Origin of the sequence: Methylocystis sp. ATCC 49242, from assembly GCF_000188155.2 — a bacterium.
Classification (GTDB): Bacteria; Pseudomonadota; Alphaproteobacteria; order Rhizobiales; family Beijerinckiaceae; genus Methylocystis.
Window position 1 is genome coordinate 2936280 of record NZ_KE124774.1, and the last position, 225733, is coordinate 3162012.

Consider the following 225733-nt stretch of genomic DNA (forward strand, 5'->3'; position numbering starts at 1 on the left):
CCAGCATGTTGAGGCCGAAAATGATGAGAAAGGCGCCCGCCGCAATTCCCGCGACGCCGCGCAGCATGGGCGTGAAGGCGATGACGGCGCCGAGCCCGCCGAAAAGCGCGCCGATCGCCGTATAGGAGAGCGTCTTGCCCGTCCCGAAGGCGACATGGGACATGAGCGAGGAACGGCCGGCGGCGGCGTCCGCCGCCGTATAGCTCACGACGAAGGCGCCGCACATGCCGATGCAGTGGAATCCGGTGACGAGGCCCAGCAGGAAAATGAGCCACAGGCTCATATGCTGCGTAATGTCGGGGGCCCCGCCCGCGCTGATCCATTGCGTGTCGATGTAGATGAGCGCCGCGAGCGCCGCCAGCGCCCCGACGACGACGGCGAGCCGCCGCCAAACGGGCGGCGTCCGCGCCTCGCCGAGTTCGACGCGATAGCCGTTCTGTTCGACGCAGGCCCGGATCGCCTTGAACGTCGTCGCCTGCGGATCATAGTCGACGACGACGGTCTCGGTCGGATAGCTCGCCTTGACGGTCCTCACGCCGGCAAGCTTGCGCAGCCCGATCTCGATGACGCGCTCACAGCCGTGGCAATGCATGCCATGCGCGCGGAATGTGACGGTTATTTCGCTCACCAACGCCTCGCCGCCGGCGCCGTTCTCATGTCGGCGCGTACCTATTTGCCGAGCGTATTGACGCCGAGCAGACGATAGGCCGGGCAGAAATTGATGAAGGCCGTCGCCAGCGGCACAATGCCGATGAGACCCCACATCGTCTTCGGTCCGACGAAAACGAGACTGAGCAGGAGGAGACCCGCGGCGATGCGGATCATCTTGTCGGTCTTGCCGATATTCGCTTCCATGGCGTCACTCCTTCAAATTCGACGCCCTTAAGATAGGGCCGCGCAGGTTCCCGCTCAGCGACTTCGTCGCCCAAGGGGCGCGGCGAAGCGCCGCGCCTTATTGTTCGCGGCCGTCCTTGCCGTCTTCTTCGTCGAGTTCGAGCCACATGGCGTTGAGGATGGCGAAGGCGCAGGCGAGGCCAAGGCCCAGGATCCAGGAAAAATACCACATGCGTCCTTTTCTCCGCGCTCAGTAATGAAAGTCGTCGCCGGCCTCTATCGCGCTCTCCGTGACCGGCCCGCGCAGCACGTAATAGACCCACGACGTGTAGACGAGGATGATCGGCAGAAAGAACACGACCGCGGCGAGCATGAGTCCCAGCGTCGTCTGGCTGGACGAGGCGTCCCACACCGTCAGGCTGTGATCGGGATGGGAGGACGACGGCAGCAGGAAGGGAAACATGCTGAAGCCGGCCGTCGTCACGATGCCCGCGACCGACAGGCTGGAGGCGAACAGGGCGACTGTCCGCGCGCCGACCGCCAGCGCCACCGCCGCGACGAGCGCGCCGAGATAGGCGAGCGCGGGCGCGGCCGCCGGCCATTTGAAGGCGGCGTAATTGTATAGCCAGCCGCCCGCGCCGGTCGTCACCGTCTTGAGCAGCGGATTCGACGGCCCGGACGGATCGATCTCCGACGTGATGCGGTAGCCGTCGACGCCGAGCGCCACCCACAGACCCGCGGCCGTGAAAAGCAGAGCCAGCGTCAGCGCCGCCACCGCGCCGATGCGGCGCGCGCGGGCCGCGACCTCGCCCTCGGTCTTGCGGGCGAGATAGGCCGCCCCCTGCATCACGATCATCGTCAGGCTGACGAGGCCGCAAAGCAGCGCGAAGGGCCGAAGCAGCCCGATGAGGCCGCCCTCATAGGCGACGCGCAGCGACTGGTCGAAGTGGAAGGGCACGCCGAGCAGCACATTGCCGAAGGCGACACCGAAGAGGAGAGACGGGAAAAAGCCGGAGATGAAGAACAGCCAGTCCCAGGCGTTGCGCCAGCGGGCCGACTCTCCCTTGCTGCGAAAGGTGATCGCGACCGGCCGCAGGATCAGGCCGAGCAGCACCAGCAGCATCGCCAGATAAAAGCCGGAGAAGGAGGTGGCGTAGAGCGGCGGCCAGGCGGCGAAGATCGCGCCGCCGCCCAGGATGAACCACACCTGATTGCCTTCCCAGACCGGGCCGATCGTATTGAGAACCACACGTCGCTGCGTGTCGTTCCTCGCGACGAAAGGATGCAGGATCGCGACGCCGAGATCGAATCCGTCCATGACGGCGAAGCCGACGAGCAGCACGCCGAGGATCGCCCACCAGATGAGGCGCAGAGTCATATAATCGAGCATCTCTCCGAGCTCCCTTCAGCGCGAGGCGTCATAGGCGGGCTGCGGGACCGGCAGCGGGCCGGCTTTCGCCCCCTCATCCGGCTGCGGACGCGGTCCGATGCGCACATATTTGACGATCAGCGTCACATCGACCACGGCCAGCGCGGTGTAGAAGATCACGAAGGCCGCGAGACTCGCCGCGACATTCGAAGCGGGAACATTGGACACGCCGAGGAAGGTCGGCATGATTCCGTCGATGATCCAGGGCTGGCGGCCATATTCGGCGACGATCCAGCCAAGCTCGGCCGCGATCCACGGCAGCGGCAGGCTGAGCATCGTCAGGCGCAGGAACCACGGCCTTCCGCAACGGCGACGGCTCGACAGGTAGAAGGCGGTCCCGAAGAGGGCGATGAAATAGAAGCCCAGCGCGACCATGATGCGGAACGACCAGAAGAGCACCGGCACGTCGGGAATGGTGGACATCGCCGCCTGCCTGATCTCTTCGTCGGTGGCGTTTTCGATGTCCGGCCTGATGCGCTTCAGCAGCAGCGAATAGCCCACGTCCCGCATCGAATTTTCGAGGTCGGCGGGAACCTCGGCATTGGCGGTTCCGCCCAGCGCGACCATCCACGTATAGCCCGGCAGGCCATTGCGAATGCGCTTCTCGGCGTTGGCGACGAGCGGCTTGATGCCCTCGACCGGCGTATCGAGCGAGCGCGTCGCGATGAGGCCGAGGACATAGGGAATCGTCACCTCATATTTCGTCGTCTCGCTCTTGAGGTCGGGGAAGCCGAAGAGCGTGAAGGACGCCGGCGCCGGCTCGGTCTCCCACATCGCCTCGATCGCGGCGATCTTCATCTTCTGGTTTTCGCCGGCAGTGTAGCCGCTTTCATCGCCGAGCACGACGACCGACAGCGCCGAAGCGAGACCGAAGCTCGCGGCGACCGTCAGCGAACGGCGCGCTATGTCGCGATGGCGCCCGCGCAGCATGTAATAGGCGCCGATCGACATGACGAACATCGCGCCCGTGACATAGCCGGCGCTGACCGTATGCACGAATTTCGACTGCGCGACGGGATTGAAGAGCACTTCCGAGAAAGACGAAAGCTCCATGCGCATGGTCTGCGGATTGAATTTCGCGCCGACGGGATTGGACATCCAGGCGTTGGCTACGAGAATCCACAGCGCCGAGAAATTGGAGCCGAGCGCCACGAGCCAGGTGACGACGAGATGCTGCACCTTCGTCAGACGATTCCAGCCGAAGAAGAACAGGCCGACGAACGTCGCCTCCAGAAAGAAGGCCATCAGCCCTTCGATGGCGAGCGGCGCGCCGAAGATGTCGCCAACGTAATGCGAGTAATAGGCCCAGTTCGTTCCAAACTGGAATTCCATCGTCACGCCCGTCGCGACGCCCATCACGAAATTGATGCCGAAAAGCGTTCCCCAGAATTTCACCGCGTCGCGCCAGACTTCGCGTCCCGTCATCACATAGACGCTCTCCATGATCGCGAGCAGGAGCGCGAGGCCCAGCGTCAGCGGCACGAAGAGGAAATGATAAAGCGCTGTCAGCGCGAATTGCAGGCGCGAGAGCGTGACGACGTCGAGATCGAACATTTCTTCTGTCCTGCTTTACCTGGATGCGGGCGCGCGATCGGCCAGCGCCGCCGTCATGTCCGCCGGCGTCACCTTCACGCGATGTGAGGGGCTGAAGAACAGCGCATAAAGCGCAAATATCGCGACGATCTTGAAGAGGAGCGCGAGCGTAAGCTCGCGCCCCAGCGGAGTAAGCGTCATATCCGCGGTCCTCTCTGGGCGGCGGCCCCGCGGGGTCGCCAGATTACAGTATGCGGCGCAACCGTTCGATGCCGAGCAGCTTCATGATGTAGCGCTCATAGACCGGTTCGCTCTGTCCCTTGCGCACCTTGCGCAGGAAATATTTTTCATAGGCGATCTTCGCCAGATGCACCCACCGGCCCTCGCTCGACCAGTTGACATTGCGCGGCGGAATTTGCGGCTGCGCGACGAAAGCCACGCCCCTGTCGCCGAAATCTGCAAGGCAAACCGCGTTCCAGGTGCCTTCCTCTTTCGGCTCCTTGCCGTCGATGACCGCGGCGATGTTGTGCGCGGTGGCCGTCACCATCGATTCGATCATATAGCCGGTCTTCGGCATGCCGGTCGCGACCGGCGTCGCTTCCGCCGGCGGAATGGCGACGCAGACGCCGACGCTGAAGATATTCGGGTATCTTGGATTACGCTGGTGCTTGTCGATGATGACGAAGCCGCGCGGATTGACGAGGCCCTCGATTCCCTTCAGCGCCTCGATGCCCGTAAAAGCCGGCATCATCATCGCGAACTTGAACGGAACCTCGTGCTCCTTCTTCACCGAGCCATCGTCGTTGAGTTCCTGACATTTGAGCAGGCCCGGCTCGATCGACGTCGTCTTCGCGTTGGTGATCCATTTGATGTCGCGGTCGCGGAACGCAGATTCCAGCATGCCCTTGGTGTCGCCGACGCCGCCCAGACCGAGATGGCCAATATAGGGTTCGGACGTCACGAAGGTCATCGGCACCTTGTGGCGGATGCCGCGGCGACGCAAATCGGTCGAGACGATCATCGCATATTCATATGCCGGACCGAAGCAGGACACGGCGGGCGCGGCGCCGATGACGATGGGGCCGGGATCCTTGCAGAAGTCGTCCCAGGCCTTCGAGGCGATCTCGGCATGCTGCAGCGTGCAGATCGAATGCGTGTGGCCGCCGTGCGGGCCGAGGCCGGGAATTTCCTCGAACGCGAGTTTCGGACCGGTCGCGATGACGAGATAATCGTAGGAGACGCTCTCGCCATTATTCAATTCGACGCGATTCTCGTCGGGATGCAGGCGCTTCGCGCCGATGGACGTGAAGCCGATGTTCTTCTTCCGAAAGACCGGTTCGAGCGGCACCTTCAACTCGTCGGGCTTGCGCCAGTTCACCGCGAGCCACGGGTTCGACGGCGTGAACTGGAAATTCGGAATATCGGAGATGACGGTGACCTGATGCGCCTTCTTCAATTCATCGCGCACTTCGATCGCCGCAGCGACGCCGCCGATGCCGGCGCCAAGAATAACTACGTGAGCCATTTTCTCTTTCCTCCCCACGCCCGCCGGCGCGAGCCGAGACGTGTATTTGACATGCCTAGTTGAATTGAATTCTTCAGCGACTTAGTCACGCTCGTCGTCACAAAGCGCGCGCAAAGCATTGACGTCCATGATTTCCGCGCCGCCGCGCGACAGTTTGACCCATCCCGACCGTTCGAAAATTTTCAGCGTGCGTCCGACGACTTCGCGCGCCGTGCCGAGATCGGCGGCGAGCGACTGCTGCGTGACATTTATGCGATTGTCATTGTCGCGTAACGCGAGAAGGCGCTCGGCAAGGCGCACATTGATGCGCGTGCAAACGATCTCCTCGATGCGGGACATCAGCGTCGCGATGCGCTTGCCATAGCCGTCGAAGACCAGCGCGCGAAAGGCGGAGGACGCGTTCATCAGACCGGTGAAACGATCTGCGGGAACGATATAGGCGACGACGTCCGTTTCGGCGACGCCCTCTGCGGCATAAGCGTCGTCCGAAATGAGCGACGCCGTCGTGAGAATGCAGGTTTCGTTCGCGCCGACGCGATAGAGCACGATTTCGCGGCCAGACTCGGTCACGCGCTGAATGCGGACAGTTCCCGACACGACGAGCGGAAACTGCACACATTGATCGCCGGGTCGGAAAAGAACGGCGCCGCGCGGAATCTGTTTGCGGATGGCGGCGTCGCGCAGCATCGCCTTCGTCGCGTCGTCGAGCGCGCGCAGGGAAGGAACTTCGTCGATCCAGTCCGATGGCATGTTCAGCCTTTCGTCGCGAGCCTCACGCAGCCTTCGCCGGATGGAGACTCTTCGTTGCCTGATTTTCTACCGCCCGTCCGGGGTCTGGGTTCCGAACCATTTTGTCTTGACCTGCTCGAAATGGACTCCGGGGTCGTAGAGCGCGACATTGAGATTGAGCTCGCGCGCCGACAATCTGCCGATCGCGCCCAGCGCCGCATAGGACGCCACCACCCGGTCGCGCTGCGACGTCACCAGCTGCACCCGCGCGTTCAGCAACGCCTGCTGCGCGTTCAGCACGTCGAGCGTCGTCCGCTGCCCGACCTTCGCCTCCTCGCGCACGCCGGCGAGCGCCGTCTCCGCCGCCTTCACCGCCGCCTGTCCCGAGATGATCGACGCCTTCGCCGTCTCCAGCAGGCCATAGCTCGACACCACGCTCGCCCGCACGCTGTCGCGCTGCAGATCGGCGTTGAGCCGCGCCTGGCCCAGCTGCTCCTTCGCCTGACGGATCGAGGCGTATTCGGCCCCGCCCTGATAGAGCGGGATGTTCAATTGCCCGCTCGCCGCGGCCGAGAACTGCCGCGATCCCGGCAGGCCAAGAAACGAATCATACTGGTTCGACAGCTGCGCGTTCACCGACAGCGACGGCGCCAGCGCCCCCTCCGCCACCTTCACCGCGAGCTCCGCCACATCCACCTGATGCAGCGCCGCCGCCACGCCCGGATGTTCGGCGAGCGCAATCGTGATGGCGTCGTTGAGCGACTTCGGCAGCAGCGGCTCCAGCGAGCGGCCGGGCTCCAGATTCTTCGGCTCATTGCCGATGATCTGGCGATAATTGGCGACGCTCGTCTTCAGCAGCGCCTGCGCCCCGTAAAACTCCGAACGCGCCTGCGCGAGCGAAGCCTCCGCCTGCGCCACGTCGGTGCGCGTGACCTCCCCCACCTGGAAGCGGTCGCGGGTCTGCTTCAGCTGCTCCTCGAGCACCGCGATATTGCTCTTGCGCAGCGCCAGAACCGCCGTGTCGCGCAGCACATTCATGTATGCCGTGGCGCCGTTCTGAAGGATCGCCTGCTCGGTGAGCCGCATTGTCGCGCGCGCGGAGAAGACGCCGGACTCCGCCTGCCGCACCGAATTTTCCGTGCGGCCGCCGTCGAACACGGTCTGCGAGACGTTCAGCGTCGCGCCGCGCGGATAGCCGGTGTAGACGTCGCTGAAATTGCCGCCGCCGGAGGCCCCCGCCTGCTGATTGTCGGCGCCGAAGGGGATCTTGATCCGCGCATGCTGCGGCCCCGCCGAGGCGGTGATGCTGGCTTTCGGCCGAAGCCCCGCGAGCGCCTTGGGCGCGTCCTCGTCCCGCACCCGGACGCTGGCGCGGCTCTGATTCAGATCCGGATTGCCGTCATAGGCCCGCGCCAGAGCGGAAAGAAGGCTCTCCGCAAACGCAGGACAAATGCTCGCGCCCGAAAAGGCGAGCGCGAGAGCGATCGAGCGAAGCGACGCTGGCGGGGACGCAGGCATTTCCGCGAGACGAAATCAGAAGGCCGCGCCGGGCTTGACGCCGAAACGCCTGAGCATCATCGCCAGCGGACAAAAGCCCGTGAACGCCGCCTGCAGGAGATTCACGCCGACGAAGGCGGCGAGCAGCAACCACCAATCGGAGAAGAAATGTGCGAGCGCAAGGCTCGTCAGCACCATTGTTCCGGCAAAGGCCATGACCACGCGATCTATGCTCATCGGACACGATCCTTGATCTTGGCGCCAGCCGTTTTCCGGGCTCCGGCTTTCGGCGCAGGAGGGGCGACCCCACATTGCTCCGCGCAGAACAATTCGTAAAGCAGGCCAATGACCCGCGAGACGTTTGCGTTGGCCAGAGAATAATAGATCGTCTGTGACGACCGGCGCGTTTTAACGAGATCATCCGCTCTCAGCCGCGCGAGATGCTGCGAAAGAGACGATTGGCTCAGGCCAATCGCTTCCTGCAGCTTCGTCACCGACTGTTCGCCCTTGTGCAATTCGCACAGGACCATCAGCCGGTGGCGATTGGCGAGCGCCTTCAGGAAACTTTCGGCTTCCGCGGCTCTCGGCGCGAGTTCGACCGGATTTACATTCATGACTGCTAAATTACGTTTTGCGAATATAAAAGTCAAGCGGGCTTTGTCGACACAGCGAAAATCGATGGATCGATTTGTCGCATTTCGAGGCTTGGCCGTGATGTTATATTACGAAAATCGAATTTAAGCGAAACCCTAATGAATTCTGGGGTGAAATTCGGGGAGGACGCCATGTGTGGATGTGATCGTGAACCCGCGCGCGGCCGGCGCAACCTGCTGAAGCTTCTGGCCGCCGCCGCGGGAGTCGGCGCGGTCGGCGCATTGTTCGGCGCGGGACCGGCGCGGGCGAAATCGAGCCAGGCGGCCGCAGCCTATCGCGGATCGCCTAACGGGCGCCAGCGTTGCGCCAACTGCTCCTGGTTCGAGCCGCCGTCGGGATGCGGGGTGGTTCGCGGCCCCGTGAGCGCGCACGGCTGGTGTAATCTCTGGGGTTGAGGCGCAGAAGTCGCGGCGCGGGTCCTGTCCATGGATCGATTCATATCCACTGACGCCCGATGGACGAAAATCGGACTCGCGTCGTCCGGCAAGTTCGAAGAATTGCGGCCGCATCGGCGCAAGTGATCGCCTTTTCGTCGAAGCTTTTCCGCGGATCGCGCGGAAAGGCTGACTGCGTCCGTTCAACCGATCTTTCGGGCGCGTTCGGGAGTTTTGCCAATGGCCTCGGCGCGGGACGCTCTCAGCGTCCGACCGCAAGCCCCGGCACGATTTCGAGCGCTTCGGCGGGAGAGCGGAAGGGGATGGAGTTGACCTCGCCGCCCGTAAAATAGCGTTCGCTCGATGATGAATGGTGACGCGGATGGCGGGGATAGTCGATGCGAGGCCCGAGCGCCGCGTCGCTCGGCTCGCCAAGCTCTTTCTGGCGGTTCTTCGGCGCATGCCTGTCGGCGGCAAGGGAGGCGCCGGGGAGCGCTGCGAGACCGGAGACCATCCCGATCGCTAATCCTGCGAGAATGGCGCGCCTGTTCATTTTCTTCCCCGCATCGGGCTTCGAGCCATGCTTTGCCAGATGTTATCCGAGAGCGAAAATCATAGATGATCGGAGCTAAACACGCCATAGTTGTGAGCGACCGGCCTTGCGGGCCGGGCTATTAAATTCGTTCTTGCTAATTTATATATTGCGAATATAACCTTCGACAATCGCCGCCACGGGGAGACTTGATGCGCCGCTTCCGCCTGCCCCTTTTCCGCGCCGCTGCGATTGCGGCGCTCGCTTGCCCCGCCACCGCGGGCGAGGTCACGCTTCACCTTGCGCCCGTCGACGATCTGAAGGCCGTCGTCGCATCCGTGGAGCCCGCGCATCAGCTCATCGCCCGAGCGCGCATCGGCGGCACGGTGACCGCGCTCAAGATAAAGGAAGGAGACGTCGTCGCCGCCGGGGCGGAGCTTGCTTCCGTCGCCGATCAGAAACTCTTTCTGCAGATGCAGGCGCTCGACCAGCGCATCCGTTCGCAACAGGCGCAGCGCGACAAGGCGAGGACGGATTTCGAGCGCGCGCAGGAGCTTCTGCGCCGCGGCGTTTCGACCAAGGTCATGTACGATCAGGCCAAGACCGGGCTCGACGTCGCGGAACGCAATCTCGCCGCGCTGCAGTCCGATCGCAGCGTCATCGAACAGCAGGCGGCGGAAGGTTCGGTGAAGGCGCCGGGGCCGGGGCGTATTCTCACGGTCCCCGTGTCGGTCGGCCGCGTCGTGATGCCGGGAGAAACGATCGCGACGCTCGCCGAGGATAAGTATATTCTCCGTCTGCAATTGCCGGAGCGTCATGCGCGATTCATGCGCGCCGGCGACCGCGTCGAGATCGGCGAGCGCGGATTGCACGCCGACGCCCATGGCGCCCGCAAGGAAGGGCGCGTGCGGATCGTCTATCCCGAGATTCAGGGCGGTCGCGTGATCGCCGACGTCGAGGTCGAGGGGCTGGGCGATTATTTCGTCGGCGAGCGTGCGCGCGTCTATGTCACCACCGGAAAGCGCGACGCGATCCTTGCGCCGAAATCAGCGATCTATCGCCGCGCCGGCGTCGATTTCGTTCGGCTCGGCGATGGTTCGGAAGTCGTCGTGCAGACGGGCGAGGCCCATGGCGACGCAATAGAAATCCTCTCCGGCCTGCATGACGGCGACGTGGTGCAGACGCCATGAAGCAGGAGACGAAGGAATCATTCCACCCCGGCATTTCCGGAACGCTGACGCGCGTCTTCATCAATTCGCCGCTGACGCCGCTACTGCTGCTCGCCTCGATTCTCGTCGGCCTCATCGCATTGCAGGCGCTGCCGCGCGAGGAGGAGCCACAGATTTCCGTGCCCATGGTCGACATTCTCGTCCAGGCCAACGGCTACAAGGCGGAAGACGCGATCGAACTCGTCACGCGCCCGCTCGAGGACATCGTCAAGGGCATCAATGGCGTCGAGCATGTCTATTCGCAGACGCGCGACGACAGTGTGATGGTGACGGCGCGATTCTTCGTCGGCACGCCGCAGGACAACGCCGTTCTGCGCGTGCATGACAAGATACGCGCCAATATTTCCGATCTGCCGAAGGGAATCCCCGAGCCGCTCATCATCGGGCGCGGCATTGACGATGTCGCGATCGTGGTGCTGACGCTTTCCGCGAAACCGGAACATGCGGACAAATGGACCGACAACGGCCTTTATCAGGTCGCGGCGGAATTGCAGCACGATCTCACCAAGGTCGACAATGTCGGGCTCAGTTACATCGTCGGCGGCAGCCCCAACCAGATCCGCGTCGAGCCCGATCCCGAGCGCCTGTCGCAATTTGGCGTGACGCTCAACCAGCTCATCGACAAGCTGACCAACGCCAACCGCTCCTTCATGGTCGGCTCATTCCGCGAGGGCAATCGTTCGGTTCCGGTCGTCGCGGGACAGACGTTGCAGGGCGTGCCGGATATCGGTCTCCTGTTGCTGACGACGCGCGACGGGCGGCCCGTATATGTGAAGGACGTGGCGGATGTGATTGTCGGCGCCGCGGAGCCCGACAAGCGCAGCTGGACCATGACGCGCGAGAAGGGCGGCGAGCTTCTGAAGCGTCCGGCCGTCAGCATCGCCATCGCCAAGCGCAAGGGCGCCAATGCGGTGATCGTGGCCGAGGAGGTGATGCGTCGCCTCGAGTCGGTCAAAGGCCGCATCGTTCCCGAGGATCTCGAGATCACCGTCACCCGCGACTATGGCGAGACGGCCACTGAAAAGGCGAACGAGCTTCTCTTCCATCTCGCGCTCGCGACCGTGTCCATCGTCGCGCTCATCGTCGTCATGGTGGGCTGGCGTGAGGGCGTCGTCGTTTTCGTCATCATTCCGACGACGATCCTGCTGACGCTCTTCGCCTCATGGCTGATGGGCTACACGATCAACCGCGTCAGCCTTTTCGCGCTCATCTTCTCCATCGGCATTCTCGTCGACGACGCCATCGTCGTCGTCGAGAACATCGTGCGCCACTGGCACATGCGCGGCGAGCGCAGCCTGATCGACACGGCGGTGGAGGCCGTGGCGGAGGTCGGAAATCCGACCATCGTCGCGACGCTCACCATCATCGCGGCGCTGTTGCCGATGATGTTCGTCTCGGGGCTCATGGGGCCCTATATGAGTCCGATCCCGGCGAACGCCTCGCTCGCCATGGTTTTCTCCTTCTTCGTCGCCATGACGATCACGCCCTGGCTGCTGCTGAAGATCGCCGGCAAGCGCTTCGAGCAGGAAGGCGGCGCGGGTCACGATCACTCGCATGAGCGCGGCGCGATGGGCGATTTCTACGCGCGCATCGCGACGCCGCTGTTGCAGGGGCGCAAGCGTTCGCAGCGATTTCTCATCGCCGTTGGCGTGGCGACGCTGCTTTCCATGGGGCTGTTCGTCACAAAGAGCGTGCGCGTAAAACTTCTGCCCTTCGACAACAAGTCGGAGATCGCCGTCGTCGTCGACCTGCCGCGCGGCGCCTCTCTGGAGGAAACCGACCGCGTGCTGACCGCCGCGGCCGAGCGGCTGAAGGACATTCCGGAACTTACCTCCATCCAGTCCTATTCAGGCACGGCGGCGCCCTTCAACTTCAACGGCCTCGTGCGCCATTACTACATGCGCGCCGCGCCGGAGATGGGCGATCTCGCGATCAATCTTCTGCCCAAGGATGAACGCAAGCGCGCGAGCCACGCCATTGCTCTGGAGATTCGCGAGAAGCTGAAGGGCCTGCCCATGCCGGAGCACACCGCGATCAAGGTCGTGGAAGTGCCGCCGGGCCCGCCCGTGCTCTCGACGCTGCTCGCGGAAGTCTATGGCCCGGACGCCGAGACGCGGCGCGAGCTGGCGACGAAGCTGCGCAAGGCTTTCGACGCGGTCGACTTCGTCGTCGACACCGACGACTCTTTCGGCCAGCGCGCGGAGCGGCTGCGCTTCGAGATCGATCAGGAGGCGCTCGAATTTCACGGCGTCGAGGAGCGCGCCGTCTATGACACGATCGGCGCGCTCGTCGGCGACGTGAAGATAGGCTTCTCGCAGCGCGGCGGCGGCGCCAAGCCGATCGATATTTCCGTCGCGCTTCCGCGTTCGGCGATGACGACCGGCGAGCGCATTCTCTCGACGCCCCTCCCCGCCGGCGGCACCCCGCGCCAGGGCGCCAATGTCGAGCTCGGCGACGTGGTGAAGGCGACGCGGGAACTCGGCTCGTATCCGATCTTCCGCCACAACGGCCGCTTCGCGGAAATGGTGAGCGCCGAAGTCGCCGGACGATTCGAGGCGCCGATCTACGGCATGTTCGCCGTCGAGGACGAGATCAAGAAGATCGACTGGGGTCCGAAAGGCGCGCCGACGATCAAATATCACGGCCAGCCGCTCGACGATTCGCAGCCCACTTTCCTCTGGGACGGCGAATGGGAAGTCACCTATGTCACCTTCCGCGACATGGGCGCGGCCTTCATGGTGGCGCTGCTCGGCATCTATCTGCTCGTCGTCGCGCAATTCGGCTCGTTCAAATTGCCGCTCGTGATTCTGGCGCCGGTGCCGCTCACGCTCGTGGGCATCGTCATCGGCCATCTACTGTTCAACGCCGCCTTCACCGCGACGTCAATGATCGGCTTCATTGCGCTCGCCGGCATCGTCGTGCGCAATTCGATCCTGCTCGTCGACTTCATCCGCCACCTGCGCGAGAAGGGCATGCCCCTGCGCGCTGCGTTGATCGAGGCCGGCGCCGTGCGCTTCAAGCCGATCTTCCTCACCGCCGCGGCGGCGATCATCGGCGCGGCCTTCATCCTCACCGATCCGATCTTCCAGGGTCTCGCCATCTCGCTCGTCTTCGGCCTCGCGTCGTCGACCGCCCTGACCCTGCTCGTCATTCCCGCGATCTATGTCGTCCTGCGCGACGACGAACGCCCCCCGGCGCCGGCGCCGGCAGATGAAAGGAGGCCTGCATGATCAACGACTGGCCGGAGCTCGCGAAGCTCCTCACGGCGGATATTCGCAACCTGCGCGTCGGCGCGCCGGATGTGATGAAGGCCTTCTCGTCGATGGCGACGTCGGCGGGAGCGCCGGGCGCGCTCGACGCCAAGACGAAGGAATTGATCGCTCTCGCGGTCAGCGTCGCGGTACGTTGCGACGACTGCATCGCCTTCCACGCCAAGGCGGCCGCGCAGCGCGGCGCGACGCGCGAGGAGGTGCTGGAGACGCTCGGGATGAGCATCTACATGGGCGCGGGCCCTTCGGTGATGTACGCGAGCCATGCGCTCGCCGCCTTCACCCAGTTCGAGGCCGGAAAACCGGCCGAAGGTTAGGAAAGGAAAGCAGAATGCTCTCAGGTCTCATGTCGAAACTCGCCGGTGGCGGCGGAGAACTTCCGACGATCGAACACGACGACTTCGCCCGCGCCGTGAAGGACGGCTCCTGCTGCATCGTCGACGTGCGCGAGCCGCATGAATATGCGGCGGGCCACGTGCCCGGCGCCACCAATCTGCCGCTGTCGCAGTTCGATCCGGCGAAACTGCCGGGCGGCAAGCCGGTGGTCATCATCTGCCAGGCGGGCGGACGCTCCGCCAAGGCGTTGACCGCCGCCATGCGCGCCGGCTGCAAGGATGTCAGCCATTATGCGCCCGGCACCGGCGGCTGGCGCGCCCGCGGCGGCGCGGTGCAGGCCTAACGCAAACAAAAAAGCCGCGGGCGTTCTCGCTCGCGGCTTCTGGCGCAAATTCGGCAAATTTGAATTCGCCGAATTTGCTCTCGCTTCACATCTTGTCGCGCGTCCAAACGGAAAACCGCATACACTTTTCCTGAACGCGCTTTGAAAACTGCCGAGGCGGCCTCCTGCTTCGAGACGCGAGCCTCGCTCGCTCCCCAGCATGAGGCCCACGTGCCGCGGCGAAGAAAGAAGCCCCTCATGCTGAGCAGCCTGCAAAGCAGGCGTCTCGAAGCACGAGGGGCGTCAACAGCGTTCCGTCCGCTGTCACATCGCGCAGCGGTCGCTCCCGATCACGCGGCCTTGCCGATCTCGGTCGCCTTCGGCACCTCGATCAGCTTGCCGGTCTTGACGTCGTAAATGTAGCCGTAGATCGGAACGTTCTTCGGCACCAGCGGATGCGAGCGGATGCGCGCCACGTCCTGCGCGACGCTCTCTTCCTGATTCTTGATCGTGTGCCATTTGATGAAATGGCCGGCCGCGCAGCCGCCGCCATGCTGCGGGTTCGACCACTTCAGCGTCGACATGTCGAGCGCGGCGGTGGCGAGGCTGTCCTCGAGCAGGTCGCCCATGACCTCGTCGCAGAAAAGCTCCATCCCGCAATTGGTGTGATGGATCACGAACCATTCCTTCGTGCCCAGCAGCTTGTGCGAGATCACGAGCGAACGGATCGCGTCGTCCGAAGCGCGGGCGCCGGCGTTGCGAATCACATGGGCGTCGCCTTCCGAAAGGCCGGCGTATTTGGCCGGGTCGAGACGCGCGTCCATACAGGTCAGGATCGCGAAGCCCCGCGCCGGCGGCAGCGCGAGTTCGCCCTTATTGCCGAAGCCCGCGACATAAGCGGCGTTTGCCGACATGACTTCATCGACGATCTTGCTCGCCATGTTTCTCTCCCATTGCTCTCGTTGTTTTGAACGACTCTATTTTTTGACGGCGTGCGACTGTGTGACGCTCCCTCCGTATTTTCAAGAAGAATGACTCTGCGATCTTCGTGACAAAGTCGCTTGATTGCGTGTCGGCATGAAGAAGTTGACAGAATCGCGCCTTGTTACTTTATAACATCCGCCCCATGGCCGCCGCGCCTCAACACAAGACTTGGTGTTCGAATGTCCGAACTTGCTGACCTTTTGCCCGGTTTCGACTCGCACTGGATCGATACGCAGGCTGGAAAAATCTTCGCCCGGTCGCATGGCGCGGGACCGCCGCTCGTGCTGCTGCATGGCTTCGGCCAGACGCTTGTCGCCTGGCGCAGGATCGCGCCGGCGCTGGCGAAGCGCTTCACCGTGGTCGCGATGGATCTGCGCGGCTATGGCTGGTCGGCCGTTCCCGAGAGCGAGAAGGGCGAAGCCTATACGAAGCGGGAGATGGCCGACGACGTCGTCAAGGTGATGGAGGCGCTGGGGCATGTGCAATTCGCGCTCGTCGGTCATGATCGCGGCGCGCGGGTCGGCATGCGTCTCGGGCTCGACCATCCGGGGCGCCTGACCAGGCTTGCGCTGATCAACATCGCGCCGATCGACGACGCCTTCGGCGCGGGCGATCTGCAGCGCATGGGGCGCGCGCGCTTTCTCTCCGCCGAAGCGCCCAGGCCCGAGGAGCTGATCGGCCTCGATCCGGCCGGCTTTCTCGACGACGCGCTGAAAAGCTCGACCAAAGAGAAGACGCTCGACGTCTTCGGGCCGCAGGCGCTCGCCCATTATCACGCCGCATTCAACGAACCGACGCGAATCCACGCCTTCTGCGAGGACTTCCGCGCCGGCGCGACCATCGACCGCGATCAGACCCTCGCCGACAGGGAGGCCGGCCGGAAGCTTCGGGTCCCGACGCTCATTCTCTATGGCGAGACGACCTTCCCCGCCGACGGCCCCTCGCTCGTCGACGCATGGAAGGAGTTTGGCGACGACGTCACGGGCGCGAGCGTCGACAGCGGCCTCTATGCGATGGAGGAGGCGCCCGAGGCGACGCTCGCCGCGCTGGAGGGTTTTCTTTAAAGATCAGCGTCGCGCCCGAAAGAAGTCGCGCAGCAGCTGCGCCGCCTCGCTTTCGCGTATGCCGCCATAAACATCCGGCGCGTGATGGCAGGTCGGCTGGGAGAAGAAGCGCGGCCCGTGATCCACGGCGCCGCCCTTCGGATCTTCCGCCGCGAAATAAAGCCGGCGGATGCGCGCGAAGGAGATGGCGCCCGCGCACATGGCGCAGGGCTCGAGCGTGACATAGAGATCGCAGTCAACGAGCCGCTCGGAGCCGATTGCGGCGGCCGCCTGCCGTATGACCAGCATTTCGGCGTGAGCGGTCGGGTCACGGTCGCGCAACGTGCGGTTTCCCGCCGCCGCGATCACCGCGCCCGCGCGCGCGATCGCCGCGCCGACCGGCACTTCCTCGGCGCGCGCCGCCTCGCGCGCGGCGGCGAAGGCGGCTGCGAAGGGGTCTGTCACGCTCATTCTCAATTCTCCGCCGCAATTGTCCGAGCATCGCGCTTCAAAGCCCGCGCAACGCCTGCTATCAGAACTCATGGCTGACAAGAAACCGACGAAGCGCCCCGGCGCGCCCGGCGGCGATCGCCCGATGCGGCGCCGCGCCCCCAGTTCCGACATGACGCGCGACGAGGCGCGCAAGACAACCGGCCCCCGCAAGCCGGGATTCGCCAAGACGGCCGCTGAAAAACCGCGCGGCGAAAAATCCGGCAAGCCGCGCGGCGCCGTCGAGCGCCCGAAACGCGCCGTGAGGCCAGCGCCCGCGCCGGTCGAGAAAACCAGCAGCTTCGAGGGCGAGCGCATCGCCAAGGCGATGGCGCGCGCAGGCGTCTGCTCGCGCCGCGAGGCGGAGCAATGGATCGCGGAAGGCCGCGTCGCCGTCAACGGCGTCGTGCTGCCGAACGCCGCCTTCAATGTGAAGGAAGGGGACAGGATCACCATCGACGGCGCCCCCATGCAGGAGCGCGAGCGCACCCGCCTTTTCCTGTTCCACAAGCCCGCCGGCTACGTCACGACGGCGCATGATCCCGAGGGACGCCCGACTGTCTTCGCCTTTCTGGAGGAGCGCCACGGCGAGCTTCCCCGCGTCGTCAGCGTCGGACGGCTCGACATCAACACCGAAGGACTGCTGCTTCTCACAAATGACGGCGGCCTCGCGCGCACGCTGGAATTGCCGGCGACCGGCTGGACGCGGCGCTATCGCGTGCGCGTCCATGGCGACACCGACCAGGCGCAACTCGACGAACTGCGAAAGGGCGTCACCATCGACGGGGTCGTCTATGCGCCGATCGAGGCGCGGCTCGAGCGCGTGCAGGGCGCCAACGCCTGGATCGCGATGAGCCTCACGGAAGGCAAGAATCGCGAGATCAAACGCGTGATGGCGCATCTCGGGCTCGACGTGACCCGGCTGATCCGCGTCTCCTACGGGCCGTTCCAGCTCGGCGAACTGGCCGAAGGCGCGGTCGAGGAAGTGAAACTCAAGATTCTGCGCGAGCAACTGGGCAAGAGCCTCGCGGAGCTCGCCGGCGTCGACTTCTCCTCGCCGGTGCGCGAACGCACCGCGACCGAAGAACAGGAAATGCGTGAACGCGCGGAAAAACGCCCGCGCAAGCATGTCTCGGTGTTGCGCAAGCAGCGCGACGAGAAATCCGGGAAGGGCCCGCGCGCGCGCATCGAACGCGGCGCCACCGCCGATCGCAAGGGCCGCGCCGTCGTCGTCGAGCGCGTCACGCCGACCGCTCGAAAGGCGGAAAGCGAAACGACGACGCGCAATGCGCGGCGCTTCGAGGCGATGCGCGGCGAAGGGCGGCGGCCAGGACCGGAAGGCGGGCGCGCCGAAAGGCCGGCGCGCGAGGAGCGGGGCCAGCGCGAAAGCTTTGCGCGCGGAGAGGGTCGCCGGGACGAGCGACGCGCGGGCGACGCTCGCCGCCCGCCGCGTTTCGAGGAACAGCGCGGCGAAAGACCCGCGCGCGCGCCACGGGAGCGCATGGGGGAACGGCGCGACGAACGTCCACGGGATGCGCAGAGATTCGAGCGACGGCCGGATGATCGCGCGGGCGGCCGGTCGTCTGGCGAGCGTGCAAATTATCGCGCCGGCAATCGGGACGAGACCCGCTACGAGAAGCGTCCCCCCCGTCGCGACGACGACGAGGCCCGGCCGGCTTCGCGCGCTCCGCGCGGCGCGGGCGCGGCGCGCGATGAGAGACCGCGGAAGTTCGACAGGCCCCGCGGCGACCGCGAATTTTCAGCGGCCGATCGCAAACCGGGCGCGCGCAAATTCGATCGCCCGCGCGAGGCCACGGACGCGAGACCGCCGCGCGCCGGCGGGCTGTCCAGAGGTTCGCGCAGCGGACCGGCGGCCGGGCCGGGCAGAGGTCCTCGCAAAGGTCCTCCGGGAGGCGGTCGCGGCGGACCCGGCAAGGGCCGGCCCTCGGGTCCGCGCAGGCCGCGCGGGGAATAAGCCATGCGCATCGTCGGCGGCGCGCTGCGCGGGCGCGCGCTTTCCGCCCCGCGCTCGCAGGCGATTCGTCCGACATCCGACCGCCTGCGCGAATCGGTCTTCGACATTCTCGCCCACGCCTTCGGCGATCCCGTCGCCGGCGCGGCGGTCATTGATCTCTACGCCGGCACGGGGGCGCTCGGCCTCGAGGCGCTGTCGCGCGGCGCGGCGCGCGCGCTTTTCGTCGACGATGGAGCCGAAGCGCGCGCCCTGTTGCGCGCGAACATAGAAGCGCTCGGCCTCGGCGGCGTCACCCGCGTTTTCCGGCGCGACGCGACGAAGCTCGGACAGGCGCCGGCGGGCGAAGCCTTCTCGCTCGCCTTTCTCGATCCGCCCTATGGCAAGGGGCTCGCGGCGCCGGCGCTCAACGCGCTGATCGACGGCGGCTGGCTTGCGAAGGACGCGCTCGTCGTCATCGAGGAATCGGCCGACGCGCAGATCGAACTGCCGGAAGGTCTCGCGCAGGAAGACGCGCGCCGCTATGGCGACACGCAATTCGTCTTCGCGCGTCACGCGGGCTGAACTTCACGCCTTCGACTTCAGCTCATAGAGCGCCGCAAGCGCGTCGCGCGGGCTCATCTGATCCGGATCGATCTTCGCGAGCGCCTCGCGCAGAGCGTCCTTGGGTTGGGAGATTTCGGCGACGCGCTTGAAGAGGGGCAGATCGTCGATCAGCGCCTCGACCGGCGCGCGGCGGTCCGCCGCCTCCAGGTCCGCGAGAATGGCGTGGGCGCGCGAAACGACGCTCGCCGGCAGGCCCGCGAGCTGCGCGACATGCACGCCATACGAGCGGTCCGCCGCGCCCTTGACGACTTCGTGAAGGAAAACGACCTCGCCCGCGTGATCGGTCACCTTCATCGTCAGATTGACGAGCCGCGCCATGCGTTTCGACAGTTGCGTGAGCTCGTGGAAATGCGTCGCGAAAATCGCGCGCGAGCGGTTCACTTCATGCAGATGCTCGATCGTCGCCCAAGCGATGGAAAGGCCGTCGAAGGTCGCCGTGCCGCGGCCGATCTCATCGAGGATGACGAGCGAGCGCGGCGTGGCGCAGTTCAGGATCGCCGCCGTTTCGACCATCTCGACCATGAAGGTCGAGCGCCCGCGCGCAAGATCGTCGGAGGCGCCGACGCGCGAAAAGAGACGATCGACGACGCCGATGCGCGCCTCGCGCGCAGGCACAAAGGAGCCCGCCTGCGCGAGCAGGGCGATCACCGCGTTCTGGCGCAGGAAGGTCGATTTGCCGGCCATGTTGGGGCCGGTGACGACGGCGATGCGGCCAGCCTTGTCGCCCGAGAGATCGCAGTCATTCGCCGCGAAGGCCTTGCCCTGCGCCTCCAGCGACGCCTCGACGACGGGATGGCGCCCGCCGATGATCGCAAAGTCGAGCGAATGGTCGACGAGCGGTCGCGTCCAGCCGCGTTTTTCGGCGACTTCCGCCAGCGCGCTCAGAACATCCAGCCGCGCGAAACCCTGGGCGAGATTCTGCAATTCATCCGTTCGCGAGAGAATTTGCGCGGCGAGCGCGTCGAAAAGCGCGAGTTCGCGCGCGAGCGCGCGGTCGGCGGCCGACGCGATCCTGCTTTGCAGCTCGACGAGTTCGCGCGTCGAAAAGCGCATCGCGTCGGCCATGGTCTGGCGATGGGTGAAGGTTTGGTCGAAAGGCGGGCGCAGCAGCTTTTCGCCCTGCGCCGCCGGCAATTCCAGAAAATAGCCGAGAAAGTTGTTGTGCTTGATCTTCAGCTTCGTTCCGGTCTGGTCCGCATAGCGCGACTGAAGCGAGGCGATCACGTGACGGCTTTCGTCGCGCAGGGACCGCGCTTCGTCGAGCTCCGCGTCGCGGCCTTCGCGGATGAAATCGCCGCCGCGCCTGTCGAGCGGAACGCTGTCCCCGAGGCTTCGCGCAATTTCATGCGCAAGCGCTGCGTCGGCTGTCGCGAGCATCGCGACGTCGCGGGCGATTTCACCCGGCGCCCCGGCGCGCGCGAAAAGCTCCGCGACGTCGCGCGCCGCCGTCAGCGCGGCGCCGACGCTTGCAAGATCGCGCGGGCCGCCGCGTTGCAGGGACAGGCGCGAGACGGCGCGCGCGAGATCGGGCGCGCGGGCGAGTTTCGCGCGCAACGCAGAACGGATGTCGGGATTTTCGAGAAAGAACGCCACCGCGTCGTGTCGCGCGCCGATGAGCGCGGGATCGGTGGAGGGCGCGGCGAGGCGTTCGGCCATCAGACGCGCGCCGGCGGAGGTGACGGTGAGATCGACGACGGAGAGGAGCGAGCCTTCGCGCGCGCCGGACAGCGTGCGGGAAAGCTCCAGATTGGCGCGTGTCGCGGCGTCGATGTCGAGCGTCGCGCTTTCGCGCAGACTCATCGGCCGCGCCAGGGCGGGGCGGCTCCCCTTCTGCGTGCGCTCGACATAGAGGATCGCGGTCGCGGCGGCCGAAATCTCCGCCTCGCTCAGCGCGCCGAAGCCGGCAAGCGTCGCGACGCCGTAAAAATCCTGCAGCCGGCGCGGCGCGTCGCCGGCCTCACGGCCGAGCGGCGCGACAGGCGCGCCGACGCCCGCAAAAACGGCGACGACATGGTCGTCCCGGCACAGCGCCTCGGCGGCCACGATTTCACATGGTTCGAGCCGCGCGAGCGTCGAAGCCAGTTCGCTCTCCGCGCAGTCGCTTACGGTGAAGGCGCCCGTGGAAATATCCACGCTCGCCAGACCATAACGCCAGCCGCCATCGGCGCCGCGTATCCTTGAAACGGCGGCGAAGGCGTTTGCGCGGGCGGGGTCGAGCAGAGCGTCTTCGGTGATCGTGCCGGGCGTGACGAGGCGCACCACGTCCCGCCGCACGACGGATTTCGCGCCGCGCTTCTTCGCCTCCGCCGGATCCTCGATCTGCTCGCAGACGGCGACGCGAAAACCGAGCGCGATGAGCTTTTGCAGATAGTCGTTGGCGCGCTCCACCGGCACGCCGCACATGGGTATGTCTTCGCCCAGATGCTTGCCGCGCTTCGTGAGCATGATGCCGAGGGCCCGCGCCGCCGTCTGGGCGTCGTCGAAGAACAATTCGTAGAAATCGCCCATGCGGTAGAAAAGCAGGCAATCGGCGTTCGCCGCCTTGATTTCTATGTATTGCGCGATCATCGGCGTCGCGCGGGCTTGCGCCTTGTCGTCGGCAACGATGGGTTGGGGGGCGGCCACGGTCGTCATCGGGCCTATTTTAACGATGCGGGCGCGCCGCCGCCATGCAGGAGCGCGTCTTCAGCGTCGTCCGCGCGAGCGTTCACAGAAATTTGGCGGGTGACGCGTCCGGGTCGGCGTCTCATGGCCCCCCGCTTGTGAACCCGCCCCCGGCCCGGCTATGTTGCGGCGCAACAGCGCGGCGGACGAAAGGGCTTATGACATGGCGGATGACAAGACCACAACGGCCGACCGACCGATATTCTCCGACAAGGAGGCGCTGCTTTTCCATTCGCGCGGGCGCCCCGGCAAGCTCGCGGTCGTCTCGACGAAGCCCATGGCGACACAGCGTGATCTCTCGCTCGCCTATTCGCCCGGCGTCGCCGCGCCGGTGCTGGCGATCGCGAAAGACCCCTCGCTCGCCTATGACTACACGACGCGCGGCAACATGGTCGCCGTCATCACCAACGGCACGGCGATACTGGGGCTCGGGGATCTCGGCCCGCTCGCCGCGAAACCCGTGATGGAGGGCAAGGCGGCGCTCTTCAAGCGCTTCGCCGACATCGACTCCATCGACCTCGAGGTGGACGCCAAGGAAGTCGAGGATTTCATCAACGCCGTGCGTTTCCTCGGTCCGTCCTTCGGCGGGATCAATCTCGAGGACATCAAGGCGCCGGAGTGCTTCGTCATCGAGGAGCGCCTGCGCGAGATGATGGACATTCCCGTCTTCCACGACGACCAGCATGGCACGGCGATCATTTCGACCGCCGGCCTCATCAATGCGCTGAAGCTCACGGGCCGCGACATCGGGACCGCGAAACTCGTCTGCAACGGCGCCGGCGCCGCCGGCATCGCCTGTCTCGATCTCGCCAAGGCGCTCGGCTTCGATCCGCGCAACGTCACGCTCTGCGACACCAAGGGCGTCGTCTATCGTGGCCGGGAAGAAGGCATGAACCAGTGGAAGAGCGCCCACGCCGTCGAGACGAAGGCGCGCACGCTCGCCGAGGCGCTGGAGGGCGCCGACGTTTTCTACGGCCTCTCGGTGAAAGGGGCGCTCACGCCCGCCATGCTGCAGTCGATGGCGAAAGACCCGATCATCTTCGCCATGGCCAATCCCGATCCCGAAATCACGCCGGAGGAGGCGCGCGCCGCGCGGCCGGACGCCATCGTGGCGACAGGGCGTTCGGACTATCCCAACCAGATCAACAATGTGCTGGGCTTTCCCTATATCTTCCGCGGCGCGCTCGACGTCCGCGCGAAGACGATCAACATGGAAATGAAGATCGCCGCCGCGAAGGCGCTCGCCGATCTCGCCCGCGAGGACGTGCCCGACGAGGTCGCCAACGCCTATCGCGGCGCGCGGCCACGCTTCGGGCGCGACTATCTCATCCCCGCGCCCTTCGATCCGCGCCTCATCTCCGTCATTCCGCCGGCTGTCGCGCGCGCGGCGATGGATTCCGGCGTCGCCCGCCACCCGATCATCGACATGAAAGCCTATCGCGCCGAACTCTCGGCGCGGCGCGATCCGATCGCCGGCCTGATGCAGACGGTTTTCGAGCGGGTGCGGCGCGACCCCAAGCGCGTCGTCTTCGCGGAAGGCGAGGAAGAGCAGGTGATCCGCGCCGCGCTCAGCTTCGTCAATCAGGAGTTCGGCACGGCGGTGCTCGTGGGGCGGGAGGACCGCGTCCGCGCCTCGGCGGCCAACGCCGGACTGGAGCTGCCGCCGACGATCGAAATCCACAACGCCAAGCTCTCGCACCGCAACGCGATCTATGCGCAGTTCCTCTTCGAGCGCCTGCAGCGCAAGGGCTTCCTGTTCCGCGACTGTCAGCGCCTGATCAATCAGGACCGCAATCATTTCGCCGCCGCCATGATCGCGCGCGGCGACGCCGACGCGATGGTGACCGGCGTCACGCGTAATTTCTCCAACGCGCTCGAGGAAGTGCGCCGCGTCGTCGACCACAAGCCCGGCCATCGCGTGATCGGCGTGTCGCTCGTCCTGGCGAAAGGCCGCGTCGTGGTCGTCGCCGACACCGCCATCACCGAACTGCCGGAGGCGGAGGAGCTGGCCGAGATCGCCATCGAGGCGGCCGGCGTCGCCCGCCGCATCGGGCTGACGCCGCGCGTCGCCATGCTGGCCTTCTCCACATTCGGCTATCCGCCGGGCGAGCGCACCGCCCGCGTGCATGAGGCCGTCCGCGTGCTCGATCAGCGTCGCGTCGACTTCGAATATGAAGGCGAAATGGGCGCGGACATCGCCCTCAACAAGGATCTGATGAGCGCCTATCCCTTCTCCCGCCTGAAGGACACGGCGAACGTCCTTGTCATGCCAGCGTTTCATTCGGCCGCTATCTCGACCAAAATGTTGCAGGAGCTGGGCGACGCGACGGTGCTCGGACCGCTGATCGTCGGACTCGACAAACCGATTCAGATCGTCCAACTCGGCGCGACGGACATGGATATCGTCAATATGGCGGCGCTCGCCGCCTTCGGCATAGGGGGCTGACGCCGCCGGCCTTTTCCGGGAAGCGTCGCCCCCCGTCCCTCGGGACGCGGCCGCCGGGCGCGCCTCGCGGACGGGACGGCGCACGACTTCCCGACGCCCGGATTCCCGAGCCTTTGCAGGCTGTTGCGCAGGCCGCCGGCGCGGCGGGGAAATCCGTTCCCGGCAGCCGATGAAGCGGCGCATTTGGAGAAGCGACTGTGAACATCACGATGATTGGTTCGGGTTATGTGGGTCTCGTGTCGGGCGCCTGCTTTGCGGATTTTGGTCACAAGGTGATTTGCGTCGACGCCGACGCCTCCAAGATCGATCGGCTGAAGAGGGGGGAAATTCCGATCTTCGAGCCCGGCCTCGACGAACTCGTCGCCAATAACGTCAGGCAGGGCCGCCTCTCCTTCACCACCGATCTCGAACCCGCCGTCAAGGGCGCGGACGCCGTCTTCATCGCGGTGGGCACGCCCTCGCGCCGCGGCGACGGACACGCCGATCTCTCCTTCGTCTACGCCGCCGCGAAGACGATCGCCTCGGCGCTCGACGGCTTCACCGTCGTCGTCAACAAATCCACCGTGCCCGTCGGCACCGGCGACGAGGTCGAGCGCATCATCCGGGAGGTCAATCCCACCGCCGATTTCGCCGTCGTCTCCAATCCGGAGTTCCTGCGCGAGGGCGCCGCCATCGAGGATTTCAAGCGGCCCGACCGCGTCGTGATCGGCGTGGAAGACCCGCGCGCCCGCGAGGTGATGGAGGAGATCTACCGGCCGCTGTCGCTCAACGCGCCGCCGCTGGTCTTCGTGGGCCGCCGCACCTCGGAGCTGACCAAATACGCCGCCAACGCCTTTCTCGCCACCAAGATCACCTTCATCAACGAGATCGCCGATCTTTGCGAGAAGGTCGGCGCCGACGTGCAGGAGGTCGCGCGCGGCATCGGTCTCGACAAGCGCATCGGCGCCAAATTCCTGCACGCCGGACCGGGCTATGGCGGCTCCTGCTTCCCGAAGGACACGCTGGCGCTGATCAAGACCGGGCAGGACGAAGGCTCGAGCCTGCGCATCGTCGAGACGGTGGTGGCGGTGAACGACGCCCGCAAGCGGGCGATGGCGCGCAAGATCATCATGGCGCTCGGCGGCTCCGTGCGCGGCAAGAAGATCGCGCTGCTGGGTCTGGCCTTCAAGCCCAACACCGACGACATGCGCGACGCGCCGTCACTCGCCATCGTCGCCTCGCTCGCCGGCGACGGGGCCGAGGTGCACGCCTATGATCCCGAGAGCATGGAGCAGGCGCGCCCGCTGATGCCGGAAGTGACCTTCCACGACGACGCCTATTCGGCGCTCGAGGGCGCGGACGCGCTCGCCATCGTCACCGAATGGGACGCTTTCCGCGCGCTGGATCTCGACCGCGTCAAGAGCCTGCTGAAACAGCCGATCATCGTCGATCTGCGCAATGTCTACCGACCCGCAGACGTCCGCAAGCGCGGCTTCGCCTATGTCAGCGTCGGGCGCAAATAGAGCGCTTTACGCCAAAGTGGAAACCGGTTCGGCGCCAGGAAGCGCGTCAAAAAAGCTGGAGCCCCGATCCGATGAAATCGGATCGGGAAAGGCTCTCGGCGCCCGATCCTCAAAGATGCAGATGAGGAAACAGGCCGGAGACGCGGTGGATGAGAAAAAATCCGGCGGCGAGATGCATGACCAGCGAGGTGGAGCCGTAGCCGAAGGCGAAAAGGCCGGCGGCCTCCATCGCGCCTCTCAGATAGCGCCGGCTGCGCAGCTTCTTGCGAAGCGGAATGCGGGGTTTCCGGCCGGCGGCTCGATTGGCGGCGCAGACCGCGCTCTCGTCGAAAGAATAGCTGATACGGCTCATGGTGAAGACCTCCCATGTGCTGATGTGGTTGCCGGTTCGTAATTCGAATCGAATAGGCTTCGCTTCTTAACGGCGCGCGAAGAAGATGTTTTCAAATGTCGTCATTTGAAATCCGGTCGTGCATTTTTGGTGGACGGCGCGGCGTTTCGAGCATCCCGCCTTTACGCCCGAGATAGGACGAAGTTTTTGCCGCGAAACGGGGATTTTCAAATGCATCCGATGCGGTCGCGCGAATGTTAACCGTTTCTGAAACGAATCCGCCGCCCCTTCGATGAATTGTTTTCCGATCCCGAAAATGAAAACGCCCGCGACGCTGCGCGGGCGTGTCTTTCAAGACGGCGGCGGGTTTACTGCGCCGCGAGCTTGATCTCGGGATAGGTGCAGCGCTCGTCGCTCTTCTCGTCGACGTGCAGATGCGTCGGCTCGACAAAGGCGATGCCGAGCGTATGCCAGACATCCACCAGCGCCTCGACGAGCTGCGCTATATGCGCCTGCGTGTGGCGCGGCGTCGGCGTGATGCGCAGGCGCTCGGACCCTTTCGCGACCGTCGGATAGTTGATCGGCTGGATATAGACGCCGTGGCGGGTGAGCAGCAGGTCGCTCGCGGCCTTGCACAGCTCCGCGTCGCGCACCATCACCGGCACGATATGAGAGCCATTGTCGAGCACGGGCAGGCCGGCGGCCGACAACGCATGTTTGGTGATATGGGCCGCGCGCTGATGCGCCGCGCGCAAATCCGGCCGGCGCTTCAGCAGCCGCACGGCGGCGCAGGCGGCCGCGGCCACGGACGGCGGTATGGCCGTGGAGAAGATGAAGGCGGCGGCATATGAACGGATCGCGTCGATGACCAGCGCGTCGCCCGCGATATAGCCGCCCATTGTGCCGAAACCCTTGGCGAGCGTGCCCTCGATCACGTCGATGCGGTCCATGACGCCTTCGCGTTCGCAGATACCGCCGCCGCGCGCGCCATACATGCCGACGGCGTGCACTTCGTCGACATAGGTCATCGCGCCATATTTCTCGGCCAGCGCCGCAATGTCGGCGACAGGGGCGATATTGCCGTTCATGGAATAGAGGCTCTCGAAGACGACGAGCTTGGGCCGGTTTCCGGCCTCGATCAGCAGCTCCTCGAGATGCGCGAGATCATTGTGGCGGAAAATCTTGCGTTCGGCGCGCGAGCGCTTGACGCCCTCGATCATCGAATTGTGGTTCGAGGCGTCCGAGAGAATGAGACAGTCGGGCAGGAGATCGGCGATCGTGGAAATCGCGGCGAGATTGGAAATCCAGCCCGAGGTGAAGACCAGCGCCGCCTCCTTGCCATGGAGGTCGGCGAGTTCGCGCTCAAGCTCGACAATGGCGTGGCTGGTGCCGGAAATGTTGCGCGTGCCGCCCGCTCCGGCGCCGACCCTCGACGCCGTGTCGACCATTGCGGAGATCACCTCCGGGTGCTGGCCCATGCCGAGGTAGTCGTTGGAGCACCAGACGGTGACGTCGTCGACGCGGCCGTCGTCGCGGTGCCAACGGGCGAGGGGGAAGGTCTCGACGTCACGCTCGAGATGCACGAAGACTCGATAGCGACGCTCGTCCTTCAGACGGGAGACGGCGGCTTCGAAATATCGCCGGTACACCATTCCGTTACCCTTCAGACTTGATGTTCGTCAGCCCTGTGAACCGCCGGCGAAGCCCCGTCCTGCCGCGCCATCCAGTTTGGACGTTTTCTTACATAGCCCATCCCGGACCCAATTGCGAGCGGCGGATTGCCGCGTGATAGCAGAGTGTTCCGCCGCACCGCCATATCCGCCGGCATGCTTAATGATGGCGCCACGCCACAGGAGGCGACGCCATGTTGATCGAGGGATGCGCATACGACGTCACGACGGGTCCGCCGGAAAGCTGGAGCGACGCCATCTTCAGCTGCTCGACTTTCCGGGGGCTGGAGATCGAGGGCGCCGGGATCGACGGGGCGCTGATCCATTGCGCGCTGGAAAATGTCGACTGGTATTGGGGCCTCTTCAACGCCGCGCTGGTCGCCCGGACGGATTTCACGAAATGCGTCTTCCGCGGCTGTTCCTTTCGCGGCGTCGATTTTGCGCAATGCCGCTTCGAGGGTTGCCGATTCGTAAACGACAATCTCGGAGGCTCCTGCATATTCGACGATTGCCGGCTCGTGGAATGCGTTTTCGAGGGCTGCGAAATCCTGGCCGGGCCCGCCCGCGATCCGCTCTTCACGCGCGCGTTTTTACGGCTGCGCGCAGTCGCGCAGCCGGGGATTCGAGGGGCTATGCTGATTCAGGCCGCCAGCGCGTCCAGCACCCGCGCCCAGCTTCGCGCGCCCTTGTGGAAGGACGTGTAGCTGTATTTCTCGTTGGGCGAATGAATCCGGTCGTCGTCGAGCGCGAAGCCGATCATCAGCGCGTCCATGTCGAGATCGCGCTTGAAGGCGCCGACGATCGGGATCGAGCCGCCGCAGCCCGCGAGCACGGCGTCCTTCCCCCATTCCTCGCCGAGCGCGCGGCGGGCGCGGTTCAGCGCCTCCGAGCCGAAGGGGAGCTGTAGCGCGCCCGAGGCGCCGTGGGAGATGAATTCCACCTTCGCGTCCGCCGGCAGGCGCTCGCGCACGAAGGCGCGGAAGCTCTCCATGATCGCTTTCGGATCCTGTGTCCCGACGAGCCGGAAGGAGAATTTGGCCGAGGCCTGCGCCGGCAGCACGGTCTTGGAACCCTTGCCGGTGTAGCCGCCGACGATCCCGTTCACGTCGCAGGTCGGGCGCGCCCAGATCTGCTCCATGATCCCCCGGCCCGGCTCGCCGCCGACGCGGGTGAGGCCGACGTCGGCGAGCCATTTGCGCTCGTCGAACTCCAGCGCGCGCCATTGCTCTGCGATGTCCTCGGGAATTTCAGGCACGCCGGCGTAAAAGCCCGGGAGCGTCACCTTGCCGTCGGCGTCGTGCAGATCGGCGATGATCTTCGAGAGCACATGGACGGGATTGTTCACCGGCCCGCCGAACATGCCGGAATGAAGGTCGTGACTCGCGATGCGGATCACCACTTCCTCCTGCGCGAGGCCGCGCAGCATGACGGTGATGGCGGGCGTCCTTGCGTTCCACATGCTCGTGTCGCAGACGAGTGCGAGGTCGGGCTGCGAGAGCTCGTCCCTGTGCTCGGCGAGGAAGCCCGGAAGCGAGGGCGAGCCCGTCTCCTCCTCGCCCTCGAAAAGGAAGGTGACGTTGCAGGGAAGCCCGCCGTTCGCCTCGAAGGCGCGGCAGGCCTCGAGGAAGGTCATCAGCTGTCCCTTGTCGTCGGAGGCGCCGCGGGCGACGATGTCCTGCCCGTCCTTGCCGTCGGCGAGACGCGGCGCGAAGGGATCGGCCTCCCACAGCTCCAGCGGGTCCGGCGGCTGCACGTCGTAATGGCCGTAGAACAGCACATGCGGCGCGTCCTTGCGCTTCGCCTTCGCATGGCCGACGACGATGGGATGGCCCGGCGTCTGGCGCACATCCGCCGTATATCCCAGACCTTTGAGCTGATCGGCGAGCCAGTTGGCGGCGCGCTGGCAATGCTGGGTGAAGGCCGGGTCGGTCGAGACCGAGGGAATGCGCAGCAGGTCGAAAAGCCGCTCGGTCGAGGCGGGAAGATTCGCGTCGATGGAATTCAGAACCGCGTCGATTGTCGCCATGGAATCAGTCCTTCGCAGATTGACGCGAAAGCTAGTGCGGCGACGCGGCGGAGGGAAGGCGCCTGTGCGGCGAACCTTCCCGAATTGATCACCGCGTCGGCGTCGGCGTGCCGCTGCGGTAGTCGTAGAAGCCGCGCTGCGTCTTCTTTCCGAGCCAGCCGGCCTCGACATATTTCACCAGCAGCGGACAGGGGCGGTATTTCGTGTCGGCGAGGCCTTCGTGCAGCACCTGCATCACGGAGAGGCAGGTGTCGAGGCCGATGAAATCGGCGAGCTGCAGCGGACCCATCGGATGATTGGCGCCGAGCTTCATCGCCGTGTCGATCGCCTCGACCGAGCCCACGCCCTCGTAGAGCGTATAAATCGCCTCGTTGATCATCGGCAGCAGGATGCGGTTGACGATGAAGGCCGGGAAATCCTCGGACACGGTGACCGTCTTGCCGAGCCTGGCGCAGAAGGCCTTCGCCTCCTCGAAGGTCGCGTCGTCCGTCGCGATGCCGCGGATGAGCTCCACGAGCTGCATCCGCGGGACCGGATTCATGAAGTGGATGCCGATGAAGCGCTCCGGCCGGCCGGTGATGGAGGCGAGCCGCGTGATCGAGATCGACGAGGTGTTGGAGGCGATGATGCCGTCGGGCTTCACGACCAGCGCGACGTCGGTGAGGATCTTGCGCTTGACCTCCTCATTCTCGGTCGCCGCCTCGATCACGATGTCGCAGTCGCGGAAGTCCTGAATCGCCGGCGCGGCGGTGATATGCGGCAGGGCGGGAGCGATGAGGCTCGCGTCGAGATGGCCGCGCTCGGCGGATTTGCGCATCTGAACGCCGATGTCCTCGATGCCGGCGGCGATCCGTTCGGGCGTGACGTCATTGATGGCGACGTCGTATCCGGCGATCGCGCAGACATGCGCGATGCCCTTGCCCATCTGGCCCGCGCCGATGACGCCAACCTTGCGAATCTCGAAGCTCATTGTTCGAACACCATTGCGAGAGGACCGCTGCGGCGATCTGGGACGACTGCATTGCAAAACAGTCGTCGCCGCACTGCAATATAACGCGCGTTCGGTTCGAAAGAAAACCGGAAAACTTGGCCGGTAACCCGTTTTGGATCGTCTCCCCGCCCCGCCGGGGCGGGAGCGGGGAGCGAAAATGATCGCCGCTCAGCGCCCCATCTTGGCGAGTTCGGCGTCGAGCTCCGGCACGGCCTGGAAAAGATCCGCCACGAGGCCGTAGTCGGCCACCTGGAAGATCGGCGCCTCTTCGTCCTTGTTGATCGCGACGATGACCTTGGAGTCCTTCATGCCGGCGAGATGCTGGATCGCGCCGGAAATGCCGACGGCGATGTAGAGCTCCGGGGCCACGGCCTTGCCGGTCTGGCCGACCTGCAGATCGTTGGGCGCATAGCCCGCGTCGACCGCCGCGCGCGAGGCGCCGATGGCGGCGTTGAGCCTGTTGGCGACCGGATCGAGCACCTTGTGGAAATTCTCCGCCGAGCCGAGCGCGCGGCCGCCGGAGATGATGATCCGCGCGGACGTCAGCTCGGGACGCTCGGACTTCGCAAGCTCCTCGCTCTTGAAGGACGACACGCCCGGATTGGCGGCGGCGCCGATCGACTCGACGGCCGCCGAGCCGCCCTCGGGGGCGGCGGCGAAAGCCGTCGTGCGGACGGTGATCACCTTTTTGGCGTCCCTGGCGCGGACCGTCTGCACGGCGTTGCCGGCGTAGATCGGGCGCTCGAAAGTGTCGGCCGATACGACCTTGATGATGTCCGAGACCTGCGCCACGTCGAGGAGCGCGGCGACGCGCGGCAGGATGTTTTTCGTCGCGCTGGTCGAGGGGGCCATGATCACGTCATAGGAACCCGCGAGGCCGACGATGAGCGCAGCGACCGGCTCGGCGAGCACATGGTCGAGCGCGGCGTCCTCGGCGTAGAGGACCTTCTCCACGCCCGCGAGCTTCGCGGCCTGGTCGGCGGCGGCCTTCAGGCCGGGGCCGGCGACGAGAATATGGATCGGGCCGCCGATCTGCTGGGCGGCGGTGAGCGCCTTGGCGGTCGCGGGCGCGAGGGCGCCATTGGCGGTTTCGGCGAGAAGCAGAATCGTCATCTTACAGAACTCCCGCTTCCTTTAGCTTCGAGACGAGTTCGGCGACGGAGCCGACCTTCACGCCCGCCGAGCGGGTCGCGGGTTCGGCGGTCTTCAGCACTTCGAGGCGCGGCGTGATGTCGACGCCGTAATCGGCGGGCGCCTTGACGGCGACCTCCTTCTTCTTCGCCTTGATGATGTTCGGCAGGCTGGCGTAGCGCGGCTCGTTGAGGCGCAGGTCCGTCGTGACGATCGCGGGGAGCTTCAGGCTCACCGTCTGGAGGCCGCCGTCGATCTCGCGGGTCACGTCCACGGAGCCGTCGGCGAGTTCGACCTTCGAGGCGAAAGTGCCCTGGCCCCAGCCCAGCAGAGCGGCGAGCATCTGGCCGGTCTGGTTCGAATCGTCGTCGATCGCCTGCTTGCCGAGAATGACGAGGCCGGGCTGCTCCTCGGCGACGATCTTGGCGAGGATCTTGGCGACGGCGAGCGGCTCGACGGTCTCGTCGGTCTTCACGAGGATGCCGCGGTCGGCGCCCATGGCGAGGCCGGTGCGCAGGGTCTCGTCCGCCTTGGCCGGTCCGATCGAGACGACGACGACTTCCGTCGCCTTGCCGGCTTCCTTCAGGCGCAGCGCCTCTTCGACGGCGATTTCGTCGAAGGGGTTCATCGACATCTTCACATTGGCGAGATCGACGCCCGAGCCGTCGGGCTTGACCCGGATTTTGACGTTGTAATCGACCACCCGCTTCACGGGCACGAGAATCTTCATCGTGCGACCCCCTGGCGAAATCCGCCCTTGCGTGTCGGAACGCGCGCGCGTCCCTTTCTTTGCTGGAACCTTTGCGCGGTCTGGTAACGGGGGCGCGTTCCCAAGTCAAACGGGGATGTCAAGTCGAAGGCGAGACCCGGCGACGCGGGCGCTTTCCCGTCAGCCTTCGGTCTTCGCATCCGCCGGCGGCGGAAGATTCTGCGGGGGCGCGGGCGGCGGCGGCTGTCGCGGCCCGCGGTCGAAGAGCGGATGGCTGCGGCGCTTGAAAAACGGCGTCAGGATCAGCCCCACCACAATGCCGCCGACATGGGCCATCCAGGCGACGCGGCCCTCGCCCCCGCCGGTCGCATTGAGCAGCTGGATCAGGATCCATGCGCCGATGAAAAGAAAGGCGGAGGCGTGGAAGGAGAAGAGCGGCGGCCTGAGGCCGAGGATCCGGCTGTTGGGCGCGCGCGAACGGTCGAAGAGCGCCACGAACCAGACCGGCATCAGCAGCATGGTCAGCGGCGGAAAGAAGCCCGTTACGGTCGCGTGCGGATAGAGCAGCAGAAAGGCGACGCAAACGCCCGAAATCGCGCTCGAGGCGCCGATCAGCGGCGCGATCGAATCCGGCGTCGTGTAGACATAGAACACGCCCGCGCCGACGCCGCAGGAGAGGTAGAAGAGCAGATAATGCAGCGAGCCCATCGCGTCTTCGACATTGTCGCCGAAGACGTAGAGAAAGAGCATGTTGCTCGCGATATGCAGCACCGAGGAGTGGAAGAACAGCGACGTCAGCAGCGTCAGCGGCGCCGGCGGGCCGACGATCCAGTCCGCGAGCGTCGCCTCGCCGAAAAGCACGCGCGGAATGACCGCGAAACCGCGGATGAGCGTCAGGGGATCGCCGAACGCCTCGCTGTAGACGAGGAGGAATACGACGACATTGAGCGCGATCAGCGTCCAGTTGACGATTGGCCGGCGCAGACGCCGCATGGGCGCGTCGTCGTAAAGCGGCATCACCATCGCGCGTTCCTCCTCATTCGGCCGAACTCTAACATAGGCGCGCTTTTTCGCCTGTCACGCCCGCGCGATGAGCGGGCGCAACAGGGCGAGGGCGATGCTGCGCAGGCCGGCGATATCGAAAATGACGACCATGACGCCGTAAATCGCCGCGCCCGTTCCGATCTGCAGGAGCATCGTGAAGAAGCCGGGCTCGAAAGCCCGCATCGGCGCCAGCGCAAGATACATCACGCCGGTCGCCACCAGCGCCGCGAAGACGTCCCAGAAGGACGGCCAGACCGGCTGCGCGCGCAGCGCATAATAGATCGTGACGGCGAGCGCGGCGAGATAGCCGCCCGCCTGCGCAATGGCGAGATTGGACGCGTCCCGTCCCCAGGGCAGCACGAAAAGCAGCGCCAGCGACACGACGACGGCGGCGACCGCCGCGACGATCAGCGGCGCGGTGCGCTTTTCGATCTGGAACACGGGATTGATCCCGAAACTCATGAAGCCCATGGCGAAGAGGCCGGGCAGCAGCAGGCCGAGATAATGGCCGAAGGGTCCGCGAAACTGCCCCGGCACGATCAGCGCCTCGACCGAGGGCATGACGAGCCAAAGCCCCACGCAGGCCGGCAGAAGGAAGACGAAGACGACGCTCATGTTGCGCGCGACCTGCTCCTTGGCGCGGTCCTCGCCATGCTCCTCATGCGCCGCCACGGCGATCTGGAACAGGAGCACGTCCAACGCCGAGCCGAAGGCCATGACCGCGCGCATGCCGAGATCATAGGCGAGCGAAAACTGCCCCGTCTCCGCAAAGTCGTAGACGCTGGCGACGATCGAGCGCGAGGCGAGCGGCATCGCCTGATAGAGGAGATGCGCGGCGACGATGGGCGCGCTGTAGGCGACGAGCCATTTCGTCGTCTGCAGCTCCGCCGCGCGGAAGGGGGCGCCGGGATCGCGCAGCGCGGCGCGGGTGAAGAGCACCGTGCCGAACAGGCTCGCGACGCCGCCGGCGAGCGCGACGCTCGCCGAATGAAACAGAAATGCGCCGCCGCCGATGAGAACGAGCGCGAGAGCGTTTTTGACGAATAGCAGCCGCCCGTAGGCGTGGTCGTGAAAGCGCGCGCGCGCCAGCGCGGTCGAATAATCGAACAGGCCGTTCGCCGTCGCGGTGAGCAGCGCGAGAAGGATGAGGTCGCTTTCGAAATCGAGCTCGGGACCGATCAGCGCATAGAGGCCGGTGCTGAGAAAGAGAAAAAGCGTGACGCCGAGAAAGGACGCGTCCATCGTGGCGCGCACCGCCGGCACGCTGTCGCGCGTGCGCTCGGAATAGAAGCGCGTCGCCGAAAGCCTCAGCCAGTCGTAGAGCGCCGTCTGGACGACGACGGCGATGGCGAAGGCGAGCGCGAAGCGGCCGTATTCCTCGGGGCCGAGAAATTTCGCGACCACGAGGCCGATGAAGAAATTGGTGATCGTGTTGAGGAGAAAGGCGAGGAGGACTTTCACTTGACGGCTGTCCCCTCCCCGACCCTGCCCGGCTGCGCGGCGGACGGCGCCGGCGCGCCGCCTTCGCGGGGACTCCCGTTCACACTGATTGCGAGTCGTCGCCTGCCCGCCGCGCAGGAGCGCGACAGGGAGGGAACGGGACGCGCTCGCAGCCTTTTCATGCGACCCGTCAGGCGCTCCAGCGGCCGAGCGCCTGCAACTCGCGCAGCGCCTGAGCGTCGCGGCGGGTGACGCCCGGATATTCCGGATCGGCGGTCGTCGGGTCGAAATATTTCCATGAGCGCGCGCATTTCACGCCCGATGCGCGATTGGGGACCACCGCCACATTCGCGACCTCGGGCAGACGGAACGCATCTGCGGGACCATCGCCGGATTCGATGCGAATATCCGAAACGATGCAGATTTCCGCGAAATCCACGCCGTCGAGATCGATGCGCAGCTTGGCGTCGGAAATATAGACTGTCGGAGCCGCTTCGAGCGAGGAGCCGATGCGCTTCTGCGCGCGCTCGATTTCCAGCGCGCCGGTGACGACCGAGCGGATGGCGCGCACGCCCTCCCACTTCTTGGCCAGCGCCTCGTCGCGCCAATGCGACGGGACGTCGGGGAAGCTCTCGACATGAACCGACGTCGCATCGGGATAGCGCGCGAGCCACGCCTCTTCCGCCGTGAAGACGAGAATCGGCGCGAGCCATGTCGTCACGCAGCGGAAGATCCGCTCGATCACGGCGAGGGCCGCCTTGCGCTTCACGCTCGACGGCGGCTCGCAATAGAGCGTGTCCTTGCGGATGTCGAAATAGAAGGCGGAGAGATCGCTTGTCATGAAGGGCGTGAGAAGCGCCACGACCTTCTTGTAATCGAAAGCCGCATAGGCGGAGCGGACAGCGGCGTCCATCTCGACGAGACGATGCAGCATGAGACGTTCGAGTTCGCCCGCATGTTCGAGCGCGGCGTCGTCGCCCGATTCGTAATGCGCAAGCGTGCCCAGCATCCAGCGCAGCGTGTTGCGCAATTTGCGATAGAGTTCGACGAAGGTCTTGAGAATTTCCGGACCCACGCGCAGATCGTCGGCGTAGTCGGACGCCGCGACCCACAGGCGCAGAATGTCGGCGCCCGAATCCGCGATCACCTTCTGCGGCGCGACGACATTGCCGAGCGACTTGGACATCTTGCGTCCCTTCTCGTCGAGCACGAAGCCATGCGTCAGCACGGCGTCATAGGGCGCGCGCCCGCGCGTGCCGCAGCTTTCGAGAAGCGAGGAATGGAACCAGCCGCGATGCTGGTCGGAGCCTTCGAGATACATCACCTCATCGGCGCCGCCATCGCGCTTGCGGTTGATTCCGGCAAGCGCGGGGAAGTTCGCCGGATCGTCCAGCACGAAGGCGTGCGTGGAGCCCGAGTCGAACCACACGTCGAGAACGTCGGAGACTTTCTCGTAATCAGCGGGATCATATTCAGGCGCGAGGAAACGCGCGGCGGCGCCGGTCTCGTACCAGGCGTCGGCGCCTTCCTTCTCGAAAGCCTCGACGATGCGGGCGTTGACGCGCGGATCGACGAGAATGTCGTGCGTTCCCTTCTTCACGAAGACCGCGATCGGCACGCCCCAGGCGCGCTGGCGCGAGACGACCCAGTCGGGACGATTGGCGATCATGCCGCGGATACGATTCTCGCCGGCCGCTGGCGTCCATTGCGTGCGCGCGATCTCTTCCAGAGCGATGGCGCGCAGCGTCGGCCGATTTCCGCGATCCGTATCCTGAGGAGCTTGCGAAGCGCGCGCCTCGTCAGGATGAGGGTTCGATTGCGAGAACGGCTTGTCCATCGCGATGAACCATTGCGGCGTGTTGCGGAAGATGACCGGCTTCTTCGAGCGCCAGGAATGCGGATATTGATGCTTGAGTCTGCCGCGCGCGATGAGATTGCCCGCGGTCACGAGGGCCTGAATCACCGATTCATTGGCGTCGCCCTTGTCGCCCTTGTCGGTGATGACGCGTTTGCCCTCGAAGCCCGGCGCTTCCTTCGTGTAGAAGCCATCCTCGTCGACCGTGTAGGGAATGCGCGCATCGATTCCGGCCTCGGCGAGGCGACGGCCGTTCGCCATCCATATATCGAAGTCCTCGCGGCCATGTCCCGGCGCCGTGTGCACGAAACCCGTGCCAGTGTCGTCGGTGACATGGTCGCCGTCGAAGAGCGGCACGTCGAAATCGTAACCCAGATGCGCGAGGGGATGGGCGCAGACGAGCCCGCTCAGCATCGCGGCGGGAACGTCATGCAGGCGCTCATAGGCGTCGACCTTGGCGGCCTTGAACACTTCATTCGCCAGCTTGTCGGCGAGGATGAATTTCGAGCCCGGCAGCGCCCAATTGTTCTCCGGCGCATGGGTGACGTGGTAGAGGCCATAATCGATCTTCGATGAAAAGGAGATCGCGCGATTGCCCGGCAGCGTCCAGGGCGTCGTCGTCCAGATGACCACGCGCGCCTCGGAGAGGTCGCCTTCCGCGCCGCGCGGGATGGGGAACGCCACCCACACCATGTCGCTGGTGTGATCCTCATATTCGACTTCCGCTTCAGCGAGCGCGGTCTTCTCGACGACCGACCACATCACGGGCTTGGAGCCGCGATAGAGCAGGCCGTTCTCCGCGAATTTCATGATCTCGCGGGCGATGATCGCCTCGGCGGGATAGGCCATTGTCGCATAGGGACGATCCCACTCGCCGGCGACGCCGAGGCGCTTGAACTCCTCGCGCTGCACGGAAAGCCAATGCTCCGCATAGGCGCGACATTCGCGGCGGAAGGCGACCATTTCCTCTGGCTGCGCGAAGTCGGGCTTCTTCTTGCCCTTGGCGCGGTAGTTCTCTTCCTCGATCTTCCATTCGATCGGCAGGCCATGGCAGTCCCAGCCCGGCACATAGACGCAGTCCTTGCCGGTCATGCGCTGGCTGCGCGTCACCACGTCCTTGAGGATCTTGTTCAGCGCGTGGCCGATATGGATGTTGCCGTTGGCGTAGGGCGGGCCGTCATGGAGCGTGAATTTCGGGCGGCCCTTCGCCGCCTCGCGCATCTTTTCGTTGAGGCGGATTTCTTCCCAGCGCTTAAGGAACTCGGGCTCGCGCTGGGGCAATCCCGCGCGCATCGGAAATTCCGTGACCGGAAGATAGAGGCTTTTCGAATAGTCGGGCCCTTTGGGAGTGTCGTTCATCGCTCAAAAACCGGTCATCAGCCGCGGCGACGCCGCCGGCAAGGTTCGGGTCACATAGAGGATTTGAAGAAAAAGCGCCAATGCGCCCGACCCCGGACCCCGCGCGAAATCAATCCCGAGCGCGGGCCGGGCCGGTGATTCGTGACGCGCGAACAATGACCATGCCGTTGTCTATCAAGCGCAGGCGCGGCCGCAAAGCGGAAAAATCAGCGTAACCGCCTGTTCGACCCGCCGCCGATGAGCCCGGAGAACCAGGCGCCCAGTCCCAGCACGGCCGCGACCGGAACGAGGATGAGGAACAGGCCGGAAAGGAAGAAGAAGCCGAGCGCCAGCAGGAGAAGGAGGCCGAGGCCGACCATCAGGCTGCCGAACGGCCCGAGCCTGACGAATTTCACCTCGCCGCCGCCGGTGGAAATCCAGATGCGCGAGGAGGTCTCGTCGCGGAATTCCTCGCCGGGCGGTATGATCTCGATATCGCGCTTTTCTTCGCTCATGGCGGGCTCCTGTCTCGCTCATAAGATAAGCCGCCGGAGCATCGTGGCAAACTTCTATCGTCTCGCGAGGATTTCCCGCGCCCTGTCGCTGTCGTCATGCATCCGGTCGATCAGCGCCTCGACGCTGTCGAACTTTTCCTCGCCGCGGATGAAGCCGTAAAAGGCCACCTCGACTTCCTTGCCGTAGAGATCGCCGTCGAAATCGAAGACGAAGACTTCGAGCAGCGGCGCGCCATTGTCGAATGTGGGGCGCCGGCCGAAATTGGCGACGCCGTCACGAGTGACGCCGTCCGCCTGAAGCGTAACGGCGTAAATGCCGTGACGCAGCCGGTTCGAGGGATCGAGCGCGATATTGGCGGTGGGGAAGCCCAGAAGCCGGCCGCGCTTGTCGCCGTGACGCACCCGGCCCAGCACGAAATAGGGGTGGCCGAGAAGGCGGCGCGCCGCGGCCACGTCGCCCTTCTCCAGAAGCTCCCGCGTCGCCGTGGAAGAGACGGCTTCGAGACTGCCGTCCTCGTCCTGGGTGATTCGGTCGACGATCTCGACGGCGAAGCCGAGCCGATTCCCCTCCGCGACAAGAAATTCCGGCCCGCCCTCGCGGCCCGCGCCGAAGCGGAAGTCATAGCCGGCGACGACGGCCGAAAGGCCGAGCCGCTTCACCAGAATTTCCTCCGTGAACTCCCGCGCCGGCCGGGCGGCGAAGGCCCTGTCGAAAGTAAGGACGATCATGCCGTCGAGCCCGAGGCGGGCGGCCTGGGCCGCCTTGGCGTCGGGAGGCGTGAGGCGGAAGATCACCGATTGGCCGGCGAAGACGTCCGCGGGATGCGGCTCGAAGGTCAGCAGCGCACAGGGCTTGCCGAGCTTTTTCGCCAGCGCCTGCGCGCGGGCGACCACGCCGCGATGGCCGCGATGCAGCCCGTCGAAATTGCCGAGCGCCGCGACGGCGCCGTCGAGCCCCGCGGGCGGAGAGGCAGGGTCGCGCGCGACGATGAAGGAAGGATCGGTCACGGCGGGGGCCGATCGGCGTCAGGCCGACGCCGGCTTCTCCGCTGGCGCCGCCGGCGAGGCGGCGCGCGCCGCCTGTTCGCGCGAAGGCACCATCACCGTCGCCTCGCCATCGAGCACCACCTTGCCGTCGACGAGACACTCGCATTTGAGCTTGGCGCGGCGGCCCTTCTCGACGAGCTCCACCACCTCGACCACGACAGTGATGACGTCGCCGATTTTCACGGGCGCCCGGAAGTTCAGGGTCTGCGAAAGATAGACCGCGCCCGGGCCGGGCAGATACATGCCGATGACGGTCGAGATCAGCGAGGCCGTGTAGAGGCCATGGACGATGCGTTCGCCGAAGCGCGTCTTGGAGGCGAAATGATCCGACAGATGGATCGGATTGCGGTCGCCCGACAGATCGGCGAAGGCGATCACGTCGTCGTCCATCACCGCCTTCATCAGCGTCTCGCGCATGCCGACGCTCAGATCCTCGAAATAATAGATTTTGAACGGCGTCGACATGGGTTTCACCGGATTGTTGCGCGGAGTTGGGGCGAAGCGCCCGCACCCTTTTACCAGAAAACTTCGCGAGCCAAAGCGACAGGACGCGCGCCCGCGACCTCGATCAGCCGCGCGAGCGCCAGCGGGTCGAGATCCTCGCCCGTCGGGCGCAGCTCCAGCGCATGCACGCCTTCCGTGATGAAGAGGCAGTCGAGCCCGACGCGCCCCGCGCCGGTCAGATCCGTGACGGCGCCGTCGCCGACCGCGAGGATCCTCGATTTCTCCAGCGGCGCGCCCCGCAGGCCGGCCAGGCGCTCCATAGCGGCGGCGTAGATCGGCGGATGCGGCTTGCCGAACATGGCGACCCGACCGCCGAACATGGCGTATCGCTCGGCGAGCGCCCCGGCGCAGTAGACGATATCGTCGCCGATGGCGACGACGATGTCGGGATTGGCGCAGAGCATTTCGAGCCCGCGCGCCGCGAGCGTCTTCAGGCCCGGATCGTAATCCTGCGGCGTCTCCTCACGCTCGGCGAAAAGCCCGGTGCAGACGATGTAGTCCGCTTCTTGCGGCCCGACCTTGCGGATGGGAGCGCCGAGGCGCCGTCCCGCCTCCTCGAAGAGACCGTTGTCGCGCGGCGGGCCGAGGTGGTAGCAGGCCTGCCCCTCGCGGGCGAGCATGCCCCGAAGCGTCAGCTCGCCCGCCGAGACGAGATCGTCGAAACAGTCTTCAGGCAGGCCGAGGCCGAGAAGCTGGCGTCGGACTTCGTCATCGGGGCGCGAGGCGTTGGTGATGAGGACGACCGAACCGCCCTTCGCGCGAAAGCGCCGCAACGCTTCGGCGGCGCGCGGAAAATGACGCTTGCCGTCGATCAGCACGCCCCAGACGTCGCAAAGCAGCGCGTCATAGCGACCGGCGATTTCGTGAAGGCCCTCGATCACGGGAATATCCGCCACGGGCGACTGAACGGGCGTCAAAACCGCGCCTCTGTGAAGGCCGCGGCGTAGGCTCTTTCGCCGACGGGCAGAAAGGCGCCGGTCTGCTCCTGGAGCCAGAACAGCCGGCCGTCGGAAATGCGGAACAGCGCGCCATGCAACGTCAGGTGTTTGTGGTGCTCCAGCACCTGCACCATCGGGAAGGTGCGCAGATTGCGCAGGGTCTGTTTGATGGCTTCGAACTCCAGCCGCTCTATGTATCGCGGATCGTCGGGATTGGGCGCAACGCCGAGCCGCTCCGCGGCCGGCGCCAGCATCTTGATCCAGTCGCCGATGAAGTCGCTGTGGCTCAAGGGGGGCGTCTCGGGCCGCGCGATGTTTTCGGCATAGGCGCGCACGCCGCCGCAGAGGCCGTGGCCGAGCACGACGACATGCTCCACCTTCAGCGCCATCACGGCGTATTCCAGCGCCGCCGAGGCGCCGTGATGATGGTCGTCCGGCTCATAGGGGGGCACGAGCGCGGCGACGTTGCGCAACACGAACAATTCGCCCGGCCCCGCGCCGAAGATCGCCTCCGGCGCGACGCGCGAATCGCTGCAGCTGACGATCATGGTTTTCGGGGTCTGGCCCTTGGCGAGCTCCCGGAACTTGTCATATTCGGCGACGAAACGGCCGGCGAGAAAACTCTCGTAGCCTTCGAGAAGATGCTGCGGCGGCCCGCCGATGGGTGTTTCTTCCGGGACCGCCAATCTCGACCTCCGTCCGTCTGGAGAACGCCGCGACCGCGAAATTCTCTCATGCGGATGGCGGAACAGCCTCTTATTGTGTAGACGGGGCGGCAAGGCAAGAGAAGATCGAGCCTGCAAGATAACCTGTTCGGAGCCCGATATGATTTCGAAATTGAAACGCAGCGTCCTGGCGATGCCGGGCTCCAACGCCCGGGCGCTGGAGAAGGGCAAGAGCCTTCCCGCCGACGTTTTGATGTTCGAACTCGAGGACGGCGTCGCGGAGTCGGCCAAGGCCATGGCGCGCGAGCAGGTCGCCGCCGCCGTCTCGCGCGGCGGCTATGGCGCGCGTCAGGTCGTCGTGCGCGTCAACGCCCGCGGCTCGGAATGGTACAAGCCCGACGTCGCCGCCATCGCGCCCACGGGGCCGGACGCCATCGTCATCCCCAAGGTCAATTCGCGCGACGACATTCTGAAGGCCGCCGCCGACATCGTCGCCGCCGGCGCGCCGCTCAGGACAAGGCTCTGGGCGATGATCGAGACGCCGCGCGCCATCTTCGACATCGAGAAGATCGCCAGCGCCGCCGACGATCCGGCGTCGCGGCTCGAGGTGCTGGTGCTCGGCCCCAACGACATCGCCAAATCGACCCGGGCGCGGCTCACGCCCGGCCGGCCGGCGCTGCTTTCCTGGCTTTCGGCGGGAGTTCTCGCCGCGCGTGTCCACAATATCGAGATCATCGACGGCATCTACAACGACTTCAACGACGAAGCGGGGCTTCGCCGCGAGGCGGAGCAGGGCCGCGACATGGGCTTCGACGGCAAGATGCTCATCCATCCGAACCAGATCGGCCCGGTGAACGAGATTTTCGCCCCGAGCGCCGAGGAGGTGGATTTCGCCCGCAGGATCATCGCGATCTTCGACGAGCCGGAAAACGCCGAGAAGGGCGTCGTGCAGATCGACGGCAAGATGGTCGAGCGCCTGCATCTCGACATCGCCCGCCGCACCCTCGAGCTGATGGCCGCCGCGGGCTGAACCCGGCCGCAGCCGCCGGGCGCCGGCCTGTTTCGCAGGCGCCCGGGCTCCATTATAGTTTTCGCCAAACTGCGAGGATTTCGACCATGGCCGGACCCGACGCCGACGAGAAGGATAATGTTCCAGCGGTGGAGGGCGGAGCCGGCGACGCCGGAAAGACGCCGGAAGCGCCCCGAAAGCCGCCCGGCGCGGCGCGGCGCGGCGGCGGCCTGCTCATGAAACTGTCCGGCTCGGCGCTGCTGCTCCTGATCGCGATCGGAGCAGGCGGCTATGGCGCGCTGATTTTCAAGGATAAGGATCCGCGCATCCGCCTCGTGGCGGACTATGTCGAAAGCGGCGTCGGCGAAGCGCAATCGGCGCTCGACAAGGCGCAGGCCAGCCTCGCGGAGCTGATGGGCGAGACCAAGCCGGCCAAGGGCTCGAAGGTCACGACCTACCGGGCGGCGCCGCTCGCGCAATCGCCCGAACCCGAAAAAGCGCCGGAGCCGGTCAAGGCTCCAGAGCCGGCGAAAGCGCCGGAGCGCGTCGAGAAGGCTCCCGAGGCGCCGGCCGCCCCCGCGCAACCGGCTTTTTCCGCCGCCGACGCCGTCGCGCTCGAAGCGCGCGTCGAGGCCACCGTCGAGGCCTCCAACGAGCTGGCGCGCAAGGCGCTGCAACTCGCCGAATCGGCCCTGGCGGCGGCGGAGGCCGCGAAATCCGGCAGGGCCGCCGCGCCCGGAGCAACGGCTCCCGCCGACGCCGGCGGCTTCACGGCCGAGGAGATGAGTTCGGCGCTAGAGGGGCGCATCGACGCGCTCGGCGATCAGCTCAAGGCGCTGGCCGACCGTCTGGACTCGCCCAAGAACGAGACCCGCGCCGCGCCCGAGGCCGAGGCGCCGAAAGCGCCCGCGGCGGACGGCGCCGCCACGACGGTGGTGGTCGCCTTCACGCTCCAGCGCGAGCTCGAGGCGGGGCGCCCCTACGCCGACGAAATCGCGGCGCTGACCCGCCTCGGGGCCGACGCCGGCGTGATCGCAAGTCTCTCGCCCATGGCGGAGAAGGGCGCGCCGACGGGAGCGCAGCTGCGCGAAACTTTCGCGCCGATCGCCAAACGCCTGCGCGCCGCCGAAAATCATGCGGGCGGGGATCTGGCCGAGCATCTCCTGCATGGCGCGAGCAAGCTCGTGAAAGTCCATCCCACCGGCCAGCCGCATCCGGAAACGGTCGACGGGAAGCTCGACAAGATCGACGCCGCGCTCGTCCACGGCGACTTCGCGGCGGCGCAGGCGGCTTTCGAGAGCCTGCCGGAGGCGGCGCAGGCCGAGGGGAAGGAATTCGGCGAAATGCTTCAGCAGCGCATCGCCGCCGCTAAGGCCGCCGACGATCTTCTGCACAGCGCCATCGCCGCCCTGGGCGGCCAGAAATAAGCGAGAGCGCCAGCCATGCTGTTTTTATTCTTCTTCATCCTCGCGCTGGCCGTCGTCGCCCTGGGCCTCGAATGGCTGATCGAGCAGCCTGGCTCGCTGACGCTCGAATTCGCGGGCTGGCACATGGAGGCGTCGATCCCCGTGGCGGTCGCCGGCCTTCTGCTGCTGATCGCGACCGTCATCGTGGTCTGGGCGATCGTCGTGGCGCTGATTCGCCTGCCCCGCCGCATGGCCGGCGGCTCTCGCGAACGGCGCCGGGAGCGGGGCCTCGACGTGATTTCGCAGGGCCTTGTCGCCGTGGGAGCAGGCGACCTCGCCCGCGCGCGAAAGGCCGCGGCGCTGGCCGAGCGCCTGCTGCCCGGCGAACCGCTGACGCAGATGCTCAATGCGCAGGCGGCTCAGCTCTCCGGCGACCATCAGGCGGCGGCGAAAGCCTTCCACAAGATGACGCTGAAACCGGAGACGAAACTTCTGGGCCTGCGCGGCCTGCACATCGAAGCTAAACGGCGGCAGGACGCGGAAGCGGCGCATCATTTCGCGAAGGCCGCCCATGAGATCGCCCCGCTCCCCTGGGCCGGCTCCGCCGTGCTCGAACATCACGCCGCCGGGGGCGACTGGGAGAAGGCCCGCGCGGCGGTCGAGGCCAATCTCGCCGCCAAGGCGATCGACGCCGCGACCGCGCAGAATTTGCGGGCGGTGATCGAGACGGCGATGGCGATGGAGAAGGAGCGCGAGCATCCCCACGACGCGCTGCGCCTCGCCCGCCAGGCGCTGAAGCGCCGCCCCGGATTCCCGCCCGCTGCCGCAACCGCCGCGCGCGTGCTGATTCACCATGGCGACCGCAAACAGGCGCTCAAGCTCATCGAGACCGTATGGGCGACGAAGCCCCATCCCGATCTCGCGGAAGTCTATTTCGAGGCGTTGCCCGACGAGTCGAACAGCCAGCGCGTCGCGCGCATCGAGAAACTCGCCAGACTCGCGCCCGACGCTCCGGAGAGCCGCCACATTCTCGCGCAGGCCGCGCTCTCGGCCCGCGACTTCACGAAAGCGCGCGAGGCGCTGGCGCCGCTCGTCGCCGCGGGTCAGCACCCCACGGCCCACACCTGCCTGCTCATGGCGGAAATAGAGGACGCCCAGAACGGCCCGAGCGGGCCGGTGCGCGAATGGCTCGCGCGCGGATCGCGGGCGCCGCGCGACCCTGCCTGGATCGCAGACGGCGTCGTCTCGAAACACTGGCTGCCGATCTCGCCGGTCAGCGGCAAGCTCGACGCCTTCGAGTGGAAGATCCCGCCCCATTCGGCCCAGCACCTCACCGAAGAGGGCCAGCCGAACATTCCGGCCGCCTTCCTCGCGCGCCAGCCGGCGTCGCTGGAAGCGCCCGCGTCGGGCGCGGGCGGCGTCGCTCAGTAACCGCGGGCGCGATCCGCGCGGCGGATGCGCACATAGAGCGCGCCTTCGCCGCCGTGATGCCGCGCCGCCTCGCCGAAGCCGACGACGACGTCGCGCAGATGCGGCGACTGCAGCCACATGGGGACGGCGCGCCTCAGCACGCCGCCCTCCTCGCGCGACAGACCCTTTCCGGTGACGACGATCGCCACCTTCGCGCCTTCCGCCTGAGCGCGGCGCAGAAAGGACGTGAGGGCGCGCTGCGCCTCGTCCTGCCGCATCCCATGCAGATCGAGCTTGGCGTCGACCTCCAGCCTCCCGCGCTTGATCTTGACGCGCGTGCGATGATCGATGTCGACGAGCGGCGTGACGGCGGGCCGCGGGGGCGGCGGCGGGCGGTCGCGGTTGGGCGCGGCCGCGGAAATCTTGTGGGGCGGCTCCTTCGCCGAGGTCGGCGCGGCTTCGACCGGCGGGGCGGGGCGCGCATGAAAGGGCCGCACATTGGCCGTCACGATCGTCCAGAGCTCGGCCTCGGCGTGCGACAGCCGGCGGGTGTATCGGCGCGGCCCCTCGCTCACGGCGCAGCCTCGTCGACCGGCAGGAAAACGGTGAATTCGGCCGGATGGCGCACCAGTCCGGCGCGCCGGCCGGCGGCGTCTCCCGCGCCGAAGAACAGATCGGCGCGGGCCGCCCCGAGAATAGCCGACCCTGTGTCCTGCGCGATCATCAGCCGCTCCAGCTTCGCTTCCGTTTCATCCTGCCACGGAACGCGGGTTTCGATCCAGAAGGGCAGGCCATAGCACCAGATCGACCGGTCGACGGCGATGGACCGCAGAGGCGTGAGGGCGCAGCCCTCTCCGCCGATCGGGCCGACCTGCCGGTCGCTCGACGCGTCGATACCGAAGAATACAGAAGATCGGTTTTCCTGCATCAGCTTCCGGCCGGGCTCGCCGCTGGCCGCTCCCAGACGGCGCAGGGTCGCTTTCATCGTCTCGAGCGACATTTCGCCGGCCGGCGTGATCCCGCGTTCGATCAGAAGCCTGCCGATGGAGGTGTAGGGCCAGCCGTTGCGGCCGTCATAGGTGAGCGGGAGGCTCGCGCCGTCCGGAAGCCGCAGCCGAGCCGAGCCCTGCACCTGCATAAGAAACAGCTCTACCGCGTCGCGCACGAAGGCGATGGGCCGGGAGCCGGTCGCGGCGCCTTCTTCCTCGATCGCGCGACGGTCGGGATAGGGCGCGAGCGTTCCGTCAGCCGCGCGGCGCGCGCTCGTCAGGGTCTCTCCGGTCGGGAGCCGCAAGGGGGCTTCGTTCAATGTGACGAGATCGGGCGGTCGCGACAGGATCGGCGTCTCGAAGCCCGGCTCCGGCGCAAGTCGCGCCTCGACCTCGGGCTCGTAATAGGCGGTGACGAACCCGGCGCGGTTCAGCCGAAAGGGCCGGAACCAGCGCCGGAAGAAATCTTCGGGGTTCGCCTCTTCGAGTGCGGCTTGTGAGGCCGCGACGAGGCCGGGAGGCGGCTGGCGGGCGGGACGCTGTTCGGTCTCCGCCGTCACAATCCGGACGGCCGAGCGCCGAAAGGCCGCGAGGGCTTCATCGAGACTGTCGCGAGTAAAACCGTCGAGCGCCTCGAAGGCGACGGGCGACAGACCTTCAGGCCGGCGCACCGCTTATTCTGCGGGTCGCGTCGCGACGAGTTTCCAGTTCGGGTCCGAGGCGCGCGGGTCGCGCGCAAAGGTCCACAATTCGACGACCGGAATCGTATGTCCGCCCTCGATCGTCTCGCCTTCCTTGTTGCGGCGCAGATTCATCAGCCGTGTTGCGAAGCGCACGGTGATCTCGTTGAGACGCGGCGCGGCGCGGGCCGACTCCACCAGCGCGGAATCGATGGCTATGACGGCCGTCTCCATCGTCTCGCCATTCTCTTCGCGACGAGCGATCTCGGCGGCGAAGCCGTCGAAAACCTCCTTGGAAAGAAGCGGACGCAACTGGTCCCGGTCGCCCCTGGCGAAGGCCGAGACTATCATGTCATAGGCGCGCCTGGCGCCGTCCAGAAAAGCCTGGCCGTCGAAACGCGGGTCCGCAGCGGCGATGGCGTCGAGGCCGGAGGCGGCTGCGCCGCCCTTTTCGGCGACGCCCTCCCAGCTCGCAGGGACGTTGCGCCTCGCGGCCGCGCCATCGTCGAGCGGCGCGGCGCCGGGTAGCGGCGTGGCGCCGGCGGGCGACGGTCGCCTCGGCTGGAATTGCGCCGGCGGCGGAGCGTCGCGATCGACGCGCACGCCCAGGACTGAACGCAGCTTCCAGATGACGAAGACAGCAAGCGCCGCAAAGACGACGAGCGACGGATCGAAAGGTTCGCCGGTTGGCGCCATTGGTCACTCCCGAATCTCTTTGGTGTCGGCTAACATGTCGAGGCCGATATGTCACGAATCAAGGGGTCGGGCGCTTCGCCGCAGCCCGCGGAGGCCGCAAGACGGTGAATAGATCGAAATTTCTGGGCTTCGCGATCGGCGCCTGGATCGTTGTGGAGATTCTGGCCTTCACGCTCGTCATCAAATCTTTGGGCGTGCTGGCGACGGTTGCGCTAGGTCTCGGGACCACCGCATTGGGTCTCGCTGACGTTAAGCGCCTGCTTTCCTATTGGCGTGAGCGGCGGAGCGGGGCCAATCGCGGCGGCGCGACTCTGGATGGCGCGATGCAGGCCCTGGGGGCGCTGCTGCTCATTCTTCCGGGTTTCGCCTCCGATTTCGTCGGGCTCGCGCTCAAATCCCCATCGGTGCGGGAAAGCGTCGCACGGCGCATTCGGGAGCGCGGCAAGGCGAAGGACCCGCGCACCATCGACCTGGAGCCGGGCGAATGGAAGGTCGTGACCAGGAAGAGGCGCGCCCCGCGCAAGGCCGGCGCGAAATGAGGCGACGCGGCTCGCCTTGTTCCACTCGACGAGACGTGTTACGCGGGCGCGACTTTTTCTGCGGCCCGGCTGGGAGATTCCGACATGTCCGACACCAATGGCAACGGCGCTAATGCGGCGCCGGGGGGCGCTCCGGCCCTCAACGCCCTCGTTCAGTATCTGAAGGACTTCTCCTTCGAAAATCCGAACGCCCCGAATTCCCTCGGCCCGCAGGAGAAGGCGCCGAATATTTCCATTCAGGTCAACGTCAACGCCAAGCAGCTGGCGCCGACCGATTTCGAAGTGTCGCTGACCCTCGACGCCAAGGCCGGCGAGGGCGCGGGCCTGTTGTTCAAGCTCGATATGGAATATGGCGGCGTCTTCCGCCTGCTGAACATTCCGCAGGAGCAGGTCCATCCGATCGTGATGATCGAATGTCCGCGTCTCCTTTTCCCCTTCGTGCGCCAGATCGTGGCTGACGCGACCCGCGACGGCGGTTTCCCCCCGCTCTACATCGACCCGATCGATTTCGTCGCGCTCTATCAGCAAAAGGCCGCCGAGGCCTCGGGTCAGAACTTCGCGCAGGCGTAAAAATCAGCCCGGCGAGGCGGCCGATTCGTCGGACCGCCCCGTCAGGTAACGATCCCAAATCGCAGACTTCGACAGCCCCGCCACAAAGGCGCGATGCGCCTCGTCCTCTGCGGGGGTGAGCCGGTCTTCGAGCGGCGCGGGGCGGGCGCGCAGCAGATCCGACGTCTGCGCGCGGCGTGACACGCTCACCGTCTGCAGGGAGAGCGCGGCCTGGCGCCCGCCCATCAGCTCCGCATAAACCTCCGCCAGAAGTCCCGCGTCGAGAAGCGCCCCGTGCTTGTCGCGGCGCGAGAGATCGATGCCATATCGCTGACACAGCGCGTCGAGAGAGGCGGGGCTGCCGGGATGAAGCCGCCGCGCGATGGCGAGCGTGTCGACGATGCGCGCGGGCGCCAGCGGCGCGAAATTCAGCATTGAGAATTCGGCGTTGATGAAACGCACGTCGAATTCGGCGTTATGCGCGACCATTGGGGAATCCTCGATAAAATCGATGAATTCCTCTGCGATCTCGCGAAACTTCCTGTGCTGGGACAGAAACTCGCGAGAGAGGCCGTGAACGCGAAACGCCTCCTCCGGCATGTCGCGCTCGGGATCGATATAGGCGTGGAAGACGCGGCCGGTCGGAATGAGATTCAAAATCTCGACGGCGCCGATCTCGACGACGCGGTCGCCTTTCGAGGGATCGAGGCCGGTGGTTTCCGTATCGAAGACGATTTCGCGCATGTCTTTCCAATCGCTCAGTCAGTGAAGAAAAACCAGCTCACCATCCCCCGGACGAGCTTGAAAGCCGGCTTGCTCGAAATCCGGAGAGCGCAATCGAGCCTCGTCATGAAGTCGTTCTTCGCTGGCGGGGTTTCGTCCACATCTGCGTCTGGCGCGTCAGGCCCTTCCTTCGAGCGCATCCAGAATCGCCCGAACTTCCTTTCGCGCTTCGTCGAGTCCCCTGTCCGTATGCACGACGAAATCGGCGCGGGCCCGCTTTTCCGCGTCCGGCGTCTGCTTCGCCAGAATGGCGGCGAATTTCTCCTCCGTCATGCCCGGCCGCGCAAGCACGCGGGCCTTTTGCACATCTTCCGGCGCCGAGACGACGACGATGGCGTCGACAGTCTTCTCTGCGCCCGTCTCGAACAGCAGCGGCACATCATAGACGACGATGCGCGCGCCCTTTTCGTCCTGCTCCTTCAGAAAGCGGTCCCGCTCCGCCCAGACGAGCGGATGGACGATCTGCTCCAGCTTCTTCATCGACGCCGGATCGTCGAGCACACGCGCGGCGAGAAGCCCGCGATCCACCACGCCGTCGACCGTTACGCCCGGAAACTCCGCCTCGATCGGGGCGACCGCCGCGCCTCTGTACAGGTCGTGAACGATCTGGTCCGAATCGAGCACGGCCACGCCCTCGTCGCGAAACATCTGGGCCGTCGTCGATTTGCCCATGCCAATCGAACCGGTGAGGCCCAGGCGCAGCATCTTTCGTCCGCTCAAGAGATCAGCGCTCCCTCGCGGCGAAGGGCGTCGAGAAGGGGGAGGATCGGCAGACCCATGATGGTCCAGTGATCGCCGCTGACGCTCGCGAAAAGCTGCGCCCCCAGCCCTTCGACCTGATAGGCGCCGGCGCTCGCGAGCGCCGTTTCCCCCATGAGGGCGAGATAGGCGGCGATGAATTCGTCGCTCAGCTCCCGCATCGTCAGATCGGCGTGCGCGACGGTCTCGAAAATGATCGCGCCGTCGCGAACGAGGGCGACGGCGGAATGGAGACGATGACTCCGCCCGGAGAGAAAACGCAGCAATTCGGCCGCTTCCTTCATCGTCCCCGGCTTGCCGAAAATCCACTCCTCGCAGCTCGCGACCTGATCCGCCCCCAGCACCAGACGGCCGAGCGAGCGGGCGGAAACGGACCGGGCCTTGGCGCGCGCGAGCGCCAAGGCCAGCGCGTCCGCGCCGACGGGCTCGAGGCGTGATTCGATCCCACGCTCATCGACGTCGGCCGGGCGCGCCTCGAATGGGAGGCCCGACTGCGCCAGAACGGCCTGACGGCCGGCGCTTCTCGAGGCGAGAATCAGCGGCGCGTCGGCGCGCCAGAAAGAGGACGCGGTCGTCACTGGCGATTCATCCACAGGCGGGTTTGAAAGTCGAAAAGCGGGGACAGCGTTAAGCCTTTCTTAACGAGGCTGTAGAGAGGTGGTCACAAGTCCGGGGAAGGATCAACAGGCCAGCGGGAGTCGATAGGGGCGATCGGGATAATCCGGACAGCGGGGATTCACAATCGGCCAACAGGTCGCGCGCGTGATCATCATAATTAAATATTTGTAAATAATAGATATTTATCGATTTCCCCGTAATTCCCCAACCCCTTCGGCGTTCTTGCGGACTCTCCAGAGCCTGTGGGAAATTTGTTAACGGAAATTAACCAGTGCGATGAGCTGGTTAATAAAAAGTAAATAAATCTGTCTTTTAAGAATTTTTGTTTTTTGGCGTTTCGCGCTACTCCCCAATCGGTCGCTTCTCGCCGATGGGTCGAATGGAATGTCTGACGAAAAAGCTCTGATCTCTGCGTTGCGCGGTAAAGCGAGCGCCGTCCCGCCAATGTGGCTCATGCGGCAGGCGGGCCGTTATCTGCCGGAATATCGCGCGCTTCGGGCCAAGGCGAAGAGCTTCCTCGATTTCTGCTACACGCCCGCCATGGCCGCCGAAGTGACGCTGCAGCCGGTCCGGCGCTTCCACTTCGACGCCGCGATCCTCTTCTCGGACATTCTCGTCATCCCCGACGCCATGGGCCAGACGGTGTCCTTTGAAACGGGCTCGGGCCCGCGCCTCGATCCGATCGAGACGCCGGAGGGGATTTCCCGGCTCGGCGCCTTCGATATCACGAAACTCTCGCCGGTCTTCGAGACCATCGATCGGGTGAAATCGGAGCTGCCGGCGGATGTCGCCTTCATCGGTTTCTGTGGCGCGCCATGGACGGTCGCAAGCTATATGATCGCCGGGCAGGGCACGCCGGACCAGGCGCCGGCGCGGCTTTTCGCCTTCCGCCATCCGGAGGCGTTCTCCAGTCTCATCGACCGGCTCGTCGACGCATCGGTGGATTATCTCGTCCGGCAAATCGACGCCGGCGTCGAGGTCGTGCAGATTTTCGACAGCTGGGCGGGAGTGCTGCCGGCCAATGAATTCGAGGCCTGGTCGGCGAGGCCGATCGCGCGAATGATTGCGGCGCTGAAGACGCAACGGCCGAATGTGCCGGTCATCGCCTTCGTGCGCGGCGCCGACGCGCAATTGCCGCGGCTGACGAAGACGCTCCACGCCGATGGCTATGGACTCGATACGGCGCTCGATCCGAAATGGGCGGCGGCGAACACCGCGGCGAATGTTTGCCTTCAGGGCAATCTCGATCCGCTGGCGCTCATCGCTGGCGGCGCGGCGCTGGACCGGGAGATCGACTCGATCCTCGGGGCCTTTGCGGGCCGGCCGCATATTTTCAATCTCGGCCATGGCATTCTGCCGCAGACGCCGATCGAACATGTGGAACGGCTCGTCGAGCGGGTGCGAGGGGCGAGGGACTAGCGATGTATCTCTGGATCAAGGCGCTGCATGTCGTCGCCATCATTTCATGGATGGCCGGGCTTCTCTATCTGCCGCGGCTCTTCGTCTATCACGCCGAAACAGCGCCGGGGCCCCAGTCCGAGACCTTCAAGATCATGGAGCGGCGGCTTTACCGCTATATCATGACGCCGGCGATGACGGTCGCCTGGCTGACGGGGTTTTATCTCGCGGTCGAGGGCGGGGCGCTGTCGTCGGGGTGGTTTCACGTGAAAGCAACGCTGGTGGTCCTGATGACCGCCGCGCATGTCCATGACGGCGTGCTGCAGCGGCGTTTCGCGGCGGACGCGAACCGCCATTCCTCGCGCTATTACCGCGTCCTCAACGAGATCCCCACATTGCTCATGATCGGCATCGTCGTTCTGGTGATCGTGAAGCCTTTTTGACGACGCTTGCATTGTCTTTGAAAAACATATAAGAACTTGATCCTTACCTAAGGCAGACAGTCGTTTTGACGACCGCCGATATTGCTCCGGCGTTCGGGAATCCCCTTCCCGCCTCTCTGCCCGCTCTCCTGACGCATATCTCTTCGAAGGCCCACATGCGGGAAATCAAACTTTCGGACTTGAAGTCCAAGTCCGCCGCCGAACTTCTCGCTTTCGCCGAGGAGCACGAAGTCGAAAACGCCTCTCTCCTGCGCAAGCAGGAGCTGCTTTTCGCAATCCTGAAACAATTCGCCAGCCGTGACGTCGAGATCGTCGGGGAGGGCGTCGTCGAGGTGCTGCAGGACGGCTTCGGCTTCCTGCGTTCGCCCGACGCCAATTACCTCGCGGGGCCGGACGACATCTATGTCTCGCCCTCGCAGATCCGCAAATTCGGCCTGCGCACCGGCGACACGGTCGAGGGCATGATTCGCAGCCCCAAGGAAGGCGAGCGCTATTTCGCCCTTCTCAAGGTCAATTCGATCAATTTCGAAGACCCGGAGAAGGTGCGGCACAAGGTGCCCTTCGACAATCTGACGCCGCTTTACCCGGACGAGCGGCTGAAGCTCGAAATCGAGGACCCGACGAAAAAGGATCTTTCGTCGCGCGTCATCGATCTGGTGGCGCCGATCGGCAAGGGCCAGCGTGCGCTGGTCGTCGCGCCGCCGCGCACCGGCAAGACCGTGCTGCTGCAGAATATCGCGCAGTCGATCACGACCAATCATCCCGAATGCTATCTGATCGTGCTGCTCATCGACGAGCGTCCGGAGGAAGTCACCGACATGCAGCGCAGCGTGCGCGGCGAGGTCGTGTCCTCGACCTTCGACGAGCCGGCGGTGCGTCACGTCCAGGTCGCCGAAATGGTGATCGAAAAGGCCAAGCGCCTCGTCGAGCATCGACGCGACGTGGTGATTCTGCTCGATTCGATCACGCGCCTTGGACGCGCCTACAACACCGTCGTGCCGTCGTCGGGCAAGGTGCTGACAGGCGGCGTGGACGCCAATGCTCTGCAGCGCCCGAAGCGTTTCTTCGGCGCCGCGCGCAACATCGAGGAAGGCGGCTCGCTGACCATCATTGCGACGGCGCTGATCGACACCGGCTCGCGCATGGACGAAGTGATCTTCGAGGAATTCAAGGGCACGGGCAACAGCGAGATCATTCTCGACCGCAAGGTGGCCGACAAGCGCGTCTTCCCGGCGATCGACATCACCCGCTCCGGCACCCGCAAGGAAGAGCTGCTCGTCGCCCCGGACATTCTCAAGAAAATGTATGTCCTGCGCCGCATCCTCAATCCGATGGGTCCGGCCGACGCGATCGAGTTCCTGCTCGGCAAGCTGCGTGAGACCCCGAAGGGCAATCAGGCTTTCTTCGATTCGATGAACACCTGACGATTTGCTGCAATCAAGCCGATCGAGACCCGACGTCGCATTTCCGTGGCGTCGGGTCTTTTCTTTTTGAACCTGCTGCCGCGTGACGAGTTGAAAAATCCGCCGGCTGCGGCTTGAGTATCGGGACAATCTCGGGAAGTCCGGAATGTTCTCCAGTTTCGCCAATGTCTGGACGATCGTCGGTCTCGCGCGCGATCTGAAACCCGGCAGGCCGCTGCCGATGCGGGTCGCGGGCGAGCGCATCGTTTTCTTTCGGGACGCCTCCGGCAATGCAGCCGCGCTGCTCGACCGATGTCCGCATCGCGGCGTGGCCCTGTCGCTGGGCCGCGTCGACAGGGGCGTGATCGAATGCCCGTTTCACGGCTGGCGTTTCGACGGCTCCGGGGCCAATTGCGGCGCGCCCTTCAACCCGGACGCGAAGCGCGAAAATCTCGGCGCGATCAGCCTGCCGGCGCGCGAAAGCGGGGGCCTTTTATGGCTTTACACCGGTTTTTCGCCCGAAGACGAACCCGCCCTGTCCGACACTTTCGCCGCGCCCGGGTTGGCGCTTTGCGCGCAGTCGGTCCTTTGGCGCGCGCATTGGACGCGGGTGATGGAGAATATGCTCGACATGCCGCATCTGCCCTTCGTGCATCGGCGCACGATCGGCGCGGGGCTGAGGGAACTCGTCGAGAAAAGGATGGATGTTTACTGGGAGGATCGGCCTTACGGGGCGCGAGTCACCAACGCCGTGGACAGCGTCCCGCGACCGGGGGCGCTAGAATATCGCTTTCCGAATGTCATGGAGCTGTTCATCGATCCCCCGGGTAAACTCTTTCGGCTCATGGTCGCCTGCGTGCCGGAGGACGAGGAAACGACCCGCCTGATTTTGCTGACGATGCGCGATTTCGCCCGTTCGCCGCTCCTCCATCCCGTTTTTCGCTGGATGAATCGCCGTATCGCCAATGAGGATCAGACGATTGTGGAATCGTCGCTGCCCCATGAAGTCCCGCCGCCGGCGGAGGAGGCGTCGGTGAGAACGGATGCGCCCACGCTGGCCTTTCGCCGCATCTACCGGCAAAGACTTCTGGGAAGCGCGGCGACGCCGCCGCCTCGCGCTGCGGCCCCCGGCAAGACGCCGGCCGCGCCTTGAAGGAAAATATGATGTCATCCGACACGATTTTTGCGCTCGGGACAGGGGCCGGCCGCACGGCGATCGCCGTCATCCGGCTCTCGGGGCCGGGCGTGCGCGCGGTTCTGTCGGAATTCGCCGGATCGACGCCAGAGCCGCGAGTGGCGCGGCTGGTCGAGCTGCGCGATCCTCGGGACGGCGAAACGCTCGATAGGGGCCTGACGATTTTCTTCCCCGCGCCCCATTCGGCGACAGGGGAAGACTATGCCGAATTTCACGTCCATGGCGGCCGCGCGGTCGTCGGTGGCGTGCTCGCCGCGCTCTCTCGGCGGCCCGGATTGCGCAGCGCCGAGCCGGGTGAATTTGCACGGCGCGGCTTCGCCAATGGCAAACTTGATCTGTCGCAGGCGGAGGCGCTCGCCGATCTCGTCGACGCCCAGACCGAAGCGCAGCGACGGCAAGCCTTGCGAATCGCCGGCGGCGCGCTGCGGCGACGCGTCGAAGCCTGGCGCGCGGCGCTCATCGAAGCGCTCGCGCTGGTGGAGGCCGAACTGGACTTCAGCGACGAGGGCGATGTCAGCGTCTTTTCCGCCGACCGACTTGAAGCCCTGTTGCAGCCCGTTCTGTCGGAGATCCGCGCAGCGCTCGAGGACGCCCCCGCCTCGGAGCGGATGCGCGATGGATTTCTCGTCATGATCCTCGGCGCGCCCAATGCCGGTAAGTCGACGCTGCTCAATGCGCTCGCGCGGCGCGATCTTGCGATCGTCTCCCCAACGCCCGGCACGACGCGCGACATGATCGAGGCGCATCTCGACCTCGGCGGCCTTCCCGTCACCTTCGTTGATACAGCGGGTCTTCGCGAAGCCGAGGACGAGATCGAAAAGATTGGCGTCGACCGTGTCGTCGAGCGCGTCGGAACGGCCGATCTCGTCCTGTGGCTGTCGGAGAAAGGGGAAGAGCCTTCCCTCGACGCGCTGGGGAATATTGATCTGCTCCGCGTCTGGAGCAAATGCGATCTACATCAATCCGCGCAGGGATGGCTCGGCATTTGCGCGACGAGCAGTCTGGGTCTGGATTCGCTTCTGAATGAGATTGCGGATCGGGCGGGGGCGCGGCTCGGAGATGGCGCTTCGGCCCTGCTGATCCGCGAGCGCCACAGGCGGGCGGCCGAGGACGCGGGGAAAATGATCGCAGCCGCGCTGGCGCCCGAAAAAGACTTGGAATTTGTCGCCGACGATTTACGTTCCGCCGGGCGGTCGCTCGGCCGGATCGTCGGTTCGGTCGAAGTCGAGGATGTGCTCGATGCGGTTTTTTCGCATTTCTGCATCGGCAAATGAGCCAGATGTTTCACGTGAAACAAAGTTGAGGCGGCGCAGGAAGCGTCAGACACGGAATGTCGGTAAAGGAATTCGACGTCATAGTGGTAGGCGGCGGACACGCCGGTTGTGAAGCGGCGGCAGCCTCCGCGCGCCTTGGCGCGCGAACGGCGCTCGTCACCCATTCCCGCGCCAGCATTGGGGCCATGTCTTGCAATCCTGCGATTGGCGGCCTCGGCAAGGGGCAGCTCGTCCGCGAAATCGACGCGCTCGACGGGCTGATGGGACGGGTCGCCGACGCTGGCGGCATCCAGTTTCGCGTCCTCAATCGCTCGAAGGGGCCTGCGGTGCGCGGCCCTCGCGCCCAGGCGGATCGCAAGCTTTATCGCAACGCCATGCTGGCCGCGATTGAGGGCGTCGATAATCTCACCGTGCTGGAAGGCGCCGTCGAGGATTTGCTGGTCGAGGGGTTCAAGGTCCGCGGCGTCAGGACAGCGTCCGGTGAAGACATCCGCGCCGCGGCGGTCGTGATCACCACGGGCACTTTCCTTGCCGGCGTCATTCATATCGGGGACGAGCGGACGCCGGCGGGGCGGATGGGCGATCCTCCCGCCATCGGCCTGTCGAGGCGCATCCGCGAAGCGGGCTTTGCCGTCGGCCGTCTGAAGACGGGCACGCCGCCGCGACTCGACGGCAGAACGATTCGTTGGGAGGAATTGGAAACACAATGGGGCGATGAGAGCCCGGAGCCATTTTCCTCTCTGACGACCCACATCGCCAATCGCCAGATCGCCTGCGCCATCACCCGCACGACGCCGACTGCACATGAGATCATCCGCTCGGACCTGCATCTCTCGCCCATGCGGACGGGGGCCATCTCGGGACCGGGGCCGCGCTATTGCCCGTCGATAGAGGACAAGGTCGTGCGTTTTGCGGATCGCGACGCGCATCAAATTTTTCTCGAGCCCGAAGGACTCGACGATGACACGGTCTACCCGAATGGCGTCTCTACCTCGCTGCCGCTTGCGACCCAGCGGGCTTTCATAAACGCGATACCCGGGCTGGAGGACGCCCGCATCATCCGGCCCGGCTATGCCATCGAATATGACTATGTCGATCCGCGCGAACTGCTGCCAAGTCTCGAGACCAAGCGGCTCCAGCGGCTGTTTCTCGCGGGACAAATCAATGGCACGACGGGATATGAGGAAGCGGCCGCGCAGGGACTCGTCGCCGGGCTCAACGCGGCCCGCCTCGCAGCCGGACGCGGGGCGGTGATTTTCGATCGCGCCGAAGCCTATCTCGGCGTGATGATCGATGATCTTGTCACGCGGGGGGTGAGCGAACCCTATCGCATGTTTACTTCGCGCGCCGAATATCGTTTGTCGTTGCGCGCCGACAATGCGGATGAGCGCCTGACGCCGAAAGGCGTCGGGCTCGGTTGTGTGGGCGCGCTCCGCGCGGCGACCTTTGCGAAAAGGGCCGAAAAGCTCAGCCGAGCTCGTGCCTTGCTGGAAAGTCTGTCGCTGACCTCGTCAGCTGCCCTGCGGCATGGATTGCCGGTCAATCAGGACGGGCAACGCCGCAGCGCTTTCGCCCTGCTTGCCTTTCCGTCGGTCACGCTGGCGCGGCTGCAGGAAATCTGGTCTGAACTGGCGGAGATCGATCCTTCGACCGTCGAGAGGGTGGAGACGGATGCGCGCTATTCCGTCTATCTCGACCGGCAGCAGGCGGATATCGACTCTTTCCGGCGTGACGAGCAGCTCGCGCTTCCCGAGTCGCTGGACTATGGGTCGATTGCCGGACTCTCGGCGGAATTGCGCGGCAAGCTGACCTATCTGCGGCCGCGCACGATTGGCCAGGCGCAGCGCATCGATGGCATGACTCCTTCAGCCTTGACGCTTCTGGCGGCGCGGGCGCGGCGCGCGTGACTTGGTCCGCCGATCGGGCGAAGGCGCTCGAACTCTTCCCTTGCCTGCGCGGGATCGAGCGTGAGCTGGAGATTTATGAGGAGTTGCTTCGGCGCTGGCAGGGAAAGATCAATCTGGTCGCGCCGAATACGCTTAATGAGATCTGGATGCGCCATTTCGCCGATTCGGCGCAGGCGGTCGAGGCCGCGCCTGAAGCAAGGGTCTGGCTCGATATTGGATCGGGAGCCGGCTTTCCTGGCCTCGTTACCGCGCTTTTGCTGAAGGACCGGCGAGAGGCGAAAGTTCATCTGATCGAGAGCGACCAGCGCAAGGCCGCCTTCATGCGCGCTGTTTCACGTGAAACAGGCGCGCCGGCCGAAATCCATGTGGGGCGAATCGAGGCGGAATTGCCGCGCCTTTCCGGCCGGATCGACGCCGTCAGCGCCCGCGCGCTGGCGCCGCTCGACAGACTTCTCGCCCTTGCCGCGGGACCGTTGAAAAATGGCGCGATTGGCGTGTTTTTGAAGGGGGAAGACTGGCGCGAAGAATTGACCGCCGCCGAGCGCATCGGTAATTTCAGCTTCCATACCAATCAAAGCCGCACGCATCCGCGCGCCCGGCTCATCGTCGTCGAGCACAGCGCCCGAGGCAAAAGTGACCGTACAGACTAACGGCCAGCGCGTTCTGGTCCTCGCCAATCAGAAGGGCGGCGTGGGCAAGACGACCACCGCAATCAATCTCGGCACGGCGCTCGCCGCCGTCGGCGAACAGGTTCTGGTGATCGATCTCGATCCCCAGGGCAACGCCTCGACCGGACTCGGCGTCGAGCGCAAGAGTCGCAAGCTTTCGACCTATGACGTGCTGCTCGGCGAATCGAGCCTCGCCGACGCCATCGTCGCCACAGCCGTTCCGCGCCTTTCCATAGCTCCCTCGACGCTCGATCTTCTCGGCGTCGAACTCGAAATCGCCGCGGACAAGGATCGCGCTTTCCGTCTGAAGCGGGCGCTGGCCGAGCTGGCGGCGGCCGAGGCCCATGACGGCAAGCGTTATGATTACATCCTCATCGACTGCCCGCCGTCGCTCAATCTGCTGACGATCAATGCGCTGGCCAGCGCTGACGCCGTGGTCGTTCCGTTGCAATGCGAGTTCTTCGCGCTGGAGGGTCTTTCGCAACTCCTGTCGACGGTCGATCAGGTCACGCGCACGCTGAACCCGAAGCTCTCGATCCACGGCGTCGTGCTGACGATGTACGACCCCCGCAACAATCTGGCGACACAGGTCGCGGCCGATGTGCGCCGCTTCATGGGCGACAAGGTTTACGAAACGATGATCCCGCGCAATGTGCGCGTGTCCGAGGCGCCCTCGCATGGCAAGCCGGTGCTGCTCTATGATCTTAAATGTTCCGGCAGCCAGGCCTATCTCAAGCTCGCTTCGGAAGTGATCCAGCGCGAGAAACGGCTGCGCGCCGCTTGAAGCCGTCGCTGCGCGGCGAAAAAGGAGCATTTTCGACATGGCTGAAGAACCGCGGCGGCGATTGGGCCGGGGACTGGCGGCGCTTTTGGGCGACGCGGGCGAGGAAGCGCCGGCCGAGCGTCCGCGTGGTCAGCGCAAGATTCCGATTGAATTCCTGAGGCCCAATCCGCGAAATCCGCGCACGATGTTTCGCGAGGAAGACCTCGCCGATCTTGCCGCCTCGATCCGCGAAAAGGGCATCATTCAGCCGATTGTGGTGCGCGCCATCGCCGGCGTGGCCGACGCCTATGAGATCATCGCGGGCGAAAGGCGTTGGCGAGCAGCCCAGACCGCGGGGCTGACAGAGGTTCCGGTCGTCATCCATGAGGCTGACGACAAGGAGGCGCTGGAGCTCGCGATCATCGAAAACGTGCAGCGCGCCGATCTCAACGCCATCGAAGAGGCGAAGGGCTATGAGCGGCTCGGGTCCGAATTCGGCTATTCGCAAAGCGAGATCGCCAAGATCATCGGCAAGAGCCGGTCGCATGTCGCCAATACGGTCCGGCTCCTCAATCTGCCGGAGGCCACGCGGAAGCTCGTGAGCGACGGCGCGATTTCGGCCGGCCACGCCCGCGCCTTGCTCAGCCTCCCGGATCCGGACGCGGTGGCGCGGCGCATTGTCGAGCAGGGAATGACCGTGCGCGACGTCGAGGCGCTGGCGCAGGAACAGGCCGCGACACCGCGAGCTGCGGCAAGGGAGTCTCGCAAGCCGAAAGCGGAAAAGGACGCCGACACGAAAGCGATCGAGAAGACGCTTAGCGATGCGCTCGGCATGGCCGTCGATATTCGTCACGACGGCGAGCGCGGCGAGGTCCGCATCTATTACAAGTCGCTGGATCAGCTGGACTCGATCTGCCGGATGCTGAGCGAATAGGCGGGCGGCGCATCGGCGATGAGCCAGGCGTAAAAGAATCAGGCATAAAAAAACCGGCCTCCGCAGAGGCCGGTTTCTTTATGCCGTTTCGCGATTATCAGAAGCTCGCGAGAACCGGGGGAACGACGCCGCCGCCGAAGCGATAGGTCAGGCCGCCCGAAATCACGACCGGATTGATCTTGACCGCGAGGTTCAGCGGAACACTCAGCGGGCCGAACGGCGTGCCGGTGTTCGTGGCCCAGACGTGAGCGTTCGGCTCCATCATAATGTATTTCGCGTCGATGTTCACGCCCCAATGCTCGTTGAACATGTAATCGAAGCCGATCTGGCCGACGACGCCCCAGGACGGGGTGATGGTGGCGGCGTAGGCGTTGTTGATGCTGCCGATGGCGGGGAAGTTCGGCAGGAAGAAGGGGAAGGGCTGGTTGCCAGCGCGCGTGCCCCAATAGGCCGTGAAGTTCACGCCGACGCCGAGGTAGGGCTGGAAGGCGCCGAAATTCGTGAAGTGATACTGCAGCATCAGGGACGGCGGGAACACCCAGGTCTTGATGACGCTGGAGCCGGCGATCGAACCAATGCCCTGGACGTGGTGCGGAGAAACGCAGCAGATGGCCTCGATCGCCCAGTTCTTGTTCAGGTAATAGGCGAGGTCGATCATCGGAATGATCGAGGAGGAGATCGACGTGCTGGCGCCGTTGAACACGCTGCCCGCGCCCCAGCTGTAGCCGACGGCCTGTAGAACCGTCTGGTTGCCGAGATAGGTGCCGGTGCCGCGGTCATAGATGGTCGCGGTGCCTTCGGTCGGGATAACGCCGCCGACTTTCAGGCGGACCTGGAAAGGCTGATAGGTGTCGACGACCGGCGGCGGCGGCGGCGGCGCTTTCAGCGCGCCAAGATCAGCAGCCTGAGCGGAGACCACTGCGGTCCCCATCGCGATAGCGGCGACGGCGCCGCTGACAAAATTCCTCATAGGAACCCCCGTGTGAATTCTTTTCTTCGGACGACGGTCGACGCGTCGCGCCGAGTCGTTGGGAGGTTGCTACGATTTTCGGCGCCACAACTTGATATAAATCAATAAAACGCGCCTGGTCTTATCATTCTCTGTGATTGTGTCACTTAGGCAACATTTCCCCCTGTTGCCTTGCGGGACGCCCGGCGCTAAGCGAGAAACGGTTCTTCCGCAGAGATGTTCCTGCGAACACGGCGCCAACCGCCAGCGCCGCGACGACGGAAAACCCTCGCCTCACTCTCAAGGTGCGACAATTTGACAGTCAGCGCTCCCCCCGCCGAACCGCCGGTCAACGCCGAACTCGCCGCCGCCCATGGGCTCAAGCCGGACGAATATGAGCGCATACTCGCGCTCATCGGGCGCACGCCGAGTTTCACCGAGCTCGGAATCTTCTCGGCGATGTGGAACGAGCACTGCTCCTACAAGTCCTCGCGCATCCATCTTCGCAAGCTGCCGACCAAGGCGTCATGGGTGATTCGCGGCCCCGGCGAGAACGCCGGCGTGATTGACATCGGCGACGGAGACGCCTGCGTCTTCAAGATGGAAAGCCATAATCACCCATCCTTCATCGAGCCCTATCAGGGCGCGGCGACGGGCGTCGGCGGCATTCTGCGCGACGTCTTCACCATGGGCGCGCGGCCGATCGCCTGCCTCAATCTGTTGCGTTTCGGGCGCCCCGCGCATCCGAAGACGCGGCATCTCGTTTCCGGCGTGGTCGCCGGCGTGGGCGGCTATGGCAACAGTTTCGGCGTGCCGACGGTTGGCGGCTCGACGGAATTCGACGCCTCCTATGACGGCAATATTCTCGTCAACGCCATGGCCGTAGGGCTCGCGCGCGCGGATTCGATCTTCTATTCCGCCGCCGCGGGCGTCGGGAATCCGATCGTCTATCTCGGCTCCAAGACCGGCCGCGACGGCATCCATGGCGCGACCATGGCTTCCGCCTCCTTCGAGGCGGACGCCGAGGAGAAGCGCCCCACCGTGCAGGTCGGCGATCCCTTCTCGGAGAAGCTTCTGCTCGAGGCTTGCCTCGAACTCATGGCGTCGGGCGCCGTCATCGCCATTCAGGACATGGGCGCCGCTGGATTGACCTCGTCCGCCGTCGAAATGGGCGCCAAGGGCAATCTCGGCGTCGAACTCGATCTGGACACGGTGCCCTGTCGCGAGGAGGGCATGACGGCCTATGAAATGATGCTCTCCGAGAGCCAGGAGCGCATGCTCATGGTGCTCAAGCCGGAGCTCGAGGAACAGGCGGAAGGGATCTTCCGCAAATGGGGGCTGGATTTCGCCATCGTCGGCAAGACGACCGACACGCTGCGCTTCGTCGTGAAACACAGGGGCGAGGTGAAGGCCGATCTGCCGATCAAGGAGCTGGGCGACGAGGCGCCGGTCTACGACCGGCCCTGGGTCCCGACGCCGAAGCCGCCCGTGATCGACCCGGCGTCGGTCGCGCCGCCCGCGTCGAACCGCGACGCGCTACTCAAACTGCTGGCGACGCCCAATCTCTGCTCCAAGCGCTGGGTGTGGGAGCAATACGACCACCTCATCCTCGGCAACAGCGTGCGCCAGCCGGGCGGCGACGCAGCCGTCATCCGCGTGAAGGACGGGCCGAAGGGCCTCGCGCTGACGACTGACGTGACGGCGCGTTACTGCGCGGCGGACCCGGTCGAGGGCGGCAGGCAGGCGGTGGCGGAAGCCTGGCGCAACATCACCGTGCGCGGCGCGACGCCGCTGGCGCTCACCGACAATCTGAATTTCGGCAATCCCGAGCGGCCCGAATATATGGGTCAGTTCGTCGGCTGCCTGCAGGGCGTCGGCGAAGCGGCGGCCGCGCTCGATTTCCCGATCGTTTCCGGCAATGTCTCGCTCTACAACGAGACGCAGGGGGCGGGCATCCTTCCGACCCCCGCGATCGGCGGCGTCGGCGTGATCGCGGATGTCGCGAAATCGGCCCCGACCGGTTTCGTCCGCGAAGGGGACGCGATCCTCCTCATCGGGGAGACCAAGGGCTGGCTCGGCCAGTCCGCCTATCTGCACGATCTCTGCGCCCGCAAGGATGGGGCGCCGCCGCCGGTCGATCTCGCCGCCGAGCGCCGCAACGGCGAATTCGTGCGCGAGCTCGTTCTCGCGGGCCGCGCCGGCGCCGCGCATGATCTTTCCGACGGGGGTCTCGCGGTCGCGCTCGCCGAGATGGCGCTCGCGGGCGGTCTCGGCGCGACGGTCGAACGCTTGCCCGAAGGGCTTGCCCATGCCGCGCTCTTCGGCGAGGACCAGGCGCGCTATCTGGTCGCCGTCCCGGCGTCGCACGCGGCGGCTGTCGCAACGGCGGCTGCGGGGAAGGGGGTTCCCGTCCTCGCCATTGGCGTGACCGGGGGCGACGCATTGAAACTGCCGGGAGAGGCGCCGATATTGCTGTCCGAGCTGCGCGAGGCGCATGAAGCGCCGCTTCCCGCCTATATGTCGGGAGACGACGGTGCGTTTTCCGACAATTGATGTCGACTGAGAGGACTGTGTAACGATGCCCATGCCCGCCGCCGAGATCGAACGGCTGATCAAGCAGGCCCTGCCTGACGCCACCGTCGAACTGACCGCGCTCGCCGACGACAACGACCATTGGGCGGCGACCGTCGTCTCGGAATCCTTTCGCGGCCTCTCCCGCGTGAAACAGCACCAGCTCGTCAACGCCGCCTTCGGCGCGCGGCTCGGCACGGAATTGCATGCGCTCGCGCTGACGACGCGCACGCCTTGAAAATCTTGCAACGGCGGCGCCTTGAACGCCGCATGAAAAGGGTAGCCAAATGTCCGACGACGTAAACAGCCGCATCAAGAGCGAGATCGAATCCTCCGACGTGGTGCTGTTCATGAAAGGCACGCCACAGGCGCCGCAATGCGGCTTCTCCATGCAGGTGGTCCAGATTCTCAATCACCTCGGCGTGCCCTACAAGGCCATCAATGTGCTGGCCGACGGCGCGATCCGCGAAGGGATCAAGGCCTATTCCAACTGGCCGACCATTCCGCAGCTCTATGTGAAAAACGAATTCATCGGCGGCTGCGACATCACCCGCGAGATGTTCCAGTCCGGCGAACTCGTCGCGCTCCTCGACAAGGAAGGCGTGCCGCACGCGCAGGCCGCCAAGGCGTAAGAACTGAAAAGGCGCGAACGGCGGTTCCGCTTCGCTCGACATAGAAAAGAGACGTCATGCGCGTCGCCCCCGGGCGGCGCGCATTTGCTTTCTGGAGGGCCCCTCGAGACGCGCATCGCCGCCTCGCGCGCCTATGCTGCGCCTGCACACACCCGTTGAGAGGGGGGGAGGACAATACACTTTTTTATGACAGTCATATGAACCACAATCTGTTTCACGGGCGCCGGGACGAACGGCCTTGCCGAGGCCGGGGAGCCCCGCAGAGCGGACGCCGCGCAGATGGAGAAAGCGATGTCATTGAAACTCGTATTCACCGCCGCAACCCTGGGCCTCGTTCTGTCGGCGGGATCGGCCTTCGCCTATGATCGTTACTATGACTCCAGGCAGGTTTGGGGCGACGCCGTGCAGGAGCACCATTACAATGACGCGATCAGCGCCTCGCCGAGCGACGTGATGCGCCAGCGTCCGCGACATGTTTACCGCCCGGCGATGTCCCCGCACGATCCGAGGGGCATCATCGTGCTCGAGGGCGCCCAATAGCGCCGCTCCCGCGTCATCTCCTGTCGCGCGCTCGAAGAAACCGCGCGTGATTTCCCGAGCGCGCTCCAGTAAGCGTTTCGGGTCAGAGGCCCCGACGCCGGAGTCGGGGCCTTTTTGTATCCACTCGTGCATGGAAAGGGTCGCTCGCTACAACCAGTTGGCAAACAGGCGAAAAAATTTTTCTTGTGCAGCGCAATAGAAAATCGGGATTTGCGCCACCGAGCTATCCCCTGCCTGTCGCAGATGATGGATCGTCCTGGAAATGAGAATGAGCCGACAAATCCGATTCGCGGTTCTCGCCGTGCTCGCTCTGGGCATGTCGGCCGAGGCGAGGGGCGCGGATTGGGGCCCCGACCGCAGCGCACTTCAGGGGAGCGTCGCGGCGCGCCGAGCGCCGGTTCGCCGGCCGCATTACAGCGCACGCCGCCCGATAATCCGGGAGAAGCCGCCCGAAGAGCGGGCTTTCACCATCGAAAATCTCCTTTTCCCGAATTCCCCGATCCGCGGCGTCGTGCGCGAGGGCGCGATGTAGGGCCGCGCCCGGCGCAATGTTTGATTTCATCGCCGCCATGAGCCAGTGTCGCGCCATGACGACGATTTTTCGCCATGGCTTGCGCAGGGGGGTTCTCGGGGCGCTGAGCCTTTTGCTCGTCGCGCCGGCCCATGCGCAGGACGCGCCGAAAGTCTCCATCATCCGCGACGCCGAGATCGAGCAATTGCTGCGCGAATACACCGCGCCGATCTTCAAGGCGGCGGGCATTCATTCCGGCGCGGCCAAGATCATCATCGTCGGCGACAAGAGCTTCAACGCCTTCGTCGCCGACGGGCAGAAGATCTTCATCAACACCGGCGCCCTCGTGGAAGCGAAGACGCCGAACGAGATCATCGGCGTTCTTGCGCATGAGGCCGGCCATATCGCCGGCGGCCATCTCGTGCGCGGACGGCAGGAGCTCGCGCGCGCCACCATTCTTTCCATCGCCGGCATGCTCGCCTCCGCCGGCGCCCTTTACGCCGCCACGACGAGCGGCGCCGCGGGCCGGCGGCAGGGCAATCTCGGCGTCGATTCCGCCGGCATGGCCGGCATCATGCTCGGGCCGCAGGAGGCGGTGAAGCGCTCGCTTCTCTCCTACCAGCGCAGCGAGGAGCAGGCCGCCGACCGCGCGGCCGTGAAATTCCTCACCGCCACGCATCAATCGGCGAAAGGCATGCTCACCGTCTTCGAACGCTTCGCCAATGAGGCGATGTTCAAGTCGCAAACGATCGATCCCTATCTCTTGTCGCATCCCTTGCCGACCGAGCGCATCTCGAATCTCGAGGCGGCGGCGAAGGACTCGCCCTATTTCGACGCGGTGGATTCTCCCGCGCTGCAGGCCCGCCACGATCTCATGCGCGCCAAGCTCGTCGGCTTCATGGGCGACGCCGGCGACGCCGCGCGGCGCTACATGTCGGACAATTCCATCGCCGGCCATTACGCGCGCGCCATCGCCGACAACAAGGCCGGGCGGCTGGAGCAGGCGCTCGCCGGGGCGGACGCGCTCATCAAGGCGCAGCCGAAAAATCCTTATTTCTGGGAGCTGAAGGGACAGTTTCTGCTCGAGGCCGCGCGCGCCGAAGAGGCCATCGCGCCACTGCGAAAGGCTGCGGCGCTCGCGCCCGCCGCCGCGCCGATCAAGGCGCTGCTCGGACATGCGCTCGTCGCGACGGAGAATCCCGCCTATACGGACGAAGCGATCCGCGTCCTCTACAACGCGACGCAGCGCGACGAGGATTCGCCGGAAGCGTGGGAATATCTGTCCATGGCCTATTATCGCAAGGGCGACGAGGCGAAAGCGCAGCTCGCGGCCGCCGAAGGCCTCTTCGTCGCCGGCAAATATGTCGAGGCGCGCACCCAGGCCACGCGCGCGAAGGCCAAATTCAGGGAAGGCTCGCAGGGCTGGCTGCGCGCCGACGACATTCTCAACTATCGCCCGCCGGGCTCGACCGACGAATGACGATGACGAAGCTTCCGCTCGCGCTCACGCAGGGCGATCCTTCCGGCGTCGGGCCGGAGCTGGCGCTCAAGGCTTACGCGTCGCGTCACGCGCGCAATCTGCCGCCCTTCTTCCTGATCGCCGATCCGGCTCATATTGCGCGCATCGCGCATGAACTGTCGCTCGACGTCGCGATCGAGGAGACGGGGCCGTCAGAGGCATGCAAGATATTTTCTCGCGCGCTTCCCGTCGCGCCGATCGGCTGCAATGTGCGCGGCGTCGCCGGCGCGCCCGATCCACAGGACGCGCGCGCGACGATTCTTTCCATCGAACGCGCGGTGGAATATGTCGTCGAAGGCGAAGCGCGCGCCGTCGTCACCAATCCGATTGCAAAGTCGGTGCTCTACGCCGCAGGTTTTTCGCATCCCGGTCATACGGAATTTCTGGGCGAACTCGCGCGGCGTCATTACGGCGGCGATTACCGCGCGGTCATGATGCTCTGGGCGGAAGAACTCGCCGTCGTGCCGATCACGATTCACATTCCGCTTGCAGAGGCGCCGAAGCGGCTGACGCGCGCGCTCATCGTCGAAACGGGCGAGATCGTCGCGCGCGACATGCGCGCGCGATTCGACATTGCAAATCCGCGTCTCGCCTTCGCGGGGATCAATCCGCATGCGGGTGAAGATGGCGCGCTCGGCCGCGAGGAGATCGATACGATCGCGCCCGCGATCGCGGAACTGCGCGCGAAGGGAATCGACGCGACGGGCCCCTATCCCGCCGACACGATGTTTCACGCGAGCGCGCGGAAAAAATACGACGTCGCGCTTTGCCCGACGCATGATCAGGCGCTGATCCCGATCAAGACGCTCGCCTTCGATCGCGGCGTAAACGTCACGCTGGGCCTTCCCTTCGTGCGCACGTCGCCCGATCACGGAACGGCCTTCGATATTGCCGGAAAGGGCGTGGCGGACGCGACGAGTCTCATCGAGGCAATCAGGCTTGCCGGGCGGATGGCGTCGTGAGCGACGCGCTTCCTCCGCTGCGCGACGTCGTCGCTCGCCACGGACTCGACGCGAAGAAGACACTCGGCCAGAATTTCCTCTTCGATCTCAATCTCACCGCGCGCATCGCCCGCGCCGCCGGGCCTTTCACGCATGCTGCCGAAAAGTCGTCAGACTTTTCGGACAAGAGCATGCATGACGAAACGGCGACGACAGTCGTTGAAATCGGCCCCGGCCCCGGCGGCCTGACGCGCGCATTGCTGGCGCAGGGCGCGCGCGTCATCGCTGTCGAGCGCGACGCGCGCTGCCTGCCGGCGCTCGCGGAAATCGCCGCCCATTATCCCGGCCGACTCACGGTCGTCGAGGGCGACGCGCTCGAAATCGACGCGGCCGAACTCGTGCGCGCGCATGGCGCAGGCGGGCCGGCGCGAATCTGCGCCAATCTTCCCTACAATGTCGCGACCGCCCTGCTCACCCGCTGGATCGAGGCCGAGCCATGGCCCTCGGTCTTCGACCGTTATGTGCTGATGTTCCAGAAGGAGGTCGCGCTGCGCATCGTCGCGACGCCGGCTCAGCGCGCCGATTACGGGCGCCTCGCCGTGCTCTGCGGCTGGCGCACGAAGGCGCGCATACTTTTCGACGTGTCGCCCGCCGCCTTCACGCCGCCGCCGAAGGTCACGTCGTCCGTCGTGGAGCTCGTCCCCAATCCGTCGCCGCTCGCCTGTGACCCGCGCGCCCTGTTTCGCGTCACGCAGGCGGCTTTCGGGCAGCGCCGCAAGATGCTGCGCCAAAGCCTCAGAACGCTCGGCGTCGACGCGAGCGCCCTGCTGGCGGCGGCGGGGATCGAGGAGACCAAGCGGGCGGAAGAGATCGACGTCCCCGGTTTCGTGGCGCTGGCCAATGCGCTCGCGTCTCACTGACGCTCGCGCAGAAACTCCCGCAGCGCCTGCGCATTGTTCATCGCCTCGTCGCGGGCGGCGTAGAGGAGGGTGATGCGTATCTTGCCGACGAGCGCCTCCAGCGCCTCGAGCTGCTCCCGAGCTTCCGGCGACATCAGCTCTTCGCGAAAACGGGACCGGAATTCAGCCCAGCGGTCGGGGCGATGGCCGAACCATCGCCGCAGCTCATGACTTGGCGCGAGATGTCGCGCCCAAAGATCGATCGCGGCGTCTTCCTTCTTCAGCCCGCGCGGCCACAGGCGATCGACGAGCACGCGGGCGCCGTCCTCCGGCTCGGGAGGCTCATAGACGCGCTTGATGAAAAAACCCGGCATGAAACCGAGATAGCGCGGCCGCGCGGAGCGGGAAGCCTCTCTATTCGCTCAGCAATTTTTCGACGAATTCCTCAATGCCGCGCTCGCGCCGCGGCCGCCTCTGGCGCTCGGCGCGCAGGATCGCGATCAGATCGTCGAAGGAGCGCTGGAGGTCGTCGTTGACGATGACATAGTCGTAATCCTTCCAGCGCGCGATCTCCTTGCGGGCGTTCTCGAGCCTGCGTTCGATCACCTCGCGGGAGTCTTCCGCCCGCCGCTCCAGCCGCGCGCGCAGCTCCTTCATCGACGGCGGCAGGATGAAGACGGTGACCGTATCCGCGCCCATCTTCTCGCGCACCTGGCGCGTGCCCTGATAGTCGATGTCGAAAAGGCAGTCGCGCCCCTGCGCGAGGATCGCCTCCACCGGCGCGCGCGGCGTCCCGTAGAAATTGCCATGCACCTCGGCCCATTCCAGCAATTCGCCGGCGTCGCGCATGGCGACGAACTGGCGCTCGCCGATGAAGCGATAATGGATGCCGTCCACCTCGCTCGTGCGGCGCGAGCGCGTCGTCACCGAGATCGACAGCGTGAGGTCTAGGTCGCGGTCCTGCAGCAGCATCCGCGTCAGCGTGGTCTTGCCGGCGCCCGAAGGAGAGGAAAGGATGAGAACGACGCCGCGGCGCAGCGGGAGATTGGTGTCCATATCGACGATTGTCACGAGGGAAGGTTCCCGGCAATAGGCAATCGGCGGCCGCCTGACAACCGCTGCGCGCCGTTACTCGATGTTTTGCACTTGCTCGCGCAACTGCTCCACCTCGATCTTCATTTCGAGGCCGATCGTCGTCAGTGACGAATCATTGGACTTGGCGCACAGCGTATTCGATTCGCGGCCGAGCTCCTGCGACAGGAAGTCGAGCCGCCGGCCGATGGGGCCGCCCTCGGCGATGAGGCGGCGGGCGCTTTCGACATGGGCCTTTAGCCGGTCGAGCTCCTCGCGAATATCGGCCTTCACGGCGATGAGCACCGCCTCCTGATGCAGCCGGGCGGGATCGAGCCCCTCGGCGCTCTCCATCAGCCGCGCGACCTGCTGGGCGAGCCTTTCGCGGATCGCCTCGGGCTGGCGGGCGGGCAGGGCGTCGGCTTCCGCGGAGAGCGTCCCGATCCGCGCCAGACGATCGCCGAGCGTCTTCGCGAGCGCCGCGCCCTCCATGTGTCGCGAGGCGACCAGCGCGTCCAGCGCGCCTTCGAGGGAGGCGAGAATGGCGGCGTCGAGCGCCGCGCGCTGGGCCTCGTCGTCCTGCGGCTCCACGACCTCAATGACGCCGCGGACGTTGAGCAGTCCGTCGAGCGAGGCGGGGCCGAGATTGGGGTGGAGGGGCACGTCGTCGAGCGCGGCGAGCAGACGGTCGAGCGCGGCGCGATTGACGCGCACAGCGGCTTCCTCATCTGCGCGTTTGGCGGTGAGACTGGCGAAGATGGAGCCGCGCGCGAGGCGGGCGGAGATGGCGGCGCGGGCCTTGATTTCAACGGCGTCGAAAGTCGGCGGAACCCGCAGCCGCAGGTCGAGCCCCTTGGAATTGACGCTTTTCAGCTCCCACGCATAGGACCAGGGCCCGAGGCTTCCCTGCGCGCGGGCGAATCCGGTCATGCTGGCGACTGTCATCGGGACTCCGGGGCGGCGGGCGACGCTCTTTCGCTTATCGGAAACTGGCGCTCGCGGGAACGGTCTTGGCGGAGGTCAGATCCCAGCTCTTGTCGCGCAGCGGATCGAGCGCGGTGCCTTCTGAAGCGTCGAATGCGCGCGGCCGCGCCCGCTGCGGGGCAGGGGCGAGAGCGATGGGCGCCTCGGCGGTCTGAGTCGCGGGGGCGGCGTCTTCCGGCGAAACCTTCTCGCCCAGCGCCTCGCGGGGCAGTTCGTCCGAGCCGGCCGAGAGGCCGAGTCTCGCGGCGCGGGCCTTCTGCTCGGCGCGGCGCGCGGGCGAGACCGGATAGGCGGCGATGTCGTCATCGGGCAGCGCGCGGCCATCGGCGCTTTCGCGCGCCATCATGTCGGGACCGAGCGGCCCGCCGTCTTCGCCCTCGGCTCCGGGAGCGGCGCCGGAGGCGAGCAGATCGGGATTGAAGCCGCCCGCCTGCGGCGTCTTCAGTTGCGCCGCTTCTTCCGTGAAGAAGGGGCGCGCCGGCCTCAGGGCCGCGAACTGGGCGCTCGCCGTTTCCGTGGGATCCTCGAGGCCACCGAGGAAGAAGAAGGCTCCTGCGGGGCCGTATTTTCCGAGGCGGTGCGTGGCTCCGTCGTCCGGGGCCATCGCCCTGCCGGGCGTGTAGTCGTCGTGGGCGCCCGCGACATCGACCAGACGCCCGATCGGCGCCTCGGTCCGCTTGTCGCTTTTCGGCGTTGCGGGAGGAACGGCGGCAGGAGCCGCCTTGTCGGCGTCGAGGCCGTTCTTCTCCTTTTGATCCTTCTCGATCTTTCGCCAGCTCTGGACGTTGCGCGAATGCTGGTCGAGAGATTCGGCGAAGACGTGGCCGCCCGTGCCGTCGGCGACGAAATAAAGGTCGCGGGTGTTGGCCGGATTGGCGGTCGCTTCCAGCGCGGCCTTGCCCGGATTGGCGATCGGGCCGGGCGGCAGGCCGTCAATGGCGTAGGTGTTGTAGGGCGTCCATTTCTCGATTTCGGAGCGCAGAATGCCGCGACCCAGGCTCGCCTTGCCGCCGACGAGGCCATAGACGATCGTCGGGTCGGACTGCAAACGCATGCCCTTGCGCAGCCGGTTCATGAAGACGGCGGCGACGCGCGGTCGCTCCTCGGTCTTGCCGGTCTCCTTCTCGACGATGGAGGCGAGGGTCACGAGTTCGAACGGCGTGCGCAGCGGCAGGTCCTTCGCGCGTTTCGCCCAAATGTGTTCGAGAAGCTTGCGCTGGTCCTCCTGCATCTTGGAGATCAGACGCGCGCGCGGAAAGCCGCGGGGGAACTTGTAGGTCTCCGGAAGCAGCGCGCCTTCCTTCGGCGTCTCGATGATGTCGCCCGCCAGCAGGTCCGACTCCCGCAGCCGCTGGGCGATCTGCTCGCTCGTCAGGCCCTCGGGGATGGTCAGGCTGTGCATCAGCACGCGACCGGCGACGAGTTCGTCGATGACCTCGCGAAGGCTGACCTTTTTCTTGAAGAGATATTCGCCCTGTTTCAGCTTCCCGCGCGCGCCCTCCACCATGGTCGCGAAATTCATCAGGCTCGGGCTGTCGATGACGCCTTCGCGTTCGAGCTGGGCGATCATCTCGATCACGTCGCTGCGCGGCGGAATATAGACGATCTTGTCCGCGGCGAGCGGGCCGGGCTCCTTCAGCTTGTGCATCACGGCGATGAAGCCGAAGGCGCCGGCGACCAGCGCGACGAGAAGGAAACTCAGGAAGCCGCTCGTCGCCGACAGCATGCCGTCGCGGCGCTTCTTTTTCTTTGGCGGCGGGGGCGGCGGCGGAGCCTGCGGCTGCAGGGTCTGGGCGCCGCTCTGCAGCGTGGCGCGGCGGCGGAAAAAGGAAGAGCCCTCGTCGGGCTTCGTTTCGGGCCTGGCGTCCACAACGATCGGCGGCGCTGCGGGCTTTGGCTCCGCCGCGGGTTTGGGCTCCGCCGCCTTGATCGGCTCCGGCGTTCTCGGCTCGGTCCGGGGCGCTTCGGCTTTGGCCGGTTCGTCTCCGGAGGCGTCAGCTTTGGGCGCTTCGGCCTTCGCCGCGGCTGCGGGCGTCGCGTCGGGGGCCTTCGCCTCCGGGGCCTTTGCGGCCGGCTGCGCGGCGGATTCGCTCGCCGGCTTTGGCGCGGCGGCGGCGTCTTTCGCCTCGGCCTGCGGTTCAGCCTTCGCCTTGTCGCCCGTATCGTCGGTGTCGATCATCATGTCACGCCAATCCAACTCACCGCGCCGGGCGGAGAAATCTCGCGCAAGCGCTTGTCGCCGAATGACTTACACTATCGGTCATTGTGGCGAATTCAGGAAAGCGGGAACATGGTTAACAGGCTAAAGCGCGAAGCGATACAATTTCGCTCGCGCTATCCCCATTTTGCTCGAAAGGTCGCGCCTTATTGCGGGCGCCGGAAAACGAGCGAGGCGTTGGTGCCGCCGAATCCGAAGGAGTTCGACAGCGCCAGATTGATCTCGCGCGGCCGCGCCTTGTGCGGAACGAGGTCGATCGCCGTTTCCACCGACGGATTGTCGAGATTGCGGGTCGGCGGCGCGATCTGATGGGCCATCGCCAGGATCGTATAGACCGCCTCCACCGCGCCGGCGGCGCCGAGAAGATGGCCGATCGCCGATTTCGTCGACGACATGGAGAGTTTCGGCTCGACATTGCCGATCAGCCGCTCGACCGCCCGCAGCTCGATCTCGTCGCCGAGCGGCGTCGAGGTGCCATGCGCGTTGACGTAATCGATGTCGGTCACCGAGATGTCGGCCCGTTTCAGCGCCGCCTTCATGCAGCGATAGGCGCCGTCGCCGTCGGGAGCCGGGGCGGTGATGTGATGGGCGTCTCCCGACATGCCATAGCCGATCAGCTCGGCGTAGATTTTCGCGCCGCGAGCCCTGGCGTGCTCATATTCCTCCAGCACCACACAGCCGGCGCCTTCTCCGAGCACGAAGCCGTCGCGATCCCTGTCGTAAGGCCGGGAGGCCGCTTCGGGCCGATCGTTGAAGCCGGTGGTGAGCGCGCGGCAGGCGGCGAATCCCGCGACGCCAATGCGGTTGACGGGGGATTCCGCGCCGCCGGCGACCATCACGTCGGCGTCGCCCATGGCGATGATCCGGGCGGCGTCGCCGATGGCGTGGGTGCCCGTCGCGCAGGCCGTCACGACCGCGTGATTCGGACCCTTGAGGCCGTGCATGATCGAGACGTAGCCGGCGACGAGATTGATGATGCGGCCCGAGACGAAGAAGGGCGACACGCGGCGCGGGCCCTTTTCCTTCAGGGTGATCGAGGTTTCGTAAATGCCGCCCAGGCCGCCGATGCCGGAGCCGATGAGGACGCCGGTGGTTTCCTGCTCCTCGGGCGTCTGCGGCTTCCAGCCGGCGTCTTTCAGCGCCTGCGTGGCGGCGCTGACGCCATAGACGATGAAATCATCGACCTTGCGCTGTTCCTTGGGGTCGAACCATTCGTCCGGGTTGAAGGACCCGTTGGATCCGTCGCCGCGCGGAATGACCGCCGCCACCTGGCATGCGAGATCATCGACCTCGAATGTGTCTATGCGGCGGAAGCCGTGTTCGCCGGCGACCAGACGCCGCCAGTTTGTTTCAACGCCGCATCCCAAAGGCGACACGACGCCAAGACCGGTGACGACCACCCTGCGCATGGCTTGCACTCGACTTCCTCAAAAACTGTCGGACGGCTTCCGACCTTCGAACGACGCCAAAGGCCGGCAGCGGTAAAGAAAAGCGCGCAGCGATGGACGCTCCGCGCTTCCTGGACTTTCGATCGTCAGGCGGCCTTCGCCTTTTCGAGGAACTTCACGGCGTCGCCGACGGTGAGAATGGTCTCCGCCGCGTCGTCCGGAATCTCGACGCCGAACTCTTCCTCGAAAGCCATGACCAGCTCGACGGTGTCGAGCGAATCAGCTCCCAGATCGTCGATGAAATTCGCCTTGTCGACGACCTTTTCGGGCTCGACGCCGAGGTGTTCGACAACGATCTTCTTCACGCGCTCGGCGACATCGCTCATCTCATTAAGTCCCTGTTGCTGTGGTGCTCGCACCAATACCGGCGCTGGCAAGCTCATCAAGCAGCTTGCGACCGCCGTTTCCTCCAAATTATCGAGCGCCAACCGGATTCCAAAAGCGGCGCCGACTGTCAAGCAGCGGCCTGGCCTTCAATCGGGATATACGGCGACGCCGCCCCTCACGCGGCGACGTTCAGGTAACATACTTCGATTGGGTTGGCGAGAGGGCGCGAACTCGTCGCGCCGCCCCTGTCCCGTCTTCGCCGCGTCGTTCCCGGGGGACGACCGCCGCTAGATCATGGCCATGCCGCCGTTGACGTGCAGCGTCTGTCCGGTGACGTAGCCGGCCTCGACGCTGGCGAGATAGACGACGGCCGCGCCGATGTCGGCGCCGGTTCCCAGCCGGCCGGCCGGAACCGCGCCGAGAATTCTCTCTTTCTGGGCGTCCGTGAGCGCGTCGGTCATCGGGCTCTCGATGAAGCCCGGCGCGACGCAATTGACCGTCACGCCGCGCGACGCGACTTCGCCGGCGAGCGACTTCGACATGCCGATCATGCCGGCCTTCGCGGCCGCGTAATTGCCCTGGCCCGGATTGCCGGTGACGCCGACGACCGAGGTGATCCCGATGATTCGGCCGAAGCGCTTTTTCATCATGCCGCGCAGCGCCGCCCGCGACAGGCGGAAGGCGGAGGTGAGATTGATGTTGAGAACGGTGTCCCAATCCTCGTCCTTGAGACGCATGAATAACATGTCACGTGTCACACCGGCGTTGTTGACGAGAATGTCCAGCCCGCCCATGGCGGCCTCGGCCGCGGGAACGAGCTTCTCGGTTTCTTCCTTGTCGGCGAGATTGCACGGCAGCACATGCGCGCGCGCGCCGATTTCGCCCGCCAGCGTTTCGAGCGCCTCGCGGCGGGTCCCCGACAGCGCCACCGTCGCGCCGGCCGCGTGCAGCGCGCGGGCGATATCCTTGCCGATGCCGCCGCTTGCGCCGGTCACCAGCGCCGTCTTGCCAGTCAGGTCGAACATCTTTCCCCTTCCTCCCATTTCCTTAACGCGTCGGGAAAGCCGTCGCGTCAGGCTGTCGAACTCGGTTTAATAGGAAACCGGACAAAAGCGAGTCCCTCGCGAGAACTGTCTCCTGTTCATGACGGATTGAGCCGAATCGATGGCGCCAGCGTCGAAATTCCATCGATTTTACACGCAGCTTTCCAGTCAAGTTCCAGTTTAACGAGCAAGTTCAAGGTAGTGACAGGATTGCAACACCGGGAATCTTTCGCCCGATTCGGGCCCGAATTAACCCTCTGTTTGTTGTTTTCGGCGGCGATTTTGACGACACTGTTCCGGCTTGGAGGTTCGCGTCCGATTTTGTCCTTTCAGTCACGGGATGGATGCGGGTCTAAAACGGAATGTGGCTTGAACATAAGGATTGCGACATGAAGACTGCCATCTCGGCGCTCGCCCTGGCGATCGCCCTTTCGGCCGGCGCCGCTCAGGCGGCCGACCTCCCCTCGCGCAAGGCCCCGCCGGCCTACATCCCGCCGCCGCCGGTCATGACCTGGACCGGCTTCTACGCGGGTCTCAACCTCGGCGGCGGCTGGCTGACCAACGGCAGCAACAACGCTGGCTGGGGCTGGACCGGCAATAACAGCAACTCCGGCGGCGTCGTCGGCGGCGGCCAGATCGGCTACAACTATCAGCTGACCCCGATGTTCGTCGTGGGCGCCGAGGCCGACTTCCAGGGCACCAGCATCGGCAGCGGCGGCAACGCCAACAACACCGCCTGGCTGTTGGGCCTCGGCTGGGGCAACGGCGGCGCTTCGGCCCGCCTCAACTGGTTCGGCACGGTCCGCGGCCGTCTCGGCCTGACCTTCCCGAGCATGCCCACCCTGCTGCTGTACGGCACGGGCGGCTTCGCTTACGGCGAGATCGCCAGCAACGGCGGCTTCTCGAGCTGGAACACGACCGGCACCGGCTGGACCGCCGGCGGCGGCGCCGAGTGGATGTTCTGGCCGAACTGGTCGGCCAAGGTCGAGTACCTCTACACCCAGCTTTCCGGCAACAACGGCAACAACGCCAACTGGGCCGGCTGGGGCTGGAACGGCGGCAACAATTTCCGCACGAACACCCGCTTCCACACAGTTCGCGCGGGCATCAACTATCACTTCAACTTCGGCGCTCCGGCTCCGGTGTTGGCGAGCTACTGATCGGCTTTCCAGTCGAGAAGCAGAAAGCCCGGCCGCAAGGCCGGGCTTTTTTGTTTGGCCGTCCGTCGTCGATCAGACGAAGGCGCGATAGGCGTCCAGATCGGCCGGCGCGCCGACGGAAATGCCCGCCGCCTGCGGCGCGATTCGCTTCAGCAGGCCCGCGAGCACCTTTCCCGAGCCGCATTCGACGAATTTGGTCACGCCCTGCCCGGCGATGAAGGCGACGCATTCACGCCAGCGCACCGCGCCCGTCACCTGCTCGACGAGAAGCTTGCGGATCAATTCCGGATCACTGACCGGCGCCGCCGTGACATTGGCGACGACGGGAACGCAGGGCGCGGCAATCTTCGCGCCCGCGAGCGCCTCGGCCATGGCGTCGGCGGCGGGCTGCATCAGCGCGCAATGGAAGGGCGCGGAAACCGGCAAAAGCACGGCGCGCTTGATTCCCTTTTCCTTCGCGATGTCCATCGCCTTCTCCACGGCGGCCTTCGCGCCGGAAATCACGACCTGCCCGCCGCCATTGTCGTTGGCGACCTGACAGCAGGCGGAGCGCGCCGCCGCCGCGGCCCCGGCGATTTCCCGCGCCTGATCGAGTTCGGCGCCGAGCAGCGCCGCCATGGCGCCCTCGCCCACCGGAACAGCCTTCTGCATGGCGTCGCCGCGGATGCGCAGGAGCTTCGCCGTGTCGGCGATCGTCAGCGCGCCGGCGGCGGCGAGCGCCGAATATTCGCCGAGCGAATGGCCGGCGACGAAGGCGGCGTCGCGCCGAAGATCGAGGCCGCATTCCGCCTCGAGCACGCGAATGGCGGCGAGAGAGACGGCCATCAGCGCCGGCTGGGCGTTGGCGGTGAGCGTCAGCTCCGCCTCGGGGCCTTCGAACATCAGTCCGGAGAGCGGCTGCGACAGCGCGGAATCGACTTCCTCGAACACGCCGCGCGCCGCAGCGAATTGGTCGGCGAGCGCCTTGCCCATGCCGACCGCCTGAGACCCCTGTCCGGGAAAAATGAACGCCTTGGACATTACCCGCCCCCGCTCCTCGCTTTTGATGGCTTTGCGCCGCGATTGGACTGCGGGGGCGGGCGTGTCAAGGTCGAAGGATCATTAGCGGAGGATCTCGACCATGACCTCGTTGCGTCTGTTGAAGGGCAGCGTCCATGGCGGATCGTAGAAGGCGTAGAGCGGTCCGCTTTGCGCCACGAGGCGATTCTTCTTCAGGAAATCCGCCAGTTTCGCCGCGTTCAGGGCGAGATCGTCGTCACTGACGAGACCGGAGAAGCGAATCGCCGCCATGCGTTTTCCCGGGACCTCGACGAGCCGCACCTCGGGATTGTTGGGGCGGGGCAGGGCCGCCATGTCATATTGCGCCGGCATTGTGAAGCGGATACGCCAGCCGTCTTCGGAGCGCTCCTGTGCGACGGGCGCGGTCATTGAGATTTTCTCGCCTTTTTCCTGCACGACGGGGGCGGTCATGGCGATCCTTCCGCCCGGCTGGTTGTCGCCGAAAATATAGCCGGCGAGGCGGCGGAAGCCTTGTGAAATGGCCGCGTCGCGCTCGCCGGCGACCGTCGTCTCTCAGCGACGATCTGCGGCGCATAGTCGCGGATCTCGATATCGTCCAGCGATGTGACGACCGAATATCGCGCATGTTCCACGTCGGAATCCGCGAGGGAGGGGGCTGTCGCGAAAAGTCCGAGCAGGATGACTATGGAACGCCGCATCTTCTCCTCCTTGACGACAAGGAAAAACCTTGCGTCGCTTTCGAGATAGGCCGCGGGGCGCCAATGGATCGCGATTTTTCGCCAGCGTTCAGCCGGCGTCGCGGCCTCTCACCAGCTCCTCCACCACCCCCGGGTCCGCCAGCGTCGACGTATCCCCGAGCGCCCCGAACTCTCCTTCGGCGATCTTGCGCAGAATCCGCCGCATGATCTTGCCGGAGCGGGTCTTGGGCAGGCCCGGCGCGAACTGGATCACGTCGGGGGTCGCGATGGGGCCGATTTCCTCGCGCACCCATTTCACGAGCTCCTTGCGCAGATGCCCGGTCGGCTGAACCCCGTCGATCAGCGTCACATAGGCGTAGACGCCCTGACCCTTGAGATCGTGCGGATAGCCCACGACGGCGGCCTCCGAGACCTTCTCATGGGCGACGAGGGCGCTCTCGATCTCCGCCGTGCCGAGGCGGTGGCCGGAGACGTTGATGACGTCGTCGACGCGGCCCGTGATCCAGTAATAGCCGTCGGCGTCCCGCCGCGCGCCGTCGCCGGTGAAATATTTGCCGGGATAGGCGGAGAAGTAGGTTTGCGCGAAGCGCTCGTGATCGCCGAAGACCGTGCGCATCTGTCCCGGCCACGAATCGGCGATGACGAGATTTCCCTCGCAGGCCCCTTCCAGCACCGCGCCCGTCGCGTCCACGATCTCCGGCGCGACGCCGAACAGCGGCCGCGTCGCGGAGCCGGGCTTGAGCGCCGTCGCGCCCGGCAGGGGCGCGATGAGTATGCCGCCGGTCTCCGTCTGCCACCAGGTGTCGACGATGGGGCAGCGGCCCTCGCCCACGACGCGGTGATACCATTCCCAGGCTTCCGGATTGATCGGCTCTCCCACGGAGCCGAGCAGCCGCAGCGACTTGCGGCCCGTTTTCTTCACGGGCTCCTCGCCCGCCGCCATCAGCGCGCGAATCGCGGTCGGCGCCGTGTAGAAGATGTTGACGCCATGCTTGTCGACGATCTCCCAGAAGCGCGAGACGGTCGGATAATTCGGCACGCCCTCGAACATCAGCGTCGTCGCGCCATTCGCCAGCGGCCCGTAGAGAATATAGCTGTGGCCCGTCACCCAGCCGACATCGGCCGTGCACCAGTAGACGTCCCCGTCGCGGTAGTCGAAGACCATCTCATGCGTCAACGCGGCGTAGACGAGATAGCCGCCGGTCGTGTGCAACACGCCCTTGGGTTTCCCCGTCGAGCCCGACGTATAGAGAATGAACAGCGGGTCCTCCGCGCCCATCTCCGCATAGGGGCAATCGGCGGGGACGCTCGCGGCTTCTTCCTCATAACGGAAGTCGCGGCCGGGGATCATGTCCACCTCCGCGCCGGTGCGCGTCACCATGATCACGGTTTTCGCCGGCGTCTTTTCGAGTGCGGCGTCCACATTGTTCTTCAGCGGCACCTTGCGCCCGCCGCGCAGCCCCTCGTCGGCGGTGACGATCACGTCGGACGCCGCATCCTCGATGCGCCCCGCAAGCGCCTCCGGCGAGAAGCCGCCGAAGACCACCGAATGAATCGCGCCGATCCGGGCGCAGGCCAGCATGGCGTAGGCCGCCTCGGGAATCATCGGCAGATAGATCGTCACGCGGTCGCCCTTCCTGACGCCGTGCTTCTTCAGCACATTGGCGAAGCGGCAGACATGCTCGTGCAATTCGCCATAGGTGATGTGGCGGGAGACGGAAGGCTCGTCGCCTTCCCAAATGATCGCGGTCTGGCTGGCGCGGTGGGGCAGGTGACGGTCGACGCAATTCATCGCCACATTGGTCGTGCCGTCCTCGAACCATCGGATCGAAACATTATGAGTGTCGAAACTCGTGTGCTTCACATTCGTGAAGGGCCTGATCCAGTCGATGCGCTCCGCCTCCCGCGCCCAGAAGGCGTCCGGGTCGTTCCGCGACAGTTCGTAGAGCGCGCGATATTCAGCCTCATTGACGCGGGCGGAGGTCCTCCAGTCGTCGGGGACGGGGTAGATTTTCTCGGACATTTATTCCTCGCCTCGCATCGGATTTTTCATTCGCGCCGCCGGGCGCGTCACGCCGGTGTTCGACGCCGCCGCCCTGTCACTTCTGCGCATTCTTCGCGCCCGAGAGTCGCGCAATGTCGACATTGTGCTGCATGCGCCGCATCATCAGCCGCATCAGGTAAAAGCCGAATTGCGGATTTTGCGCCGCGAGCTGCAACAGGTCGTCGTAGCGCACGCAAAGCAGCTCGATGTCCGTCGCCGCCACGGCGGTCGCGGTGCGGCGGTTCTCCTCGGTGAAGAGGCCCATTTCGCCGAAGAAGGCGCCGGGCTTGAGCGTGACGCAGGGTTCGAGCAGGGAGACTTCGCCGCGCACCAGCACATAGGCTTCTTCGGCGAGGTCACCCTTGTAATGCAGCGTGAAACCCTGCGGCAGCTTCAGCTGCTTCATGTAGGGCCGCAGCCACTCATAGTCGAAATCGCCCCTCGTCGCGCTCTGCGTAGCCGAGCGGATGTCGGAGACGAGCCGCCGCATCTGCCGCAGCCGGAAGACGTTGATCGGGACCATCAGCGCATTGAGCGCGAAAAGCGGCAGATAGCCCTTCAGGAAAAAATAGGCGGCGAAGAGCGCGTTGGCGAGGATGGCGGCGATGCGCAGCGGGATCATCGTGTTCGACACGAAGACGAATACGTTGGCCGCCGCGGCGAGATAGCCGACCGCCTCGATGAAAATGGGATTCATGCGCTTGTCTTGAGAGGCGCCAGAGTGACCACGGCGGCGATACTAAAGCAAAATCGGCCGCCCGGAATAGGGCGCCCTTTGCGCGCGGGCGCCCGATTTGATAAACGGCGCTGGATTATCCGGGGAGCCGCACCCTCTCTTCCCGCGCGCGGGGAGAGGGGATGACGCCGCCGTAACAAGGCCGAACGATGCAGAAATTCACCACGCTTACCGGCGTCGCGGCGCCGATGCCGATCATGAACGTCGACACGGACATGATCATCCCCAAGCAATATCTGAAGACGATCGCCCGCACGGGGCTGGGCAAGGGCCTTTTCTCTGAAATGCGCTACCGCGAGGACGGCTCCGAGAATCCGGATTTCGTGCTCAATCAGCCAGCCTATCGCAACGCGAGCATCCTCGTCGCCGGCGACAATTTCGGCTGCGGCTCGTCGCGCGAACACGCCCCCTGGGCGCTGCTCGACTTCGGCCTGCGCTGCATCATCTCCACGAGCTTCGCCGACATTTTCTACAATAACTGCTTCAAGAACGGCATTCTGCCGATCAAGGTGACGCAGGCCGAACTCGACAAGCTGATGGACGACGCCAAACGCGGCGCCAACGCCACGATGACGATCGACCTCGAAGCCCAGGAGATTCGCGGACCGGACGGCGGCGTGGTGAAGTTCGACATCGATCCCTTCCGCAGGCATTGCCTGCTGAACGGCCTCGACGACATCGGCCTGACGCTCCAGCGGGCCGACAAGATCGACGCCTATGAAAAAGCGGCGGCGCAGTCGCGTCCCTGGGCCTGACCCTTATGGCTGAAATCGCGTGAATGATTTAGAGCGTCTTGCAATGGCCAAGCTTGGCCGCGGGGCGTACTTGCGGAGGGTAAGGGGCGGGCCGCAAAAATCTTTCCTGTGTTTCTTCCTTCGTGACGGACGCTTCGTTTGAATTATCTGACCGCCCTTTCGACGCGCCTGCGCGCCGCCCTCGAGCCCCTGAGCCGGGCTTTCGGCGTGGCGCAGGCGCGTTTGACGAATTGGCGGTCGCACAAGCTGGACAATCTGGCGGAGGCGGAGGATCTCGGCGCCGAAAATTTAGGCGCCGATGCGCCGCCGGAAGATGCGCCGGCCTGGGCCCGAGCGAAAACCGCGCCCGAGCCCGGCGGCCCTGACGCCGCCTTCTCCCCCGGCTCCTATCTCGAAGGGCCCGGCCATGACGGGCAGGGGCTGCTCTCGGTCCATAATCTCGCAAAGTCCTACAAGGCCCGCCGGGTGGTCGAGGACGTCAGTCTGCACGTCAAGCGGGGCGAGGCGGTCGGTCTGCTGGGTCCCAATGGCGCGGGAAAGACCACTGTTTTTTATATGATCACGGGTCTCGTGAAACCCGACAGGGGCGTCATCTCGCTCGATGGCTATGATGTGACGCCGCTCCCCATGTATCGCCGCGCGCGGCTCGGCATCGGCTATCTGCCGCAGGAGGCCTCTGTCTTCCGCGGCCTCTCGGTCGAGGACAATATCCGCGCCGTCCTGGAGATCACCCAGCCCGACGAGAAAAAGCGCGAGGAAGAGCTGGAGGCGCTGCTCGACGAGTTTCGCCTTACCCGCATGCGGCATACCCCCGCGGTCGCGCTATCGGGCGGCGAGCGGCGCCGTTGTGAAATCGCGCGCGCGCTGGCGGGCCACCCGTCCTTCATGCTGCTCGACGAACCTTTCGCCGGCATCGATCCGATCGCGGTCGGCGGCATTCAGGACCTCGTGCGCCACCTCAAGGCCCGCGGCATCGGCGTGCTCATCACCGACCACAGCGTCCGCGAGACGCTGGGTCTGACGGACCGCGCCTATATCATCTACAACGGCCATGTGCTGACAGAAGGCCCGCCGGAGGAGATCGTCGCCAATCCGGACGTCCGACGCATCTATCTCGGCGAAGATTTCAAGATGTAATTGCGCGAATTGGGGGACGGTTGATTAACCCTTAGGCGTTTCGCCCCCTCCGGCGCCGAATGTTTGGCCCTGCGAAGCTGCGCCCGTCATGCTATAAGCAAGAAATGGGCCGTGCAGCGCGGCGTTGAGCGTGCGAGTGGGCGCAATGGCGATTTCGACCAAGCTGATGATGCGCCAGGGCCAGTCCCTGGTGATGACCCCCCAGCTTCTTCAGGCGATCAAGCTGCTGCAATTCTCCAATCTGGAGCTTTCCGCCTTCCTCCACGACGAACTCGAGCGCAACCCGCTGCTCGAGGCGCAGGAAGGCGATGGCGGACCCGAATCCCGCGAGTCGCAGGACGCGGACTTCGTCGCCGAAGCAACTGATGGCGAACCTCACGAAGGCGATTGGGCGCAGGACTCGCTTGCGATCGATTCGGCCACGCTTTCCGCCGATCTCGGCGCCGACGTCAGCAACGCCTTCGAGCCGGAAGGGCCGGCCGTCTCGCGCGAAGTCCCCCGCGAGGCGATGGAAGGCGCCGGTCTGTCCGCCACATCGTGGAACGGTTCCGCCGGCGGCGGCGGCGAAGACGGCGAGGCGCCCAATCTGGAGGCCTATGTCGCCGCGCGGCCGAGCCTGCACGAACACCTCGCCGAACAGCTCGCGCTGGCGCTCCCCGATCCGCGCCAGCGCATCATCGGCCAGGCGATCATCGACGGAATCGACGAGACCGGCTATCTGCGCGAAAGCCTCGCCGACATCACGGAGCGGCTCGAGGCCGATCCGGCCGAGGCGGAAGCGATCCTCGCAACGATCCAGAGTTTCGAGCCTTCCGGCGTCGGCGCCCGCGATCTCGCGGAATGTCTCGCAATCCAGCTGAAGGAGCGGGACCGTTACGACCCCGCCATGCAGATCTTCGTCGCCAATCTGCCGCTCGTCGCGAGACGCGACTTCGCCCAGCTCGCGAAGCTTTGCGGCGTCGACGCCGAAGACATAGCCGACATGGCGGCGGAGCTGCGCCGGCTCGATCCCAAGCCCGGCCGCGCCTTCGGCGACGCGCCGATCCAGCCCCTCGTCGCCGACGTCATCGTGCGCGCCGCGTCCGACGGCTCCTGGCTCGTTGAGCTGAACTCCGACGCCCTGCCGCGCGTGCTGGTCAATCACAGCTATGCGGCCAAGGTCAGCGCCGGCGCCCGCGACGGCGACAAGACCTTCATCTCCAACTGCCTTCAGAACGCCAACTGGCTGACGAAGAGCCTCGAGCAGCGCAGCCGCACCATTCTGAAGGTCGCCTCCGAAATCGTGCGGCTCCAGGACGCCTTTCTCGACAAGGGCGTCGAGCATCTGCGGCCGCTCAATCTGCGCACCATCGCCGACGCCATCGGCATGCACGAATCAACCGTCTCGCGCGTCACCTCCAACAAATACATGATGACGCCCCGCGGCATCTTCGAGCTCAAATATTTCTTCTCGGCCTCCATCGCGACGACGAGCGGCGGCGAGGCGCATTCGGCTGAATCCGTCCGGTTCCGCATCAAGCAGATGATCGATCGGGAAAGCGCCGACGACGTTCTCTCCGACGACGCCATCGTGGCGCGGCTCAAGGCGATCGACATCGACATCGCGCGGCGCACCGTCGCCAAATATCGCGACAGCCTGCGGATTCCGTCGTCTGTCGACAGGCGGCGGGCGAAAATGGCGCTGGCGCGCGAGCAGGCGGCGCTGCAGGCGCACTGACCTCGCGGCCTTGCGGGGAAATGACGCGGCGCCTGATTATGCTGCAGCGCCCATTGACTTCGGCGCCGGAGGCTTCTAACGCTTCAAAAAATTTCGTGGCGCGGCGCGGCGCCATGAGCGATTCGGGGCCGTGTCGGCGTCACGCGGGCGACCATGATTTCGAGACAGGCGGTCTCACAGGCTTGAAGAACAAAAACCGTAGCGGCGGCGCGCAGGAGCCAGAAAGACGAAAGTCTCTCTCGCTCTTCTCGGCCGTTCGCCGGAAAAGGGCGGAACAAGCATGTCCCTGAGAGTTTCAGGCAAGAACATCAATATCGGCGAAGCGCTGCGCACCCATATTACCCAGCGGCTCGAAACCGCCGCGTCGAAATATTTCGACGGCGCCATCAGTGGCCACGTCACCATCACGCCGGAAGGATCGGGCTACCGCGCCGATTGCAGCCTTCATCTGACCTCCGGCATCGTCCTTCAGGCCGACGGCAGGGCGCAGGAGCCCTACGCCACCTTCGATCAGGCGGCGGACCGCATCGAAAAGCGGCTGCGCCGCTATAAGAGCAGGCTCAAGAGCCATCACGACGGGCATGGCCAGGAGGCCGCGCCCGAGGTCGTGCCCTATCAGGTGATCGAGGCGCCGGATCAGGAGAGCGACGCGCCGGCCGAATTCAGCCCGGCGGTAATCGCGGAATCGACCAGGCGGCTGCCCCGCATGTCGGTTTCCGCGGCGGTGCTCCACCTCGACCTCACCGGCGCGCCCGTGCTCGTGTTTCGTCACGCAAATACAGGCCGCGTCAATATTGTGTATCGGCGCAGCGACGACAATATCGGGTGGATCGACACGCCCGGCGGAGAATAGGCGCGGCTGGCGCTTTCGAAAATCGCCGCCGGTCGGCCATAATAGCGGCTTCCTCGGCATGTAACTTGCGATTTGCTTCTGCCGGCGCGCGGGTCGGCAGAAGGACTGGCTTCACAAACGCTTCAACGGATAGGGCGTCGCATGCGGCTTACGGATATTCTCACGCCGGAAGCGGTCATCGCCAATTTGAAGGCGACGACGAAAAAGCAGCTGCTTCAGGAGTTGAGCGATCGGGCGGCGAAGCTTTCTGGTCTGCCCGCGCGTGAAATCTTCGACGCGCTGCTGCATCGCGAGCGGCTCGGTTCGACCGGAATCGGCGAAGGCATCGCCATTCCGCATGGCAAGCTCGCCAGGGTGAAATCGATTTTCGGGATTTTCGCGCGCCTCGATCGTCCGGTTGATTTCGCGTCGCTCGATGGCGCGCCGGTCGATCTGGTGTTTCTGCTGGTCGCGCCGGAAGCGTCGGGCGCCGATCATCTCAAGGCGCTAGCCTGCGCGGCGCGGATGCTTCGCGACCCTGGACTGGTCGCCACCATCCGCGCCACGCGGGATCATGACGCGCTCTACTCTCTGATTGCGCAGCGCTCGGCGAAGCCTCACGCCGCGTAACAATCGACGTCCGGCTTACTCGGCGGGCGTCGGTGCGCGCTTCTGTCCGCCGCCATGCGAGGCGTGTCCGCCTTTGCGGCCCGCTTCCGACGCCAGCATGTGGTCGCGCGAGAAGCTGCGTTTGGCGGGATTCACGCTCTGGCCGCCCTTGCGTCCGGCGCGCGCAGCGAGATCGGGGTTCTGCGAAAAGCTGCGCTTTTCGTCGGGAACGCTCTTTCCGCCCTTGCGCGCGATGGCGCGTTGCTTTTCGGGGTCCATCGAAGCAAAGCCGCGATTGGATTTCTTTACTACAGGTTGCGTCACTTCAGTCATTTTCGCCTCTCGAAGAATCCCCAGCTCCGATGCTGCAACATTCTCCAAAGGCCAAGTTTCTTTCAATTGCGGATAGTACGTACCTTGGCAGTACGTACTTAAGCGTGTATCGGTAAACATCGTTGAAAGGCGGAGGAAAAGACCCGTTGCGGCGCGCGGGCGGCGGCGCTGAAAAAACCTCAGGAATCCCGTGGCCGCGAGCGCTTGTCGAAAAAGAGCGCCTGGCTGATCACGGCCTTGAGGCTTTCGACGCTGAAGGGTTTGGTGACGAGAAAGGCGGGTTCCGGCGGCGCGCCGGTGAGAAAGCGCTCCGGATAGGCCGTGACGAAGATCACCGGCGTCGAGAGATCGTTGAGAATTTCATTGACCGCGTCGAGTCCCGAGCTTCCGTCGGCAAGCTGTATGTCGGCGAGGATAAGCCCAGGCTTGCCCTCCTGAATGGCGCCAACCGCCTCGCGATGCGTGCGCGCCATGCCCACGACGCGATGCCCCAATTCCTCCACAATGCTGCGGAGGTCATGAGCGATCAGCGGCTCGTCCTCGATGATCAGCACGTCGGTCGCGATCTGATCGGCGATCTCCGAGTTTGCGGCCTCGACCAGCGCCGCGGCCTCGCGTTCCGAAACCCCGAGCGTCTCGCCAACCTGCTCCAGATCGAAACCTTCGAGCGCGTTCAACAGAAAGGCGATGCGCGGGCGCAGCGAAATGGCGTCGAGATTGCGTCTTGCGCCGCCGATGTCTTCGGGCCCGGCGCAGGAGCGGTCGATGTGCGCGTTGATCGGAGCGTCGGCCCAGACATCGAGAAACAGACGATAAAGCGCGACCCGCGTATCGTCATGAGATTGTAATTTCTGGGGTTCAGCGACAAGCGCCTCGAGGGTCGCCAGCGCATAGGCGTCGCCGCCCTCGCGGTTGCCGACCAGCGCGCGAGCGAAACGGCGAAGATAAGGAATATGCGCTGAAACATCGAACGAAAGCGACATCTTATACGACTCCGGCGGCGACCGCGTGCGGGAACAGAAGCGCTGACCGAACCACTGCGGCAAAACATCACGCATTTTTTAAGGAACCAATCCTTTGGCGGGACGTTTTGCCTATCGTCCGTGCACTGCACTATATCGCGCGGCGAAATGAGTGCGCCACAGGAATCATGAAACTCAAATTCGAGGGCTCCATGGGGAAAAACAATCCGGAGAATATGGTTACGCGCGTAAAGGCTGACGAGGACCAATTCCCTGGCGACACGCGCTATTTCCCCGGACCCGGGTCCCGGACGATGGAAGCCTTCCCGAGAGGATTCAACGGGGGCTATGGCGCAGATCGTCTCGCCGCGCCGCGAGAAAAGGCGCTCGAGGCGAAAGGCCCGGCTCTCTGTTCGAACGGCGTCGCGGCCAAGGCCAAGCATGGCGTGGATTTCGGCGACGTCATCGGCAAGGAGCTCCAGAACCTCTATGACGACGTCATCGCCCAGCCGGTGCCGGATCGCTTTTTAAGTCTCTTGAACCAGCTGGAAAAGAATGTGGTATCCTCCGGGCTGTCGAAAAGCGCGCCCGGGGAGAGAGAGTGAACGCCGAGGGTCGTCGTCTCAACGGAGGAGAAAGCCCGAAGGCCGACCTCATTGCGGCTATCCCCAGCCTGCGCGCTTTCGCGGTGTCGATCTGCGGCAACTCCGACCGGGCCGATGATCTCGTCCAGGAGACGCTGGTGAAGGCTTGGGGAAGTCTTTCTTCCTTCTCCGAGGGCACCAATCTCACGGCGTGGCTCTTCACAATCCTTCGCAACATCTACTACAGCGAATATCGCAAGCGGCGACGCGAGGCGCCCGACCCGGACGGCGCGATCGCGGCGCGCCTCGTCGCGCCCGAGTCGCAGCATGCGCATATGGATTTCCTCGATTTCCGCGACGCGCCGCAGAAGCTGCCGCTCGACCAGCGCGAGGCGCTCATTCTCGTCGCGGCCTCCGGCATGTCCTATGAGGAAGCGGCAGAGATTTGCGGTTGCGCGCCCGGCACGATGAAGAGCAGGGTCAATCGCGCGCGCAATCGCCTCGCCGAGCTCATGTCGCCTCCCGCCGGTCCCGCGGGCGAGGCGCGCGAGACGCGACGACAGGAAGCGCTCACCCAAGATTGAAGCGGAATCGGAAATGCCGCATAGGGGGCGCATCATTCATGCCCTTCATGCGAGCGAAACCGATGACTGAAGACCACCGTATTGAACGCGACTCCTTTGGCGACATCGCCGTGCCGTCCTGGGCTTACTGGGGCGCGCAGACGCAGCGCTCGCGCGAGAATTTTCCCATCGGCGGCGACACCATGCCGATCGAAATCATACACGCCCTCGCCCGCATCAAGCTCGCCGCCGCGCAGGTCAATGCGAAGAAGGGCCTGCTGAAGCCGGAAATCGCGGACGCCATCTCCGCCGCCGCGCGCGAAGTGATCGAGGGCAAGCTCGACGAACATTTTCCACTCGTCGTCTGGCAGACCGGCTCCGGCACCCAGACCAATATGAACGTCAATGAGGTCATCGCCAATCGCGCCAACGAAATGCTGGGCGCGGGACGCGGCGCCAAATCGCCCGTGCATCCCAACGATCACGTCAATCTCGGCCAGTCTTCGAACGACAGTTTCCCGACCGCGATTCACATCGCCGGCGCGCTGACGATTTCGGGCCGCCTGCTGCCGGCGGTCGAGCGCCTGCATATCGCGCTGAACGCCAAGGCGCAGAAATTCGCGCATATCATCAAGATCGGCCGAACCCATCTGCAGGACGCGACGCCCGTCACGCTCGGCCAGGAATTTTCCGGCTACGCCGCACAGGCCGAATTCGCGTTGAAGCGCATCCGCTACAGCCTTGGCGATCTTCTCTTCCTCGCGCAGGGCGGCACGGCGGTCGGGACGGGCGTCAACACCTTCAAGGGATTCGGCGAAGAAGTCGCCGCTCATGTCGCACAGCAGACGGGGCTTCCTTTCCAGACCGCGCCCAACAAATTCGAGGCGCTCGCCGCTCACGACGCCATCGTCTTCGCGCATGGCGCGATCAATTCGCTGGCTTCCGGCCTCTACAAGATCGCCTGCGACATTCGCCTGCTCGGCTCCGGTCCGCGCGCGGGCTTTGCGGAGCTGAAATTGCCGGAGAACGAACCGGGCTCCTCCATCATGCCGGGCAAGGTCAACCCGACGCAGGTGGAGTCCCTGACGATGGTCTGCACGCGCGTCTTCGGCAACAATGCGACGATCACCTTCGCGGCGTCGCAAGGCCATCTCGAACTCAATGTGCTGAAGCCTGTCGTCGGTTTCGCGCTGCTCGAATCGACGATTCTTCTGGCGGACGGAATCGACAGCTTCATCACGCGCTGCGTCGACGGCATCGAGGCGGATGAAGCGAACATCAAGCGTTTCCTCGAACGTTCGCTGATGCTCGTCACCGCGCTCGCGCCGAAGATCGGCTATGACGCAGCTTCAAAAATCGCGCGCGCCGCGCATCACAATGGCACGAGCCTGAAGGAAGAGGCGCTTCTCTCCGGCAAGGTGACGGAAGCCGAGTTCGACGAAATCGTGCGGCCGGAGAAAATGCTGGAGCCCAACGATTGATTGGCGATCAGCCTTTCGGGGATTTGCGGGCGAGAAGGTCCGGCCTTCTCGCCCGCGTCAGTTTCAACGCCTCTTCATGGCGCCATTTCGCGATCTTCGCATGATCGCCGGAGAGCAGAATATCCGGTATCGCGCGCCCCTCCACTTCGCGCGGGCGCGTGTATTGCGGATATTCGAGAAGCCCGGTTTCGAAACTCTCCTCGTCGCCGGAAGCCTCCTCGCCCATCACGCCGGGAAGAAGCCGCACGCAGGCGTCGATGATCGTCAAGGCGGCGATTTCTCCACCCGATAAGATGTAGTCGCCGATCGAAACCTCTTCGAGATTTCTCGCGGCGATGATGCGCTCGTCCACGCCCTCGAAACGCGCGCAGAGAATGATCGCGCCCGGCCCTTGCGCAAGTTCGCGCACGCGCGACTGCGTGAGCGGTTTTCCGCGCGGGCTCGTGAGAAGGCGCGGACGCGGATCGCCGGCGGGCGCCGCGGCGTCGATCGCCGCCGCGAGAACGTCGGCGCGCATCACCATGCCGGGGCCGCCGCCCGCAGGCGTGTCGTCCACGGCGCGATGGCGTCCGAGCCCATGCTCGCGAATCTGTCTCGTCTCCAGTTCCCAGACGCCGCGCGTCAGCGCATCGCCGGCAAGCGAGAGGCCGAGCGGGCCGGGAAACATTTCGGGAAAGAGGGTCAGAATTGTCGCGCGCCACATGGGGGCGTTATGGCATGCGGTCGTTAGAGGCTGCTAGTCCGGCGCGTCCTCGTCGCCGATTTCCATCGGCGGCTCGATAATCACCCGCCCCTCGGCGATGCTCACCACCGGCGCGACAGCCCTGGTGAAGGGAAACATCAGCGTCTCGCCGCCGTCCGGCGGAGTCACCTCCAGAATGTCCCCCGCCCCGAAATTGCGCACGGCGACGACGCGGCCGATTTCCACGCCCTCGCGCGTTTGCGCGCGCAGGCCCACCAGATCGGCGAGATAGAATTCGTCTTCGTCGGGCGGCGGAAGTTTTTCGCGCGGCAGATAAAGCTCGACGCCGGTCAGCGCCTCGGCTCCCGTGCGGTCGCTCACCCCCTCGACGCGGGCGACGAGCATGTCCTTGCCCTGCGGGCGGACTGAAGCGAGCTTGAACGATTTCGTTCCGCTCTTGTCGGTCAAGGGACCGTAGGAGGCGATCGCCAGCGGGTCGGCTGTGTAGCTTTGCAGGCGAATTTCGCCGCGCACGCCATGCGGCGCGCCGAAACGGCCGAGCAGGACGAGGTTCTTTTCAGCGGCCATCCGATTTCCTCATCCTGAGGAGCGAGCGAAGCGCGCGTCTCGAAGGAGAAGGAAATCGACGCGCGCATTCGCCCTCGCGCTTCGAGACGCGTCCTTCGGACGCTCCTCGGCATGAGGGCGAACAGGGTGCGCCATTGGCGGCCTTACTCGGCGGCTTCCGCAGCACCGGCGGCGGCGGCCGCGCGCTCCTGGGCCTTCTTCTTAGGCTGCGCCTTTTCGGGATTATTTCGGGCCTCGCGCTTCATGACGCCGGCGGCGTCGAGGATGCGGGCGACGCGGTCGGTCGGCTGGGCGCCCTTCACGAGCCACGCCTTGGCCTTCTCGACGTCGAGCACGACGCGGTCGGCGGCGTCCTTGGCCTTCAGCGGGTCGAAGGTGCCGAGCTTCTCGATATAGCGGCCGTCGCGGGGCGAACGCGAATCGGCGACGACGACGCGATAGAAGGGGCGCTTCTTGGCGCCGCCGCGGGCGAGACGGATCTTGAGAGACATGGGTTTTCCTTCTGTAGTTTAATGGCTTACTTCTTTTTCCCGAACGGATTGAGTCCGCTCAGCATTCCTGAGCCGAGTCCCGGAAGGCCCGGCTTCTGCGACAGGAGATCGGCGGGCGGGGCGGAGGGAATTCCCTTCCCCGCGCCGGGGGCGCCGGCGCCCAGCTTCTCCTGCAATTTCTGCAGCTCCTCCTGCGAGGGCATTTCCATGCCCTTCGGGCCGAGCCCCATCATCTGCGCGGCCTTGCTCATCATTCCGCCGCGCTTGCCGGCGCCGAAGGACTTCATGAGATCGGCCATCTGGCGGTGCTGCTTGAGGAGGCGGTTGACCTCCTCGACCTTCGCGCCGGAACCCGCCGCGATGCGCTTCTTGCGCGAGGCCTTGAGGATGTCGGGGTTGCGCCGCTCCTGCGGCGTCATCGACAGGATGATGGCGCGCTGGCGCTTGATGAGGCCGTCGTCGAGATTGGCCTTGGCGAGCTGGTCCTTCATCTTGGCGACGCCCGGAAGGAGGCCCATGATTCCGCCGAGGCCGCCGATCTTCTCGACCTGCGCGAGCTGGTCGCAGAGGTCCTGAAGGTCGAACTTGCCCTTGGCCATGCGCTCGGCGGCCTTGCGGGCCTGCTCCGCGTCGATGGCCGCCGCCGCCTTCTCGACGAGGGCGACGATGTCGCCCATGCCGAGAATGCGGTTGGCGATGCGCGTCGGCGCGAATTCGTCCAGCGCGTCCATCTTCTCGCCGACGCCGATGAGCTTGATCGGCTTGCCGGTGACGTAACGCATGGAGAGCGCAGCGCCGCCGCGGCCGTCGCCGTCCATACGCGTAAGCACAATACCCGTGAGGCCGACGCGCTCGTCGAAGTTCTTGGCGAGATTGACGGCGTCCTGGCCAGTCAGGGCGTCGGCGACGAGCAGGATTTCATGCGGATTGGCGTAGGACTTGATGTCCGCCATTTCCTGCATGAGGGGCTCGTCGATATGCGTGCGTCCTGCCGTGTCGAGCAGCACCACGTCGTAGCCTTCGAGGCGCGCGGCCTCCATGGCGCGACGGGCGATCTGCAGCGGCGTCTGGCCGGGAACGATGGGGAGCGTGTCCACCTCCACCTGCCGGCCGAGGACGGCGAGCTGCTCCTGGGCGGCGGGGCGCTTCACGTCGAGAGAGGCCATGAGCGAGCGCTTGCCGTGGCGCTCCTTCAGCCGCTTGGCGATCTTCGCCGTCGTCGTGGTTTTGCCGGCGCCCTGGAGGCCGACCATCATGATGGCGATGGGGGGCTTGGCCGCGAGGTCGATCGGCTCGGCGGTTTCGCCCAGCGTCTCGATCAGAACGTCATTGACGATCTTGACGACCATCTGGCCCGGCGAGACCGACTTGATGACGCCCGCGCCGACGGCGCGGTCGCGCACCTTGTCGGCGAAGGAGCGCACCACGTCGAGCGCGACGTCGGCCTCAAGAAGCGCCCGGCGGATTTCGCGCAGGGCCTCGTTGACGTCGGCCTCGGTCAGAGAGCCGCGTCGCGTCAGCCTGTCGAATACGCTGGAGAGCTTGTCGGAAAGGCTCTCGAACATCAGGTTTCTCCCGCGGCGCGCGTCGCTCTCGCAACGGCCCGCTCCAAAGCAAAACGCGCCCGGGGGCGCATCGCGCTGCCGGGCGTTGGCCTGCCGCCTCTCGGGCGGCTCGGCTGGTGAGCAGGTCTCTCTTTCGAGATTTGACGGAGTTTTTATGCGCGCGACGTTCCCAAGTCAATTGCGCGACATGGTAACCGCGTTTTCGCCTTGCTGTAGCGTAGCCGCAAATTCCGGCCTATGCGTCGAACGTCTCGCCCGTCCGCGCTGGAGTCCCGCCTTTGGCAGCGTCGCTTTCAACTGTGGCAATCGCCCGCCGCGCTCTCGCCGGCCCGGCGGTCGCGCTCGGCCTTCGCGGCTCCGGGGCGCTCCTCAATATCGCGACCTTCACGCTCGCGGCCCGGGTCATGGCCCCCGACGAGTTCGGCCGCCTCGCCATGTGGTTTTCCGCGCTGTCCTTCCTCGCCGTCGCGGCGGTCAATGGACAGGACACGTTCATCGCCCGCTCATGGGGCGAATATTGCGGGCGCGGCGATCCGGCGACGGCCATCGCGGCCTGGCGATCCGGATGGCGGATGACGCTCGTCGGCGCGGCTGTCGCGGCCGCGGCGCTTCTCGGTCTCGGCGGCTCCCTGACCGGCCTGCCGGACGGGACGCTGCGCGCCGCCGCGGCCTTCCTCTTCATGCAGACCGCCCTGCATTATTCCTCCGGTTCGAGCCGCGTGATCGCCGGTTTCCTCGTCTCGGAAAGCAACCGCGAGGCGACCTGGCGCGTGATCCTCATCCTCGCCCTGGGGGCCTGCGCCCTCGCCGGCGGCGTGACAGCGGCGGGCTTCTTCTGGCTTGCGGCCGCGGGCATGGCGCCGGCGATTCTCTTGCAGCTGATCGCCGTGCGGCGCGCCCTGCCGGCTGCGTCGTCCAATCGCGCCGTGGCGGAAGAACGGGGTCTCTGGCGCGCCCGCGCGGGCGCCATGTGGGCCTCGGCGGTGATCGAGGCGGCGGGGCAGCACGCCGACGTCATGTTGATCGGCTTCGTCGCCTCGCCCGTTGTCGCGGGCGATTATTTCGTCGCCGCGCGCATTGCGAATATCTTCCTGATGCTCGTGAGCGGGCTCGGCGCCTATGTCGCCGCGCATGGGGCCAATCTCTATTTCTCCGGCCGCGTCGCGGAGCTCCAGAATATGTTCCGCGCCGTCGTGGCGGCGGCCGTCGCGCTGGCGGCGCCGGCTTATCTCATGATCCTTCTGTTCGGCGACGCCATATTGTCGCTCTTCGGCGAAAGATTCGCGGCGATCTACCCCACGCTCGTCGTCCTGGCCTCCGCCGCCTTCGTCGTCGCCATGTGCGGGCTCGCGCCGGGCGTTCTGCTGCTGACCGGCCTCGAGGCGGTTTACTCCCGCATCGTCGCCGCGGCGACGGCGGCGCGAATCGCGCTCTCCGCCATGCTTGCGATTGCTTTCGGGGCGACCGGCGCGGCCTGCGGCTGGGCGTTCGTCGCCGCGCCCGTGGCGGTCGCGCTCGTCGTCCTCTGCCGACGGCGGCGGGGCGTCGATCCGTCCGTCTATTGCCTGATCTCGCCGCCGGGTCCGTTGGCGGGCGAAATGCGCGAATCGTCGCTGTCCCGCGCCAGCGCCAATTAAGGTAAATATCTAAATTCATTGAAAATTATTGAATTGATGCCGTCTTCTGGCTACGACTTGACCTCGACTTCAAGGAGGGCTGGATGGCGGGTTTGGGGGGCTTGCGCGGAGATCTCGGGTGCCGCCAGATCGGGGAGGCCGACCTCGGCCCTGTCATCGCCTGCCTTCGGCGTGGGTTTCCGGGTCGTTCCCGCGCCTATTGGGAGGCCGGAATTGCCCGCCTCTCGCGACGCGAGCCGGTCGAGGGATGCCCGAAATACGGCTATCTGCTCGAGAGCGCCGGACAGACCGTCGGCGTCATTCTGATGATCTTTTCCCGCTACGGCGAGGGCGCCAGCGCTGAAATCCGCTGCAATCTGTCGAGCTGGTGCGTCGATCCCGAATATCGCAGCTATGGCGCCCGGCTCGTTTTCGCGGCCGTGCGCCATCGGGGCGTCACTTTCACCAACGTCTCGCCGATGGAGCCCACCTGGGCCGTCGCCTCGGGCTTCGGGTTCCAGCGCTTCTGCGAGGGGCAGTTCGCCTTTCTGCCCGCGCTCAACCGCCCCGCGAGAGGCGACAGGACGCTTCCCTACTCGCCGGATTTGCCCGAGGCGCGGGCCCTGAGCGAGGAGGAGCGGCGCATATTGGACGAGCACGCCGCCATGGGCTGCCTCTCGCTGATCTGCGTGAGCGGCGGGAAGGTCGCCCCTCTCGTCCTGCAGCGCAAGCTCTTGCTGAAGGGCCTCGCGCCCGCCCGGCAGATCGTCTATTGCCGGGACATCGCCGATCTCCCGCGCATTGCCGGGACGCTGGGGCGGTTTCTTCTGGCGCGCGGCGGCCTTCTCTGCGTCGTGGACGCCAATGGGGGGATCGAGGGGCTTTCCGGCCGTTTCTTCCACAATCGCGGACCGAAATATTTCCGGGGGCCGAGACCGCCGAAGCTCGGCGACCTGTCCTATTCGGAAATCGTTCTTTTCGGCGCCTGACCCCGCGCGTTTTGCGCAATAATGCGACTCGTTTCCCCAGGCCGCGACCCAGTGAGACCAACGCTCGCATCCTTTGTCGATTCGCTCGAAGGCGAGGCGCCGCCGCCGCTGACCGCGCCGTTGCGGGCGCTGTGGCTCGACGCGAAGGGCGACTGGGACGGCGCGCACAAATGCGTCGACGAACTTTCCGACCCCGACGCCATGTGGGTCCACGCCTATCTGCATCGCAAGGAAGGCGACCAATGGAACGCCGGTTACTGGTATCGGCGCGCCGGGCGGCCGCCGCATCGCGGCCCGCTCGATGAAGAGTGGCGGGAGCTCGTGACGGCGCTGGTCGGAAAAGACGCGGGGTGAGCGCGCCGGACCTGTCCGACGCGCGGGATTTGCTGCGCAGCAATTTCGGCTTTTCCGACTTTCTGCCGGGGCAGGCGGAGGTGATCGAGGCGGTGCTGGCGGGCCGCGACGCCCTCGCCGTCATGCCGACGGGCTCGGGGAAATCGCTCCTCTATCAATTGCCCGCCGTGGCGGGTCCCGGCCTCGTCGTCGTCGCCTCGCCGCTCATCGCGCTGATGCGCGACCAGCTCCGGGGGCTTGCCGACAAGGGCGTTCCCGCCGTGGCGCTGCACTCGGCGCAGGACGACCCGGAGGCGATGGCCGCGATTCATGCCGTCTCCAGCGGCCGCGCCCGCCTGCTCTACGCCGCGCCCGAACGGCTGGCGCAGGAGGGAATGCAGGATTTGCTGCGCAAAAAACAGATCAAACTTTTCGCGGTGGACGAGGCGCATTGCGTCTCGCACTGGGGTCACGAGTTCCGCCCCGACTATCGGGCGCTCGGCGACATTGCGCGAAAACTCGGCGCGCCGGTGCTGGCGGTCACCGCCACCGCCGGCCCCCGCACCCGAGCCGACATCTCGCGGATTTTGTTTTCCCGCCCGCCGGACGTTTTCGTCCGCTCCTTCGCGCGGCCCAATCTGTCGCTTGGATTTGCGCGCAAGCGCCCCGGCCTGCGGCAGATCGTCGATTTCGCGGGAGGCGCGCGCGAGAGCGGGATCGTCTATTGCAACTCCCGCCGCATGGCGGACGCGCTGGCGGTCGATCTCGCGCGCCTCGGCCTCGACGCGCTGCCCTATCACGCCGGCCTCGACGCTTTTACGCGCTCCGCCCACCAGGACGCCTTCTTTGGCCGCAAGGGCGTCGTGATGGTGGCGACCATCGCCTTCGGCATGGGCGTCGACAAGCCCGACGTGCGCTTCATCGTCCACGCCGATCTGCCGGCCTCGATCGAGGGCTATTATCAGGAGATTGGCCGCGCGGGGCGCGACGGGGCGCCAGCGCGGGCGCTGGGCCTGTTCACGCCGCGCGAACTCGTCCTGCGCTGGGGCGTCCCGACGGCGGCGCAGGCCGATGAGGCGGCCGCCGGCGATTACGCCCGCCGCAAGGCCATGGCGCGGCTCGCCGTCGCCCATGGCTGCCGCTTCCAGACCCTGCTCGCGGAATTCGGCGAGGAGAGCGCCCCCTGCGGCAGATGCGACCATTGCCGCGGCGGCCCGCTCGCCTGGCCGCGCCGGGCCGGCGCGCTGGCGCTCGGCTGGCGCGTGGCGGCGGAGAGCCGACTGGCGAATTTCGCAGTCGACGCCGCAGAGCCTGCGGGAGCGGACCCGCCTGCTGCGCAGCCCCCGGTCGCGGGGCCGATCCCGGATCGGGAGGCGCCGCTGAGGGTGGCCGATGAGCGGCTGCTGCGCGCGTTGCAGGCCGAGCGGCTCGCGATCGCGCGTCGGCGCGGCCTGCCGCCGCGACAGGTGGCGAGCGATGCGGCGCTCCGTTCGCTTGCGACCCGGCGGCCGCTGCGGATCGACGATCCCGTTTTCAGGGATCTGGAAGAACCGGGCGCCTTCCTTTCCGCCATTGGCCGGTTTGTTGGCGAGGAGTGACGTTTCACCCTGCGCTGCAATGCGGTATTGAGGCGCTCCCATGCCGCCTGAGGTAGAAAGATCATGACCGCCGCCGCCCCGAAAGCCCCTGCCGAATTCAGGCAGGTCATGGTCGGGCTCGGCCTCGCGATGCTGCTGTCGGCGCTGGACCAGACCATCGTCGTCACCGCCATGCCGACGATCGGCGCCGATCTCGGCGACCCGCAGAACCTGCCCTGGATCGTGACCGCCTATCTCGTCGCCGCGACGGTGGTGACGCCGCTTTACGGAAAATTCGCCGACGTCTACGGGCGCCGGATCGTGCTGCTCGTCGGCGTGACGACCTTCATTGTCGGCTCGATCGCCTGCGCGCTGGCGCCGACCATGGCGGCGCTCGCCGTCGCGCGGCTCGTGCAGGGACTCGGCGGCGGCGGCCTCATTTCGCTCGCCCAGACCATCGTCGCCGATCTCGTCAGCCCCCGCGAACGCGGCCGCTACCAGACCTATTTCGCCGCCGTCTTCATCACCTCGAGCGTCGCCGGGCCGGCGCTGGGCGGTGTTTTTGCGCAATATCTGCACTGGTCGCTGATCTTCTGGATCAACCTGCCGCTCGGCCTCGCCGCGCTTCTCATCACCAATGCGCGGCTGAAGCGGCTCCCGGAACGCCGCCACCCGCACAAGGTCGATTATCCGGGCGCCTTGCTGCTGGTGCTGGCTTCGGGCGCGATGGTCCTCGCGCTCGGCTGGGGCGGCTCGCGCTACGCCTGGGCGTCCGCGCCGATCCTCGCGCTGCTTTGCGGCTCGGCGCTGTTCTGGTCGCTTTTCGCCTGGCGCGTTCGGGTCGCCGAGGAGCCGCTCATTCCCCTGCGCATCCTCGGCCTGCGAATCGTGCGCGACGCCATTTTTTCGAGCGCCGCGGGGCTCGGCGCCTTCGTCGGGCTTTCCGTCGTCATGCCGATCTATTTCGAGGTCGTCGCAGGGCTGAGCGCCCGCGATTCCGGCCTCGTGCTGATCCCGCTGATGTGCGCGACGGTCATCGGCGCCACGCTCTCCGGCCGGCTGATGGCGGTGATTCGTCATTACAAGATCGTGCCCCTCCTCGGCCTCGGCGTCGGGACGCTCGCCGCCGCCGTCGCCGCCTGGCGGGTGGACAGCCTTTCCTTTCTCGCGCTCAACACGCTGCTGACGCTCGTCACTTTCGGCGTCGGCGCCATGCTGCCGGTCGCGACAGTCTCCGTGCAGAACGCCGTCCTCGCCCGCGATCTCGGCACGGCGACGGCGACGACCCAGTTCTTCCGCCAGCTCGGATCGGCGGCGGTCGTCGCGCTTTTCGGGGCGCTCGCGCTCGGCGGCGGGCGGGCCGCGCTCATCGAGGAGACGACCGTCTCGCCCGAATCGGTCCACACGCTGATCATGAGCTTCCGGCTGGTGTTTTCGGCGCTTGCGCTTTGCATGGCTCTCTCTTTCATCTTCATGGCGCGAATGGAGGAGCGGCCGCTGACGGGCGAGCGGCGACACTGAGCGGTCCTTTTTTCCTTGCCCATGGCATGGAATTTTCTAGAAGGAATGTCCCGCCCCGCCTGCAAGGACACGTCCATGACCTCTCTCGACAGTTTCAACGCCCGTCAAAAGCTCGTCGTCGGGGATCGGACCTATGACTATTTCTCGCTGAAGGCGGCCGAGGCGAATGGCCTTCCGGGCGTCTCGCGGCTGCCCTACTCGTTGAAAGTCGTTCTCGAGAATTTGCTGCGCAACGAGGACGGCCGCTGGGTGACGAAGGAGACGATCCAGTCCTTCGCAAAATGGCTGACCGAAAAGGGCAAGACCGAGCGCGAAATCGCCTTCAGCCCGGCGCGCGTGCTGATGCAGGATTTCACGGGCGTGCCGGCGGTCGTGGATCTCGCCGCGATGCGCGACGCCATGGTCGCCCTGGGTGGAAATCCGCAGAAGATCAATCCGCTGGTGCCGGTCGATCTCGTCATCGACCACTCCGTCATCGTCGATGAATTCGGGACGCCCCGCGCCTTCGCGCAGAATGTCGAGCGAGAATATGAGCGCAATGGCGAGCGCTACCGCTTCCTGAAATGGGGCCAGTCGGCCTTCGACAATTTCCGCGTCGTGCCCCCCGGAACCGGCATCTGCCATCAGGTCAATCTGGAATATCTGGCGCAGACGGTCTGGACCCGCCCCGAGCAGGCGAACGGCGAAAGCGTCGAGGTCGCCTATCCCGACACGCTGGTCGGCACCGATTCGCACACCACCATGGTCAATGGCCTCGCCGTGCTGGGCTGGGGCGTCGGCGGCATCGAGGCGGAAGCGGCCATGCTTGGCCAGCCGCTGTCGATGCTGGCCCCGGAGGTGATCGGCTTCAAGGTCACAGGCGCGCCGAAGGAGGGCGTGACCGCGACCGACGTGGTGCTGACCGTCACGCAAATGCTGCGCAAAAAGGGCGTCGTCGGAAAGTTCGTCGAGTTCTATGGCGAGGGGCTGAATCATCTGTCGCTCGCCGATCGCGCGACCATCGCCAATATGGCGCCCGAATATGGCGCGACCTGCGGCTTCTTCCCCGTGGACGTCGAGACGCTCGCCTATCTCAACACCTCGGGCCGCACGGCCGAGCGCATCGCGCTGATCGAGGCCTATACGCAGGCGCAGGGCATGCTGCGCACGAGCGAGACGCCCGACCCGGAATTCACGGATACGCTTTCGCTCGATCTCGCCGAGGTGAAGCCTTCACTCGCCGGCCCAAAACGGCCCGAGGGGCGCGTGGCGCTGGAGGATATCGGCGCGGCTTTCGAGGCGGCTCTCGCGTCGGAATACAAGAAGGAAGGCGGGCTGGGCCCGCGCCACAAGGTCGAGGGGACGAATTATGACCTCGGCCATGGCGACGTCGTCATCGCCGCGATAACCTCCTGCACCAACACCTCGAATCCGAGCGTGCTGATCGGCGCGGGCCTGCTCGCGCGCAACGCCGTCGCCAGGGGGCTGAAGGTCAAGCCCTGGGTGAAGACGTCGCTTGCGCCGGGAAGTCAGGTGGTCGGGCAGTATCTCGCCAGATCCGGCCTGCAGAAGTCGCTCGACGAACTCGGCTTCAATCTGGTCGGCTTCGGCTGCACGACCTGCATCGGCAATTCCGGCCCGCTGCCGGCGCCGGTGTCGAAGACCATCAACGCCCATGATCTCGTCGCGGCCTCGGTGCTTTCCGGCAACCGCAATTTCGAGGGCCGCGTGAATCCGGACGTGCAGGCGAATTACCTCGCCTCGCCCCCTCTCGTCGTCGCTTTCGCGATCGCCGGAACGGTCGCGACCGATCTGACGAAGGATCCGCTCGGGACCGGCGCCGACGGCAAGCCCGTCTATCTGCGCGACATCTGGCCGACCAGCGAAGAGATCGACGGCTTCATCCGCGAAAATGTCACGCGCGAACTTTTCCGCGACACATACGCCAATGTGTTCGACGGCGACGCGCACTGGCGCGCGGTCGAGGCGCCGGCGGGCGAGACATATCTGTGGGACGATCATTCGACCTACGTCCGAAACCCGCCCTATTTCACAGGTTTGACCCGGCAACCCCGCCCCGTCTCCGACATTGTCGGCGCGCGCGTCCTCGCGCTTTTCGGCGACAAGATCACCACCGATCACATCTCGCCGGCCGGCTCGATCAAGGCCGCCTCGCCCGCGGGCAAATGGCTGATGGACAATGGCGTCGTCCAGGCCGACTTCAACCAGTACGGCACGCGGCGCGGCAATCATGAAGTGATGATGCGCGGCACCTTCGCCAATATCCGCATCAAGAACCACATGATGAAGGACGCCGAAGGGATCATTCCCGAAGGCGGCCTCACGAAATATTACCCTGGCGGCGAGACGCTTTCGATCTACGACGCGGCGATGCGCTACCAGAAGGACGGCGTGCCGCTGGTCGTTTTCGCCGGCGCCGAATATGGCAATGGCTCCTCGCGCGACTGGGCGGCGAAGGGCACGGCGCTTCTCGGCGTGCGCGCGGTGATCGCCCAGAGCTTCGAGCGCATTCACCGCTCCAATCTTGTCGGCATGGGCGTCCTGCCCCTGACCTTCAAGCCGGGAACGAGCTGGGCGTCGCTGGGGCTGACGGGGCAGGAGACGGTTGCGATTCGCGGCCTCGCGGCCGGCCTCACGCCGCGTCAGACGCTGTACGCCGAAATCACTTTTTCTGACGGCTCAGTGGTTTCATCGCCACTGTTACTTCGCATCGATACGCTCGACGAGTTAGAATACTTCAAAAATGGAGGCATTCTGCCTTACGTGCTGCGACAACTTGCCTCGTGAATCGGATGGAAAAGTGGGATGACTTGATTGACGAAACAAGCATCCTGCGACATCAATGACGCGCTGAGGCGTGGGACCGTTGAGGTCGTCGCGCATTGCGACGACAGTCATTGAGGCACGGCGCAAGAAGCAAAAAAAATCAGCGGATAGGGGAAACGACAGGATGAAGACCTTCAAGATTGCCACGGCGGTCGCCATGTTCGCCGCGATGACCGCTCCGTCCTTCGCGAGCTGCGACACGCATGCCGAAGATGACCAGGCCGTCTGCGCCAGCAAGTGCGAAGACGCCTATCTGAAGGACCAGCAGGGCTGGACCGCCGACATGGACAAAATCAAGGCCAACAAGAAGGCCTGCGACGAGAAGTGCGGCTGCCCGCAGAACTCGAAGAATCTCTAAGTCGAATTTTCGCTTCCCGCGAGGCGAGAGACAAAAAATCGGGGCGTGCAATATCTGCACGCCCCTCTTGTTTGGCGCGACATTCGCCCATGGATTCAAGCGTCGACCGTGGCGTGAGCCGGGCCGTCAGGCGCCTTTTCGAGGCCGTGGCCGATGAAATCCGCCGAATTTTTTAGGGCTGGGCGGCGAGTGTTATGAGCGGCGCGCGATTGACACACGCCGTTTCTTCCCCCATCGTCCAGCGCGCTTGCCGCGATCTTTGGGGCCGGTACTGTTGTTGCGGGATTGGTTCAAACGCAATCGCAAGCCAATCAAGCTTAGAAGAAGTAGAGGAAACCACAGAATGAAGAAATTCGCCTTTGTCACGGCGCTCGCCCTCGTCGCCGGCATGACCCCGGCTTTCGCCGACTGCGACACCCGCAAGGCCGATGAGGACAAGCAGGCCGCGGCGGCGTCGAAGTGCTACGACGAGTATCTCGCCCGTAAGATGAACTACGGCGCCAACAAGGACGAGCTGCGCGCCAACTTCAAGGCCTGCAACGAGAAGGCCGGCTGCTCGCAGAACGACAAGCTGCTCGACTAAGAGCATGCGGGAGCCTCTTCCCTCGAGGAGAGGCTGTTCCGAAACACAAGGGCGCGCAGATCATGCGCGCCCATAATTTTTGGTTCACTGCGAATAGACGTTGCCGTCCGGACCCTTCCAGCCCTTCGGGTCTTCGTAGAAGCGATATTCCTCGTCGAAGGTCACCGTCTCGCCGGGCGCGACATATTGCTTGCCCTTCGGATCGGCGCTGCGCGGCGCGGTCACGTAATGCTTGCTCGGCGAGCAGCCGTCCTTGAATTTCCCTGCGTCGTCCGGCTTGCAGTCGAGATTGGCGCCATCGGGAAACTGCACTCTGGCGTTGAAGAAGATTTCATAACCCTTCTCGCCGGTCGCGTGCATCTCCAGGCGCTCGCTCATCGTCTGCTTGAACTCGAGAACCTTGCCGGGCTTGTCGAAGCGCTGCTTCAGGAGATTTTCAAAAATCTGCTTGGCGTGATCCTCGGTCGGGTCGCAACCGAACATGCAATAGGCCTGCGCCGATCCCGCGGCCAGGGGCGCCACGGCGAGCGTCAGGGCGATGAGTTTCAAGAACGCGCCTCGCATTTCGTTTCCTCATGTGTTGATTTCGACGCCTTTGCGGCGCTTGCGCGAGAGACTAATGCGCTTTTGCGCAAAAGTCTTCAGCGCCCGTCCGGCGTCGTCGTTCCGCCCCAGGAGTCCTTCACCTGGCCGAAATGGACCGACGGATCGTAACGCTCCTCGCCCAGACGCAGCGTCTCGGTCGACAATCGGCCCATGGCGGCGAGCACGGCGTAGGAGGCGACGACGCGCTCGCGCTGGGCGTAGATCAGGCCGATGCGGGCGTTGAGCAGCTCCTGCTGCGCGTTGAGAATGTCGAGCGTCGTGCGTTGTCCGGCCTTGGCTTCCTCGCGCACGCCGTAAAGCGCGCGCTCGGCGGCGGCGATCTGCGTCTGCGCGGCGGCGATCTGCGTCTTCGCCGCCTGCAGCGCGCCCCAATTCGCGCGCACCAGAGCAATCACGTCGGCCCGCGCCACATCCACGTCGAGCCTGCGCTGTCCGGCGACCTCTTTCGCCTCCCGCGTCTGCGCGGATGTAAGGCCGCCGTCATAGAGCGGCACGTTGAGGCGTCCGCCGACCATGGCCCCGATGTTGCGGTTGTAAATGCCGCCGATGTTGGTCTGGGTAAAAATATTGCCGACGACGGACAGTTTCGGCATGAAATCCGATTCGATCACCTTGACGTCGAGATCGGCGACGTCGGCGTCGTGCAAGGCGGCGAGAATGACGGGGTGCTCGGCCTGAGCGACGCGCTCGACCTCACCGCGCGACTTCGGCAGCAGGGCGTCGACGGCGGCGCCCGGCGAAAGCTTCTTCGGCTCGACGCCGATCGTCTGGCGATAGGCGCCGACGCTCGTCTCGAGCGCCGCGCGCGCCTGACCGACGAGCGACTGGCCCGCCGCGAGGCGCGCTTCGGCCTGCGCGATGTCCGTCAGGGTGATCTGGCCAGCCAGATAACGCTCGCGCGTCTGCCGCAACTGCTCGGCGAGCACGGCGACGTTGTTTTCCTGCAATTTGAGCGCGGCGGTGTCGCGAAGCACATTCATGTATGCGGAGACGGCGGAAAACAGCACGCGCTGCTCGGTGAGCCTCAGCCGCTCCCGTCCCGCGAAAACGCCGGTTTCGGCGGCCCGCGTGGCGTTCTGCGTCTTGAAGCCGTCGAAGACGGGTTGTTCGACGCTCAGGCCCGCGGATCGGGGTACGCTGCCGCCGCTCTGCGTGCTCTTGACGAGCCCCGGCGGAACGGTCGGATCGACGATGTCGGTCTCGTTCTGAATCTGGACGTTGCGATTTTGCTGCACGCCGAGAAATGTGTTCGCCGAGGCGCGCGGACGCATGCCCGCACGCGCCTGCGGCACCTTCTCGTCGAGCGCGCGCAGTCCGGCGCGACCGGAATTGAGAACCGGACTATTGTCATAGGCGAGCATCAAGGCGCCGTTCAGCGTCTCCGCGCCTGCGGGCGCGACAATCGCGCAACAAGCGAGAAGAACGAGGGCGCGCCGGGCGTTCACGCCGCCTCCTCGCGTTGCGTCGGCGCCTTGTCGCCGAAGAAGGCGTAGAGCGCCGGCAGAACCAGCAGCGTCAGCAGCGTCGCGCTGATCAGGCCACCGATGACCACGGTGGCGATCGGCCGCTGCACCTCGGCGCCTGTCGACGTCGCGAGCGCCATCGGCACGAAGCCGAGCGAGGCGACGAGCGCCGTCATGATGACGGGGCGCAGACGCGTCATGGCGCCCTTGAAGATCGCCTCGCGCTCGGGAACGCCGCTCGTCATCAGCTGGTGGATGTAGGTGCGCATGACCAGGCCGTTGAGCACGGCGACGCCGGAAAGCGCGATGAAGCCCACCGCCGCCGAGACCGACATGGGCATGCCGCGCAGCCAGAGCGCCGCGACGCCGCCCGAAAGAGCTAGCGGCACGGCGGTGAAAACAAGCAACGCATCGCGCGCCGAGCCCAGCGCCGAGTAGAGCAGCAGAAAGATCATGAAGAAGCAGATCGGCACCACGATCATCAACCGCTTGCGCGCTTCCGCGAGATTTTCGAACTGCCCGCCCCACACGATCCAGTAGCCGGGCGGAACGGCGACCTTGGCGTCCACCTTGGCGCGCGCCTCGTTGACGACCGAGGCGATGTCGCGCCCGCGCACATTGGCGCTCACGACGACGCGCCGCTTGCCGTTCTCGCGCGACACCTGATTCTGTCCGTCGATAGTCGAGAAGCTCGCCACTTGTTTGAGTTGCACCGTCGCCACATGGCCCTGCGCGTCGGGCGGCAGCGACACCGGAATGGTCTCCAGCGCCTCGGCGTTTTCGCGCAGATTGTCGCGTAGCCGCACGATGATCGGAAAGCGACGGTCGCCCTCGAAAATTATACCCGCCTGCTGCCCGCCAACGGCCGCGCCGATCGTGTCCTGCACCGCCGCGAGGCTGAGGCCGTAGCGCGCGATCGCCGCCTTGTCGACCTTGATGTCGAGAAGCGGCAGTCCCGTCACCTGTTCGACCTTTACATCGGTCGCGCCGGGCGTTGCGCGCAGGATCGCAGCGATGTGATTGGCCGCCTTCAGCATCGCGTCGAAATCCTCGCCGAACACCTTCACTGCAATATCGCCGCGCACGCCAGCGAGCAGCTCGTTGAACCGCAGCTGGATCGGTTGCGAAAATTCATAGGTGTTGCCGGGAAGCTTCTCGATCCGCTCGCTGATCATTTCGATCAATGCGTTCTTGGGCAGATGCGGATCGGGCCATTCCTCCTGCGGCTTCAGCATGACGAATGTATCGGTCAGATTTGGCGGCATCGGGTCCGTGGCGACTTCCGCGGTGCCGGTTTTGGAGAACACGTAATCGACCTGCGGCAAGGCGCGGATCGTGTTCTCGATATTAAGCTGCATCGCCTGCGATTGCGTGAGCGAGGCGCTCGGAATCCGGTTCGCCTGCAAGGCGATGTTCTTCTCGTCGAGAGTCGGAATGAACTCCTGACCGAGATCCGCATAGAGAATCGCGGCGAAAAGGAAGGAGCCGACGCCTATCGCCATCACTTTCAACGGCGCGTTCATCGCCCATTTCAGCAACGGCTCGTAAATACGCTTCAGCGCCAGGATGATCGCGTTTTCCGTCTCCTCGCCATGGCCGGAGACGAAGAGGGCGATCATTGCGGGAAAGAAGGTCAACGAGAGCACGAATTCCGACAGCAGCGCGATGATGACGGTCATCGCCATCGGATGGAACATCTTGCCCTCGACGCCCGAGAAGCTGAGGATCGGCAGATAGACGAGGATGATGATCGATTGCCCGTAGACCGTCGGCCGCCGCATCTCGACGGCGGAGCTGATGACCGTTTCGTGCCGCTCCTCCATGGTCAGCCGCCGCCCCAGCGCATGCTGGCGCTCGGAGAGATGGCGCAGGCTGTTTTCGGCGACGATGATCGCGCCGTCGGCGATGAGTCCGAAGTCGAGCGCGCCGAGGCTCATCAGATTGGCGCTTATCTTGCCGAGATACATGCCGATCGCGAGAAAGAGCATGGTCACGGGAATGACCGTCGCCGTCACCAGCGCGGCGCGGAAATCGCTCAGCATCACGAACAGAACGAGGATGACGAGCGCCGCCCCTTCCGCGAGATTCTTCGCAACCGTCCTGATCGTCGCGTCGACGAGCACCGTGCGGTTGAGGATCGTGCGCACCTCGATCCCCGGCGGCAGCGACTTCATGATCTCCTTCATCTTCGCGTCGACCGCGGCGGAGACGGTGCGGCTGTTGGCGCCGATCAGCATCAGCGCCGTGCCGATGACGACCTCCTCGCCGTTCATGCTGGCGCTGCCCATGCGCAATTCGCGCCCGATGGCGATATTGGCGATTTCTCCCACGCGCACCGGCACGCCGTTGCGGGTGGTCGCCACGACGTTGCGGATGTCGTCCACGGTCTCGAGGCGTCCGCCGCTGCGCACGACGAGACCCTCGCCATTGCGCTCGACATAGCCGGCGCCGCGGCTGACATTGTTCTTCTCGATCGTCGCGGCGAGGTCGCTGAAGGAGACGCCCAGCGCCATGAGTTTCGCCGGGTCCGGCTGCACATGGTACTGTTTCACATGGCCGCCGAGCGAGTCGACGCCGGCGACGCCCGGCACGGTGCGCAGTTGCGGCCGGATGATCCAGTCCTGCACCGTGCGAAGATATGACTCCTTCTCGACGCTCGTGCGCAGCAGCATGCCTTCGGGCGTGAGATAGGCGCCGTCGCTCTGCCAGCCCGCTTCGCCGTCATGGGCGGCGAGCTTGCGCGGCTCCTTGAAGCGCACCGTCCACATGTAGATTTCGGAGAGGCCGGTCGAGATCGGCCCCATCCGCAATTCGACCTGCGGCGGAAAATCCTCCCGCGCCTGGCCGATGCGCTCATTGACCTGCTGGCGGGCGAAATAGATGTCGATATTGTCGGCGAAAACGGCCGTCACCTGCGCGAAACCGTTGCGCGACAGCGAGCGCGTGTATTCGAGGCCCGGAATGCCGGCGAGCGCGTTCTCGATCGGATAGGTGACCTGCTTTTCCATCTCGAAAGCGGAAAGCGCGGGCGCCCTGGCGTTGATCTGCACCTGATTATTGGTGATGTCCGGAACCGCGTCGATCGGCAGATGCGCGAGGGCCCACACGCCGAACCCGCCGACGAGCGCCACAAGCAAGACGACCAGCCAGCGGCTATGGACCGAAAAGGCGATGATCCGCTGCATCATGGCCGGCCGCCGTCACTCCTCGGGGATTTCGCTCTTGCCGGATTCGGCCTTGAGCAGGAAACTGTTCGTCGTCGCGATCGTCTCGCCGGGCGCGAGTCCCTTAGTCACTTCGACGGCGTTGTCGTCGCCCTCGCCGGTTTCGATCCGGCGCTTCTCGAAACCTTCCGCCACGCGCACGAAGACGGTCGGCTCATTATGGATGAGCTGCACCGCGACGCGCGGGACGAGCAGTTTCACCGGCGTCTGCGCCAGCGCGATTTCAGCGTTGAGCACCATGCCGGGATGCAAGGCAAAGTCGGCGTTCTTGAAGCTGGCGACGACATGGCCGGTGCGGGTCTCCGGCGTGACCATCGCATTGATGATCGTGACCTTGCCCTGGAAGCTGCGGCCGTCCGCCGCTTTCAGCGTCACCGGCTGGCCGTCCCGAATGCTCGCGAGACTGGCGACCGGGACGGAAAGATCGACCTCGACGACCGAAAGATCGGCGAGCATGTAGAGCTCGCTCTCCGCTGTCACCGGCTGGCCGATATTGACGAGTCGCTGGATCACCCGGCCGGCGATCGGCGCGCGAATCTCCTTCTGGCGCAGGCGTGTGATCGGTTGCGTGGCGAGAGCGGAGATCTCCGATTCGGAGAGATCGAGCGCGGCGAGCTTCTGGCGGGCGAGATCGAGACGAAGTTTCGCTTCCATGAAGGTCGTCTTCGCCTTCAGGAAGAGTTGCTCGGCCGTGATCTTCTTCTCGAACAGCCCCTTTTCGCGCTGAAACAGATGCGACTGCAGCTCGTAATTCACCGAGGCCGCGAGATATTCGCTCTTGGCGTCGGCGACTTCGCGCGAATCGATGACGGCGATCGCCTCATTGGCCGCGACCATGTCGCCGAGTTTCTTGCGCAGTTCGGCGACGACGCCCGAAACCTTCGCGGCGACGCGCGCGAGATGGTCGGGGTCGGGCTTGACGGCAGCGGGGACGATGAGATCGCGGGTCAGGATCCCAGGCCCGACCTTCACGGTTTCGATCTTCGACGCTTCGATCTGCTCGGGCGTAAGCTTCAGGAGTCCCTCCGGCGACTCCGGCCCGGCGGCCTTGTCGCCGCTCGCCGTCTCCGTGGGCGTCCCGCGAAGACGGCCGAACACGCCCGGCAAGGCGGCCCCGACCGCGAGGCTCGCGATAATGGCGACAAGGAGGGTTACGTTGCGGGACATCGTCGGCTGTCGGGCTCCAAGACGCAGCGGCCGGAACGCTTTCTGACTGCTATCACTCACGCGGCGCTCAAGCCATTCGCAGCCGGCGCGAAGATGGGGATAACCGCCGGGACAGCCGCGCGCGGCGCGAATAGCTGCTTGATTCTCTTAGCGCCTGCGCCGCGTCCGGTCCATCGGCGCCAAAGAAAAAGCCCGGCCGCGAGGACCGGGCTTTTCCCGCTTCTGCGAGGAAGCGAAATCAGTATTTCGCCAGAACCGGGGCCGAGGCGAACGGGTTGAAGTGCCAGTTCAGGCCGGCGCGAACCGTGTGGAAGCGCGTGGGGGACTGGTTGGCGGCGGTGAAGTTCGTGGCCGTGTTGGTGAAGACGCTGAAGAAGCTCTGGTTGGTCACGCCGAGATCCGTGTAGAGATACTCGACCTTGAGCGACCAGGCCGGGAAGGCCATCGGCGTCCATTCCACGCCGCCGCCGGCCGTCCAGCCGGTGTTGGTGTTGCCGGAGGTCGTCTGGCCCGTCTGCGCGAAGGGCACGGGGAAGGCCGCGAAGGGATAGTTGGCGACGCTGACCGTGTTGCTGACGTAGCCGTAGGCGAAGCCGGCCGTGCCGTAAACCATCAGGTTCGGGTAGGACGGCATCACGAGGCCGAGGCGGCCGCGAACCGTGCCGAACCAGTCGACGTATTTGTTGGTGTTGAGCGCCGCAAGGCCGCCGAACCAGTTGCTCGGCATCCAGTTGTTCTGCTGGGAGTTGATGTCAGCCGCCTGGATGTCCGCCTCGGCGCCGATGACCAGCCAGGGCGAATACTGATAGTTGTAGCCGATCTGGCCACCGCCGATGACGCCTTGGGCGCTCGGATTGGCCGTCCAGGTCGCGCCGCTGAGGAGCAGCGGATCCGCGAAATAGCCCCAGCCGGCGCCGCCCGCGTTGAAGCTGTAACCGATGTTCACACCGCCGTAGAGGCCGGTCCAGGTGAAGGTGGGCGGCGGCGGGATATAGGCCGGGGGAGCCTTGTGGGAAGGAAGGTCGGCGGCGAGAGCCGATCCGGCGACGAGCGCCAGCGCGAGGCCGGCGGCGACAGGCAATTTGGTCATTTGTGACGCCCTCGTGTGTAAATTTTCTAATGCGGTTGTCGTCGCCCGGTCCTGCTGACCACCGCTTCAGCGACATCCCCACCGTCCCGAAAAGACTTACGGCCGAAGCTCGGACACGGTCAACGAAAAGGCGGACTGAACAAGGCGCGTGCATTGCGTTTGCCGACGCGCGTGACAATTCGGCAACAGAATCGGCGTCCCCGGCGGCTATTTCTCGCCCCGCTCGCGGCGCAGGCGCTCCCAATAATCGAGCCGCTTCGCGAGCTCGCGCTCAAATCCGCGCTCGACCGGCCGATAGAGCTTCTGCCGTTTCAGCGAATCGGGCCAGTAGTTCTGTCCCGAGAAGGCGTCGGGCGCGTCATGGTCATATTCGTAGCCCTCGCCATAGCCCTCCTCGCGCATCAACTTCGTCGGCGAATTCAGGATGATCCGGGGCGGCATGAGCGACCCCTTCTCCTCCGCCAGCCGTCGCGCCTTCTTGTAGGCGACATAGCCCGCGTTGGATTTGGGCGCGGTGGCGACATAGATCACCGCCTGCGCGAGCGCGAGTTCGCCTTCGGGGCTGCCCAGAAAATCATAGGCGTCCTTCGCCGCATTGGCGACGACGAGCGCCTGCGGGTCGGCGAGCCCGATGTCCTCGACGGCCATGCGCACGATTCGCCGCGCCAGAAACAGAGGGTCTTCGCCCGCGTCCAGCATGCGCGCGAAATAATAGAGCGCCGCGTCCGGGTCCGAGCCGCGCACGCATTTGTGCAGGGCGCTGATGAGATTATAGTGGCCCTCCTGCGCCTTGTCGTAGATCGGCGCGCGCCGCTGCACGACTTCCGACAGGCCGGCGCGGTCGAAGATTTCGCCTTCATGCGCGGCGCGCCAGATTTCCTCGCAAAGCGTGAGCGCCGCTCGGCCGTCGCCGTCGGCCATCGCAATGAGCGCCTCGCGGGCGTCGGCGTCGAGCGGCAGCGTCTTGCCCTCGGCCGCCTCGGCGCGCGCGAGAAGCTTCTCGATCGCCGCTGCGTCGAGTGACCTGAATGTCATCACGCGCGCGCGGGAGAGCAACGCCGCATTGAGTTCGAAGGAAGGGTTCTCCGTCGTCGCGCCGATCAGCGTGATGGTGCCGTCCTCCATCACCGGCAGGAAGGAATCCTGTTGGGCGCGATTGAAGCGATGGATCTCGTCGACGAAGAGCAGCGTGCCCTGTCCCGCGGCGCGGCGCGCGCGCGCGGCGTCGAATGTTTTCTTGAGGTCGGCGACGCCCGAGAAGATCGCCGAGATCTGAACGAAGGCGAGCTTCGTTTCATGTGCGAGAAGCCGCGCGACCGTCGTCTTGCCGGTGCCGGGCGGCCCCCAGAAGATCAGCGAGCCCAGCGACCCGGCGCGAATGAGCCGCGTCAGCGCGGCCTCGGGGCCGAGGAGATGATCCTGCCCCGCAACTTCGTCGAGCCGCGCCGGGCGCAACCGGTCCGCGAGCGGCCGGGGCGCGCCTTCCTCGAGTTTCGCGGCCTGGAACAGATCAGACATCGGCAAGCCTGGACGACTAATGCACGCCGGGAACGGCGGTGATGAGCGCTGTGATTAAAAGCTGATTACCACCTCGACGGCGCGTTAACCAATGATTAACCTGCCGCAAGAATTGCGATTCGGGTAAATCGCGCGATCCATGTTTTCACGGCCCGGGTTTTCTTGGAGCGTAAGTTTTAAAGCGTCGAAACCAACCAACAAGACGGAACGCGACATGCGCATTATCTCTTTCGTTACGCAGAAGGGCGGCGCCGGAAAAAGCACGCTCGCCAGCAGCGTCGCGGTCGCGGCGCGAGAGGCTGGAGAACGCGTCTTCATCATCGATCTCGACCCGTTGCAGACGCTCGTGAAATGGTCTGGCGCGCGCGGGGCGACCGACATTGCGGTCGAGCACGTGCCGCCGTCGAAACTGACGAAAGCGCTCGCCGCTCTCGAGAAGAAAGGCGTGAGCCTCGTCGTCATCGATGCGCCGGGCCAGGACGGCGAATATTCCGCCGCCGCGATGCGCGTCGCCGATCTCTGCGTCATTCCCGCGCGGCCGAACGCCTTCGATCTCTGGGCGAGCGAGGCGACCCGCGCTCAGGTGAAGGACAAGGGCCGCGATTACGCCTTCCTGCTGAACCAATGTCCGCCGTCGCAGCAGAGCGCGCGCGTCGAACTCGGCGCGAAGGCCTTGCAGGCGATGGGCGGGCTGCTCGCGCCGCTCGTTTCGGCGCGCGTCGATTATCAGGAGGCCGCGCGCCTCGGTCAGGGCGTCAGCGAATTCAACCCGCATGGCGTCGCCGCGGCGGAGATGCGCGAGCTCTGGAATTCGATCAAGCGCCGCCTGAAACGCGGCGCGGCGAAGCCTGCGCAAAAAGCCGTCGAGACCGCGAAGGCGAGTCGCAAGCCGACGAAAAAGGCCGCCTGAGAATCAAAAACAAAAAAAGCCGCGCGAGCGTTGCGCGCGGCTTTTTTGCAGCGCCCGTCCTCAGCCGATCTCGACGATCCTGGCGCTGTGGTGGATCACCTCCGCCTTGTCGCCGACGGTCTTGCCCATCAGCGCGGTCGCCAGCGGCGCGACATAGGGGATGAGCCCTTTCGCCGGATCGGCCTCGTCTTCGCCGACGAGGCGGAAGGCGCGGCGCTCGCCGCCTTCGAGCTCCACCACGACGCGATGGCCGAAGCGCACATGCGAATGATCGGCGATCGGACGGATCACCTCCGCGCTCGCCCGCCGCGCCGTCCAGTAGCGCAGATCGCGCTGCGCCAGCGCCAGCGCGTGATTGTCGTCGTTCGCCGTCGCTTTCTCGATCTCGCCGTGAAGCCGGTGAAGCTCGCGCTCGATCTGCTCCAGTCCTTCCGGCGTCACGAGGTTGCGATGCGGGCTGACCGGGCGATCCGGCAGATCCTCCCGGGGATTGTCGTCTTCCTGTTCCTTGGTGAAAGCCGAACTCATGCGGTTAACCTTCAGTCGTCGCGTCTCGGACGGAAAAAACGATCGGCCCAGATCGAGCCGTGACGCAGGTATTAGACCCGAGACGCGCCCCGATGTCGAGAATGACGCCCCCCAATGCGACAATTCGCTCACGCTCGCGCTGATCGATGTCAGTGTCAAAGGCCAAGGTCGGAGAGGCCCGGATGATCGGCCGGGCGGGGCCCCTGCGGCCAGTGGAATTTGCGCTCGTCTTCCCTGATCGGCAGGTCGTTGATGCTGGCGATGCGCAGCCGCATCAGCCCATGCCCGTCGAACTCCCAATTCTCATTGCCATAGGCCCGAAACCAGTTGCCCGCGTCGTCGCGCCATTCATAGGCGAAGCGCACGGCGATGCGGTTGTCGCGCCATGTCCAGAGCTCCTTGATCAGTCGGTAGTCCAGTTCGCGCGTCCATTTGCGGGTGAGAAAAGCCTCGATCTCGGCGCGCCCGCTCAGAAATTCGGCGCGATTTCGCCATCGGCTGTCCTCGCTGTAGGCCAGAGCCACCCGCGCGGGATCGCGGCCGTTCCAGGCGTCCTCGGCCATACGCACTTTCTGTGTCGCCGTCTCCAGCGTGAAGGGCGGCAAGGGCGGTCGGGACATGAGTCGCTCCTGAATATTGCGAGGCAAAACCAGGTTAAGGGTCGCCGATCGTCGGCGACGCATCAAGCATGAGAAATCTCGATCACGACGCGTCCGCGAATCTTGCCGGTCACGATCGTGCTGGCGCGCTCCAGCGCCTCGTCGAAGGGAATGATCTCCATCATCGAATCGATCATCGCCGGATCGATGTCGGTGGCGATGCGCACCCAGGCCGCGCGGCGCAGGGCGATTCGCGGCCTTATGCTTTCGACGCCGAGCAGCGACACGCCGCGCAGGATGAAGGGCGCGACCGTCGTCGGCAGGTCCATGCCGCCGACATTGCCGCAGGCGGCGATCGCGCCGTCGAATTGCGTCTGCGCGAGAAGATTGGCGAGCGTCACGCCGCCGACCGTGTCGATTCCCGCCGCGAATCGTTGCGTCTGCAGCGGCTTCCCGGGCGAGGCGAGCGATTCGCGCAGGATGATTTCCCCGGCGCCGAGCGAGTGGAGATACTCCGCTTCCGCCGCATGTCCGGTGACGGCGGCGACGCGCCAGCCGGCGCTGGCGAGGAGCGCGACCGCGAAGGAGCCGACGCCGCCCGTCGCGCCCGTGACGACCGAAAGTCCGTCCGCCGGCGAAAGGCCATGACGCTCCAGCGCCAGCACGCAGAGCATGGCGGTCAGTCCCGCGGTGCCGATGGTCATGGCGCGCGCGGGCGTCAGCGAATCAGGCAGTCTGACCAGCCAGTCGCCGTTGACGCGCGCCTTCTGCGCAAAGCCGCCGTAATGTGATTCGCCGAGGCCGCAGCCGGTGGCGACGACAATGTCGCCCGGCCTGAAGTCGCCGTGCGCGGAATGGGTCACGCGTCCTGCGAGATCGACTCCGGGAATCATGGGGAAGCGCCTGACGACGGGTCCCTTGCCGGTCACGGCGAGGCCGTCCTTGTAGTTGATGGCGGAATGGGTGACGTCGAGCTCCACGTCGCCCGGCATCAGATCCTTCTCGCTCATCTCGACATAAGCGGCTGTGCTGGAATTTGCGTCCTTGTCGATCCGGATCGCTCTGAAAGAGGACAATTCTTGCTCCCGGGAGGAATTTCTTGCCGACGCAGGATTCGCGGAAGAGTTGCATCCTGCAAGCAAAAGCGAGGCAGACGGCAAAATATGCCGATCATGGCCGCCCCGAAAAGATTAATCCGCAGGATACAATCGGAAACTCGGCGCGCGAAGGCGGTGGAAACACTCTCACAATATTCGAATTCTGATCAAAGAAAAAATTGTCCGATAATTCTTGCCGATAAGAAAACCATCCGGTAAAGTATTACATATCTTCGCCAGTTCGACGGAACCAACTCCCGCAACAGGTTTAGTGCGAGCCTTTACGGGGCGGCGGCGGCTTTCGCGAAAGACGGCTCGGTCTTTCCAGATCAAGAGAAGGCAATGAGCGACCCAATGAATGTCTCGAACAACATCCAACTCGCGGCGGACATCGTATCGGCGTATGTGAGCAATAATTCCGTTCCCGCCGCGGATTTGCCGGCGCTGATCAGCGAAGTCTACAACGCGCTGCTGCGCGTGGGCTCCAGCGTCGTCGCGGCGCCGGCGGAGCCGCCGAAGCCGGCGATCGCCGTCAAGAAATCGGTGACCACCGATTACATCATCTGCCTCGAGGACGGTAAGAAGTTCAAATCGCTCAAGCGCCATCTGCGCACGCAATACGGTCTCTCGCCGGAAGAATATCGGGAGAAATGGGGCCTGCCCCCGGACTATCCGATGGTCGCCCCCAATTACGCGAAGGCCCGCTCCAATCTCGCCAAACAGATGGGGCTCGGCCAGCAGCGCCGTCGCCGCGGCAAATAAGAACGTCGCGCCGGGTCGAAAAACGCCCGCCGTTCCCGGGAGCGGCGGGATTTTTTATGCGATATTGATTTATCCCCTGCGCCATCTTCGACGCGATGCGCAGATCAGCCTCTCGATCCAGCGGGCGTCATGCGCGCCAGAACCATGCTCACTTGCTTCAAGGCGTCGCCCAGCTGCGGCCGTCGGCGGCGCGTGCTTGCGCCTCTCGCGCGCGACATCGCGCTCGCCCGCGGATCGGGACGAGCGCTCGCGCCGGCCGCCTGGGCGGCTTTTTTCGGTCTCGCCTATCTTTTCACGCAGGCTCCGGAATTCGGCCTCTATCTCGCGCCCGGCGTCGCCCTGTTTCTCGCGCTTTGCCTCGCCGCCTTGTTCGACATTCGCTATTTCATCATTCCCGACGGGCCGCTCTGGTTTCTTTTTGCGATCGGCGCGGCGACGACGCTCCTGGGCGCGCCGGAGGAAACGCCCGACCGGCTCGCGGCCGCCGCGACCGGTTATGCGGCCCTGTGGATCGTCGATCGCGCCTATGAGCGGCTGCGCGGTTTTCCCGGAGTGGGGGAAGCCGACGCCCGGCTCTTCGCCGCGGCCGGCCTGTGGCTCGGGTTTCGCGGTCTGCCCAGTTGCCTCGTCTTTGCGGTGCTGTCGGCGCTCGTCGCCGCCGTCCTTTCTATCCGTGAGGGCTCGCTTCAAAGCGCGCGCGAGCCCATCCCCTTCGGGCCTCATCTCGCGCTCGGGCTCTGGCTCGTCTGGGTGCTCGGCCCGCTCGAATTCGGTTGAGCGTCAGGCGTTCATTGCTGGCGAATCGCGACCGTGGCGGAGGCCTCGATCACGCGGCCGAGGCGATTGGCCCCGATCTTCACGCTGATCAGTTTCGGCATGCCGGCGCGATTGGTCCAGGTCGGGGTCCATATGCTTGGCTTTCCCACCTCCGGCGAGCCGAAATAGGAAAGTTCGAAGGAGGCGACGTCTTTCAGAATCACTGTTTTCGTCATCGAGTTGCGATCGACCCCGAAACCCGGCGGCGTGCGAAAGACCTGCGTCCACACCGCAAGCTGCGGCCCCTCCTTCACGACGTCGCCGCCAATCTCGGTGAGAAGCAGCCCGCCCCATTGTCCGCCGCCCTCGCTGAGAGAGATGAAGCGGCAGGAGTCGGGCGTGCCCCGGAACTGGGATTGTGGCGCCTCGGCGCTCTGGGTCGCTATGACAATGGCGTAGCCCCGCGCGAGCAGCCCCGTCACGCTGCGCAAGGCCATCTCGACTTCGTCCAGCGCCTCGCTGGCGCGCGTCGTCTCCCAGCTCCGGCGTCCGAGATGGATGCCCCCGAGGATCGAGGCGGTGATCAGGGACAGCAGGCTGATGGCGAGCAGAAGTTCGAGCAGAGTGAAGCCATTGCGCGCGCGCAGCTTCATTGGCCGCGCTCCTCCATGGTGACCAGTTTGACGGTCGAGAGGACGAAATTGTCCCCATATCCGGACGCGCGCTCGATGAAGAGCGTGGCGTGGAAGGTCATGCCGATCGGCGCCCCGGTCACTCCTTTCACGGTCTTGCCCGGCCTGACGACGAGCCGCCACAGCAGGCCGTCGCTATATGTTCCGGTCGTTTCGCCCGTCGGGATTTGCCCGTCTGCCCCCAGAGCGTCGAGTTGCGAGGCTCCCTGTCTCGCCGCGCGCACGAGAAAATCCGCGCGCGATTCGTTTCGCACGCCGCCGCTCACGCCATTGAGAAGCTGCGACAGCACGAGCGCGAGAATCGCGAAGGCAGCCAGCGATTCGATGAGCGAGAAGCCCCGCCGGCGCTTCAACCGAGGGCGCATCTTATTTCGCCTGTCAGCCAGTTCACGCCGATCGTCGCTCGCCCATTCGGCGCCTCTATGGTGATGTCGCCGCCCGTGGAGCTTCCATCGGGAAAGAAGGTGAACCCTCCCCTGTTCCCGCTGAGCTGTTGCGAATTGGCGATCTCGAGCTTGATCGTCGTCTCCTCCGGCAGCAGCCCTTCGCCGCCGACGGGGGATGTGTAGCTCTTGCGTTCGAGGTCGATGACGACGGCGGTCTCGCTGTTCGTCCCGATGGCGCGCGCGCGCGTCGCGCGCAGCGTCCCGCAGAGCCCGCGGGTCGCGCTTTCGAGCCGCAGCCGGCTCGAGGGAGAGCGCACGAGTTGCGAGCCCATGCCGGCGAGAAGCGCGATCAATCCCATCACGACGAGCGTCTCCATGAGCGTGAAGCCCGCCCGGCGGCCTCTCTTGCGATGGAGCTGCGGCATTATTTGCCTGCAAGTTCGTTGATGCCGAGCACCGCGTCCATCACGGTCATGATCAGCCCGCCGACGACGCCGGCGATGGCGATTGTGAGCACGGGCGTCAAGAGCCCCATCGCCCGTTCGATGGAACGCTGCGTCTGCCGCTCGAACATGGTTGCGACGCGCAACAGCATGTCGTCGAGCTGGCCGGTTTCCTCGCCGATCGAAATCATCTGCGGCGCAACGGGCGGGATGAAGGCGACGCCCCCGAGCGAACCGGAGAGATGCGCGCCGCCGCGCACAGCCTCGATCACGCCGGCGAGCTCCGCGTTGAGATAATGATTCACCACCGCGGCGCGCGCGCTCTCTAGGCCCTGAAGCAGCGGCACGCCGGCCTTCAGCATTGAGCCGAGCGTGCGGGCGAATCGCGCCGTCGCGAATTGCGCCAGCAGAGGGCCGACCACCGGCAGGCGGAGGTAGAAACGGTCCTTGGCGATGAGCCAGGCCGGCCGGGTCTGCGCCATCCGGCGCAGCAGGAAAAGCGTCGCGACAATGACGCCGAGAACGATGCCGATCGTGCCGGCGTTCGCCTCCGTGTCGATGATGAACTGGAGGCCCGAGGGCATGGGCTTGCCATTGTCGGCGAAGATCGGGGCGATGCTCGGCACGAGCGTTCCGAGAACGACGCCCGTCGAGATGAGCGCAAGCGTGATGAGCAGCGCCGGATAGACGAGCGCGCTCTGGATGCGCCCGCGCAATTCGAGCTGGCGCTCCAGCATGTCGGCGAGATCAGTCATCGCCGCCCCGACCTTGCCGACGGTTTCGCCCTCGCGCACGACGTTGATGTATTCCCGGCCGAAGACGTCGGGCCGTTTCGACATGGCGTCGGAGAGAGACGCGCCGTCGACGATCTGCGTCAATATGTCCTGAGCGAGGTCGCGCAGCACGGGGCTGGCGCTCTGCGCGGAGAGAATCCTGAGGCTCTGGTCGAGCGGCACATTCGCCTGTTCGAGCGTGGCGAATTCGCGCGTGAAGGAGGCGATCTGCGCCGCATTCGGACCGCGCTTGCCGAAGGACTTGTTCAGGATGCTCGTCTTGGCCGCGCCGGCCTCCTTCGTCTCGAAAGGCGTCAGCCCTCGACGAAAAAGCGTGTCTTCCGCCTCGGCGGCGGAACGGGCCTCGATCTCGCCTTCCTGGAGATCGCCGACGGCGCTGAAGGCGCGGTATTTGAAGGTCGGCATCTGCTATCAATCCATCCGCGTGACGCGCATGACTTCGTCGACGCTGGTCTCGCCGCGCCAGGCCTTGCCCATGCCGCACTGATACATCGTCGTCATGCCGTTTTCGCGCGCCGCCTCCTCCAGCGTGGCGTCGGGCGCGTTCTCGCAGACGAGGCGCTGGAGGCGCTCGTTCATAACCAGCAGCTCGGCGATGGTCGAGCGCCCCGAATAGCCGAGGTTGCGGCAGTGCGGGCAGCCCTTGGGCGCCGAGAGGCGGTCGGGCTCCGATGCGAACTCCTCCGTCGCAAGCTGCTTGCGCCATTGCTCGCGCGTCTCCAGAGGCGTCGCGCAATGCTGGCAGAGGCGGCGCACGAGGCGCTGCGCAAGGACCGCCTTCACCGTGGAGGCGATGAGATAGCTTTCCACGCCCATGTCGATCAGTCGGGTGATCGACGCCGCCGCGCTGTTGGTGTGCAGCGTCGAGAACACGAGATGGCCCGTGAGCGACGCCTGAATGGCGATGCTCGCCGTCGCCGCGTCGCGAATCTCGCCGATCATGATGATGTCGGGGTCCTGGCGCAGGATGGCGCGCAGCGTGCTCGGGAAGTCGAGGCCGATCGCCGGCTGCACCTGCACCTGATTGACGCCCGCGAGCTGATATTCGATCGGGTCCTCGACCGTGAAGACTTTCACGTCGGGCTGCGTCAACTCCCTCAGCGCGGTGTAGAGCGTCGTGGTCTTGCCGCTGCCGGTGGGGCCGGTGACGAGCACGATGCCATTGGGATTGCGCATGGTCTTGCGCAGTATCCCCGTCGTCTTGGGCTCGAATCCCAGCGTCTGGAAGTCGAGCGAGACCTGGCTGCGGTCGAGAATACGCAGCACGATGCTCTCGCCATGCGCCGTCGGCAGGGTCGAGACGCGGAAGTCGATGTCGACGCCGCGGATGGCGAGCTTGATGCGTCCGTCCTGCGGCAGGCGCCGCTCGGCGATGTCGAGCCGCGCCATGATCTTTATGCGCGAGGCGATGGCGGCCTTCAGACCCGGCGGCAGGGTTTCGGCCGTGCGCAGGGCGCCGTCGACGCGATAGCGGACCTGCACGGCTTCCAGCGAGGGCTCGATATGAATGTCGGAGGCGCGCTGTTCGATGGCGTCGGCGACGATCTGGTTCACGCGGCGGACGACCGGCGCCTCGTTTGCGATGTCGCGCAGGCGCTGCAGGTCGAATTCGCTCGCGTCATTGGCGCGAAGGTCGGAATCGACGAACGCGACGCCGTCCTGTTTCGCGCCGTAGAGCGTCGACCAGGCCTTCTCGAACTGCGCCGGCGTCGCGAGCTTGAGGGCGATTTCATAGCCGGTCGAATAGGCGAGCGCGTCCACGGGTTCGAGATCGAGCGGATCCGTCACGGCGAGGGTGAGACGCCCGTCCTCGACGAAGAGCGGAAGCAGGCCGTTCGCGCGAATGAATTTCTCCGGAATGGCGTCGGCGAGCGGCGCCTCCACCGGGATTTCGCGCGGCTCCAGCTGGGGGATGTGAAGAAACTTTCCAAGGAGCGCCCACAGGTCCGTCTCGGAGATGAGGCCGAGCTTGGTCAGCACATGGTCGAAGCGTTCGCCGCTTTGACGCGCGGCGCGCTGCGAGCGTTGCAGCGCGAGTTCGTCGAGCGCTCTCTCGCGCAGGAGAAAGTCGCCGAAGGCTTCGGCGAATTCCGGACTCTGGGGGTCCACCCGCCGGGCCAGGCCTGAATGTCCGGCGACGTCTTCCCGGAAAGTCGATTGAGCCTGCATCTTCACCCTTTGCTGAAGCCGAATCAATAGTTAAGCTCGCGCATCGACACGCTGCGCCATTCTCAATGTAGTGTGTCGGACGCCGGAATGACACAATTGCGCGTCAATTGGATCATCCACCCGATCGCCTGTCGAGCATTTTTGTCGATGTCGAACGCACAAGCCCTTGTTGCAGAGAGGTTTAGCGCGCGTCCTGCGCTCAGGTCCCGATTGCGCGTGATTTGCCTCGTGGCCTCTGGCTTTCTACCGGCGGCCGGCGCTGACGCCGCGACGCCGGGCAAATCCTATTTTTTCGCCACGCGCGACGCCTGCGTCGCCTCCGGCGTTTTCCTCAAGCGTGAATGCGACGCCGCATTCGCCAACGCCAGCGCAGAGCTTGTGGATCGGTCGCCGCGTTTCGCGACGGGCGCGGACTGCCGGTTGCGCTTTCATTTATGCGAAATGCGACGCGTCGCTCCCGAGGAAGACCGCGAGACGGCGGCGGCGGAGGAGGAGCCCGGACGCTTCGTTCCGATGGCGCTCGGCGTCGAAATGGTCGCGACCGGCAAGGGCGTCATGGCCGCGCCGGTGCTCGCGGTCGAGACTCCCGCGAGCCTCTTCCCCAAGGTCGCTGTAGCCCGCGCCTACGAGGCCCGCGATACGGAGCCGCCGAAAAAAGAAGCCGCCAACAGCACGATCCTGCCCGCCGATCATTTCGAGCCGTTCAGGAAACGCCGGCCCTTCGACGGCGCGGCGACCTTCAGCGCCTATGCGCTGGGCGCGCTCGGCGATACGCCGCACATCGAGGCTGCGCAGAGTTTCGCTTCACAGGAGTCGCCGGAGGAGCGGCGCGCCCGGCTCAAAAACGCGCCGTTCATCGAATAGCCGGGCTGGAATAATCGGGTTCGCATACGACATTGCCAGTCAGTAGCCCGAAGGCTATGAGTTTCATCCGCCATGTCGTCGATGTAATCGCGCAAGCCGCGCGGCTCGGCGGCGGGCTCACGCGTCGAAGGTGATGGTTCGTGGCAAGCGAGTTTTGGACGCGCGACGTTCTCGAAGGGTCGCTCAAAGCCGCGGCCGCGCGCTTTTTCGAGTGGTATCGCTCGGAGTTTTTTGCGCTTTTTCCGCCCAAGACGGCGGCATGGCTCTCCGATCGCGGCGATCGCGAACTGATTCTTCGCGCGGGGGAGCGCGAACTCTGGCTCGTGGACGCGCGCGGCGCGCCGGCCTGGAGCCTTTCGGTCGACGAAATCGCGGCGTCCTCGCTCGAGGAGGCGTTGTCGCGGCGCGGCGTGACGCGAAAAACCGCCAAGATCGGCCTCGAAATCGACGGGTCGGCGTTCTTCGTCCGACGCTTCGACATTCCGGCCGTCGCCGCGTCGAATCTCCCCCGGCTGCTGATCGCCGACATCGAGAGAAAGACGCCTTTCCGGCTGTCGGACGTGATCTATGGCCATGCGACGGCCAAACATCCCGTTTCGCCGGACAAGTTGAGCGTCAGCCTCTGGATCCTGCGTCGTGACATGGCTGTGCGGGCGATCGAGAATTCGGGTCTGGCGATGACCGATCTGGCGTTCGTGCGGCCGAGCGGGCTGAGCCCTATGGCGGGCCCGGCGCCCGTGATTGTTCTGGAGGCGACAAGCGAGAGCTCGCACCTTTTCCGTAATGTGGCGATCGGGCTTTGCGCGGCGACCGCCTTGCTCGCGGCGCTGGGGGTCGGCGCAACACTTTGGCGGCAGTCCGCGACGAACGAGGAGCTCGACGCGAAAATCCAGGAAATGTCGGCGCGCGCCGCGAAGGTGCGACAGATCGCCGATCGCGCCTCGGCGGAAAGCCGGCTGCTCTCCGTGCTGCGCAACGCGCGCCGCACCGGGCCGCTATTCGCCGATCTCTGGGAGGAAACCGCGCGCCTTCTGCCGGACGGGGCCTATGTCACCGATCTGCGCATCACCGAGCCCCGCGCCAATGAGCGCGCGCTCGAACTCGTCGGCTTCGCGGATTCCGCGGTCGGACTTCCGGCGCTGTTCGAAAAGTCGCCGTTTTTCTCGGACGCCGGTTTGACGGCGGCGATCACCCCGGACGCGCATGAGAAAAAAGAAGGCTTCTCGCTGGCGGCCAGGATCCGGCAGCCCAATGTGACGGCGGCGAAATGAAGTGGGACGACATCCGGCGGACGCCGATCGGCAGACGCGCCGCCTTTGCGGCCGTCAATGTTCTGATTCTCGCCGCCATTTATCTCATCGCCGTCGAGCCCGCCCGGCGGATGGTCGCCGAGAGCGCCGACACGATCGCGCAGCGCCGTCTGACGCTCGCGCGTTACGAGGCTGTCGCGGCGCAGGAAGAGGCGATCCACGAATACGCCCGGCAGGTCGACGAGATCAACGCGCGCGGCGAACTGATCGCCGGAGACAGCGAGGGCATCGTCAACGCCAATCTGCAGGCGCGGCTGAAGGCGCTCGCCGAGGAAGCCAAAGTCAGCGTCAGGTCGATCCAGGTCCTTCCGGCGCGATCCTTCCAGGGCGTCACGCTGGTCGGCGCGCGCATCGACGTCGCCGGCACGCATGACTCCGTTCACGCTTTGGCGCGAGCGGTCGAGGGCGAGCCGCCGCTGCTGATCGTGACCACGGCGACGTTGCGCGGACAATCGATGATGTGGGGCTCCCCGGGAGAGGCCCCCGACGAACTCGAGGCGCAATTCGACGTCTATGGCGGCGCGCCGTCATTGAAAGCCCATCCGTGAGCGCCCCGCGATGATCAACAGGATCAGACCGTACGTCCTTCCCTTCATCGCCTCTGCGCGGCTGTCGCCGCTGATGGCGGGAATCCTCGTCGCTCTACTCGCCTCGACCGCGACGGCCGGACTTTACGCCGCTTTAGCGATCCTGTGGCCACAAACCGACGGCTCGCAATCCGCCGCGCCGGAGTGGAAACCGCCGACCCTGGCCGTGGGCGAACTCGATCCGCCGAAGCCCGCCAGCGCCGACGTGCAGGCGTTGTCGCGCCCGATCTTCTCGAAAAACCGTCGCCCGACCCCCAAGACCGCCGGCGTCCGCCCCGTGACGCCGGATGCGGAGGCCGCCGCCCCCGCCGGCCTTTCGGTCGGCGCCATCGTCAAGAGCGGTGGGACCGCGCAAGCCTTCGTCATTTCCAGCGGCGCGCCGGAGGGCGAGTGGAAAAAGGTCGGCGACATGATTGACACGTGGACTGTCGACGACATTACATCTTTGGAGCTGACGCTGAAGAACGGGGAGCAGGAGGTAAAGCTGAAGCTATACTCCGATGAGACCGAGGGACCGCCGGACAATCCACAGGAAATGAAGCCCGAGGCCCCGCCCGCAAACAAGCCGGACGCCCCGCCCGCGCTGACGCCGGGGGCGCCGCCGCAAGGGGCGGGGGACGCCGGACAAGAAGAGCCAGCCAGCCAGTAAGTAACGGCAACGGCTAAATCTTGCCTCAAAGAAAGGCGAGCAATCAGTAGTGGAGCCTCGCTTCGTCGAAGGCGTCTCACATGGCGAAAGCCGCCGAAACATGTTAAGCCTGCCGGAAATCCGCCAGAGCGTTGAGTTTTAACCTTAGGTTATCCCTGACGTGCGTTGTGTCCTTACAGCATTTGCAGTGACGGTGGCGGCAGGGGGGCTCGCCTCTTGTGAATCCCCGGCGGCGGGGCCGCCGGTGGCGGAATGGAACGTCGAGCCTGTCTATCGCTCGCCGGGCCCACCGGTTGGCGGAGGGCGGCGGTCAGACGGCGTATCGCTCTCGCGCACTTCGGGGCGCGCGCTGGTGGCCACAGGCACGGGGAAATTCATCGGCTCGGGCCGTTCGCGCGCGACGTCGAACGAGCCCGCCGGCGAGGACGGCGTCACCCTCAATCTGGTCAATCTGCCGATCCCCCAGGCGGCCAAGATCGTCCTCGGCGACATCATGAGCGCCGATTATGTCGTGGATCCCAAGCTCGACGGCAAGGTGACGGTGCATACGGCCCAGCCGGTGCGAAAGTCGGCGGCGCTCGAACTGTTCCAGTCGGCCTTGCGTATTTCCGGCGCGGCGGTGGTGAAGGCCGGCGGCGTCTACAAGATCGTTCCGGCCGATCAGGCCGCGACGTCCGGAGAAAACATCTCGGTCGGCGGCGTCGCCCCCGACTCCAGTCCGCTCGGCGACGGCGCCCATGTCGTGCAGCTGCGCTATGTCTCCGCCTCGGAAATGAAGCGCGTCCTCGAGCCGATCGCCGCCCGCGGCAGCATCGTGCGCGCCGACGACGCACGCAACACGCTGACGCTGAGCGGCTCGCCGCAGGACATCGCGACGCTGGTGGATGCGATCGGCATGTTCGATATCGACACGATGCGTGGAATGTCTTTCGCGCTCGTGCCGGTGAAAAGCGGCGACGCCGACATGCTCGCCGAAGACCTGCGCAATGTCTTCGGCTCCGAGAAGGAAGGGCCGATGAGCGGCATGATCCGCTTTATCGGCAACAAGAAGCTCGCCTCCATCCTGGTGATTTCGTCGCAGCCGCAATATCTCACCCGCGCCCGCGCCTGGATCCAGCGGCTCGACGCCCGCGCCGAGCACGCGGAAAAGCAGTTCTTCACCTATCGCGTCCAGAATCGCCCGGCCAAGGAGCTGATGGTGGTGCTGACCTCCATCTTCGGCGCGGACGCCTCCAAGGGCGGCGCCGGCGTCTCGCCGCGCTTCGGCCAGTCCGCGATGTCCTCGGGCGCTGGCGCGGGGACGAGCAGCCCGCTCGGAGCGCTGTCGGCGACGGGCCCGACCGGCGGTCAGGGCGGCCTCGGGGGAAGCGGCGGACTTGGCGGTGGGGGCGGTCTCGGTGGGGGCAGTCTCGGCGGCGGCGGACTTGGCGGCGGGGGCGGTCTCGGCGGGGGCAGTCTTGGCGGCGGCGGTCTCGGGAGCAGCAGCAGCAGCGGCGGAGGATTTGGCGGCTCCGGCGGCCCCAGCGGCGTGAGCGGTCTGAGCGTACCGGGCGGACAGCAGCCGGGCGGCGGCGCCGGACCCACGCCGGCGGTCAGTCTCGAAGGCGACCGCTACAAGGTCGGCGTCGACGACGCCAAGAACGCCCTCGTCGTCATGGCGACGCCGGAGGACTATCGCCGCATCCGCCAGGTCATCGAGACGCTGGACGTTATGCCGAACCAGGTGTTCCTCGAGGCGACCATCGCCGAAGTGAAGCTCAATGACACGCTGCGCTTTGGCGTGCGCTGGTTCATGCAGACCCACCAAAATCTCTTTGGCTTCAGCTCTTCCGCCAACCCGGCGGGGCCGCTGCCCAATACGCCGCTCGGCACGAATCTTCTGGGCGCGAACGTCGGCGCGAATTTCCCCGGCTTCGCCTACGCCTTCAGGGCGTTCAACCAGCAGGTGACGCTCAACGCGCTCAACGCGATCACCGAGGTGAATGTCATTCAGACGCCCTCGCTGACCGTGCTCGACAACCGCCAGGCGATGCTGCAGGTCGGCGACCAGATTCCGGTCCAGACGCTGAGCAGCGTGTCGGCGATCGGCAACCAATTTAATTCAGTGAACTACACCAACACCGGCGTGATCCTGGCCATCACCCCGCATATCAGCGAAAGCGGCCGCATCATGCTCGAACTCGAGCAGGAGGTGTCGAACGTCGACCCCAACACGCCGCCCGGTAGCATTACGCCGACCATCCAGCAGCGAAGAGTGAAGACGCAGGTCGTCGTCAATGACTCCGAGTCCCTGATGCTCGGCGGGTTGGTCAAGGATCAGCGCGGCCGCGCCGCCACCCAGATACCGGTGGCCGGCGACGTGCCGGTCTTCGGCAATCTGTTCAAGGACAAGGGCGACGCAGTCGACAAGACCGAACTCGTCATCATGATCACGCCGCACGTGGTGCGCTCGCTGGACGAGGGTCGCGAGATTACGGAAGAATACAAGCGCAAGCTGCTCGACATTTCGACGCGCGCCATCGGCCGGCCGCACGACATCGAGCAGTCGGCGCGCCGCACGCTGTTCGATCCCTGGTCCCACAGCCCCTGGCGTCAGGACAAGGAAACGCGGTAAAGCGTTTTCGCGCGGAGAAAGCGCGGCAAAAAGGCGGAGAGAGCCGGAGTTTTTCCGGTTTCATTCGAAAGCGGCGAAAGACAGTTCCGGCCCCGGTGGGCCTCATGGCCCCATACGCGCGTCATTTCAGCAGTCCGGAACGCCGGCGCCGTTGGATGCGATCATGTCGCGCAGATTGCCGAGATATCGCGACTGTCCGCGCCGCAGCTCCCTGATCGCCAACTGGCCCCCGATGCCGCCACGCAGATCGACGATCGCGTCCTTCGCCGCCGTCTGGCCGGTCGCAAGCAAGGCCTCCGCATGGATGAGGTAGGCGGCGCGTTCGCTGGGCTGGCGGAAATTCACAGGAAAACGCGGATCCTTGCGATCGAGGTTGTTGGGATAAGGCGCGGCAGTCAGCGCTTGCACTTCATCGAACTTGAAGCCGGCCAGCGCCGCGAAAAGCCCCGGCGGCGCCGCGAGCGGGTCGACGCCGGGCGTGCGCGATTGAACCGTGACGAAGGGGAGCATGCTCCGAAACAGCGCCGCGTTGATCCCGCTGACCTGGTCGAGCTCCATGATCGTCTCGAACGGGGCCTTCTTGGGGCCGAACGGCTTTTCCGAGACCTCCTGCTTCGCCCACATCTGAGCCACGTCGTCGCCGGGAGTCGTGCGGAAGGCGATGATCGAATTGGCGACATTGTCCGCCGTCTTCTTGTCGAGGCCGAGACCCATCAGCATGGCCTGCAGAAGCGGTTGCGGCGCGGCGTTGAGGTCGACCTTGCCGCTCTCATCCTCGATTGAGAAGGCGATCGCGGCGCCGGCGAGGACGCAATACTCGGGCCTGCCATCCCTGACCGTCGTCTCGGCCTGCTGCGCCACCAGATCGCGCTCGCCGAGAAGCGTCATGGCCGCCTGGTTAATGACGCCCTCGGCGATGTAGCTGGCCTGCGTGGCGCCGGCGATATTTGAAGCGGTCTGGAGCCGCAGGCGCCCCGTCGACATGAAGGAGACGACGAGGAGCGATATGACGCCCGTGCCCCAGATGACGGCGAGTAGCGCGAAGCCAGCTTTCCTGCGTAATCCCCGCGCGGGCGGGAGGCGCCTCGACCGCGTCACTTCGCCGTATTCGAGCCGCGTGAAATCGCCGCCGAGCCGCCCTCGCGACCTTCGGGTCCGAGCGAACCGACGTCATAGGGGCCGTTCTGTCCGGGCGAGCGGTAGAGATAGGCGTGGCCCCACGGGTCCTTCGGAACGCCCGCCGTCTTGAGATAGGGGCCGCTCCAGGAGGACACGCCCGCAGGGCGCTGCACCAGGGCGCTCAGCCCTTCTTCGTTCGTCGGATAGCGGCCGGCGTCCAGGTAGAAGAGGTCGAGGGCGCTCGCCAGATTCTCCATCTGGATCTGCGCAGTCTTGACCTTCGATTCGGAGAGATAATTCAGGACCCGCGGGCCGACGAGACCGACGATCGAGCCGATGATCGCCAGCACCACCAGCATCTCGACCAGGGTGAAGCCGGCGCGGCGGCGCTGCGCGCGGGTGAGGGATCGCGCGCGCGGCTGGAGCGATTTGGGAGAATCGCTCGAAACATCGCCGGTTGACGTCTGCGCAATACGAAACTGCATCTGAATTTCCTCTCCAAAGCCGAGGTTCCGGCTCAAAAGCCAGACAGGTGTGGATATTACGTGACGGCGATTTTCGCCGCAACACGAGGCGCGGAGGCTTAAAGCTCGACGTAGATGTCGCAGCCGTAGATCGAAACCGGGTTTCCCGCCGGGTCCTGGATCATGTTCCAGCATTTGCCGACGCCATTGATCAGCCGATAGATGAACACGCCCTCGGCTTCGGTCACGCGCTTTTCAGGAACGCGCTGCCGACCGAGATAGTTGAAATAGGACACTGCAATGTCGTCGCCACAGCGGTAGAGCGTCCCGCGGTCGAGCAGAAAGACGCCGCCGCGATCCTTGGCGTGGCTGATGCAATAGGAATAATTGGTCAACGCTTCGGGACGCACATTGATCTGCGCCCTGGCGACCGGCGCGCCCATGACTGACGCGCCGAGGATGAGCGCGCCGCAGATTACAGGCCGGAAAAAGGCGTTAAGCGACTGCGCCATTCATAACTCCACCGCCGCCGGAGGCTCCCGCGTTACATATGCGGAAACCGGCGGCGAATGTATGGCCGTTTCGCCTGCAGCGCAACGCCGCGCGCGGCGTCAGCTTTCCTCGTCGGTCTCGATGTCGCCGTCGATGAGGCCGGCGACGTCATCGTCCTCGCCCTCTTCTTCCTCGAGGAAGGTGTCGTCATCGGCGTCGTCGTCGAGTTCGACGTCCTCGTCGACGTCGATCGCCTCGGCCGCGTTCTCGGCCTCCTCGACCTCGTCGAGCGAAACCGTGTCGGCGCTCTCCTTCTCGATCTCGCTATCTTCCTCCTCATCCCGCGCCGGGGCGCGGGAAATGGCGGCGACGTGGAAGACCGCGCCGCACTTCGGGCAAAGGATCGGGTCCTTGTTGAGATCGTAGAATTTTGTCGCGCAGGACTGGCATTGGCGTTTGGCGCCGAGTTCGGGTTTGGCCACGGTTCGTCGATCCTCGTGGAGAGGCAGCGTGGGGAACGCCCGCCTGAATGAATTACTGTCGGGCGCTCCGGTTAGTTGGCTCCCGCCCCGCTGTCAAATGGATAAATGCGCGCAGTGCGGAAGGCGGAATCGCCCATTGCCAAGCGGCGCGCGGATTGGCATAGAAAAAGGGCCGCGGGTGTAGCTCAATGGTAGAGCAGCAGCCTTCCAAGCTGAATACGAGGGTTCGATTCCCTTCACCCGCTCCAGAATCCCATGATTTGCCGGCGGCTTTTCCGCCGACGTCGATGGATATCTTCAGATCGGTCAACAATTTGGCGATTGTTCGAGCCGTTCTTTCGGAACCGCGCGTCCGACTGATTCGTTCGGACTCGCGGATTTCGCCGAGGACCAGCCGCTCAATGCGGCTCGCTGGGCCGTGACGATTGCAATAGAAACTTTCTCCCAGACACAGTCGCCGTCCGTCCGGAGTTCGCATGACGCTGTCGGGGAACCGCCTTTATGACCTGATCCGCTCCCGCGCGCCGGAGAGCAGGCGCATATTCGCCGATCTCGGAGACGGACGCGGCGTCACCTATGCGGAGATCGAGGCGGGCTCCGCGCGCTACGCCAATGCGCTGGCGAGCCTCGGGGTCGCGCCGGGGGACCGCGTGGCCGTTCAGGTCGAAAAAAGCATCGACGTCATCATGCTTTATCTCGGCTGCCTGCGCGCCGGGGCCGTCTTCCTGCCGCTCAACACGGCCTATACGGCCGCCGAGGTCGATTATTTTCTCGACGACGCCGGGCCGAAGCTCTTTGTCCGCGACCCTTCCCGCAGCGACCCGGTCCGGACCGAAGGCGGGCCCGTGGTCATGACTCTGGACGCCGCGGAGGCAGGCTCGATCGTCGATCTCGCGCGGGCGCAGCTCGCGACCTTCTCCAACGCCCCGCGGGGGCCGGACGACCTTGCCGCCATTCTCTACACATCGGGCACGACGGGACGGTCCAAGGGCGCGATGCTCAGCCATGAAAACCTTGCCGCCAATTCCCTGACGCTCGTCGACGTCTGGCGCTTCACGAGCGACGACGTGCTGATTCACGCGCTGCCGATCTTCCACACGCACGGACTTTTCGTCGCGACGAATGTCGCGCTGCTTTCCGGCGCCTCCGTGATCTTTCTGCCCCGTTTCGATCCGAAGCAGATTCTCGCGGTCATGCCGCGCGCGACGGCAATGATGGGCGTGCCGACCTTCTACACGCGGCTCTTGCAGGAGCCCGGCCTCGATCGCGCCGCCGCCGCGGGGATGCGCCTCTTCATCTCGGGCTCCGCGCCGCTCCTCGCCGAGACGCATCGCGAATGGCGGGAGCGGACCGGCCACGCCATCCTCGAACGCTACGGCATGACCGAGACCAATATGAACACGTCGAATCCCTATGACGGGGAACGCGTCGCCGGAACGGTCGGGCCGCCGCTGCGGGGCGTCGAATTGCGCATCGCCGACCCCGAGACCGGCGCGCTTCTCGGGCCGAACGAAGTCGGCATGATCGAGGTGCGCGGTCCAAATGTCTTCCGGGGCTACTGGCGCATGCCGGAAAAGACCGCGAAAGAGTTTCGTCCGGACGGTTTCTTCATCACCGGCGATCTCGGGAAGATCGATTCCGACGGCTATGTCCATATCGTCGGCCGCGCCAGGGATCTCGTCATCACCGGCGGCTTCAATGTCTATCCCAAGGAAGTCGAGACGGAGATCGACACGATTGCGGGCGTTCTGGAGTCGGCGGTCATCGGCGTTCCCCACGCCGATTTCGGCGAGGGCGTTACGGCGGTGGTCGTGCGGCGCGACGGCGCGACGCTGACGGAAAGCGACGTGCTGCGCGCGCTCGAAAGCCGGCTCGCGAAGTTCAAACTGCCCAAGCGCGTTATCTTCGTCGAAAGCCTGCCGCGCAACACAATGGGCAAGGTGCAGAAGAACGTCCTGCGCGAAAGCTATCGCGCAATCTACGGCGCGCGCTGATCGTCGGGGAAGGAGGCGCGTTCAGCGCCCGCCCTTCTGCTTCATCGCCGCGAGCAGCGCTTCGCCGAGACCGCCCGTTCCGCCGCCATTCGCGGGCTTCGCGCCGCGCGGCGCGGGCTGCGAGAAGCGCGGGCGGTTCTGCTCGCGTCCCGGCCCGGCCTTGGCCTGCCCCGGCGCATCGTCGAGCCGCATGGAGAGTGAGATGCGCTTGCGCGGAACATCGACCTCCATCACCTTCACTTTCACGATGTCGCCGGGCTTCACCACGCTGCGCGGGTCCTTGACGAATTCCTTCGACAGCGCGGAAATATGCACCAGACCATCCTGATGCACGCCGATGTCCACGAAGGCGCCGAAGGCGGCGACATTGGTGACGACGCCTTCCAGCGTCATGCCCGGCTTGAGATCGTTCAGCGTCTCGACGCCTTCCTGGAAGGTCGCGGTCTTGAAGGCCGGACGCGGATCGCGGCCGGGCTTTTCGAGTTCCGCGAGGACGTCGGTGACGGTGGGCACGCCGAAGGTCTCGTCGGCGAATTGCTGGGGCTTCAGCTTGCGCAATTCGTTGGTGTTGCCGATGAGCGACTTGATGTCCGTCCTCGCCGCGTCGAGGATTCGGCGCACGAGCGGATAGGCTTCCGGATGCACGCCGGAACGGTCGAGCGGATCGTCGCCGTCGATGATGCGAAGGAAGCCCGCGCTCTGCTCGAATGCCTTGGGTCCGAGGCGTGGCACGTTCTTCAGCGCCGCGCGCGTGCGGAAGGGACCGTTTGCGTCGCGATGCGCGACGATATTGCCTGCGAGCGTGTCGCCGAGGCCCGAGACGCGCGCAAGGAGCGGCGCGGAGGCCGTATTGACGTCGACGCCCACCTTGTTCACGCAGTCCTCGACCACGGCGTCCAGCGCGCGCGAAAGTTTCAGCTCCGACACGTCGTGCTGATATTGTCCGACGCCGATCGACTTCGGTTCGATCTTCACCAGCTCCGCAAGGGGGTCCTGAAGGCGGCGCGCAATTGAAGCGGCGCCGCGCAGCGACACGTCGAGATCGGGCAATTCCTTCGAGGCGTATTCAGACGCCGAATAGACCGAGGCGCCGGCTTCCGACACGACGATCTTGGTGAGCTTCAGTTCGGGATGTTTGGACATCAGCTCGCCGGCGAGCTTGTCCGTCTCGCGCGAGGCGGTGCCGTTGCCGATGGCGATCAGTTCGATCTTGTGCTGACGCGCGAGGCTCGCCAGCGTCGCGATCGATTCATCCCAGCGCCGCTGCGGCTCATGCGGATAGATGGCGGTCGTCGCGACGATCTTGCCGGTCGCGTCGATGACGGCCACCTTCACGCCCGTGCGGAAACCGGGATCCAGACCCAGCGTCGCGCGCGCGCCGGCGGGCGCGGCGAGCAGAAGGTCGCGCAGATTTTCGGCGAAGACGCGAATCGCCTCTTCCTCGGCGAATCTCCACAGGCGCGAGCGCGCGTCGACTGCGAGATGCAGTTCGATCTTGGTGCGCCATGCCCAGCGCGCCGTCTCCAGCAGCCATTTGTCGCCCGGGCGGCCACGATCCTCGATATTGTAGCGCCGCGCGATGCGGGTTTCGTAACCGCCGAGGCCGGCTTCGGCCTCGGCCGCCATTTCGAGATCGAGCATCTCCTCCTTCTCGCCGCGAAACAGCGCGAGAATGCGATGCGAGGGCAGTTTCGAAATCGGCTGCGAGAATTCGAAATAGTCGGAATATTTCGCGCCCGCCGCCTCCTTGCCTTCGCGCGGCTTCGACTTGATGACGCCCTGAGTCCAATAGACTTCGCGCAGCGCGCCGATGAGATCGGCGTCTTCGGCGAATCGCTCGACGAGAATCGCGCGCGCGCCCTCGAGCGCCGCTTCGACGGTTGCGACATTTTTTTCGGCGTCGACAAACGCCTCGGCCCGAACCCTCGGGTCCATGTCGGGCGACGCCAACAGCGCGTCGGCGAGCGGCGCAAGTCCGGCTTCGATCGCGATCTGCGCCTTGGTGCGGCGCTTGGGCTTGAAGGGCAAGTAAATATCCTCGAGGCGCGCCTTGTTGTCAGCCTCCATGATGACGCGCTTCAGCGCGTCGTCGAGCTTGCCCTGGCTCTCGATCGATTCGAGAATCGCCTTGCGGCGCTCCTCGAGCTCGCGCAGATAGCGCAGCCGCTCCTCGAGCTTGCGCAATTGCGTATCGTCCAGCTGGCCCGTCGCCTCCTTGCGGTAGCGCGCGATGAAGGGAACGGTGGAGCCGCCGTCGAGAAGCCCGACCGCGGCCTCGACCTGCCACGGTTTTGCCGCAAGTTCCTCGCTCAGCCGCTCGACGATGGATTTCATATAGGCCGCCTCGATTCATTTTCAGGAACGAGGTTTGTAGCCATCGCGGGCGGGCGAAGTCAAAAGCCCCGCTCGCAAAATTCCGTGGATAGAAAAGCCCGCCCTATTTCATCGCCTCATTGAGATATGAATGATCCGGCCAGCATTTGCGGTCCTCGACCGTGAGGGGCGCGGGTCCTTCCGCCGACATCAGCCAGGGCGGGACTTTTTCCATGCGCGCCCAGTAATTCGTCGGCTTAATGGAAATATCACCCTTGTGCCAGCTCGTCAGCATGTTGCAATCGCTGATCGCATAGGAGCCGCGGAACGCCTGCTTGATTTCCAGCATCGGCGTCGCGAAGGAGAGAATGACGATGACGGAAATCGCCGTCGCAAAGCGTCCATTGTCGCGCGGCGTCAGCACTGCGATGCGCGAGAAGGCGAAAGCGATGAAGAACAGCGGGGCGATCGACGATCGCATAACGAAATCGTTGGACGGCCCCATGCTGTAAATAGGGATGAAGATCAGCATACCTATTGCGAGAAGCAGGATGCGCCGGTCCGCAGCCTCGACCTTGTTCCAGGCATAGGCGATGATCGCGATCTGCGGAAGTTCTATCGCGATGAATGCCGGCCAGTAGAGCGCAAAACCGTCGCGCGTGATGAGCCACTCATGCGGAACCTCGGCGGCGTCCATCGTCAGATAAAGCGCGATGGGGATAAAGCAGAGGCCCGCGGCGCAGGCCATGATCGTGCGGGATGAAAACAGGCCGCGCGCGCCGGCTTGAAGCGCGAACAGCGCGATGAACGGCGCCGCGCCCATCATCGCCAGCGGCGACCACAGCAGCATCGCCGCGAATGAAACGAGCAGCGCGCCGAGATCGACCTCGCCGCGCGCATGGAGCAGCGCGAGGACCGCAAACCACCAGCCGGGCGCCATATGGTTCGGCACCCAGAAGAGCTGCGTGAGATGGCTCGAATACTGGAGGCGGATCGTCGTGTAATAGTCGCCCCACCATTCTATGTGGGTGAAGGGCAGGAAGCCGTTATGCACGAAGATCTCGATCGCCTCGGCGACGAGTATCGGCACGACGTCCATGCCGCTGAAAGCAAAGAACAGCAGCAGCATCGGCGTCTTTCGCACATTGGCGAGAGAGGCCACGAAATAGGCGACCGCGCCGACGAGGAAGGCGTTCTGCGTCAACAGCGCCATATGCGCCGCGTGAAGCCCGAAGGCGCGGCCGACCGTCGCCGGGATCATATACATGCCCAGCGGCGCGCGCAGCAGATAGTCCTGGCTCTCGTAATTATAGAGAACCGTGAAGCCGTTTTTGACGAGATCGGAGAGAACCGCGTCGCGGATCAGCCAGTCATGCGTCGAGTAGAAAAAATGGCCCTCGCCGCCGAGGAGACAAAGCGCGAGGCCCGCCGCGAGACAGGCGCCGAAGCTCGAAGGATCGAGAGGCGCGGACAGAAACGCGCCCGCCCGCGGCAGTCGCCAGAGAAAGGCCGCGATGGCGCCGCAGCCGATGAGGACGAGCGCCGCCGGCGCCGGCCGCAGGGCGGTCGCGAAGATCGCGTTGGGCAGAAGAAAGACGAGCGTCGCCGCAAGAAGGAGATGGAAATTCGTTGCGACCCTCTGCGCAGCCCGCGCATCGGCGTAAGCCGTCATCTCTTCACGGCCGCTCGCGTCGATGGCCCCTTGCGGCCCAAGCGTCGCTTTCATAGATTCAAGCCCTTTCACTGATTGCATTAAGCGAATTCAGAAATTGATCCGCTCGCGTTCGAACACCACAGGCTTGCGCCTCACCTGCGCGTAGATAGCGAGCACATATTCGGCGAGCACGCCGATGGAAAAGAGCTGCACGCCGCCGAAGAAGAAGACGGCGGTGATGATTGTCATGATGCCGGGCTGCGCAATCGTGCGGTAGTAGATCACGCCGAGCACCAGATTGAAGAAGGCATAGGCGAGCGCCAGCGCCGCGATGACGAAGCCGCCGAACAATAGCAGCCGTAACGGCGCGAGCGTATTGGTGACGAGCCCGTTCATGCCCTGGTCGATCAGATTGAACAGGGAGTTGCGCGACACGCCGCGCCGGCGCTCGACCCATTTGTAAGGAACGCCCACGGACCTGAACCCGCATTCGAAAGTCATCATGCGCATGAAGGGATAGGAGTCCTCGATCATGCGCATGGCTTCGATGACCTTGCGGTCGACGAGCTGGAAATCGCCGACGCCGCGTGGCAGCGACAGTTCGGAGAGCGAGGTCAGCATCCGGTAATAGAGCTGGCGCAGCGCGCGCATCGTGGCGTTTTCTTCGCGAATTTTGCGAATGCCATAGACCACCTCGTAGCCCTGCGCCCAGAGCTCGACGAATTGCGGAATGAGCTCCGGCGGGTCCTGCATGTCGGCGGGGAAGAACAGCAGCACGGCGTCGCCGGTCGCGGCCATCACGCCATTGTAGTTCGAGCGCATCGGGCCGAAATTGCGCGCGTTGAGGATCACCCTGACATTCTTGTCTTCCGCCGCGATCTCCCGCAGGATCTCCACCGTGCGATCGGTCGAGGCGTTGTCGCAGAAAACATGCTCCCGGACGTAGCCTTTCAGCTCATTGTCGAACAGCGTCCGGATCGCCGCGTAACATTCGCGGACGTTCATCTCCTCATTGTAGCAGGGCGTGACGATGGAGATGGTCTTCATGGGTTTCGGGCTTTCTGTCCGATGTTGAAGACGAGGGTCCGATTGAGGAAATAGGAAAGCGCGACGCAAGGCGCGAGCAGCAGGGCTTGCGCCAGCGCGGCGCCGGCGCCGATGGCGAGAGCGCCTTCGAGACAGGTGGCGTTGAAAATGAAGACAAGCCCATAGACGGCGACGAAACGCCAGAGGCGCGTCGCGTCGGAATTTGCGAAGACGATGCGGCCGGTCGTGAGAAAATTGAACAGCACGCCGAGGCTGGTCGAAACCGCCAGAGCGGCCGTCGGCGCCAATCCCATGCGCAGCAGAATGAAGAAAACGCCGTAACCGAAGATCGTGTTGATAACGCCGACGACAAGAAAACGCGCGACGCGATGTCGCGCCAGGCGCGCGATCGACTGCCGGACGCGGCCCGGCGCGGGTCTTGCGGTAAAGGCGCTCATGCCGCCATCCGCTCACGCCTGAAGGCCGCCACCGTTTCCTCGAAGCCTTCCATCAGTCCGATCCGCGGCGACCAGCCGGTGACGGCGCGGATGCGGTCGATCTTCGCTTCGAGATGCATCACCTGATCCGGCCGATAGGGAATCGCGCCGAAATTCGGCCGGGCGTTCCTGTCGATCATGTCGCGCAGAAGCAGCACCGCGTCGCGCAGCGGCGCGGGCGCGCCGGAAGCGACATTGAACACCCCGTGGGCCTGCGGCGTTTCCAGCAGCGCTATGAAGCCTTGCGCGGCGTCGCGCACATGAGTGAATTCCCATATCTGCTCGCATCTGGTCAGATCGAGCTGTTGTCCCTTCGACAAGGCGCGGATGAGCGAGGGCACGAGCCACGGCCCATCATTCCCTGGTCCGTACAGCGAGAAGACGCGCCCCCATATTGCGCGAACGCCGTGAATGGCGCCGAGCGTCAGGAACGCCCCCGATGTCGCGAGTTTCGAGACGCCGTAAAGCGTCTCGGGCGTGGTCGGGTCGGTCTCGCCGAAGGCGCCCGAGCGCGCGCCATATTCGGCCTGCGAGCCAACGCCGATGACGACTTGCGCGCCGCATTCGATCGCCGCCTCGGCGAGCCTCGCGGAGGCGGCGATGTTTTCGAGTTGCGCGAGATCGTTTCGCTCTGCGCCGACGACGCCGCGCCAGCCGCAATGAATGAGCGCGTCGGGCCGGAAGCGCGCGAGCCCGCTCCGCCAGTCCTGCGGAGAAAAAAGATCGCCCTGGATGAATGTGGCGCCGGGCGCAAGGGCGGCGTGGCGGGCCATTCCCTCCGTCGTGCGGGCGAGCGCCAGCACCTCGTGACCGCGCGCGACGAGCGCGCGAGTCAGCTCCCCTCCCAGAAAACCCGTCGCGCCGGTGACGAAGACTCGCATGCCCTTCCTCACACCGCTGCTTTCAGCGCCGGTCGGCAGAAGTCGTCGATCACGTCGAGCACATAGCCGATATGATCTTGCGTGAGTTCCGGATAGACGCCGATCCAGAATGTGCGATCGACGACGATGTCGGCGTTTTTCAATTCGCCGCTGACGCGGAAATTGCGTCCCTTCATGTAGGGCTGGCGCACGAGATTGCCGCCGAAGAGGAGGCGCGTGCCGATCTTCCGCGCGTTGAGATGAATGACGAGTTCGTCGCGCGTGAAGGGCGCGTCGTCGCGCAGCGTGACGGGAAAGCCGAACCACGACGGCTGCGTTCCCGCGGTCGCTTCGGGCAGGATGAAATAATTCTCGAGGCTTTTCAGACCCGCCTTCAGCGCGTCGAAGTTGCGATTGCGGGCGCTGATGAAGCTTTCGAGATGATCCATCTGCGCAAGGCCGACGGCGGCCTGCATGTCGGTGATCTTCAGATTGAAGCCGAGATGCGAATAGACGTATTTATGGTCATAGCCTTTCGGCAGATCGCCGAGGCGCCAGCCAAAACGCTTGTTGCAGCTGTTGTCCTTGCCGGGTTCGCAATAGCAGTCGCGGCCCCAGTCGCGGAAGGACTCCATCGCCTTTGCAATGTGATTATTGTTGGTGAAGACGGCGCCGCCCTCGCCCATGGTGATGTGATGGGCTGGGTAGAAGCTCAGCGTGCCGATGTCGCCGAAGGAGCCGACATGCTTGCCGTCGACCGTAGCGCCGAGCGCGTCGCAGCAGTCCTCGATCAGCCAGAGCTTGTGGCGGTCGCAGAGATCGCGGATCGCGCGGACGTCGAAGGGATTGCCGAGCGTATGCGCGACCATGATCGCTTTCGTCTTCGGCGTGATGGCGGCCTCCACCGCCGCGACGTCGATATTGTAGGTCGGGATGTCGACGTCGACGAAAACGGGAACCATGCCCCACAGCAGGATCGGATTGACTGTCGTCGGAAAGCCCGTGGCGCAGGTGATGACCTCGTCGCCCGGCTTCAGCGCGCGGTCGCGCAGCGTGTGCGAGGTCAGCGCCGAGAACGCGACGAGATTGGCCGACGAGCCGGAGTTTACGGTAAGCGCCTTTTTCGCGCCGACGTAAGCGGCGAGGCGCTCTTCGAACTGCGCGTTGAAACGGCCTGTCGTCAGCCAGAAATCGAGCGCCGAATCGACGAGCGCCTGCATGTCGCGCGCATCGAACACGCGACCCGAGACGGGCACGGGCGACTGGCCGGGCGCGAAGCTCTTCGGCGGGTTGGCGACGCGATGATATTGACCCACGAGATCGAGGATCTGCGCGCGCAATTCGTCAGCCTGCGACGTTGCGTCTTTCGTCATGTTCGATGTCCTTCGTGGAATCAGGCGTAAAGGGCGAAGTGAGCCGCACCCGCTGGCCGAGGTATCGGTCGATCTGTCTCAGCGTCGTCTCCGGCATGTCGCCGCGCTCGACAAAGGCGCGATACCATTGCGCCGTCCATTGGGCCGTCTGCTCGAAATCGAGAAGCGGCGTCCATTGAAGCGTCTCGCGCGCTTTCGCCGTGTCGAGACGCAGCAGGCGCGCTTCATGTGGATGATCGGCGCCGTCGCGCTCCCAATGCGCGTCATGTCCCCAGGCGGAGATGAAACGGGTGAGAAGCCGCTCGACGCTCTGCTCCGAGTTCGGACCCGGACCGAAGTTGAAGCCGCCGTCGAATTCAGCGGCGCGAGCCTCGGGCGCGCTCATCGCCTTTTCGATGAGGAGCAGATAACCGGTGAGCGGCTCCAGCACATGCTGCCAGGGACGCACGGCGTCAGGATTGCGAACTTTCAAGGCGCGGCCCGCGACGAAGGCGCGCAGCGCGTCCGGCAATATGCGGTCGGCCGCGAAATCTCCGCCGCCGATGACATTGCCCGCCCGCGCTGAAAGGATGCGCACGCTCTGCTTCGCGCCGAAGAAACTGTCGCGATAGGCGCCGGTGACGAGTTCCGCGCAGGCCTTGCTGTTCGAATAGGGGTCATGGCCGCCGAGCGCGTCGGTCTCCCGATAGCCCCACACCCAGTCGCGGTTCTCGTAGCATTTGTCGGTGGTGACCACGAGGACGAGGCGCACGCTCGAAACATTGCGCGCGGCCTCCAGAACATTCACCGTTCCCATGACATTGGTGGCGTAGGTGCCGACGGGATCGGCGTAGGATTCGCGCACCAGAGGCTGCGCCGCCATGTGAATGACGATTTCAGGCGCGGCCAGCTCCATCGCCGCGCGAAGCGAGGCGAGGTCGCGCACGTCGCCGCGCAGGTCGTCGATATGTTCGGCGACATTCGCCAGTGTAAAAAGGCTGGGCCTGGTGGGCGGCTCAAGCGCGTAGCCGGTCGCGCGGGCATTGAGGCGCGAGAGCATCAGCGCGAGCCACGATCCCTTGAACCCGGTGTGGCCGGTGACGAAGACGCGCTTTCCGAGCCAGAATGCGGATGAGATCACCAGATTTTCCACTTCGCCTGGCCGGAGTTCCATTGATCTTCGAGGTAGATCTTGTCGCGCAGCGTATCCATCGGCCGCCAGAAGCCGTTGTGCTGATAGGCGCGCAATTCGTCGTGGTCGGCGAGCCAGTTCACCGGGCCATGCTCCCAGATGGTCGAGTCGCCTTCGATGAGATCGCCGACCTTCGGGGAAAGGAAGAAGAAGCCGCCGTTCACGAAGGCGCTCTCCGCCACCGGCTTTTCTGCAAAGGTGGTGACGCGGTCGCCTTCCAGCGTCATCGCGCCGAAGCGCATTTCGGGACGCACGGCGGCGACGGTCGCCATCTTGCCGTGCGAGCGATGGAAGGCGAGTTCGGCCGTGAGATCGATGTCGGCGACGCCGTCGCCATATGTCAGAGCGAAAACCTCGTCGTCCTTCACATAGTCGATCACACGCTTCACGCGCCCGCCGGTCTGCGTCATGTCGCCCGTGTCGACGAGCGTCACGCGCCAGGGTTCGGCGGTTTCCCGATGCACCTCCATCTCGCGCTTGCGCATGTCGAAGGTGACGTCCGACATGTGCAGGAAGTAATTCGAGAAGAATTCCTTGATGTGATAGCCCTTGTATCCGAGGCACAGCACGAATTCGTTGAAGCCGTGCGCCGAATAGATCTTCATGATGTGCCAGAGGATCGGCCGGCCGCCGATTTCGACCATTGGCTTGGGCCGCACGGACGTTTCTTCCGCGAGACGCGTGCCCAGGCCTCCGGTCAGGACCACAACCTTCATGGCGTCGATCTTCCGACTTTTCTTTGCGCGACGGCGTTCGCGCGGGCGAAAGCCTGTGGGGTGGGAGAAGCGCGCGGCGGATCGCGCGTCATCCGATGTACGCATTATCGAATTGTCTAGTTAACGGTTGGCTATCAGCGGCCAAGTTTCCGGTTTCGCGGGCGGTAGAGCGTCGCCGGCCGCCCGGCGCGTTAACCATTTCGGATCGTTTTTCGCCGGCTCGAGGCGCGGGAAGCGATTCGCGCGCCGTGCAATCGCCGCGGCGGCTTCGTCCCTTATCGGGACGTCTCGTTAATGACCGCCGGACTGCCGCCGCGCCCTTCTCCATTTCGCGGGCGGAGCGGGCGCCAGATGCTGCGGCCGCTTCTCGAATCAGCCGCAATATCTGCGCGAACGGGGCGACAACCTTGCGCGATCGCTGATTCGTGCCCCCTGCGTTCGCGCTTGATCCCGACCGTTAACGGCGTCGCTCGGGCGAGGCGATTCTTCCTCATTGACAGAAGCGGCCGGCGGAGTCCGCGCGCTCGTGCTGAACAAATGTCCGAATCGAGCCCGCAAAACGCAATGGATCGTGTGTCTCGCGTCGCGAAACACCATATGATGTCGGAACAGAGCGTGACTCGCGCCAAGTCAGCGATTCGGGCGCGATTCGTTCGCCGGCTGTTCAAAGGGTAAAGTCGCGCGCCGGGCGAAGTTCCGATATGAGACGGCGCAGCTTTTGAAGTCCGGGCGGTAGAGTGAAGTGACGATAAGAATCATGGCGCCGCTCCCGCCGGGAAGCCGTTCCGCCCGCGCCTCGGGCGTGACGGCGGTGCTCGGCCCCACCAACACCGGCAAGACGCATCACGCCATCGAGCGAATGCTCTCCTTTCCCACGGGCGTCATCGGTCTGCCGCTGCGGCTGCTCGCGCGCGAAGTTTATAATCGCGTCGTGGCGAAGGTCGGGAGCGACGCCGTCGCGCTCATCACCGGCGAGGAGAAGATCAAGCCGCGCGCCCCGGCCTACTGGATTTCCACCGTCGAGGCGATGCCGCGCGACATAGAGGTGGATTTTCTGGCCATCGACGAGATCCAGCTCGCCGCCGACCTCGACCGCGGCCATGTCTTCACCGATCGGCTGCTGCGCTGGCGCGGACGGCAGGAGACGCTGCTCATCGGCGCGGACACCATGGCGCCGCTGATCGGCGAGCTTTTTCCCGGCGCGCCGATCTTTTCGCGCCCGCGCCTGTCGCGGCTCACTTTCGCGGGCGACCGGAAGATTTCGCGGTTGCCGCCGCGCACGGCGATCGTCGCCTTTTCGGCGGAGGAGGTTTACGCCATCGCCGAATGGATCAAGCGCCAGAGGGGCGGCGCGGCGGTGGTGCTCGGCGCGCTCTCGCCTCGCACGCGCAACGCTCAGGTCGAGCTCTTCCAGTCCGGCGACGTCGATTACATCATCGCCACCGACGCCATCGGCATGGGGCTCAATCTCGATGTGGATTATGTGGCCTTCGCGTCGGACCGGAAGTTCGACGGCTGGCGTTATCGCCGTCTGACGCCGGCCGAATTCGGCCAGATCGCCGGACGCGCGGGCCGCCACATGAGCGACGGCCAGTTCGGCGCGACCGGCCGCTGCCCGCCTTTCGACGAGGAGCTGATCGAGGCCCTCGAGGATCATCGCTTCGATCCGGTGGCGCTTCTTCAGTGGCGCAACAGCGAACTCGACTTCTCCTCGATCGAATCCCTCGCCAACTCGCTCGATCAGGCGCCGGGACATCCCCGCTTCACCCGCGCCCCCATCGCCGTGGACCAGCTGGCCCTCGAGGCGGCGAGTCGCGACGAAACGGCGCGGCGCAACGCCAAGACGCCCGCCGACGTCGCCCGGCTGTGGGAAGCCTGCCAGATCCCCGATTACCGCAAGACTTCTCCCGCAGCGCATTACGAGCTGGCGCTGACCATTTTCGGCTTCACGGCCCGGCGCGGCAGGATTCCCGCTGACTGGATGGCGAAGCAGATCGCGGCCGTGGACCGCGTCGACGGCGACATCGACACGCTCTCCAACCGGCTTGCGCAGGTTCGCACCTGGAGCTTCATCGCCAACCGTTCCGGCTGGCTCGATGACAGTGAGCATTGGCAGAGCGTCGCGCGTCGGGTAGAGGACAGCCTGTCCGACGCGCTGCATCACCGACTGACCCAGCGTTTCGTCGATCGCCGCACCAGCGTGCTGATGCGCCGCCTGAGAGAGAATGCGATGCTAGAAGCCGAAATTAACGCCGCCGGCGACGTTCTGGTCGAGGGCCAGCATGTCGGAAGCCTCCAGGGTTTTCGCTTCACGCCCGACCCGGGCGCGGCGGGCGAAGCCGCCAAGGCCCTGAACGCCGCGGCGCAGAAGGCTCTGGCGGGAGAGTTCGAGGCGCGCGCCACTCGGGTCTTCGACGCCGTGGACGACGCCTTCGCGCTGGCCAATGACGGAACCATCCGCTGGCTCGGCGAGCCGGTCGCGAAAATCGCCGCCGGCGCCGGAATCCTGGCGCCCACCACCCGAATCCTCGCCGACGAGCAGCTTTCGGGCGCGGCGCTGGAGAAAGTTCAGCAGCGCCTCAATCTCTGGCTCGCCCAGCATGTGAAGAAACTGCTCGGGCCGCTGGAGCAGCTGGAGAAGGGCGAGGGCCTCGAGGGCGTGACGCGCGGCGTCGCCTTCCAGCTCGCCGAAGAGCTCGGCGTTCTCGATCGCGCCCGCGTCGCCAAGGAGGTCAAGGGCTTCTCGCAGGAGGACCGCGGCGCGCTGCGCAAACTGGGCGTCCGCTTCGGCGCCTATCACATCTATCTGCCGCTGCTGCTGAAGCCCGCGCCGCGCACGCTGGCCTCGCTTCTCTGGGCGCTTCATCACGGCGGACTCGACAATGTGAAGGGGCTCGAGGAAGTCCCGCATCTCGCCGCCTCCGGCCGCACCTCCTTCGCCGCCGACCATTCGATCCCCAAGGGCTTCTATCGCGCCGCGGGCTTCCGCGTGTGCGGAGACAGGGTCGTGCGCGTGGACATTCTGGAGCGCCTCGCCGATCTCATCCGTCCGGCGATCGCCTATCGCCCCGGCGTCAGCGCCGGCGAGCCCCCGGCCGGCGCGGCGGATGGCGACGGTTTCGTGGTCACGGTGGCGATGACCTCGCTCACCGGATGTTCGGGCGACGCTTTTTCCTCCATCCTGAAATCGCTCGGCTACGCCGCGTCGCAGCGCCCGGGTCCGGCCATCACCGTCCCGCTGGTGCCGGCCGCCTCGACCGAGCCGCTGGCCGCCAAACCGGCGGAGGAGTCCGTGGCGGGCGAGGAAGCCGCCGCCGAAATGCCGCCGGAAACGCCCGAAGCCGAAACGGCCCCCGCGGCCGAAGCCCCTGCGCCCGAACCGGCCGTCGAAGAGGCGTCCGCCGTGGAAGCGGCCGGGGAGCCTGTCGCCGCCGAAGAAACCGCCGCCGAGGCGCCGGCCATGATCGAGGTCTGGGCGCCGCAGAGGCACGCCCACGCCGGCCCGCGTCGCCATCAGGGCGCGCCGCAGCGCGGCCCCCGGACAAGCGAGGGCGCCGAGGGCGAGAAGCGCCAGCCGCGCCGTGACCGGCCGCGTCCCGAAGGCGGCAAGGAGGCGGGCGCCCGGCCCGCCGGCAGGCCGCGATTCGACAAGCCGCGTCCGGATCAGCAACGCCCGCCGCGCGACGATCGCAATCGCCGTCCGGGCGGCGGCTTCGCGGCCCCCGAGCGTCGCGAGCGCCAGCCGGATCCGGATTCGCCTTTCGCGAAACTCGCGGCCCTGAAGGCGGAGCTGGAGAAGAAAGGCAAGAGCTGAGACGGGGCGGGTCGCCCCGCGCTCGCCAAAATCTTGCCAAGAAGCGGGCGGATTGACCTATTTTGGCCGTCGCCGTGCGCGTGACCGGCGCGCGGAAGGCCGCGAGAGGGTGTCTGATGAGAAAAATTCAGCCCGTGATCATGTGCGGCGGCTCGGGAACGCGAGTCTGGCCCGAATCGCGGGAAACCTTGCCCAAGCAGTTCATCCCGCTTGTCGGCGAGCGCTCGACCTTCCAGACCACGATGATGATGCTTGCCGATCCGGCCTTCGAGAAGCCCATCGTCATCTCCAACATCGACTATCGCTTCCTCATCGCCGATCAGCTGCGTGAAATCGGCGCGCAGGCGGAAATCGTGCTGGAGCCGTCGCGCCGCGACTCCGGCCCCGCCGTCGCCGTCGCCGCCGGCATCGCCGCGCGCCGCGCGCCGGACACGGTGGTGGTGGTGCTCGCCGCCGACCATGTCGTGCGCGACCGCGCAGGCTTGGTGCAACTCTGCAAGAAGGCCGGAGAGGCCGCCGCCGAGGGCTATATCGTCACGCTCGGCGTGAAGCCCGACCATCCGGCCACCGGCTATGGCTATCTGCGCCCCGGCGCGCCGATCCATCCCGACGGAGAAGTGCTCAAGCTCGACGCCTTCGTCGAGAAGCCCGACCGCGAGACGGCGCAGTGCTACATAGACGCCGGCTATTTCTGGAACAGCGGCAATTTCATCTTCCGCGCCGACGTCATGCAGGCGGAGATCGCGCATTTCGAGCCCTATATCGCCGAAGCGGCGGAGGCGGCGATCGACGGCGCGAAGAACGATCTGGGCTTCCTCGTGCTCAACGCCGAGGCCTTCGCCCGCGCGCCGAAAAAATCCATCGACTATGCGGTGATGGAGAAGACCGACAAGGCCGCGCTCATCCCGGCCGACATCGGCTGGTCGGACGTCGGCACCTGGCGCGCGGTCTGGGAGCTTTCCGAGCGCGACGCCGCCGGCAATTCCGTGCGCGGCAACGCCGTCGTCATGGACGCCAACAATGTCCATGTCCGCTCGGAGGACACGCTCACGACCGTTGTCGGCGTCAGCGACGTGATCGTGGTGACGACGCAGGACGCGGTGTTGGTGCTCAGTCACGAGCACGGCGATCAGGTGAAGCAGCTTGTCGACCAGCTCAAGACCGAGAACCGCCGCGAGGCCGGACAGCACAAGCGCATCTTCCGTCCCTGGGGCTATTATCAGGGCATCGACGAGGGCCAGCGCTATCAGGTGAAACGCATTGTCGTGAAGCCGGGCGAGCGGCTGTCGCTGCAGAAGCATTTCCACCGCGCCGAGCACTGGATCGTGGTGCGCGGCACGGCGGAGGTCGGCCGGGACGACGAAATCCATCTCGTCCACGAGAACGAATCAATCTATCTGCCGATCGGCTGCAAGCACCGTCTCACCAATCCCGGCAAGATCGACCTCGAACTGATCGAGGTGCAGACCGGCTCCTATCTCGGCGAAGACGACATCGTCCGCTTCGAGGACGTGTATAACCGGGGATAAACGGGACGGCCCCGCGAGCCTGGAGTTGATCTTGCCGATCCTCGTCAAAATCTGCGGCCTCTCCAGCCCCGAGACGCTTCTGGCGGCGATCGCCGCCGGCGCCGACATGGCGGGCTTCGTCTTCTTCGAGAAAAGCCCCCGGAACATCGATCTGGAAACGGCCCGCACACTCGGGCTGATCGCGCAAGAGCGCATCCGCAAGGTGGCGCTGACCGTCGACGCGGACGACGCGTCGCTCGCGGAAATCGTCGAGGCGCTCGCGCCCGACATGCTGCAATTGCACGGGCGCGAGTCGCCGCAGCGCGTGCGCGCGGTGAAGGAGCGCTTCGGCCTGCCCGTGATCAAGGCGATTGGCGTCGCAACCCGCGACGACGTCGAGGCCGCTCGCGCCTATGAAGGCGCAGCCGACATTCTTCTCTTCGACGCCAAACCCGCCCCGGACGCCGCGGTTCCCGGCGGCGCCGGCGTGACTTTCGACTGGGATTTGCTAAGCAACATAAGCGCGAAACACTGGATGCTCTCGGGCGGGCTCGACCCGGAAAACGTCGCCGAAGCCCTGCGGCGAACCAATGCTCCGGCCGTCGACGTGTCGTCGGGCGTTGAGCGCGAGAGGGGCGTCAAGGACGTCGAAAAGATTCACGCCTTCACGCAGGCCGTCCGGGCGCTTTGATTTGGGGCCGGAAGGTTCTAAAGGTTTCCGCAGAGACGCATAGCCGCTTTCGCCCCCTTCCTGTCCCTCCCCCGCCTTGCGGGAGAGGGGACGCTCGCAACCAGCAGCGTCGATGAAGGCTGCGGCCCGACTCCCTCTCCCGCGTGAGCTGGGGAGGGTTTGGGAGGGGGCGCAGGCTCGCAAAGAGGAACGCCCCCTTGACCAAGCCGCTTCCCAACTCCTTCCGCTCCGGCCCGGACGAAAACGGCCGTTTCGGCATTTTCGGCGGACGTTTCGTCGCCGAGACGCTCATGCCGCTCGTGCTCGATCTCGAACAGGCCTATCAGGAAGCGAAGAACGATCCCGCCTTCCACGAGGAGCTCGCGGGTCTTCACAAGCATTATGTCGGCCGTCCGAGCCCGCTCTATTTCGCCGAGCGCATCACCGAGCATGTGCGCGAAAAGGCCGACCCCGGCAAAGGCGCCAAGGTCTATTTCAAGCGCGACGAGCTCAATCATACCGGCGCGCACAAGATCAACAATGTGCTTGGCCAGATCCTGCTCGCGCGCCGCATGGGCAAGAAGCGCATCATCGCCGAGACGGGCGCCGGCCAGCATGGCGTCGCCACCGCCACCGCCTGCGCGCGATTCGGCCTGCAATGCGTCGTCTATATGGGCGCGGTCGACGTCGAGCGGCAGAAGCCCAATGTCTTCCGCATGAAGATGCTCGGCGCCGAGGTGGTGCCCGTGCAAAGCGGCGCGCGTACGCTGAAGGACGCGATGAACGAGGCGCTGCGCGACTGGGTGACCAACGTCTCGAACACCTTCTACTGCATCGGCACGGCGGCGGGCCCGCATCCCTATCCGGCCATGGTGCGCGACTTCCAGTCCATCATCGGCAATGAGACGAAGGCGCAGATGCAGGAGATGGAGGGGCGGCTTCCCGATTCGCTCGTCGCCTGCATCGGCGGCGGCTCCAACGCCATCGGCCTCTTCCACCCCTTCCTCGACGATCCCTCGGTCGAGATTTATGGCGTCGAGGCGGCAGGTCACGGCATCAATGTGCCCAACGGCCATGCGGCCTCGCTCACCGGCGGGCGCCCCGGCGTGCTGCACGGCAACCGCACCTATCTGCTGATGGACGATGACGGCCAGATTCTCGAAGGCCATTCGATTTCGGCGGGCCTCGACTATCCGGGCATCGGGCCGGAACATTCATGGCTGCACGAGTCGGGCCGCGTCAAATATATCAGCGCGACCGACAGGGAGGCGCTCGACGCCTTCCAGCTCTGCTCCAAGCTCGAGGGCATCATCCCGGCGCTGGAGCCCTCCCACGCGCTCGCCAAGGTCTTCGAGCTCGCGCCGCAGAAGCCGCAGGATCACATCATGGTGATGAACATGTGCGGCCGCGGCGACAAGGATATTTTTACCGTCGCGGAGCATCTCGGCGGTATGTGAGCACGGATCGCCCTCGCGCTGGCGCGGGGGCGTCTTCGCCATTTCGGCGCGCGAGTTTCGCTCGCAATGGCGAGAGAAGCCGGGGCTACTTTTTTCCATTCCCCATGCAGCGTCGGGCGATGGCGTTGAGCCTTCGCCCGCGCTCGGCGTCATCCGCCGCGCCCGCGAGCGCTTTGGTCCGCAAAGCCTCCTGCGCCGTGCACAGGCACGCGTCGTGGCAATATTGCTGACCGGCGCCGTCGGCGCGGCAGGAGGTTTCGCAGGCGGCGACGAAATCCGCCGTCTCGTCCGGGGCCGGCGAGAAGAAGGCGAGCATCGAAAAGACCGCGAACAGGATTGGCTGATGCGCGAGATAGATGAGCAGGCTATGGCGGCCGAGGAATTTCAGCGCGGCTGACGCCCGCGGGAGCCTGTCCTCACGCCCCCCGGCCGGGACCGGAAGCGGGAGCGCCTTCGCCGCCGCGACGCCCAGGAGCAGCGCGCCGGCCCAGGGAAAGAGCGGGCGCCAGTCCTGCGTCAGCGGCTCGGTGGTCGAGAGGCCGAGCCATTGCAGCCAGTTTGAATTGAAGGCCGGCGACGCCAGCACATGCGGCGCGGCGAAGAAGAACGCGCCCGCCGCGGCCGCGAGCAACCACGGCCCGCGCAGGAAGGGCAGCGCCACGAGGCTCGCCGCCGCGATGCAATGCAATATGCCGAAAAACACGAAGGCGGCGGGAAAGATCGCATAGGTCCCCGCGCTCACCAGCGCCGCAGCGCCGGCGATGATCGCAAAACGGCGCCAGAAGGCGGGCCAGCGCATGTGATCTTCATTCGCCAGAACCAGCGACACGCCGGCGATGAACAGAAACGAGAAGGCGATGGCGTGGCCAAAGGCCTTCACGGGCGCCGACCAGGGGATGCTCGCGGCGATATGGCCGAAATGCCCCAGATCCCAGATCAGGTGAAAGACGACCATGGCCACGACGGCGAGGCCGCGCGCCGCGTCGAGCGCGCCCCAGCGGGGACGCGCGCTCATTTCTCCGCCGCCGCCTCGCCGCGGAATCTGCTGAACACCATGTCGGGCGCCGAGAGATTATGTCGCGACGGCAAGTGGCGGCCGACCCAGAATTCGGTGGCGCTGGCGCCCTTGAAGTCGATCACCGGCGACTCCTCCCACCCCTTGCCGCGCTTGTTGCGCCAGCCGACGATCGCCGCGTCGCTCATCGTCTCCATCGTATACATCGAGCGAAGCGCCGCGAAGGGCCGCCCGCCCGGCATGGCGTCGCTGAAGGAGACGTCGAGCGTGAGGCGATCCTGATCCGCGCCCTTCACCGTGATGCGCGCTTCTCCGCCTCGCCGGAACTTCAGCACGAATGTGCGCGTCGCCGGCTCGAAGACGAGTTCGTCGAGATCGACGATCGGGCGCTCCTGCATCTCCACAGGCCCGACGAGGAAGGACGAGCCATAGGCGGTCCAGCGCATGTCCTCGAAGGGAAGAGGACGGCCGCGCCAATAGCCGTCCGGCGGGTAGATCGCCATGATCTCCTCGGCGCGCTCGCGATACCACATCCAGACCTGAATCATGTGCAGGCCTTTTTCGACCTTGTCGCCAACGCGCACCGGCACGTCGTTGGGACGCCAGAACGAGGGGAATGTGTAGCCGGTGAGCCAGAATTCCGGCGTTTCCCAGAAGGTGCGCCGCCTTGACTGGGAGAAGAACTTCGGGTCGGGAGAGAGATCGCAGCTCGACCAGTCCGGCGCCCATCGGTCCGACTGGATGGTGTTGATGTAGGAAGGATGCACCGCCTGTATCTGCATGTGGCGCACGCGCGGCGAAATGAAGTCGAGCTCGATATTGTCCTTCTCGGCGCAGAGCTCGGGAACGGAATTGTTCTCGACGCGCACCTGCAATTCGTCGCTCGATTCCTGCGCGCCCGGCTGTGCGAAGGCGGGCGCCGCGAGCGCCAGTCCCCCGGCTCCCAGAAGAAACCGGCGGCGGTCGAATGTGGTTGTCAAAATTCCCGTCCTCGCGTGGCGGCGCGCAGGCGCCCGTCAGTTGACCGACATCTTTTCCACGGGCCTCAGGGCGAAAACAAGGAGAGATGTATGGCCAAGCTTCACGGGCTCCAGCCACGCAGGAGCTTCACCGCGCGCGAGCATGGCGGCGAGCCCGTCGGGCGCCGCCGTCGCCAGCGCTGACGGCGCTTTCGCGCGCGGACACCACACCACGAGTTGCGCGTCCGCAGCGCGCAGCAGCGCTTCCGCTTTATCGGGCGGCGCGAGGAAGGCGTCGGCCGAGATGCGATTGCCGTGATTGTCGCGATGATAGGGCGCGGCGAAAACGCTGTGCGGCGTATGCGCCAAGATATGAGCGCCGAGATCGAAGGAGGCGACGACGCGCGACGCCGGCAGCTCGGCCAGCGGCGCGAGAACGTCCGGCGCAAGACAGGCGCGCTCTGCGCCGGCGTCCGGATCTTCCGGCGACGGCAGCGCCAGCGCGAGGCCGATGGGGGAGACGAAGGCGGCCAGTGACGCGATGAGCGCCGCGCGCAACGCGGAGCTGACGTCGGCCGAGAGCCGGTTCGCCGCGGCGACGATGGCGGCGGCGAGCGGCGCCATGGCGAGCGGCGTCACCGAAGTGAAGACGCGCATCTGCCACAGACCCGCCGCGAAGCCCGCCGCGACGCAGGCCGCGAGGAGCAGCCAGCGGCGGCGTGCCACGCCATGCGCGCGAAAGGCGAAGAAAAGCGCGGCGAAGAGACCGAGCCCGACGGGGACCGCCGTCGCGAAGACGGCGCCCGGCGCGGTCGCGTAAAGCGAGAGCAGCGGCTTCGCCTCCACGACATGCGAGAGCCAAAGATCGCGCAGCAAGGGATCGAGCCCGCCGAGCGGATCGCCGAGACAATGCGGCGCGATAAGATTGACGCTCGCAAGCGTCACGGCGCCGGCGAAGGCGGCCGCGATGAAGCGCGCGCGCGTCGCGAGCCGGGAAGCGAAAAGCGCGAGCGCCGTCAGCGCAATGACGCCGACGAGCGTCGCGGCGAGATGCACGAAGGAAAAAGCGTCGCAGGCGGAAGTGAAATAGCCGGCGGGCGGCACGGTGGCGGCGTAGAGCAAGGGAAAAGCGCCGAGCGCGCCGGCGGAGAACCACAGAAGCTGCGCGTGCGCCGCCTCGCCGTCGCTGACGAAAAGCAGCGGCAGCGCTGCGATCATCATGACGAAGAAGGGCAGATTCTCGAGGCTGATCGAGATCGAAAGCGCCATCAGCGCGGCGGCGACGGCGAGACGCGCGGCGCGGCGCGGATCCAGTCCCTGCAGGAATAACCCCAGCGTCGCGGCGAGCGTCACGATCTGCGGCGCATGATGGTCGATGCGTCCCGGCGCAAATTGCAGGAACATCGCGCCGGAAAGAAGCGCGAGCCAAACGGCCGTCAGGCGCGCGGCGGCGTTCGACAGGATCGAGGCGAGCCAGCCGATCAACGCGAGCAGGAGGCCGAGAAGCGCGAAGGGAAAGACGAGACGCGTCGCGCGCTCCGCATATTCCGGCGAAAGGAAATGCATGAAGAAGAGGTTCAATCCGGCGAGCGGAACATCGACGACGCGCGACCAATGCATCGGCAATCCGTATGGCGGATCGAGACGATGCGCGAAAAGATCGAACCATTTCTGGCCGGCGAGAAAGTCGCGCACCTGAACCGCGCGCATCGCGTCGTCGGAATCGAAAAAGGCGCCTGTGCGCCAGACGATTTCCGCGCGCGGGAAGGAGAGCGCGACCGCGACGAAAAGCGAGAAGACCAGCGTCGCAATGAACGCGCCGCGCTCGCTCAATGGCTTCGCATGCGCGAGGCCGCCCCGAGCCGCGAACGCGCTCATCGGACGGCCTTGTCCGGCGCCGAGAACAGCAGCGCGCGGCGCGCCGTGAAATTGAACAGGAAGACGAAGCCCGCCGTGGGAGCCTTGGCGAGCGCCACGGAGACGCAGGCGTAATCGACGAGAAGATGCATGAGCCCTTCCGTAATCGCGAGCCCGGCGAGGCCGGTGACAAGAAAGCCCGCGATTTCCGCTCTCGCGTCGAGGCGGCGCCGGTCGACGAAGACATAGCGCACGCTCAATGCATAGACGAGCGCGAGGCCGGCGAGAAAGCCGATCGCCGCCGCGACGAGATGATTGATCCCGAGCGCCTTGTATAAAAACATCAACGTGGCGAAATCGAGCGTCAGCGCCGCAGCGCTCGCGAAACCATATTTCACCAGATCGACGACGAGTCGGCGCGCCGGCGCGCGCGTGAGCAGGGCGTCGGCGATGCTCATGCAGCGGCGACCTTGCGCGGCGTGAGGCGTTCGCTCGACAGCGCCTCATGCGCGCCCTCGACGCCAGCCTCCGAATATTCCGCGTCCTCGTTCACCCGCCAGACGTCGAAGGTTTCCTCGCCGCGAATGATGTTGAGCGCGGTCAGCATGCCCGTCATCATCGCGTGGTCCTGGTTGTTGTATTTGTGCATGCCGTTGCGGCCGATCGGATGCAGCGTCGGAAAACGTGTCGCGATCTCGCGGCGGATCGTCTCGACATTCGCCGCATAGGCGTCGTCATAGACCGGATAGGCCTTGGGCTGGCGCACCACACAGGCGTCGTTCACGTCGTCCGGATTCATCAGGCCGATCCTGCCGATCTCTTCCTTCGCGAGCGCGACGAGGTCTTCATCGGACGACGACCAGAGGCCGTCGCCCTCGAAGCAGAAATATTCGAGTCCGAGGCATGTCGAGACGCCGTCGGCGATCATCTCCGGCGACCAGCTGCGGAAATTCTGCACGCGGCCGACCTTCACGCTGGGATCGTGGATATAGACCCAATTGTCCGGCAACTCCTTCTGCGGCCGGCCGATCAGCACGACGGTGAGGAAGTCGCGATATTTCAGGTCGCGCGCGTTGAAGAGGCTCAGGGGCTTCGGTTCAATGGCGTTCATGAGGTCGCGCATCGGCGCCGAGGACATCACATGGCGGGAGCGGAAGCTTTCCTTTTCGCCGTCTTCGCGCGTGGCCCGCACGGTCCAGAGCTTCGACGCTTCGTCGTAATGCAGCGCGTCGACGCTGCGGCCCATCAGCAGGCGCCCGCCCATTTTCTGCATGCTGAAGGCGGCGGCCTCCCACATCATGCCCGGGCCGCGGCGCGGATAGCGGAAGGATTCGATCAGCGATTTCGCGCCGGCTTCCCCCTTGCGCAGGCCGAGCGAACGGCGCAGCCCGTCGATGATCGCGGCGCCGAGCGACAGGCCCTTGATGCGCTGCGCCGCCCAGTCGGCGGAAATCTCGTCGCAGCCCATGCCCCACACTTTCTCGGTGTAGGTCTTGAAGAATATTCCGAAGAGCCGTTCGCCGAACTGGTTGCGAACCCATTGATGGAAGGTCCGCGGCTCCTTCACCGGAAAGGCCTTGGCGTAGGCGAAGGAGGCCATGCACAGCGCGCTTTCGACAAGACCGAGATTCCTCAGCGCCTCGAAGGCCTTCAGCGGATAGGCGTAGAACTTGCCGCGGTAATAGATGCGCGACAGGCGCGGCCGCTCGAGAAAATCATCGGGCAGGATTTCGTTCCAGAGATCGACGATCTCCTTAGACTTGGAGAAGAAGCGATGGCCGCCGATGTCGAAGAGGAACCCCTTGTAGCTCGCGGTGCGCGAAATGCCGCCGACGTAAACGGGGTCCTGCTCCAGCACCAGGACGTCCCGGCCATGCTTGGCCAGCGTGTAGCCTGCAGTCAGCCCGGCCGGGCCGGCGCCGATGATGATGGTTTCGATAATGTCGCCCATGTCGGCCCTGAAATCGGACCCGCGCAGCGGTTGCGCGGACCCTCGTCTCCAGCGGCCCCACAATGGCTCCGCTCTCGCTTCGGACTATGGCGAAGAGCGGTTAACAACGCGCTTACAGTCACGTTTACGTTTGGGCGACAGACCGGTTCACTGCGTCGCGGCTCTCAAAAGAAGCCCGGCGAGAAGGGATGCGCCTGCCAGCCGCGCACCGTGCCGTCGTGGTGATGGCGGCGCAGCGGGGCGTAGGCGAGCGCGCGATTCTGATGTGCGCGCCGCAGGCCCGCGTAGTGACGATGGCTCGACGATCTGGCGGCGTAGCGCGCGCCGCCTCCGGGAGGCGTTCCGGTGATCGAGATGCTGCCGCCTTCGTTCTGCACCATGTTATAAAGAGTCGCCGCATTGCCGGGCGCAAGACGCACGCAGCCATGCGAGGCGGGGCGGCCGAGCGAGCCCGTCGCATAGGAGCCGTGGATCGCATAGCCGCCGCGGAAAAAGATCGAATAGGGCATCGGCGACATGTGGTATTTGCGCGAATAATGCATGCGTTGCAGGCCCGTCGGCGCGAAATAGCCGCGCGGCGTGGAGTAGCCGGCGCGCGCCGTTGACACCGGCCATGTATAGCTGCCCGTCGAGGAGTCGACATGCATGGTCTGGGTGGAAAGATCGACGTGAATGCGGACGGTCGCATAGGCGAGGCCTATCGACGCAAAAAAGGCCATGAGCGCCAAAATGACAAGTTTCAAACGCATGATTTTACTCCAACACAACGGTCACTGCGAAGATTGTGGCTCAATCGTGATTACTCGGCAATGTAAATAGATCATTAAGGTTGACTGGCAAGGATCAGGAAAGAAGCCGCTTCAACGCTGTCGAAACGAAGTCCTGGAGATGGTTCCACTATGCGGGCATTGACGATTACCGCGGCGCTCCTGATGATGACCGCGACTGCGGCTGCTCAGGACAAGGGCACGCTCGATCCCAGGCCATTGCCGCCGCTCGCGAATCCTTCCGATCCCGCGACGCCGGCCAAGGAGCTTTTCGGCCGCGCGCGCGCGGCTGCGCCGCTCGATCCCGATCCGATCGGCTTCTATTCGCGCGGCTGTCTCGCCGGCGCCGAGCAGTTACCCGTCAACGGTCCGAACTGGCAGGTGATGCGCCTCTCCCGCAATCGCAATTGGGGCCATCCGGCGCTCATTTCCTTCCTGCAGCATTTCGCGCCCAAGGCGTCGCGCGCCTCGGGATGGCCGGGTCTGCTCATTGGCGACATTTCGCAGCCGCGTGGCGGTCCGATGCTCACCGGCCACGCCTCGCACCAGATCGGGCTCGACGCCGACATCTGGCTGACGCCCATGCCGAATCGCGAGCTGACCCGCGCCGAGCGTGAGGAAATGTCAGCTACCGACGTCGTGCGCGAGGACCTTCTCGATGTGCGGCCGGATGTGTGGAGCGAAGGCCATCTCGCCGTGATTCGCGCCGCGGCGATGGAGCCGAAGGTGCAGCGCATATTCGTCAACGCCGCAATCAAGCGCGCGATGTGCCGCGAGGCGGCCGGCGAATCATGGATGCGCAAGGTGCGCCCCATGTGGGGGCACAATTACCATTTCCACATCCGCCTGTTCTGTCCGGACGGCTCGAGCTGCAAGGATCAGGACCCGACGCCTTCGGGCGACGGCTGCGATTCGTCGCTTGCCTGGTGGTTCACCGACGAGGCGCTCCATCCAAAGAAGTCGACCAAGAGCTGGCCGCCCATGACCATGGCGAAACTGCCGCCGGCCTGCCAGGAGGTCCTGAAGGCGGAATAGGTCAGGCGGCGGATGCGCCTGTCCCGACCGGGCAGGAGACGCCCGTGCCGCCGAGCCCACAATAGCCGCCGGGGTTCTTGGCGAGATATTGCTGGTGATATTCCTCCGCGTAAAAGAAGGGCGGCGCCGGCCTGATTTCCGTTGTGATCGGGCCGAATCCCGCTTTCGTCAATACGCGTTGGTACATGTCCCGCGAGTTCTCGGCCGCCGCGAGCTGATCGGGCGTCGTCGCATAGATCGCCGAGCGATATTGCGTGCCGACGTCATTGCCCTGCCGCATCCCCTGCGTCGGGTCATGGCTCTCCCAGAAGAGGCGCAGAAGCGCGTCGATGGGAATTATGGCCGGGTAGTAGACAACCAGCGCCACTTCCGCATGGCCGGTGCGTCCCGTGCAGACGTCTTCATAATTGGCGTTTTTGGTCGTCCCGCCGGCGTAGCCGACGGCGGTCACATAAACGCCTTCGCCCGCCTGCCAGAATTTGCGCTCGGCGCCCCAGAAGCAGCCCATGCCGAAGAGAATCTGCTCCGTCCCGAGCGGAAAGGGCGGATCGAGCGGATTGCCGTTGACGAAATGGCGCGCGCCATGGGCGACGGGCGTCGGCCGGTCGGGAATCGGGCCGAGGCGTCCTGAGAGATTGAGTCGGTCGAAGATGGACATGCCGCCTAGATAAGGCGGTCTCTAGCGGCGCCAATAGCGCGGCGTCGTCTCCTGCTTGTGGCTGAGGACGATGAGAAGCGCGCCCAGTCCGCCGAAAGCGACGCTGATCGGAAGCAAAAGCAGCGTCGTGAAGACCGGGTCCCAGAGAAAGGCGGATTTTTCCGAAACCCCGTTCTGCAGCCCCTGATAGAGCGCGGGAAAGAATTCGGAGGCCCCCTTGTTCAGGGTTGTCACCAGCAGCCGGCCGCCGGCGATCGATCGTGTGCCGTCGACGATGAGGGCGATGAAGCCCCCCGCGAGCAGCAACAGGCCGATGAATCGGGTCAGGAGTCGCAGCATGGGGCGAATCATAAGAGCGCCGGAGCCGCATGTCCACGCGCCGTTTGCGCGGACGCGCGCCCGCAAAAGCCCGTTACGCCGCGAGCTTGGCAGTTTCGGGAAGCATTAACCTTAATGGAGTTTGATTGCATTCGGGCCATGTGGCGCGCCGCCGGAATCGCGGACGGCGTCCGCCGGTCCGAGTGACCGGGGCGCGTCCGCCCTGCCGGGATCGAATATGCGCAATCGTGATCAGTCCTATCGCTTCGTCGAAACGTCCGGCGATTATGTGGTGGAGGTCTCGGGGGGCCATCGCAGCCGCCGCTTCGAGATTTCGCGCGCCGCTGTCGTCATGGCCGCCCTTGCGGTCGGCCTCGTCGCGACGGCGACGGTCGGCGCGGCCGGCTATCTGATATTTCGCGACGATCTGCTCGCCGGTCTGATCGACCGCCAGACGCAGATGCAATACGCCTATGAGGACCGCATCGCCGCCATGCGGCTGCGTCTCGACCAGCTCGCGAGCCGCCAGTTCATCGATCAGGACGGAGTCGAGGGCAAGGTGCAGAGCCTCGTGCTGCGCCAGGCGCAGCTCGAAACGCGCGCCGCCGTCGTCGCCCAGCTTGTCGAGCGCACGATTTCGCGTGATGGCGGCGTGACGATGATCTCCCCCGCCGCAAGGGCGGAGACGCTGGCGCCGGCTGTAAATCGGGCCGCCCCGGTCGCCAGGGCCGCAGGCGCCGCCTTGCCGGCGACCGGCCCCGCCGCCGCGGCAAAGGCGCCGAAAAGCGCGCTCGACGAGAATGCGGTGGGCGGATCGGGCAAGCCGGAGCCGGAAGGGCTCGACCTGCGCCTCGGCCGCGAGCTCGAGGGCAAGCCGCTGCCGCTGGCCCCGCCCGAAGCCGCGCCGAACCGGGGCGAACTGACGCCGATCGACACCTCGCTCGCGCCCCGCGCCGTCGCGCCGACGACCTCGCTCGCCCACGCCGCCGACCCGGACGCGCCCATGACGGCGCGGCTCGAGAGTCTCGCCATGTCGCTCGACCGGATCGAGCGCGATCAGGCGCGCCGCCTCTCCGGCATCGTACGTCCGGCGCTGGAGGCGGCGACGAGGCTGCGCCGGGCGTTCGACATCGCCGGTCTGCCGGTCGAGCGCTACGTCGCCAGGGCGAGGCGAAAGGATGCGCCCGGCGCGGTGGGCGGCCCCTTCGTCGCGGCCGATCCGAGGATGCCCGGCGGTCTCTTCGAGCGCGATCTCGCCGCCGCCCAGAGCGCCGTCGCGACGCTCGACGGCCTGCGCCGCGCGCTGCCGACGACGCCGCTGCGCAAGCCGCTCGCCGGCGAATTGCAAATGACCTCGACCTTCGGCTATCGAACCGACCCTTTCTTCGGCCGTCCGGCGCTGCACAGCGGCGTCGACCTGCGCGATGAGTATGGAACGCCGGTGCGGGCCACGGCGGCCGGCGTGGTGAGCGTGGCGGGCCCCCAGGGCGGATATGGAAATATGGTCGAGATCGACCACGGCGGCGGATTGTCCACGCGCTACGCGCATCTCTCGGCGATTTCCGTTGCGCCCGGCCAGCAGGTCCCGCCCGGCGGTCTCGTGGGCCGCGTCGGCTCCACGGGCCGCTCGACCGGCCCGCATCTTCACTATGAGGTGCGCATGGATGGCGAGGCGGTCGATCCTTCGCGCTTCCTGAGAGCGGCCTCGGCGCTGGGCGGTGTCCTGCAGTAAATACAAGTATTGACATGGTGCGCGCCACGTGGGACCGTTCCCCAATGGCGACGACCAAAATCTTCAAATCCGGCAATAGCCTCGCGGTTCGGCTGCCGCGCGAAATCGCCTTCGCGGAGGGCGCGGAGGTCATCGTCACCCGTCAGGGCGAGAGCCTCGTCGTCAGCCCCGCGCGCCTAGACATGCCGGCGCTCGTGGCGCGGCTCGGCGCCGCTCCCGCGCCCGCCGCCGTCGAGCGGCCGGAGTTCAGGCCGCCCCGGCGCGACTGGGGCGGCGGGGCGCAGGAATAGGCGGGTGGCGCGCTATCTGCTCGATGCGTCCGTCGCCATCGCCGCCGCCTCCGGCGCGCCCGCGACGCTCGACAGACTGTCGCGGCTTTCGATCGGCGAGGTCGCTATTTCGGCGGTCGCCTACGCCGAATTGCTCGCCGGCGCCGCCACCGCCGGCAAGGACGGCCGGCTCGCCGAGAACATCGCCCTCATCGCCGGCAATATCGACATATTGCCCTTCGACCGCGCGGCCGCGGAAATCTACGGAAGATTGCTGCGAGGGATCGAACCCAAACGCCGCCGCACGCTCGACCGCATGGTCGCGGCGCAGGCGCTCGCCCTCGGCCTTACGCTCGTGACGCGCGACGCCGGGCATTTCGACGACGTGCCGGACCTCCGGCTCGAGGTCTGGCCCGGCTGAGGCGGGCTATTTGTTGTCGAGAAAGGGATAGCCCGGCCAGCACAGCCGCCGCTCGACAGCGAGCCGCACGCCCGTGTCGCGCACGAACCAGCCCGGCGCCTTCTCGATATGGGCGAGATAGTTCGAGATCGGGAAGCCGGGCGTGACCTTTTCCGTCGCCGTCAGCAGGTTGCAGTCGTTGATGGCGTAGGCCGGGTCGGAAAGGCCGCGCCGGATCTCGAAAAGGCCCGTGAAGGCCGAAAGCGCAATTAGCGTAAAGGTCAGGGCGCCGAGCGCCTTGCCGCGGTCCATGATCGGCTGCGCCGCGCCGCTGAAGCCGAAGCCGAGGATGAACCAGGGCGCGAGCGCGCAGCGCATCGTCATGTCATTGTCCGAGACGGTCACGCCGATCCGGTAGAAGGGCATGACGATCAGCAGGGCGATCGCGATTGCGACGGCCGTTCTCGCCCAGCCGGCGACATCCGGCCAGCGCGACAGCAGAATCCACGCCTGCGGCAGGCCGAAGACGAGCAGCAACAGATACCAGCCCCAGAAATCGGGCCGCAGGAACATCCATTCCCGCGTCACGCGGCCGGCGTCGAGGCTGAGGTAATAGGCCAGCGGCAGCAGGCACAGCGCCGCCGCCAGAGCGAGCGCATTCCGCCTGCTGACGAGCTCCGGCGACAGGCTGCGGATGACGCGCCACGCCAAGAACGGAAGCGCGCCGATCATCGCGAGCGGCGACCAGAACAGCAGGACGATGAAGGCGAGACCGAGGAACGCAATATCGATCTCGCGCCGGATTTCGAGGAACAGCAGCACCGCGAAGAGCCAGGCCGCAAGCGCGTGATTGGGCGCCCAGAAGAAGGACGGAATTTGGCCCCAGTAGAAGACCAGCCTGTTCCAGAACATCAGATGCGGGCTGAGAACGAAGGCGCCCGTCCCGAAATAGTCGATGACGCTTTCGGCGAGATGGGGGACGACGTCCACGGGACTGAAGAGCAGCAGCAGGACGATGAAGCGCCGCTTGGCGCCGCCGACGAGCTCCGCGGAGAGATAGAGGATCGTCCCGAGCAGAAAGGCGTTCTGGACCAGCAGGGCGAAATGGGCGGCGCGCAGGCCGAAGGACCAGCCGACGGCCGCTGGCGACATATACATGCCCAGCGGCGCGCGCATGAGGAAGTCGGCGCCCTGATAATGATAGAAGACCGGATATTTGTTCGCCACGAGATCCGACAGGACCGCGTCGCGCACGAACCAGTCATAGGGGCTGAAGAAGAGGTGAGCCTCGCCGCTGACGAGGCAAAGGGCGAGGGCGAGCAGGAGGCAGCCGCCGAGGCTCGTCCAGTCGATCCGCGCCGAAAGCAGGGCGCCGGGCGCCCAGCTGAAACTCAACCGAAAAACGAGAAGACCCGCCGCAAGGAGCAGGATGATCGCCGGGATCGGCTCCAGATGCGCGGCGAAGATCGCCAGCGGCAGGACGACGGCAAGGAGCGCGATCGAGACAAGATGCGCATTGACGATGCGCAAGCCGCGCAGGGCGGCGAATGAGGGCGCGAGGGCGACCCCGCGCGCAAATGAAATATGCTCCTCGGTCATCGCGCCACCCTGAAAACCGGCGGGGGAGCGCCTGTCGCGACATCCGCGCCCGCGCAGCCCTCGATCCCCGCAAAATGTCGAGGTCAAGTTGATGACGGGATGCTAGGGGCGAAAAATTGCGATTGTCTTGACCGCGGCCATTGGCGCGGTCGATTGTCGACTTTCAAGGGGAGGATTTCGAGAAAAGGGGCGACGCGCGCCCCTCGTCTCAGTCGACGTCCTCGACCTTCTCTGGCCCGCCGCCATAAATGCGCTGGGCGAGAGACGCCTGCATGAAGTCGTCGAGCTCGCCGTCCAGCACCTCGGACGGCGTCCCGGAGGTGACGCCGGTGCGCAGGTCCTTCACGAGCTGATAGGGCTGCAGGACGTAGGAGCGAATCTGGTGGCCCCAGCCGATGTCGGTCTTGCTGGCGGCGGCCTTGTTGGCCTCGGCCTCGCGCTTTTCGAGTTCGAGCTCGTAGAGACGCGCGCGCAGCATGTTCCATGCGGTGGCGCGGTTCTTGTGCTGCGAGCGCTCGGCCTGACAGGCGACGACGATGCCGGTCGGGATATGGGTGATACGGATGGCGGAGTCCGTCGTATTGACGTGCTGGCCGCCCGCGCCCGACGATCTATACGTGTCTATACGGCAGTCCGACTCATTGATGTTCACTTCAATGCGGTCGTCGACCACCGGATAGACCCAGACCGAGGCGAAGCTCGTATGGCGGCGGGCGTTGGAGTCGAAAGGCGAGATGCGCACGAGGCGATGCACGCCGGATTCGGTCTTGGCCCAGCCATGGGCGTTGTGGCCCTTCACCAGCAGCGTGCCGGACTTGATGCCCGCCTCCTCGCCGGCCGTCTCCTCGATCACCTCGACCTTGAACTTCTTGCGCTCGGCCCAGCGGGCGTACATGCGGAACAGCATGCGCGCCCAGTCCTGGCTCTCGGTGCCGCCGGCGCCGGAATGGATCTCGATGAAGGTGTCGTTGCCATCGGCCTCGCCCGAGAACAGCGCCTCGATCTGGCGGCGCTGGGCGTCTTTCAGCACGGCCTTGAGCGCCTCGACGCCTTCCTTCTCGGTGTCCTCGTCGCCGGCTTCCTCGCCGAGTTCGACGAGCGTCAGCGCGTCCTCGAGGTCGCGTGACAGCTTGTCGATCGCGCCCATCTGCTCCTCGAGCTGGGTGCGCTCGCGCATCAGCTTCTGCGCTTCGTCGGGATCGTTCCAGAAATTGGGGTCTTCTGCCTTGACGTTCAGCTCGGCGAGACGGCGTTGCGCGGTCTCGACGTCAAAGATGCCTCCTCAGCAGTCCCATGGACTGCTCGATCTGTTCTTTCAGCGCAAGCGGCTCGGCGCGCATTTGTCTTTGTCTTTCGGTGGAACGGGGGAGCGACGCTCCCTCTTCAGGATTCGGCGCGGAAATTAGGCGCGTCGCCGCGCCATGTAAAGCGGCGGCCGCGCCTAAAGATTGGTGTCCGCCGGCCGGGAAGGGCCCGACGCGCCGGGGCGCGGCCTGTCCTCCTCGGCCTCCCGCGGATTGGTCAGCCCCCATCGCCGCATCAGGATCAGCACTGCTCCCGCGGCGAGAACGCACAGGATGGTCGCATAGACCGTGCCTTCCTCGCTTTCGGAAAAGGGGAGGTTCTTCAGGTTCATGCCAAAGAAGCCGGTCACGAATGTCGCCGGCAGCAGAAGGGTCGTGACGACCGTCAGCACATAAAGGCGGTCGTTGGTCTCCAGATTGAGCAGCGCGTTCAGCTCGTCCTGCAGCAGACGCGCGCGTTCCTGCAGGCTTAGCATTTCGCGCGCGAGCGCCTCCGTGTGCTGAACCAGTCGCGCCGCCGTTTCCCGCAGATCATTGTCCGTCCGCTCCTCCGGGTCTTCCTCGATCGTCTCCAGCCGCGCCAGCGTGGAGGCGAGGCCGCCGACCTGACGCGCGAGGCGCACGGCGTCGCGCCGGGCCGCGCCGAGCTTCGGGCGCGCCTCGCGGCCGCGCCCGTCGATGAGCAGATCCTCGACGCGATCGAAGGCGAGGCCGACGTCATTGGTCATGCGGACGAGTTCGTCGATCAAAAAATCGGTCATCAGTTCGAACAGCGCGAAGGGCGTGTCGACGCGGGCTCCGCGGCCGAGTGCGTTTCGCGTCGTCTCGACGCTGGTCATCGGGCGCCGCCGCGCCGAGATGAAAAAGCCGTCGCCGATGGCGAAGCGGAGATAGTCCGTGCGCGAGGCGGGACCGGCCAGCGTCCGCTCGTGATCAAGCAGCGCGCCGCTCACGAGCCTGTCCGAATATTCGAGATATTGATGGTCGACCGGGTCGCACAGCGCGGCGCGCGCGGTTTCGGTGAGCGCCCCGATGCGGGCGATGACCGGACGGGCGCGGACATCGGCGAGATCCATGTGCAGCCAGAGGAAGCCCTCGCCCGGCTGGCCGAGCCGGGCGAGATCGGCCGCGCCGCCCGGCGCGGCCTCGCCCTGCGCGTCGAACCGCAACGCCCACAGGCAGCCGGGGATGTCCGGGTGAAGCGCGTCCTTGAGGCGGTCGATGGTCATCTGTCGGCTCGCGTGCATCGCCTCAAGGGCACGTTAAATCATGACAGTTGGATGACACGGCGCAACGCTTCGCCCTGGCGCCCTTCGTCGCCGTGCGGGCCTCGTCGAGGCGGCGGGCGACGAGGTCCGCGGCTTGCGGCGGGCCCTGGACGGAGGCCAGGGGGGCGCGTGCGAGACGGCCCGCGGAGCCGGTTCTCCGCCTGCGCGTTGCGAAAAACCAGAACCCGGTTTTTCGCCGGAAAGCGCGCTTTGAACTTTCAGAACCGATCACGTCGTCTGCAATCTTGCGATTCCGCCTGAACGCGACGTGATCTATGCGTCGGAATCGCCGACCTTCTGCTCGAGACGTCGCACGCGCGCCTCGAGATCGCTGATGAGCATGCCGTGGCCGAGCACGGCGGAGTGATACTCGACCACCGTCCGGCGCAGGCCGACGATCTGTTCGCGCGTCGCCCTGTGCTCGGCGTCGTTCTTCGCCTGCATCGCCACTAAGTCCGAGGCGACATCCGCGCGCAGGGAATGGATCTGCGACTGCGTGTCGGCGACATCGTCCCGTAACTGACGAAGCAACTGGAGAACGAGACTTTCCGGTTCATCGGCCATGATCGAAGCCTACAGTGTGCGCCGCCTCAGGTCATAACCACATTCACCGCGCTCTCGGGCAACTCCTTCCCGAAGCAGCGCTGGTAGAACTCCGCGACCAGCGGACGCTCCAGCTCGTCGCATTTGTTGAGGAAGGTGAGCCGGAAGGCGAAGCCGACGTCGCCGAATATTTCCGCGTTCTCGGCCCAGGTGATGACCGTGCGCGGGCTCATCACCGTCGAGAGGTCGCCGGCCATGAAGGCGTTACGGGTCAGGTCGGCGACGCGCACCATCTTGTTGGCCGCGTCGCGGCCTTCCTTCGTCGCGCCGTAGGACTTCACCTTGGAGATGACGATATTGGTCTCGGCGTCGTGCGGCAGATAGTTCAGCGTCGTCACGATCGACCAGCGGTCCATCTGCGCCTGGTTGATCTGCTGCACGCCGTGATAAAGGCCCGAGGTGTCGCCGAGGCCGACCGTGTTGGCGGTGGCGAAGAGGCGGAAGGCCGGATGCGGGCGGATGACGCGATTCTGGTCGAGCAGCGTGAGGCGGCCCGAGACCTCGAGCACGCGCTGGATGACGAACATCACGTCCGGGCGGCCGGCGTCATATTCGTCGAAGCAGAGCGCGACATTGTGCTGCACGGCCCAGGGCAGGATGCCGTCGCGGAACTCCGTGACCTGCTTTCCTTCCTTGAGCACGATCGCGTCCTTGCCGACGAGGTCGATGCGGGAGATGTGGCTGTCGAGATTGACGCGCACGAAGGGCCAGTTGAGCCGCGCCGCCACCTGCTCGATATGCGTGGACTTGCCGGTGCCGTGATAGCCCGTGACCATGACGCGGCGGTTCTTCGCGAAGCCCGCGAGAATGGCGAGGGTCGTCTGGCGGTCGAAAAGATAGTCGGGGTCGACGTCCGGCACATGCTCGTTGCGCTCGGAAAAGGCCCGGACTTCGAGATCCGAGTCGATCCCGAAGACCTGACGCGCCGAGACTTTCATATCCGGCAGGCCTTCCAGGCCCGAGCCGCCGTTTGCTGCATCGACCAAAACTCGTCCTCCAATTCGGGGGCTCAATCGCGCCCGATCAGACGAGTCGGGCGGCCCTCAGCGTCTTATAGGCGTGGATGATCTCCCGCAATTTTTCCTCGCGGGATCGATCTCCGCCATTGGCGTCGGGGTGGTGGCGTTTGACGAGCTCCTTATAGCGCGTCCTGATCAGCTCCGCACCCGCCGTCTCGTCGAGATCGAGCGCGGCGAGCGCCCGCATGGTCACCGGCGAATAGCGCGGCTCGCGCTTTGGCGCCGGCTGGCCATGGAAGCGGTTGCGAAAGAGGCCGAGCGGGTCCTCCGTCGGCCGGCCCTCCTCCCGGAAGCCCGATTGTCCCCGCCGCGCGCCCATCGACCAGGTCGGACGGTGCCCGACTGTCGCGTCCTTCATGTATCGCGCGACGTCGGCGTCGTTCATCCCGTTGAAATAATTGTAGGTCGCGTTGTATTCGCGGACGTGGTCGAGGCAGAAGCAGAAATACTGGCCCTCGCGCAGGCGGCCCATGGGCGCGCGGTAAGACCCCTCCGCCTCACAGCCGGGCGAGGCGCAACGGATCGTCGACTCGCGGCGCGGCTCCTCGCGCGGCTCGCGCTTTGTCCTTATGCGATCGAAGAGGGGCGAGTTCAGGTTCATGGGGTTCCATTATGATGCGGCGGGCGCCGGCCGCAAGCATTGACAGCGCCGAATTTTTCATGCGCCCAATCTTGCAAGTCGGGCGCCTCGGGCGCAGCCGCCCGACATTCTTAGAAAAACAATCATGGCGGATCAGGGTAAATTAACCGCCGCCAAAATGGATATTCCTGATTTCACGAGATAACCGGCTCAATCGCCATTTGGTCAAAGGCAAGCAGGAAGAAGGCGCCCCTTCGTGCTGAAGGGGGCGGATCGCCCCCTCCCTCACATCAATAATTCTTGCGGTTGATCAGAGCCTTACCACCTGCACTCGACATATTCTCCAGTGACGGTCACCCAAACGTTGCTGTTCGTGCCGCCCGGGCCGCGGTCATATACGAACAGCCCTTTTTTATCTCTGAAAACGAGAGGAGATTCCACGAAGCCTTGGGTTATCGTCGAAGGATACGGCAATACGAAAGGAAATTGCGTCGTCGAGCTGCCCGGCTGATTCCCGTCGTTCAGAACGACCACATGACCGTCGCTCCCGCCCCCGATTCTGTTGTTGTTGGCCGCGGTAACGTTCCACACCGCAATGCATTTGCGATACTTGCCGGGAACCAGAGGTCCATTTGCGTCACCGCAAGCAGGCCAGTTCCCCCAAAGACCGGTCGGCGGCGAACTGGTTCCGTTGTTCGGGAACTGACATGTTTTCTGGAACGTGTCGTGACCTTTGAAATCACGAGAATCAGCCAGAGCAGGGCCCGCGAAAACACTCGCCGCAAAGATAGTAAGCGCCAACCGTTTCATATGCTTACTCCATTTATTGCCCCCCGTCGGACACACATTCGCCCGGGTTCCACTCCGTTGCGAATTAGAGGGTGTTATGCACCTTGGATCATGAAATCTGCTGCGCGCTTGAGCATGAGACATGCGAAGGCGACGACGTGGAGTCCTGCGAGGGTCTGAGCATAGCGCTCGTAGTCTTTGACGAGCCGCCTGCATCGCGTCGCCCAGGCGAATGAACGCTCGACCACCCAGCGCTTGGGCAGCAACACGAAGCCCTTCTTCGCTTCGGCAAGTTTGACGACGCACAGTTCGGCGCCTTGCGCCTTCGCCGCCTCGGACGCCTTTTCGCCGGTGTAGCCCTGATCGACATAAACGAGTTCGACGCTTTCGCCTGTCACATCCTGCACGGCTGCGATGAGCTTGCCGACCTCGGCGCGGTCATCGACATTCGCCGGCGTGACATGCAACGCCAGCAAATGGCCCAATGTGTCGACTGCCATGTGCAGCTTCGAGCCGCGCTTTCGCTTCGCGCCGTCATAGCCCGCTCGTGGGCCGCTCTCAGGGGTCGAGCGCAAGGTGCGGCTGTCGATGATCGCCGCCGTCGGCTCCGCCGCCCGCCCGGAAGCGACGCGCAACTGGGCGCGCAGATCCTGCGCAAGCGCCTCGAACACGCCCGCCGACAGCCAGCGCTGCGATTGCTGATACACGGCGAACCATGGCGGCAGATCGTTGGGCATGGCGCGCCAGGCGATGCCGTAGCGCAGCACGTAACGCAGGCCGTTGAACAGCTCGCGCAGCGAATGTTGACGCTGCGGCGCGCCTTCGTCCATGAGCGTCAGATAAGGCGCAACCAGCGACCATTCTTCGTCGCTGACGTCAGACGGATAAGGTTTGCGAATCGGAGACATCCGATTCTACTAAGACAATCAATCACCAAAGTACATAACACCCTCTAGATGTCCGACCCCCGTGCAAGATTACATAAATAATGTAAACAAATCCATGATCAAAGGCAATTAACGCGCAGCCCCCTCAAGATATCGTCTTGAGCGGCTTGATTAGGCGCCTCCCCGGCCGCCTTGAGGGGTGTTTGGCTCCAGCGAAAACCGATTGTGGGTCAGGCCGCCTTTGCGGGGTCGAAACGACGGGCGGATTTTGCGATGGTAGTGTTAAGCGCCTTTTCGAAGAAGCCGATGTTTCTCCACGAGAGCGAGAGAGCCGGAGGAGGGAATAAGCTTCCTCTTCGTCTCCGCACGCATCTCGCGGCAGGGGCGGTCGAAGGGGTAGGCGCCGAATTAAATCGAGGACTTGGTGAAATGACAAAGGATCAGGGTAAAGGCGTCGTCAAGGCCAGCATCACCAGCAAGCTGATCGAAGCGCTGGCGCCGGTTTCTTTGAACGTTATCGACGAATCACACCACCATGCCGGCCACGGCCACCCCGGCGACAAGCGGCACGGCAACGAAAGCCACTTCAGGGTGGAGGTGGTGAGCGCAGCCTTCGAGGGCAAGAGCCGGGTGCAGCGGCACCGGATGGTGAACGAGCTGCTGGCGCAGGAGATCGCCGAAGGCGTGCATGCGCTGGCGATCAGCGCAAAGGCGCCGGGGGAGTAGCCCTCCAGCGAAAAGGCGTCCCGCTACCCGAAAATCTCCACCTCCTCCCCCTTCTCCAGCCGGTCGATGATGGCCCGGCAGGCGGGAGTCAGTTTCTTCTTGTTGCGGGCGAGGCAGGCCTGCATGGGGGCGCCGTAGCCCACTCCCTCGCAATAGGCCTTGCCGTCCGAACCGCAGTCGCTGATCACCTGCCGGAGCGGAACCGCCGGGGCGGGCGAAGCGGCGAAAAGCAGAAAGAGACAGGTCGGAACAAAAATTCTCATGGGACCGCCTTGGTGAAGCTTGATTGCGCTCAGGAACGTATCGGCGCGCCCGTCTCGTCGCAATCCACCTCCGTCACTTCGTCGCCCATCTCGATCCGCGCATGGGCGAGCGTGCCGTCGTCGCGATAGGCATAGGCGTGCGCGAGCTCGACCTCGCCATAGACGAGCTTTTCGCAGGTCGCGAGCCGTCCCGCCGGATCGTAGGTCGCACGGAAGAAAGTGTTGCGGTTCCCCAGCTCGGCGGCCTCCAGCGGCCGCACCAGCTTCAGCGGCAGGCGAACGCCGCTGTAGGTGAGAAAATAACGGTAATCCCGTCCGGCGTCGGACATCGGGCGATCCTCCTTCTCTTTATCGCCGCCGGCCGAAGAAAAAATCGCGCCAGCCCCGAAGCTCCCGGCCCCCGGCGGCATGGCGCTTGCGACCCGGGGCGCGGCGGCCCGGCGGCGGGCCGAAATTGTCGCAATCGCGACACCCCATTGTTCAAGGAGCGCGACATATGAGACTTGCGGAAAGTTATGCATCTGCGAGCGCCGAGGAGATCGGGAAAGCGCTCGCCGGCGGAAGGCTGGTCCTCTATTCCACCGGCCGGCCGCCGACGGCCGATCACGCCGTGACGCGCAGCGCCGCGCTCGCCGAATATGTCTTCGCGAGCCCGGCCTTCGACGCCGCCGGGGCGCCGCAATTCGGCGAGAACCCCGTCGCCGTCAAATCCGTCGGAACGCCCGGCTGGGCGCGGGCCTTCGCGCCCGATGGCGCGGTCGTCGCGGATTTTTCGGTCGGCCCCGGCGCGACGGAGATCAAGCTCGACGGGATTTCCGCGACCCCGGGCTTTCCGCTTAAGGTCGAATCCCTGAAGATCGCCCTTCCGGCGGAAAATGTGACCTGGGAAAAGACCGCGTTCGGCCATGTCTATGTGACGAGTTCCGAGGACCGTTACCGGAAATTGTCCGTGCGTGGCTGAAACGACGGGGCGTCGGCGCGTCTTGACGATTTTGTGACGAGCGCTTAGCGCGGGGTCTCACTCGCGCCTCGCGCGATTCATCAGGACAACGCGCCCATGGCCATCGCCAAACCCGCCGCGAAGCCGGCGAATCCCCGCTTTTCCTCCGGCCCCTGCGCCAAGCGTCCCGGCTGGGCGTTCGAGAATCTCGCCGGAGCGGCGCTCGGCCGTTCGCACCGCTCGAAGGCGGGCAAGGAGAAGCTCGCGCAGGCGATCGATCTTACCCGCGAGGTGCTGCGCGTGCCGGCGGATTACCGCATCGGCATTGTTCCAGCCTCCGACACCGGCGCCGTCGAAATGGCGCTGTGGTCGCTGCTCGGCCCGCGCGGCGTCGACGTGGCCGCCTGGGAGAGCTTTTCGGCCGACTGGGTGACGGACGTCATCAAGCAGTTGAAGTTGCCGAACGCACGCAGCTTCACCGCGCCCTTCGGCGAATTGCCGGATCTCTCGCAGATCGATTTCGACAATGATTTCGTCTTCGCCTGGAACGGGACGACAGCCGGCGTGCGCGTGCCCGATGCGGATTTTATCCCCGCCGACCGCAAGGGCCTCACGATCTGCGACGCGACTTCCGCGGCCTTTGCCCAGCCGCTCGATTTCCCCAAGCTGGATGTCACGACCTACAGCTGGCAGAAAGTTATGGGCGGCGAGGCCGCGCATGGCGTGCTGATCCTCTCGCCGCGCGCCGTCGAGCGGCTCGAGAGCCACACGCCGGCGTGGCCCATGCCGAAGATTTTCAGATTGACGAAGAAGGGCAGGATCAACGAGGGGATTTTCCAGGGCGAGACGATCAACACGCCCTCGCTCCTCGCGGTCGAGGACTATCTCGATGCGTTGAAATGGGGAAAGTCGATCGGCGGGCTTCCCGCCCTGATGGCGCGCTGCGACGCGAGCGCTTCTGTCATCGCCGATTGGGTCGCGAAAACGCCCTGGATCGATTTTCTCGCGAAAGACCCGGCGACCCGCTCCAACACCGGCGTCTGCCTCGTGTTTTCGGACGAGAGCGTCGCGAAGACGCCAGAGGCGCGCGCCGATCTCGCGAAGACGATGGTCGCGATGATCGAGAAGGAAGGCGCCGGGTACGATTTCGGCGCCTATCGCGACGCGCCCCCCGGCTTCCGAATCTGGTGTGGCGCGACAGTCGAGGCGAGCGACGTCGCGGCGCTCCTGCCATGGCTGGATTGGGCTTACGCCGAGGCGTCCGGGCTGGCGAAGGCGGCGTAATCGGCCGCTGACTATCCTTCAGCGCGGGGCCGCAACCTCCCGCCTTCTCATTTTCGCGGCGGATTTCCCGGGGGAAATGCGCAGGATCGGTCCCGCCGTCGATCTTGCCGCCAGCCTCGCTTGTCTTTTCGGCGATGGAGCGCCTTCGGAGCGCCCTTCGCGTCGCAAACAGAACCATCGATATCGGCTATTGTCGCGAATCGGCTGCGCCGCTTCGGGATGTCCGCCAATGAGAACCGGCGCGCGCTTAAAGGCCCGGCCGAGCCGCCCGATCTTGCGCTTTTCAAAGGATGAATATGCCGCCTCGCGTCCTCATCTCCGACTCCCTCTCCCCCGCCGCCGTGCAGATTTTCCGCATGCGCGGACTCGACGTCGATTTCGAACCGACGCTGGGCAAGGACAGGGACAGGCTGGCCGCGGTCATCGGGGATTATGACGGGCTCGCCATACGCTCCGCGACGAAGGTGACGGCGGAGATTATCGCCAGGGGGGGCCGTCTCAAGGTGATTGGCCGCGCGGGCATCGGCGTCGACAATGTCGATATCCCCGCGGCGACGGCGCGGGGTGTGATCGTCATGAACACGCCCTTCGGCAATTCGGTCACCACCGCGGAACACGCCATTGCGCTGATGTTCGCCCTCGCGCGCGAAATACCCGCCGCCGACGCCTCCACTCAGGCCGGCAAATGGGAGAAGAACCGCTTCATGGGCGTCGAGATCACCGGCAAGACCCTGGGCGTGATCGGCTGCGGCAATGTCGGCGCCAATGTCGCGGAGCGCGCGCTGGGCCTCAAGATGCGCGTCATCGCCTTCGACCCCTTCCTGACCGAGGAGCGCGCGCAGGCGCTCGGCGTCGAGAAAGTGGAACTCGATGATCTCCTCGCCCGCGCGGATTTCATCACCATCCACACGCCGCTCACCGCACAGACGAAGAATATCCTTTCGGCGGAGGCGCTGGCGAAGACCCGCAAGGGCGTGCGCGTCATCAATTGCGCGCGCGGCGGACTTCTCGACGAAGCCGCGTTGCGCAAGGCGCTCGACGACGGCCATGTCGCCGGCGCCGCGCTCGATGTCTTCGCGGTCGAGCCGGCGATGGAGAACCCGCTCTTCGGCCACGCCAATGTCGTCTGCACGCCCCATCTCGGCGCCTCGACGACCGAGGCGCAGGAGAAGGTCGCGCTGCAGATCGCCGAGCAGATGTCGGACTATCTGACGCGCGGCGCGATCACCAACGCCGTCAATTTCCCCTCGATCAGCGCGGAGGAGGCGCCGCGTCTGAAGCCCTTTGCGGCTTTGGCCGAAAAACTCGGCCTTTTCGCCGGCCAGATCGCGCGTTCGGGCGTCGAGAATCTGTCGATCGTTTTCGAGGGCGCCATCGCGCATCAGAAGACCCGGGCGATTTCCGCGGCCGCGCTTTCCGGCCTCCTCAAGCCGATTCTCGAGGATGTGAATCCGGTTTCGGCGCCGGTCATTGCGAGGGAGCGGGGCGTCGCGGTGGAGGAAATCACCCGCGACGCGCAGAGCGACTACGAATCGCTGCTCACTGTCAGCGCGAAGACGGCGCAGGGCGAGATCCGCGTTTCCGGAACTGTCTTTCACGACGGCAAGCCGCGAATCGCGCGGATCGGCGACATCGGGATCGACGCCGAATTCGCGCCCTCCATGATCTACACGGAGAATGAGGACAGGCCCGGCTTCATCGGCCGTTTCGCCGGCCTGCTCGGCGAGGCGAAGGTCAATATCGCGACTTTCGCGCTGGGGCGCGACATGCCCGGCGGCTGCGCCGTTGCGCTGGTCGCGATCGACGGCGAGCTGCCGGAGGACGTGCTCGCGGCCATTCGCGATCTGCCCGGCGTCAAGCAGGCGCTTACGCTCAGGTTCTAGTTTTCGTGCGAATGTGAACTGTTGCACGCCTGCAACTGTGGCGATGTAAATCGGCGTCAGACCTGCGTCTTGCCTGCTTGGCGCTTGCGAAGCCTTAACGCCTGCGGGACTAATCGTCGCAGATGTAGCGTCCGTTCGCCGTTTTCAGCGGCGCGCGGCTGATCTCTCCTCTCCGACTGCGAACAAGGGAACAACATGCGGCGGCTCGTCCTTGCATTGATCTGCTTTTTCGGCGCCACCGGCGCCCTCTCTGCGCAAACGCTCGCGCGCAACACCGCGCAGCCGGCCTATGAACCCGACCCGCTGTCGGCGCTTTTCGGCGGCGCGCCCGCGGCTGCGCCCCAGACGCAGGACGGCCGCCCGCAGGCCGTCGCCATTCCGCGCGAGGTCGTTTCCTTCGACGCCAAATATGCGCCCGGCACGGTGGTCATCTCCACCAATGAGCGCCGGCTCTATTACGTGCTCGGCGACGGTCAGGCGATCCGCTACGGCGTCGGCGTCGGCCGTCCGGGCTTCGAATGGTCGGGCACGCGCTTCATTTCCAGCAAGCGAGAATGGCCGGACTGGACCCCGCCCGCGCAAATGCTCAAGCGCCGTCCCGACCTGCCGCGCCATATGGAAGGCGGCCTCAACAATCCGCTCGGCGCGCGCGCCATGTATCTCTCGGGCACGCTTTATCGCATCCACGGCTCCAACGAGCCGGAGACGATCGGCCAGGCCGTGTCCTCGGGCTGCATCCGCATGACGAATGACGACGTGGTCGATCTCTACAATCGCGTGAAGGTCGGCACCCGCGTGGTGGTGACGCGGTAAGTTCTCCGCGACATAAAAGAATTTAACGGCCGGCCCCTGCGCCGGCCGTTTTCATTTCTCCCCCGGCCGGTCGCGGTCGAGTCCCTTGGCCTTCAGCTCCTCCAGATAGTCGGCGAAACTCTGCTCCGCCGTCTCTCCGAGCTTTCGCAGATAACGCCAGGTGTAGATGCCGGTGCGGTGCATGTCGTCGAAATCGAGCCGCACCGCGTAATTGCCCACCGGGGCGACCGTCATGATGGCGACATTGCGTTTGCCGCCCACGGTCTTCTGGTCGGCGGGCGAATGGCCCTGCACCTCGGCGCTGGGGCTTCTCACCCGCAGCAATTCCGCGCTCAATGTGAAGGCTTCGCCGTCGTCGAAAGCGACGCGCAAGGCGCGGCCTTCGTCGAGGAGGCGAATTTCGGTGGGCCATGGTTCTGCTGTCAATCGTTGCTCCTGAAGGCTTCGACGCTACTCCTGCGCCGGCGCCGACATATATGAGAAGCGGTCGCGAGGCCAAGCGCCGCTGACCCCGGCGCGACGGATCGGGAATGATCCGCCTTCGGGGCGATTTTTGTCAAAAGCCTATTACGGAGGTTTTTCAAAATGATCGTCAATGAAATCCAGCAACCGCGTCCTTTCGATCTCGTGGGAAATCCGGTTCTCATCGGCGGCGTCGGAACGGGCTTCGAGGCGACGCTCCAATATCGCGTTCACGACGGCCACGACGAGCGCGCCGGTTTCTTCAACCTCGGCGGCGGGACGGGCGAGCATGGACAATTCCAGCTATCCGTGGATCTCACGGGCGCAGCCTTCCAGCTCGACCGCCTGTTCGTCGAGATCTACGAGGAGAGCGCCAACGACGGCTCCGAGATCAACAAGGTCATCGTGCCGGTCATTTACGGTCCGCGCATCGTTCCCGGCTACATCGGCTACCGGCTTCATCGGGTGAAGCGCGGCGACACGCTGGCGGCGATCGCGCGCGACAATTACGGCGACGCCAGCCGCTTCAACGATATTGCGCGGGCCAATCCCGATATCATCAGCGATCCGAACCGCATTTTCGTCGGGCAGCTATTGAAAGTGCCGATCGGCGCATAGAAAACACGCGGGCTTCCCGCGACTTGCTTCCGGCAATATATGTCTCGGCGGGATGGATACCGCCCGCCGTCGAGGGAAGCGCCGCATGAACGCCCATTCGCAACCGCCCGCAGCCGCCGCAGAGCCCGCGCCGCTGATCGATCCCTTCGGCCGGGCGATTTCCTATGTGCGCGTCTCGGTCACCGATCGTTGCGACTTCCGCTGCGTCTATTGCATGTCCGAGCACATGACCTTCCTGCCCCGGCGCGATCTGCTGACGCTGGAGGAGCTGGACCGGCTCTGCTCGGCTTTCGTCGCGCGCGGCACGAAGCGGCTGCGCATCACCGGCGGCGAGCCTCTGGTGCGTCACGACGTCATGACGCTGTTTCGCGCGCTCTCGCGTCATCTCGCCTCCGGCGCGCTGGAGGAATTGACTCTGACGACCAACGGATCGCAACTCGCCCGCTTCGCCTCGGAACTCGTCGATTGCGGCGTGAAGCGCGTGAATGTCTCGCTCGACACGCTCGATCCCGGCCGTTTCCGAGCCCTTACCCGGACCGGCGACCACGCGCGGGTGATGGCGGGCGTGGACGCGGCCCTTGCGGCCGGGCTCAGGGTGAAGCTCAACGCCGTGGCGCTGAAGGGCGTCAACGAGGATGAATTCGTCCCCCTTGTGCGCTTCGCCCATGAGCGCGGCATGGACATGACCTTCATCGAGGTGATGCCGCTCGGCGAACTTGAGGGGCCGGACCGCATCGACCAGTATCTGCCGATGCGCGAGGTGCGCGACCGTCTGGCCGAGACCTTCACCTTGACTGAGACTGATTACCGCACGGGCGGGCCCGCGCGCTACATGCGCGTTTCCGAGACCGGCGGGCGCGTCGGCTTCATCACGCCGCTCACGCATAATTTCTGCGAGAGCTGCAATCGCGTGCGCGTCACCTGCACCGGCACGCTCTACATGTGCCTCGGGCAGGAGGACGCCGCCGATCTGCGCGCCCCCCTGCGCGAAAGCGCCGACGATGCGCCGCTCGTCGCGGCGATAGAGGCGGCCATCGCGCGCAAGCCCAAGGGTCACGACTTCGTCATCGACCGCGCGACGCAGGGCCCCGCCGTCTCGCGCCACATGAGCATGACGGGCGGCTGATTACATGACCGACGCGAAGACCGTCGCCTTCATCGGGCTCGGCGTCATGGGCGGCCCCATGGCCCGCCATTTGGCGCGGCGCGGCCATCATGTGATCGCCTTCAACCGGACGCAGGAGAAGGCGTGTCTCTTTGCGCAGCAACAGGCGGCGGAATGGGCGGCCACGCCGCGCGAAGCCGCCGCCGGCGCCGATTTCGTCTTCTCATGCGTCGGCAATGACGACGATCTGCGCGCCGTCACGCTCGGACCGGACGGCGCCTTCGCGGGCATGAAGATCGGCGCTGTCTTCGTCGACCACACCACGGCTTCCGCCCATGTCGCGCGGGAACTCCACGCCGAGGCCGCGGCCTTCGGGCTGGGCTTTGTCGACGCGCCGGTTTCGGGCGGGCAGGCGGGCGCCGAGAATGGCGCCCTCACGGTGATGTGCGGCGCCGAGCCCGATATTTATGCCAGGGCCGAGCCGGTCATCGCCGCCTACGCCCGCGCCTGCCGGCTCATGGGGCCGCCCGGCGCTGGCCAGCTCACCAAGATGGTGAATCAGATCGCTGTCGCCGGGCTGATCCAGAGCCTCTCGGAGGCTTTGCATTTCGCCCGGACCTCCGGCCTCGACGCGGAAAATGTGATCGACCTGCTGAAAAGCGGCGCGGCGCAGTCGTGGCAGATGGAGAACCGCGCCAAGACAATGCTCGCGGGCGAATTCGACTTCGGTTTCGCGGTCGAGTGGATGCGCAAGGATCTCTCCATCTGTCTTGCGGAGGCCCGCCGCAGTGGCGCGCGCCTGCCGGTCGCGGCGCTCGTCGACCAGTTCTACGCCGAGGTGGAGGCCATGGGCGGCAAGCGCTGGGACACGTCGAGTCTCATTGCGCGACTGGAACGATGAGGCGCAATTAAGGCGGCGCGAAAATTTTTTTGCCTCGCGATGCAACCTTCGCACGAGTGCGGCGTTATCCCCCCAACAAAAAGAGGAACACCCAAGGCCGCGCATTGTTCGAGTAGCGCGACGAGGGACAAGACCTTTTTCACCCTATGGGAGGGGAATTCATGGCCGTTACGCGTGAAAGCATGATCGCAAGCCGCACGTCGAAGGTGATCCTCGGATTTACGGTCGCCATTGGTCTGTGCGCCGCCGTCGCGGCGGCCCCCACTGCGCCGGCCGAGCCGCAGGGACAATCCGCCGCCGTCAAGGCCGCGGTAAGCCTCAATGACGATGGGCTGCGCCCGCTCGCGCGTGGACCGGCGATCCAGGTTGGACGCGCCTTTGGCGCAGAGGACGAAGATTGCACGCTGATCATCAGGCCAAGCACTGATGAGAAGGGCCGCGTCCGTTACATGCGCAGCGTGTCCTGCGCCAACTGACGTAAACGCGCAGCGTCCACTGATCGCGTGGTCGAAGGCCTACTGAAGGCGAAGGCCGTTCGGGAAGAACGCCTCCGCCTTTTCTTTTTGCGTGTCTCTCACGCCCGGGCGGCGTTGACGCCTTCCGCGTCGATACCTACTGTGCCGCGCTTCCCCAACACATGAATGGTCGCGCCTCAAGCACATGTCCGCTCCTCTCCTTTTGTCGTCCGAACTCATCGACGCCGCCCGCGTCTCTCCCGCCTGGCCGTTCGAGGAGGCGAGAAAGCTCGTCAAAAGGATCGAGGCCAGCGGCCAGAAATCCGTGCTCTTCGAGACCGGCTACGGCCCCTCCGGCCTGCCGCATATCGGCACATTCGGCGAGGTGGCGCGCACCAGCATGGTGCGACGCGCCTTCGAGGTTCTGACCGAAGGCAAGATCGCGACGCGGCTCATCGCCTTCTCGGACGACATGGACGGGCTGCGCAAGGTGCCCGACAACATCCCCAACAAGGAGCTGGTCGCGGCGCATCTCGGCAAGCCGCTGACCCGGGTGCCGGACCCCTTCGGCACGCATGACAGTTTCGGCGCCCACAACAACGCCCGGCTGCGCGCCTTTCTCGACGCCTTCGGCTTCGATTACGAATTCGCGTCCTCGACGGAATATTACAAAAGCGGCCGTTTCGACGCGGCGCTGAAGCACATGCTCGCGCGCTACGACGCGGTGATGAAGATCATGCTGCCGAGCTTCCGCGAGGAGCGCGCGGCGACCTATTCGCCCTTCCTGCCCATCCACCCCCAGACCGGGATCGTCATGCAGGTGGCGCTTGACGGCTATGACGCCGAGGCCGGCACGATCGACTGGACCGACCCCGACACGGGCGAGAAATTCACCACGCCCGTCACTGGCGGCCATTGCAAGCTGCAATGGAAGCCGGATTGGGCGATGCGCTGGTATGCGCTCGGCGTCGATTATGAAATGGCCGGCAAGGATCTCATCGATTCGGTGAAGCTCTCGGGCGCCATCGTCCGCGCGCTCGGCGGCCGCGCGCCGGAGGGCTTCAACTATGAACTCTTCCTCGACGAGAAGGGTCAGAAGATCTCCAAGTCCAAGGGCAATGGCCTGACGATCGAGGAATGGCTGACCTACGCCAGTCCCGAGAGCCTCGCGCAATTCATGTTCCAGAAGCCGACGGCGGCGAAGCGTCTCTATTTCGACGTCATCCCCCGCGCGGTGGACGATTATCTGACCTTCCTCGACGCCTACCCCCGGCAGGACTGGAAGAATCGTCTCGGCAATCCCGTCTGGCACATCCACGCCGGCAATCCGCCGGAGGCGGAGACGCTGGTTCACGCCGGCGAGACGAAGGGGACGAGCGTCTCCTTCTCCATGCTGCTCAATCTCGCGGCCGTGGCGAACGCCGAAGACCCGGCGGTGCTCTGGGGCTTCCTGCGCCGCTATGCGCCGGGCGCCAGCCCCGAAAACCACCCGCGGCTCGACAGGCTCGTCGGCTATGCGGTCGCCTATTTCCGCGATTTCGTGAAGCCGGCGAAGACCTATCGCGCCGCCGACGAAGTCGAGCGCGAGGTTTTGCAGAAGATCGACGCGACCCTCGGCGCGCTGCCGGAAGGCGCGAGCGCCGAGGACATCCAGACCGCGCTCTACGACGTCGCCCGCGCCGTGCCGCGCTATCAGGATTTCGCCGCCAAGGGCGCGACGCCCGAGCGGCCGGGCGTCTCCAACGACTTTTTCAACATGCTCTACGAGGTGCTGCTCGGCGAGAAGAAGGGCCCGCGCTTCGGCTCCTTCATCGCGCTTTATGGCCTTGCGAATTCCCGCAAGCTGATCGCGGACGCGCTCGCCGGCGCCTTCCTCGCCCCCGTCGCCTGATGCGCGCCGCCGACGCCGACATACTGATCGTTCCGGGCCTGTCGAACTCCGGCCCGGACCATTGGCAAAGCCGCTGGGAGAAGAAGCTCTCCACGGCGCGTCGCGTCGTCCAGCGCGACTGGGACAGGCCCGAGCGTTCGGAATGGGCGCAGACGATCGTTCGCGAGGTTCTCGCAAGCGCGAAGCCCGTCGTCATCGTCGCCCATTCGCTGGGGGTGATTGCTGCGCTCCATGCTGCGCAGCATTTGCGCGACAAGATCGCCGGCGCCTTTCTGGTCGCCCCGCCGTCCGAGGAGGTGATCCGCGAACTGCCGGCGGTCGACGCGGATTTCCTGCCCGTTCCCCGCGCGCGCCTGCCCTTCCCGGCGGTGGTGGTCGGCAGCAGCGACGACCCTTACGCCGACCCGCTCTTCGCCCGACGTCTCGCTGACGATATCGGCGCGAAATTCATCGACGCGGGCGCGGCCGGGCACATCAACGCAGACAGCGGCCGCGGCCCCTGGCCGGAGGGCTCCCTCGCCTTCGCGCATTTCATCGCGAAACTGTCTTAGTGCGTCAGCGACAGGTTCACTGTCTTCGAAACCATAGTCTGGACCGCCCTGTCGATCTCCTGCGGCGACTCGGCGTGGAAGTAGTAGTCCGGCGCCGATGCGCAATCGGTCATGCTTTTCGTCATCGCCGGCCCCATATCGCCCCGGACGGCGTCGAAGGTTGGATTATAGACGCCGTCGGGAATGAGATACTCCGTCTCCAGGGTCATCATCGTATAGCCCTTGGCTTTGATGGCGCTGCAGTTCGCCGCATCGGGGGCCTGGACGTAATGCAGCCCCCACGCAAAATAGGAGGGGTTCCCAACGACGAAGTTCGGCTCGACCCATTGCCTCGCGAAAGGCGGCGCAACGCCGTCGGCGTAGAAGAAAAGGCTCGAATCCTCGACAGCGTCGGTGGCGAGCAACACGAATCCGCGCGGCTGACTGGCCGTCAATCCGTTGCCCGCGCTGGCAAGCAGATTGTTCAACTGGTTCAGCGAATAGTGAAAGTTGGTTCCCCCCTGCCCGTTCTCGTTGGTCAGGTCGATGGACTGGGTCGCCGAGATTGCTCCCGCGATGTTGGTGGAGAGCGGAAACACCGTCTTGAGACTATTGCTGAAGCTGTGGATGGCGACCCGCGTCGATCCATCATTGGGGATTTTCGCAAGGGCGTCCATGACCGCCTTTCGCACGACGTCGATGCGCAGCGTGGCGCCAATTGCGCGGACAGCCGCCAGATTGTCTGTGGCGGGGTCGGCAGCTTCGGCGTGATGACAGGCGACAGCGCAGCCGACCGAATTTTGCATCGCCTGCTGATCTGCTTTGGTCGCGCCAATGCCCATCGAGGCGGATACGTCGATGACGAAGTGAATGTCCCTGTATTGCGCCGCGCTCATCGTCGCTGAAGCCGACCCCTTGAGGTTGATCGTGTTCAGGCCCGCAATCCTCAGAAAATGGGTCGGCGCATTCGCGGCGTAATTGAGGCTTCCCGAGAGCACGCCGCCGGACAGGCTGAGGTTGATCGTCGCGCCCGTTCCTGACACTCCTCCTATTTTGCTGGCGTTATTCGTAAAGGCCTTGCCGCCCTGCTTCTCGGCGATGCTCTGCCAATCCGGCTTGCCTTGTTTCAATTGCTCGCGCGCCTCTTTGAGCGCTGTAAGCACCCCCGCGTCGGCAGCCTGATTGAGCGCTGATTTCTGCCTCGAGATCTGGCTGAAGTCGACCGCCCCTCCGGCCATCAATGCCAGAGGCATCAGCGCGAGGCCGAAAAAAATCGCAACGCCGCCGCGCCTGTTTTGGAGAAATGAGCGACGCATTACGATCCTTCCCGCAGCAGAGCCAGCTTCAGCTTTGACATTCGGGCGTTAAATGAATCCTACTTTTTCATTATGATAGCTTGGCCAGTCTCGACCTTCCCGGTCCCGGCGTCGCTGCGAGGACCTTGAGCTGTGAGCCAGTCCAGAGGAGTGTCCCTGAGCTACTTTTCGGCCCTGCCTCCGGTGACCGCGACGCCCTCATGCCGCGACAGGCCTTATCGTCGCCATCGGCGCAAGCGCCATCCGGGGGAGTCGGGGCGCCTGGAACCCTTGCCGCGGTTGCGGGGGAAGTTCATCGACCGTTATCAGGAGACCAGGTTCGTCGCCGCCACACACCCTTCTTTTATACTGCGCCTCGAGGAGGAAGAGGATAAGCGAAGGGAGTGGGCGCGCTTGCCGGGCGATATTGAAATCGCCCTAGCCCGGGCGCGCGCGGGCGACGGAATCTGTCGGGATGCGCAAATCAATTGCTTTGTCGATGTTTCTTTTGTGCATTCCGGCGCGGGCCGAGCTTCTCAAATTCGAGGACGCAGGCGACGACATTCGCGCCGTATTCAGGGATGACGGCAAGGAATTTGCCCTTGCGGGAAAATTGCTGCGCACAAAGAAACCCGCGCCAGACGGCGCCCTGTTTGTTGAACTTGCGCAGGATGACGACCTTCGCCCAACGGCCGTTTCGCGCGGAATGACAGTCGCGGCGCTCGATTTGATCACCCTCCCGCCCGGCCTTCGCGCGCGGGCGCTGCGTGACCTCCTGCCCCGCCTGCGAGAGAAGAGCGCCGCAAAGCGCATTCTCGCGCATGGGAAAGGCGAGATGGGCGCGGCGCTCGTCGAGGCCGGCGCGTTATTCGACGGCCTCCTGCTGCAGGACGTCGAGGCGATTCCCTCGGGCGCCGCAAAGGCGCCGCGAACCATCGAGACATGGGGCGCCGACGCCTATTGGCGCGCCACGCCGCGCGCGGCGCCGGGCGGTCCGGAGCCGCAAAACCGTCGCAGCTTCTTTCTTGCCGGCGCCGCCGCCCCGGGCGCGGCCGCCAATTGCGCCGCGTCCGCGAACGTGCGCTCGGGCAGGCCGGCGCTGCGCGCGCTTCTTGTCGCGCTAGACGAATGGACGCGGGGAACGAAGCCGCCGGCCTCGCGCGCGCCGGGCGCAGCCGATCTCGTGACGGCGGGCGCGCTCGTCTGGCCGAAAATCCCCGGCCTCCCCGCGCCGCCCGCAGGCGAGCGGCTCGTCCCGAGAATAGACGCCGACGGCAATGAACTTTCCGGCCTGCGCCTGCCGGATCAGGCGCTGCCGATTGCGACCTTCACAGGTTTCAATGCGCAGAAGGACAAGGGCGGCCCCCCCTGCGTCGCCGGAGCGACGCTCCCATTTCCGACGACGAAGGCGGAACGGGAAAAGGCCGCCGACCCGCGTCCCTCGCTTGTCGAACGCTATGGCTCGCGCGCCTATTTCGTCGCGACCATGCGCGTCGTCGCCGACAGGCTCGTCAAGGAGCGGCTGCTGCTTCCGGAGGACGCCGACGCCTATGTCGCGGCGGCGAAGACGGCGCCCTTCTAGACCGCGTTCAGGAAAAGTGTAGGCGGTTTTCCGTTTGAATTCGCCGAATTTGCTCTAAGGGTTGAGCATCCAGACGCCGGCGTTGAGATAGGTCGCGAAGGCGACCCAGGCGGCGTAGGGAATGAGACAGCAAGCCGCGACGCGGTCGAGCCGCCAGAACTGCGCGATCATATAAAGGATCAGCGCCTCCATCGGCACGATCACCATGAGCCCGCCGATCGGGCTATGCGCGGCGAAAAATGCGAAGGACCACGACGCGTTGAGCGCCAGTTGCGCGAGAAAGATCGTGATCGCCGCGCGCAGTCCGGGCGTCGCGGGATCGAGCCGCAGCACGCGATAAAAGGCGAAGGCCATCAGAATGTAGAGGATGGTCCACGCCGGCCCGAACACCCAGTTCGGCGGCGTCAGCGCGGGTTTTGCGAGCCCTTCGTACCAGCCCGGAATATTGGGCATGGTCGCCAGATTGCCGAGCGCGGCGGCCGCCACGACCGGCGCCGCGGCCATCGCCGCCGCCGTCAGCGGCCCGGCCGGTTTGACGGGCGCGATCATCACGGATCCACGCCCGTGCCCGAGTGGATCGTGTGCCGCGCGTGATGGCCCACGGCCTCATAATGCTCGCCGAGGTTTTCGCGCGTGCGCGGATCGACGATCGCGAAGGGCGTCGCCACAGCGGCTCCCGCGGCGGCGCCGACGGTCGACACGGTGCCCGCCGCGAACATGCCGAGGCGGTCTCCGACGCCGGCCTGCCCATCGTTGAGCGCCTGACCCGACGCGAGCCGCGCGCCGATCGAGCGAACGACGGCCGGCGCCTCGGCGAATTTCGTGTGTCCCAGCGAGTCGCCGCCGCCCGACGATATTCCGGTAAGGTCGACGACCTGAATGCGATCGCTTTCGAGAACGCTTCGGTAGCGCTCGGCCTCGGGGTCGATGGCGCCGAGCCGTGGCGATTCTCCGCCCCACACATATTTCGAGGCGGCCAGCGCTTCGTCGTCGCGCGAGATGAAAATGGTGAACAGCGACGGCTTCACGCCCATCGCGTTGATCTGCCGGCGGAAGACGTCGAAGTCCACGTCGGGCGACGCAAGCATGACATTGCGGATCTTGCCGGGCAGTCCGCGATCACGGATGGCCATCTGGCGCAAGGCCTCCAGCGTCACCCAATTGCCCATGGAATGGGCCAGAATCGATATCTCGCCGACGTTCTTGTCGTCGACGAGAACCTGCAGCAGCCGCTCCAGCGAATCGCGCGAGTAGCTCGCGCTCTCATGGTCGTAACCATAGGCCAGAATCCTGCCGCGCGAGGGCCAGGTGAAGAGCACCGGCAGAACATCCGCCGCAGAATCGTGCGAAATCTGCGCGAAGCGATAGACCGCCTCCTCGAAGCGCGTGTTGAAGCCATGCACGAAGACGAGCACCTGCCGTTTCGGCGTCCGGTGAATGCGCCTGTCGAATTCGGCGAGGGCCTCCTCCTTGCTGAGCACCCGCGCGTCGACCGTGGTGAATTCGCGCATCGGATCGGGCGTGGCGCTCGTCGGCCATTGCACCTCGCCGACCCTGCGGTTGGCGTCGGGCGGCAGCGACACGATGATGTCCGCGAAGGAGGGCTGCGGCGCGCGATCGCCGGAGAACATGGCGGCGGGGTTCTCGCGGTCCGGCGCGCGGGTCGTCATGACCATCATGTCGACGAGGTTCGCGCCGGGCGGCTTCTGATGCGTCGCGACAAGCACGCCATTCGGCCGGCTCGAGCAGGCTGCGAGTCCAGACAGGACCAGAAGGGCGAAAAGGACGCGCGTAAGAAGAATGGGTCGGGCCATCCGATGTGGGCCATGAGCTCGAGTAAAAATGCAGCGATCCCGCGAAAGCGGCCCGCGGAAGTTTCTCTATCACATTTCCGGCGGCAATGCGGCTTTCGTGCGGAAACGGGCCGCGATGTGCGACGTCTCACATATCAATGAAATAAATTGCACAAAGATGACCATGCTCGCTGTGACAAGCGAGCGTCGGAGGCGAGGGCTGGGGGCGCAAGCCTCCGACTGCGCAGGAGGAAGCCGGTCCGCCGGTTTTCCTCCTGCCTTGCGGCGGAATCGGTCAGCTGCGCCGCGCCAGCGCCTTTTCGATCTCGGGCAGCGGATGGTGCGTGAGATCCTTGTCGAGTTCGCCGACAACCTTCGATTTGGCCTTGACCGACAGGTCCTTGCGGATTTCGCCCAGCGTGCGCGGCGGCGCGACGATCACGATTTCCGTCATCTCGCCGTTTTCGGCGGCCTTGTTGATGCGGTCCGCCATTGAGCGCGCGAAACGCTCCTCCTCGATTTCGTGCCAGTCGACGTTGTCCAGCGCGCTGCGCACGCCGCCGCGGGAGGCGAAGGCGCGTCCCGGCGCGTCGGAGCCCTGCTCGCGGGTGGCCGGATTCTCGTCGATCCGTGTCTCGACCACGCGCAGATCGAGCAGGGTCGCGTCACCGTGATTGGCGAAAAACAGCGCGCGCCGGCCGTCGCCGACAAGCACCCAGGCTCCATTATTAACGGCAATGCTACCCATGGTTTCCTCGCTTGAAATTATATCCTGAGGATGTGTACCCGAAGCGAGGGAAGGGCAAGCGCGACCATTAGCCGCCATCGTCGAGCCAATGACGTAGCGCGGGCGCTCGGGGCGCCCGGCGAACCGAAAAACGGAGGCGGACCGGCTTACGCCGCCAGTTTTTTCGCCGGCGACGGCTCGCCCTTCATCTGGCCGAGGACGGCATTGAGCTTGTCGGCGCCGACATTGGCGGCCGCCGGAGACTGCGTGGCAGAGGCTCTCGAGCCCCTGATCCGCCGCTCGTTCCAGGCCCAGACGAGGAAGCAGCCGGCGGCGATGGCGAGCAGGGCCGTATAAGGCTCGCCGATGACCGGACGCGGGAAAGACGCGAAATCGGGCGCGCATTCCTTCGCATATTCGCAGGCGTCCGACCAATCCTGAAACCACTGTCTGATCGCTTCCATGATGACCTCCATCGAGCATGCTCGAAGCAATGACGGCGCCGCTCCGTCACCGCGCTGAGTCCAACATATTTTGCGCCACGAAACTTTCGCCAGTGTAAATTTGTCGCGGGGAGTTTGATCAATTCACAAGATATTGAAAAATATATACTAAATCGCTTGACGAAATTTTGTGCATCGCAAAATGCGGCGCCGCAAACGCGTGCTGACAATAAGAAGGCGGCCCGGACAATTGTTCCGGACCGCCCGAAGAATCAGAAAGCCTGTGAGCAGCTAAGGCTACGTCAGCCTTCCAGAAGGCGACGCGCGATGACCTGCGCCTGAATCTCCGCCGCGCCCTCGAAGATGTTGAGGATGCGGGCGTCGCAGAGGACGCGGGAGACCGGATATTCCAGCGCGAAGCCGTTGCCGCCGTGGATCTGCAGGGCATTGTCCGCCGCCGCCCAAGCGACGCGGGCGCCGAGCAGCTTGGACATGCCGGCCTCGAGATCGCAGCGCTTGCCCTCGTCCTTCTCGCGCGCGGCGAAATAGGTGATCTGGCGAGCGACATGGATCTCCACCGCCATCGACACGATCTTGTTGAAGACGCGCGGGAAGGCGAATAGCGGCTTGCCGAACTGGATGCGCTCCTTGGCGTATTTCAGGCCGAGGTCCAGGGCGCATTGGGCGACGCCCAGCGCGCGCGCGGCGGTCTGGATGCGGGCGGACTCGAAAGTCTCCATGAGCTGCTTGAAGCCCTTGCCCTCTTCGCCGCCGAGGAGATTGGCCGCCGGGACTTCGAAATTGTCGAAGCCGATCTCGAACTCCTTCATGCCGCGATAGCCGAGCACCTCGATCTCGCCGCCGGTCATGCCCTTGGCCGGGAAGGGATTCTCATCCGTGCCGCGCGGCTTCTCCGCGATGAACATGGAGAGGCCCTTGTAGCCCTTCTCGTTCGGATTGGTGCGCGTCAGCAGGGTCATGATGTCGGCGCGGACGGGATGGGTGATCCAGGTCTTGTTGCCGGTGACCTTGTAGACGTCGCCCTCGCGAACGGCGCGGGTGCGCAGGCCCGCGAGATCGGAGCCGTTGTTCGGCTCGGTGAAGACGGCGGTGGGCAGGATTTCGCCGGAGGCGATCTTCGGCAGATATTTGTTTTTCTGCTCCTCCGTGCCGCCGACGAGGATCAGTTCGCCCGCGATCTCGGAGCGCGTGCCGAGCGAGCCGACGCCGATATAGGCGCGCGACAGCTCCTCGGAGACGACGCACATGGCGATCTTGCCCATGCCCGAGCCGCCGTACTGCTCCGGAATGGTGAGGCCGAAGACGCCGAGTTCGGCGAGACCGGCAATGACGTCGAGCGGGATGTATTCGTTCTTCGCGTGCCATTCCTGCGCGTAGGGAAGGACGTTGTCGGCCGCGAATTTGCGCATCTCGCTGCGGATGGCCTCCAGCGTCTCGTCGAGGCCCGAGGCGCCGATGGTTTCCGCCGCCGCGTGATGGTCGATGAGCTCGGCGAGACGCGCGCGGTTTGCAGGCGTATTGCCGGAAAGAATGAGGCGATCCACCGACGCGGGGCGCTTTGCGGCGACCTGCTGGGCCGTGAGCCCGAAGTCGGAGAGACGGACGGTCTCGCCCTGGCTCATCGGGATGCCGCCATAGACCTGGGCGAGCAACTCGGCGTAACCGATCTGGTTCAGAAGCTCCTCGGTCTCGCCATAGGCGCCCTCGGCCGTGAGGCGTTCGGCGTAGTCGATGAGCTCCTTGAGGCCCTGCACATAGGTCGCGAACCAGGCGAGGCCGTGGGCCGCGTGCTGGTCGGCCTCGATCAGCTCGTTGGAGAGTTTGCCGTCCTTCGTGACGCGGGCGCGAACGCTCGCGAGTCCTTCGTTGTAGAGCGCCTCGACCGCGGCCAGCGCTTCTTTGGCGTCCGAAAGCCAGGTGTTTGCGTCAAGTTTCATCGCGAGGGCTGCAGTCATGTTTCCTACCCGGAAGAAGGCCCGAAAGGGCTCTGGAAAAATTGACGCCCTACATGCCGTCATTTTTTCCGCGACGCAACCGGCGGCGCCTGCGCCGCATCATCGCGGGGCGCAGCGGCGAAAGCCCCGCCAGGCGAAGGCGGCGAGGACGAGGGCGGGGAGCGCGAGGCCGAGGAGCGGCGCCGAGATGTCCGCCCCGCCGGCCTGCGGGGCCTGCGGAAAGCGCGGCAGCGCGGCGTAATCCTGCGCCGTCATCGGCGCGCCCGCGCGGGCGCGGGAGAGGAAGAAGTCGCGCCAATCCAGATGGAAGGCGTGGATGCGGGCGAGGAAATCCCGGTAGCGCGCCTCGCCCGTTCCCGCGATGTCGGTCATCGCGCGCCAGGCCAGCAGCGGCGGAGAGAGGAAGGCGAGACGGTCGGCCAGCGCGCGTTGCCTTTCGAGTTGCGCGTCATGTTCGGCGATCACGCCCTCGACGCGCTGAAAGGCCGCCTCCTGCGTCGCGAGGCGGCGCAGCGTGCGCTCCTGCGCCGCGCCGCGTTTCATGCCGGCGTCGGCGCCATGCTCGTCCATGTAGCGGGCGAGCGCCGCGTCGCGCTCCCTGTCGGCGTCGGTCGTCGCGGCGCGGGCGGCGAGCACCATATCGACGCGCGAGGGCGCCGGATGGGCGTAGCCGGCGAGGCTGTTGATCGCGGCGGGGGTCAGCATGGTGAGCGCCACCCAGGCGCCGATCACCGTCAGCGCGTTGAACGCCGAGCTTTTCCCGAGGCCGTCGACCGCCGCCGCGAGCGCCGCCCAGAACAGGCCATAGACAAAAATGACGGCGACGAATTGCGCGAAGCCCGCCGCGGCGAGCGCCTCCCGGCCGGCGAAAAATCCGGCGCCGGCCACTGTCGCCAGCAGGATCGCGACGATCGGCGCCAGAACGCGGGCGGCGAGCTTTCCGCCGAGCGCCGCGCCGGGCCGTCTGGCGGAAGCGAGCGTCATGGCGAGCGAACCCGCTTCGCGCTCGCCCGCGAGCAGGTTGAAGGTCAGGGCGAGGATGACGAGCGGATAGATAATCACGATCACGAAGGCGAGGTCGGTTGCGCCGCTCAGGAGATTGGCGGGATTGTCGATCTCGTCGGCGAAAAGGAAATTGTCCTTCGAGCCAGTCGTCACCCTGATCGCGGGCGGGAACAGGTCGCTCTGCCCGACGGCGACGAGCGCCAGCGGCGCCGGCGATAGAGCGGCGACCGTCGCGGCTGGCCCTCCTCCCATGAAGGCCGCGTTGCGCGGGTCGCGGTAGGGCGGCGGCTCGCCGTGGGACTCGCCCTTTTCGAGCTCGGCGAGGGTTCTTCGCAGTCCCTCGATGCGTTGCGCCTCATCGGCGCGCGCGCTGGCGACGAGGTTTCCTTGCGTCTCGACGCGCGCCGCGCCATTCCAGAGCGCGAAGAGGGCGGCGGCGACGAGCGCGGTCAACGCCAGCCAAACGGCGGCCTCGCGCCGCAGCATCACCGCCTCGAAGCGCAGGCCCGCGAGAAAGGCGCTCATAGGGGACGCAACCGGCGCGCGGCGAAAAGCGCGAACAGGGCGGTGAGGGCGAGCCAGCCGGCGAGCCCGGCGACGGCGCCCCCGCTGTTGGCGAGCGCGAAATCCGCTCCCGGCGCGCGATAGGCGAAGGAGCCGATGCGTTTCCAGAGATCCGGCCCGGCCACATAGGTCGAATCGCCATACCGGCCGAAATGGATGAGATTTTCGCTCACCTCGTTCTGGATTTCGCGGCGATGCGCCTCCGCGGCGGTCGCGAAGTCGAACTGGCTCCAGCTGTCGGAGCCCGCGAAGGCCATCGAGAAGGGCCGCAGCGCCAGCAGCGGAAAAAGGAAGCCCGGCGCGGCGCGCAAGGCGTCCTGACGGTCGAAGGCGGCCTGCAGCGCGCCATAGTGGCGGTCGAAGATCCGGTAGCCGTTTTCATCGTCCTTGCGCAGCGAAAGGCCCCGGAAATTCACCGGCAGATCCTCGATGCGGGCGACGCCGTATTTTCTGAGCGTCTCGTCGCGGAAAGCCGCGAAAGCGGGATGGCTCTCGTCATGCCCGAAGGTCTTCGCCTTGTCCTTCGCGATCGCGGCGCGAAACTCCTGCGCCGTCGGGGTCGGCGCGAGGCTGCGCGCAATATCCGTCGCGACGCGCGGGGCGATGAAGGAATTGACGAGCCAGAAGGCGAGAAGCGTGACGAGCGCGGCGCGGGAGCTTTTCGACAGCGCGGAGACGCCGAGCGTCAGCAGGGCGAAGCCCGCGAGATAGACCGCATAGCCGAAACCGAGCGCGCCGAGGCGCAGGAACTGGTCGGCGAGCGACAGCCGCGCGTCCGTCAGCAGCGCCAGCGCCGCAGCCGCGCCGGCCAGAGCCGGCGCGAGCAGCGCGAAACTCGCGCCAACGAGCGTGAGCGCCTTGCCCGCCAGAATGTCGCGCGGGCGCGCGCCGACGCCGAGGAGCTGTTTCAGCGTTCCGCTCTCCCGCTCGCCGGAGAGGCTCGCGAAGCCCATGAGGATCACGACCAGCGGCGCGACGATCTGCAGGATGAAGGCGAGCGACAGGCCGCCGAGTCTGGCGCCGACCCCGAGGTCGCGCGCCGCGCGAAACTGCGCCTCGTTCTGCTTGTGCGCCTCGAGCCAGACGGCCGAGCCCGCATAGGCGTCGACGCCGGGATCGGCGAGCGCCAGCGGGCTTGTCGGCTTGAAGGCGTATTGGCCGAAATGCGCCGCGGCGTGCGGGTCCTTCGCGCCCTGGCTCGTCCAGAGCATCCTGTCGGCGGCGGCGGCGTTCGCGCGCTCGCGCGTGAGGCGCTCGTTCTCGGCGGCGCCGAAGGCGAGCGCGGCGAGCATCAGCACGACGACGAAGGCGCAGAGCCAGACGAGCCGGCGGTCGCGCGAAAGCTCTTTCCACTCCTTGGACGCCACGGCGCGGATCACGCTCCAGTGATTCATGCGTCGCGCCGCCGCCGGGAGCGGCGCACAGGCGAGGTCGCTCACGCCGCGACTCCCGTCCGGAAGAGATCGAGATAGGCGCGTTCGAGCCCGAGATGATCGACGTCGTCAGCTCCGAAGACGCTGGCGAGCTTTCCCTGCGCCATGATGCCGATCTTCGTGCCGCACTGCTTGGCGAGGAAGAGGTCGTGGGTGACCATCAGCACCGCCATGCCCTCCCTGCGCAGCCGCTCCACCAGCGCGGCGAATTCATTGGCCGCGAGCGGGTCGAGGCCGGAGGTGGGTTCGTCCAGCGCCAGCGCCTGCGCGCGGCGAGCGAGCGCGATGGCGACGCCGACCTTCTGGCGCATGCCCTTGGAGTAGCCGCGCACCGGGCGCTCCGCCGCTTCCCGGGGGAGACCTGCGGCGGCGAGCAGCGGAAGGAGGTCGGACGGCGGCGTCGGCGCGCCGGAAATCTCCGTGAAATATTGCAGATTCTCGACGCCGGTCAGCGCGCCGTAGAGCATCACGGTTTCGGGAATGTAGGCGAGTTTCGCCCGCGCGCCGAGCGGGTCTTTCGCTGCGTCGATGCCGCAGACCAGCGCCTGCCCTTCCGTGGGCTCGAGAAAACCGAGGAAGAGATTGACCGTCGTCGTCTTGCCGGCGCCGTTGGGGCCGAGCAGACAGAAGACCTCGCCAGCGGGGACGGCCAAATTCAGCTCGTCGAGCGCTGCAGACGCAGCGCCGTCGTACCGCTTCGTTAAATTGCGCGCTTCCAGCATCGCCGCATCCTTGCCCTCTCCGTCCGCGCGCTTGGCCTCGCCCGGACGTCGGGTATGATCTTTGGCTCGAGTGTGCATCGCGCCTTGGCTCCCGTCAAGCAAGACGGCGCGCCGGTTTCCCGACGCGCCGCAAAATGAGCGAAAGGACGTTGGCCGTTACTTCTTCTTGTTATAGGCCTCGACCACGTCCTCGACGGTGTGCAGTCCCGGCTCCGGCGACATGACGAGCACGGCCATGTTGCCCGGCGCATGTTCGTTGCGCCACATCTTCATGTGCGCTTCCGGGATCTTCTCCCAGGAGAAGACTTCCGACATGCAGGGGTCGACGCGGCGATCGAGCACGAAGCGGTTGGCGGCCGACGCCTGCTTCAGATGCGCGAAATGCGAGCCCTGGATGCGCTTCTGGCGCATCCACACATATCGGGCGTCGAAGGTGATATTGAAGCCGGAGGTGCCGGCGCAGAACACCACCATGCCGCCACGCTTGGCGACGAGGCAGGACACCGGGAAAGTCGCCTCGCCCGGATGCTCGAAGACGATGTCGACATCCTTCTTGCCAGTGATGTCCCAGATCGCCTTGCCGAATTTGCGCGCTTCCTTGGTCCATTCGTTGAATTCGGGCGAATTGACCTTGGGGAGCTGGCCCCAGCACTTGAAGTCCTTGCGATTGATCACGCCCTTGGCGCCGAGCGACATGACGTATTCGCGCTTCGACTCGTCGGAGATGACGCCGATGGCGTTGGCGCCCGAGGCCGCGCAGAGCTGCACGGCGAAGACGCCGAGGCCGCCCGAGGCGCCCCAGACCAGCACATTGTCGCCGGGCTTGAGCTGATGCGGCGCATGGCCGAATAGCATGCGGTAGGCGGTGGCGAGCGTCAGCGTATAGCAGGCAGCCTCTTCCCAGCTGAGATGCTTGGGGCGCTCCATGAGCTGGCGGTCCTGCGCGCGGCAGAACTGGGCGAAGGAGCCATCCGGCGTTTCATATCCCCAAATGCGCTGAGAGGTAGAGAACATCGGGTCGCCGCCGTTGCACTCCTCGTCGTCGCCGTCATCCTGGTTGCAGTGGATGATGACTTCGTCGCCGACCTTCCAGCGCTTCACCTTGGAGCCGACGGCCCAGACTATGCCCGAGGCGTCGGAGCCGCAGATATGATAGGGGTGCTTGTGGCCGTCGAGCGGAGAGATCGGCTCGCCGAGCGAGGCCCAGACGCCATTGTAGTTGACGCCCGCCGCCATCACGAGAACCAGCACGTCGTGGCTGTCGAGTTCCCACGTCGGCACGACCTCCAGCTGCATCGCCTTGTCCGGCGGCCCATGGCGCTCCTTGCGGATCGCCCAGGCGTACATGTTCTTCGGAACATGGCCGAGCGGCGGAATCTCGCCCAGTTCGTAGAGGTCTTTTTTCTCGCTCAAGGTCAGGCTCCTCCCCCGTTGAGTTGCGGCGCGACAAAATCCCGGGCGAGCTTATAATAGGCCCGCGACGCCCCGAATAGCCCTAAAATTCCGATGTGTGGGCAGGTTTTCGCGATGGTTTCGCTTGAGGGCCGAGCCTCGCCGCGCGACCATGCCGTATCTTGTCAAAACAGCGGTCTGTGCTATCGCACACGGCGGAGGACACGCCCGATGATCGAGAAGACCGCCCCGCGCCGCGACAAGCCCTGGATGTTTCGAACCTACGCCGGTCACTCGACGGCGGCGGCTTCGAACCGTCTTTACCGCTCCAACCTCGCGAAGGGACAGACGGGCCTCTCCATCGCCTTCGACCTGCCCACCCAGACCGGCTACGACAGCGACCATATCCTGTCGCGCGGCGAAGTCGGCAAGGTTGGCGTTCCGGTCTCGCATCTGGGCGACATGCGCACTCTTTTCGAGGGCATTCCGCTCGGCGAGATGAACACCTCCATGACCATCAACGCCACCGCCGTGTGGCTGATGGCGCTCTATATCGCGACCGCGGAAGAGCAGGGCGCGCCGCGCTCGAAGCTGCAGGGCACGACCCAGAACGACATCATCAAGGAATATCTCTCGCGCGGCTCCTACGTCTTTCCGCCCGCGCAGTCGCTGCGGCTCACGCAGGACCTCATTCTCTTCACCACGAAGGAATGCCCGAAATTCAATCCGATGAACGTCTGCTCCTACCATCTGCAGGAAGCCGGCGCGACGCCGTCGCAGGAGCTGGCCTATGCGCTGGCGACGGCGGTGGCCATTCTCGACGGCGTGAAGGCGGCGGGGTTGTCGGACGAGGAGTTCGCGCAGGTCGTGGGGCGCATCTCCTTCTTCGTCAACGCGGGCATGCGCTTCGTCACCGAGCTGTGCAAGATGCGCGCCTTCGTCGAGCTGTGGGACGAGATCACCCGCGACCGCTACGGCGTGAAGGACGAGAAGCTGCGCCGTTTCCGCTACGGCGTGCAGGTCAATTCGCTGGGCCTCACAGAGCAGCAGCCCGAGAACAACGTCTACCGTATTCTTATCGAGATGCTCGCGGTGGTCCTATCCAAGAACGCCCGCGCCCGCGCCGTGCAGTTGCCCGCCTGGAACGAGGCGCTGGGCCTGCCGCGTCCCTTCGATCAGCAATGGTCGCTGCGCATGCAGCAGATCATGGCCTATGAGACGGATCTCCTTGAATATGGCGACATTTTCGACGGCAATCCGGAGATCGCCCGCAAGGTCGCGGAGCTGAAGGCCGAGGCGATGGCCGAGCTGAGGAAGATCGACGAACTCGGCGGCGCCGCCGCCGCGGTCGAGATCGGCTACATGAAGTCGAAGCTCGTCGAGTCCAACACCGCGCGCCTCGAGGCGATCGAGGCCGGCGAACAGACTGTCGTCGGCGTCAACAAATTCACCTCGACCGAGCCCTCGCCGCTCGCCTCGGGCAGCGACGCCATCATGGTCGTGCCGGAGGGCGTCGAGGCCGACCAGATCACCCGCCTGAAGGCCTGGCGCGACAGCCGCGACAACAAGGCCGCGCAGGCCGCGATCGAGGAGCTCGCCCGCGCCGCCAAGGAAGGCCGCAACATGGTCGAGCCCTCCATCGCGGCGGCGAAAGCCGGCGTTACGACGGGCGAGTGGGGCAGTGTGCTTCGCGGGGTTTTCGGGGAATACCGCGCGCCGACGGGCGTTTCCTCCACGGCGCGCCAGGTCGGTGGCCAGCTCGACAAGGTGCGCGGCGAAGTCGAGCGCGTGTCTCAGAAGATCGGCAAGCGCGCCAAGTTCCTCGTCGGCAAGCCGGGCCTCGACGGCCACTCCAACGGCGCCGAGCAGATCGCCGTGCGCGCGCGGGACGCGGGCTTCGACGTCATCTACGCCGGCATCCGCTCGACGCCTGCCGAACTCGTCGAAACCGCGAAGAAGGAGGGCGTCCACTGCATCGGCCTCTCCATCCTCTCCGGCTCGCATGTGACGCTCGCGCATGAAGTCATGCGGCTGATGAAGGAGGAGGGCGTCGCGGCGCCGCTCGTCGTCGGCGGCATCATTCCGCCGGACGATGAGAAGCTTCTCCTCGAATCGGGGGTCGCGGCGGTCTATACGCCGAAGAATTACGACCTCAACGTGATCATGACGGACCTGGCGCAGATCATCGAGCGCAGCGTCGTCTGACGCGGCGTTCCCAAAAGGTCGCTCCCGCAAGACATGTTCCGGGCCGGAGTCGCATGATCCCGAAACCGGCCCGAAACAGTCGGCCGCGCGTGATCGCGCGGCCGGGGAGCGCAACCCTCGCGCGCGCCTCCGGCGCGGCGCCTGCCGTCATCTCACGCTGGCGGCGATCGACCGGCAGATCGACTCCGACAGGATATGGGTCCGAATATGAAGGCTGTCGGCCGCGCTCCAGCCAGAATGTCGCCAATTCATTGATCACTCGGCCACTGCAAGCTATCAGCAGATGATCAAGGCGTTCCTGTAATCGAACCGAGCGTAGCCTCGGCGCGGATATCGCATGCGCCGGAAAGGGGTTGAGAGGATGGATATGGCCGTTTCGCAGCAACCGCATTTTCTGAGCCGCGAACGGACCATCGCCTCGCCGACCTTCAATCGCTGGCTCGTGCCCCCGGCCGCGCTGGCGATCCATCTGTGCATCGGCATGGCCTATGGATTCAGCGTCTTCTGGTTGCCGCTGTCCCGCGTCGTCGGCGGCGCCGCGCCGAAGGAATGCCCCGCTGACCTCGGCTTCTTGCCGACCATCGTCGCGACGGATTGCGACTGGAAAATCAGCTGGCTGGGCTGGACCTTCACGCTGTTTTTCGTGCTGCTCGGCTCATCGGCCGCCATCTTCGGCCACTGGCTGGAGACGGCGGGGCCGCGCAAGGCGGGTCTTGCCGCCGCCTTCTGCTGGTGCGGCGGGTTGCTGATCTCCGCGCTCGGCGTCCACCTGCATCAGATCTGGATGCTGTGGCTCGGATCCGGCGTCATCGGCGGGGTCGGACTCGGGCTTGGCTACATCTCGCCCGTCTCGACGCTCATCAAATGGTTTCCCGACCGGCGCGGCCTCGCGACGGGACTCGCCATCATGGGCTTTGGCGGCGGCGCCATGATCGGCGCGCCGCTCGCCGACAAACTGATGGGTTTTTTCGCGACGCCGATCTCTCCCGGCGTCTGGCAGACCTTCGTGGCGCTGGCCGGCGTTTATTTCATCTTCATGGTCGCCGGCGCTCTCGGTTATCGCGTGCCGCCCGACGGCTGGACGCCGGAAGGCTGGACGCCGCCGTCGCCCGCCGCCAACGCCATGGTGACGCATCGCCATGTGCATCTCGACACGGCCTGGAAGACTCCGCAGTTCTGGCTCCTTTGGGGCGTGCTCTGCCTCAATGTCTCGGCCGGCATCGGCGTGCTCGGCATGGCGTCTCCAATGCTTCAGGAAGTCTTCGGCGGCCGTCTCATCGGCCTCGACGTCGGTTTCGACGAACTGAACGCTGACCAGAAGAAGCAGATCGCCGCCATTGCGGCCGGCTTCACCGGCCTCCTGAGCCTTTGCAACATCGGCGGGCGCATCGGCTGGGCTTCGGCCTCGGATGTCCTCGGGCGCAAGGGCGCCTATGCGATCTTCTTCATCGTCGGCTTCCTGCTCTACGCCGCCGTTCCCTTCGCGGCGAAGGGCGGCGCCGTCGCCCTTTTCGTGCTGCTCTTCGCGGTCATCATCACCATGTATGGCGGCGGTTTCTCGACGATTCCCGCCTATCTCGCGGATGTGTTCGGCACGCATCATGTTGGCGCGATCCATGGGCGCCTGCTGACCGCCTGGTCGACGGCGGGCGTGCTTGGGCCGGTGCTGGTCAATTACATCCGCGAATTTCAGCTCGCGACGGGCGCGCCGCGCGGCGCCGCTTATAACCAGACCATGTATGTGCTCGCGGGCCTGCTGCTCGTCGGTCTCGCCTGCAATCTCCTCGTCCGCCCGGTCGCGGAGAAATATTACATGACCGATGAGGAAGTGGCGGCGGAGAAGAAGATCACCGTCGCGCAGGTGCGCGAGCAGGACGACGACATCCACGCGGATTTCGAGGATTTTGTCGAGGAGGCGCTCGAGCCTGAGGCGATCGCCGCGGCCGCGCCGACGTCGCCGCAGAAGGGCGCGGCGGGCGGGTTCTCGGCGTTGCTGATCTTCGCCTGGGCCGCAGTGGGAATTCCGCTCGCCTGGGGCGTGTCGATGACGGCGATCAAGGCGCTGGCGCTGTTCAGGTGATCGCGCGGTTCCTCGCGCCATTCTTTGCGCTCCGTTAACCAAATTGCGCAAATGGTGAAAATTCCATAGCGCGCCGCGCGCAACCATTGCGCGCAACAAGTTTCCGACGGGAGAACAGATGGCGACGGCTTGCACCAATGGTCTCGACACCGGTTTCGTCGACCTCGGCTATATAAAAGTGGCGGCGCTCGGCGTCGTGCAGGGCATCACCGAGCTCCTGCCGATTTCCTCGACCGCGCATATGCGCATCGTCCCGGCGCTGCTCGGCTGGAAGGACCCGGGCTCGGCGTTTTCGGCCGCCATGCAGCTCGCCGCGCTCGCGGCGGTCGTCAGCTATTTCTGGAGCGACATCCGCACCCTCGCGGTCGGCTCCATACAGGCGATCCGGCGGCGGGACTTCAACGACTGGACCTTCCGCTTCGTGATGTGGATCGGCTTTGCGACCGTGCCGATCGGCGTTGCGGGCATTCTCCTCTCGCATACGCTGAACACCTGCGGTTCGCCGCTGCGCTCCCTGCCGGTCATCGGCATTTCCTGCATCGTCATGGCGGCGCTGCTCGCGATCGCGGAGCTCTACTGCAACCACAAGCGCACGCTCGACCATGTGAGCCTCAAGGACGCGATGATCGTCGGCTTCGCGCAGGTCGGCGCGCTGATCCCGGGCGTCTCCCGCTCCGGCTCGACGCTCACCGCCGCGCTGTTCCTCGACCTCAAGCGCGAGGAGGCGGCGCGCTTTTCCTTCTTGCTCGGCCTGCCGGCCATCGCGCTCGCGGGCCTCAAGGAGCTCTGGGAGCTTCACAAGGCGCATCTCGACTTCCACGGCTGGTCGGTGCTGACGCTTGGCCTTTTCGTCGCGTCGATCTCGGCCTTTGTCGCGATCTGGGGCCTGCTCCGCATTCTGGAGCGCTTCTCGGCATGGCCCTTCGTCGCCTATCGCGGATTCATCGGCGTCGTGCTGCTCGTGGGCTTTTACGCCGGATTCCTCGCCTGAGGCGCAGGCCGCTTTTCCGATTGGTTCGGGGCCGGGGCTGATCCCGGCCCCCCATTTTTGGGAGGTGCCGGCCGCATCCGCTCGTCGCTAAATTTCCCTTGCTGAACCAATGCCTTACATCGGCGTAGCGGTTCGGTCGAATTCCCAAGGGGCGAGGTCGATGACTCGAGCGGAAAATACCAGCGCTTCAAAATACGCCACAGACATGCCAGATCGGTTGGCGCGCGCGAAAGAGGAGCGCAGGCGGGAGGCCGCCGTTTTGAAACTCTGGAGCGCCTACCGCCTCATCGACGATCCCATGACGCGCGCGGTCGTGCAGTTTGCGCTGCGACGGCTCGCCACAAGGCCGCATTGCCAGATGTTCCACCCTTCGAGGTGAACGACGGCGACGCCCGGCTCGAGGCCTATTCCGCTGCGCCGCGCATATGGTCGCGCATCTGCGCGCGCAGCTCATCGATGGGCGCCACCAGTCCGTCGGCCTTCTCGTAATGCCAGAAGGTCCAGCCGTTGCAGGCCGGAAGACCCTGCGCCAATGCGCCGGTCTTGTGAATCGAGCCGATGAAGCCCGATAGCGAGAGCGTCCCGTCGGCGCGCACCATTGCGACATGGCGCTTCTTCAAATCCGTCAATCTCGCGCCGGGGGCGATGAGCCCTGACTCGACGAGGCTCGCGAAAGCGATTCGCGGTTCGGCGCGTTTCGACGGCGCGACAGAGACGGCGTGCTCCGGCAGGGGCTCGATCTCGGCGATTCGCGCATTGGCCGCCTTCGCATAGACGGGGTCGCGCTCCAGACCGAGGAAATCGCGCCGCAGGCGCTTTGCGACGGCGCCCGTCGTGCCGGAGCCGAAGAAGGGGTCGAGCACGAGATCGCCCGCGTTGGAGGCGGAAAGAATCACGCGCGCGAGCAGCGTCTCGGGCTTTTGCGTCGGATGGGCCTTGCGTCCCTCCGCGTCCTTGAGGCGTTCGGCTCCGGTGCAGATCGGCAGCAGCCAGTCGGAGCGCATCTGGCAATCTTCATTGCCGGCCTTCAGCGCTTCGTAATTGAAAGTGTAGCTCTTCGCCGAGGCGTCGCGCGCCGCCCAGATCATCGTTTCATGGGCGTTGGTGAACCGGCGGCCGCGGAAATTCGGCATCGGATTGTTCTTGCGCCAGACGATGTCGTTCAGAATCCAGAATCCCAGATCCTGCATGATCGCGCCGACGCGGAATATGTTGTGATAGGAGCCGATGACGAAGATCGTCGCCGAAGGCTTCATCACGCGCCGCGCGGCCGACAGCCAGTCTCGGGTGAAAGCGTCGTAGGTCGCGAAATCGGCGAATTTGTCCCAGTCGTCGTCGACCGCGTCGACGAGGCTCTGATCCGGCCGGGTAAGCTTGCTGGCGAGCTGGAGATTATAGGGCGGATCCGCGAAGACGAGATCGACGCTCTCATGGGGCAGGCCCCGCATCAGCTCGACGCAGTCACCCTGCAATATGGCGTTTCGCGCCGACATCGCGCGGGGCGGCCCTGCAATGGAAGACCCGGTACGCGTGACCTTGATCCGGGTTTGGAGGCGGGCCGCCCCGACGCGCGCGCTACTCATTCACTCAACACCACATACGCTACCAACACGTGCGATGATGCCGGAACGAGGTAAAAGCCGCGTATAGGAAGCGTGGGCGCTACCGTCTCTTTTTCGAACGGATATCTTAAGGAAAAGAAAAGGTTATCAGAAGGTTTCCAGCGCCCCTCAGGACTTGTCGCGTAACGGCGCAAAACTGAAACGATGCACGGGAGTAGGCCCTATCCTCTCCAGCGCGTCGAGATGACGCCTCGCGCCGTAGCCGGCGTTGGTCTCGAAACCATAGTCGGGATAGGCCGCCGCCAGCCGCCGCATCATGCCGTCGCGCGCGACCTTTGCGACGATGGACGCGGCGGCGATGGACAGCGCCAGGGCGTCGCCCTTGACGATGGCGCGGCAGTGGCAGGCCAGCGGCGGCGGATCGCGCCCGTCGACGAGCACGAAGGCGGGCGCCAGCGAAAGTCCGGCGACCGCGCGCGCCATGGCGGCGAGAGACGCCTGCCGGATGTTCATCGCGTCGATTTCCGGGGGCGTGACGAAGGCGACGCTGACCGCTTGCGCGGTGGACAGAATTCTCTCGAAGGCGGCCTCGCGTTCCCTCGGGCCGAGAGCCTTCGAATCATTCACGCCAAGCGGCAGGCGGGCGGGATCGAGAATGACCGCCGCCGCCGCCACGGGGCCGGCGAGGGGACCACGGCCGACCTCGTCGACGCCGGCGACAGGCCAAACGCCTTGCCGACGCAGCCGGCCTTCGAGACGAAAATCCGGGCCCATCGAAATCATGGGGAGAAACCGCCGTTCACAGAGGTCTTTCCGGTTCAGCTTCAGCTTTGCTAAAGAAATGCAAACAAGCGCCGGAAGGCGTGGCCTGGCGAGAATCGGCCCCGTGCGGCGGGGCGAGGCGGGCAAGGAGCGCAGGAGGCATCTTATGGAACAGCAAAGCGCGGCGACTATGGGCATGGCAACCGAAAAGTCGGTCGAAGCGGCGACTTATCCGAAGGAAAAGGCGCTTCCGGCGGTCTCGGGCGCCGCGCCGGCCCCGCCGATCACAAACGATGCGGAGCACAATGGGGTCTTTCGAAAACTCGTCTCGGGCGACGACGACATCATCGGCCTCGTCGCCTATTCGCTTTACAAGCAGAACAAGATCGACTGGATGCGCGCTTTCGAGAGCCAGAACGGCCGCGCGCCGAACGATCAGGAATTCGCCTCCTACATCATTGGCGAGAACACGCCGCGCCGTGTGGCGACCTATCGCTTCCTGGCCGAATCGACGGTCGATCGCTCCACGCCGGGGAGCTATGGGGGGCGCCGCCCGCTGTTGAGCGCCACGATGCAGATTTTCTACGGCCTGTTCGGCGTCGCCGCCGTCGCGGCGCTCATCGTGCTGCTGCGTTTCTTCTTTTCATTGAAGCACTAGGGCAAATTCGGCGAATTTGAATTCTCCGAATCTGCTCTCGCTTCATTTTCTGTCGCGCGTTCAAGCGGAAAACCGCCTGCACTTTTCCTGAACGCGCTCCAGCCGCGCTCAAAACAACGCGAGCTGCTGCGGCGCGCGCCGCGGCGGTTCGAAGAGATCGGTCCGCAGTCGCGTCTGCGAAAAGCCGAGGCGCTTGGAGGCGACCTCAAATCGGCGCCCGATCATCCAGGCGTAAGGGCCGTCGCCGGTCATGCGCTTGCCGAAGGCGGCGTCGTAGATTTTCCCGCCGCGCGTGGAGCGCACGAGCGACAGGGCGCGCCGCGCCTTGTCGGGAAAATTGGCGACGAGCCACTCGCTGAAAATGTCGCGCAGTTCGAGCGGCAGGCGCAGCATGATATAGCCCGCCTCCCGCGCCCCCGCGGCGTGGGCGCGGGTCAGGATCGTCTCGATCTCCTCGTCATTGACAGCCGGTATGATCGGCGCGGTCATCACGGCGACGGGAACGCCGGCCGCGGCCAGCTTCTCGATGGCGTCGAGCCGGCGCTCGGGCGTCGCGGCGCGCGGCTCCATGATGCGCGCAAGACGCGGATCGAGCGTCGTCACCGACAGCGCGACTTTCACCAGGCCCTGCTCGGCCATGGGCGCGAGCAGATCGAGATCGCGCAGCACCAGCGCTGATTTCGTCACAATGCCGACCGGATGTTTCGCGCGCGCCAGCACTTCGAGAATCGAGCGCATCACGCGGTGGCGTCTTTCCGCCGGCTGATAGGGGTCGGTGTTGGAGCCGATGGCGATCATCTTCGGGACATAGTTCGGCGCCGACAATTCGCGCTCGAGAATCTGCGCCGCGCCGTCCTTGACGAAGATTTCCGTTTCGAAATCGAGGCCGGGAGACAGGCCCATATACGCGTGCGTTGGCCGTGCGAAACAATAGACGCAGCCATGCTCGCAACCGCGATAGGGATTGATCGAGCGATCGAAGGAAATGTCGCGCGAATCGTTCTTGGTGATGATCGAACGCGGCTTCTCGACGTGAATATTGGTCTTCAGTGCGTCCAGCGTTCCGAGCGCGCCCCAGCCGTCGTCGATTTCCTCGCGGGTCTCCTTTTCAAAGCGCCCGCTGCGCTTCGAGACCGCGCCGCGTCCGCGCCGGCGCTCGGCGTCGATCAACCCGCCGATCCGCGCCCCCGCGTCTGGCGCAATTTCCGCCAAATGGCCCATGACGAACTCCACCCGTTCCGTGACAGTGACGGGAGGCCCTCGCTCCGTCGCGACGAAAGCGCGCGACAGCCCGGGCCTCCCACGCAGTCGCAACACGCAACGCAACTCACTGGGGACTTCCATGCCCCGCCATGGCTCGACCTGCCGCTGCGGAACATAACCAGAATAAAGAACAATTATAGAACAAAATTTCGGGACGCAAGAGGCGTTCGGCGGATTCGTTCCGGCAATAAAAAACGCGCCGCCCCTTGCGAGGCGGCGCGCGCGTAAGCGGATCGGCTTTTTTTGCGGCTTCAGCGCACCAGAATGTTTTTGAACTGCCAGGGATCGCTCTCGTCGATGTCCTCCGGGAAGAGGCCGGGGCGGCCCTCGAGCGGCGTCCAGTCGGTGTAATAGCCTTTCACGGGGCCGAGATAGGGCAGTTGCACTTCAAGGCAGCGCTTGTAGTCGACCTCGTCGGCCTCGACGATTCCGGCCTCCGGATTCTCGAGCGCCCAGACCATGCCGGCGAGCGCGGCGGAGGCGACCTGCAGGCCGGTCGCGTTCTGGTAGGGAGCGAGGTCGCGCGTCTCCTCGATCGAAAGCTGCGAGCCGTACCAATAGGCGTTCTTGGCATGGCCATAGAGCAGCACGCCCAGTTCGTCGATCCCGTCGACGATCTCGTTCTCGTCGAGAATCTTCCAGCTGTCCTGCATCTTCCCGGCCTGCCCGAACATCTCGTGCAGCGAGAGCACCGCGTCGTCGGCCGGGTGATAGGCGTAATGGCAGGTCGGGCGATAGACGGCCTTGCCGGAGGCGTCGCGCACGGTGAGATAGTCGGCGATCGAGATCGACTCATTGTGCGTGACGAGGAAGCCGTATTGCGGCCCCGGCGTCGGGCACCACGAGCGCACGCGCGTGTTGGCGCCAGGAGAGAGCAGATAGATCGCCGCGCCGCAGCCCGTCGAATGCGTGCGGCCGATGTCCGGCAGCGACTTTTCATGCGTGCCCCAGCCGAGTTCGGCGGGCTGCATGCCTTCGGAGACGAAGCCCTCGACTGACCATGTGTTGACGAAGACGTTGCGGGGCTTCGGGTCGCGGGCGCGCTGCGTGTCGCGCTCGGCGATGTGGACGCCCTTGAGCCCGAGCTTCTGCGCCAGCGCGCCCCATTCGGCGCGGGTCGTCGGCTCCCGGTCGAGGACGCCCGTGTCCTTGGCGATGTTCACCAGCGCCTGCTTCACGAACCAGGAAACCATGCCGGGGTTGGCGCCGACGCAGGAAACGGCGGTGGAGCCGCCCGGATTCTTGCGACGCTCCTCGAGGACCGTCTCGCGCAGGGCGTAATTGGTGCGGCCTTCGTTACCCTTGCTCTTGTCGAAATAGAAGCCGGGCCAGGGCTCGACGACCGTGTCGACATAAAGCGCCTTCAGTTCGCGCGCTAGCTGCATGATGGCGAGCGAGGAGACGTCGACCGAGAGATTGACGATGAAGCCCTGTCCGTCGCCCTTGGTCAGGAGCGGCGTCAGCACCTCGCGGTAGTTCTCCGGCGTGAGGCCGGTCTTGATAAAGGCGACGCCGCGCTCGTCGAGCAGGCGACGGTGCGTGTCGACGGGATCGATGACCGTGAAGCGGCTCTTGTCGAAGTCGAAATGGCGCTCGATCAGGGGCAGGATGCCGCGCCCGATGGAGCCGAATCCGATCAGAACGATCGGGCCGGTGATTTTGCCATAGACGGGCCAGACGGACATGGGCGGGTCTCCTGCGGGAATGATTGTTGCGCTGCGATAAAGCAAGAGTGGGTGTGATAATCAAGCCCGGCGGGACCGCGGCTTTCGATCGCCCCGGCCGGCGCGCGGCTTTCGGGCGCTCCGTCTCGCCTCCCGCCGCGGCCACGCTTGATTGTGACGCAAGCTTCGTTTCAGTTTCGGGGCGCGAAACGCGGAGGTTCGGACATGAAGCGTTCGGCGGAGGCCCGGGAGTCTCCCGCCGCCGAGGGATCGGCGCCGCGGCGCGACGTCGTGGCCGGGCCCGCGTCAGCCGGACCGCAGAAGGCGCGGCCAGTAAAACTCGCTCCCGAGGACTCGACGGAGGACGCCGCGATTTGCGTCTTCCTCTCCGCGCTCGACCAGTTCGAAGCCAATGCAAGAGCGTTACGGGCGCAGGAAGATCCGGAATGCGTCCACCAGATGCGGGTGGCGCTGCGCCGGCTGCGCGCCGCCATCGGCCTGTTCCGCAACGCGCTTTCGGGACCGGCGTTAGACGCCGCGCGCGAGCGCGCGAAGGCGATTGCGTCCGTTCTCGGCGCCGCGCGAGATTGGGACGTGTTTCGCGAGATGCTCGAGGCCGGCCCGCGCGCGGCCTTTGAGCAGGAGCCGAGTTTCTTTGCGCTGCTCGACGCCGTGGCGTCGCGCCGCGCGACGGCCTATGCGCAGGCGCGCGCCAAGCTCGACGAAACGCAGGCGGTGCAATTCGTCGCGGAGTTCCGGGCGGCGATCGAGCTGCGCGACTGGAATGCGGCGGCGGACGCGCGCGACGAGGGCTCTGCGAAAGGCTTCGCGCAAGCGGCGCTGACGCGGCTGCGCAAGCGCGTGATGAAAAAAAGCAGGGGACTGGCTGATCTGTCGCCCGAGGATCGTCACCAGGCGCGCATCGCGCTGAAAAAGGCGCGCTATGGCGCGGAGTTTTTCCAGAGCCTTTTCCCGCATCGGCGCGGCGCGCGCAGATTTTCCCGCGCGCTCGCCGAATTGCAGGACGGACTCGGCGCCTTCAACGACATGGAGACGGTGACGCCGCTGCTCGACGAGATCGACGCCGGGGACGGCGGCGTGACGATGCGCGCGTCAGCCTTCGTGCGCGGCTGGTTCGCCCATGCGGCGCGGGCCGGCGTCGAACATGCGCGGGAAAGCGAGAAGCGGCTGAAGGAGCTGGCGCCGTTCTGGAGCTGACGCTCGACTCTTTCCCCTTCGGATAGAAGGGGAGAGCCCCCCGTCTTTCTTCCGTCAACGCATTTGTTCACGCGAACCGGTTTCCGCTTCGCTCAAAAGACGCTTCACGCCGAGATCGCCACGCTCCCGTCGATGCGTCCGAGCAGGCCATTGGGCAGGCGCGGGCCGTTCGCCATGTAGCGGCCGCGGTCGCGCACCATCTTCGTCACGCCGGCGAAATCGAGCTTGCCGGAGCCGAGCAGCGGCACCTTCTCGACGACCAGAACTTCGGCCGGGACCATCAGATCGGCGGCGCCTTTCGACTTGGCGTAGGCCTGGAAATCGGCGCGCGTCGCGTTCTTCTCCTGCGTGACGAGCACGATGCGTTCGCCCTTGCGCGGATCGACCTCGGTGGCGGCGGCGGAGATCGCCTTGGGCCAGAGCTCCGCGGCGAGCTGCTCGATCGCGGCGAGCGAGACCATCTCGCCGCCGATCTTGGCGAAACGCTTGGCGCGTCCCTTGATCGTGACGAAGCCCTGCGCGTCGATCGTGACGATGTCGCCCGTGTCGTACCAGCCGCCCTCCGGCGGTTGCAGCACGCCGGGCCTGTCGGCCTTGAGATAGCCCATCATCACATTGGGGCCGCGAACCAGCAGACGTCCGCCTTCCTCGACGCCCGGCACGGTTTCGAGCCTGTAATCGACGCCGGGCATGAGTCTTCCGACCGTGCCGAATTTGTTGAACATCGGCGTGTTGAGCGCAAGCACCGGCGCCGTCTCCGTGACGCCGTAGCCTTCCAGAATCCTTATGCCGAATTTCTCGCTCCACACGTCGCGCGTCGACTGCTTCACCGGCTCCGCGCCCGCGACCACATAGCGTATCGAGCGGAAGTCATAGGCGTGGGCGGAACGCGCATAGCCGGCGAGGAATGTGTCCGTGCCGAAAAGGATCGTCGCGTTGGTTCCGTAAACCAGCTCCGGCACGATGCGGTAATGCAGCGGCGAGGGATAGAAATAAACCGGCACGCCCGAGATCAGCGGAAGCATGAAGCCGATCGTCAGCCCGAAGCTGTGGAAGATCGGCAGCACGTTGAAGACCTTGTCGGCGCGGCCGAAGTCGATGCGCGCCGCCGCCTGCGCGGCGTTCGCCAGCATGTTCCGGTGCGAAAGCGCGACGCCCTTGGGCGCGCCCTCCGAGCCCGAGGTGAAGAGAATGGCGGCCATGTCGTCCGGCTTGCGCGCAACGACGGGCTTGGTGAAGCGCAGCATGGCGCGCAGCTTGTCGAAAAGCCCGATCGTTGCGCGGATATCTTCGAGATAGACCAGCTGGACCTTCTCCTCGATCGCGGCGACGAGCTTTTCCAGCTTGCCTTTCTCGATGAAGCCGCGCGAGGTGAGAATGGTCTTCACCTGGGCCGCTTCGCAGCCCGAGAGAATATTCGCGGCGCCCGCGGTGAAATTGATCATCGCCGGCGCGCGGCCCGCCGACGTCACGGCGAGGAAGGCGACCCCCGCGCCATTGGCGTTGGGCAACATGATTCCGATTGCGTCGCCCGGCTGTCCATAGGCGGCGATCTTCTCGCCGAGCGCGCGCGCGCCGACGAGGATCTTGCGATAGGTGAGCTTGCCCGTGATCGGGTCTTCGAGCGCGACGCGCGAAAAACCGTGCTTGTCGGCGGCGCGGACCACCGCCTCGAATAATGTCTCGTCCGTCCTCGTCGTGCGGAAGATGAGATCCGACATGATCTGATAGAGCGCCGCGCCGGCGGCCATGCGCCGCGCCTTGCCCTTCAGCTCGTCATCGACGGTGAGGCGCACCGGCTCCTGAACCGTCAGCGTGAATTTCGGGAACCAGCGGCGGCGCGCCTGTTCGCGGGTGAGGCGCGAGAACATCGTCGCCTCGGGACCGTCGATCCTCACGGGCACGACCATGGCGCCGGATTTCTCGGCGATCAGCCCGGCGCCGTCATAGACCTTCATCAGGCTTCCGGTGACGGTGAGGCGCCCTTCGGGAAAGATCACCAGCGGATCGCCCGCCTTCACGGCGTTGACCAGCGTGCGCGTGCCGAGCGGCTTCGACGGATCGAGCGGAATGGCGCGGGTGAGTTTCAGGAAGGGCTTCACCCACCAGCGCTGCGAAATGCCGTGGTCGATGGCGAAAACGGGCTCCTTCGGCATGACGGAGAGAATCGCCGCCGCGTCCAGAAAGCTCACATGATTGAGCGCGACGATGGGATTGGGCCCCGCCTTCTCGAAATTCTCCAGTCCCTTCACCTCCAGCCGGTAGAAGGCGCGAAAGAAGATCGAGAGGACGTCGAGCAAGGGGTTCCTGACGACCGCCTTCCAGATCCAGACCGCCGACAGCAACGCGACGACGGCCATGCCGATGAGAAGATGCGCGAGCGAGACGCCGTAGCTCTGCAGGCCGGCGACGGCCAGTCCGCCGATGGCCATGAAGGCGGCGTTGTGCACATTGACCGCCGCGACCGTGCGGGCGCGCTCCGACGGTTCGCTCTGCGCCTGAATGGCGGCGAAGGCGGGAACGATCATCAGGCCGCCGGCGAGCGCGAGAAGGCCGAGATCGATCGTCGCGCGCCAGGCGCCGGGCTGCGCGAAATAGGCGGCGGGGCCGAGATCGGCGGCGCCCTCATGCATCGGCTGCAGCAGCAGCGAAAGGCCGAGATCGCCGGATACGAAGGCGATGATCGCCGAGCCGACGGCGGCCGGCAGAAGCACGATCCTGCCATGCAGCAGGAAGGCGGCGAGGCCGGAGCCCACGGCGATGGCGATGGCGAAGACGGCGAGATGGATCGTGACGACGCTTTCCGAACCATGCAGCACATGCGTCACGAGCGGCGGCATCAGTGACATTGCGATGGAGCCGAAGAGCCAGAAGAGGCTGGTCACGCCGGTGAGGCGCGACAGCGTCCGGTCGGCGCGCAGCACGCGCAGCAGGCGGTAGGTCGAGCGAAAGATGTTGGCGTCGATCCTCAGCCCGGCGGCGGCGCTCTGCGTCGGGGGAATGAACCAGGCGGCGGCGTAGCTCGCGACGGCGACGACCATGATCCCGACAGCGAAGGCGATGTCGCCATGCGACTCCATCGCGAAACCGCCGGCGATCGTGCCGGTGAGAATGGCGATGAAGGTCGCGCTTTCGACGAGCGCGTTGCCGGCCGGCAATTCCTCGCGGGTCAGATGATCGGGCAGGATGCCGTATTTCACGGGGCCGAACAACGCGCCCGTAATTCCGAACAGAACCAATGCCGCAAAGAGCGTCGGAACGTCGCCCAGAACAAAGCCCGTGGCGGAGACGCTAGCGACGCCGATTTCCGCTAGGCTGAGACGGCGGGCGATCAGCGCCTTGTCGTATTTGTCGGCGAGTTCGCCGCCCAGGCCGGACAGCAGGAAGAAGGGCGCGATGAAAAGCGCCCCCGCAAGGGTCACGAGCGAAGCGCCCGCATCCCCGCCGATCTTGAAGAGGATCAGCAAAACGAGCGCGTTCTTGAGGAAATTGTCGTTGAAGGCCGCGAAGAACTGGCGCCAGAACAGGGGCGCGAAACGGCGCGTTGCGAGAAGCGACTGCGACATGGCTTGAAATCCGTGCGGGCGAGGCCGGCGACAATGACCCGATCTCATTTAAGGATCGGTCAAAACGCCGGCCGATTGCGAGGAAAAAGGGGCGCCTTTCGTTACGCCGCCTTGGAGACGTCCATCAGCAGGCGTTCGGTCTTGGCGTCCTCGATGCGGTTGAGGAGCTTTTCCGCCTCCTGATTGTCGCGGATCGTCTTGGTCACGATGATGCAGGACTGCACCAGCATCACGATCCCCATGGCGAGAAAACCCTTCATCCAATGGTCGATCGGCATGAGGAACACGCCGCCGCCGACCATGACGAGCGACAGGATGAAGGTGGCGTAGGAGAAGGTGACGAAGGCGGAAGAGTGTTTGATCGGTTGCGAGGTCATTTGATTTGTCCTTTGAATTGGGGGCGCGCTCAGGCGCCGGCCTTTTCCTTGAGCCTTGCGAGAACGGCCGACGCGCGCGGCTTCACCGGCGGGCCGAAGCCTTCGTTGGCGAGCGTCTCGTTGAGGTTTTCGGCCGTCGGCTCCGCGTCCAACGCGTCGAGCGCCGCTTCCGCCGCGCAGACTTCCGCCTGTTGTTCCCGCAGCCTTGCGAGCGTCGCCTCGGCCTCGGAGAGCGTCGACTGATAGCAGGGCGCCTCCTCCAGCCGGCCGCGGCGGGCGACGCGCACCGCCTGCGCGGCGCGGGCGATGCGGCGGCCGCGTTCGAGCTCGGCGAGACGCGCCGACTGGTTGCGCACATGGCGCTCGAGCTTTCCGATCTCGGCGACGAAAATTGCGCGCGCCCTGTCGGCGGCCTGCGCGTCGCCTTCGAGCGCGGCGATGCTCTCGGCGGCCTTTTGCGCCAGATCCTCGCGCCCGCCCCTGAGCGCCTCGACGGCGCGGGCTTCGAGTTCCGCTATCTGCGCGCGCGTCGCGGCGAGTTTCTGCTCCTCGCTGCGGTCCTGCGCGATGGCGATGGCGAGCGCCTTTTTTGCGCGATCGACGCTCGCCGCCGCGTCGCGCATCTGCTGGTCCAGCAGCGAAAGGGCGTGGCGGTCGGCGAGACGCTCCTCGGCCTCGAAAGCGCGTCCTCTGAGAAGGGTGACGACGGTCTTGAACATTGCGGCTCTCCCAATATGAACGGCGTTCAAGCAGAATTTGAACTTGGTTCAATTTCTGTTGGGACGGTGGAGCGGGCGGGGACTTCGACTCCACGAGAAAACGAGCCTGCCTGCCGTGACGCGGGCGGATTTCGGCAGCCGTTGTCGACGCGGGGGCCGGAAAGGTCGATCAGCAGGAAATCAGACGGAAAACTCGGGGGCCCGAAAAACAGGCGCGGCTCGGGAGGTGTCCATCTCGTCGAACCTGCGCCGCCCGGCGCGGTCCTTGACGCCTTTCTCGCCGCGTTCCGCAGCTCGCAGACCGATCTGGACCAGCTGGTCGAGCAAGGCCTGTTCGACTTCGGCCGTCCGGTTGTCGCCGGAGCGTCCGGTCTGCTGTTCGACGCTGGCGGGACGCGGCTTCCTCGCATCCGCGGCGTTCGCGGGATCGCCGTCGCTCCCTTCGCGCCGCCGGCTCTGCAGGTCGAAGAAGCGCGTGGCCTGGCGCTCGACGCGGCCTTGCAGGCGCGCAATCTGCGAAGACATGTTCGCCTCGGCCCTTTTCGCGGCCTCGATCACGGCGTTATGCGCCGCGATCTCTGCCGCCGCCAGCCGCGCCAGCTCCGGATTCTCGTCCGCGCTGGCCTTGATCCAGCGCAACTGCTCCATCTTCCGCCGGGCGTCGGCCACGCGCTGGTCCTGCAGTTCCGCCCGCGTGAAGGCCGCCGCCAGATCCCTTTTCGACCGCTCCAGCGCCCGGCCCACCTCCCGAATCTGGACGTCGAGGGAGCGAACGAGGCGCGGTTCGCTTCCTCGCGGCTGTCTTGCGGCGCCGGCGGTCGCGTCAGTGGGCGAAACGGGGGAGAGCATGTTCCTTCCTCACATAGACCATTGTTCAGCCGTCGAGTTTAGGTAATGCTCAGCTGCTTCTCAACGCGCGGTTGCAGAGGCTTGAGAATGTGGCGAAGGGAAAGTTGCGGGTGAGCGTAAAAACTAGGGAAAATGCCGCCGAACGCCGCCCCCCGTTGCGCGATCGCCTGATTTCGGCGGCCGAGCAGGCGATTGCCGGGCGCGGGCTCTCGGGGCTCAAGGCGCGCGATCTCGCCGCATCCGCAGGCTGCGCGCTCGGCGCGATCTACACGGCCTTCGCCGATCTCGACGAGTTGATCCTGCGCGTCAACGTCCGCACGCTGGAGCGGCTGGAGGCGGCGCTCGACGCGGCGCTTCGCTCGACCGATCCGGCGCAGGCGCTGCCCGCCCTCGCCCGCGCCTATCTGGATTTCGCGCGTCGCGAGGAGCCGAGCTGGCGCGCCCTCTTCCAGCATCGCCTGCCGCAGGGCGCGACGGTGCCGGAGTGGTACGCCGAAGCGCGCAACCGTCTCTTCGGGCGGCTGGAGGCGCCGCTCGCCGCGCTGCTGCCGTCGCAGGACGCCGCCGCCCGCGCGCGGCTGGCGCGCACTCTGTTTTCCGCCGTGCACGGCGTCGTCGCGCTGGGGCTGGAGGAGAAGCTCGCCGATACGCCGCCGGCGCTGCTAGACGCGCAGCTGGAGACATTGGTGCGCCTCGTCGCCGCCGGCCTCTCGCAGGAGACGGGCCGCTTGCCTTGAGCGGCGCGAGCTGACATAGGCGCGCATGACCTATCTTCTTCTTTTCGCGGTCGCGATCTGGGCGGGCGCGCAAAATGCGCTCGCCGGCGGCGGCTCCTTTCTCATCCTGCCGACGTTGATGTTCACCGGGATGGACGCGCTCGCCGCCAACATCACCTCCTGCGTGGCGCTGTTTCCCGCGCAGCTCGCGACCGGCTGGACCGGGCGTCGGCTCGCGGCGGGCGTCGGCCCGCTCTCCTTGCGCGGGCTTTTCGCCATCAGCATCGTCGGCGGGGCCATCGGCGCCGTCATTCTGCTCGGCACGCCGCGCGGCCTTTTCGCGCGGCTCGTGCCCTGGCTCGTGCTGTTCGCGACCGGAATTTTCGCCTGGGGCAGCTTCCTTCGCAAACCCGGCGAGAGCCATGCGCATCTCTCTGCGCCGGGCGCGGGTCTGGCGCAATTTCTCATCGCCACCTATGGCGGCTATTTCGGCGGAGGCGCGGGCTTCCTCATGGTCGCGGCCCTGACCATGGCGGGGCAGGCCGTGCGTGTCGCGAGCGCGACGAAGAATGTGCTCGCGGGCGTGATGAACGCCTCGGCTGTCGCGATCTTCCTGTTTTCGCCCGATCTGCACTGGACGCAGGCGCTGATCACCGCCGCCGGCGCAACGATCGGCGGCGTCGCGGGCGGGCGCCTCATCCATCACATCGACGAGAAGATTCTGCGCGCCTTCATCATCGTCATCGGCGCGGCGTTGACGGTGGGTCTGTTCATCAAGGCGGGGTGAAGCGTCGAAACAACGCAATTTGACGCCCGCTGGTCAGACAACGGCAAGGTTTCCAAAGTTAAGGTGAAGTCGCCTCAGGAAGAGGCGTTGACCGAGACCGCCATGCCCGCACCCTCCCTAGAAAAAGGCAAGTCCAAAGTTTCCCCCGTCGACGAAAGGCGGACGGCCGCCCGCCTGAAAGCCTATGCGGAAGCCTGGGCCGACCCGGGCGGAATGGAGCCGGCGATACCCTGCAAGGTCATCGACATTTCCGGCGGAGGGGCGAAGCTCGACTGCCAGGCGACGCTCCCGGAGAGATTCACGCTGCATGTCGGCGCGGCGAAGCACGCGGCGCATGTGATCTGGCGTCGCCAGACCCAGGTCGGTGTCGAATTCGAAAAGTCGGCGAAGAAGCTCCCCTGATCGGGAGTTACTTTCCCGCCGCCTTCATGATTTCCGGGATGAGCGTCGTCGCGGCGGCGGAAGGCGTCAGCGGGCCGACGAATTTGTAGGCGATGGTTCCGTCGCCCTTCACGACGAAGGTTTCGGGCACGCCATAGACGCCGAAGTCGATCGCCGTGCGCCCCGCCGGATCGACGCCGACGCGCTGGAACGGATTGCCGACACCCTGCAGGAAGGCGAGCGCATTGGCGGTCTCGTCCTTGTAGGAGAGGCCATAGATTTCGACGCCCTTCGCCTTCAGCGCCTCGTCTCGCGCAATCGACATCAGGACCGGGTGCTCCTGACGGCAGGGCGCGCACCAGCTCGCGAAGACATTGACCACGCTGACATGGCCCTTGCGCAGGTCTTCGGTCGTCAGCCCCGGAACGTCGGCGAGGCCCTCGAGCGCCGGCAGGTCGAAAGTCGGCGCGGGCTTTCCGATAAGCGCGGACGGAATGCGCGAGGCGTCGCCCGCGAACAGGCGGATGAGGAACAGTCCCGCGAGCAGCGCAAACAGCGCGAGCGGCAGGAAACGCAGGGCCGAGCGCGGCTCCTGCGGCGTCACGGTCGGCTCGGTCACGCCGCGTCTCCCTCATCGCGCTGGCCCGCGGCGCCGAAGCGCGCGAGTTCGGAGCGCAGGCGCCGGTAGTCGAGGATGATGCGCATCGCGACGCCGCCGATCACGACGAAGGCGACGCCGTAGGCGAGGATGATGAAGCTTGCATGTTCGCTCATTGCGCGGCCTCCAGCGCTTCGTCTTCCTCGCCGCGCGCGGCTTCCTGAAGCGCGCGCATGGAGAGGCGCGCCACCCGGCGGCGCAGGATCTCGTTGCGGATCGCCATGAAGTGAAGGGTAAGGAAAAGCAGCGTCGCCGCGAGCGCCATGACGAGCAGCGGCCACAGCATGGAGCCCGAGATCGTCGGTCCGCCGATGCGGAAGACGGATGCGGGCTGGTGCAGCGTGTTCCACCAGTCGACGGAATATTTGATGATCGGGATGTCGATCGCGCCGACGAGCGTCATGATCGAGGCGACGCGCGCGCCGCGCGGCGTGTCGTCCATCGTCTGCCGCACGGCGATGAGGCCGAGATAGAGCAGGAGGAGCACCAGCATCGAGGTCAGCCGCGCGTCCCATACCCAATAGGTTCCCCACATCGGCTTGCCCCAGAGCGAGCCGGTTACGAGGCAGACGAAAGTGAAGGCTGCGCCCAGCCCCGCCGCGGTCTTCTGCGCGGCGTCGGCGAGCGGGTGTTTCCAGACGAGCACGCCCAGCGAGGCGGAGGTCATCACGACATAGGCGAAGATCGCAAGCCACGCCGAGGGGACGTGAATATACATGATCCGAACCGTCTCGCCCTGCTGATAGTCGGCGGGCGCGGTAAAGGCTCCGAAAAGGCCGACGGCGAGAAGGATGAGCGTCAGTCCGCCGAGCCAGGGCAGGACGATCTGCGCGAAGCGCAGGAAACGCGTGGGATTGGCGTAGTCGAGAAAATTGGGCATCGGCGCCGACTCGTTACAATAAGCGAATGGCGGACGCCGCTTTCGCGACCCGTCCGCCATTCTCTGGTCCGCCTGATTAATTGGCCTTCGTCGCCGGCTTTGTCGAGTCCTTGGCGACGTCCTTGGTCTGCTCGGCCATGATCTGGGCCTTCGATTTGCCGTGCAGCAGTTCGATGGCGGCGATCAGCTGCTTGTCCTTCTTCTCGTCCGGCGGCACATAGGCCTGCGAGCCGGTCTTTTCGTCGTCGCCATTCTTGAGATGGCCCTTGAGCGAGGCCTCGCCTTTGGTGTCATCCTTGCCCTTCAGCTCATCCGGCACGTCCTGCAGGATGATCATGTCGGGATCGATGCCCTTGGCCTGGATCGAACGGCCCGACGGCGTGTAGTAGCGCGCCGTCGTGAGGCGCAGCGCGCCGGCGTTGCCGCCGAGCGGGATGATGGTCTGGACCGACCCCTTGCCGAAGGAGCGCGTGCCGATCAGCGTCGCGCGCTTGTGGTCCTGCAGCGCGCCGGCGACGATCTCGGAGGCCGAGGCGGAGCCGCCGTTGATCAGCACCACGACCGGCTTGCCCTTGGAGAGATCGCCCGGCCGCGCGTTGTAGCGCTGGGTCTCGTCGGCGTTGCGGCCGCGCGTCGAGACGATCTCGCCCTTGTCGATGAAGGCGTTGACCACCTGGATCGACTGGTCGAGCAGGCCGCCCGGATTGTTGCGCAGATCGATGATGTAGCCCTTGAACTTGTCGGCGGGAATTTCCTGCTGCGCCTTGGCCATCGCGTTTCGCAGGCCGTCCGCGGTCTCCTCGTTGAACTGGGAGATGCGGATGTAGGAGATGTCGTCGTCCTGCTTGCGCGAACGCACCGATTTGATGTGGATCTCGGCGCGGGTCAGCTTGAGGTCGATCTTGTCCTTGTCCTTGCCGCGGTAGATGGTGAGCTTCACCGGCGTGTTGATCTGGCCGCGCATCTTGTCGATGGCCTGGTTGAGCGTCATGCCCTGCACGCTCTCGTCGTCGATGGCGCCGATCAGATCGCCCGACATGATGCCTGCGCGGGAGGCGGGCGTGTCGTCGATCGGGGTGACGACCTTCACGAGCCCGTCTTCCTGCGTCACCTCTATGCCCAGACCGCCGAACTTGCCCTCGGTCTGGGTCCGCATGTCCTTGAAGCCCTTGGCGTCGAGGTAGCTCGAATGCGGGTCGAGCGAGGTGAGCATGCCGTTGATGGCGTTCTCGACGAGCTTCTGCTCGTCGGGCTTCTCGACATAATCGCCGCGGACCTTGTCGAACACGTCGCCGAAGAGGCTGAGATATTTGTAGGTGTCAGCGGTGGCCGCGACCGCGGGCGTGCCGATGAGGGCGCGCGCCTGCTGGCCGACCGTGGCGCATCCGGCGCCAATGGCGATTCCTGTAGCGATAAGGGCAGTTTTGCGAATCATCCGCCGACCTTCCGACTGTCTGACTTCGCCCACCATGGGCTCGAGTCGATCGATGCTCCGTCCTTCCGGAACTCGACATATAAAATGGGCTGTTTCGCGCTGATCGCGATGGTCGCCGCAGTCTGCGCGGCTCCGTCTCCCATGCTGGCCACCGGCTCACCCGCCAGGACGAACTGCCCGACGTTTACATTGGTGCGACTCATGCCGGCCAAGACCACATAATAGCCGCCGCCAGCGTTAATGATCAAGAGTTGACCATAGGAGCGGTAAGGCCCCGAAAAGGCGATCCACCCGTCGCAGGGCGCGACGACGAGGCCGTTCTCCCGCGCGGCGATGGAAATTCCCTTTTCTTTTCCGCCATATCCGTCGGGCGCGCCGTAGCGCTTGAGAATGGCGCCGGCGACCGGAAGCGGCAGCTTCGCCTTTAGATCGGCGAAGGCTGCGGCCGGGGCGAGGCGGGCGGCGTCCTTGAAGGGCGCGGCGAGCGCCTTGCGCCGCTGCTCTTCCGTCAGCCGCGCCTGGGCGGCGGCGCGCTCCTCGTCGGCCTTGCGCGCCGCCTCCGCAGCCTTGCGCGCGGCCTCGCTCTCGGCCTCCATGCGGCCGATCAGGTCCTTCAGGGTCGTCGCCTGCCGCGCCAGCGTCTGGGCGCGTTCGGACTCCATTCGCAACGCCGATTGCGCGGCGGCGAGCGCCTCCTGCCGCGCCGCGATCATCGGCGCGAGTCGGGCGCGCTGATCGTTCAGATTGGTCTTTTCGGTCGCGAGGCGCGCCTGCTCCCGCCGCATGTCGTCGCGCAGCCGAACCAGCTCGGCGAGGTCGCTCTGCAGCGCCTGCGTCTCGGCGCGCATCTGCGGCAGCATCTGACCGAGCGCCAGGGAGGCGCGCACCGCCTCCAGAATATCCTCCGGCCGCGCCAGAAGGGCGGGCGGGGGGCGGCGCCCCATGCGCTGCAGAATGGTCAGAATTTCGACGATCAGCGCGCGCCGGTCGGCGAGCGACGTCAGGATCTTCCGCTCCTCCTCCGAGAGCTTCCCGAGGCGCTCCTCGATCTCGGCGGCGCGCGCTTCGGTGTCCTGCAGCCTGCGCGTGGCCTCTAGCAGCGTCCTGTTGAGATTCTCGCGCACGGCGGCGTGAGAGCTGATCTCGCCTTCGAGCTTCTTCGCGCGCTCCTGCGTCTCGCCGATCGTTTCCTCGACGCCGCGCAGCTCTTCGCGCTTGATGGAAATGTCAGGGGCGTTCGGCTCGGCCCGGACGGAGAGCGCTATGACGGCGAGCGCAATGGCGAGCGCCGGCGTTCGTCCGTCGCCTGATCGAAATCGCTCGATCGCAATCCTCATTCACGCCTACGCAGTTCGGCCTCGCCGCGAAGCGTGAGATATGCCGCCGAAATCTAGACCAGATTGCGGCGAAGTCCGGCGATAATCGCGGCCGCGCGGGACGTTGCGAAAAGCTCATCCGTTCGCAATGCAATTTTTCGTCGCCAGTTCGGCCTCTCGCGGTCCGTGCCGGGGAGATTGACCGCGCCTGTCTCGCCCGCGAGATCGTCGATCTGAGCCATGGCGAGAAGCGCCGGCGCGCGCGCCGCGAAAGCGTGCAGCGCCCGCGCCAGAGCGTCGTCGAAGGCGGCGTCGGCCTTCGCCTCCCCGATCAGACCTTCGCCGCGCAGCGCGTCGAGCAGCGCGCGCCTGTCGGCGGCGCGGGCGTCGCGCTCGTCCGCCGCCGCCTGCGCAGACAGGAGCCCGAGCGCCGCCTTCTCGTCGATGTCGGCCCCCCGCCACCAACCCTCCAATGTCGGCAGGTCATGCGTCGAGACGCAGGCCATGGCCTTGCGCGGATAATCCTGCGGGGGAATGAAACCGGCGCCTCGTCGCTCGAACCAGACGACACGGTAACTGAGCACATTGGCCGCATCGAGCCGCTCGCGAAAACCCCAGGGCAGCGTGCCGAGATCCTCGCCGACGACGATGCAGCGCGCCCTTGCGCTCTCCAGCGCCAATTGCGCGAGCAGCGCCTCGAGCGGATAGGAGACATAGGCGCCGGCGCTCGCCTTCTCGCCCGCCGGGACGAGAAAGAGCCGCGCAAGCCCCATCACATGATCGATGCGCAGCGCGCCAGCGTGGCGCATATTGGCGCGCAGGAGCCCGGCGAAATCGGCCCCGCCGTCCGCCCGCATCCGCAGCGGATCGGGCGCGGGCAGGCCCCAGTTCTGGCCGTCGCGGCTGAAGGCGTCTGGCGGCGCGCCGATGGAAAAGCCGTCGAGCAGGCCACGTGCCCTGCTCCAGCTCTCCGCCCCGTCGGGCGCGGCGCCGACGGCGAGATCGCGGCAGAAGCCGATGGAGAGACCAGCGTCGCGCGCCGATTGCGCGGCCTGGGCGAACTGGCGGTCGGCGAGCCATTGCAGGAACTGATGAAAGCGAATGCGCGCCGCGTGTCGACGCTCGAAATCGCGCAACGCGTTGGCCTCGGCGTCGCGCAACGGCTGCGGCCAGTTCCTCCAGGCTTCTCCCTTACGCGTTTCGATGATCGCTTCAAAGCAGGAGAAGCGCGCGAGCGCCTCGCCGCCTTCCGGGACGAAGCGCGCAAAATCGGCGACAGGCGCGGCGTCGGGCCGATTGCGCGCAAGCTCCTCGAAACGCGCGAAGGCCGCCTCGAAGGCGCGCGCCTTGAGCGCGTGAACGGCGGGATAGTCGACCGCGTCGCGCTCCGATAGCGCCGCCGCCGTCGCTTCATCGAAACCGTCGCCGAAAAGATCGGCGATATCGACATAGAGCGGATCGAGAAAACGACGATCGGAGGGGTAATAGGGGCTCGCGCGTGAGCGATCATTTGCGAACAAGGCATGCAGCGGATTGATCGCGACGAGAGAAGCGCCAGCCTCGGCGCCCGATTGCGCGAGCTGCGCCATCGTCGTGAAATCGCCGACCCCCTGATCGCCGGCGCGGCGCAGGGAATAGAGCTGCGCCGAAAATCCGAAATCGCGGCGCGCGTCATCCGGCAGATAGCATTGCATCGGCGCGACGGTGAGGCGGCAAATCGTTTCGCTGTCGTCAACCCGTAGCAAATGCCGTCCGATCGGCAATGGCGGCAATTTCGCGCGCGCGCCTTCGACCATGCGGCCATCTACGCCGCGCCACGAAAAGGGCTCCAGCGATCGAAGCGCGACGCGCTCTTCTCTTCCATCTTCGCGCGTCAGAAAAAGGCGCGCCGGCGTTCGGCCATGGCGTGACGCGAGACGCAATGTCGTCGCTTCGCCGTCCCATGCGATAAGACTTTCGGGGAGCGCGCGACGATCTTGCAATTCCGCAAGGCGCGCAAGGCTCTCGCGCGCGTCATGGAGCCCTCGCGCAGGCAGTCCGAAGCTTTCGAGCAGCGCGGCGATCGTGTCTCCGGGAACGTGATGCGCGCCGCCGTCAACGTCCCGCCATTGCGTCGCAACGCCAGCGGCGTGAGCGAGGCGTGACAGCAACTCGTCGCCGGCGGCGGGCGGCGGACGGCGCTTCGCGGCTCTTTCCTCCACGAGAAGCGCAACGGAATGCGGCGCGATCGTCACATATTCCTCGATCGCGTCGCTTGTCCTTTCGCCCGAAGAATCGAAAGCGATGCGCCAGCCGAAATCTTCGCGCGGCGCTGGCGGTCTCACATCGAGCGCCACACGGCCGCGATGAAGTATGATCAATACGCGATCATTCGACACGTATAGCGGTGCGATCAATGTCTCCGCGTCATCGCGGCGCCAATCCTCCTCGCGCATCGGCGCACCGTCGGCCTTCAGCCATTCGACGTCCGGAATGAGCGATCCGTCATGCGCCTCGCCATCGAAAAAACGATCGTCGCTCAGCGCGATGTGGGATCTGCGCAGCGCGACGAGCTGCGACGTCACGTCGATCAGGGCCTGATCCCTGTTCGACCAGTCGATCCAGCTTCGCCTGTTGTCCTGCGCGTAGGCGTTGTTGTTGCCGTGCTGTGTGTGTCCCAGCTCCGCGCCCATGGCGAGCATGGGCGTCCCGCGCGAGAGAAGAAGCGTCGCGAGCAGATTGCACTGATCCCGCGCGCGGGCGGATATCACGCCCTCGTCGCCGGTCGCTCCCTCGACGCCATTGTTCCATGAACAATTGTCTTCCGTTCCGTCGCGATTGTTCTCGCCATTTGCTTCATTATGTTTGCGCTCGTAGGAGACGAGATCGCGCAGCGTGAAGCCGTCATGCGCGGTGATGAAATTGATCCCGCGCGACGGTCCGCGGCGCGCGAAGAAATCTTGCGAGCCGGCGAAACGCGTCGCAAGCTCCGCGACTCCCGCCGCATCGCCGCGCCAGAAGCGGCGGGCGCAATCGCGATAGCGATCGTTCCATTCCGCGAAAGGATGCGGGAAATTCCCCAATTGATAACCGCCGGGGCCAATGTCCCATGGCTCCGCGATGAGCTTCAGATCGCGCAGAACGGGATCCTGCAGAATTGCCGCAAGAAAGGGCGCGTCGGGATCGAAGCCGGTCCGGCGTCGCGCAAGGGTTGTCGCGAGATCGAAACGAAAACCGTCGACGCCGCCATAAGTCGCCCAGGCCCGCAGCGCGTCCATGGCGAGACGCACGACAGGCGCGCGGTCGAAAGCGAGAATATTGCCGCAGCCCGCGTCGTTCACATAATGCGCGCGATTTTCCGCGAGGCGGTAATAGGTCGCATTGTCGAGGCCGCGCAGCGACAGGGTCGGACCCAATTCGTCGCTCTCGCCCGTATGGTTGAACACGACGTCGACAATGACTTCGAACCCCGCCGCGTGAAGCGCGGAAACCGCCTCTCGCACATCGTCCCAGCCGCCCGGCGCGAGACGCGGATCGGGCGCCATCAGCGCGACGGGGTTGTAGCCCCAGTAATTCGTCAATCCGAGCGGCGGCAGATGACGCTCGTCGATCCACGCCGCGCAGGGCAATATCTCTATCGTCGTGACGCCGAGTTTCTTCAGATGCGCGATCGCCGCCTCATGCGCGAGCCCCGCGAAAGTTCCACGCAGCGGCGGCGGAATATCCGGATGCGCCGCGGTGAAACCTTTGACATGCAGCTCATAGACGATCGTGTCGCGCCATTCGTGAAACGGCCGTGCCGCCGGCGCCTGCCGCGGGCGTGTGACGACGCATTTGGGAACATGCGGCGCGCTGTCCTCATGCGCCGCCGCGCCATGCGCGAACATGGTCGGATGCAGCGCGAACCCGCCGTCGAGCGCAAGCGCGTAAGGATCGATCAGGAGTTTCGATGGATTGAAGCGATGGCCTTCGCCCGGCGCATCGGGCCCATAGGCGCGAAAGCCATAGCGGCTTCCCTCCTTCAATCCTTTTACATAACCATGAAACACATTGCCGCTGCGCGCGGGAAGTTTTATGCGCGCAGCCTCGTCGTTTCCTTCGCTGAAGAGACAAATCTCGATTGCCTCGGCATGTTCGGAACAGACCGCGACATTGGCGCCCGTCTCATCCGGCGTCACGCCGAGCGGACCGGGCGCGCCGTCGGCGACGCGGCTCACGTCGGTCTCACTGCGCCCGCGCCGCAACGGCTTCGCGATAAAGCTCTGCGTATCGTCGCGCGGGGTGGCGCCAAGACACGTCGGTCTTCATGCCGTTGATCTGCAGTTTGCGCCACGTCTCCTTGTCCCGGAACAGATGCTCGGCCCGACGCAGCGCGGCGCCGAATGCGTCGGCGACGGGCGGCGAGAACTGGAAGCCCGTCGCGACGCCCGCCTGCAGGGCCATTTCATTGGCGTCGATGATCGTGTCCTTCAGCCCGCCGACGCGCGAGACGATGGGCACGGCGCCGTAACGCAGCGCATAGAGTTGCGTCAGTCCACAAGGCTCGAAACGCGACGGGACGAGAAAAGCGTCGACGCCGGCCTGGATGAGATGGGCCATGTCCTCGCTGTAGCCGATTTCGACGGCGACCCGGCCAGGATAGGCGGCCTGCGCGGCGAGGAATCCTTCCTCGAGCGTCCTGTCGCCGGTTCCGATCAATGCGAGCTGGATATTTCGCGCCATCAGCGCAGGCAAATCGGCGAGCAGCATGTCGTGACCCTTCTGCCACGACAGGCGGCTCACGACGCCGAGCAGGAAGGCTTCGGAGTCCGCCGCGAGGCGCATGCGGCGTTGCAGCGCGACCCTGTTCTTGACGCGCGTCACGAGGCTGAAATGATCGTAACGCGATTCAATGCGCGGGTCCTTGGCCGGATTCCATTCCGCCACATCGACGCCATTGAGGATGCCGCTGACGACGTCCGCGCGGGCGCGCAGCAGACCATCGAGCCCCATGCCGAATTCGCTCGTCTCGATTTCCTGCGCATAGCTCGGCGAGACGGTGGTGATGCGGTCGGAAAGCTGCAGGCCGGCTTTCAGGAAACCGATCGCGCCGTAATATTCGACGCCGTCCAGCGTGAAGGATTGCGGCGGCAGGCGCAGCGCTTCGAGCAGCTCTTTCGAGAACTGGCCCTGAAAGGCGATATTGTGAACCGTGAGAACAGTCGCGGGACGCGGCTTTCCGCTGTAATGCAGATAGGCCGGCGCCAGCGCCGCCTGCCAGTCATGCGCGTGCAACACGTCCGGCCTGAAACCGCGCACGGCGCCTTGCGCAATCTCGGCGCCGGCCCAGCCGAGCGCTGCAAAACGAAAGGCGTTGTCGGGATAATCGGCGCCGTCCGGCCCCGCATATGGCCCGCCCTCGCGCGCATAAAGATGCGGCGCCACGAGCGCGTAAATGTCGATGTCGCCGAGCTGCGCCGCATGAATCCACGCCGGACCGCCGAAGAGATCCTCGAAGGCGTGCGCCGTGTCCCCGACGCGCAGCGCCGCCAGGACCTCCGGATAGCCGGGAATGAGCGTGCGCGTTTCGACATGTTCGGCGGCGAGCGCCGCGGGCAGGGCGCCGACGACATCGGCGAGGCCGCCGGTCTTCACGAGCGGGCTCATTTCCGAGGCGACGGCGAGGACGCGCAGCCGTGTCATGGCTGGAGCCTGTCGATCATCGGCTGCGTGATGAGGCAGACGCCCTGATCGCTGCGCCGGAAGCGTTTCGCGTCGAGTTCCGGATCTTCGCCGACGACGAGGCCCTGCGGGATCTGCACGCCGCGGTCGATGACGACATTGGTGAGCCGCGCGGAGCGGCCGACGTCGACATAGGGCAGCACCACGGCGTTCTCGACCGTCGCGTAAGAATTGACGCGCACGCCGGTGAACAGCAGGCTTCGGCGCAGCGTCGCGCCCGAGACGATGCAGCCGCCGGAAACGAGGGACGAAAGCGCCTGTCCGCGCCGCCCGACCTGGTCGTGCACGAATTTCGCAGGCGGCGTGATCTCGGCGTGCGTCCAGATCGGCCAGTTGCGATCGTAGAGATCGAGTTGCGGCACGAAATCGGTGAGGTCGATATTCGCCGCCCAATAGGCGTCGACGGTCCCCACATCGCGCCAATAGGCGTGCTGCTCGCTTTCCGAACGCACGCAGGAGCGCGAGAAGTGATGCGCGACCGCTTTCCCGTGCTTCACGATATAGGGAATAATGTCCTTGCCGAAGTCATGCGTGGAGCTCGTTTCCTCGGCGTCGCGGCGCAACTGGTCGTAGAGGAATTTCGCCTCGAAGACATAGATGCCCATGCTGACCAGCGCGCGGTCGGGATGGCCCGGCATGGCCGGCGGGTCTTTGGGTTTTTCGATGAAGGAAATGATGCGGTCGTCGTGATCGACATGCATCACGCCGAAGCCCGACGCCTCGCTGCGCGGGACTTCGAGACAGCCGATGGTGACGTCCGCGCCCTGATCCACATGCTGCTGCAGCATGGGCTCATAGTCCATCTTGTAGACGTGATCGCCCGCGAGCAGCACGATATATTTGGGATCGTAGCTTTCGACGATGTCGAGATTCTGGAACACCGCGTCGGCCGTGCCGAGGTACCAGTGGTCTTCGGACACGCGCTGGCTTGCGGGCAGAATGTCGAAACTCTCGTTTCGCTCGGTCCGCAGGAAACTCCAGCCGCGCTGCAAATGGCGAATGAGGCTGTGCGCCTTGTATTGCGTGGCGACCGCGATGCGGCGGATGCCGGAGTTAAGCGCATTGGAGAGCGCGAAGTCTATGATGCGGGACTTGCCGCCGAAATAAACAGCCGGCTTCGCGCGCCGGTCGGTCAGCTCCATCAGCCGCGAGCCGCGGCCGCCGGCGAGAACATAGGCCATGGCCTGACGCGCGAGAGGCGCATTTTCAAAGGCGGCCATCACTCGAAATCCTGTTCGATGGCGTCCGATTCGAATTTCATTCTAGACCATCGCTTTCGATTTCGA

At 65.4% G+C, this 225733-nt stretch carries 214 protein-coding genes and 1 tRNA gene (2 of these 215 only partly in view); 88 read left to right on the forward strand and 127 right to left on the reverse strand.

What is annotated here, in order from left to right; genetic code table 11:
• From MET49242_RS16340 to MET49242_RS16390, 11 genes are all read right to left on the reverse strand, one after another.
• On the reverse strand, positions 1–628 hold the beginning of the coding sequence (locus MET49242_RS16340) for a sulfite exporter TauE/SafE family protein (RefSeq protein WP_036288443.1). 998 nt of this gene lie to the left of the window's left edge; only the first 628 of its 1626 coding nucleotides appear in the window; the start codon lies at positions 626–628; its stop codon lies beyond the left edge, outside the window.
• Positions 629–669: 41 nt separating this feature from the next.
• Positions 670–855: a DUF2892 domain-containing protein gene (locus tag MET49242_RS16345; protein ID WP_036284383.1), complete on the reverse strand. Its 186-nt coding sequence runs from the start codon at positions 853–855 to the stop codon at positions 670–672.
• 97 nt (positions 856–952) lie between these two features.
• Complete coding sequence (cydX, locus tag MET49242_RS24425) at positions 953–1066, reverse strand: cytochrome bd-I oxidase subunit CydX (RefSeq protein ID WP_036284386.1); 114 nt, start codon at positions 1064–1066, stop codon at positions 953–955.
• 18 nt (positions 1067–1084) lie between these two features.
• Positions 1085–2224, reverse strand: a complete 1140-nt coding sequence (cydB, locus tag MET49242_RS16355) for a cytochrome d ubiquinol oxidase subunit II (RefSeq protein WP_036284388.1) — start codon at positions 2222–2224, stop codon at positions 1085–1087.
• Positions 2225–2239: 15 nt separating this feature from the next.
• Positions 2240–3817 carry a cytochrome ubiquinol oxidase subunit I gene (locus MET49242_RS16360; RefSeq protein WP_036284390.1) on the reverse strand — a complete coding sequence of 526 codons (1578 nt, stop codon included), beginning with the start codon at positions 3815–3817 and terminating at the stop codon, positions 2240–2242.
• A gap of 15 nt (positions 3818–3832) precedes the next feature.
• Positions 3833–3997: a cytochrome oxidase putative small subunit CydP gene (cydP, locus tag MET49242_RS16365; RefSeq protein WP_036284393.1), complete on the reverse strand. Its 165-nt coding sequence runs from the start codon at positions 3995–3997 to the stop codon at positions 3833–3835.
• Between the two features lie 43 nt (positions 3998–4040).
• Positions 4041–5321, reverse strand: coding sequence for an NAD(P)/FAD-dependent oxidoreductase (locus tag MET49242_RS16370; protein ID WP_036284395.1), 1281 nt, complete (start codon positions 5319–5321; stop codon positions 4041–4043).
• Between the two features lie 81 nt (positions 5322–5402).
• A complete protein-coding gene (locus MET49242_RS16375) occupies positions 5403–6071 on the reverse strand; it encodes a Crp/Fnr family transcriptional regulator (protein ID WP_036284399.1) in 669 nt (222 codons plus the stop codon).
• A 66-nt stretch (positions 6072–6137) separates the two neighbouring features.
• The gene (locus MET49242_RS16380; protein ID WP_036284403.1) at positions 6138–7568 is read right to left on the reverse strand and encodes a TolC family outer membrane protein; all 1431 of its coding nucleotides are present in this window, start codon (positions 7566–7568) and stop codon (positions 6138–6140) included.
• 15 nt (positions 7569–7583) lie between these two features.
• Positions 7584–7784, reverse strand: coding sequence for a DUF2892 domain-containing protein (locus tag MET49242_RS16385; RefSeq protein WP_036284405.1), 201 nt, complete (start codon positions 7782–7784; stop codon positions 7584–7586).
• Positions 7781–8161 (reverse strand): helix-turn-helix transcriptional regulator, encoded by a 381-nt coding sequence (locus MET49242_RS16390; RefSeq protein ID WP_036284408.1) that lies wholly within the window; start codon positions 8159–8161, stop codon positions 7781–7783. Before MET49242_RS16390 ends, MET49242_RS16385 begins: the two co-directional genes overlap by 4 nt.
• Before the next feature lie 138 nt (positions 8162–8299).
• On the opposite strand from MET49242_RS16390, the gene MET49242_RS16395 reads away from it, so the two are divergent.
• Entirely contained in the window at positions 8300–8596 is a 297-nt protein-coding gene (locus MET49242_RS16395) for a twin-arginine translocation signal domain-containing protein (RefSeq protein ID WP_244430839.1), read from the forward strand.
• Positions 8597–8837: 241 nt separating this feature from the next.
• Here the strand turns inward: MET49242_RS16395 and MET49242_RS16400 are convergent, their stop codons facing one another.
• Positions 8838–9128, reverse strand: a complete 291-nt coding sequence (locus MET49242_RS16400) for a hypothetical protein (protein WP_144259668.1) — start codon at positions 9126–9128, stop codon at positions 8838–8840.
• A gap of 191 nt (positions 9129–9319) precedes the next feature.
• Between MET49242_RS16400 and MET49242_RS16405 the strand changes: the two genes are divergently transcribed.
• Genes MET49242_RS16405 through MET49242_RS16420 form a run of 4 tightly spaced genes read left to right on the forward strand, consistent with a single transcriptional unit; the run spans position 9320 to position 14284 of the window.
• Complete coding sequence (locus MET49242_RS16405) at positions 9320–10297, forward strand: efflux RND transporter periplasmic adaptor subunit (RefSeq protein ID WP_036284415.1); 978 nt, start codon at positions 9320–9322, stop codon at positions 10295–10297.
• Positions 10294–13566, forward strand: a complete 3273-nt coding sequence (locus tag MET49242_RS16410) for an efflux RND transporter permease subunit (RefSeq protein WP_036284418.1) — start codon at positions 10294–10296, stop codon at positions 13564–13566. Before MET49242_RS16405 ends, MET49242_RS16410 begins: the two co-directional genes overlap by 4 nt.
• Positions 13563–13922 (forward strand): carboxymuconolactone decarboxylase family protein, encoded by a 360-nt coding sequence (locus MET49242_RS16415; protein WP_036284420.1) that lies wholly within the window; start codon positions 13563–13565, stop codon positions 13920–13922. Before MET49242_RS16410 ends, MET49242_RS16415 begins: the two co-directional genes overlap by 4 nt.
• 14 nt (positions 13923–13936) lie before the next feature.
• Positions 13937–14284, forward strand: coding sequence for a rhodanese-like domain-containing protein (locus tag MET49242_RS16420; protein WP_036284422.1), 348 nt, complete (start codon positions 13937–13939; stop codon positions 14282–14284).
• A gap of 329 nt (positions 14285–14613) precedes the next feature.
• Here MET49242_RS16420 and MET49242_RS16430 read toward each other — a convergent pair whose 3' ends face one another.
• Positions 14614–15204, reverse strand: a complete 591-nt coding sequence (locus MET49242_RS16430; RefSeq protein WP_036284426.1) for a carbonic anhydrase — start codon at positions 15202–15204, stop codon at positions 14614–14616.
• Positions 15205–15426: 222 nt separating this feature from the next.
• Here MET49242_RS16430 and MET49242_RS16435 point away from each other — a divergent pair, with 222 nt between their 5' ends.
• Positions 15427–16311: an alpha/beta fold hydrolase gene (locus MET49242_RS16435; protein ID WP_036284428.1), complete on the forward strand. Its 885-nt coding sequence runs from the start codon at positions 15427–15429 to the stop codon at positions 16309–16311.
• 3 nt (positions 16312–16314) lie between these two features.
• Here MET49242_RS16435 and MET49242_RS16440 read toward each other — a convergent pair whose 3' ends face one another.
• The gene (locus MET49242_RS16440) at positions 16315–16761 is read right to left on the reverse strand and encodes a nucleoside deaminase (RefSeq protein ID WP_036284431.1); all 447 of its coding nucleotides are present in this window, start codon (positions 16759–16761) and stop codon (positions 16315–16317) included.
• Between the two features lie 70 nt (positions 16762–16831).
• On the opposite strand from MET49242_RS16440, the gene MET49242_RS16445 reads away from it, so the two are divergent.
• Positions 16832–18754, forward strand: a complete 1923-nt coding sequence (locus tag MET49242_RS16445) for a pseudouridine synthase (RefSeq protein ID WP_036284434.1) — start codon at positions 16832–16834, stop codon at positions 18752–18754.
• A 3-nt stretch (positions 18755–18757) separates the two neighbouring features.
• A complete protein-coding gene (gene rsmD / locus MET49242_RS16450; protein WP_036284437.1) occupies positions 18758–19315 on the forward strand; it encodes a 16S rRNA (guanine(966)-N(2))-methyltransferase RsmD in 558 nt (185 codons plus the stop codon).
• Positions 19316–19318: 3 nt separating this feature from the next.
• On the opposite strand, the gene mutS is transcribed toward rsmD, so the two are convergent.
• Positions 19319–21991 (reverse strand): DNA mismatch repair protein MutS, encoded by a 2673-nt coding sequence (mutS, locus tag MET49242_RS16455; RefSeq protein ID WP_051134266.1) that lies wholly within the window; start codon positions 21989–21991, stop codon positions 19319–19321.
• A 193-nt stretch (positions 21992–22184) separates the two neighbouring features.
• Here mutS and MET49242_RS16460 point away from each other — a divergent pair, with 193 nt between their 5' ends.
• Entirely contained in the window at positions 22185–24467 is a 2283-nt protein-coding gene (locus tag MET49242_RS16460; protein WP_036288453.1) for an NADP-dependent malic enzyme, read from the forward strand.
• 197 nt (positions 24468–24664) lie between these two features.
• A complete protein-coding gene (locus MET49242_RS16465; protein ID WP_036284440.1) occupies positions 24665–25969 on the forward strand; it encodes a UDP-glucose/GDP-mannose dehydrogenase family protein in 1305 nt (434 codons plus the stop codon).
• Positions 25970–26078: 109 nt separating this feature from the next.
• Here MET49242_RS16465 and MET49242_RS16470 read toward each other — a convergent pair whose 3' ends face one another.
• From MET49242_RS16470 to hemA, 3 genes are all read right to left on the reverse strand, one after another.
• On the reverse strand, positions 26079–26321 hold the full coding sequence (locus MET49242_RS16470; protein WP_036284443.1) for a hypothetical protein: 243 nt from the start codon (positions 26319–26321) through the stop codon (positions 26079–26081).
• 91 nt (positions 26322–26412) lie between these two features.
• Positions 26413–26655 (reverse strand): hypothetical protein, encoded by a 243-nt coding sequence (locus tag MET49242_RS25200; RefSeq protein ID WP_144259669.1) that lies wholly within the window; start codon positions 26653–26655, stop codon positions 26413–26415.
• Positions 26656–26668: 13 nt separating this feature from the next.
• Positions 26669–27952, reverse strand: coding sequence for a 5-aminolevulinate synthase (gene hemA / locus MET49242_RS16475; protein WP_036284446.1), 1284 nt, complete (start codon positions 27950–27952; stop codon positions 26669–26671).
• A gap of 212 nt (positions 27953–28164) precedes the next feature.
• Between hemA and MET49242_RS16480 the strand changes: the two genes are divergently transcribed.
• Complete coding sequence (locus MET49242_RS16480) at positions 28165–28674, forward strand: pentapeptide repeat-containing protein (RefSeq protein ID WP_036284449.1); 510 nt, start codon at positions 28165–28167, stop codon at positions 28672–28674.
• On the opposite strand, the gene MET49242_RS16485 is transcribed toward MET49242_RS16480, so the two are convergent.
• From MET49242_RS16485 to MET49242_RS16540, 12 genes are all read right to left on the reverse strand, one after another.
• Positions 28611–29996, reverse strand: a complete 1386-nt coding sequence (locus MET49242_RS16485; RefSeq protein ID WP_036284451.1) for a M20/M25/M40 family metallo-hydrolase — start codon at positions 29994–29996, stop codon at positions 28611–28613. The genes MET49242_RS16480 and MET49242_RS16485 overlap by 64 nt on opposite strands.
• Positions 29997–30084: 88 nt before the next feature.
• Positions 30085–30966, reverse strand: a complete 882-nt coding sequence (locus tag MET49242_RS16490; RefSeq protein ID WP_036284452.1) for a 3-hydroxybutyryl-CoA dehydrogenase — start codon at positions 30964–30966, stop codon at positions 30085–30087.
• Positions 30967–31155: 189 nt separating this feature from the next.
• Positions 31156–32100 (reverse strand): electron transfer flavoprotein subunit alpha/FixB family protein, encoded by a 945-nt coding sequence (locus MET49242_RS16495; RefSeq protein ID WP_036284455.1) that lies wholly within the window; start codon positions 32098–32100, stop codon positions 31156–31158.
• Between the two features lies 1 nt (position 32101).
• Positions 32102–32848 (reverse strand): electron transfer flavoprotein subunit beta/FixA family protein, encoded by a 747-nt coding sequence (locus MET49242_RS16500; RefSeq protein ID WP_036284457.1) that lies wholly within the window; start codon positions 32846–32848, stop codon positions 32102–32104.
• Positions 32849–33007: 159 nt separating this feature from the next.
• The gene (locus MET49242_RS16505; protein WP_036284459.1) at positions 33008–33850 is read right to left on the reverse strand and encodes a rhomboid family intramembrane serine protease; all 843 of its coding nucleotides are present in this window, start codon (positions 33848–33850) and stop codon (positions 33008–33010) included.
• Positions 33851–33904: 54 nt separating this feature from the next.
• Positions 33905–35332, reverse strand: coding sequence for a lipopolysaccharide biosynthesis protein (locus MET49242_RS16510; RefSeq protein ID WP_036284461.1), 1428 nt, complete (start codon positions 35330–35332; stop codon positions 33905–33907).
• A 169-nt stretch (positions 35333–35501) separates the two neighbouring features.
• The gene (ileS, locus tag MET49242_RS16515; protein ID WP_036284463.1) at positions 35502–38525 is read right to left on the reverse strand and encodes an isoleucine--tRNA ligase; all 3024 of its coding nucleotides are present in this window, start codon (positions 38523–38525) and stop codon (positions 35502–35504) included.
• 206 nt (positions 38526–38731) lie between these two features.
• Positions 38732–39019, reverse strand: a complete 288-nt coding sequence (locus MET49242_RS16520; protein ID WP_036284465.1) for a hypothetical protein — start codon at positions 39017–39019, stop codon at positions 38732–38734.
• A 54-nt stretch (positions 39020–39073) separates the two neighbouring features.
• Complete coding sequence (locus tag MET49242_RS16525; protein ID WP_036284467.1) at positions 39074–40027, reverse strand: bifunctional riboflavin kinase/FAD synthetase; 954 nt, start codon at positions 40025–40027, stop codon at positions 39074–39076.
• A gap of 18 nt (positions 40028–40045) precedes the next feature.
• Complete coding sequence (locus MET49242_RS16530; RefSeq protein ID WP_036284469.1) at positions 40046–40531, reverse strand: MaoC family dehydratase; 486 nt, start codon at positions 40529–40531, stop codon at positions 40046–40048.
• Positions 40532–40581: 50 nt separating this feature from the next.
• Complete coding sequence (locus MET49242_RS16535; protein WP_051134267.1) at positions 40582–41487, reverse strand: TIGR01459 family HAD-type hydrolase; 906 nt, start codon at positions 41485–41487, stop codon at positions 40582–40584.
• On the reverse strand, positions 41484–42194 hold the full coding sequence (locus MET49242_RS16540) for a carbonic anhydrase (RefSeq protein ID WP_036284475.1): 711 nt from the start codon (positions 42192–42194) through the stop codon (positions 41484–41486). Before MET49242_RS16540 ends, MET49242_RS16535 begins: the two co-directional genes overlap by 4 nt.
• Before the next feature lie 139 nt (positions 42195–42333).
• On the opposite strand from MET49242_RS16540, the gene MET49242_RS16545 reads away from it, so the two are divergent.
• From MET49242_RS16545 to MET49242_RS16555, 3 genes are all read left to right on the forward strand, one after another.
• Positions 42334–43203, forward strand: a complete 870-nt coding sequence (locus tag MET49242_RS16545) for a CoA ester lyase (RefSeq protein WP_036284478.1) — start codon at positions 42334–42336, stop codon at positions 43201–43203.
• 86 nt (positions 43204–43289) lie between these two features.
• Entirely contained in the window at positions 43290–44609 is a 1320-nt protein-coding gene (locus tag MET49242_RS16550) for a COG4223 family protein (RefSeq protein WP_036284480.1), read from the forward strand.
• 15 nt (positions 44610–44624) lie between these two features.
• The gene (locus MET49242_RS16555) at positions 44625–46019 is read left to right on the forward strand and encodes a heme biosynthesis protein HemY (protein ID WP_036284483.1); all 1395 of its coding nucleotides are present in this window, start codon (positions 44625–44627) and stop codon (positions 46017–46019) included.
• On the opposite strand, the gene MET49242_RS16560 is transcribed toward MET49242_RS16555, so the two are convergent.
• The 3 genes from MET49242_RS16560 to MET49242_RS16570 are packed head-to-tail and all read right to left on the reverse strand — an operon-like array spanning position 46013 to position 48363.
• A complete protein-coding gene (locus tag MET49242_RS16560; protein WP_036284487.1) occupies positions 46013–46573 on the reverse strand; it encodes a Smr/MutS family protein in 561 nt (186 codons plus the stop codon). The genes MET49242_RS16555 and MET49242_RS16560 overlap by 7 nt on opposite strands.
• Entirely contained in the window at positions 46570–47658 is a 1089-nt protein-coding gene (locus MET49242_RS16565; protein ID WP_036284490.1) for a murein transglycosylase A, read from the reverse strand. Before MET49242_RS16565 ends, MET49242_RS16560 begins: the two co-directional genes overlap by 4 nt.
• A 3-nt stretch (positions 47659–47661) precedes the next feature.
• Positions 47662–48363 carry a Tim44/TimA family putative adaptor protein gene (locus tag MET49242_RS16570; RefSeq protein ID WP_036284493.1) on the reverse strand — a complete coding sequence of 234 codons (702 nt, stop codon included), beginning with the start codon at positions 48361–48363 and terminating at the stop codon, positions 47662–47664.
• 104 nt (positions 48364–48467) lie between these two features.
• Here MET49242_RS16570 and MET49242_RS16575 point away from each other — a divergent pair, with 104 nt between their 5' ends.
• Positions 48468–48902: an FxsA family protein gene (locus MET49242_RS16575; RefSeq protein WP_036284495.1), complete on the forward strand. Its 435-nt coding sequence runs from the start codon at positions 48468–48470 to the stop codon at positions 48900–48902.
• Between the two features lie 84 nt (positions 48903–48986).
• Positions 48987–49472, forward strand: a complete 486-nt coding sequence (gene secB, locus MET49242_RS16580) for a protein-export chaperone SecB (protein ID WP_036284498.1) — start codon at positions 48987–48989, stop codon at positions 49470–49472.
• Positions 49473–49475: 3 nt separating this feature from the next.
• Here secB and dnaQ read toward each other — a convergent pair whose 3' ends face one another.
• The 3 genes from dnaQ to MET49242_RS16595 all read right to left on the reverse strand — a co-directional run bounded on the left by dnaQ (position 49476) and on the right by MET49242_RS16595 (position 51571).
• Positions 49476–50195 carry a DNA polymerase III subunit epsilon gene (gene dnaQ / locus MET49242_RS16585; protein WP_036284501.1) on the reverse strand — a complete coding sequence of 240 codons (720 nt, stop codon included), beginning with the start codon at positions 50193–50195 and terminating at the stop codon, positions 49476–49478.
• A 156-nt stretch (positions 50196–50351) separates the two neighbouring features.
• Positions 50352–50939, reverse strand: a complete 588-nt coding sequence (coaE, locus tag MET49242_RS16590; protein WP_036284504.1) for a dephospho-CoA kinase — start codon at positions 50937–50939, stop codon at positions 50352–50354.
• Between the two features lie 11 nt (positions 50940–50950).
• The gene (locus tag MET49242_RS16595) at positions 50951–51571 is read right to left on the reverse strand and encodes a Maf family protein (protein WP_244430840.1); all 621 of its coding nucleotides are present in this window, start codon (positions 51569–51571) and stop codon (positions 50951–50953) included.
• A 424-nt stretch (positions 51572–51995) separates the two neighbouring features.
• On the opposite strand from MET49242_RS16595, the gene hemE reads away from it, so the two are divergent.
• From hemE to MET49242_RS16640, 9 genes are all read left to right on the forward strand, one after another.
• A complete protein-coding gene (gene hemE / locus MET49242_RS16600; protein ID WP_036284508.1) occupies positions 51996–53030 on the forward strand; it encodes a uroporphyrinogen decarboxylase in 1035 nt (344 codons plus the stop codon).
• 2 nt (positions 53031–53032) lie between these two features.
• Positions 53033–53452 (forward strand): protoporphyrinogen oxidase HemJ, encoded by a 420-nt coding sequence (hemJ, locus tag MET49242_RS16605; protein ID WP_036284510.1) that lies wholly within the window; start codon positions 53033–53035, stop codon positions 53450–53452.
• Between the two features lie 155 nt (positions 53453–53607).
• Positions 53608–54876: a transcription termination factor Rho gene (gene rho / locus MET49242_RS16610; RefSeq protein ID WP_036288456.1), complete on the forward strand. Its 1269-nt coding sequence runs from the start codon at positions 53608–53610 to the stop codon at positions 54874–54876.
• A 145-nt stretch (positions 54877–55021) separates the two neighbouring features.
• Positions 55022–56008 (forward strand): aromatic ring-hydroxylating dioxygenase subunit alpha, encoded by a 987-nt coding sequence (locus tag MET49242_RS16615; RefSeq protein WP_036284511.1) that lies wholly within the window; start codon positions 55022–55024, stop codon positions 56006–56008.
• Between the two features lie 11 nt (positions 56009–56019).
• Complete coding sequence (gene mnmE, locus MET49242_RS16620) at positions 56020–57324, forward strand: tRNA uridine-5-carboxymethylaminomethyl(34) synthesis GTPase MnmE (protein ID WP_036288460.1); 1305 nt, start codon at positions 56020–56022, stop codon at positions 57322–57324.
• A gap of 56 nt (positions 57325–57380) precedes the next feature.
• Positions 57381–59231, forward strand: coding sequence for a tRNA uridine-5-carboxymethylaminomethyl(34) synthesis enzyme MnmG (gene mnmG / locus MET49242_RS16625; RefSeq protein WP_036284514.1), 1851 nt, complete (start codon positions 57381–57383; stop codon positions 59229–59231).
• Positions 59228–59881, forward strand: a complete 654-nt coding sequence (gene rsmG / locus MET49242_RS16630; protein WP_036284515.1) for a 16S rRNA (guanine(527)-N(7))-methyltransferase RsmG — start codon at positions 59228–59230, stop codon at positions 59879–59881. Before mnmG ends, rsmG begins: the two co-directional genes overlap by 4 nt.
• Entirely contained in the window at positions 59865–60683 is an 819-nt protein-coding gene (locus tag MET49242_RS16635) for a ParA family protein (RefSeq protein ID WP_036284517.1), read from the forward strand. Before rsmG ends, MET49242_RS16635 begins: the two co-directional genes overlap by 17 nt.
• A 37-nt stretch (positions 60684–60720) precedes the next feature.
• Positions 60721–61596, forward strand: a complete 876-nt coding sequence (locus tag MET49242_RS16640) for a ParB/RepB/Spo0J family partition protein (RefSeq protein WP_036284518.1) — start codon at positions 60721–60723, stop codon at positions 61594–61596.
• A gap of 97 nt (positions 61597–61693) precedes the next feature.
• On the opposite strand, the gene MET49242_RS16645 is transcribed toward MET49242_RS16640, so the two are convergent.
• Positions 61694–62566, reverse strand: a complete 873-nt coding sequence (locus MET49242_RS16645; RefSeq protein ID WP_036284520.1) for an OmpW family protein — start codon at positions 62564–62566, stop codon at positions 61694–61696.
• A 294-nt stretch (positions 62567–62860) separates the two neighbouring features.
• Here MET49242_RS16645 and purL point away from each other — a divergent pair, with 294 nt between their 5' ends.
• The 8 genes from purL to rsmA all read left to right on the forward strand — a co-directional run bounded on the left by purL (position 62861) and on the right by rsmA (position 70179).
• Complete coding sequence (gene purL, locus MET49242_RS16650) at positions 62861–65098, forward strand: phosphoribosylformylglycinamidine synthase subunit PurL (protein ID WP_036284522.1); 2238 nt, start codon at positions 62861–62863, stop codon at positions 65096–65098.
• A gap of 25 nt (positions 65099–65123) precedes the next feature.
• Entirely contained in the window at positions 65124–65354 is a 231-nt protein-coding gene (locus tag MET49242_RS16655; protein ID WP_036284524.1) for a BolA family protein, read from the forward strand.
• A 49-nt stretch (positions 65355–65403) separates the two neighbouring features.
• Positions 65404–65748 carry a Grx4 family monothiol glutaredoxin gene (grxD, locus tag MET49242_RS16660; RefSeq protein WP_036284526.1) on the forward strand — a complete coding sequence of 115 codons (345 nt, stop codon included), beginning with the start codon at positions 65404–65406 and terminating at the stop codon, positions 65746–65748.
• Between the two features lie 291 nt (positions 65749–66039).
• Positions 66040–66288 (forward strand): hypothetical protein, encoded by a 249-nt coding sequence (locus MET49242_RS16665; RefSeq protein ID WP_227966572.1) that lies wholly within the window; start codon positions 66040–66042, stop codon positions 66286–66288.
• Between the two features lie 268 nt (positions 66289–66556).
• Positions 66557–66820: a hypothetical protein gene (locus MET49242_RS16670; protein ID WP_036284531.1), complete on the forward strand. Its 264-nt coding sequence runs from the start codon at positions 66557–66559 to the stop codon at positions 66818–66820.
• 55 nt (positions 66821–66875) lie between these two features.
• On the forward strand, positions 66876–68279 hold the full coding sequence (locus MET49242_RS16675; RefSeq protein WP_036288463.1) for a M48 family metalloprotease: 1404 nt from the start codon (positions 66876–66878) through the stop codon (positions 68277–68279).
• 2 nt (positions 68280–68281) lie between these two features.
• Complete coding sequence (pdxA, locus tag MET49242_RS16680; RefSeq protein WP_036288466.1) at positions 68282–69280, forward strand: 4-hydroxythreonine-4-phosphate dehydrogenase PdxA; 999 nt, start codon at positions 68282–68284, stop codon at positions 69278–69280.
• Positions 69277–70179 carry a 16S rRNA (adenine(1518)-N(6)/adenine(1519)-N(6))-dimethyltransferase RsmA gene (gene rsmA, locus MET49242_RS16685; protein WP_036284534.1) on the forward strand — a complete coding sequence of 301 codons (903 nt, stop codon included), beginning with the start codon at positions 69277–69279 and terminating at the stop codon, positions 70177–70179. Before pdxA ends, rsmA begins: the two co-directional genes overlap by 4 nt.
• Here the strand turns inward: rsmA and MET49242_RS16690 are convergent.
• The 7 genes from MET49242_RS16690 to fabG form a co-directional block, all read right to left on the reverse strand.
• The gene (locus MET49242_RS16690) at positions 70173–70532 is read right to left on the reverse strand and encodes a DUF488 domain-containing protein (RefSeq protein ID WP_036284538.1); all 360 of its coding nucleotides are present in this window, start codon (positions 70530–70532) and stop codon (positions 70173–70175) included. The two genes, rsmA and MET49242_RS16690, sit on opposite strands and share 7 nt — an antisense overlap.
• 40 nt (positions 70533–70572) lie before the next feature.
• Positions 70573–71214: a guanylate kinase gene (gene gmk / locus MET49242_RS16695; RefSeq protein ID WP_036284541.1), complete on the reverse strand. Its 642-nt coding sequence runs from the start codon at positions 71212–71214 to the stop codon at positions 70573–70575.
• Positions 71215–71286: 72 nt separating this feature from the next.
• Positions 71287–72174 (reverse strand): YicC/YloC family endoribonuclease, encoded by an 888-nt coding sequence (locus tag MET49242_RS16700; protein WP_036284544.1) that lies wholly within the window; start codon positions 72172–72174, stop codon positions 71287–71289.
• Positions 72175–72208: 34 nt separating this feature from the next.
• Positions 72209–74395, reverse strand: a complete 2187-nt coding sequence (mltG, locus tag MET49242_RS23490; RefSeq protein WP_051134268.1) for an endolytic transglycosylase MltG — start codon at positions 74393–74395, stop codon at positions 72209–72211.
• Between the two features lie 182 nt (positions 74396–74577).
• Entirely contained in the window at positions 74578–75840 is a 1263-nt protein-coding gene (fabF, locus tag MET49242_RS16710; protein ID WP_036284547.1) for a beta-ketoacyl-ACP synthase II, read from the reverse strand.
• 125 nt (positions 75841–75965) lie between these two features.
• Positions 75966–76205, reverse strand: coding sequence for an acyl carrier protein (locus tag MET49242_RS16715; RefSeq protein ID WP_016918578.1), 240 nt, complete (start codon positions 76203–76205; stop codon positions 75966–75968).
• Positions 76206–76493: 288 nt separating this feature from the next.
• Entirely contained in the window at positions 76494–77231 is a 738-nt protein-coding gene (gene fabG / locus MET49242_RS16720; RefSeq protein ID WP_036284553.1) for a 3-oxoacyl-[acyl-carrier-protein] reductase, read from the reverse strand.
• A 407-nt stretch (positions 77232–77638) separates the two neighbouring features.
• Between fabG and MET49242_RS16725 the strand changes: the two genes are divergently transcribed.
• On the forward strand, positions 77639–78409 hold the full coding sequence (locus tag MET49242_RS16725) for an outer membrane protein (RefSeq protein WP_036288473.1): 771 nt from the start codon (positions 77639–77641) through the stop codon (positions 78407–78409).
• A 72-nt stretch (positions 78410–78481) separates the two neighbouring features.
• Here the strand turns inward: MET49242_RS16725 and fabD are convergent, their stop codons facing one another.
• The 5 genes from fabD to MET49242_RS16745 all read right to left on the reverse strand — a co-directional run bounded on the left by fabD (position 78482) and on the right by MET49242_RS16745 (position 82868).
• Positions 78482–79429, reverse strand: coding sequence for an ACP S-malonyltransferase (gene fabD / locus MET49242_RS16730; RefSeq protein WP_036284556.1), 948 nt, complete (start codon positions 79427–79429; stop codon positions 78482–78484).
• A gap of 81 nt (positions 79430–79510) precedes the next feature.
• A complete protein-coding gene (locus MET49242_RS16735) occupies positions 79511–79948 on the reverse strand; it encodes a heme-binding protein (RefSeq protein WP_305809093.1) in 438 nt (145 codons plus the stop codon).
• Entirely contained in the window at positions 79876–80127 is a 252-nt protein-coding gene (locus tag MET49242_RS26235; RefSeq protein ID WP_244430841.1) for a hypothetical protein, read from the reverse strand. The genes MET49242_RS16735 and MET49242_RS26235 overlap by 73 nt, the downstream gene beginning before the upstream one ends.
• 88 nt (positions 80128–80215) lie before the next feature.
• A complete protein-coding gene (acs, locus tag MET49242_RS16740) occupies positions 80216–82150 on the reverse strand; it encodes an acetate--CoA ligase (protein ID WP_036284559.1) in 1935 nt (644 codons plus the stop codon).
• Between the two features lie 76 nt (positions 82151–82226).
• Positions 82227–82868: a Crp/Fnr family transcriptional regulator gene (locus tag MET49242_RS16745; RefSeq protein WP_036284562.1), complete on the reverse strand. Its 642-nt coding sequence runs from the start codon at positions 82866–82868 to the stop codon at positions 82227–82229.
• A 188-nt stretch (positions 82869–83056) separates the two neighbouring features.
• Here MET49242_RS16745 and leuD point away from each other — a divergent pair, with 188 nt between their 5' ends.
• The 5 genes from leuD (at position 83057) to ptsN (ending at position 87978) form a co-directional block, all read left to right on the forward strand.
• On the forward strand, positions 83057–83662 hold the full coding sequence (gene leuD, locus MET49242_RS16750; protein WP_036284565.1) for a 3-isopropylmalate dehydratase small subunit: 606 nt from the start codon (positions 83057–83059) through the stop codon (positions 83660–83662).
• A gap of 138 nt (positions 83663–83800) precedes the next feature.
• Positions 83801–84799, forward strand: a complete 999-nt coding sequence (gene lptB, locus MET49242_RS16755; RefSeq protein WP_036284569.1) for an LPS export ABC transporter ATP-binding protein — start codon at positions 83801–83803, stop codon at positions 84797–84799.
• 145 nt (positions 84800–84944) lie between these two features.
• Positions 84945–86516: an RNA polymerase factor sigma-54 gene (gene rpoN / locus MET49242_RS16760; RefSeq protein WP_036284572.1), complete on the forward strand. Its 1572-nt coding sequence runs from the start codon at positions 84945–84947 to the stop codon at positions 86514–86516.
• Positions 86517–86796: 280 nt separating this feature from the next.
• Positions 86797–87369 carry a ribosome hibernation-promoting factor, HPF/YfiA family gene (gene hpf / locus MET49242_RS16770; RefSeq protein ID WP_036284578.1) on the forward strand — a complete coding sequence of 191 codons (573 nt, stop codon included), beginning with the start codon at positions 86797–86799 and terminating at the stop codon, positions 87367–87369.
• Positions 87370–87510: 141 nt separating this feature from the next.
• A complete protein-coding gene (gene ptsN / locus MET49242_RS16775) occupies positions 87511–87978 on the forward strand; it encodes a PTS IIA-like nitrogen regulatory protein PtsN (protein WP_036284582.1) in 468 nt (155 codons plus the stop codon).
• 15 nt (positions 87979–87993) lie between these two features.
• Here the strand turns inward: ptsN and MET49242_RS16780 are convergent, their stop codons facing one another.
• The gene (locus tag MET49242_RS16780; protein WP_227966587.1) at positions 87994–88290 is read right to left on the reverse strand and encodes a general stress protein; all 297 of its coding nucleotides are present in this window, start codon (positions 88288–88290) and stop codon (positions 87994–87996) included.
• 179 nt (positions 88291–88469) lie between these two features.
• Positions 88470–89273 (reverse strand): response regulator, encoded by an 804-nt coding sequence (locus MET49242_RS16785; RefSeq protein ID WP_036284588.1) that lies wholly within the window; start codon positions 89271–89273, stop codon positions 88470–88472.
• A 167-nt stretch (positions 89274–89440) separates the two neighbouring features.
• On the opposite strand from MET49242_RS16785, the gene MET49242_RS16790 reads away from it, so the two are divergent.
• From MET49242_RS16790 to fumC, 3 genes are all read left to right on the forward strand, one after another.
• Positions 89441–89857 carry a NepR family anti-sigma factor gene (locus MET49242_RS16790; protein ID WP_036284591.1) on the forward strand — a complete coding sequence of 139 codons (417 nt, stop codon included), beginning with the start codon at positions 89441–89443 and terminating at the stop codon, positions 89855–89857.
• Positions 89854–90420: a sigma-70 family RNA polymerase sigma factor gene (locus MET49242_RS16795; RefSeq protein ID WP_051134269.1), complete on the forward strand. Its 567-nt coding sequence runs from the start codon at positions 89854–89856 to the stop codon at positions 90418–90420. The genes MET49242_RS16790 and MET49242_RS16795 overlap by 4 nt, the downstream gene beginning before the upstream one ends.
• 62 nt (positions 90421–90482) lie before the next feature.
• Positions 90483–91880 carry a class II fumarate hydratase gene (gene fumC, locus MET49242_RS16800; RefSeq protein WP_036288480.1) on the forward strand — a complete coding sequence of 466 codons (1398 nt, stop codon included), beginning with the start codon at positions 90483–90485 and terminating at the stop codon, positions 91878–91880.
• A gap of 7 nt (positions 91881–91887) precedes the next feature.
• Here fumC and trmD read toward each other — a convergent pair whose 3' ends face one another.
• From trmD to ffh, 4 genes are all read right to left on the reverse strand, one after another.
• Positions 91888–92583 carry a tRNA (guanosine(37)-N1)-methyltransferase TrmD gene (gene trmD / locus MET49242_RS16805; RefSeq protein WP_036284594.1) on the reverse strand — a complete coding sequence of 232 codons (696 nt, stop codon included), beginning with the start codon at positions 92581–92583 and terminating at the stop codon, positions 91888–91890.
• 33 nt (positions 92584–92616) lie between these two features.
• Positions 92617–93150 (reverse strand): ribosome maturation factor RimM, encoded by a 534-nt coding sequence (gene rimM, locus MET49242_RS16810; protein ID WP_036284597.1) that lies wholly within the window; start codon positions 93148–93150, stop codon positions 92617–92619.
• Positions 93151–93293: 143 nt separating this feature from the next.
• A complete protein-coding gene (gene rpsP, locus MET49242_RS16815) occupies positions 93294–93641 on the reverse strand; it encodes a 30S ribosomal protein S16 (RefSeq protein WP_036284600.1) in 348 nt (115 codons plus the stop codon).
• A 26-nt stretch (positions 93642–93667) separates the two neighbouring features.
• A complete protein-coding gene (gene ffh, locus MET49242_RS16820) occupies positions 93668–95206 on the reverse strand; it encodes a signal recognition particle protein (RefSeq protein WP_036284603.1) in 1539 nt (512 codons plus the stop codon).
• A gap of 278 nt (positions 95207–95484) precedes the next feature.
• Between ffh and MET49242_RS16825 the strand changes: the two genes are divergently transcribed.
• From MET49242_RS16825 to MET49242_RS16860, 8 genes are all read left to right on the forward strand, one after another.
• Positions 95485–96843 (forward strand): lipopolysaccharide biosynthesis protein, encoded by a 1359-nt coding sequence (locus MET49242_RS16825; protein WP_144259670.1) that lies wholly within the window; start codon positions 95485–95487, stop codon positions 96841–96843.
• An 83-nt stretch (positions 96844–96926) separates the two neighbouring features.
• Complete coding sequence (locus MET49242_RS16830; protein ID WP_036284608.1) at positions 96927–97811, forward strand: hypothetical protein; 885 nt, start codon at positions 96927–96929, stop codon at positions 97809–97811.
• Between the two features lie 51 nt (positions 97812–97862).
• Positions 97863–98165, forward strand: a complete 303-nt coding sequence (locus MET49242_RS16835) for a hypothetical protein (protein WP_036284610.1) — start codon at positions 97863–97865, stop codon at positions 98163–98165.
• Positions 98162–99742, forward strand: coding sequence for a RecQ family ATP-dependent DNA helicase (locus MET49242_RS16840; RefSeq protein WP_244430842.1), 1581 nt, complete (start codon positions 98162–98164; stop codon positions 99740–99742). Before MET49242_RS16835 ends, MET49242_RS16840 begins: the two co-directional genes overlap by 4 nt.
• 63 nt (positions 99743–99805) lie before the next feature.
• Positions 99806–101242: an MDR family MFS transporter gene (locus tag MET49242_RS16845; RefSeq protein ID WP_036284612.1), complete on the forward strand. Its 1437-nt coding sequence runs from the start codon at positions 99806–99808 to the stop codon at positions 101240–101242.
• A 75-nt stretch (positions 101243–101317) separates the two neighbouring features.
• A complete protein-coding gene (gene acnA / locus MET49242_RS16850; protein WP_036288488.1) occupies positions 101318–104029 on the forward strand; it encodes an aconitate hydratase AcnA in 2712 nt (903 codons plus the stop codon).
• A 163-nt stretch (positions 104030–104192) separates the two neighbouring features.
• Positions 104193–104426 carry a hypothetical protein gene (locus MET49242_RS16855; RefSeq protein WP_036284614.1) on the forward strand — a complete coding sequence of 78 codons (234 nt, stop codon included), beginning with the start codon at positions 104193–104195 and terminating at the stop codon, positions 104424–104426.
• Positions 104427–104769: 343 nt separating this feature from the next.
• Positions 104770–105009: a hypothetical protein gene (locus MET49242_RS16860; protein ID WP_036284615.1), complete on the forward strand. Its 240-nt coding sequence runs from the start codon at positions 104770–104772 to the stop codon at positions 105007–105009.
• 84 nt (positions 105010–105093) lie between these two features.
• Here MET49242_RS16860 and MET49242_RS16865 read toward each other — a convergent pair whose 3' ends face one another.
• The 6 genes from MET49242_RS16865 to MET49242_RS16890 all read right to left on the reverse strand — a co-directional run bounded on the left by MET49242_RS16865 (position 105094) and on the right by MET49242_RS16890 (position 114077).
• Positions 105094–105573 carry a hypothetical protein gene (locus tag MET49242_RS16865; RefSeq protein WP_036284616.1) on the reverse strand — a complete coding sequence of 160 codons (480 nt, stop codon included), beginning with the start codon at positions 105571–105573 and terminating at the stop codon, positions 105094–105096.
• Between the two features lie 77 nt (positions 105574–105650).
• Positions 105651–107060, reverse strand: coding sequence for a TolC family outer membrane protein (locus MET49242_RS16870; protein WP_036284618.1), 1410 nt, complete (start codon positions 107058–107060; stop codon positions 105651–105653).
• Complete coding sequence (locus tag MET49242_RS16875; protein WP_036284619.1) at positions 107057–110266, reverse strand: efflux RND transporter permease subunit; 3210 nt, start codon at positions 110264–110266, stop codon at positions 107057–107059. The genes MET49242_RS16870 and MET49242_RS16875 overlap by 4 nt, the downstream gene beginning before the upstream one ends.
• A 12-nt stretch (positions 110267–110278) precedes the next feature.
• Positions 110279–111469, reverse strand: a complete 1191-nt coding sequence (locus MET49242_RS16880) for an efflux RND transporter periplasmic adaptor subunit (protein ID WP_036284621.1) — start codon at positions 111467–111469, stop codon at positions 110279–110281.
• A 238-nt stretch (positions 111470–111707) separates the two neighbouring features.
• Positions 111708–112559, reverse strand: a complete 852-nt coding sequence (locus MET49242_RS16885; RefSeq protein WP_036284622.1) for an outer membrane protein — start codon at positions 112557–112559, stop codon at positions 111708–111710.
• A gap of 207 nt (positions 112560–112766) precedes the next feature.
• Positions 112767–114077, reverse strand: coding sequence for a replication-associated recombination protein A (locus MET49242_RS16890; protein WP_036284624.1), 1311 nt, complete (start codon positions 114075–114077; stop codon positions 112767–112769).
• Between the two features lie 214 nt (positions 114078–114291).
• On the opposite strand from MET49242_RS16890, the gene MET49242_RS16895 reads away from it, so the two are divergent.
• The gene (locus tag MET49242_RS16895; RefSeq protein WP_036284627.1) at positions 114292–114987 is read left to right on the forward strand and encodes a ParA family protein; all 696 of its coding nucleotides are present in this window, start codon (positions 114292–114294) and stop codon (positions 114985–114987) included.
• 60 nt (positions 114988–115047) lie between these two features.
• Here the strand turns inward: MET49242_RS16895 and MET49242_RS16900 are convergent, their stop codons facing one another.
• From MET49242_RS16900 to MET49242_RS16910, 3 genes are all read right to left on the reverse strand, one after another.
• Entirely contained in the window at positions 115048–115515 is a 468-nt protein-coding gene (locus MET49242_RS16900; protein WP_036284629.1) for a GreA/GreB family elongation factor, read from the reverse strand.
• 155 nt (positions 115516–115670) lie between these two features.
• The gene (locus MET49242_RS16905; protein ID WP_036284632.1) at positions 115671–116135 is read right to left on the reverse strand and encodes a nuclear transport factor 2 family protein; all 465 of its coding nucleotides are present in this window, start codon (positions 116133–116135) and stop codon (positions 115671–115673) included.
• A 62-nt stretch (positions 116136–116197) separates the two neighbouring features.
• Positions 116198–117190, reverse strand: a complete 993-nt coding sequence (locus MET49242_RS16910; protein WP_036284635.1) for an MDR family oxidoreductase — start codon at positions 117188–117190, stop codon at positions 116198–116200.
• A gap of 375 nt (positions 117191–117565) precedes the next feature.
• Here MET49242_RS16910 and MET49242_RS16915 point away from each other — a divergent pair, with 375 nt between their 5' ends.
• Together MET49242_RS16915 and MET49242_RS16920 are read left to right on the forward strand one after the other, a co-directional pair.
• A complete protein-coding gene (locus MET49242_RS16915) occupies positions 117566–117973 on the forward strand; it encodes a MucR family transcriptional regulator (protein WP_036284637.1) in 408 nt (135 codons plus the stop codon).
• Positions 117974–118102: 129 nt separating this feature from the next.
• Complete coding sequence (locus MET49242_RS16920; RefSeq protein WP_036284639.1) at positions 118103–118750, forward strand: A24 family peptidase; 648 nt, start codon at positions 118103–118105, stop codon at positions 118748–118750.
• Between the two features lie 11 nt (positions 118751–118761).
• Here MET49242_RS16920 and MET49242_RS16925 read toward each other — a convergent pair whose 3' ends face one another.
• Genes MET49242_RS16925 through MET49242_RS16945 form a run of 5 tightly spaced genes read right to left on the reverse strand, consistent with a single transcriptional unit; the run spans position 118762 to position 123213 of the window.
• Positions 118762–119382 (reverse strand): prepilin-type N-terminal cleavage/methylation domain-containing protein, encoded by a 621-nt coding sequence (locus tag MET49242_RS16925; RefSeq protein WP_036284642.1) that lies wholly within the window; start codon positions 119380–119382, stop codon positions 118762–118764.
• Positions 119379–119786: a type II secretion system protein gene (locus MET49242_RS23495; RefSeq protein WP_051134271.1), complete on the reverse strand. Its 408-nt coding sequence runs from the start codon at positions 119784–119786 to the stop codon at positions 119379–119381. Before MET49242_RS23495 ends, MET49242_RS16925 begins: the two co-directional genes overlap by 4 nt.
• Positions 119771–120232 (reverse strand): GspH/FimT family pseudopilin, encoded by a 462-nt coding sequence (locus MET49242_RS16935; protein ID WP_036284645.1) that lies wholly within the window; start codon positions 120230–120232, stop codon positions 119771–119773. The genes MET49242_RS23495 and MET49242_RS16935 overlap by 16 nt, the downstream gene beginning before the upstream one ends.
• Positions 120232–121449, reverse strand: a complete 1218-nt coding sequence (locus tag MET49242_RS16940) for a type II secretion system F family protein (RefSeq protein ID WP_036284648.1) — start codon at positions 121447–121449, stop codon at positions 120232–120234. The genes MET49242_RS16935 and MET49242_RS16940 overlap by 1 nt, the downstream gene beginning before the upstream one ends.
• 6 nt (positions 121450–121455) lie before the next feature.
• On the reverse strand, positions 121456–123213 hold the full coding sequence (locus MET49242_RS16945; RefSeq protein ID WP_036284650.1) for an ATPase, T2SS/T4P/T4SS family: 1758 nt from the start codon (positions 123211–123213) through the stop codon (positions 121456–121458).
• Between the two features lie 216 nt (positions 123214–123429).
• On the opposite strand from MET49242_RS16945, the gene MET49242_RS16950 reads away from it, so the two are divergent.
• The 5 genes from MET49242_RS16950 to gspD all read left to right on the forward strand — a co-directional run bounded on the left by MET49242_RS16950 (position 123430) and on the right by gspD (position 129237).
• Entirely contained in the window at positions 123430–124077 is a 648-nt protein-coding gene (locus MET49242_RS16950; RefSeq protein WP_244430845.1) for a DUF1190 domain-containing protein, read from the forward strand.
• A gap of 140 nt (positions 124078–124217) precedes the next feature.
• The gene (locus tag MET49242_RS16955) at positions 124218–125348 is read left to right on the forward strand and encodes a PilN domain-containing protein (RefSeq protein ID WP_036284653.1); all 1131 of its coding nucleotides are present in this window, start codon (positions 124218–124220) and stop codon (positions 125346–125348) included.
• Entirely contained in the window at positions 125345–125935 is a 591-nt protein-coding gene (gspM, locus tag MET49242_RS16960; RefSeq protein WP_036284656.1) for a type II secretion system protein GspM, read from the forward strand. Before MET49242_RS16955 ends, gspM begins: the two co-directional genes overlap by 4 nt.
• Before the next feature lie 10 nt (positions 125936–125945).
• Positions 125946–126623, forward strand: a complete 678-nt coding sequence (locus MET49242_RS16965; protein WP_036284658.1) for a hypothetical protein — start codon at positions 125946–125948, stop codon at positions 126621–126623.
• Between the two features lie 352 nt (positions 126624–126975).
• Positions 126976–129237, forward strand: a complete 2262-nt coding sequence (gene gspD / locus MET49242_RS16970; RefSeq protein ID WP_244430846.1) for a type II secretion system secretin GspD — start codon at positions 126976–126978, stop codon at positions 129235–129237.
• A gap of 126 nt (positions 129238–129363) precedes the next feature.
• Here gspD and MET49242_RS16975 read toward each other — a convergent pair whose 3' ends face one another.
• From MET49242_RS16975 to MET49242_RS16990, 4 genes are all read right to left on the reverse strand, one after another.
• Positions 129364–130335, reverse strand: coding sequence for a general secretion pathway protein GspK (locus MET49242_RS16975; RefSeq protein ID WP_051134272.1), 972 nt, complete (start codon positions 130333–130335; stop codon positions 129364–129366).
• Positions 130332–130841 (reverse strand): type II secretion system major pseudopilin GspG, encoded by a 510-nt coding sequence (gene gspG, locus MET49242_RS16980; protein WP_084679330.1) that lies wholly within the window; start codon positions 130839–130841, stop codon positions 130332–130334. Before gspG ends, MET49242_RS16975 begins: the two co-directional genes overlap by 4 nt.
• A 98-nt stretch (positions 130842–130939) precedes the next feature.
• Positions 130940–131332 carry a hypothetical protein gene (locus tag MET49242_RS16985; RefSeq protein WP_036284661.1) on the reverse strand — a complete coding sequence of 131 codons (393 nt, stop codon included), beginning with the start codon at positions 131330–131332 and terminating at the stop codon, positions 130940–130942.
• A 99-nt stretch (positions 131333–131431) separates the two neighbouring features.
• Complete coding sequence (locus MET49242_RS16990) at positions 131432–131794, reverse strand: TIGR02300 family protein (RefSeq protein WP_036284663.1); 363 nt, start codon at positions 131792–131794, stop codon at positions 131432–131434.
• 174 nt (positions 131795–131968) lie between these two features.
• Between MET49242_RS16990 and MET49242_RS16995 the strand changes: the two genes are divergently transcribed.
• Positions 131969–132042, forward strand: a tRNA-Gly gene (locus tag MET49242_RS16995).
• Positions 132043–132270: 228 nt separating this feature from the next.
• The gene (locus MET49242_RS17000) at positions 132271–133788 is read left to right on the forward strand and encodes a malonyl-CoA synthase (protein WP_036284665.1); all 1518 of its coding nucleotides are present in this window, start codon (positions 132271–132273) and stop codon (positions 133786–133788) included.
• A 21-nt stretch (positions 133789–133809) separates the two neighbouring features.
• Here MET49242_RS17000 and MET49242_RS17005 read toward each other — a convergent pair whose 3' ends face one another.
• The 8 genes from MET49242_RS17005 to rfbF form a co-directional block, all read right to left on the reverse strand.
• A complete protein-coding gene (locus MET49242_RS17005) occupies positions 133810–136122 on the reverse strand; it encodes a Tex family protein (protein ID WP_036284667.1) in 2313 nt (770 codons plus the stop codon).
• 103 nt (positions 136123–136225) lie between these two features.
• The gene (locus MET49242_RS17010) at positions 136226–137827 is read right to left on the reverse strand and encodes a hypothetical protein (RefSeq protein WP_051134273.1); all 1602 of its coding nucleotides are present in this window, start codon (positions 137825–137827) and stop codon (positions 136226–136228) included.
• 36 nt (positions 137828–137863) lie between these two features.
• A complete protein-coding gene (locus MET49242_RS17015) occupies positions 137864–138802 on the reverse strand; it encodes a glycosyltransferase family 2 protein (protein WP_036284670.1) in 939 nt (312 codons plus the stop codon).
• Positions 138799–139239 (reverse strand): GtrA family protein, encoded by a 441-nt coding sequence (locus MET49242_RS17020; RefSeq protein ID WP_051134274.1) that lies wholly within the window; start codon positions 139237–139239, stop codon positions 138799–138801. Before MET49242_RS17020 ends, MET49242_RS17015 begins: the two co-directional genes overlap by 4 nt.
• Positions 139236–140159: an NAD(P)-dependent oxidoreductase gene (locus tag MET49242_RS17025; protein WP_036288509.1), complete on the reverse strand. Its 924-nt coding sequence runs from the start codon at positions 140157–140159 to the stop codon at positions 139236–139238. Before MET49242_RS17025 ends, MET49242_RS17020 begins: the two co-directional genes overlap by 4 nt.
• Positions 140160–140167: 8 nt before the next feature.
• Positions 140168–141511 carry a lipopolysaccharide biosynthesis protein RfbH gene (gene rfbH / locus MET49242_RS17030; protein ID WP_036284673.1) on the reverse strand — a complete coding sequence of 448 codons (1344 nt, stop codon included), beginning with the start codon at positions 141509–141511 and terminating at the stop codon, positions 140168–140170.
• The gene (rfbG, locus tag MET49242_RS17035; RefSeq protein WP_202804167.1) at positions 141483–142631 is read right to left on the reverse strand and encodes a CDP-glucose 4,6-dehydratase; all 1149 of its coding nucleotides are present in this window, start codon (positions 142629–142631) and stop codon (positions 141483–141485) included. The genes rfbH and rfbG overlap by 29 nt, the downstream gene beginning before the upstream one ends.
• Positions 142628–143398, reverse strand: a complete 771-nt coding sequence (gene rfbF / locus MET49242_RS17040) for a glucose-1-phosphate cytidylyltransferase (RefSeq protein ID WP_036288515.1) — start codon at positions 143396–143398, stop codon at positions 142628–142630. The genes rfbG and rfbF overlap by 4 nt, the downstream gene beginning before the upstream one ends.
• A gap of 757 nt (positions 143399–144155) precedes the next feature.
• Between rfbF and MET49242_RS17045 the strand changes: the two genes are divergently transcribed.
• The 4 genes from MET49242_RS17045 to trpB all read left to right on the forward strand — a co-directional run bounded on the left by MET49242_RS17045 (position 144156) and on the right by trpB (position 150847).
• Positions 144156–147212, forward strand: coding sequence for a helicase-related protein (locus MET49242_RS17045; RefSeq protein WP_036284676.1), 3057 nt, complete (start codon positions 144156–144158; stop codon positions 147210–147212).
• Positions 147213–147328: 116 nt separating this feature from the next.
• Positions 147329–148741 (forward strand): mannose-1-phosphate guanylyltransferase/mannose-6-phosphate isomerase, encoded by a 1413-nt coding sequence (locus MET49242_RS17050; protein WP_036288517.1) that lies wholly within the window; start codon positions 147329–147331, stop codon positions 148739–148741.
• A 31-nt stretch (positions 148742–148772) separates the two neighbouring features.
• Positions 148773–149411, forward strand: a complete 639-nt coding sequence (locus MET49242_RS17055; RefSeq protein WP_036284678.1) for a phosphoribosylanthranilate isomerase — start codon at positions 148773–148775, stop codon at positions 149409–149411.
• A 197-nt stretch (positions 149412–149608) separates the two neighbouring features.
• A complete protein-coding gene (gene trpB / locus MET49242_RS17060; protein ID WP_036284681.1) occupies positions 149609–150847 on the forward strand; it encodes a tryptophan synthase subunit beta in 1239 nt (412 codons plus the stop codon).
• Between the two features lie 85 nt (positions 150848–150932).
• Here trpB and MET49242_RS17065 read toward each other — a convergent pair whose 3' ends face one another.
• The 6 genes from MET49242_RS17065 to MET49242_RS17090 form a co-directional block, all read right to left on the reverse strand.
• Entirely contained in the window at positions 150933–151862 is a 930-nt protein-coding gene (locus MET49242_RS17065) for a heparan-alpha-glucosaminide N-acetyltransferase (protein ID WP_036284684.1), read from the reverse strand.
• Complete coding sequence (locus tag MET49242_RS17070; protein ID WP_036284687.1) at positions 151859–152842, reverse strand: hypothetical protein; 984 nt, start codon at positions 152840–152842, stop codon at positions 151859–151861. Before MET49242_RS17070 ends, MET49242_RS17065 begins: the two co-directional genes overlap by 4 nt.
• A gap of 36 nt (positions 152843–152878) precedes the next feature.
• Positions 152879–154699, reverse strand: a complete 1821-nt coding sequence (locus MET49242_RS17075; RefSeq protein WP_051134276.1) for a hypothetical protein — start codon at positions 154697–154699, stop codon at positions 152879–152881.
• On the reverse strand, positions 154696–155136 hold the full coding sequence (locus MET49242_RS17080; protein WP_051134277.1) for a GtrA family protein: 441 nt from the start codon (positions 155134–155136) through the stop codon (positions 154696–154698). Before MET49242_RS17080 ends, MET49242_RS17075 begins: the two co-directional genes overlap by 4 nt.
• Entirely contained in the window at positions 155133–156629 is a 1497-nt protein-coding gene (locus tag MET49242_RS17085) for an NAD(P)/FAD-dependent oxidoreductase (protein ID WP_036284690.1), read from the reverse strand. The genes MET49242_RS17080 and MET49242_RS17085 overlap by 4 nt, the downstream gene beginning before the upstream one ends.
• Positions 156630–156793: 164 nt before the next feature.
• Positions 156794–157378, reverse strand: coding sequence for a L,D-transpeptidase (locus MET49242_RS17090; RefSeq protein ID WP_036284693.1), 585 nt, complete (start codon positions 157376–157378; stop codon positions 156794–156796).
• Between the two features lie 150 nt (positions 157379–157528).
• On the opposite strand from MET49242_RS17090, the gene mepA reads away from it, so the two are divergent.
• Positions 157529–158431, forward strand: coding sequence for a penicillin-insensitive murein endopeptidase (mepA, locus tag MET49242_RS17095; RefSeq protein ID WP_036284695.1), 903 nt, complete (start codon positions 157529–157531; stop codon positions 158429–158431).
• Between the two features lies 1 nt (position 158432).
• On the opposite strand, the gene msrA is transcribed toward mepA, so the two are convergent.
• Entirely contained in the window at positions 158433–159089 is a 657-nt protein-coding gene (gene msrA / locus MET49242_RS17100; protein ID WP_036284698.1) for a peptide-methionine (S)-S-oxide reductase MsrA, read from the reverse strand.
• 21 nt (positions 159090–159110) lie between these two features.
• Positions 159111–159428 carry a hypothetical protein gene (locus MET49242_RS17105; protein WP_036284701.1) on the reverse strand — a complete coding sequence of 106 codons (318 nt, stop codon included), beginning with the start codon at positions 159426–159428 and terminating at the stop codon, positions 159111–159113.
• A 217-nt stretch (positions 159429–159645) separates the two neighbouring features.
• On the opposite strand from MET49242_RS17105, the gene MET49242_RS17110 reads away from it, so the two are divergent.
• Genes MET49242_RS17110 through MET49242_RS17120 form a run of 3 tightly spaced genes read left to right on the forward strand, consistent with a single transcriptional unit; the run spans position 159646 to position 161829 of the window.
• On the forward strand, positions 159646–161139 hold the full coding sequence (locus MET49242_RS17110; protein ID WP_051134278.1) for a M23 family metallopeptidase: 1494 nt from the start codon (positions 159646–159648) through the stop codon (positions 161137–161139).
• 44 nt (positions 161140–161183) lie between these two features.
• Positions 161184–161429 carry an antitoxin gene (locus tag MET49242_RS17115; protein WP_036284705.1) on the forward strand — a complete coding sequence of 82 codons (246 nt, stop codon included), beginning with the start codon at positions 161184–161186 and terminating at the stop codon, positions 161427–161429.
• Between the two features lie 4 nt (positions 161430–161433).
• A complete protein-coding gene (locus MET49242_RS17120; protein WP_036284708.1) occupies positions 161434–161829 on the forward strand; it encodes a PIN domain-containing protein in 396 nt (131 codons plus the stop codon).
• Between the two features lie 6 nt (positions 161830–161835).
• On the opposite strand, the gene MET49242_RS17125 is transcribed toward MET49242_RS17120, so the two are convergent.
• The 8 genes from MET49242_RS17125 to MET49242_RS17165 all read right to left on the reverse strand — a co-directional run bounded on the left by MET49242_RS17125 (position 161836) and on the right by MET49242_RS17165 (position 169878).
• Entirely contained in the window at positions 161836–163407 is a 1572-nt protein-coding gene (locus MET49242_RS17125; protein WP_036284711.1) for a hypothetical protein, read from the reverse strand.
• 208 nt (positions 163408–163615) lie between these two features.
• Positions 163616–164747 (reverse strand): peptide chain release factor 2 gene (prfB, locus tag MET49242_RS17130; protein WP_144259671.1). Its coding sequence is split into 2 segments (ribosomal slippage): positions 163616–164677 and positions 164679–164747, totalling 1131 coding nucleotides; the frame shifts between segments, so codons are not numbered across the junction.
• 101 nt (positions 164748–164848) lie between these two features.
• The gene (locus MET49242_RS17135) at positions 164849–165940 is read right to left on the reverse strand and encodes a transporter (protein WP_036284717.1); all 1092 of its coding nucleotides are present in this window, start codon (positions 165938–165940) and stop codon (positions 164849–164851) included.
• Positions 165941–166252: 312 nt separating this feature from the next.
• Positions 166253–166543: a hypothetical protein gene (locus MET49242_RS17145; RefSeq protein WP_036284723.1), complete on the reverse strand. Its 291-nt coding sequence runs from the start codon at positions 166541–166543 to the stop codon at positions 166253–166255.
• Between the two features lie 26 nt (positions 166544–166569).
• On the reverse strand, positions 166570–167568 hold the full coding sequence (cobS, locus tag MET49242_RS17150) for a cobaltochelatase subunit CobS (RefSeq protein WP_036284727.1): 999 nt from the start codon (positions 167566–167568) through the stop codon (positions 166570–166572).
• 37 nt (positions 167569–167605) lie between these two features.
• On the reverse strand, positions 167606–168202 hold the full coding sequence (locus MET49242_RS17155; RefSeq protein ID WP_036284730.1) for a J domain-containing protein: 597 nt from the start codon (positions 168200–168202) through the stop codon (positions 167606–167608).
• A 297-nt stretch (positions 168203–168499) separates the two neighbouring features.
• The gene (locus tag MET49242_RS25205) at positions 168500–168991 is read right to left on the reverse strand and encodes a hypothetical protein (RefSeq protein ID WP_144259672.1); all 492 of its coding nucleotides are present in this window, start codon (positions 168989–168991) and stop codon (positions 168500–168502) included.
• 74 nt (positions 168992–169065) lie between these two features.
• The gene (locus MET49242_RS17165) at positions 169066–169878 is read right to left on the reverse strand and encodes an IS5 family transposase (protein WP_036279258.1); all 813 of its coding nucleotides are present in this window, start codon (positions 169876–169878) and stop codon (positions 169066–169068) included.
• A gap of 408 nt (positions 169879–170286) precedes the next feature.
• Here MET49242_RS17165 and MET49242_RS17170 point away from each other — a divergent pair, with 408 nt between their 5' ends.
• Positions 170287–170583, forward strand: coding sequence for a BolA family transcriptional regulator (locus tag MET49242_RS17170; protein ID WP_036288525.1), 297 nt, complete (start codon positions 170287–170289; stop codon positions 170581–170583).
• A 23-nt stretch (positions 170584–170606) separates the two neighbouring features.
• On the opposite strand, the gene MET49242_RS17175 is transcribed toward MET49242_RS17170, so the two are convergent.
• A complete protein-coding gene (locus tag MET49242_RS17175) occupies positions 170607–170846 on the reverse strand; it encodes a hypothetical protein (protein ID WP_036284734.1) in 240 nt (79 codons plus the stop codon).
• A 29-nt stretch (positions 170847–170875) separates the two neighbouring features.
• Positions 170876–171175 (reverse strand): DUF6156 family protein, encoded by a 300-nt coding sequence (locus tag MET49242_RS17180; protein WP_036288528.1) that lies wholly within the window; start codon positions 171173–171175, stop codon positions 170876–170878.
• 167 nt (positions 171176–171342) lie between these two features.
• Here MET49242_RS17180 and MET49242_RS17185 point away from each other — a divergent pair, with 167 nt between their 5' ends.
• The 4 genes from MET49242_RS17185 (at position 171343) to MET49242_RS17200 (ending at position 175766) form a co-directional block, all read left to right on the forward strand.
• Positions 171343–171807: a hypothetical protein gene (locus MET49242_RS17185; RefSeq protein ID WP_036284736.1), complete on the forward strand. Its 465-nt coding sequence runs from the start codon at positions 171343–171345 to the stop codon at positions 171805–171807.
• A gap of 96 nt (positions 171808–171903) precedes the next feature.
• Positions 171904–173070 carry a phosphoserine transaminase gene (locus MET49242_RS17190; protein WP_036284737.1) on the forward strand — a complete coding sequence of 389 codons (1167 nt, stop codon included), beginning with the start codon at positions 171904–171906 and terminating at the stop codon, positions 173068–173070.
• Between the two features lie 296 nt (positions 173071–173366).
• On the forward strand, positions 173367–174953 hold the full coding sequence (gene serA / locus MET49242_RS17195) for a phosphoglycerate dehydrogenase (RefSeq protein ID WP_036288531.1): 1587 nt from the start codon (positions 173367–173369) through the stop codon (positions 174951–174953).
• Positions 174954–175148: 195 nt separating this feature from the next.
• Positions 175149–175766: a L,D-transpeptidase gene (locus MET49242_RS17200; RefSeq protein ID WP_036284738.1), complete on the forward strand. Its 618-nt coding sequence runs from the start codon at positions 175149–175151 to the stop codon at positions 175764–175766.
• A gap of 51 nt (positions 175767–175817) precedes the next feature.
• On the opposite strand, the gene MET49242_RS17205 is transcribed toward MET49242_RS17200, so the two are convergent.
• Positions 175818–176192 carry a gamma-butyrobetaine hydroxylase-like domain-containing protein gene (locus tag MET49242_RS17205; protein WP_036284741.1) on the reverse strand — a complete coding sequence of 125 codons (375 nt, stop codon included), beginning with the start codon at positions 176190–176192 and terminating at the stop codon, positions 175818–175820.
• A gap of 159 nt (positions 176193–176351) precedes the next feature.
• On the opposite strand from MET49242_RS17205, the gene MET49242_RS17210 reads away from it, so the two are divergent.
• From MET49242_RS17210 to MET49242_RS17235, 6 genes are all read left to right on the forward strand, one after another.
• Complete coding sequence (locus MET49242_RS17210) at positions 176352–176846, forward strand: Gmad2 immunoglobulin-like domain-containing protein (RefSeq protein ID WP_036284742.1); 495 nt, start codon at positions 176352–176354, stop codon at positions 176844–176846.
• An 85-nt stretch (positions 176847–176931) separates the two neighbouring features.
• Positions 176932–177972: a GTP 3',8-cyclase MoaA gene (gene moaA, locus MET49242_RS17215; protein ID WP_036288534.1), complete on the forward strand. Its 1041-nt coding sequence runs from the start codon at positions 176932–176934 to the stop codon at positions 177970–177972.
• 4 nt (positions 177973–177976) lie between these two features.
• Entirely contained in the window at positions 177977–178852 is an 876-nt protein-coding gene (locus tag MET49242_RS17220; RefSeq protein WP_036284751.1) for an NAD(P)-dependent oxidoreductase, read from the forward strand.
• Between the two features lie 161 nt (positions 178853–179013).
• Positions 179014–179328 carry a hypothetical protein gene (locus MET49242_RS17225; RefSeq protein WP_036288537.1) on the forward strand — a complete coding sequence of 105 codons (315 nt, stop codon included), beginning with the start codon at positions 179014–179016 and terminating at the stop codon, positions 179326–179328.
• 184 nt (positions 179329–179512) lie between these two features.
• Entirely contained in the window at positions 179513–181198 is a 1686-nt protein-coding gene (locus tag MET49242_RS17230) for a lysine--tRNA ligase (RefSeq protein ID WP_036284753.1), read from the forward strand.
• Complete coding sequence (locus MET49242_RS17235; RefSeq protein ID WP_036284755.1) at positions 181198–181749, forward strand: alpha/beta hydrolase; 552 nt, start codon at positions 181198–181200, stop codon at positions 181747–181749. The genes MET49242_RS17230 and MET49242_RS17235 overlap by 1 nt, the downstream gene beginning before the upstream one ends.
• Here the strand turns inward: MET49242_RS17235 and MET49242_RS17240 are convergent.
• Positions 181746–183044 (reverse strand): TadE/TadG family type IV pilus assembly protein, encoded by a 1299-nt coding sequence (locus tag MET49242_RS17240; protein ID WP_036284758.1) that lies wholly within the window; start codon positions 183042–183044, stop codon positions 181746–181748. The genes MET49242_RS17235 and MET49242_RS17240 overlap by 4 nt on opposite strands.
• Before the next feature lie 454 nt (positions 183045–183498).
• Here MET49242_RS17240 and MET49242_RS17245 point away from each other — a divergent pair, with 454 nt between their 5' ends.
• Positions 183499–184605 carry an alpha/beta hydrolase domain-containing protein gene (locus MET49242_RS17245; protein ID WP_244430847.1) on the forward strand — a complete coding sequence of 369 codons (1107 nt, stop codon included), beginning with the start codon at positions 183499–183501 and terminating at the stop codon, positions 184603–184605.
• Positions 184606–184659: 54 nt separating this feature from the next.
• Here MET49242_RS17245 and MET49242_RS17250 read toward each other — a convergent pair whose 3' ends face one another.
• The 9 genes from MET49242_RS17250 to ccrA all read right to left on the reverse strand — a co-directional run bounded on the left by MET49242_RS17250 (position 184660) and on the right by ccrA (position 194681).
• Positions 184660–185154 carry a TspO/MBR family protein gene (locus tag MET49242_RS17250; RefSeq protein WP_144259673.1) on the reverse strand — a complete coding sequence of 165 codons (495 nt, stop codon included), beginning with the start codon at positions 185152–185154 and terminating at the stop codon, positions 184660–184662.
• Positions 185154–186419 carry an alpha/beta hydrolase gene (locus MET49242_RS17255; RefSeq protein WP_051134279.1) on the reverse strand — a complete coding sequence of 422 codons (1266 nt, stop codon included), beginning with the start codon at positions 186417–186419 and terminating at the stop codon, positions 185154–185156. The genes MET49242_RS17250 and MET49242_RS17255 overlap by 1 nt, the downstream gene beginning before the upstream one ends.
• Positions 186420–186693: 274 nt before the next feature.
• Positions 186694–187146, reverse strand: coding sequence for a host attachment protein (locus MET49242_RS17260; RefSeq protein ID WP_051134280.1), 453 nt, complete (start codon positions 187144–187146; stop codon positions 186694–186696).
• Positions 187147–187292: 146 nt separating this feature from the next.
• Positions 187293–187589: a hypothetical protein gene (locus MET49242_RS17265; protein ID WP_036288546.1), complete on the reverse strand. Its 297-nt coding sequence runs from the start codon at positions 187587–187589 to the stop codon at positions 187293–187295.
• Between the two features lie 281 nt (positions 187590–187870).
• Positions 187871–189544, reverse strand: coding sequence for an acyl-CoA dehydrogenase family protein (locus tag MET49242_RS17270; protein WP_036284761.1), 1674 nt, complete (start codon positions 189542–189544; stop codon positions 187871–187873).
• A 99-nt stretch (positions 189545–189643) separates the two neighbouring features.
• Positions 189644–191074, reverse strand: coding sequence for a DUF3526 domain-containing protein (locus tag MET49242_RS17275; RefSeq protein WP_036284762.1), 1431 nt, complete (start codon positions 191072–191074; stop codon positions 189644–189646).
• Positions 191071–192552 carry a DUF3526 domain-containing protein gene (locus MET49242_RS17280; protein ID WP_036284763.1) on the reverse strand — a complete coding sequence of 494 codons (1482 nt, stop codon included), beginning with the start codon at positions 192550–192552 and terminating at the stop codon, positions 191071–191073. Before MET49242_RS17280 ends, MET49242_RS17275 begins: the two co-directional genes overlap by 4 nt.
• On the reverse strand, positions 192549–193346 hold the full coding sequence (locus MET49242_RS17285) for an ABC transporter ATP-binding protein (protein ID WP_244430848.1): 798 nt from the start codon (positions 193344–193346) through the stop codon (positions 192549–192551). The genes MET49242_RS17280 and MET49242_RS17285 overlap by 4 nt, the downstream gene beginning before the upstream one ends.
• Positions 193347–193424: 78 nt before the next feature.
• On the reverse strand, positions 193425–194681 hold the full coding sequence (ccrA, locus tag MET49242_RS17290; protein ID WP_036284765.1) for a crotonyl-CoA carboxylase/reductase: 1257 nt from the start codon (positions 194679–194681) through the stop codon (positions 193425–193427).
• 210 nt (positions 194682–194891) lie between these two features.
• Here ccrA and MET49242_RS17295 point away from each other — a divergent pair, with 210 nt between their 5' ends.
• The 3 genes from MET49242_RS17295 to MET49242_RS17310 all read left to right on the forward strand — a co-directional run bounded on the left by MET49242_RS17295 (position 194892) and on the right by MET49242_RS17310 (position 199936).
• A complete protein-coding gene (locus MET49242_RS17295) occupies positions 194892–196865 on the forward strand; it encodes a protein meaA (RefSeq protein WP_036284768.1) in 1974 nt (657 codons plus the stop codon).
• A 361-nt stretch (positions 196866–197226) separates the two neighbouring features.
• Entirely contained in the window at positions 197227–198945 is a 1719-nt protein-coding gene (locus MET49242_RS17305; protein WP_036284773.1) for an OFA family MFS transporter, read from the forward strand.
• Positions 198946–199063: 118 nt separating this feature from the next.
• On the forward strand, positions 199064–199936 hold the full coding sequence (locus tag MET49242_RS17310) for an undecaprenyl-diphosphate phosphatase (protein ID WP_036284777.1): 873 nt from the start codon (positions 199064–199066) through the stop codon (positions 199934–199936).
• 404 nt (positions 199937–200340) lie between these two features.
• Here MET49242_RS17310 and MET49242_RS17320 read toward each other — a convergent pair whose 3' ends face one another.
• Both MET49242_RS17320 and MET49242_RS17325 read right to left on the reverse strand, forming a co-directional pair.
• A complete protein-coding gene (locus tag MET49242_RS17320) occupies positions 200341–201519 on the reverse strand; it encodes a site-specific DNA-methyltransferase (protein ID WP_036284781.1) in 1179 nt (392 codons plus the stop codon).
• A gap of 147 nt (positions 201520–201666) precedes the next feature.
• Complete coding sequence (locus tag MET49242_RS17325; RefSeq protein WP_036288551.1) at positions 201667–202272, reverse strand: ribonuclease HII; 606 nt, start codon at positions 202270–202272, stop codon at positions 201667–201669.
• Between the two features lie 154 nt (positions 202273–202426).
• Between MET49242_RS17325 and MET49242_RS17330 the strand changes: the two genes are divergently transcribed.
• Positions 202427–202918 (forward strand): hypothetical protein, encoded by a 492-nt coding sequence (locus MET49242_RS17330; RefSeq protein ID WP_144259674.1) that lies wholly within the window; start codon positions 202427–202429, stop codon positions 202916–202918.
• Positions 202919–203026: 108 nt separating this feature from the next.
• On the opposite strand, the gene MET49242_RS17335 is transcribed toward MET49242_RS17330, so the two are convergent.
• Positions 203027–204139, reverse strand: coding sequence for a PA0069 family radical SAM protein (locus tag MET49242_RS17335; protein WP_036284784.1), 1113 nt, complete (start codon positions 204137–204139; stop codon positions 203027–203029).
• A 293-nt stretch (positions 204140–204432) separates the two neighbouring features.
• Positions 204433–205866, reverse strand: a complete 1434-nt coding sequence (locus MET49242_RS17340) for a homospermidine synthase (RefSeq protein ID WP_036284786.1) — start codon at positions 205864–205866, stop codon at positions 204433–204435.
• A gap of 204 nt (positions 205867–206070) precedes the next feature.
• Here MET49242_RS17340 and MET49242_RS17345 point away from each other — a divergent pair, with 204 nt between their 5' ends.
• A complete protein-coding gene (locus MET49242_RS17345; protein WP_036288555.1) occupies positions 206071–207063 on the forward strand; it encodes a CHAD domain-containing protein in 993 nt (330 codons plus the stop codon).
• Positions 207064–207167: 104 nt separating this feature from the next.
• On the opposite strand, the gene MET49242_RS17350 is transcribed toward MET49242_RS17345, so the two are convergent.
• The 4 genes from MET49242_RS17350 to MET49242_RS17365 form a co-directional block, all read right to left on the reverse strand.
• A complete protein-coding gene (locus MET49242_RS17350) occupies positions 207168–210629 on the reverse strand; it encodes an acyl-[ACP]--phospholipid O-acyltransferase (protein WP_036284788.1) in 3462 nt (1153 codons plus the stop codon).
• Positions 210630–210730: 101 nt separating this feature from the next.
• Positions 210731–211006, reverse strand: coding sequence for a YiaA/YiaB family inner membrane protein (locus MET49242_RS17355; RefSeq protein ID WP_036284789.1), 276 nt, complete (start codon positions 211004–211006; stop codon positions 210731–210733).
• A 29-nt stretch (positions 211007–211035) separates the two neighbouring features.
• Entirely contained in the window at positions 211036–211725 is a 690-nt protein-coding gene (locus MET49242_RS17360; RefSeq protein ID WP_036284792.1) for a PspA/IM30 family protein, read from the reverse strand.
• Between the two features lie 180 nt (positions 211726–211905).
• Positions 211906–212469: a hypothetical protein gene (locus MET49242_RS17365; RefSeq protein ID WP_144259675.1), complete on the reverse strand. Its 564-nt coding sequence runs from the start codon at positions 212467–212469 to the stop codon at positions 211906–211908.
• Positions 212470–212684: 215 nt separating this feature from the next.
• Here MET49242_RS17365 and MET49242_RS17370 point away from each other — a divergent pair, with 215 nt between their 5' ends.
• The 3 genes from MET49242_RS17370 (at position 212685) to MET49242_RS23500 (ending at position 214479) form a co-directional block, all read left to right on the forward strand.
• The gene (locus MET49242_RS17370; protein ID WP_036288557.1) at positions 212685–213311 is read left to right on the forward strand and encodes a TetR/AcrR family transcriptional regulator; all 627 of its coding nucleotides are present in this window, start codon (positions 212685–212687) and stop codon (positions 213309–213311) included.
• A gap of 25 nt (positions 213312–213336) precedes the next feature.
• Complete coding sequence (locus MET49242_RS17375) at positions 213337–214077, forward strand: sulfite exporter TauE/SafE family protein (RefSeq protein WP_036284797.1); 741 nt, start codon at positions 213337–213339, stop codon at positions 214075–214077.
• Between the two features lie 102 nt (positions 214078–214179).
• Positions 214180–214479 carry a PilZ domain-containing protein gene (locus tag MET49242_RS23500; protein WP_144259676.1) on the forward strand — a complete coding sequence of 100 codons (300 nt, stop codon included), beginning with the start codon at positions 214180–214182 and terminating at the stop codon, positions 214477–214479.
• Positions 214480–214486: 7 nt separating this feature from the next.
• Here the strand turns inward: MET49242_RS23500 and MET49242_RS17385 are convergent, their stop codons facing one another.
• The 9 genes from MET49242_RS17385 to glgB form a co-directional block, all read right to left on the reverse strand.
• On the reverse strand, positions 214487–215077 hold the full coding sequence (locus MET49242_RS17385; RefSeq protein ID WP_036284801.1) for a DsbE family thiol:disulfide interchange protein: 591 nt from the start codon (positions 215075–215077) through the stop codon (positions 214487–214489).
• Complete coding sequence (ccmD, locus tag MET49242_RS17390; RefSeq protein ID WP_036284804.1) at positions 215074–215232, reverse strand: heme exporter protein CcmD; 159 nt, start codon at positions 215230–215232, stop codon at positions 215074–215076. Before ccmD ends, MET49242_RS17385 begins: the two co-directional genes overlap by 4 nt.
• Complete coding sequence (locus MET49242_RS17395) at positions 215229–215996, reverse strand: heme ABC transporter permease (RefSeq protein WP_036284807.1); 768 nt, start codon at positions 215994–215996, stop codon at positions 215229–215231. The genes ccmD and MET49242_RS17395 overlap by 4 nt, the downstream gene beginning before the upstream one ends.
• Positions 215997–216072: 76 nt before the next feature.
• Positions 216073–217431, reverse strand: coding sequence for a S41 family peptidase (locus tag MET49242_RS17400; protein ID WP_036288562.1), 1359 nt, complete (start codon positions 217429–217431; stop codon positions 216073–216075).
• Positions 217428–218768 carry a murein hydrolase activator EnvC gene (locus tag MET49242_RS17405; RefSeq protein ID WP_036284809.1) on the reverse strand — a complete coding sequence of 447 codons (1341 nt, stop codon included), beginning with the start codon at positions 218766–218768 and terminating at the stop codon, positions 217428–217430. The genes MET49242_RS17400 and MET49242_RS17405 overlap by 4 nt, the downstream gene beginning before the upstream one ends.
• Before the next feature lie 53 nt (positions 218769–218821).
• The gene (glgX, locus tag MET49242_RS17410) at positions 218822–222943 is read right to left on the reverse strand and encodes a glycogen debranching protein GlgX (protein WP_036288565.1); all 4122 of its coding nucleotides are present in this window, start codon (positions 222941–222943) and stop codon (positions 218822–218824) included.
• A 7-nt stretch (positions 222944–222950) separates the two neighbouring features.
• A complete protein-coding gene (gene glgA, locus MET49242_RS17415) occupies positions 222951–224408 on the reverse strand; it encodes a glycogen synthase GlgA (protein ID WP_036284814.1) in 1458 nt (485 codons plus the stop codon).
• Positions 224405–225667 (reverse strand): glucose-1-phosphate adenylyltransferase, encoded by a 1263-nt coding sequence (glgC, locus tag MET49242_RS17420; protein ID WP_036284817.1) that lies wholly within the window; start codon positions 225665–225667, stop codon positions 224405–224407. The genes glgA and glgC overlap by 4 nt, the downstream gene beginning before the upstream one ends.
• 37 nt (positions 225668–225704) lie before the next feature.
• A protein-coding gene (gene glgB, locus MET49242_RS17425) for a 1,4-alpha-glucan branching protein GlgB (protein WP_036284820.1) crosses the window boundary here: on the reverse strand, positions 225705–225733 show its 3' end. 2191 nt of this gene lie beyond the right edge of the window; 29 of the gene's 2220 nt are visible here — the last part of the coding sequence; its start codon lies off the right edge, out of view; it ends in the stop codon at positions 225705–225707.

Excerpts from the sequence above, each read along its gene's own strand:
- MET49242_RS16345 (WP_036284383.1), bottom strand. The coding sequence starts at position 855 with ATGGAAGCGAATATCGGCAAGACCGACAAGATGATCCGCATCGCCGCG.
- cydX (WP_036284386.1), bottom strand. The coding sequence starts at position 1,066 with ATGTGGTATTTTTCCTGGATCCTGGGCCTTGGCCTCGCCTGCGCCTTC.
- cydB (WP_036284388.1), bottom strand. The coding sequence starts at position 2,224 with ATGCTCGATTATATGACTCTGCGCCTCATCTGGTGGGCGATCCTCGGC.
- MET49242_RS16360 (WP_036284390.1), bottom strand. The coding sequence starts at position 3,817 with ATGTTCGATCTCGACGTCGTCACGCTCTCGCGCCTGCAATTCGCGCTG.
- cydP (WP_036284393.1), bottom strand. The coding sequence starts at position 3,997 with ATGACGCTTACTCCGCTGGGGCGCGAGCTTACGCTCGCGCTCCTCTTC.
- MET49242_RS16370 (WP_036284395.1), bottom strand. The coding sequence starts at position 5,321 with ATGGCTCACGTAGTTATTCTTGGCGCCGGCATCGGCGGCGTCGCTGCG.
- MET49242_RS16375 (WP_036284399.1), bottom strand. The coding sequence starts at position 6,071 with ATGCCATCGGACTGGATCGACGAAGTTCCTTCCCTGCGCGCGCTCGAC.
- MET49242_RS16380 (WP_036284403.1), bottom strand. The coding sequence starts at position 7,568 with ATGCCTGCGTCCCCGCCAGCGTCGCTTCGCTCGATCGCTCTCGCGCTC.
- MET49242_RS16385 (WP_036284405.1), bottom strand. The coding sequence starts at position 7,784 with ATGAGCATAGATCGCGTGGTCATGGCCTTTGCCGGAACAATGGTGCTG.
- MET49242_RS16390 (WP_036284408.1), bottom strand. The coding sequence starts at position 8,161 with ATGAATGTAAATCCGGTCGAACTCGCGCCGAGAGCCGCGGAAGCCGAA.
- MET49242_RS16395 (WP_244430839.1), top strand. The coding sequence starts at position 8,300 with ATGAATTCTGGGGTGAAATTCGGGGAGGACGCCATGTGTGGATGTGAT.
- MET49242_RS16400 (WP_144259668.1), bottom strand. The coding sequence starts at position 9,128 with ATGAACAGGCGCGCCATTCTCGCAGGATTAGCGATCGGGATGGTCTCC.
- MET49242_RS16405 (WP_036284415.1), top strand. The coding sequence starts at position 9,320 with ATGCGCCGCTTCCGCCTGCCCCTTTTCCGCGCCGCTGCGATTGCGGCG.
- MET49242_RS16410 (WP_036284418.1), top strand. The coding sequence starts at position 10,294 with ATGAAGCAGGAGACGAAGGAATCATTCCACCCCGGCATTTCCGGAACG.
- MET49242_RS16415 (WP_036284420.1), top strand. The coding sequence starts at position 13,563 with ATGATCAACGACTGGCCGGAGCTCGCGAAGCTCCTCACGGCGGATATT.
- MET49242_RS16420 (WP_036284422.1), top strand. The coding sequence starts at position 13,937 with ATGCTCTCAGGTCTCATGTCGAAACTCGCCGGTGGCGGCGGAGAACTT.
- MET49242_RS16430 (WP_036284426.1), bottom strand. The coding sequence starts at position 15,204 with ATGGCGAGCAAGATCGTCGATGAAGTCATGTCGGCAAACGCCGCTTAT.
- MET49242_RS16435 (WP_036284428.1), top strand. The coding sequence starts at position 15,427 with ATGTCCGAACTTGCTGACCTTTTGCCCGGTTTCGACTCGCACTGGATC.
- MET49242_RS16440 (WP_036284431.1), bottom strand. The coding sequence starts at position 16,761 with ATGAGCGTGACAGACCCCTTCGCAGCCGCCTTCGCCGCCGCGCGCGAG.
- MET49242_RS16445 (WP_036284434.1), top strand. The coding sequence starts at position 16,832 with ATGGCTGACAAGAAACCGACGAAGCGCCCCGGCGCGCCCGGCGGCGAT.
- rsmD (WP_036284437.1), top strand. The coding sequence starts at position 18,758 with ATGCGCATCGTCGGCGGCGCGCTGCGCGGGCGCGCGCTTTCCGCCCCG.
- mutS (WP_051134266.1), bottom strand. The coding sequence starts at position 21,991 with ATGACGACCGTGGCCGCCCCCCAACCCATCGTTGCCGACGACAAGGCG.
- MET49242_RS16460 (WP_036288453.1), top strand. The coding sequence starts at position 22,185 with ATGGCGGATGACAAGACCACAACGGCCGACCGACCGATATTCTCCGAC.
- MET49242_RS16470 (WP_036284443.1), bottom strand. The coding sequence starts at position 26,321 with ATGAGCCGTATCAGCTATTCTTTCGACGAGAGCGCGGTCTGCGCCGCC.
- hemA (WP_036284446.1), bottom strand. The coding sequence starts at position 27,952 with ATGGTGTACCGGCGATATTTCGAAGCCGCCGTCTCCCGTCTGAAGGAC.
- MET49242_RS16480 (WP_036284449.1), top strand. The coding sequence starts at position 28,165 with ATGTTGATCGAGGGATGCGCATACGACGTCACGACGGGTCCGCCGGAA.
- MET49242_RS16485 (WP_036284451.1), bottom strand. The coding sequence starts at position 29,996 with ATGGCGACAATCGACGCGGTTCTGAATTCCATCGACGCGAATCTTCCC.
- MET49242_RS16490 (WP_036284452.1), bottom strand. The coding sequence starts at position 30,966 with ATGAGCTTCGAGATTCGCAAGGTTGGCGTCATCGGCGCGGGCCAGATG.
- MET49242_RS16495 (WP_036284455.1), bottom strand. The coding sequence starts at position 32,100 with ATGACGATTCTGCTTCTCGCCGAAACCGCCAATGGCGCCCTCGCGCCC.
- MET49242_RS16500 (WP_036284457.1), bottom strand. The coding sequence starts at position 32,848 with ATGAAGATTCTCGTGCCCGTGAAGCGGGTGGTCGATTACAACGTCAAA.
- MET49242_RS16505 (WP_036284459.1), bottom strand. The coding sequence starts at position 33,850 with ATGGTGATGCCGCTTTACGACGACGCGCCCATGCGGCGTCTGCGCCGG.
- ileS (WP_036284463.1), bottom strand. The coding sequence starts at position 38,525 with ATGAACGACACTCCCAAAGGGCCCGACTATTCGAAAAGCCTCTATCTT.
- MET49242_RS16520 (WP_036284465.1), bottom strand. The coding sequence starts at position 39,019 with ATGAGCGAAGAAAAGCGCGATATCGAGATCATACCGCCCGGCGAGGAA.
- MET49242_RS16530 (WP_036284469.1), bottom strand. The coding sequence starts at position 40,531 with ATGTCGACGCCGTTCAAAATCTATTATTTCGAGGATCTGAGCGTCGGC.
- MET49242_RS16545 (WP_036284478.1), top strand. The coding sequence starts at position 42,334 with ATGATTTCGAAATTGAAACGCAGCGTCCTGGCGATGCCGGGCTCCAAC.
- MET49242_RS16550 (WP_036284480.1), top strand. The coding sequence starts at position 43,290 with ATGGCCGGACCCGACGCCGACGAGAAGGATAATGTTCCAGCGGTGGAG.
- MET49242_RS16555 (WP_036284483.1), top strand. The coding sequence starts at position 44,625 with ATGCTGTTTTTATTCTTCTTCATCCTCGCGCTGGCCGTCGTCGCCCTG.
- MET49242_RS16570 (WP_036284493.1), bottom strand. The coding sequence starts at position 48,363 with ATGGCGCCAACCGGCGAACCTTTCGATCCGTCGCTCGTCGTCTTTGCG.
- secB (WP_036284498.1), top strand. The coding sequence starts at position 48,987 with ATGTCCGACACCAATGGCAACGGCGCTAATGCGGCGCCGGGGGGCGCT.
- dnaQ (WP_036284501.1), bottom strand. The coding sequence starts at position 50,195 with ATGCGCGAAATCGTCTTCGATACGGAAACCACCGGCCTCGATCCCTCG.
- coaE (WP_036284504.1), bottom strand. The coding sequence starts at position 50,939 with ATGCTGCGCCTGGGCCTCACCGGTTCGATTGGCATGGGCAAATCGACG.
- hemE (WP_036284508.1), top strand. The coding sequence starts at position 51,996 with ATGTCTGACGAAAAAGCTCTGATCTCTGCGTTGCGCGGTAAAGCGAGC.
- hemJ (WP_036284510.1), top strand. The coding sequence starts at position 53,033 with ATGTATCTCTGGATCAAGGCGCTGCATGTCGTCGCCATCATTTCATGG.
- rho (WP_036288456.1), top strand. The coding sequence starts at position 53,608 with ATGCGGGAAATCAAACTTTCGGACTTGAAGTCCAAGTCCGCCGCCGAA.
- MET49242_RS16615 (WP_036284511.1), top strand. The coding sequence starts at position 55,022 with ATGTTCTCCAGTTTCGCCAATGTCTGGACGATCGTCGGTCTCGCGCGC.
- mnmE (WP_036288460.1), top strand. The coding sequence starts at position 56,020 with ATGTCATCCGACACGATTTTTGCGCTCGGGACAGGGGCCGGCCGCACG.
- mnmG (WP_036284514.1), top strand. The coding sequence starts at position 57,381 with ATGTCGGTAAAGGAATTCGACGTCATAGTGGTAGGCGGCGGACACGCC.
- MET49242_RS16640 (WP_036284518.1), top strand. The coding sequence starts at position 60,721 with ATGGCTGAAGAACCGCGGCGGCGATTGGGCCGGGGACTGGCGGCGCTT.
- MET49242_RS16645 (WP_036284520.1), bottom strand. The coding sequence starts at position 62,566 with ATGAGGAATTTTGTCAGCGGCGCCGTCGCCGCTATCGCGATGGGGACC.
- MET49242_RS16655 (WP_036284524.1), top strand. The coding sequence starts at position 65,124 with ATGCCCATGCCCGCCGCCGAGATCGAACGGCTGATCAAGCAGGCCCTG.
- grxD (WP_036284526.1), top strand. The coding sequence starts at position 65,404 with ATGTCCGACGACGTAAACAGCCGCATCAAGAGCGAGATCGAATCCTCC.
- MET49242_RS16665 (WP_227966572.1), top strand. The coding sequence starts at position 66,040 with ATGTCATTGAAACTCGTATTCACCGCCGCAACCCTGGGCCTCGTTCTG.
- MET49242_RS16670 (WP_036284531.1), top strand. The coding sequence starts at position 66,557 with ATGAGCCGACAAATCCGATTCGCGGTTCTCGCCGTGCTCGCTCTGGGC.
- MET49242_RS16675 (WP_036288463.1), top strand. The coding sequence starts at position 66,876 with ATGACGACGATTTTTCGCCATGGCTTGCGCAGGGGGGTTCTCGGGGCG.
- pdxA (WP_036288466.1), top strand. The coding sequence starts at position 68,282 with ATGACGAAGCTTCCGCTCGCGCTCACGCAGGGCGATCCTTCCGGCGTC.
- MET49242_RS16690 (WP_036284538.1), bottom strand. The coding sequence starts at position 70,532 with ATGCCGGGTTTTTTCATCAAGCGCGTCTATGAGCCTCCCGAGCCGGAG.
- gmk (WP_036284541.1), bottom strand. The coding sequence starts at position 71,214 with ATGGACACCAATCTCCCGCTGCGCCGCGGCGTCGTTCTCATCCTTTCC.
- MET49242_RS16700 (WP_036284544.1), bottom strand. The coding sequence starts at position 72,174 with ATGACAGTCGCCAGCATGACCGGATTCGCCCGCGCGCAGGGAAGCCTC.
- mltG (WP_051134268.1), bottom strand. The coding sequence starts at position 74,395 with ATGATGATCGACACCGACGATACGGGCGACAAGGCGAAGGCTGAACCG.
- fabF (WP_036284547.1), bottom strand. The coding sequence starts at position 75,840 with ATGCGCAGGGTGGTCGTCACCGGTCTTGGCGTCGTGTCGCCTTTGGGA.
- MET49242_RS16715 (WP_016918578.1), bottom strand. The coding sequence starts at position 76,205 with ATGAGCGATGTCGCCGAGCGCGTGAAGAAGATCGTTGTCGAACACCTC.
- fabG (WP_036284553.1), bottom strand. The coding sequence starts at position 77,231 with ATGTTCGACCTGACTGGCAAGACGGCGCTGGTGACCGGCGCAAGCGGC.
- MET49242_RS16725 (WP_036288473.1), top strand. The coding sequence starts at position 77,639 with ATGAAGACTGCCATCTCGGCGCTCGCCCTGGCGATCGCCCTTTCGGCC.
- fabD (WP_036284556.1), bottom strand. The coding sequence starts at position 79,429 with ATGTCCAAGGCGTTCATTTTTCCCGGACAGGGGTCTCAGGCGGTCGGC.
- MET49242_RS26235 (WP_244430841.1), bottom strand. The coding sequence starts at position 80,127 with ATGCGGCGTTCCATAGTCATCCTGCTCGGACTTTTCGCGACAGCCCCC.
- acs (WP_036284559.1), bottom strand. The coding sequence starts at position 82,150 with ATGTCCGAGAAAATCTACCCCGTCCCCGACGACTGGAGGACCTCCGCC.
- MET49242_RS16745 (WP_036284562.1), bottom strand. The coding sequence starts at position 82,868 with ATGAATCCCATTTTCATCGAGGCGGTCGGCTATCTCGCCGCGGCGGCC.
- leuD (WP_036284565.1), top strand. The coding sequence starts at position 83,057 with ATGCAGAAATTCACCACGCTTACCGGCGTCGCGGCGCCGATGCCGATC.
- rpoN (WP_036284572.1), top strand. The coding sequence starts at position 84,945 with ATGGCGATTTCGACCAAGCTGATGATGCGCCAGGGCCAGTCCCTGGTG.
- hpf (WP_036284578.1), top strand. The coding sequence starts at position 86,797 with ATGTCCCTGAGAGTTTCAGGCAAGAACATCAATATCGGCGAAGCGCTG.
- ptsN (WP_036284582.1), top strand. The coding sequence starts at position 87,511 with ATGCGGCTTACGGATATTCTCACGCCGGAAGCGGTCATCGCCAATTTG.
- MET49242_RS16780 (WP_227966587.1), bottom strand. The coding sequence starts at position 88,290 with ATGACTGAAGTGACGCAACCTGTAGTAAAGAAATCCAATCGCGGCTTT.
- MET49242_RS16785 (WP_036284588.1), bottom strand. The coding sequence starts at position 89,273 with ATGTCGCTTTCGTTCGATGTTTCAGCGCATATTCCTTATCTTCGCCGT.
- MET49242_RS16790 (WP_036284591.1), top strand. The coding sequence starts at position 89,441 with ATGAAACTCAAATTCGAGGGCTCCATGGGGAAAAACAATCCGGAGAAT.
- fumC (WP_036288480.1), top strand. The coding sequence starts at position 90,483 with ATGACTGAAGACCACCGTATTGAACGCGACTCCTTTGGCGACATCGCC.
- trmD (WP_036284594.1), bottom strand. The coding sequence starts at position 92,583 with ATGTGGCGCGCGACAATTCTGACCCTCTTTCCCGAAATGTTTCCCGGC.
- rimM (WP_036284597.1), bottom strand. The coding sequence starts at position 93,150 with ATGGCCGCTGAAAAGAACCTCGTCCTGCTCGGCCGTTTCGGCGCGCCG.
- rpsP (WP_036284600.1), bottom strand. The coding sequence starts at position 93,641 with ATGTCTCTCAAGATCCGTCTCGCCCGCGGCGGCGCCAAGAAGCGCCCC.
- ffh (WP_036284603.1), bottom strand. The coding sequence starts at position 95,206 with ATGTTCGAGAGCCTTTCCGACAAGCTCTCCAGCGTATTCGACAGGCTG.
- MET49242_RS16830 (WP_036284608.1), top strand. The coding sequence starts at position 96,927 with ATGGCGGGTTTGGGGGGCTTGCGCGGAGATCTCGGGTGCCGCCAGATC.
- MET49242_RS16845 (WP_036284612.1), top strand. The coding sequence starts at position 99,806 with ATGACCGCCGCCGCCCCGAAAGCCCCTGCCGAATTCAGGCAGGTCATG.
- acnA (WP_036288488.1), top strand. The coding sequence starts at position 101,318 with ATGACCTCTCTCGACAGTTTCAACGCCCGTCAAAAGCTCGTCGTCGGG.
- MET49242_RS16855 (WP_036284614.1), top strand. The coding sequence starts at position 104,193 with ATGAAGACCTTCAAGATTGCCACGGCGGTCGCCATGTTCGCCGCGATG.
- MET49242_RS16860 (WP_036284615.1), top strand. The coding sequence starts at position 104,770 with ATGAAGAAATTCGCCTTTGTCACGGCGCTCGCCCTCGTCGCCGGCATG.
- MET49242_RS16865 (WP_036284616.1), bottom strand. The coding sequence starts at position 105,573 with ATGCGAGGCGCGTTCTTGAAACTCATCGCCCTGACGCTCGCCGTGGCG.
- MET49242_RS16875 (WP_036284619.1), bottom strand. The coding sequence starts at position 110,266 with ATGATGCAGCGGATCATCGCCTTTTCGGTCCATAGCCGCTGGCTGGTC.
- MET49242_RS16880 (WP_036284621.1), bottom strand. The coding sequence starts at position 111,469 with ATGTCCCGCAACGTAACCCTCCTTGTCGCCATTATCGCGAGCCTCGCG.
- MET49242_RS16885 (WP_036284622.1), bottom strand. The coding sequence starts at position 112,559 with ATGACCAAATTGCCTGTCGCCGCCGGCCTCGCGCTGGCGCTCGTCGCC.
- MET49242_RS16890 (WP_036284624.1), bottom strand. The coding sequence starts at position 114,077 with ATGTCTGATCTGTTCCAGGCCGCGAAACTCGAGGAAGGCGCGCCCCGG.
- MET49242_RS16895 (WP_036284627.1), top strand. The coding sequence starts at position 114,292 with ATGCGCATTATCTCTTTCGTTACGCAGAAGGGCGGCGCCGGAAAAAGC.
- MET49242_RS16900 (WP_036284629.1), bottom strand. The coding sequence starts at position 115,515 with ATGAGTTCGGCTTTCACCAAGGAACAGGAAGACGACAATCCCCGGGAG.
- MET49242_RS16905 (WP_036284632.1), bottom strand. The coding sequence starts at position 116,135 with ATGTCCCGACCGCCCTTGCCGCCCTTCACGCTGGAGACGGCGACACAG.
- MET49242_RS16915 (WP_036284637.1), top strand. The coding sequence starts at position 117,566 with ATGAATGTCTCGAACAACATCCAACTCGCGGCGGACATCGTATCGGCG.
- MET49242_RS16920 (WP_036284639.1), top strand. The coding sequence starts at position 118,103 with ATGCGCGCCAGAACCATGCTCACTTGCTTCAAGGCGTCGCCCAGCTGC.
- MET49242_RS16925 (WP_036284642.1), bottom strand. The coding sequence starts at position 119,382 with ATGAAGCTGCGCGCGCGCAATGGCTTCACTCTGCTCGAACTTCTGCTC.
- MET49242_RS23495 (WP_051134271.1), bottom strand. The coding sequence starts at position 119,786 with ATGCGCCCTCGGTTGAAGCGCCGGCGGGGCTTCTCGCTCATCGAATCG.
- MET49242_RS16935 (WP_036284645.1), bottom strand. The coding sequence starts at position 120,232 with ATGCCGCAGCTCCATCGCAAGAGAGGCCGCCGGGCGGGCTTCACGCTC.
- MET49242_RS16940 (WP_036284648.1), bottom strand. The coding sequence starts at position 121,449 with ATGCCGACCTTCAAATACCGCGCCTTCAGCGCCGTCGGCGATCTCCAG.
- MET49242_RS16945 (WP_036284650.1), bottom strand. The coding sequence starts at position 123,213 with ATGCAGGCTCAATCGACTTTCCGGGAAGACGTCGCCGGACATTCAGGC.
- gspM (WP_036284656.1), top strand. The coding sequence starts at position 125,345 with ATGAAGTGGGACGACATCCGGCGGACGCCGATCGGCAGACGCGCCGCC.
- MET49242_RS16965 (WP_036284658.1), top strand. The coding sequence starts at position 125,946 with ATGATCAACAGGATCAGACCGTACGTCCTTCCCTTCATCGCCTCTGCG.
- gspG (WP_084679330.1), bottom strand. The coding sequence starts at position 130,841 with ATGCAGTTTCGTATTGCGCAGACGTCAACCGGCGATGTTTCGAGCGAT.
- MET49242_RS16985 (WP_036284661.1), bottom strand. The coding sequence starts at position 131,332 with ATGGCGCAGTCGCTTAACGCCTTTTTCCGGCCTGTAATCTGCGGCGCG.
- MET49242_RS17000 (WP_036284665.1), top strand. The coding sequence starts at position 132,271 with ATGACGCTGTCGGGGAACCGCCTTTATGACCTGATCCGCTCCCGCGCG.
- MET49242_RS17005 (WP_036284667.1), bottom strand. The coding sequence starts at position 136,122 with ATGAAATCCATCGTCGAGCGGCTGAGCGAGGAACTTGCGGCAAAACCG.
- MET49242_RS17010 (WP_051134273.1), bottom strand. The coding sequence starts at position 137,827 with ATGAAAGCGACGCTTGGGCCGCAAGGGGCCATCGACGCGAGCGGCCGT.
- MET49242_RS17015 (WP_036284670.1), bottom strand. The coding sequence starts at position 138,802 with ATGAAGACCATCTCCATCGTCACGCCCTGCTACAATGAGGAGATGAAC.
- MET49242_RS17020 (WP_051134274.1), bottom strand. The coding sequence starts at position 139,239 with ATGAGCGCCTTTACCGCAAGACCCGCGCCGGGCCGCGTCCGGCAGTCG.
- MET49242_RS17025 (WP_036288509.1), bottom strand. The coding sequence starts at position 140,159 with ATGCGAGTCTTCGTCACCGGCGCGACGGGTTTTCTGGGAGGGGAGCTG.
- rfbH (WP_036284673.1), bottom strand. The coding sequence starts at position 141,511 with ATGACGAAAGACGCAACGTCGCAGGCTGACGAATTGCGCGCGCAGATC.
- rfbF (WP_036288515.1), bottom strand. The coding sequence starts at position 143,398 with ATGAAGGTTGTGGTCCTGACCGGAGGCCTGGGCACGCGTCTCGCGGAA.
- MET49242_RS17045 (WP_036284676.1), top strand. The coding sequence starts at position 144,156 with ATGGCGCCGCTCCCGCCGGGAAGCCGTTCCGCCCGCGCCTCGGGCGTG.
- MET49242_RS17050 (WP_036288517.1), top strand. The coding sequence starts at position 147,329 with ATGAGAAAAATTCAGCCCGTGATCATGTGCGGCGGCTCGGGAACGCGA.
- MET49242_RS17065 (WP_036284684.1), bottom strand. The coding sequence starts at position 151,862 with ATGAGCGCGCGTCCCCGCTGGGGCGCGCTCGACGCGGCGCGCGGCCTC.
- MET49242_RS17075 (WP_051134276.1), bottom strand. The coding sequence starts at position 154,699 with ATGAGCGCGTTCGCGGCTCGGGGCGGCCTCGCGCATGCGAAGCCATTG.
- MET49242_RS17080 (WP_051134277.1), bottom strand. The coding sequence starts at position 155,136 with ATGAGCATCGCCGACGCCCTGCTCACGCGCGCGCCGGCGCGCCGACTC.
- MET49242_RS17085 (WP_036284690.1), bottom strand. The coding sequence starts at position 156,629 with ATGGGCGACATTATCGAAACCATCATCATCGGCGCCGGCCCGGCCGGG.
- MET49242_RS17090 (WP_036284693.1), bottom strand. The coding sequence starts at position 157,378 with ATGCGTTTGAAACTTGTCATTTTGGCGCTCATGGCCTTTTTTGCGTCG.
- mepA (WP_036284695.1), top strand. The coding sequence starts at position 157,529 with ATGCGGGCATTGACGATTACCGCGGCGCTCCTGATGATGACCGCGACT.
- msrA (WP_036284698.1), bottom strand. The coding sequence starts at position 159,089 with ATGTCCATCTTCGACCGACTCAATCTCTCAGGACGCCTCGGCCCGATT.
- MET49242_RS17105 (WP_036284701.1), bottom strand. The coding sequence starts at position 159,428 with ATGCTGCGACTCCTGACCCGATTCATCGGCCTGTTGCTGCTCGCGGGG.
- MET49242_RS17110 (WP_051134278.1), top strand. The coding sequence starts at position 159,646 with ATGCGCAATCGTGATCAGTCCTATCGCTTCGTCGAAACGTCCGGCGAT.
- MET49242_RS17115 (WP_036284705.1), top strand. The coding sequence starts at position 161,184 with ATGGCGACGACCAAAATCTTCAAATCCGGCAATAGCCTCGCGGTTCGG.
- MET49242_RS17125 (WP_036284711.1), bottom strand. The coding sequence starts at position 163,407 with ATGACCGAGGAGCATATTTCATTTGCGCGCGGGGTCGCCCTCGCGCCC.
- MET49242_RS17135 (WP_036284717.1), bottom strand. The coding sequence starts at position 165,940 with ATGACCATCGACCGCCTCAAGGACGCGCTTCACCCGGACATCCCCGGC.
- MET49242_RS17145 (WP_036284723.1), bottom strand. The coding sequence starts at position 166,543 with ATGGCCGATGAACCGGAAAGTCTCGTTCTCCAGTTGCTTCGTCAGTTA.
- MET49242_RS17155 (WP_036284730.1), bottom strand. The coding sequence starts at position 168,202 with ATGAACCTGAACTCGCCCCTCTTCGATCGCATAAGGACAAAGCGCGAG.
- MET49242_RS25205 (WP_144259672.1), bottom strand. The coding sequence starts at position 168,991 with ATGAAACGGTTGGCGCTTACTATCTTTGCGGCGAGTGTTTTCGCGGGC.
- MET49242_RS17165 (WP_036279258.1), bottom strand. The coding sequence starts at position 169,878 with ATGTCTCCGATTCGCAAACCTTATCCGTCTGACGTCAGCGACGAAGAA.
- MET49242_RS17170 (WP_036288525.1), top strand. The coding sequence starts at position 170,287 with ATGACAAAGGATCAGGGTAAAGGCGTCGTCAAGGCCAGCATCACCAGC.
- MET49242_RS17175 (WP_036284734.1), bottom strand. The coding sequence starts at position 170,846 with ATGAGAATTTTTGTTCCGACCTGTCTCTTTCTGCTTTTCGCCGCTTCG.
- MET49242_RS17180 (WP_036288528.1), bottom strand. The coding sequence starts at position 171,175 with ATGTCCGACGCCGGACGGGATTACCGTTATTTTCTCACCTACAGCGGC.
- MET49242_RS17185 (WP_036284736.1), top strand. The coding sequence starts at position 171,343 with ATGAGACTTGCGGAAAGTTATGCATCTGCGAGCGCCGAGGAGATCGGG.
- MET49242_RS17190 (WP_036284737.1), top strand. The coding sequence starts at position 171,904 with ATGGCCATCGCCAAACCCGCCGCGAAGCCGGCGAATCCCCGCTTTTCC.
- serA (WP_036288531.1), top strand. The coding sequence starts at position 173,367 with ATGCCGCCTCGCGTCCTCATCTCCGACTCCCTCTCCCCCGCCGCCGTG.
- MET49242_RS17200 (WP_036284738.1), top strand. The coding sequence starts at position 175,149 with ATGCGGCGGCTCGTCCTTGCATTGATCTGCTTTTTCGGCGCCACCGGC.
- MET49242_RS17210 (WP_036284742.1), top strand. The coding sequence starts at position 176,352 with ATGATCGTCAATGAAATCCAGCAACCGCGTCCTTTCGATCTCGTGGGA.
- moaA (WP_036288534.1), top strand. The coding sequence starts at position 176,932 with ATGAACGCCCATTCGCAACCGCCCGCAGCCGCCGCAGAGCCCGCGCCG.
- MET49242_RS17220 (WP_036284751.1), top strand. The coding sequence starts at position 177,977 with ATGACCGACGCGAAGACCGTCGCCTTCATCGGGCTCGGCGTCATGGGC.
- MET49242_RS17225 (WP_036288537.1), top strand. The coding sequence starts at position 179,014 with ATGGCCGTTACGCGTGAAAGCATGATCGCAAGCCGCACGTCGAAGGTG.
- MET49242_RS17230 (WP_036284753.1), top strand. The coding sequence starts at position 179,513 with ATGTCCGCTCCTCTCCTTTTGTCGTCCGAACTCATCGACGCCGCCCGC.
- MET49242_RS17235 (WP_036284755.1), top strand. The coding sequence starts at position 181,198 with ATGCGCGCCGCCGACGCCGACATACTGATCGTTCCGGGCCTGTCGAAC.
- MET49242_RS17240 (WP_036284758.1), bottom strand. The coding sequence starts at position 183,044 with ATGCGTCGCTCATTTCTCCAAAACAGGCGCGGCGGCGTTGCGATTTTT.
- MET49242_RS17245 (WP_244430847.1), top strand. The coding sequence starts at position 183,499 with ATGCGCAAATCAATTGCTTTGTCGATGTTTCTTTTGTGCATTCCGGCG.
- MET49242_RS17250 (WP_144259673.1), bottom strand. The coding sequence starts at position 185,154 with ATGATCGCGCCCGTCAAACCGGCCGGGCCGCTGACGGCGGCGGCGATG.
- MET49242_RS17255 (WP_051134279.1), bottom strand. The coding sequence starts at position 186,419 with ATGGCCCGACCCATTCTTCTTACGCGCGTCCTTTTCGCCCTTCTGGTC.
- MET49242_RS17260 (WP_051134280.1), bottom strand. The coding sequence starts at position 187,146 with ATGGGTAGCATTGCCGTTAATAATGGAGCCTGGGTGCTTGTCGGCGAC.
- MET49242_RS17265 (WP_036288546.1), bottom strand. The coding sequence starts at position 187,589 with ATGGAAGCGATCAGACAGTGGTTTCAGGATTGGTCGGACGCCTGCGAA.
- MET49242_RS17270 (WP_036284761.1), bottom strand. The coding sequence starts at position 189,544 with ATGACTGCAGCCCTCGCGATGAAACTTGACGCAAACACCTGGCTTTCG.
- MET49242_RS17275 (WP_036284762.1), bottom strand. The coding sequence starts at position 191,074 with ATGAGCGCCTTTCTCGCGGGCCTGCGCTTCGAGGCGGTGATGCTGCGG.
- MET49242_RS17285 (WP_244430848.1), bottom strand. The coding sequence starts at position 193,346 with ATGCACACTCGAGCCAAAGATCATACCCGACGTCCGGGCGAGGCCAAG.
- MET49242_RS17295 (WP_036284768.1), top strand. The coding sequence starts at position 194,892 with ATGATCGAGAAGACCGCCCCGCGCCGCGACAAGCCCTGGATGTTTCGA.
- MET49242_RS17305 (WP_036284773.1), top strand. The coding sequence starts at position 197,227 with ATGGATATGGCCGTTTCGCAGCAACCGCATTTTCTGAGCCGCGAACGG.
- MET49242_RS17310 (WP_036284777.1), top strand. The coding sequence starts at position 199,064 with ATGGCGACGGCTTGCACCAATGGTCTCGACACCGGTTTCGTCGACCTC.
- MET49242_RS17320 (WP_036284781.1), bottom strand. The coding sequence starts at position 201,519 with ATGAGTAGCGCGCGCGTCGGGGCGGCCCGCCTCCAAACCCGGATCAAG.
- MET49242_RS17325 (WP_036288551.1), bottom strand. The coding sequence starts at position 202,272 with ATGGGCCCGGATTTTCGTCTCGAAGGCCGGCTGCGTCGGCAAGGCGTT.
- MET49242_RS17330 (WP_144259674.1), top strand. The coding sequence starts at position 202,427 with ATGGAACAGCAAAGCGCGGCGACTATGGGCATGGCAACCGAAAAGTCG.
- MET49242_RS17335 (WP_036284784.1), bottom strand. The coding sequence starts at position 204,139 with ATGGGCCATTTGGCGGAAATTGCGCCAGACGCGGGGGCGCGGATCGGC.
- MET49242_RS17340 (WP_036284786.1), bottom strand. The coding sequence starts at position 205,866 with ATGTCCGTCTGGCCCGTCTATGGCAAAATCACCGGCCCGATCGTTCTG.
- MET49242_RS17345 (WP_036288555.1), top strand. The coding sequence starts at position 206,071 with ATGAAGCGTTCGGCGGAGGCCCGGGAGTCTCCCGCCGCCGAGGGATCG.
- MET49242_RS17350 (WP_036284788.1), bottom strand. The coding sequence starts at position 210,629 with ATGTCGCAGTCGCTTCTCGCAACGCGCCGTTTCGCGCCCCTGTTCTGG.
- MET49242_RS17355 (WP_036284789.1), bottom strand. The coding sequence starts at position 211,006 with ATGACCTCGCAACCGATCAAACACTCTTCCGCCTTCGTCACCTTCTCC.
- MET49242_RS17360 (WP_036284792.1), bottom strand. The coding sequence starts at position 211,725 with ATGTTCAAGACCGTCGTCACCCTTCTCAGAGGACGCGCTTTCGAGGCC.
- MET49242_RS17375 (WP_036284797.1), top strand. The coding sequence starts at position 213,337 with ATGACCTATCTTCTTCTTTTCGCGGTCGCGATCTGGGCGGGCGCGCAA.
- MET49242_RS23500 (WP_144259676.1), top strand. The coding sequence starts at position 214,180 with ATGCCCGCACCCTCCCTAGAAAAAGGCAAGTCCAAAGTTTCCCCCGTC.
- ccmD (WP_036284804.1), bottom strand. The coding sequence starts at position 215,232 with ATGAGCGAACATGCAAGCTTCATCATCCTCGCCTACGGCGTCGCCTTC.
- MET49242_RS17395 (WP_036284807.1), bottom strand. The coding sequence starts at position 215,996 with ATGCCCAATTTTCTCGACTACGCCAATCCCACGCGTTTCCTGCGCTTC.
- MET49242_RS17400 (WP_036288562.1), bottom strand. The coding sequence starts at position 217,431 with ATGATTCGCAAAACTGCCCTTATCGCTACAGGAATCGCCATTGGCGCC.
- MET49242_RS17405 (WP_036284809.1), bottom strand. The coding sequence starts at position 218,768 with ATGAGGATTGCGATCGAGCGATTTCGATCAGGCGACGGACGAACGCCG.
- glgA (WP_036284814.1), bottom strand. The coding sequence starts at position 224,408 with ATGACACGGCTGCGCGTCCTCGCCGTCGCCTCGGAAATGAGCCCGCTC.
- glgC (WP_036284817.1), bottom strand. The coding sequence starts at position 225,667 with ATGGCCGCCTTTGAAAATGCGCCTCTCGCGCGTCAGGCCATGGCCTAT.